Genomic DNA, 230686 nt, shown 5'->3' with positions numbered 1-230686 from the left:
TTTAGCCAGGGCGAAAGGGGCCGGTGTGGTAACGCAGTTGTACGAAGGAAATTTAAAATACCGTTTACTGGAGCAAACCGCAGATGATAAAATACCTGTTGCGGTAACGGTATTTGGTAGCACTACCCTTTCGGCGGCAAAAGCTTCAACCGATCCCACCGCTGCAAATGCATTCGGTCAATTTCAAGACCGCTTAACTTATGTGGTGCAGGCTGTAATTGCCCGTAAGTTTAACTCAAACTTCTCGATGCTGGTAATGCCATCGTACGTACACCGCAACTTTACTGTTTTTGGTGATCAGAATGATATGCTTGCCCTGTCTGTTGGTGGCCGCATTAAAATTACCAAGCGCATGGCTTTTGTGGCCGATTATACCATTCCATTCAGGGATAAAAATAAGGAAACCTATCTCGAAAACACCTTGGGAACCACTTACTATAAGACACTTGGTGCCGGACTGGAGTTTGAAACCGGTGGACATATTTTCCACCTTAATTTCACCAATGCAACCGCCATTCAGGAATCACAATTTATTACCGATACAAATACTTCGTGGCTTAAGGGGCAATACCGCTGGGGCTTTAGCATAGCACGAAGATTTTCTTTCGATAAGAAAAAAGCGAAGTAGATTAAATTGAACCAAAAAGTAAACTAAAAAAACAGTTATGGAACGTAATGAATTTATCAAATCTTTGGGACTGGGTGTTGCCATGGTGTGCACTGGAGCCTGCTTTTCTGCCTGTGGAAAAAAAAGTGATTCACCAGAACCCAGCAAACCTAACGGTGGTGGAGTACCTACGGGTACTACCGCAAGTGTAGATCTGAATACCCAACTGTTAACCGTTGGAGCATCTGTTGTAGTTAATGGTATTTTATTTATCCGTACTGCCGCTGGGAATACCACTACTTCTTTTGCGGCTACGCAAGCTGCTTGTCCACATCAGGGTGGTGCACTAAGCTTTATCCAGGCCAGCAACTATATCCAGTGTGGATTACATAATTCGAGATATACCACTACCGGAAGCATTTTAGCCCAACCGAATGATGGAGGAACTACAAGCGCATTAAAAGTTTATCCGCTTACGGTTTCAGCGAATATGCTGACCGCCACAGCTTAATCTTTTGTTTTTTTAAGGTAAGAGGCTGTATATAAAGGATGGTTGTTATGAGCTTTTCGAAAGGCTTATCTAAATGTCCTATAAGGCGTTGCGATATTTCGTGGAAGCTCAGTACAGGCCTGGCTCTATCTGATAGATCGAGCCAGGTGAATCACAACTTATAATACAGTCTCTTTTTTAAACTGTTACATTTTGCCCTTTTACATCGAAAGCATCACGTAGGCCTATAGCAAGCACATTAAAGGCATAAACGGTAAACATAATGGCTAAGCCGGGCAAAATGGCAAGGTAGGCGGCATCCATGATGATGTAACCATAGTGTTCCTTAATCATGCTTCCCCAGCTGGGCATAGGAGGTTGTGCGCCAAAGCCTAAAAAGCTTAGTCCTGTTTCCAGCAATATGGCCGAGGCAAAATTAGAAGAGGCCACAACCAAAATAGGACCTGCGATATTGGGTAATATATGTTTGATAATGGTTCTGGCTGTACTAAAACCAAGGGCCCTTGCCGCCTCTATAAACTCTACTTCCTTTAAAGCCATTACCTGTCCGCGTACCAATCTGGCTACATCTACCCAGGTTGATAAACCAACTGCAATAAATATCTGCCAAAAACCCTTACCCAAAGCAAATGAAATGGCAATGACCAATAAAAGTGATGGTAACGACCAAACTACATTCATAAACCAGCTGATGGCCGCATCTGTCTTCCCACCAAAATAACCTGCTATGGCACCTAAACTTACCCCGATAAAAAGAGAGATAAGGACCGCCATTAAACCTACCGATAATGAAACGCGTATGCCCAAAATCAAACGGCTCAATAAGTCGCGGCCATAAATATCGGTTCCCAGAATATAGGTTTGTTTATAGATGTTGTTCTTCTCGAAAAGCGCTTGTGACGAGTATGTTTTTGAAGGTAAAACACAATCCGGACATAGATCTTTTAATGCATATGCTGTTTCTTTGGCTTTTTCGTCATCCCCGATATACTCCTGTACTAAAACAGCATTGCCATTTAATTTGTAAGAAGTTATCGGGATGCTTTTAAAAGAAGGCGTTTGTCCATTCAGCATCCTTTGCAAAAAATTAACTTTTTCTACTTTTGGATTCCGGCTGATGATTAAAAAAGTAAAGGTACTGCCCGGTTTTTTTTTATTTAACTGGAGGGTTTGCACATTTGCATTTGGGGAATGATCGGGTATGATCAGATAACCCAAAATGCCCATCAGCATTAATAAAAGGATAAACACCAGCCCGCCGAATGCCAATTTATTCCGCTTAAACTTTAACCATACTTTTTTTGATGGGCTATTATCCATTACCTAACCATTCTGCCTTTCCAATTATATTTTCCACTGTTTCCGGCAATGCCGATGTACACCATATAAATGATATGCAATACATTTAAAACAGGCATTAAAATCAGTAAACCGCGCCTTTTGGCAAAGCCGGTTACATCCCATAAAAATAAGGTTTCTAAAACCATTTTAAATACCAGCTGGTAGAAAACAAGGGTTAAAAAACCTGGAATAAACAATCCCGTAACAAAGTTTGACAGCAGGCTGAGATTGAAGACCCAGATCAGCACACCTAAAACAATAATGGCCTTGTTCTTATAACGGGTACTTTTTGAAGCCCAGCGTTTACGCTGTTGGATAAAATCGCCCAACGTTTCTTTGGCATGGGTATATACGATCGCATTCCTGTTTTTTAAGAAACCGATCTTATCGGGATACTTCGCCGCAATTTTATGTAATAACAGTTCATCATCGCCCGACGCAAGGTCGTCAATCCCCTGAAAGCCGCCAACTTCGTAAAAAGTGCTTTTTTCATAGGCTAAATTGGCACCATTACAGGTTGAAGGTTTCCTGTTTCCAATGGTCGAAGCACCCAGTCCGATCAGGTAGAGGAACTCTAACGACTGTAAACGCTCAAAAAAACTTTTCTCCTGAAAATAAGCTACCGGAGAAGAGATCATTTTATAGTTTTTCTCTTCATATAGCCCAACAATAGTAACCAGCCAGTCTGCCCCCATTCTACAATCGGCATCAGTGGTGATGATCAGCTCGCCAGAGCAGGTACCAATAGCAGTTTGTATTGCTTTTTTCTTGTACGAGTTCAGCGCCCGGTCTTCATTTAACTTAATCAGTTTTACATTACGATCGGCATAACTTAATACAATTTCTGCGGTTTTATCAGTAGAATGATCATCTATAATAATGATCTCTGTTAAGGCCTGAGGATAGTGTTGTGCAATCAGGTCATCGATCGTTTTACTGATATTGGCTTCTTCATCTCTTGCCGCTACTATGATAGAGACCTTGGTTTTCGGATCTGATTTTTGTGGATTAAAATAAATCAATCTATGCCATCCCCTGATAAAATAAAGGATCAGAAAACCATAGATTAAGGTTAAAGCAGCAGAAAGTAGACTAATTAGATTTAAGATTTCCAAAAAAATTGAGTTTAAAAACAAAATAAGTGCCTAAGATAGCAGGAATTATGATATTTACGAGCCAAATACCGGCTGTACATGCAATAACTGCTACATGTTGATCAGTGATATGTTTAAACAGTTCAACAGCGGTAACACTCCTGATGCCCACATCGAAAAGATCGAGAGAAGGTAATGCCGATTGTACCAAAAAAAGCAAGCAGGTCATCATTACAATATCTGCATAATGCAATCCGGGCACCAGCCAAACAAAAAGAATAAAATATTGCGAACTAAATACCAGGTAACGGGCAAAACAGTAGGTAATAATCTTGAATAATTCTCTTTTTCTGTACCGGGCTAAAATGCTGTAAAATTTCTTGTATTTCCGGGTGAACTTAAAGGATAATAAAATCCCGTTTAACCAACGGATGTTAAAGTAAAACACCAGAAAAAACAGGCTAAAAATTACCGCAAAAAATACCAGGGCGATAAAAAGCACACGATCGATAGGGACAAAGCGGTATACAAAAAAACAGGCTGCAATAGCTCCAAAAACATTGGTTAGTACCAACTGGCCTATGCTGCCCACACTCATGGCCACTATCCCAACAATTCTTCTTCGGGGGGAGAGGAAAAACACGCGCCCCCCATACTCGCCAAGTCTATTGGGTGTAAAAACAGCAAGCGTTAAACCACAAAAAACCGATTCGATCGCACGATAAAAGCTGATGGGTTCGATGTGGCTCATCAGGTACTTCCATTTTCTCGCTTCAAGAAACCAGTTTACCAGCATCAGGATCACCACAGCACCAATTACTGTAATAATTTCGGCCTGGGGGATATCTTTTAACAACGTACTAAAATCGCGGAGATTTTTATTGGCAATGAGTTTATGATAAATAAACCAAAAGGCAAATATTACAATTGCAACTTTAATAAAAAGCGATATTATTTTTTTGTGCCTGCCTGTCAAGATTCTCTTTTTTCTTGCAAATATGCTTAATATTGCTGTAATGTTGAATGAAAAAAAGGAACGGGTAATTATGGGCATCGATCCAGGCACTGCAGTGATGGGTTATGGCGTAATTTTAGAGAAGGGAAACAAAACAGAACTGATCAGTTTAGGCGTGGTTAAGATGACCCATTTAGACGATCCTTTTCTTAAACTTCAGCGGATATTCGAAAAAACAGTGGTGCTGATGGAGCAGTACAAACCCGATGTACTCGCTATTGAAGCTCCTTTTTATGGTAAAAATATCCAGGTATTGCTGAAACTCGGCCGTGCGCAGGGCATTGCCATCGCCGCTGCATTATCCAGAAATGTGCCTGTAACAGAATATTCACCCCGTAAAATCAAACAATCCATCACAGGCAGTGGAAATGCCACCAAAGAACAGGTTGCAGCCATGTTACAGCGTTTATTGAACTTTAAGGAAACGCCCGAATTTTTAGATGCCACCGATGGTTTAGCGGTTGCCGTTTGTCACTCCTTTCAGAAAATTACTGCAGGTGGTAAATCTAAAACCTATTCGGGCTGGGAATCTTTTGTAAGCGATAATAAAACTAAGGTTAAAGGATTAACGGTTAAAGCAAAGAAATAGTTAATCAAACCGAATCTGTTACATTGAGCTTGTTGAAACACTTTTTCGAAAGCTATATTAATAATCCATTAACCTAAATAAATTCAATTGTTAGTGAAGGCTCCAAACATTAAAACTAAATAAATTCAGCATGATAATCCTCTAAATGGTTCGTGTCTGTACGAACCATTTAGAGGCACCATAGCGGGAAAATTTATCCCTGATTATTTTCGAACAGTTTTTTTGTAGTCAGTTCTCTTGCCAGCCTATCTTTCCTAATCAAATGCCTGATTGCTAAAAATGCCAATGCACCAACCAATATCAGTACCCACAGGTTGGAAATGGCGATGATGATTTCTTTGAAGATCGTCCAGCCGTTTATTATCCCCAGCCATAGCCTGTTTACAAACGAAGGACGGTAATCGTACAGGTTATCGTTTGCAACAACCATCGTCTTCACCGTATTGTCCTGATAAAAATTAAGGGTAATGGTACTGAATTTTACACGGCTATCGATCTGCATATTCTCTATCCTTTTATCAACATAATCATCTTTGATGAAAAGAGAAGACTCTACATTGGCGCTCTTTTTTGAAGCTACTTTATTGATCTTTTCAATTGCATCGATCCGGTTCTGTGCTTTTAATTTATTCGATAAATAAGCTATGCTCTGATCGTCCATCTTCATCGATTGATTATCCACAAAAACGGCCATTTTCGCGATGGTATTGGTAAAATCATCCAGTTTATCTGATGGTACCTTAGCCACCAGGTAGCCCTGCGTGCGGTAAGAAGTGATTTCCTTTAACGAATCGGTTGATTGTTTAACCTTGTCGGTTTCCTGGATGATACTTTCGATCGAGAATTCGGCAACTGTGCCACCTTCGGCCTTAATGGTTTTGCTAAGTTGTTCTTTCGTTTTCTGAACATCTTTTACCCTAAACCTCATGTCGGCAGTTTTAACGATCTTCTCTGTTGCCGTGCTATCTGTAGCCATTTTATCTAATGGCTCTAAAGCTACTGTATCGGCACCTGCGTATTTTTTGTTTTCACTCTGGCAGCCAAAAATGGTTAAAATTATGGCTATAGCAATAATATTCCTTTTCATGATTGTGTGGTTCTAAATAAATAATCATTTTAAATATTGCTTCAAATGGCCATGAGAAGTCCGGCGCCTTTGGTTAGATAATAACGCCGTATTTACCCTTAATACGATAATTGTATTTAGGTAACCCAATACTAAGTTTAGCGTACTGAGAAGGGACTTTAGGTGGCTTTTCGTTAAGAATAAGAAAGCCTGGTTTAGGTAATGTAAATCTTAACAATGCGGATAGTTAAAACTTATCTTATTTTTGGAAGGCAAGTGCAGAAGCAGTTGGGTTATAGCAGTCCCGCCATTTGCTTTAGCCCTGATGCTAATTTAGTGCCGATTCATCGGCAAAGAATCAGGGGCTGCCGCGGCTGTCGGGCTTAGGATAGAAGGGCCTGCCTAAGTAATTTAACCTGACAGGAGCGGCACGGAGTAAAGCGGATGGCAGGGCTTTTGGAACCTATTTTACTTAAACCCATCAGGTTTTGAAAACCTGATGGGTTATTACATCATAAAAAAGCCGGTCAATGTATCAACATGACCGGCCTTTATATCTTGATAGCAAAATGCTTATGCGTCTAATATTTTGAATACTCCTTTAATGGCAATAATTGCACCGATGAACAAAACAATCCATGATGCCAATGATACCTGCCAAGAATCGTAAGCGAAACGTGCGTAAGTACCCACAATGCATATCAGTACACCCAAAACCATCAATTTATAAATTCCTGGCTGGTTAGCCGTTTGCATACTTTCTGTATTGTGCTTTAATTTGTTGTTCTCCATAATGTTTATTTTTATGTTGCAGCAAAAGTAATACTTATTGCCGAATAATTATATAAACTTAGTAACTTTTTAATCGTTCTAAACGTTGCTTTGCCTTATCCTTATCCGATAGCTTTTCGCCCTGATACAAAGGCTTTTCCCAATCACCATACATAGGGTTGGGCAATACAATAAATTTAACTCCAAAAAGTGTCTGATTTAAGTTTACCTGTTCTTTTGTATTTTTATTTTCACGGTAAAAAATATTCGAAAAATCGCTCAGATTATCCCCGCAAAGCATTAAAACATTATGGGTTTCAGCTATTTTTTGCCTCCGGGCTTCTTTATCTGAAGTACCTTTCGAAACCAGCAGATGCGCTTCATCTGCGTAAGGGAATCCAAACTGTTGCAGGTTTTTTAAGGTTGCCTTATAATCCTTTTCATCGCGATTGCTTACATAAAAGGTTTCGATGTTTTTTGAGGTGGCAAATTTTAAAAACGCCAGTGCCCCCGGAACGGTGTCGGCCTGGGCCAAACCTGTCCACTCTGTCCAATCAGCCGGGGCATAACTCAGTCCTTTTTTAATTTCATGTCCCTGAAAAGCAGCATTATCCAAAACTGTTTCATCTATATCAACAATTACACAGTTGGGCTTCTTACTGGTATCGGCCCATAAAGCTTCTTTTAGCGATAAACGTGCAAAATTATAGGCCTGAAAACATAACGCGCAGTATTCGCCAGATGTTTGTTGCCAAAGTACTGCATTGGTATAATCTCTTGCCGGATTTTGTGCCCGGACAAAAAACGGAACAAGAGAAAGCATGATAAGGATGTATTTTTTCATAACCTGATATTAAGCTATAAAGATACAGAAAACGCCTATTTTTAACTTTGCAAATCCCATTTCTTAATCGATGTGGGATTTTTAAATTTTAGCCATTTAAAAAACTTCCCCTGTCAGTTTTTGAAACCAATAATGTTTCTGCGCCCGGGTAAGCATGCCTAAAAGTAAGCGAAAATTTATTTTTCCCCTTTTCGCTCCATTTAAACTCAACAGCCAAAAATTTTTCTTTTGTTTTTTCGATATAATCAATTTCCTGCTGTTGTGTGGTACGCCAGAAAAAGCATTCTGCATCTATCTGGTTCTGATGCAGAAACTTTACGCGCTCAGCAATCATATAATTTTCGAACAGTGCTCCTACATCATTTCTATTGGTTAAGGGGCTAAAATTCCTCGTAATTGCATTAATAATACCGGTATCATAGAAATAAATCTTCTTGCTCTTTTTAATCTCGTTGCGTACATTACCCGAAAAGGCAGGCAGGCTAAAAATTACGAAAGATTTTTCGAGCAGGCTAATGTACTTATCAACTGTTTTCTGATCGGCCTTTACCAGCTGCGCCAGTTCCGAAAAGTTAACTTCGCTCCCAACCTGCAAAGCCAGGGCCTTTACAATCTTCTCGAATAGCAAAGGCTTTTTAACATCTTCTAAAGTAAAAAGATCCTTGTACAGATAACTATCGGCCAGTAATTTTAAATGTTCTTCTGCATTTTGCGGATCGTTTATAATTTCAGGATAAGAACCATAAATTAAACGTTGCGCTAATGATCTTTCTTCGCTAATAAAATCAGTATCATTTACCAGTTCAGCGTATGAAAATGGTAAAAGCATCATTTCATATTTTCTACCGGTTAAGGACTCATTTATCTTACCTGATAACTCGAATGCGGAAGAGCCTGTAGCAATTACCTGGATATGTTTAAAACGATCTACAATAATCTTGATCAACAGGCCTACATCATTGATTCGCTGGGCCTCATCAATAAAGAGCACTTCGTAGCCAGCGAGTATTTGTGTTATCTGTGCCGCATTAGGTTTAGCTAAAGTTTCGCGTACATCGGCATCATCGCCGTTAAGGTACAGGGTCTTTTTATTAACCTTTGCCAATAATTGTTCAACAAATGTAGTTTTACCCGTTTGGCGTGGCCCAAAAATGATAAAGGCTTTCCCTTTAAAAAGCCTTGCAAAAGCATAATCCAATTGTTTCCGAACAATCATAACTATTTATCTTTATACAAAAGTATAATAATTTTGGATTACAATACACTAAAAACATAATAATTTTGGATTATAATACATAAAAATTATAATAATTTTGGATTATAGGATTTTAAGGTTATAAAAAAGCCTGTTTCTTGATCGAAACAGGCTCTATATTTTTGCTAGTTCAGACTCCAAACTAAGGACGCTGAACTGTCAACTTAAATGTTATCCTTCCAATGCTGCTGCACCACTTACAATCTCGGTTAACTCGGTTGTAATTGCCGCCTGACGGGCCTGGTTATATGAAAGTTTTAAGGCTTTTAATAACTCACCAGCATTTTCAGTTGCTTTATCCATTGATGTCATACGTGCACCGTGCTCAGATGCATGAGAGTCTAACACTGCTTTGTACAACTGGATTTTGATTGATTTAGGAATCAGCTGTTCTACAATTTCTTCTTGAGAAGGCTCTAAAATATAATCAGCATTGGTTGTTTTCTTATTGGCTTTTGGATCTGCCGCTACTTCTTCCGTTTTAGGCAAAGGCAGCAACTGCTCAGTAGTAATAAACTGCACAGCAGCATTTCTGAAACGGTTGTAAACCACTTCTACCCTGTCGAACTCGCCTTTAACAAAACCTGCCATAATCGCATCTGTAATTTTGGTTACGTTTTCGAAAGTCAGGGCTGAATATACTTCATTATTGTTGCCAATAACATTGTATTTACGTTTTTCGTAAAAATCCTGGGTTTTTTTACCGATAGAAATAATACTCACATTGCCGTTTTTCAACTGTTCGCTGTATTTCCCGGCAATTAAATTGTTGGCCGCTTTAATTACATTCATGTTAAAAGCACCAGCCAAACCACGGTTTGAAGATATAGTAACAATTAACACCTTATTGGGCTCGCGCTCTTGTATAAAAGGCGATGATGATCCCTCTAAACTTGCCGATAGATTACCTAAAATCTCTTTCAGTTTAGTTGCATAAGGACGTAAAGCGATAATTGCATTGGTAGCACGTTTCAACTTTGCTGCCGAAACCATTTTCATAGCTTTGGTAATCTGCTGTGTTGACTGTACCGAGGCAATCCGGTTTCTTACTTCTTTTAAATTAGCCATTCTCTATTTAGATGTGAGAGGTGAGACGTGAGAGGTAAGACGTTAAGTCCCAATCTCAGATCTCAAATCTCATGTCTCAAATCTTATTAATATTTACTTGAAATCTCTTTTGCTACTGTATCTAAAACACCAGTAATGTTATCATCAAATTTACCAGCCTTTAACGCTGCTAAAGTTTCAGGATGACGTAATTCCAGTTGAGTTAAGAATTCAGTTTCAAATTCTTTTACTTTATCCACCGGAACATTACGCATTAAGTTTTTAGTACCTGCATAAACAATTGCAACCTGTTTCTCTACAGTAAATGGAGAGAACTGTGCTTGTTTTAACATTTCTACGTTACGTGCACCCTTATCCAATACCGATTTAGTGGCAGCATCTAAATCAGAACCGAATTTAGAGAAAGCCTCTAATTCACGGTATTGAGCCTGATCAAGCTTTAAAGTACCTGCTACTTTTTTCATTGATTTGATCTGCGCATTACCACCCACACGTGATACCGAGATACCTACGTTAATTGCCGGACGGATACCAGAGTTGAACAAGTTCGACTCTAAGAAGATCTGACCATCGGTAATCGAAATTACATTGGTTGGGATATATGCAGAAACGTCACCTGCCTGGGTTTCGATAATTGGAAGTGCTGTTAATGAACCTCCTCCTTTAACGATGTGTTTAATCGACTCAGGTAAATCGTTCATGTTTTTAGCGATATCATCGTTAGCGTTGATTTTCGCAGCTCTTTCCAACAAACGGCTGTGTAAGTAGAAAACGTCACCCGGATAAGCCTCACGGCCCGGTGGACGACGAAGTAACAGAGATACTTCACGGTAAGCCACAGCTTGTTTAGATAAATCATCGTAAACAATTAATGCTGGTTTACCTGTATCGCGGAAAAACTCGCCAATTGCAGCACCTGCAAACGGCGCATAGAACTGCATTGGAGCAGGATCTGCAGCCGAAGCAGCAACAACAACTGTATATGGTAAAGCACCGTTTTCTTCCAGTGTACGTACAATGTTGGCTACAGTAGAGTTTTTCTGACCGATAGCTACATAGATACAGAACACAGGCTGACCTGCTTCATAAAATTCTTTTTGGTTGATAATGGTATCGATACAAACAGCAGTTTTACCAATCTGACGATCGCCGATAACCAACTCACGCTGACCACGACCAATTGGAATCATCGCATCGATTGCTTTAATACCGGTTTGTAAAGGCTCATTTACCGGCTGACGGTAAATTACACCTGGTGCTTTACGCTCTAAAGGCATTTCGTAAGTTTCGCCCAAGATCGGACCTTTACCATCCAAAGGCTCACCTAAAGTATTAACTACGCGGCCAAGCATACCTTCACCAACTTTAATAGAGGCAATTTTTTTGGTACGTTTAATGGTATCACCTTCTTTGATCTCGTCTGAAGGGCCTAAAAGTACCACACCAACGTTATCTTCTTCAAGGTTTAATACGATACCTTGCAGGCCATTTGCAAATTCAACCAACTCTCCCGATTGAACTTTAGTTAAACCGTAAACACGGGCAATACCGTCGCCCACTTGCAACACGGTACCAACTTCTTCCAGTTCGGTTTCTGATTTGAAGCCCGCCAATTGCTGTCTGATAATTGCCGATACTTCGTCTGGTCTTACCTCTACCATAATTTTACTTTATATCTTTTTATAAATGTTTAATGCTTAGCGCATGGCGCCTGGCGTTTTCGTGCCATACGCTTATCGCAATACTCTTTGTGTTTGGCGCTTGGTGTTTGGCATTCTATTACCTTACACTTACGCTTCGCAATATTTTCAGGCATTTTGCGAATCAACGCTCAAAGCCCTACGCAAAGCGCTATTCGCTTATTGCGCAAATTCTTTTTTAAGTTTACTTAAACCGCTGGCGATACTGGCATCAAACTGCTTATCACCAACTTTTAATATAAAACCACCGATCAGTTTCCCGTTCACCTTTTCGTTTACGATGACCTGCTTGGCACCCAATTCTTTTTTTACAATTGCTACGATTTCCTCTTTGGCAGCTGGGCTTAAAGCACTCGCAGTCGTTACATCAGCTGTAACAATGCCTTTGATCAGGTTATATTGCTGTACAAACTGTTTTGCAGTAGCAAATAATATAGCCGAACGTCTTTTATTCACAACGGTTTTGAAAAAAGTCAGGGTCAGTTTACCTGCTTTGTCTGCAAAAATACCGTTCAGGATACCTGTTTTTTTATCCAAAGGCACAATCGGGTTTTTTAATATTGCTTCCAACTCAGGGCTTTCATCAACCACTTTCTCAAACAAAACCATATCATTATAAGATTCTTCCAGTGCATTGTTTTCAATGGCCAGGTCGATCAATGATTTGGCGTATCTGCTCGCAACTTTAATTTCTGACATATATTTAGGTGTGAGATCGGATATGGGAGACTTGAGATTTGAGATCTGAGACTTTAGAGCTATAGCCCCATCTCACATCTAATATCTCATATCTAGCATCTCAAATCTATTTTCTCAAACTAGTTTAATTCAACGTCTTTTAACAAGTTAGCAACTAAAGCTTCCTGTTTGGTTTTATCATCCAACTGCGCACGTAAAACGCGTTCTGCAATTTCCAATGATAAAGTAGAAACCTGACCTTTAACTTCTGCCAAAGCAGCTTTTTTCTGATTTTCGATCTCGATCTTTGCTTTCTCGATCAATTTTGCTCCTTCAGTTTGCGCTTGTTTTTTAGCCTCGTTCAGGATACTATCTTTTAAGGTTTTAGCTTCCTTCAGAATTTCATCACGCTCGGCACGGGCCTGTTGCATCAAATCTTGGTTCTGGCTGGTTAAACGAGCCATTTCCTGCTTAGCCAACTCAGCTTTGTTCAAAGCCTCATCAATGCTTTGCTCGCGCTCGTGTATAGCACCTAAAATAGGTTTCCATGCAAACTTTCTAAGTATAATCAATAAACAGATGAATGCTACCGATGTCCAAAAAACCAATCCTATGCTTGGGGTTACTAATTCCATTTTATCTAATTTTTAATACAATCTTTTTAATGAGGCCGGGTAATAACCAATCGTTAATTACCCAGCCTAATTTCTTCAGCGATTATTAACCGTTTAAGCCTAATAATGCAACTACTACACCGAATAAAGCAGCACCCTCGATAAGGGCAGCAGCGATAATCATTGCAGTCTGAATTTTTGATGCAGCTTCTGGTTGACGAGCAATACCTTCCATTGCTTTACCACCTACTTGACCGATACCGATACCTGCACCGATTACTGCTAAACCGGCACCAATTGCCGCGATTGAACCTACCATAACTAATTTAATTTATATTAATTTGTAAAAAATAGTTTTCTGTTAATGATGTTCTTCTACTGCCATACCAATAAATAAAGCAGTAAGTAATGTAAAAATAAAGGCCTGTAAAAATGCTACCAGCAATTCCAGCACATCCATAAACAACACGAATGCAACTGAAACAGGGGCGATGGCCAAGGTTTCGAAAATGAATATTAACGATATTAAACTTAATACGATAATGTGGCCTGCAGTGATGTTCGCAAACAAACGAACCATTAAAGCGAAAGGTTTAGAAATAATACCAATTACCTCCACAACTACCATTAAAGGCCATAACCAGAAAGGAACATCCGGTAAAAGAATATGCTTCCAGTAATATTTATTACCGTTGATATTTACAATAATCAAAGTACCCAAAGCCATTACAAAAGTTAGGGCAATGTTACCGGTTACGTTTGCCCCACCCGGAAAGATTGGCACTAAGCCCAATAAGTTGTTAAACCAGATAAAGAAAAACACGGTTAACAGGTAAGGCATAAATTTATTGTATTTATGACCAATATTTGGTTTTGCAATATCATCACGTACGAATACGATAATCGGCTCAATTAATGATTGCAAACCTTTAGGTGCTTTACCCACACGTTTTTTATAAGCTCCGGCTACTGAAATAAATACAACCAGAATTACCAGGATAGCCACAAACATTGCGGCCACGTTTTTAGTGATCGAGAAATCAAGAATAGATTTGCTTGCCTCCTCATCGATTTTACCATCAGCACCAACCACTTTAATATGATCCTCTTCTAAACGGTAGTTATTATATTTACCGTTATAATCATGCTCGCCGTGATGGAAATTCCCTGAAGAAAAAACTTCTAAACCATTAGGAGTATACAAGATTACCGGAAGAGGCAACGACGTGTGACCCCACAAATGCCAAACATGCGAATCGGCAATGTGCTCCATAATTACCTTGGTTGGCTCGAATTTTTCTTCTCCGTGTTCGGCCTTAGTTCCATGTTCGCCAGATACTGCATGAGCAGATGCAGCAACAGCACTATCAACAGGTACAACAGCGCTATCAACCTGGGCGAAAGTATCAATTTTGATAGATAAAAACGCGATTAAAAGCGTAAAAACAATAGTTAGCCTTTTAACTTTAGACACAAAAACTCGGTTACAATCCATTTATTGGCAGTTTTTTACTTTAAATTTTGGTGGCGCAAGTTACGTAACAAACAGTAAACTTCAAAGACCGAAAACAATAAATATAAAGAAAAAAAATTAAGCAGAAATACAAGCCCAATTCCCTTTGCTTTTATACTGTAAATCAGCACAAAAGCCATACAAAAAATCATCTTTACTGCAATTGATCCCATAATAGCCATCACCCCTACTTCAGGATCGCGTTTTATCCCCATATCAACAAGCATATAAGCGATATAGGTTATGCCGGCCAAAAAGCCAAACATCACCCAAAAATTATTTACAAAAATCTGCTGATCAGTAAATAATAAAGATAAAACGGTAATAACGCCTATTAATAAGCCCACGAAGATCAGATAGATACTGGTAAATTTGGCTAGAGTCAATGGAATAATTTCTTAGCAGATAAAAACTTTTGCAAAGATAAGGTTTTTATTATCAAGTAACTAGTGAGGAATGGAAATATTATAAGGATGGTTAACCGGTTAACTGAAAATTGAAATCTGCCACTGCAAACTGTTAACTGCTGACTGAAAACTGTCAACTGGAACTAATCCCTGGTCACCTGCTTAATGGCCTGGTATAATGCAATCCCAACCCCTGCCAGGGCAAAAGCTACAGTGATCAACTTGCTTTTGCTGTTTCTGTGCTCATCAATTTTGTATCCTATGAAGGTGAGCAAGCCTATTGTGGCAATCATTTGGAAACCAATGGCAGAATATTTGGCGGCAGCGTTCACCTTTTTCTTTGGATCTTCTTCTTTTGGATTTTCCATTTTTTATGCAATAATTAAATTAACTTTGGATAATTGAAATTTGTTGCCGGATAAAATATTTTTCTATATATATTGTTTATTGTATATCAACTTAAGAGATTTACCATCATTGAAAAAAAACGCTAGCAAACATTTAAGTCGCTTCGCCATCTTTTTTAGTGCCCTCCTTATTTATGGCTGTGTTGCAAATAAAGATACTGCAGTAGACCGTAGGTTCCAAAACCTGACGGCAAGGTATAATTATATCTATAATTCCAATGTTCTGCTTACCGAATACAACGAGAGCCAATTGCAAAGTTATGCAGATAATTATGAAAAAATATTACCTGTTTATCTCGACCCCGAGCCACAGGCAAACCTGGTACTCTCGGCAGGCATTCCCAATAAACAGCTTGATGATATAATTGCCAAAGGACAAACCATCATTAATGAAAAAAGTTTTAGCAACTATATTGACGACGCCTACATGCTTTTGGGCAAGGCCAATTATTTGAAAGGTAATTATTTTATTGCGTCAGAATATTTCGATTATACAGCAAAAACCTACAACAGCGACCTGAAAACGTTCATTATGGCGCTGAACTGGAAAGCCCGCAGCCAGATGCAGTTGAACAACATGGTACTGGCCGATAAAATACTCGACACCATGTTGCGCGCTTCCGACCAGTTAAAAAAAGACCTGGCCGAGCCCCTGGCAACTGCAGCACAGATGCGCATTTATCAGAAACGCAATAAAGAAGCCATTTTATTTTTAGAATTGGCCATCGCGTTGCCTGCTGAAAAACAGTTACGCATCCGTTGGCGTTTCATTTTGGCCCAGTTACAGGAAAAAGAAAAAAACATCCAGGATGCTTATGCCAATTTCACCAAAGTTGAAAAAAGCAATGCGCCTTTCGAAATGTATTTCCATGCCAATTTAAACCGCATTAAATTAAAGGCCTTGCTTAGCGGTGTAAAACTGAACAAAGAAGACCAGTTACTGGCACTGTTAAAAGATGATAAAAACTTCGATTATATTGATCAGATCTATTACCAGGTTGGTGAGCTTTTCTCAGAGGAAGGAAATTTTATTAAGGCTGAAGAAAACTACCATAAATCGGTTTCAAAAAGTACACGAAACCAAACACAAAAAGCATTATCTTATCTAAAAATTGCAGATTTAAACTTTAAAGAGTTTAACAATTACATTAAAGCAAAGCTGTATTACGACAGCACGGTAATGATTTTACCTAAAAATTTCCCTGATTACAGTAATATTGTTAAAAAGGCCAATAACCTGAAATATTTAACCGATAGGTATACCATTATTGCTAAGGAAGACACAGCCCAGTTTATTGCAAAACTTCCTGCTGCTGAACGTGAGGCCAAAGTAAAAGCTTATCTGGCCCCGAAAGTCGACGTGGCGAATACAAGCGGCTTAATCAACAACCAGTTCTTGAATGATCCGGATTTTCCGAACAGAAGTTTAAATGCACCCACAAATGCCGCAGGAAGCACTTTTTATTTTAATAATAATGCAGCGATAAGTAATGGCTTCGGCGACTTTAAAAAACGCTGGGGCAACCGGCCGCTGGAAGATAACTGGCGCCAGAGCGTGCGTTCATCTGCTCAGGAAACCAACCAGGTTTTAGCCGGAGGAAAAGTTGCTACAGAAATTATACCTGCAACCGGACAAGCCAATGCAACTTCTACTGAACAAACTTCATTAGAAAAGCAGTTTTTGGATGCCTTGCCTACCACACCTGCGCTGTTGGCCGCATCTGATCAGAAAATTATAGATGCGTATTTTGAAATCGCCAGTTTTTACCAGCAGGAACTGAACGATAATCCGGAGGCAAATAAAATATTCCTGGAGCTGATTAAAAGATATCCTGAAAACAATCACCTGGTAGCGATATACTATAGCCTTTACCTCAATTTTAAGGGGGTAGACGAAGCAAAATCAGACCAGTACAAACAATTGGTGCTCACCAAATTCCCTGAATCAAATTTTGCAAAAAATATTCTGGATCCGACCTATTCTGCCAAACAGACACAGATGGAAAACATTGCCATCAATAATTACAATGTAGCTTTTGATGCTTATACGAAAAAGGATTATCCAAATGTAGTAAAGCAGGCTGATGATAATATTTCGGCTTTCCCAAATAATGATCTGGCACCGCAATATGCTTATTTAAAAGCCATAGCGGTTGGCCGTACTTCAAAAATCGATGCTTTACTGGCCGAATTTAACCTGATCACCACTCTTTATCCGAATGATAAAATTATTACTCCACTGGTTCGTGATCATTTAAAATACATTGAAGCTAATCTTGATGAATTTAAACAAAGACCGGTTGCGCTGATCGATTTTGATCCAAACGAGCCTCGTTTTGTGGCTCAGGCCACTCCAACGGCCGCTCCAACCAAACCTTTAGCAGTATCAACCCCTGTAATCAAAACACCTGAACCTGTAGTTACAAAACCTGTTGAAGTGAAAACAGGTGATATAACCAAACCTGCCAGTATTTTCAGCGCGGCCAAATCAGAAGAGTATTATTATGTAATCGATGTTGCTGATGCTACTTTAACTTTAAGTTCATCACGCTTCGGGATCGGCCAGTTTAACAGGGGAAATTATCCCGACAATGATTTGGTACATAAATTGGTAGAGTTGGATAACGATCAGTTGATTTACATTACGAGCTTTGTTGATCTTGAAGATGCAAAAATTTACGAATCAAGCATCAAAGGCCAGTTAAAGAACATTATGAAAGTGCCGGCCAACCTGTATAAGGGTTTTATCATCAGTAAAGAAAACTTTGAGAAGCTTACAGACCGATCGCGGATTAACGAATACCTGGAGTTTTTAAAAGACAATTATAAGTAGGCAGAAAGCTTAAATGTCATCACGCCTTAAGTAGCGAGAATAAAGAATTAAGCTTAAAGACTAAAAGCTCAAATGCCTTCGCAGAATTGCCAGAAATGCTTAGCTTAAATTTGATTCTTAAAAAATTAATAAATTTGCATCCAAACGTCCTTTGTGATGATTTTGGAAAACAACAATAAAATGAATAAATCTCTTTCAGCACAAGATACAAGAAGATATAGTTTAATGATCTGGAAATTATTGGTTGGTGGAATAGCCCTCTTCGCTATTTTCATCTCCATGGTTGGCTTTGGCCTTTTCGGTGCTTTGCCTTCTTTCAGGGATATTGAACACCCTAAAAGCAATCAGGCATCAGAAATTATCGCCGAAGACGGTCGCACGTTAGGTACCTATTTTGTGCAGAATAGATCGAATGTTACCTACAAAGATATTTCCGAAAATGTAATCAACGGATTGATTGCTACAGAAGATACCCGTTTTAAAGAGCACTCCGGGATTGATTTTAAACGAACTTTCTCCATCATCGGTTACAATTTAATCGGCAAAAAACAAGGGGCCAGTACGATAACCCAGCAATTGGCCAAAAATCTTTTCCCGCGGGAATCGAACCTTAATTTTTTCTCCCTGGTATTAACCAAATTTAAAGAGTGGATTGTTGCCGTTAAACTCGAGCGCAATTACACCAAGGAAGAAATTATTACCATGTATTTAAATACCGTCGATTTCGGCAATCAGGCTTATGGCATTAAATCGGCCGCAAGGGTTTATTTCAACACCACCCCTGATAAACTGAGTTTAACACAGGCCGCAACCCTGGTTGGCATGCAAAAGGGAATTACCATGTATTCGCCTACGCGGCACCCCGAGCGCTCGAGAGATCGCAGAAATACGGTAATGGCCATGATGGTTAAATCTGACCTTTTAACCCAGCAACAGTTCGATGAAGAAAAAGATAAGCCTTTAAACCTGCATTTCAATGCGGCCACAGTTAATGATGGCATTGCGCCATATTTCCGTTCGGTGTTGAAAAATGATATCAAAACCATTTTCCAGGAACAATCGATCACTAAACCTGATGGTACCCCTTACGACCTGGACCGGGATGGCTTAAAAATTTATACAACATTGAATTATGACATGCAGGTATATGCCGAAGAAGCACAAAAAGAATACATGAAAGTGCTGCAGGCGCAGTTTATTGCCAGCTGGAAAGGTAGAAATCCTTTTAAAGATAAATCCCTGCAGATTGAGCAGGGCATTAAAAGATCTGACCGCTACAAATCATTAAAACTCGAAGGGAAATCGGATGAGGAAATTACCAACGATTTCAACACAAAAACAGAAATGACCATTTTTACCTGGAAAGGCAACGTTGATACCGTAATGAAACCGATCGATTCTGTACGTTACTACAAAATGCTTTTGCGTAATGCCATGATGACCATGGACCCAACCAATGGGCATGTGAAGGCATGGGTTGGCGGAATTAATTATGAACACTTTAAATACGACCAGGTTAAGATGGGAACCCGTCAGGTAGGTTCCACAGCAAAACCGTTTACCTATGCAGTAGCTATTGAAAACGGTTATTCGCCTTGCTATACCGTACCGAATGTTCCGGTAACGATTGAAGGTTACGGAGAACCTTGGACCCCCAGAAACTCGGGTAAACCATTACCAGGCAGCATTACCTTACAAAAAGCGCTGGCCTACTCGCAAAACTTTGTTACGGCTTATTTAATGAAACAGGTTGGTCCGGTAGCAGTATCTACCCTGGCTACCAAAATGGGTATTCCGAATGTTCCGGCATTCCCATCTATCTGTTTGGGAACTTTCGATTCTTCTGTTTATAATATGGTAGGTGCTTACGGTGCTTTTGCCAATAAAGGAACGTATACCAAGCCCATTTATTTATTGAGGATTGAAGATAAAAACGGTGTGGTATTGTTTTCTCAGAAGGAAATACCAAAACCAATTATGAGCGAAGAAGTTGCCTATGTAATGACGAGGATGCTTAAAGGTGTGGTAACCAACGGAACCGGATCGAGGCTGAATTATAAATATAAAGTTAATGCACCAATCGGGGCAAAAACAGGTACAACCCAAAATAACTCCGATGGCTGGTTTATGGCTATTACTCCTCAATTGGTTACCGGGATCTGGACAGGCTGTGAAGACAGGGCTTTCCACTTTATCAGCACCAACCAGGGTGAAGGTGCCAACACGGCCCTCCCTATATTTGCAGGTTTTATAAAAAGGGTATATGCCAATCCGGCATTAAAGATCAGTCATGCCGATTTCGAACCACCGAAATCTGGTGTTTCCATTACATACGATTGTAACCAATACCAGCAGCAGGAAGAAGGCACAAGCGAACTTGACGAGAAGCTCGGATTTTAAAGCAGAAGCGCTGCACGAAGGATAACAAAGATGTAACATCAACCTTAGTTTTCGGGCAAGCCCAAATTCTTTTAAACAACATTAAATCATTATCCGTTTAGATAAAGGGATTTCTCTTTTTGAATCTTATTTTTGTAATAAATGAGCAGTTTCGACCATAAAACAGCATTAACCGCCATACCGCATAAACCGGGTGTGTACCAATACTGGGATGCAGACGGCAAGTTAATGTACATTGGAAAAGCAAAAGATCTGCGCAACCGGGTAGGCTCTTATTTTAATGGCGATAAAAACCAGTTTAATGGTAAAACCCGGGTATTGGTTTCAAAAATCAGAAAAATTACCTTTACCATTGTTGATACCGAAATTGATGCCTGGTTGCTCGAAAATAGCTTAATTAAAAAGCACCAGCCCAAATTTAATATCAATTTAAAGGACGATAAAACCTATCCCTGGATTATTGTTAAAAATGAGCACTACCCCCGCATTTACTGGACCAGGAAAGTAATTAAAGATGGTTCGACCTATTTTGGCCCTTATGGTTCCATAGGCATGATGCACACCATATTGGACCTCATTAGGGAGATCTACACGTTGCGTACCTGCAATTTACCCTTAAATGATAAAAACATTGCAGAGGGGAAGTTTAAAGTATGCCTTGAATACCAGATTGGCAATTGCAAAGGTCCGTGCCAGGCTTACCAGACCGAAAGCGATTACGATAAAAATATTGCCGAAATAAAGGAAATACTGAACGGAAAGATCGGCAATGTAATACGCGAGGTAAAATCGACGATAAAATCGGCAGCCGAAGACCTGAACTTCGAGTTGGCACATCAATATGCCCGCAGATTAGAGATTTTAGAAAAATACCAAAGCAAATCGACTGTGGTAAACAGTGCCATAACGAATGTAGATGTGGTGAGCATTGCATCTGATGAACGTTATGCTTTTGTGAACTACCTGAAGGTAATGAACGGAACCATTATCCAGACCCAAACTATTGAGGTTAAAAAGCAACTGGATGAAAGCGACGATGAAATCATGACGCTCGCCATGCTCGATTTCAGGAGTAAATTTAACAGCACTTCAAAAGAGATTATTGTTCCGTTTGAACCTTCGCTTGAAGATGAAAGCCTGCGCTTTACTGTACCTAAACTGGGCGAAAAGAAAAAGCTTTTGGAACTTTCACAAAAGAATGTGCTTTTCTTCAAAAAGGAAAAATTAAACCAGTACGAAAAGCTAAACCCCGATTTACGTACAGAACGCATATTAACCACCATGCAAAAGGACCTGCGTTTAACACAATTGCCCAAGCATATCGAATGTTTTGACAACTCAAATTTCCAGGGGAAATATCCTGTTTCAGCAATCGTGGTGTTTAAGGATGCCAAACCATCTAAAAAAGACTACAGGCACTTCAATGTTAAAACGGTAGAAGGGCCAAACGATTTTGCGACCATGGAAGAGGCCGTTTTTAGGCGATACAGTCGCATGTTGGATGAAAACCAGGCTTTGCCCCAGCTGATCATCATTGATGGGGGTAAAGGCCAGCTATCGTCGGCAGTAAAGAGTTTAAAACGCCTCGGTATTGAAAACCGCGTAACGGTAATTGGCATTGCCAAACGCCTCGAAGAATTATTCTATCCCGGCGATTCATTCCCGCTCTACCTGGATAAAAAATCGGAAACTTTAAAAGTAATCCAGCAATTGCGTGATGAAGCACACCGTTTCGGAATTACTTTCCATCGTAAAAAACGCGATCAGGGAACACTCAAAACCGAATTGGAGCAGATCGAAGGCATTGGCAAAACCACTGCTGATAAATTACTCACGCATTTTAAATCTGTAAAAAAAATTAAGGAAGCTACCGAGCAACAACTTTCAGAGGTGCTGAACAAAAAGCAAGTGCAAACTTTGCTGGCTTACTTTAATGAAAGCTAAACCCGTTATGTAAAACAGGAAAGACAACTGTGTAAAAAGATTAACAGTAAATTAACCTCGATAGCGTATAGCTTAAATATTTTCTCAATAATTTAGGGTTGTCAAAACAGTAAAACTGTATCCCTATTTATGAATCACAACATCCTGACCACAATTACCAGGCTTTTATTGGGTGTATTGTATTTTAGCGAATCAGAAAGCCCTTTTAAAGCGACTGATTGGGGTAAAATTCCGCCTTCGGCGTTACAGCAGGAAATAGCATCCCGTTACCAATCTGCTCCGTTCAATTTAAAACAAGTAGATAATATTGCCTTTTTTGATCACCTTATATCGAAGGTAGATCCTGGTGATGCACCAATGGTCGAAAATATGCGCAAAATTGAAGCACTTCGAACTTTCATTGTACAAAACTTATCCAATATACAGGTTACACGGGTTGAGGGCAGTACCAAAATTCCTATCATTATAACCGGTTACCTGCCTGATGGTAGCTGCTTGGCTATCGAAACTTTCGCTATAGAGACTTAACATTAATCCACCCATAAATAAACCAATTAAACATGAAAGCATTAAAAAAATTAAGCTTAATGGCAGCGCTATGCCTGGGCCTGTCTGCCTGTAAAAAAGAAAACCAGCTGACGCCTGAAACCAGCGTTTTTGATCAAAAATTAAACACCAGCATGGCTACTGCCAGCACACAGGCTGTAACAGCAGGTTTTCCCGAAACTTTTGAATCAGGTACCAAAGGAAGTTATGCTGTGGCTTCGGTAACTTTAAGTAGCGGGAGCTGGACCCTGGACGACGCCTTAATCGGAAACCTGGCAGCCGATGCCAAAAACGGTAGTCAATCCGTACGTATCCGTAATACAGGTACCGTAAGCATGAATTTTGATGTAAGCGGCGCCAATACGGTAACTGTTGCACACGCTAAATACGGGACCGATGCAAGCAGTACCTGGCAGCTCTGGTACTCTACCAATGGTGGTTCGAGCTGGCAGCAATCGGGCAGTACCGTTACCAGTAGCACAACAGCATTATCAACTGTAACCTTTAACACCTCCATTTCAGGAAATGTACGTTTCCAGATCCGTAAAGTTAGTGGAGGCACCAACCGTATCAATATCGACGATTTTAGCATTTCTACAAGCGATACTACTTCAAATCCTCCAATAACCACCCCTGGCGATAATAGTCATCTTTTACTTGGCAATCCGAGCAACGCCGTTGCCAGTACCACCTACCCGGAAAATTATTTGATGGAACGTACTTATTATTCAATTTCTTATAGCAAAAGCAGGGCTACTCCTAACTGGGTAAGCTGGCATATCGGAACATCCGACCTGGGCTCAACCCCGCGTCAGGATGATTTTAGAGCTGATAACACTTTGCCTGCGGGCTGGTATCAGGTATCGAACAGCAGTTATTCCGGTTCAGGTTTCGATCGCGGCCATAATTGTCCATCGGCTGACAGAACAGCTTCAGTTGCAGCCAACTCTTCTACATTTCTGATGACGAACATGATGCCGCAGGCACCTAATAACAACCAGGGGCCCTGGGCCGACCTGGAAAACTACACCCGTTCATTAGTCACTGCAGGTAACGAGGTTTATGTGATCTGCGGTTCTTACGGATCCGGTGGTACAGGGAGCAATGGAGGGATCACCTACACTATTGATAACGGCCGCATTAATGTTCCGTCCAATACCTGGAAAGTAATTGTGGTACTACCTAACGGCAATAATGATTTAAGTAGGATCAATTCATCTACGAGGGTAATTACCGTAAACATGCCTAACACAAATGGATTAAATAGCAACTGGAAAACCTATCGCACTACCGTTGATTCGATAGAGGCAGCAACTGGTTACAATCTTTTATCCAATGTACCTATTGCTGTACAAAATGTAATTGAAGCAGCAACCGATAACCAGTAGATCGGCTTAATTCATTATAGAGAAGCGGTAACCAAAAAATTTGATTACCGCTTTATGATTTAATATAAAACTATAGTGGGTAAGTTATTATGATTGGGTTGAGGGGGTCAATTGTCGTATAAAATGCATGATAAATAACAGAAAGCCTTTTCAGGCAACAGCGCATTGATACAGACCTTTTTAGTAAAACGGCTAATACTAGTGGAGCCCCCTATCATTTAAAAACATAATAAAGCTAAATTCCTTCCGGCTAGATCTCTCCCCCGAAAATTTATACCTATACCTAAGTTGAGGTGATGACATAAAAAAGCTCCGGATTTACTTCGGAGCTTTTTTATAAGATTAATATTCCCAAAGGCCTTGTTCGTAATCCAGAACGGATTTTTTAATCCTTTCTGATTCGTACAATCGCTCTTTAGGGTCTGAAATAATATCCCTGATCTTGTTATCTCCGGGATTAGACTCTTTAACAATATAGCTACTAAATAAGCGACGGATAAAGAAATCGTCGAAACTTAATGAAGACGCATCATTATTGGTATTGATTAACCGTTTTTTAGTCAGAATTTCCCTGGCTTCCGGGTAGTATACCCAAAATACTGGTTGCCATTGTTTAGAAACCTCATTGTATTTTAATGGGGCAATGCCCACAATACGTGGCTCGAAAACAGAGCGTTTAGTGTCGAAGATCCAGTCTTCCTTGATCCTGAATTTCAGGAATAAATCAGGATTGAAATCGTTAACAACAGTAGTAACGGTCCCTGTTTTATTGTTAGAAACCTCCGCTGTTCCCAAAGCTGATTTAGCGGCAGAATCAGCAGACATAGGATTTAAGAAAGCATCATCCTCATTCAATGCACTGTCAATAGGAGAGTAAGCGGTTAGCTCATCTTTTTTAATCGCACCGATCAATACATCAATCAATCTGGATTTTGGTGATTTTAATGGTGAATTTACCGTATCGCGTAAATCAATTTCCCTCCAAATCCGCTTCGCATAAAAAACATCCTCTTCCCTTACATCTGCCAACGGAACCATTTCAGTACTATCAATGTCCTTACGAGCATAGAAACCGTCTTTTGGTGGTACTTTAAGTTTCTTTTTAACCGTTTTAACAGGAGCTTTTACCGTATCAACTACAGGAGCAGCAGCTACTGGGGCAGCTTTCTTCGGTGCTAACTTGGTTGGCTTTTTTTGTGCAAAAGCAAACGCAGTTAACAAAACTAAAATAGCAATACTTAAAATCCTTTTCATCTTCTTTTTATTTTACACTAAATGCCAATGAAGGTAAAATTTTCTGACGGCCATCCGGGCCAATAGAAACAATATCTTCAAAAAATACTCTTGTGCCCGGGGTAACCGAGTTAATTGCACCTTTTACTGCACCGGCAAAGCTTCCACCGCTACCCGCAATGGTAACCGCATCCGAACGTGGTTTGATAATGGTTAATTTATAACGCTGTATCTTAAATTTAACATCAAAAGGAAAATCGTCGAGATCTGCCTCAATTTCCGATTCGCTTTTCAACTGTACAGAAGCCACATCGCCACCGGCGCGGCCGCCAACTTTTGCAACAGGAGTTGGGATACCTTTAACCCTGAATTTTTGTGAGCCTAAACTCACGGTTTTACCAGCATTATTTGCAGAAACATTGATCGATACTTCTGAACCAACCATACTGCCGGGAACATTTACATTATAGTTTCCGTTACTGCCCGACATTGAACCTCCTGATATTGAAGCACGAACGCTTTCTAACGGGAAACCTGCCGCCGATACTGTAAATGGATTTGGAATACCTGCATAAATTACATTCAGTTTTGTGGATGTAACCGATGCTGAAGGTTTTGCAACCTGGTAGGTTTGTGGCTGCGTTTTGTATTCTTTAATCTGCCCATCGGTTTGACGAACGCGGATCGTACCTACCCAGGTAAACTGACCAACACTTCCTGTACCGCCACTATAGGTTCCTTTACCATCTTTAACCGATAATTTATTTCCGTTAACCGTAATATCAGGAGTCGATCTTGAATCGCTAGCTGTTAAAAAAACTTCTGCGGTGTAAGGTTGCCCCTGAATAACGTAAGATGTAGGAGCTACTGCCACTGCCGCAAACTGGTCGAGGTTAACCTGCGCTTTATCCATATTTCCGAATAACTTTTTAACCACCTCTGCTTCAGCATTTTTTGTATCTGTTTGCAGTTTGGTTAAAATGGTCATGGCAGCTGTTAATGGTGTTCCCTCACCAAAGTAGGTTTCCTGCCAGTTTCCTTTTCTCTTTCTAGCAGGATCTTTGGCTTCAAGAGAAAAAGCAACACTTGCCCTATCAGCAGGATCCAATAAAGAAATTAATTTTTCGCGTGTGGCATTGATTCTTTTCTTTAATTCATCTGCTTTCTTTTGATTAATCATGATATTCTGAGCGATATCCTGATTTGACCTGTTCACCAAATCTTCAGTTTCAGGGTCGATTCCGTCGCCTGCCTGCGTAAATTCTTTTTTAATGCTCTCAATATAATTATTCAGATCATCAGCCGCCTTCTGCGCTTGCTTTGCCTTATCGTAAATTGGCTGCGCACGGGCCGGTTCTTCTTTTAACTTCGAATTTTCGAAAGCAGAAAACAACTGATTAATACTGGTATTTACATTGTTTTTAGAAGTATCCAAACTATCGTTTATATTTTTGAATGCGTCTAAAATGGTATCTGATACGTTTAAGGCAAGCATGGCCAACAATACCAAATACATGATATTGATCATCCGCTGCCTTGTTGTTTCTTTTCCGCCTGCCATGTTTAATGTAGCTTTTCTTTAAAAATTAAAAACTAAACAAATTATACACGTGGGCTGTTCATAGCCGATAACATATTGCCATAAATTGCATTAAGCGATGACAGGTTTTTAGCCAATTTGCTCACCTCTTCTTTAAACTGTTTCGAATCTTCCATCGATTCGTTAAAGTTTTGCATGGTTAAAGATAAATTCGAATAAAATTTATTCATCGATTTTAAATGCGCACTAGAATCTTGCAATTCCAATTCATATACCGCATTTAACGCCGCTAAATTTTTGGCTAAATTAGTTACCTGATCGTGATAAGCCTGGGAATCTACCGAGCTTTCGCCCATTGCTTTCAAATTAGCAGTAGCTTTTTCGAAAGATGCACTTAAGTTATCGAACCCGGCTGAGGCCGTTTTAATTTTACCTGTAAATTCGTTTGTCGCCGTAGAAGCATCAGCAACATTAGAAATGGTGGCTACCTTGTCGCCAAAAGTACGTAAACCCGAACCTAAACTTTCGATCAATTCAGGACCAATTTTGGCATCTGATAACATTTTGTCTAAAGCTGCTGTATTCGACGGGGCAACTGCTGCTACAGGCCTTGCCGATGCTGTTGGCAACTCTCCCTTAAAATCTTCTTTTAATTCCGGATAAACCCTTTCCCATGCTGGTTCTGGTTCTGGTGGGAAAAACCCGGTTAAGAAGAATAAAAATGCTTCCACTCCTAGTCCAAGCCCGATCATATAGTTACCCAAAATTCCACCAATGTGTAGAATTTTAAATAACGCTCCGATAATTACAATACTTGCTCCCCATGAAATCGCTACATGTAACCAGCCTGGTTGTTTCTTTGCTGCCATAAAATTTTGATGTTTTTCTTTAGTTTTTAGTTTGTTTGGTTTTTAATGTCTTAAATCGGTGCCAGGGTAAGATGAAACGCACCTGAAACCGATGTACGATCTTTGCGTATCCTGATACTCGTATGTTGCAACCGCATTTTGTAAAAAGTAACCGGTATCTTTCCACGATCCGCCTTTTACTACTTTACGTTTCTTGTACTTGCTATCATTTGGCCCCGCATCATAAGTAAAATTAGGGTTCAGATCATGCAATAACGGGCTGGCACCTTTGTTATAGGAGGTGATTGTCCACTCGGCAACGTTACCCGCCATATTGTATAAGCCATAATCATTCGGAAAATAAGACCTTACCCCTACTGTATAGATGCCCCCATCGCTGGAATAATCGCCACGGCCCGGTTTAAAGTTGGCCTGTAAACAACCTTTGGTATTTCTGATATAAGGACCTCCCCATGGATATTTTGTTTTGGTATTACCACCTCTTGCAGCATATTCGAATTCTGTTTCAGCTGGTAATCTATAATCCGATCTCGAGCCTGCAGGTAATTTTCTTGCCGTAGCAACACCGTCATACAACCTGGTTCTCCAGTGAGAAAAAGCTTTTGCCTGCTCCCAGCTTACTCCTACAACAGGGTAATCATCATAAGAAGGGTGATTGTAATAGCCACGAACCATTGGGTCGTTCTGTGAATAAGAATAATCTGTTTTCCATACCATGGTATCAGGATAGATGGCAACGCTATAACGATCGATGTAATCCTGGCGCTTGCTGTTTGGATCTTTATGTCCGGCGGCGGCCTTCTCCATGTTTAATTCGGCATAAGAGTATACGAATTTACGTACGTCAAGTTCCTTTTTCCCAGGAAGTGCATCAAGGCCAGAATAATACATGCCATCTAACTGGCTTACCTGTGCAGCAGCTGCACCTCTTCCCTTGTTTCTCCAGATATTTGCGCCATTTGGCCCAACTTTTTTCCAGTCGATGTATTTATCTCCACCAACAGCATTTGCGGCATTTCCTCTTGGCGTAATCATAAATTGTTGAGGATTACCCATCATCCCAATGGCAATCGAATCGCGCACCCAGTTGGTAAACTGGCGGTATTCTGCGTTGGAAATCTCGGTCTGGTCCATAAAGAATGCACTAATGGTTACCATTTTACTTGGCCCATTCTGAGAGAAGGTAATATCTTCATCCGATCCTCCAAGTGGGGTATGCCCCGGCGGCACATAAACCATTCCTAGCGGGATTCTATCGTTTTTGAATTTTCGGTTATAAGCACCAACCAGCTCGCCTTGGCCGCCATGGCCACAGCTTGCTAGCATTACAGTTATACCTACAATAGCTAGAAGGTAGATTTTCTTCATATTTTTTATAGTGTGCTAAGCACGATTAGGAGCAATTTTATCAAAAATCACAGAAATTATCAACAAAAGCAAATATTTTACGTTAAATCATCACTCATGAATAATTAAAGTTAGATTAACGTTTATCCAACAACGTCATATTTTATACAATAACATGCATAACTTCCTTATTAACAGTAAAGTTACGCATTTTATTGTATTGACTTAGAATAAATTATTTGCAGTATTATTTATTAGATATTTTGATGTAATTTTCAATGGCCATTGTCATAGATGGAACACCTGGGGTTGGCGCAGCAATATCCACTATCAGATCCATATCGGTACATGCCTTACTGGTGTTGGTTCCAAAAGCAGCAATGCGGGTATTATTTTGCTTAAAATCGGGGAAGTTTTTAAATAAAGACTGAATACTTGAAGGGCTAAAAAATGCAATAACATCGTAGAACACCTCAGCTAAATCAGACAGATCGCTTACCACTGTTCTAAACAAAACGGCAGGGGTGAAATTATAGCCGCCTTTTTCCAGAAATTTCATTGTATCCTCTGTCGCTACATCAGAACAAGGGTACAGAAATTTCTCGCCTGCATGTTTTTTAAGCACCTCAGCCAAATCAGCAGCAGTTTGTTTACCGAAAAATATTTTACGCTTTCTATACTGAATATACTTCTGCAGATACAAAGCAATGGTCTCAGACAGACAGAAATATTTCAGTTCAGCGGGTACCTCATAACGCATTTCTTCGCAAATTCTAAAAAAGTGGTCTGCTGCATTACGGCTGGTAAAAATTACTGCCGTAAAATCGGCCAGGTTAATCTTATCCTTCCTAAAGTCTCTTGCGGGTACTCCTTCAACATGAATAAAAGACCTAAAATCAACTTTTAAATTGTGTTTCTTGGCCAAATCGTAATAAGGAGATTTTTCTGTTTCAGGTTTTGGTAAAGTAACCAAAATACTTTTTACTTTGCGGATTCTAGAGTCGTTCTTTTCTTGCATTTTCCTTTTTCCTGCTACAGCCCTATCGTTTTAATTAGTATGAGGATAGGACATATTTCGAGGGCGCAAAAGTACAAAATTAAATGCATTTTAGAAAACTTATTGTTAGAAAGTATCGTTATTCCCGCCCTTAAGAGCTGAAAAGCAAAAATGACACCTAACAACAAGAACGCCAACACGATATAAACTTCCCCATATTTAAGTGGCGACAAGGCAAAAGCAACCAGCAAAGGAATAAACAATAGTGATGCATTAAAGTAACTGAGATACAATATCGAGATGTACTCGCCAACTGGTTTCTGAACATTGAACAGGTATCCGAGAAAGCGTAAAAGAATTAATTTTAGCGCGTAAAAAGCAATTATGGTAACAGATATACTAAAGAAAAACTTAAAACCATCTTTGGCCTGGTACATATCGTTCCATTGCGCCACCAGGAAAAAAAACATCCCGAAAACAAAACCGAACTGCACAAAAAGCAACAAAAACGGCCAGGAGCTGAATAAGTTATCTTCTTTATTGATGTTATTTAATATCCTGTTGCTAAAAAACGATTGTACAATGTCTGACAGCTGCTTGGAAAATGCATTTTTTAAAATGGCAAAAATAATGAGCATACCAAAAATAAAGCCCAGCAAACCCACGTTGCCCTTGGGTATTTTTGTGCCCAGCTGGTAAGGGTTTGCTTTTTTCTTTAAATGCTGGTATTTCTTATGCCATGCCCATAAATCGAGTTTTGGAAAAAGATATTCTTTTTCGATCGTATCTAAAAGCGCACTTTTATTGATTAAACTATCAGGAAGTACCCAAGTGTGGCGGATTAAGGAATCGGTAGAAAACTTCTGCCTGGCCAGGGTTGCCGAATCGGGGCGGTATCTTCGATATTGATATTGATTTGCAGCTACGCTATCTGTTTGAGCAGGAATTTCTTGTGCCGCTACAAAATTGGCAGACCATACAAACGCGAACAAAAAGAAAATAAATTTCGGCATGCAGTAAATCAAAACTTAAAGTTGCAAAAGTAGTCGAATAATCATTGTTTACCTAAAGAAAATAAATGGGTTGATGAATAAACAGACCTGTTATGACCTTGCAAACAGAAGAAGTCCCCTGTAATCGCCATTGTCAGCCAGTTTCAATGAATTAATATAGTTTCTCCTATTCTCACTTTCTCTTGAAAGATTTTCAGCTCCCCAGGTAAATACTTTCTTATGAAATAGTTTTTCAACAATAATATCTGCCAATAACCTGCTGTGTCTCCCATTTCCGTTAGAAAAACAATGTATGCTTACTATACGATGTTTAAAGCGGATGGCTATTTCATCGGGAGAATAAGTATTGTTTTCAATCCAGAACCGGGTATCTTCCAATAAATTCTTTAATTCAATAGCAACTTGCCATCTGTCTACACCTATATTCTTATTTGTTCTTCGGAACGTTCCTGCCCACTTCCAAACATCTTTATACATCCTTTTATGTATATCTTTAATAAAAGCTTCTGTTAATAATTTTTCGGGTTTAAACTTTTTGCTTAGCGTCCATTTAATAGCTTCTTCGATATTTTGTTGTTCAAATTCATCAAGTTCTTCTCTGGTTGCAATAGTAGAGATGAGCAGACCATCCTTTTCGTCTTCGTCTAAAGGGGTTTGCCCATCAATATAATTCAGATCTAATCCCATAAAATTTTAGGCAATTCGTTTTTAATTTCTTCAGTCCTTTCTTTTATAGCTTTCTCGATCCTCTCTTTAGAATTACCCTGGTCTTCTAATTGCATGGTATTCGAGGTACGAAGAACAATTTTTGTAGCCAATTCATTTGACTTTTTTTCAATCATTGCTTCTAATGATCCATCTTTAGGTACAAAACCGTAAACCAGTTCCATATCTAAAACCCTGCCCAGCTCCCTAAGAGACTTTATAGTGATCGAACCATCTGCCTCTCTTTTTTCTATATCCAAAACGCCTTGCTTACTTATCGATAATTTATTAGCCAATTGTTGCATAGACATACCAAGTGTATTCCGGATCGCTTTAATCCAACCACTTGGCGGAATTGCAATACGGCTCAAAGGCGCAAAACCTAAAAGTTTGCTATTGAGTTGTTGCAGCATTAATGATCTTTTTCCCATAACATTAAAAGTAAAGCTATTACTTTACTTTATTAACACAAAAGTAAAGTTATTACTTAACAAAAACAACTAAAAAGTAAAGCTATTACTTTACCATTTTATTATTCCATTTACAGTTAACCTATTGCAATAGGTTTATAACAATAAAGAAAATTTAACTTCGCTATCTTTGCAAAATGTCTGGCATCTATATCCATATTCCTTTCTGTAAAAAGGCCTGTCACTATTGTGATTTCCATTTCAGCACCTCATTAAAATATGCCGATGAAATGGTAGAGGCCATCTGTAAGGAAATCAAAATGAAAAAAGACCGGATTACAGGCCAGGTTGGAAGCATCTATCTGGGTGGTGGCACCCCTTCTATTTTATCACAGGTGGCTTTGCAAAAGATTTTCGATGCCATTAACCATACTTTTCCGGTTGATGCCAATGCAGAAATTACCATCGAAACCAATCCCGATGACTTAACTGCCCGGAAGCTAAAAGAATTGAAACAATTGCCGGTTAACCGCTTTAGTGTGGGTATACAATCTTTTTACGATGAGGACCTGATCTGGATGAACAGGGCACACCAGGCCAGGGAAGCTGAAGATTGCATCAGGAGAAGCCAGGATGCCGGTTTTGAAAATTTAACCCTCGATCTGATTTATGGTTATCCCTTGCTCACCGATCAAAAATGGTTAAACAATATACAAAAAGCAATTGAGCTTGAGGTTCCGCATATTTCTGCCTATGCCTTAACAGTAGAACCCCGAACGGCTTTGGCCCATGCCATTAAAAACAAAAAACAGTCTCCGGTAAACGATAACCAAAGCGCTGCGCAGTTCGTCATTCTGATGGATAAACTGGTCGCTGCCGGATTTGAGCACTATGAAATTTCCAATTTTGCTAAACCAGGTCACCATGCCGTACACAATACCAATTATTGGAAAGGTGTAGATTACATTGGCATTGGCCCATCTGCACATGGTTTTGATGGCCGGAACCGGTATATGAACCCGGCAAATAATGCCTTGTACATCGAAACCCTCGAAAAAAACAAACTCCCTGAAAGTGTTGAAGAACTGAGTTTAAACGACAGGTTTAACGAATACATCATGACTTCAATGAGAACGATCTGGGGAATTGATTTACAAAAAATAAATACCGATTTTGGAAAAGATTTTCTGGAAGAGACCAAACATAACCTCAAAAGTTTTGAGGATAAAGATTGGTTGCTGATGGATGGAAATAACATTTGTTTAAGTCAGAACGGAAAATTATTTGCCGACCACATTGCTTCTGAATTGTTTATTGTTGAGAATGATGAAAGAAATAGATAAGAGCGTAAATGCTTTTTACAAGTTTATCATTCCCTAATTCAATAATTATATATTATGTCAAAAATTGTATGGATCACAGGTGCATCATCCGGTATTGGCGAGGCCCTGGTATACGAATATTTTAAATCGGGCGACAAACTGATTATTTCAGGAAGAAACCGCGACGAATTGTTCCGCGTTAAGGGAAACTGCCAAAATTCCTTTAATGTACACGTTTTACCATTCGATTTAAGTGAAACCGAAACCCTGGAAAGTAAAGCCGCTGATGCCATCCGTATTTTTGGTAAGATCGACTTATTGATCAATAGCGGAGGTGTGAGCCAGCGAAGCCTGGCCTTAGAAACCAACCTGGAAACCGAACAGCAGATCATGGACACCAATTTTTGGGGCACAGTTGTACTCAGTAAAGCAGTTTTACCATTGATGATTGCCAATGGCGGTGGACAGATCGCTGTAATCAGTAGCCTTGTTGGAAAATTCGGCACGAAATTACGCTCTACTTATGCGGCATCAAAACATGCACTGCATGGTTACTTCGATTCGCTCCGATCGGAAGTCTATGACAAAAACATCGATATTACGATTATTTGTCCCGGATTTATCAAAACAAATGTAACCTATAATGCGCTCACTGCAGATGGGAAGCCATTAAATGCTATGGGCGAAGCGCATGCAAATGCCATGACACCAGCAGACTGTGCCAAACAGATTGTTCTGGCAATCCGTAATAAAAAAGAAGAGGTTTACATCGGCGGGAAGGAAACAAAAGCAGTATGGTTGAAGCGTTTTTTTCCAAAGTTTTTTTCTAAAAAAGTAAGGACTGCAAAAGTAAATTAGATAAGCGTTTCTCGCGAAGAGTTTATAAAGGGCGGTGGCCCAGGGACGAACCTACCTTATTTAAACCCGGTTGAAGCGGTATCCTTTTGGTGTCGTTCTGAGTGTAGTCGAAGAACAGCCAAAAGATTTAGCGAAAAACGGGAGTAGCCCAGCCGAAGGGCCACTACAGCACCTTTACAAACCAAAAAAAACAATAATTAAAACACTAACAATCAATACATTAAATATTATTTTTCAATTTCTAAAAACCAGTATCTGTAGGCCATCGTAAATGGGTTCAAATAACAGAAACTTAAAAATTAGAAATAATGAAAAATTTAATCTTATCAGTATTTGCCGTAGTTACAATGGCATTCACAACACAGGTTTACGCTCAAAAAAACCCAATGGTTGGTGGCGCAGCAATGTATGCAACTAAGGATATTGTAGACAATGCAGTAAACTCAAAAGACCACACTACACTGGTGGCAGCAGTTAAAGCAGCAGGTTTGGTAGAAACTTTAAAAAGCGCCGGACCATTTACGGTTTTTGCTCCAACCAATGCAGCATTTGGTAAGCTTCCTGCCGGAACAGTAGATAATCTGGTGAAACCCGAAAATAAAGCAACCCTTACCAAAATTTTAACTTACCATGTTGTTGCCGGTAAATTAGACAGCAAAGCAATCGCAGCAGCCATTAAAGCTGGTGGCGGCAAAGCAGAATTAACAACTGTAGAGGGTGGTAAACTTTGGGCCTGGATGAAAGGCAAAAAATTAGTATTAAAAGATGAAAAAGGTGGAACAAGTACTGTAACAATTGCAGATGTTTACCAAAAAAATGGTGTAATCCACGTGGTTGATACCGTTTTAATGCCTAAATAATATTTAATATATCCTTATCGATCAATAAAAACGTTCCGGGCCGATGGCCTGGAACGTTTTTATTTTTAACAGATTAATACTGGCCCCGGTAACACCAATATAAGCCGTTAAGGCTAACAAACAATTATACAATCTGACTTTTTTTGATGAATTGTCAGTTTTTTTTCAAGTTTTCGCATTTGTAATGCTTAGTGTTTTCTAACTATTTAATTTTGCCTGTATTAATAGTTTCTTAACATGAAATTCAATTTATCTCCCATAGATGTAGTTGAAGATATATCTAAATCAGATTTCGAGCAGAACTACCTTAAACCACGTAAACCTTTGGTAATAAAAAATATGGCCAAAAAATGGCCTGCTTATCAAAAATGGACGCTGGAATACATGAAAGAAGTTGTTGGCGATAAAACCGTTCCACTTTACGACAGTTCTAAAGCTGATCCTTCCAAACCCATAAATGCATCTGCTGCCGAAATGAAATTTGGCGATTATATAGACCTGATTAAAGAAACACCGACCGATCTGCGCATCTTTTTGTTCGATCCGATAAAATTTGCGCCGAAATTACTGGAAGATTACATTGCTCCAAAAGATTTAATGGGTGGTTTTTTGGATAACTATCCCAATATGTTCTTTGGCGGAAAGGGCTCAGTAACCTTTTTACATTACGACATTGATTTGGCACATATTTTCCACACTCATTTTAATGGGCGAAAACATGTGATCTTATTTGATTATAAATGGAAAGAACGCCTGTATCAAATTCCATATGCCACTTATGCCTTAGAGGATTATGATGTGGAAAACCCCGATTTCGATAAATTCCCGGCGCTTAAAGGTGTTCAGGGAGTGGAAGCCTTTTTAGAGCATGGCGATACCTTATTTATGCCTACCGGTTACTGGCATTGGATGAAATATCTTGATGGTTCTTTCTCTATCAGCCTAAGGGCCTGGGATAAAAGCTGGGCAGTGAAAGCAAAAAGCTTGTATAACTTAACTTTACAGCGTAAATTTGACGACTTTATGAAAGCAAATTACCGCGAGAAGTACATGCAATGGAAAGAAAAGCTTGCCGTTAAAAGAGCGAGCAGAGCGCTGGAGAAGAATTTACCCAAATAATAATGATTGAATCGTTCTGCAAAACTTTAAGTGGTTCGATCATTCACCCATTCAATATATGCATCCCAATATTATAAAAATCCAAAAAGAAATAGAGCCGCTTAGACAAGAGATTATTAATCATAAGGTTTATTCGGCAATTAGTGAACTGGAAGACCTCCGCATTTTTATGGAACACCATATTTTCGCGGTTTGGGATTTTATGTCGTTGCTTAAAGCCTTACAGATGAATTTAACCTGCACTACGCTACCTTGGTTTCCGGTAGGCGATCCGGTTACCAGGCAGTTGATTAACGAAATTGTTGCCGGAGAAGAATCGGATGTAGATGCTGGTGGCGCTATTAAAAGCCATTTTGAACTGTATTTGGATGCTATGGATCAGTGCGGGGCAAATACAAAACCCATTAATGATTTCCTAAATGCCTTAAAAGCCGGCAAAAGTTTTAATGAAGCTTTCGACCTTGCCGGTGTACCTGATGCTGCGAAAGATTTTGTGAATGCAACATTCGAAACCATTAACAGCGGTAAAACACACTTACAGGCAGCCAGTTTTACCTTCGGCCGTGAAGACCTGATTCCTAACATGTTCTATAGCATGGTAAATGACCTGAACAGCACCCAGGCCGATAAGGTATCGATTTTTAAATATTACCTGGAACGCCATATCGAAGTAGATGGCGATCACCACAGCCATTTGGCGCTTTCTATGACAGAGAAGCTCTGCGAAAAAGAGGAAGCATTTTGGGCTGAGGCAGAAGAAACCACTAAACAGGCCTTGCAAAAAAGGATCGATCTCTGGGATGCCGCTTATGCCGAAATTGTTAAATATAAAGTTGAAGCATAATTAGCAAATTGTTAAGGATTTGCTAATTTAGATTACGTGATTTTAGTCACTTTTACCTGTTAACATCAATTTTATAAAATAAAATTTACACATTTGTTGTTCGGTACAAATAACCGATTTAAGCGCATGAGTTTCATTTTAAAACCTGTTGATATCGTCGAGAATATCACTCCTGAAGATTTTAAGAAAAATTATCTGAAAACTAAACGTCCGTTGGTCATCAGGGGCCTTACCAAAGATTGGCCTGCGAGAGAAAAATGGACAACTGAGTATTTAAAGGAAATTGGAGGCGAGCTGGAGGTTCCACTTTACGATAACTCTAAAGCTGATCCTTCCAAACCGATCAATGCAGCTACTGCGCACATGAAATTTGGCGATTACCTGGATCTGATCAAACGCGAACCCACTGAGTTGAGAATTTTCTTTTTCAACCTGTTTAAAAAAGTGCCTAGTTTAATCAATGATGTAAAAATCCCGAAAGATTTAATGGGCGGTTTTATCGAAAGCATGCCAGCCATGTTTTTTGGTGGCTCCAACTCGGTAACTTTTTTACATTACGATATCGATTTACCTCATATCTTCCACACGCACTTTGGCGGAAGAAAACACGTTATCTTATTCGATTATAAGTGGAAAGACAGGTTATACTGCCTTCCAAATGCCACTTATGCCTTGGAGGATTATAAAGTAGACCACCCGGATTTTGAAAAATTTCCAGCATTAAAAGGCGTAGAAGGTTATGAGGTAGTTTTGGAACATGGCGATACTTTATTTATGCCAACCGGTATGTGGCACTGGATGAAATATCTTGACGGCTCATTCTCTTTAAGCTTAAGAGCATGGGACCAATCGATTACACGTAAAGTGGCCAGTGTTTGGAGCTTATTTACCCATGGGGCGATAGACAGCCTGATAAAAATGACCTTCAAAGAAAAATATGCCAACTGGAGAGAGAAAAAAGCAGTTAAAATTGCCGAAAGGGCTTTGGCTAAAGGCAGACCATAAAAATTTCCTGAAAAGATTAAAATACAACGGGGCATCGGTAACGATAGCCCCGTTTTTGTTATTATTGCGAATTACATTTAGTTCAAATTAAATATCAGATCCCAAATGGACACCAATACACTTACCGAAAAACAAAAAATGCTGGCAGGAAAAGCATACCAGGCAGGTGATGCAGAACTGGCAAAGGAAAGATTGAAAGCCCGCGAAATTGTTTTTGAATTTAATAACCTGGCCCCAAAGTTTATTAAACAGCGCAAGGAATTACTGAAAAGACTTTTCGGTAAAACAGAAAAGATGTTTTATGTAGAACCGCCATTCAGATGTGATTATGGTTACAATATCGAAATCGGCGATAATTTTTACGCAAATTTTAATCTCGTAATTTTAGATTGTGCCAAAGTGAGCATTGGCAACAACGTTTTTATTGCACCAAATGTGGCCATTTATACGGCAGGACATCCTATCCATGCACATTTACGTGATCAGGAGTATGAATGGGCGCAGGAAATTACCATTGGCAACAGCGTTTGGATTGGTGGCAACGTAGTGGTTAATCCGGGAGTAAAAATAGGCTCAAATGTGGTCATCGGATCGGGCAGCGTGGTTACAAGGGATATTCCGGATAATGTTTTTGCAGCAGGAAACCCTTGCAGGGTAATCCGCCAGCTAACCGATGCAGATAAGGATTATTATTATAAGGATTTTAAACTGGGTGAATAAATTTCTATGCAACCCTAACCATTTTTATTTCGTCTTTGTGATAAATTAATACAATGAAAACCGCTCAAACTTTATTATTTCTGTTTTTCCTTTGGTCATCAGGCTTTGCACAGCGAATTTCTAAAGCAGAAGCAATTGAGGATATAGATCTTCTTGATAAAACGATAAGGGCGGTTCATTATAATCCGTTTTTATTTACTTCATCATTCAAATACCTGCAAAAAGTAAATGAGCTAAAACGTTTACTTCCTGATTCGATTGAAACAAGGCTTTTCACTTTAAAAGTCGGAGAAATAACGGGTATTATCGATGATGCCCATACGGCACCAAACATTATACAATCTATCTTCCAGGCAGATTTCAGGAAACCTGTTTTTCTACCTTTAACGTTTGTTGCCGATAAAAAAGGAATGACCTATTCTGATGGCAAATTATCACAGGATATCATTCCTGCAGGCGCAAAAATCATTTCGGTAAACGGAATATCAGTTCCTGAATTTTATAAGGCAAGTGCATTGCGCGTAGGCGGGCTTCAAACTTACCGAAATGAGATTGCAGGTAAAATGATGGGCTATAACCTTTATCTCTCGGGAATAAGGCCACCTTTCAAAGTTGTTTACCGGTATCAGCAGAAAAAAGTGATTAAAGAAATAGAAAAAGGTGCGATTTTACGCGATATAATAGGCGATGCATTCCCAAACCTGGTTAATAAGCCCTATTCTTTTAACATATTGAACGATAAAGTTGCACATATCGAATTAAATACCTTGACTGGCGATTATCACCCCTACCTCAAATTTTTCGATTCGTGCTTTACGGTAATAAAGCAAAAAAACATTAAGGCTGTTGCCATCGACATTAGAAAAAACACGGGAGGCAATTCCATCAATGCCGATCTACTTTTAGGCTTTTTTAACTCAAAAAAATACACGCTCTCTACCGGAAAAAGCTGGAAAATAAGCCAGTTGTATAAAGATAAACTGATGAAACAGGGTGATAGCAGCAACAGCTACCTAAAGCAACCGAATAATAGTATCTGGCAATCCAGAAACTGCGAACCTTATGATCCAAAATACACCAGCGAAGAGGCATTTTTTAAGGGCCAGGTTTACCTGATTACCGGCCCGATGACATTCTCCAGCGCGAACATGCTTGCTGACGGCGTAAAGCAGTTTAAGCTGGCTACTTTGGTGGGAGAATCTACGGGCGAAAATACAAACGACTTTGGTGAGGGCTATCGCTTTCAATTGCCAAACAGCAAAATCAGTATCGGCGTTTCTACGAGCTTAGATTTTGGGGCAAATTGTAACGACAATACCAAACACCCGGTAATACCCGACCGGTATATTGAAACAAGCTATCTTGACCAGATCAAAGGCATCGATCCTGTACTTCAATATCTACTAAAAAATTAACTGCTGTGATCAACAATCACCTTCCACTCGCCCTTAATTTTTTTGATCAAAAGTGTAAAATATCCTTTTAATTCATCCTTTTCCCGCTTCACATTCCAACTGCCAAGCACAAAAGCCAGATCGGGTTTTAGAAATTCGACTTTTTTTATCCCAAACACCAAAAATCCCATGGCAGATTTATCCGGATAGCCACGCTTATAATTATCCAGTGTTTTTTGCCAGCCATAAGTTGGCCCGGTTTTACCTACAAAGAGTAAACTATCTGATTTTTCATACCCCTGCATAAAGGCTTCAACGTCACCTTTATTCCAATCGGTTCTTTGTTTTTCGAGTAAGTTGAGTACAGCCTGTCTATCCTTTGCGTTTTGCGCATAACTGCTTAAAGAAATAAAAAAGAAGGCAATAAAGAGTATTTTTTTCATGATCAGTACAATTTTGATAAAAATTAAAGATATGAAACAAAATATTTTGTTCCATGGCTAAAAATTGGTTATTTACAGTTTTTATCAAAAAAGATGCAAAATCAAAATAAGGTAATCACAATTGGCGAAATACTTTGGGATGTTTTCCCGGAGGGTAAAAAAGCTGGCGGCTCGAGTATGAACGTTGCACTTAATTTACATAAACAAAGTATAGAAAGTAATTTTATCAGTGCCGTTGGGGATGATGATAATGGCAAAGAACTCCTGCACTTTTTAGCCAGCAATCATTTTTCTACAAATTTAATTCAAACCCACCACGAATTACCAACCAGTACGGTTGTGGTTCAGCTCGATGAGCACCATCAGGCCACTTATACCATTAAACAGCCTGTAGCCTGGGACGCCATTAACATTACGGAAGAAAATATAACGGCGGTAAAAGAGGCAGATGCTTTAGTGTATTGCAGTTTAACCTGCCGGGAGGAGGAATCTAAAAAAACGGTTCTTGAACTTTTAACACATGCGAAAACCAAAATATTCGATATTAACCTCAGGGCTCCATTTTATACAAAAGAACTCATCGGTGAACTTTTGGCAAAAGCTGATATGCTTAAAATAAACGAAGATGAAATCGTTTGGGTAAAAGAATCGTTTGGTTTAACCGGCAATACCGACGAGCAATTATTAAAACAACTTTCAAATCAGTTCGATATTGAAATCATCTGCCTTACGCTTGGCGATAAAGGGGCCTGCGTTTTAAAAGATGGAAAATTGTTTAAACATGCCGGTTATAAAGTTCAGGTGGCCGATACCGTTGGTGCCGGCGATGCCTTTTTAGCTACGTTTATTGCCTGCTACCTGCAGGGTTACCCTATGGAAACCACTTTGGATAATGCCTGTAAGGTTGGTGCTTTTGTCGCTTCGCAACCTGGAGCAAACCCTGATTATAACAAAAAGATTTACCACATGGCGCTGGGATAAGTTTATAAGACCTTATAGGTTTTTAAAACCTGAGTGGTCTGTATTCTCCTTAAATATGACACCGCGCTTAAATTATTACAGAACGAAACTTTTATCTTCGGTAAATCGTTAATACAAGCACATGAGAGGTTTTCGTTTTTCTGATTATAAGCCCGGAGATGCGCCGAAAGGCGGGTTCGAGGAGTTGCTGAAATTATTTAGCGAACTGCTGAATTATACGGCTGGAGATGCGGCAGAGGCGCTGAGCTGGCTAAACGAACTCGATAAACAATATAAATTAACCAATAACGATTACGGCATCGGTAATTTTATCGACGATCTCAAAGATAAAGGTTACCTTACCGAAGACAACCAATCGGGGGCATTTAAAATTACGGCCAAAACGGAACAGACCATCCGAAAATCTGCCCTGGATGAAATTTTTGGTAAACTTAAAAAATCTGGGCGTGGTAACCATAACAGCAACCGGTCGGGCATAGGCGAAGAGAAAAATGCCGACAGGCGGGAATATAATTTTGGCGATAGCCTGGATCAGATCGATATGACTGCTTCTATCCAAAATGCGCAGGTTAACCATGGCATCAGTGATTTCACCCTTACCGACCGCGATCTGGAAGTGGAGGAAAAGGATTTTAAAACCTTAACCTCTACAGTATTGATGATCGACATTTCGCATTCCATGATCTTATATGGCGAAGACCGCATTACCCCCGCTAAAAAAGTTGCCATGGCACTTGCAGAACTGATTAAAACAAAGTACCCTAAAGATACTTTAGACATTGTCGTTTTCGGAAATGATGCGTGGCCAATTAGCCTGAAAGACCTCCCCTATTTACAGGTTGGTCCTTACCATACCAATACCTATGCGGGTTTGGAACTGGCCGCAGATCTGCTCCGCCGCAGAAAAACCCATAACAAGCAGATTTTTATGATTACGGATGGCAAACCAACCTGCCTGAAAGAAAATGGAAAATATTATAAAAACAGTATGGGTCTGGATAGAAAAGTAATCAACAAAACCTTAAACATGGCAGCGCAATGTAAACGCTTAAAAATACCGATCACCACATTTATGATTGCCAAAGACCCATACCTGCAACAGTTTGTCAGGCAGTTTACTGAAATTAACGGCGGCAGGGCTTTTTATAGCTCATTAAATGGCTTAGGTGAATATATTTTTGAAGATTACATTAAGAACAGACGTAAGACAGTTAAATAGTCTGAAGTTTTTAGTCGGAAGTCAGAAGATATAGCGCCTCAGAAAATTGCGCTAAATCTCCGGACCTCAGACTTTCGGACTTCGGACTCAACTATAAACCCATTTTAAAAGATGCAAAACACCACATTAGGCGAATTAAAAACCAAAGGATATAAATCAAGATCTGTAAAAGAAGAACTTAGAGCGAATTTAATTAAAGTGTTGCGCGATAAAAAAACGGAATTTGAAGGCATTATTGGCTACGATGAAACGGTAATTCCCGAGCTCCAAACGGCTATATTATCGCGCCATAACATCCTATTATTGGGGTTACGCGGGCAGGCAAAAACACGTATTGCCCGTTTAATGGTAAATTTACTGGATGAATATGTGCCCTATGTTGCCGGGAGTGAGATTTTTGATGATCCGATGAATCCGATTTCGTGGTACGCCAAAAATGAAATCGCTACCAAAGGTGACGACACCGAAATTGCCTGGCTGCACCGCAGCGAAAGATATACCGAAAAACTGGCCACACCTGATGTTACTGTTGCCGATTTAATTGGTGATGTTGACCCCATTAAGGCCGCTACCTTAAAGTTAACCTATAATGATGAGCGTGTAATCCACTTTGGCTTAATTCCGCGTGCTCACCGCAGCATTTTCGTGATTAACGAGTTGCCCGATTTACAGGCCCGCATACAGGTAGCCTTGTTTAACATGCTGCAGGAAAAAGATATACAAATCCGTGGATTCAAATTGCGCTTACCCCTGGATATCCAGTTTGTGTTTACCGCAAACCCTGAAGATTATACCAATCGTGGAAGTATCGTTACACCGCTGAAAGACCGGATCGAAAGCCAGATTTTAACCCACTATCCAAAAAGTATCGAGATTTCCCGTAAAATTACTTTTCAGGAGGCCAAACTTACTGCAGAGCAAAAAACCAATATCGAAGCCGATGGCTTATTGAAAGACCTGGTAGAGCAGATTGCTTTCGAAGCCCGTAAAAGTGAGTATATCGATCAAAAATCGGGTGTATCAGCCAGGTTAACCATTTCTGCCTACGAAAATTTAATCAGCACTGCCGAAAGAAGGATGCTGATCGCAGGCGAGAAAAATACTTTCGTACGCCTGGCTGATCTGGCCGGGATTATCCCCGCCATAACCGGTAAAATTGAACTGGTTTATGAAGGGGAACTGGAAGGACCGGCGCACGTAGCGACCACCTTAATTGGCAAAGCGGTTAAAACGTTATTTGCCCGCTATTTCCCGGATCCTGAAAAAGCCAAGAAAACCAAAACCGCTAACCCATATACCGAAGTAACCGAATGGTTTACTGACGGCCACAATGTTGATGTAACGGATACTTTGAGCAATGCGCAATATAAAAAGGTACTGATGCTGGTGCCAGGTCTATACGATCTGGTGAAGAAGTTTCATCCTAAATTAAGCGAAAACCAAACGTTACTTTTAATGGAATTTGTATTACATGGCTTAGCTGAATATTCACAATTGAGCAAAAACTTTTTAAATGGCGGCTTCGGCTTCTCCGATATGTTTGGCAGTTTATTTAATGCCGAATTTGATGAAGAAGAGGATGAAGACGATTTCAGATAATATTGAATTTCTCTAATTTGATTAGCTTTGGTAAATTCTTCTTTTAAAAAGAAGAATTTACCAAAGCTTTTTATTTATAAACCCGAATATAATGGGAAGATTACCTTTTATTATTGCCGCCTGCATTTTTATTCTTGCATTTGATATTTACTGTTTTAAAGCCATTATTGCGGTTTTTAAAAAATGGAAACCTGGCACAAAAAAAGCGTTCGGCATTGCCTACTGGACGTACAGCACGTTATTGATTATTGGCGTATTCTGTGGCATTTACCTTAATCTTTTCCTTACGTTAAGGGCCATCATTTTAGTTGCTTTCTTTTTAACCGTAGCCTGTAAGCTGGCCACTTTACCCTTTCTGATACTGGATGATTTACGCAGGTTGTTTATTAAAATTTTCAGAAGAAATCAAACGGGTAAAAGTGCAACTGCCGCGCAAACAGCACCATCTACAACTGCAGAACCGATTTCGCGATCAGAATTTTTGGTTAAGGCCGGATTGGCGGCCGCTGCCATTCCTTTAACTTCGTTAAGCTGGGGTATAATTTCTGGTGCCTATGACTATCAGGTACGAAGGGTAAATTTAATCCTCCCAAACCTGCCGAAAGCATTTGATGGTATTACTTTGGGCCAGATTTCGGATATCCACTCAGGAAGTTTTTACAACAAAACAGCTGTAAAGGGTGGTGTTGAAATGTTGTTGGGCGAAAAACCTGATTTTATTTTTTTTACCGGCGATTTAGTAAACAACCTTACCAACGAAGTAAGGGATTACCAGGATATATTTTCGAAAGTAAAAGCTCCATTGGGGGTATATTCATCGCTAGGTAACCACGATTATGGCGATTATTATTTTGGCAAGGAATCTTCCCCTGCCAAGGTAAAAAACCTTAAAGATATGGTTGAGGTACACAAAATAATGGGTTACGACCTTTTGATGAACGAAAACCGCAGGTTAAAAGTAGATGGAGAAGAAATCGGAATTTTAGGTATTGAAAACTGGGGCATGGGCCGTTTTCCTAAATACGGAAAAATGGAGCTTGCGGTTAAAAATACAGATGATTTACCGGTAAAACTCTTATTAAGTCACGATCCTTCGCACTGGCGCGGAGAAGTTTTACAGAAATATCCACAGATTGATGCCATGTTTAGCGGTCATACACACGGTATGCAGTTTGGTGTACGTTTAAAAGAATACCAATGGAGCCCTGTACAATACATTTATAAAGAATGGGCAGGTTTATATCAGGAGCAAAAACAACAGCTGTATGTGAATGTGGGCTATGGCTTTTTAGGTTACCCGGGCAGGGTTGGTATTTTACCGGAAATTACCATATTCACTTTAAAAAGGGCATAAATATTCCAAGTAAATAGATGTCACATTGAGCCTGTCGAAATGCTTACAAAAAGATTCCCCGACAAGCTCAGAATGACAAACTTATGTTGTAATGGTGTCAGATGCTGCCACCTGACAAATATTTAATAAACCGTCAGATGGTAACATCTGACGGCACAATTAGATTTCTCCACTGTAGTCGAAATGACGATTTCTGTTTATCCCGCATTAAAGCGATAACCTACTCCCCTCACCGTTTGCAGCAACTGCGGATTATCAGGATTCAATTCTATCTTTTTACGCAAGCGTACAATGTGCATATCAAGCGTACGGGTATTTACATCAGAGTTGTATCCCCACACCACCAGCATCAGTTCGTCGCGGTTGATTACTTTGCCTGGGTTACGTAAGAAATACAGGAGGATCCGGTTTTCCAATATGGTTAATTCGATTTTCTTTCCATCCCTAAACAGCGTATGAATGTTGGGATGATGCTCCATATTACCAAAACGGTGGATTTCGGCAGTATCCTTATTCACGATAAACTTAACCTTGCTCTCCAACATGGCAACCAGAACATCCATATTAAAGGGTTTGGTGATATAATCTGATGCACCAAAATTATACGCATCAATTTTATCTACATCCTGGGCCTTTGCGGTCATCATAATCACGAGGTTTTCGAAACCCTGTTTACGTACGTTCTCACAAACTTCGGCACCTTGTTTACCTGGCATCATCCAGTCCAGCAAAACAATATCAGGCTGATCGGCTAAAATCATTCTTTCTCCGGCCTCGCCATCATTTGCTTCAAGCACAGTATAACCTTCGGCCTTTAAACGGTGTGCTACCAGAAAGCGAAGATTTTCATCATCTTCTACAATTAATATTTTTACTTCTTTAGACATTTATGTGTGTGTTACATTGTAATGTTGAAACGTTGCCATGTTTAAAGGTTAACTTTACAACCTTCCAACCTTTAACTTTCCAACTCCTAAATTTAACTATTATAAGGCAGCACAATTTTAAATTCTGTGCCACTCCCTACCTTACTCTTTACAGTAATTTCTCCTTCCATAAAGTTAACCAGTTCTTTGCAGAATGCCAAACCCAGGCCAACACTGCCCATTTGATTATATTCATTCTGTATCCTGAAAAACTTCTTAAATATATTGTTTAATTCTGATGACGGGATACCGATTCCTTTATCGGTAAAGCGAAGCACCAGCACGCCTTTAATCAGTTTTGCACTGATGTGCAGTTTCTTTTGTTCAGGCTTCGAATATTTGTACGCATTTTCTGCCAGGTTATCGAACAAGCTCCCTAATAGTACCGGATCGGTAATAAAGGTTTTAAAGCCACTTACCTCGTAAGTAATTTTAAAATCGGGATGCTTTAAGGTATGCGATTCGATGGTACTTTCGATAAAATCGACAATATTTACCTCTTCCTGGTTCAACTTGATCGATTTGTTTTCGATCTGCGTAAAAGCCAGCAGTTTGTTCATCAGGCCGTTCAGCTTATCAGCCTCTTCATCGAGTATTTTGCCGTATAACTGTTGTTCTTTGTGGCTAAGCGCAGGCGCGCTTTTAATATTGTTTCCGGCGATTTTAATTACACTTACGGGTGTTTTAAACTCGTGCGTAAGGTTATTTACAAAATCGTACTGCAACTTGAACATCTTACTGTTAATGTTGAGGTTACGGTAAATTAAAAAAGCGACCAATAACAGTACACCATATACCAATAACAAGATGAGTGCTATTGGCATAAAGTAAATAAAAATCTCTTTTTTAATGTAAGATTTAGATGAAATAAGGTAAAGCTTAAAATCAGAAAATGCCCCCGGTAGGGCTATTTCAGTGGTAATATTTTCATCTGAAGTATCTATCGGGTCGTAAGTAAGCGGCTCTATCCTGATGGTCTGATACAAGGAAGGCCTGGTGTTAACGATTTTTATCCGGTGCGCATCCAGCTTAAAAACCAGTATATCCTGCGGGTAAACAGGAGCAGGGTTAAGCTTACGCCTGATCATATCTTTATAAATCCTTAAATCGGCACGCCTGGGAATATTAAGGTAGGTAATTTTATTTTCGCTGGAGTTAACAATAGAAAAATTGGTAAAGAGTTCTTCCTGGGTGGGTACCGAAGCCGTATCGAGGTCTTCAACAAAAGTGGCCAGTTTGATCGCTATCGCATTAAAATCGCTCCCTACGGCAAAAGACCGGGTATCATCTTCAGAATAAAGTTTTACGGAATCGGGCTTAACACCCTTACCAAATTGGTAAATTGATTTTGGGCCTATACCCAGGTGATTGGCGTTGATCCCATCCTTAACCGGCACATTTTTAACCTCTGTATCGTAAAAAGTAACCTTAGAGATAAAAGGATATTTTAACATCAGCGTATCTACAAACTTCGATGCGGTAGAGGAATCCAAATAACCATTGTAATAAGAAATCTCCGGCATTTTGTTCTGAAAAAAATCGTTGTAAGGCTTAATACTCTGCTCCAGCACGTTTACCTTCTCAGAAACGAAGTCGTTCTCTATCGATTTTTTGCTGTAGTTGAATGCAAGAAAAAGCGACAGGATAAAAAGAATAGAAATGAGTACAATGAAAGTTACACCTAATGAGAAGTTTTTGCGGTAACTGCTTTTCTTATCTAAGGCCATACCTATTTCTTACCTAGATTTTCTTTTAAAAACTCTTCTAAGGCTTTATACAGGGCTGTTCTGCTCTGTTGGCGCACTACCGGATCCGGACCTTCTTCTTTTTCGATGTAGGTGACCTGAACATTCCGTTTTTTAAGTTCTTTAATGAACTGTACGCCTTCTGCTACGTTAACACTCGGATCTTTTGGATTTTGGGCAATAAAAACAGGTGCCTTAAAGCGGTCGGCATGGAATACAGGCGACGCAAAGCGCATATAATCGGTTTCAGTTATCGGATTGCCCAAAATTTCGTAATACATCTGTAATTTGGCCTTTAAAAACGGAGGGAAGGTTTTCAGGTAACTAAACAGGTTAATCACACCCGAATTGGATCCGCCGCATTTATAAAGATCGGGATTTTTATACAAACAGTTTAATGCAATATATCCGCCGAAACCGTTACCATAAATAGCAATTTTTTTAGGATTGGCAATTTTCCCTGCAATAAGCCATTTTACACCGTCATTTACATCCTCCTGTATCTTATCGCTCCACTGTTTAAAACCCGCAGCATAAAATGATTTTCCATAGCCCGTAGAACCGCGGTAATTTACCTGCAAAACAGCATAGCCACGGTTGGCCAAAAACTGTACCTCTGCATTATACCCCCAACTATTTCTTGACTTTGGCCCATTATGCGGCAGCACCACAACCGGTAAATTAACAGGCTTTTTATTTTTAGGTAAGGTTAAATAACCGTTAATGGTTAAACTATCGCGACTTTTGAAACTGATGGGTTTCATGGCATTCATATCTTCCGGTTTAATGGAAGGACTCACATCGGTCAGTTTTTTAAGCCTTTTATCAGCCGTTGTATACAAATAATAAGAACCCGGATTTTTATCGGTAAAGGTGCGTATTACAAACACTTTATCCGTTTTATCTTTATCCATAATTACCCATTCAGTGCCAGGCAAAAGTTTATCTATGATCGAGTAAGCCACTTTTGCACTGTCATCAAGGTAAAATTTTTCCCTTTTCCAGGTTTCGCAGGTTGCAAAGAGCATTTTTTTCCGGAACCGCGAATAGGTTGCATCTACTACGTTTAAGGTATCGTTTGCAAAAAGCACCTGTTTTTCTTTCCCGCTTTTTAAATCAAGTGCTACCAGCACGTTCTTATCGCGGTTAATGCTCGAAATGGCATAAAGTACATTAGGCTGGTCTTCCGAAAAGGCAATGGGCTGCAAGGTTGTTTCAAAATTATTCGTAATTACCGGTACAAAAGCCTGGTTTTCCTTTTCACGGTACATCAGGGTTTCGTTTACCCCATCGCTGGCAACGGCAATTTTAAGTACCCCTTTGCTGTCTGTCATCCATTTGGTAACATTACCCGGATTTTTTGCAGCAATTTCCATTTTCCCATTCCTGACATTTAAGCGGTATACATCAAAAACGGTCGAATCGCGCTTGTTTGAGGCTACAATAATGTATTTATCATCAATCAGCTGATCTTCTATTACCCGCAATCTATTTTTTTCATTGGCACTTAACTGTACCTGCTTACTTCCATCTTTATTAATAACGAAAATATCAGACCTACGCTCTTTAGAGCCATCTTCGGTATAATAAATCAGTTCGTTATTGCTTGTCCAGAAATGAAAACTGATATTTTTCCCATTTAAATGGGTAAGTTGTATACTGTTTCCTGTAGCCAGATCCTCAACAAAAAGATCAAGTTTTTTATCGTGCAGCTTTAAATAAGACAGGCTTTTGCCGTCGGGAGAAATACGGTAATAGGCTTTATCCTGCGTTTTAAAAAAATTGTCCACAGGAATAGTATCATGGTTTGAATCCTTACAGGCCCACACCAATACAACCATTAGCATTAGAAAAATTCTCTTCAACATAAATAATCCCTTCACCGGATGACAAAAATAAGTAACCAAACAACTTTAAGCGATTTACACCAACAATGTTACTTATACCAATAAAAATAATAAGTTGTGGTTCAATTTAGTATTTATAAAATTTACACAAAATAAAATACAGGTAACATTTAAAATACGTTTTATACGCATGAGTGCTTTAGCTAAAGATGTATTAAAATGTTACATTTAAAACTTATAATTTAGGGTTATGAACCGCTTGCTTTTCATCATATTTTTATTGCTGACATTTGGGGCCGAAGCGCAGATTTTCCGTCCCAACCAGCAGGTTGCTCCGGATGAGAGCACACTGGCGATTCAATATTACCAGGAAGGAGATTATGAAAAAGCGGTTGTACTGCTCGAAAAACTCTACGCCATCCCTAACAATGATGCTTATTTCGACATTTATTTCAATACGTTGTTAAAATTAAAGCGTTATGATGTTGCCGAAAAAGTGGTAAAGCGCGAGATTAAAAAAAATCAACAAAACGAACTTTATTCCATAGCCTTGGGTAAACTCTACCAGGAAAAAGGCGATGTACAGGCAGCCGGCAAAATTTTTAACGAGGTAATTTCGAAACTGCCTAAAGAAGAATTCAGGATCAGAAACCTGGCCAACAACTTCTACCGTTTCGAAAATTACGATTTTGCCGTTCAAACCTTTAAACAAGGACGAAAATTGCTGGGCAACGACCAGGCTTTCGTTTTTGAACTGTTAAACATTTACCGTTTCAAAAAGGATAAACCCATGCTGATGCAGGAATACCTGGATGCCATGGCTACGATGCCACAGCTCTTACCACAGGCCGAAGCGGTATTATCATCTGTTTTTGAAGATAAAAACGACTATGAGACTTTTCAGGCCGCTATTTTAAAGAAAATACAGAAAGAACCCGATGCCGAAATTTATATTCAGTTGCTTACCTGGAATTATATCCAGCAACAGGAATTTGACATGGCCTTGCGCCAGCTGATCGCCTTTGATAAACGGACCAAGGCAGACGGAGGTACATTATTTAACGCCATTTATACTTTTGTAGATAATGGCGCTTATGAAACAGCGATTAAAGCCTACGATTACCTGCTCACCAAGGGAAAGGATAACCCATATTATCTTCCCTCAAAAATAGAGATGCTCAATACCCGGTACAACCTGCGTACCAGCGGAAAATATACGACTGCTGACCTTGATCTGCTGGCAAAAGATTATGAATCCCTGCTGGAAGAAAACGGCAAAAACAGAAACACCCTTTTCGCGATTAAGAAATTGGCCAATCTACAGGCTTATTATTTAAACCAGCCCGCTAAAGCAGAAAAAGAACTGGAAGAAGCGATTAAAATGCCGGGTATTAATGATACGGAACTTGGCCAGCTGAAACTGGATTTAGGCGACATTTACATTTTAACCAACCAGCCCTGGGAAGCATTTTTGGTGTACGAACAGGTAAGCAAACAGTTCGAAGGACAGCCTGTAGGCAACGAAGCCCGTTTCAGGAGCGCTAAACTCTCCTTTTATCAGGGCAATTTCGAATACAGCAATGGCCAATGTTTGGTTCTAAAAGCCGCTACCTCTCAACTGATTGCCAATGATGCCTTAAACCTAAGTTTATTGATCAGCGACAACATCCAGACCCCGGCTGATAGTAATGCCTTAAAAATGTATGCTGATGCAGAGATGCTTTTATTCAGGAACCTGCCCGAAAAAGCGGTAAAAAAAATGGACAGCATTGCCATTGCCTATCCGCAGAACAGTTTGGCGGATGCCATAATGATGAGTAAAGCACGGATTTTTATTAAAGCCAATGATTTTCAGAAAGCGGCCGATATACTCAAAAAAGTAACGGAAGAATTTAAAGATGGGATCTGGACAGATGATGCACTGTTTACATTGGGTGATCTGTACGAAAAAAAACTGAATGATATTACACAGGCAAAAATATATTTCCAAAAGCTCATTACGGATTATCCTGGCAGTATGTTCAGCGCTGAGGCCAGAAAAAGATTCAGGAATTTACGGGGAGATGGGGTTTAGAGTTGGTTCATTGGTTCATTGGTCATTGGTTCATTGGTGATTGGTTGATTAGGCAATGATAATAAAACGGGTTAATTGGTTAAGTGTTTAAATCGGTTAACTGAATCCAAATGAACATCGTTTAAATGCCAATTAAATATTATCGTCATCTCGACTGAAGTGAAGCGGAATGGAGAGATCTATATCCAAAAAAACTACCAGACCTATTGGCAAATTAGCTAATTCAAGTTGTCCTATTTAGAGAATTGATATATAGTCCAAAGGATAAGCCCAAGAATACCGACAATCAGAATTCTTTCACCGTGTGCCCTATCTGAAGCCGAATAACCAAAAATCCGTTCTCCATTAGGCAATGTTTTTTTATGATTTCTTAAGTGTGCTCCGATTATTATGGCTAAAAGTCCACCTAAAGCCGCTAGAATATAACCCGCAGTAATTAATAGTTTTGGACTTTTTTCAGGCATGGACAATTCCGCTATTCTTTTTAATTTAAGCGTCTGAATTTGATTAACATTTACTTCAACGCCATGTTCCTTTAATATTTTGGTAGCCAGTAAAAAATCCAAACTACTCCACTCATCTTGTTTTTCAATAATTTCCCTCAACTCGTCATCACTGAAATCAAACAGATAATAATTTGGGTCTACATCTAATAAATCTTTCTCCGCTTGCTGCTGTAATAATACATTAGCTTGTTCAAAGTCTTCAGGTTTTAGCTTAACCCTGTAATCTTTATCAATCTGATTATTAGCAAAGGTAATGTCAAAATTTGCAGAAGCATCTTCTAGCTCCACCTCCATTTTATTTTCTTTGAATGTTTCTGCTAGTGCTAAAGCTGCTGCCTGCTCATTAAATCTTTGAAACGTAACAAAATCGGTGGCCATAATTAATTTCAATAAAGCGTTAAAACGAAGATACTAATTAAAATCACCCCAATCCCAAACCACCACATTCCATTCTACACTGCTATGATCAGTATAAGTGTAAATTACTTCGAAGCCAACACGCTGGTGTGCATTCATCGATCGAAGGTTAATACTTGCAATTTCGGTGATGGCGAAATCATATTTACCCTTAAAATAATCTTTATAGGCATTATAGCATTGATCAAATAAACCTTTACCCCTATATTCATAGCCTACGCAAACCTGCCCAACTACAATATAACGATGATCAGAAACGGGTTTTCCCTGGTATAGAATATGATCGAAGCTTTCGTACATCTCCATGAGCCTTGGAATATCGTTTTTTGATTGCCTGGTCATTCCCAGCACATAAGCTGCAATTAAATCGCCATTTTTTGCAATAATATTAGGTTCATACCGATGCATCTTCTCCAGATCATCGAGCGAATGCGAAACTGTAACAAACCCTTGCGCTTTAATTTGTTCGGGCGTTAAATCCTGTTTTAGGTTTTGCTTTTGAAGTTCAAGAATTCCTTCAAGCTCTTTTATGGTAGAGGATGTGGTAATGGTAATCATTCTGATATTGCAGACAACTTATGCATCTAATGCAATAATAGTTAAGGTTAACAACAAAATGAAGCAAATACCAGCTAAAATTAAAATTCTCGCACCATGCTGCCGGTCCGTTAAGGAATAAGAAAACACTTTTTCACCGGTATATAATGTCTTTTTTCTTTTCAAGATATCCCAACCGATTACCAGGCCCAAAACCCCGCCAAATATGGCAGTGAGGTAACCGGTATAAATGTAATTGCGCGTGGAATTATCGATTTTTTGAGAGGCGTTGTTTCGTATCATTCTAGAGAAGAAGATCTTACAAATTTAACTAAATAATAGCACTTGAAAGAATAAAAACCGTTATCCCATACATTTTTTGGTATTTATATATTATTTACCTTTGCAGTATGTTTTTATATAATGTTACGCTCATCCTCGAAGATGCAGCAGCCGAAGAATGGTTACAATGGATGCAGGATGTTCATATCCCTGAGGTGATGGCAACAGGCATGTTTGTTTCCAACCGCTTGTTAAAGGTTGTGGATTCGCCTAATGAAGGGGTAACTTATTGTGCGCAGTACGTGGCAGAAACACTAGAGCATTACAATAAATACCAGCAAGAATTTGCACCGGCTTTACAGGCAGAATTAAACGAAAGGTATAAAAACCGTTTTGTAGCTTATAGAAGTCTGATGGAGTTCGTCGCTTAGACTTCAGACTCCCAACTGAGGACTCCTGACTTATTTAAGTTTCTCATTATTCTTATGCCTGTCTGCATCACGGATACTTTTTTTCTTCAGGTTGTTTTCTAAAGCTTCAGTTAAGTTAATACCGGTTTGATTAGCCAGGCAGATCAGTACAAACATTACATCGGCCATTTCATCGGCAAGGTTTACCTCTTCATCACTTTTTTTAAAAGACTGTTCGCCATATTTACGGGCCATGATCCGCGCCACCTCCCCAACTTCTTCCATTAAAATGGCCGTATTGGTCAATTCATTAAAATAACGGATACCTGTGGTATTAATCCAACGGTCTACGGTTTCCTGTGCTTCTTTAATGGTCATTTTTTTCTTCTTCTATTTCTGATTTGATAATGCTGTTCACTTCAATTTTCGCCCCTTCGAGCAAAAACACGCCTGCTCCTCTTTCCCTCACGTAAGGTGTTTTTATTTCCCCGATTTTGGTAATCCTGCTAAAATAGGGTTGCTCTCTCTTACGCTGTGGGTCTTCATCGTGCCATCCGGTAATCATGATTAAATCTTTAATAGGTTTATCTATTTTAAACCAATAAAGATAGTCGGCATTGTACGATACTGCATTAATGTTTTTATATTTCGAATAATAGTTAATCGCACCAGCCTGACCATAATTATCGGCACGTACCAATACTGCTGATTTATCTTTAACCTTTCCGTAAGCAACATCAACCAATGCGGCCAATTCTTTCCAACCCTTCATATCAGCATAGTCCTGCGGCACCTCATGATTTTTACCATCTTCCCAGCGTAGTGTTCCCGCCCGCTCAAATCTATTGTGGTCGGCAACAATTTGATCAGGACTATAAAACGGCATTATAAATGGCATAAGATAAATAAACGAACCAATTGTAAAAGCGAACAGCAAGCCTGTTATTATATACATTTTACCTAAAACCCGGCTTAAATAATGAGCACCAAAGGCCAGTAAAACCGGGTACAAACCCAGGGCATAATAATCTTTTGCCTTAAAATAACCGAAAATGGCCAGGGTAATAAAATAGGTCAGGATAATCCAGCTGTACTTTCTGAAATCTTTATAAAAAATCAAACTTCCTATTCCAGCCAGAAGAATGAAAATTGAGCTGATAAAAAAGAGGAACTGCCCTCTAAAAAAATCAATCCGGTTTACATACACCAATTGTGTGGCCTCCAAAGTTTTCGTATGGACGAGTACCGGAAAGTGATGGTTAATCTGCCAGATCACATTGGGCGAAATGATTAAAAGTGCAAGTAAAATGGCCAGGTAAAGATGCTTATCGGTAAATATTTTTCGTTTTGACGTGAGGAGTATAGCGGGTATTAAACCCATAATGAGAAAAAGAACATTGTATTTATTTAAAAATCCCAAGGCTACAAAAATGGCAAAAGCATACAGGTATTTGGCTTCCTGTTTATCGAAATACCGCAATAAATAATAGAAAATAGCTGTCCAGGCTAAAACATCGAAAGAGTTAGGCTGGTAAAGGGTATTTAGCCTCATCAGGGAAGAACATAAACAGGCTACCGCAACCAAACATTTGGCTAATAAGTTCCCCTTTAAAAAGCCTACAACTTTCCAGCAATACCAAATGGTTAAAGCCCCCATTACTGCGGGTACAAGCCTTACCATAAAAAAACCATTGCCGAAAGCCTTAATCAGCCACGAAAACAAGGAGGTTAACGGCGGAACAGAAGTAAAACCTGCTGCGAGATGATTGGCCTGATCTAAATGCAGAAATTCATCGCGGTGCAATTCGTAAACCGGATTAACCAATACAAAAGATAAAATTAATTTTAGCGCTAGAAAAAATACCAGACAACCATATTCTGTTAAACGGTTAGTATTTTGATCCTTCATGCTGGCTCGGTTTAAAAGTTTTAGAATAAATTATTTTTTTTGACATTTTAAGACTTAAAAAGTTACGCCGCTCCTGTTTATTCCTTATCTTTTGTATCAATCAAAATTGTAACCGGTCCATCGTTTAAAAGCGCTATTTTCATATCGGCACCAAAAATTCCGGTTTTTACTTTTTTACCCAATAAAGCCGATAGCTTTTCGATCATTTTCTCGTAGAGCGGAATCGCCACATCAGGTCGTGCAGCTCTTGTAAAACCCGGACGGTTTCCTTTTTTGGTAGAGGCGAACAAGGTAAACTGGCTGATCAATAAGATATCTCCACCCACATCGGCAAGTGCTTTATTCATCATTCCGTTTTCATCACCAAAAACACGCATCCCGATAATTTTCTGTGCCAACCACTCCAGATCCTCTGCCTGATCAGCATCCTCAATACCCAATAACACCAAAAATCCACCTTCAATTGCTCCTGTTATTTCACCATCAACAGTGCAACTTGCCTGAGTAACTCTTTGTAAAACTGCGCGCATTTTATACTAATTTTGTTCAATAAAACAGATATGCGCAAGATAAGTATTTTAGTGATTTCTGCCCTCCTCTTCCTGGGTTGTAAGCAAAAGTCAGTTGTCCATCCTACTTTTTATTATTGGAAAACGGATTATCAGAACAAGAAGGAAGAAAGCACTTATCTCGATCAGTTTAAGTCAAAATCTTTATATGTACGGATTATGGATGTAGATTTTAACCCTGATCTGCAATTGCCCGTACCCGTTTCGCCAATTAAATTTTCGGATCCAATCCCCAAACAGACCGATATTATACCGGTGGTATTTATTGTTAACCAGGTTTTTAACAAAATAGACACCACACAGACTTTAGTAATGGCCAACCGCATTGCAAAATTTGTGGAGGCTAAGGTAAAGCAGGCCGGAAAACAGAGCTACCATGAACTTCAGATCGATTGCGATTGGACTAAAGGCACCAGGAACAGGTATTTTAAATTTCTCGAACAACTAAAGGCAAATCCGCTTTTAAAGGGGAAAACCATTTCCGTAACCCTGCGGCTGCACCAGGTTAAAAATATCTTATCGAGCGGTGTACCTCCGGTAGAAAAGGCTATTTTGATGTGTTACAATATGGGCAACCTGCGTAAATATGGCGGGCAAAACTCTATATTGGATCAACGCGAACTGGACACGTACCTAAAAGATTATTTAGGCCAGTATCCTATACCACTTGATGTGGCCCTGCCATTGTTCGAATGGGCGGTAGTATTCAGGAACGCGCAATATGCAGGTATTTCTAAACGGATCAGTAACATCCAGATAGAGGATAGAAAACTTTTTAAACGAAGGGGGAATTCCATCCTTTACGATCTTCTGGTTGATTATCCTGCAGCCGGTCTGAAACGTGGCGATGTAGTCAGATGGGAACAGATTTCTCCTGAAGATTTACTTACCAGCTCTAAATTTTTATCCCGATATTTAGCCTCCAGAGACCGTAATCTCGTTTTCTACCATTTAGACACCGATCTATTAAAACATTTTACCCATGAAAACCTTCAAAAAGTTATCGCTAATTTTTAGTGCATTCCTGATTATTTTTTTTGGCGAAATTGCCGTAAATCTTGCCTGTGGCGGCGAGATAGATCCTTACGATTATTATATCTCCTATTTCCATAACAACATTGAGGGTGATGAATATTCTCCTTTTGCCTACAACCAGATGGTTTACCTCAACAGTGAAACCGATGTAGAAAGTGAGCCCGATATCAATAGTCGCGAATGGGCTAAATACCTAAATGTTAAAAAGGAAGATGTACTAAAGGTAATGTATCAAACAGATAGTGCCACTGATGTAAAATTGGTAAATTTTGATGGCAATATGGCGCAGTTACCCGATAGCCTGCAACAGAACAGCTTTATCCGGGCACTGGGGAAACGCAAAGCGCCTTTAAAATATTATCAGTTCGCCAAAAGCTGCGAGCCATTGGCCAATGTCACATTCAGCCTTTGGGATGCAACACCCCGCGATACCGCTAAAATGGCTGCCAAAGCCGAGGAAGGCTTGGCACTAACCGCTGCTGAAAAAGATGATTTTCTGAAATTACGTTATGCTTACCAGGCTGAGCGTATGTTTCATTTTGCAGGATTGCATACCGAGAGCAAATCAACCTACGAAAAATATATTAAAACCAGTAAAATAAACAGTGCCGCTAAGGGTTGGGCACTCGCTTTATATGCAGGATCGACCCGTAGGTTAGGGAATACCGAAGAATCTGCTTTTTTATTCTCAAAAGTTTTTGCCAGCAACCCGGAGCGCAGGATACAGGCTTATAAAAATTATTACTATACCAGCTCGCCCGTTCAAGGCGCTTTAAAATATGCAAAAACCAATAATGAAAAAGCCAATATATGGGCAATTAATGGATTCGGCAATGCCGATGCGGGAATAGAAAGCATTAATAAAGTTTACAGCTATGAACCCAAAAGCCAGTTGAATGGCACCTTACTGGTACGGGAAGTAAATAAGCTGGAGCAAGATCTTATTGAAGCAAACGACATAGCCAAAATTGGTTATAACTATTACTTCCAGGATAATGGAAATTCTAAATACCGGGATAGTATAAAAAATATCAACCTGAAACGCTTAAACGAAATCAGAACTTTTGCGGTAAAACTGGCTACCGAAAAGAAATACCCACAACCCGAACTGGGTACCTTAACTGCAGCCTATTTATCTTGGATGGAAAACAAGGACTTTATGGCTGCAAATTACCTGGCCATTTTAAAACCGGATAAACTGCCCGAAAGGTTGCGCGATCAATACCGTATTGTTGATTTATTGATCAAAGCGAAAAACATCAAAAAAGGCAATCCTTTTAACGAAAATGATTTGTTACCAACCTTGAAATGGCTGGATGAAAAACGTTTTGCAGAAAATAAAATCCAGCCAAACGGGCAATATTATGATCATGATCAGGCGGGCAAACGTTTCAGCAGAACCACCAGGAATTTTTATCAGCAGATTCTGGCACCGGCTTATTTGAACATGGGCGATACAGCAAAAGCAGCATTGGCAATGGTTAAAGGTGATCTGGCATACCAAACGTTAAAAGAGAATTCGCTGTTCCAGAATATGAGCTACCAGAGTATCAATTTCTGGCAGAACAACCTAAGTCCGGGAAGCATGCAGGGCTTAGCGCTTTACAAGACCAAAGCAGCGGGCAATGATGTGACCGGTTTGTTAGCCTCAGCTTTAAATCAACTCAAAAATGACGACTTTTACGAACTTTACGGCACTACTTACCTGCGTACACATCAATACGATAAAGCGGTACAGATGTTTGCCAAAGTCTCGTCAAGCTATCAGTATTTTACCCCCCAGAACTGGTATGGAGACGGAACGGATTCAAAACTGTATGCCAATCCGTTTATCGAAACCATTAACGATTTCCCTAAAAAGTATGTAACGGCCAAAGCATCCGTTACCAAAAAAACTTTTGCTGCCGAAATGCTCCGTTTGCAGAAGTTACTTGTTAGCGATAAAAAGAATGCTGCCCTTTATTATTACAAAATGGCTAATGCCATTTATCAAACAGGTTATTTTGGCAACAGCTGGTTCCTGATCAGTTACGACTGGTCGTCTTACGATAACAGCACCCCGGCAAAATACGTGTATGATGGGGACTACAAAAAAGCACAAACCGCAAAAGCGTGGTATTTGAAAGCGAGGGCCTTAAGTACCAATACCGATTTTAAGGCAAAATGTACTTTTATGCTGGCGAAATGTTTGCAAAAACAGATCATCATGAACGCTAACCCACTATCATTTTATTACTACGATAAAAAGGATGTGAAATGGCGAAACTTCATCAAAGCGAATTACAATAATCCTTATCTCAAAGAATTAAGGTTTAATTATAATAAAACACCTTTTTATGCTGTTGCTGCAGGCGAATGCAGTTATTTAGGAGACTTTATCAAGCCAAAAGCACAAAACTAGCGATCCACGACCATTAAGAAATTAAGGTAATTAAGAAAATCCCGCGAAAACTTAATGTCCTTAACTTCTTAATGGTTTAATAGTGTTATCCTAACTTGCCCGGCTATTTTTTTCCTAAACCCTAAACCTACCACCTGATCAGCGCACTTGCCCAGGTAAAGCCTGATCCAAATGCCGCGAGGCATACCAAATCTCCATCCTTAATTTTACCGACTTCCCAGGCTTCGCATAAAGCAATTGGGACAGAAGCTGCTGTAGTATTGCCATATTTTTGGATGTTATTAAAAACCTGATCGTCATTTAAATTCAATAGCTGTTGTACATATTGACTGATACGCAGATTTGCCTGATGCGGCACCAACAGATCGATGTCTTTTTCGGTTAAATTATTCGCAGCCAAAGCCTCTTTAATTACCTCCGGAAATTTCACTACTGCTTTTTTGAAAACCGCCGGACCATCCATGTAAGGTAATGCGGCGCCACTTTCTAAAATTTCCTCCGTCATAAACAATCCGCCCAATTCCTGTTCCGGATAGGCTGGTTTATCCTTTAACCACTTATTGGCGTGAGAACCGGGATAATACATGGCCAAAATTTCGGCTTCGGCACCATCACTATGTAAATGGGTACTTAAAATCCCTTTTCCCGGCTCTTGTGTAGGTTGCAGCAGCACTGCACCGGCACCATCGCCAAAAATTACTGAAACATTACGGCTCCGGGTTTCAAAATCCATTGCAAAGGAGTGTTTTTCGCTGCCCACCACCAAAACATTTTTATACATGCCCGTTTTTACAAACTGATCGGCCACCGAAAGTGCATATACAAATCCTGAGCATTGGTTACGGATATCCAATGCACCAATCTCGCCCATCCCCATTTCGCGCTGCAACAATACCCCGCAACCCGGAAAATAATAATCAGGACTAAGCGTGGCAAAAACGATAAAATCAACATCTTTAGCGGTAATGCCAGCCCTTTCTATCGCAATTTTGGCGGCTTCAATGCCCATAGTTGTGGTAGTTTCACCGTTACGATCTGCAAAACGCCGTTCTTTAATACCCGTCCGCTCCTGAATCCATGCATCGCTGGTATCCATAAAACGGCTTAAATCATTGTTGGTATATACATTTTTAGGAACGTAATAACCTATTCCTGCAATTTTAGACTGGTGCATACTTGTATTTATTATGATTTGGTTAGCAAATGTATTAAAAGAGGCCGAAGAATATGTAAAATGTACGATGTAAGATGCAGTACGAACTTTATTAATCAAAAATACAATCCTCTGAATGATGAGATTATAAACCCAAAAGCAGGTATTTAGATATAAGTCAGATGATCATCTATTTTACCTATTATATCTTACATAAAAATAGTTATTTTTGCACCATGTCTACAGAAACCAAAGAAGAGACCTTTACGCTCGAAGAGATTTTAACTTCCCTTAAAACTGTACATCGCCTTATTTTGTGGAATGATGATATCAATACCTTTGATCATGTGATTTATTGCATGATGAAATACCTGGATTATAACGAATCGCAGGCCGAAAAAATTGCATGGAAAGTGCATAATGAAGGTAAATGCCCTGTTTTAGAAGGTTCGTTTACCGAAATGGAAGTATACCGTAAAATTTTACAGCAAGAAGGCCTGACTGTTACTGTTGATTAATAGATTATTTTTCTTTCAAGCTGCTCTTGTTACATCTTCATCCCGAGCATAGTGCTAAGCAGTTGAGAAACAGATGATAAGTGTTCGGCGAAGTTAGATTTTTCCCGAGATAGATCTCTCCACTCCACTGCGTTCCGGTCGAGATGACGTTCGCTATGCTCCGGTCGAGATGACGATACTGTATAATTAACCCTCCAACCCCTTCAAAAGATCATTTAATCCCTCTTGTGTAGTTAGTGTTTTATCTTTAGCATACCAGCCGTGAAGTTTTTCTGCTAAAATTGGCATTTCGGTCGTTTCTTTTTTCCACTCTTTTAAAAGCTCCTGTAAAATTTGTGGTCTGGGACCCCATGTTGCTAAAACCTGATCAGCAGATGGATTTAACACAATTAAAACAGGTATTGCTCTTCCACCATTAGTTAAATGCGCATCAATCAGTGGCAGATTTTTATCTCTAAGTACAAACCTCAGGTCAATTTTACCCAGTGATGCAACTGCGATTTTATTAAACACCGGAACAATCTGGGCAGCATCTCCACACCAGCCCTCGGTGATGACTAAAAATTTATAATTATCCTTTAAACCAGCTACCGTTGAGGTTAATTCTTCGGTTAAACTAATCGTTTTATCCACGCGATTCATCCTCTGCACATTCATTTTAGTATAGTGCAAATCGTAGGTTACATCACCGGTAGCCTTTCCTTCTAACAGAAGTTGATCAATCAATGCCCGGTATGTTTGATAATCCATTCCTTGTTCGCTGAAAATTTCGCTGTAATTAACCATGATGTTTAAAATTATGCCGCAAAGGAAAGGAGAAATTCAATGAAAATCATCACGGATTTGCAAGAAAACACAAGCGGCTGATTGCAGCCAAAAACCAGCCGATGCTCATTTCCTGACGGTATTTCGTCTGTTAAGACACTAACCGATAGGCAAAAAGCTTTATAATATGTGGAGACATGAACCATGGCTACGGGAGATAAATCATGTTTATTTTTGGAGCGCTCTGCTTGTACCATACACCCAGTTCCTTCCCGTTTTGCGCTTATACGCTTTCCCGAAAGTTCGGGATACCTCGTTGCTGCCAACCGGGGCCAGGTGGCCAAAACAACATCCCATCTTTACGGCTACAGGTGCAGAACCCGTGTTCCTAAACCAGATTGAGCGGAATAGCCCGGATCCCGATTTTTCATCGGGAGAGGACTATAAGTGAAAGCGGGACTGCACACCGCCAAGAACCACTGCATGCTCATTTCCAAATTCTATTTTGATCGGGGAAACATCAACCTAGAATAAACCTGCACGGATGAAATCGATGTTTCTTACCTCAGCATATACAAAAAGATGGCTAAGCTTCCATCAACTTACTCACATGCTGCGTTAAGGCCACAAAATCGGCAACAGTTAACTGCTCCGCACGCTTTTCGAAATAAATATGATCGTCCATCTTATCTTTTGGCATCACCGCAGAAACGGCATTGCGCAGGGTTTTTCTACGTTGGTTGAAACCAGCCTTTACTACACGCCAAAACAATTTTTCATCACAGTCTAAAGTCTCCACTTCGTTCCGGGTTAAGCGGATCACTGCTGAATGTACTTTTGGCGGCGGATTAAACGTTCCGGGTTTAACGGTCATCAGGTATTCAATTTTATAATAAGCCTGAAGAAATACGCTTAAAATACCATATTCTTTACTGCCTGCAGGTGCAGCACAACGTTGGGCCACTTCTTTTTGGAACATACCCACCATTTCTACCACTTTATGGCGGTTATCTAAAATTTTAAATAAAATCTGCGAAGAAATATTGTATGGAAAATTACCAATAATGGCAAATTGCCCGGGAAAAACATCATCAAAATTGAGTTTCAAAAAATCACCGTTAATCAGGCGGTCGCCAAGCTCCGGATATTTCTCATTTAAAAAATGATAAGATTCGGTATCGATATCGATCAGGTAAGTTTCAAGATCTTTCCGTTGCAACAAAAAATCAGATAGGATACCCATCCCTGGCCCCACCTCTAAAACCTGGTGGTATTTATCGGTACTAACCAAGGCCTCAACAATACGGTTGGCAATGCCCTTATCGGTTAAAAAATGCTGGCCTAAATGCTTTTTTGCTTTTACTAAACTCATCTTTACACTTTATTTTGCCACGGAGGCACTGAAATCACAGAAAAACTTTCATGAAGAAGGGGGGAAACCCTATCCCATCTCCGTGCACACCGTATTTCTGTGGCTGCTCTATTTAATACAAAATAACTAATTTTTATCCGGTAAGCACCTCTTTAAACGAAAATCAGTAATTTGCGCTAAAATTTTCCAGTAATTATGAGCAATAAACTTAAAATTGGCATCAGTATAGGCGACGTAAACGGTATAGGTTTAGAGGTAATTATTAAAACATTATCAAATCCTGCTATTTTAAATTATTGCACGCCAATTGTTTATGGCCATACCAAGGTTTCTTCTTTTCACAGAAAAGCAAACAATCTGGGCGATTTCAGTTTTAACGTGGTCAACCACGCCAATCAGGCACAGCCCAAAAGAGCAAATATGATCAATTGCTGGGAAGAAGATGTAAAAATAGAACTGGGTCAGGTTACCGCAACGGGTGGAAAGTATGCACTTTTATCGTTAGAACGTGCCACTGCCGACCTGGTAAACGGCGATATTGATGCCCTGGTTACTGCGCCCATCAATAAACACAACATCCAATCAGAAACTTTTGCCTTTCCGGGCCATACCGAATACCTGCAGGAAAAAAGTGGCAGTAAAGATGTGCTGATGTTTTTGATCAGCGAAAATCTGCGGGTAGGTGTTGTTACCGGTCATATCCCTATAAAAGATGTTCCATCATCCATTACAAAAGAGAAAATTGTAAATAAGTTAAAGCTGATCAACGAAAGCCTGAAAAAAGATTTTTGGATCGAAAAACCGAAAATAGCAGTTTTGGGCTTAAACCCACATGCCAGCGATAATGGCTTATTGGGCACCGAGGAAGCTGAAATTATTACCCCGGCTATTCAGGAAGCTTACGACAAAGGCATTGTTTGTTTTGGTCCATACCCTGCCGACGGCTTTTTCGGTAATGGTAGCTACAAACAGTTCGATGCAGTTTTAGCCATGTACCACGACCAGGGTCTGATTCCTTTTAAAACATTAGCATTCCATAATGGCGTAAACTATACTGCTGGTTTAAACTTCGTTCGCACCTCTCCCGATCATGGAACAGGTTATGATATTGCGGGGAAAGATCTGGCCGATTCAACTTCATTCACCGAAGCTTTATTTTCGGCTATCCACATTGTGAAAAACCGCAGGGAGCAGGAAGAAATGTTAAGAAACCAGTTACGCACCGGCGGAAAAGTGGTAGAAACACAGTTTGATATAAAAGATGATGCTTCTTAAAAGCTGAAAGACCAAAGCCAGAAGTCGGAAGTCCGCAAGTCGGGTGTCTGAAGATTGGATGTTTAAAGACTAAACCCTAAAAAATCGTCATTTAAACCGTAGCGGAGAAATCTGTGAGCAAGATTAAAGTCAGAAGTCCGCAAGTCAGGTGTCCGAAGATTGGATGTTTAAAGACTAAACCCTAAAAATCGTCATTTCGACCGTAGTGGAGAAAATCTGTAAGCAATACTAAAGTCAGAAGTCCGCAAGTCAGAGGTCCGAGAATTGGATGTTTAAAGACTAAACCCTAAAAATCGTCATTTCGACCGTAGCGGAGAAATCCGCGAGTAAGACTAAAGTCAAAGTCCACAAGCCGGGTGTCCGAAGATTGGATGTTTAAAGATTAAACCTTAAAAAATCGTCATTTCGACCATAGTGGAGAAATCCGTATAGGAGATATCAAATACCGCAAATTTCCTTTATTTTCTTCTTTTAATTACCAAACACGCACCCGAAAGCTTGAGAGGAACTGAGTTAATATTGGTAAATTTATCTGTTTGGAATTGCTCGCTTTAACAGAAAAATGAATTAGGTGTAATTTTCAAAATCTCATATATTGCAAAAGCTTTGAGCCGAAACAAAATCAGCATATGGAAAATAAATTATCACCTATTATAAAACCCGAAGAATTAACCTGGTTAAACCAGGATGAAGAAATTGTAATCATCGATGCAAGTGCTGGCTCAAAAGCAAGGTATGATGAGCAACATTTAGCAGGTGCACTTTTTGCTGATGTAAATGAAGACTTAGCCAATATTGGCGATTTTGCAGCAGGCGGGCGTCATCCTTTACCCACTTTTGATCAGTTTTCTGCTGTTTTACAGAAACTCGGGATTACCAAATACAGCCACGTTATTGTGTACGACGATAAAAATGGCGGTAATGCAGCAGCGAGGTTATGGTGGATGCTCAAGGCTATTGGCCATAAAAAAGTGCAGGTAATAGACGGCGGCTTCCAGGCGGCTGTTAAAGCAGGCTTTCCCACTACAGATAAAGTAGAAATTCCAAAATCTGTTGAAAAATACGAAATCGCAACCTGGAACTTACCGTTATCTGATATCAATGAAGTAGAAAAAGTGTCCGGAACTGACGATTATATCGTAATCGATGTACGCGATGCTAACCGTTTTGCCGGTTTAACCGAACCTATTGATTTGATTGCCGGACATATTCCCGGTGCAGCCAATATTCCTTATACCGAAAACTTAGACACAACCGGCGCTTTCCTGGCCCCCGAAATATTGAAAGAAAAATATGCAGAGGCCCTGGCACATGTGAAACCCGAAAATGTAATTGTACATTGCGGCTCGGGAATTACGGCATGCCATACCCTTTTGGCGATGGATTATGCAGGTTTGCCTATTCCTAAACTTTATGTTGGCTCCTGGAGCGAATGGAGCAGGAATAATAAGGAAATGGTATTGGCTGATCAGTAATTTTGCTGGTCAGGATTATAAATCCTGACCAACTGAACCGTGGATTTGTAATCCGCCCCAGGATCAAAAATCCCTTGTCTAAGGTCGGGATTGCAAATCACGACCAACCAGAACACCTATAAGGTCTAAAAATCAAGAGTTAACATCAACAATTTTCAAAAAACATTTTTAATCTAATTTTTTTATCCCTACATTTGCAGGCTAAAATTTTACAGTACTTTGAACCCATTAAAACAATTTTCATTACCGTTTACCGGATTAAAATTGGGAACTCATCAGTTTGATTATGAGCTTGATGATCGCTTTTTTAATGCTTTTGAGTATTCGTTAATTAAAAGTGGAAATTTAAAAGTAGACCTGGAACTTGAGAAACAAGAAACCATGTTACTTCTAAAATTCAAAGTTATGGGTACCGTAAATTTAGATTGCGATAAATGTTTATCTGAATTTCCGTTACCAATAAATCTTTATGAAAGGCAGATTGTAAAGTTTGCTGAAGATGAGCTGGAGAGCGATAATGAGGAAATTATTACGCTAAGCCGTAAAGATACCGAGATTGATGTATCGGGGCCTTTATACGAAATGATTAACGTAGCGGTACCCTACATCAAAAACTGTGAACAGGCAGGTAAAGATTGCGACCAGGAGATGATTGACCGTTTAAATCAATTATCGATCGAAAAGCAGGCTGAAGAAAATGAACAAACAAGCGACCCACGTTGGGAAGCCCTTAATAAGTTAAAAAAATAATTAGATTATACACCAATGGCACATCCAAAACGGAAAATCTCGAAACAGAGAAAAAATAAAAGAAGAACACACTATAAAGCTGTTACTCCTTCTTTAGCAACATGCTCGGCAACAGGTGCTATTCACGTACCTCACCGTGCTTACAACGTTGATGGTAACCTATACTACAACGGCAAACTGGTTATCGAAAATACTCAGATTGGGTAATTTTCTTAAAAAATTGTTTGTGTTTTCAGCGGCTTTAGTCATACCTTAGTCCACTGAAAAATTCAGGATTACGCCTGACTTAACACAAACAGATTTTTTCTATGAAAATAGGCCTCGACATAATGGGCGGAGACTATGCTCCCAAAGCAATTGTTTTGGGAGCAATAGCTGCTCATCAATCGCTTAACGCCGGAGAGCATTTAGTTCTTATTGGCGATACCGAACAGATTAAACCCATTCTAGCGGAAGAAGGCTTTAATCCAGATCATTTTGAATACGTTCATACTGATGAAGTAATCGGCATGGGCGAACATCCCACCAAAGCAATCGTTCAGAAACCAAATTCGAGCATAGCAGTTGGTTTTAACCTTTTAAAAGAAGGTAAAATTGATTCTTTCGCAAGTGCTGGTAATTCTGGAGCCATGCTGGTTGGCGCAGTTTTTAGCGTTAAAACCATTCCGGGCATTATCCGCCCTTGTTTATGTACAATTCTTCCGAAAATTAAAGGTGGCACCGGCTTACTGTTAGATGTAGGTGCAAATGCCGACTGTAAACCCGATATCTTATTACAATTTGGTGTTTTAGGTAGTTTATATGCAGAAAATCTTTTGCAGATCAACGATCCTAAAGTGGCCCTGATGAATATCGGCGAGGAAGATGAGAAAGGAAATATGCTAAGCATGGCTACTTTCCCGTTAATGAAAGAAACCAAGCTGTTCAACTTTGTCGGAAATGTGGAAGGAAGGGATTTATTTAATGATAAAGCCGATGTGATTGTGTGCGATGGTTTTACCGGAAATGTAATGTTAAAACTGGCAGAATCATTTTATGTGCTTACCATTAAAAAAGGGCTTAAAGATGAGTTCTTCGATCGTTTTAATTATGAACAGTATGGCGGAAGTCCGGTTTTAGGTGTTAACGCCCCTGTGGTTATCGGACATGGGATTTCCAGCCCGTTAGCTGTTAAAAATATGGTTCTGCAATCGCGGGAAATGATTACAACCGGATTGGTAGAAAAAATTAGAATGGCATTTAAATAATTTATTAAAATTCTTAAAATGAGTAAAATTCACGCTGCTATCACAGCAGTAAATGGTTACGTTCCCGACTATGTGCTTACAAACGCAGAGTTAGAAACCATTGTTGACACTTCGGATGAATGGATTACCAGCAGAACGGGGATTAAAGAACGTAGAATTTTAAAGGGAGAAGGTTTAGGCACTTCAGATATGGCTGTTCATGCCGTAAATGGTTTACTTAAAAAGAGGGGAATTGATGCAAAGGAAATTGAACTGATTATCTTTTGCACCACTACTCCTGATTTTACTTTCCCTGCAACGGCTAACGTTTTAGCGGATAAAATTGGTGCAACCAATGCATGGGGTTACGATTTACAGGCTGCCTGTTCTGGCTTTATTTTTGGCCTTTCAACAGGTGCATCTTTCATCGAATCGGGCAGGCATAAAAAAGTACTGGTAGTTGGTGGCGATAAAATGTCGTCGATTATTAACTACGAAGACCGTACGACCTGCATTATTTTTGGAGATGGTTGCGGTTGTGCCCTGTTAGAACCAAACGAAGAAGGTTTAGGCGTTCAGGATTCGATTTTGAGAACCGATGGTTCAGGAAGAGATTTCTTAGGGATGAAAGCCGGCGGTTCTGTTAAACCGGCCACCCACGAAACTGTTGATGCTAAAGAGCATTTTGCACACCAGGAAGGCCCTACCGTATTTAAATTTGCGGTAACGAATATGGCCGATGTTGCTGCCGAAATTATGGAACGCAACAGCTTAACCGCTGAAGATGTGGCCTGGTTGGTACCTCATCAAGCCAATAAACGCATTATCGATGCCACTGCAAACCGTATGGGCGTTACTACCGATAAAGTGATGATCAATATCGAGCGTTATGGAAATACAACCAACGGGACTATTCCATTATGTTTATGGGAATGGGAAAGCAGATTGAAAAAAGGCGATAATATCATTTTAGCAGCCTTTGGCGGTGGTTTCACCTGGGGATCGGTTTACCTTAAGTGGGCATACGATACTAATTAGTTAGCAGCCTTTGACTACTCAGATAAAAAATAAAACAAAAAAAGTATAACTTAGTTAATTCAATAAACACTATTTTTTACATAACAAGCCTAAAAAATGGATATCAAACAAATACAGGAACTGATTAAATTTGTTTCTCGTTCTGGAGTAAATGAAGTTGCGATTGAGCAAGAAAACTTCAAAATCACGATCAAAACAAACCAAACACCAACAGTTGTTCATGCTACCGTGCCACAAGCTCCGCTTGTACAGGCTGCTGCCCCAGTTGCTACAGCTCCTACTGCTCCGGTTACAGCAACACCTGCCGTACCTGCTGCAGAAGACACTTCGAAATACCTAACAATTAAATCACCAATGATTGGTACCTTCTATCGTTCAGCTAGTCCGGAGAAACCAGTGTTTGTTAATGTTGGAGATGAAATTAGTGCCGGTAAAGTAGTTTGTATTATTGAAGCGATGAAACTTTTCAACGAAATTGAGAGTGAAGTTTCTGGCCGTATCGTTAAAATCCTGGTTGATAATGCATCACCGATAGAATACGATCAACCGCTATTTTTAGTAGAACCTATTTAAAAATTAACGTCGCCCTGATCTGCTGCGAAGCGAAAAGCCGGAAGCAATATATTTCAGGGGCTTCTTTTTAAATTGGATGCTGAGCTCAATTTAGCATAACGATTATTTTAAAGCAGAGACAAAACGTAAAAAATATAAATGGTTCGTGGTGGCACGAACCATGGCATTTAATTTAAAAATTTGAATATATCGGCTTGTAATTCGCAGGTAATCTGTGTAAGCACATCATCGGTGTAATCATCAATTAAAAAATTATGTTTAAAAAAATACTTATTGCCAACAGGGGTGAAATCGCTTTGCGTATTATCCGTACCTGTAAGGAAATGGGCATCAAAACCGTTGCTGTTTACTCTACCGCAGATCGCGAGAGTTTACACGTGCGTTTTGCTGATGAGGCTGTTTGTATTGGCCCTCCACCTAGTAAAGATTCTTATTTAAATATTCCAAATATTATTTCGGCAGCAGAATTAACCAATGCCGATGCCATACACCCTGGTTACGGCTTCCTGTCGGAAAATGCCAAATTTTCAAATATCTGCCGTGAGTACAATATTAAATTTATTGGTGCTACCCCTGAGCAGATCAACGATATGGGCGATAAAGCTTCTGCAAAAGCAACGATGAAAAACGCAGGTGTTCCAACTATCCCCGGATCGGAAGGTTTGCTTACCAGCGTTAAAGAAGGTATTGCAATTGCCAACGATATGGGCTACCCTGTTATCCTAAAAGCAACTGCAGGCGGTGGTGGCCGTGGTATGCGTGTGGTTTGGAAAGATGAAGATTTTGAAAATGCCTGGGACAGTGCCCGCCAGGAATCCGGTGCTGCATTTGGAAACGATGGCTTATATTTAGAAAAATATATCGAAGATCCACGCCACATCGAAATCCAGGTTATTGGCGACCAGTTTGGTAAAGCCTGTCACCTATCAGAGCGCGACTGTTCCATTCAACGCCGCCATCAAAAATTGGTAGAAGAATCGCCTTCTCCATTTATGACGGATGAACTCCGCAAAAGGATGGGCGAAGCAGCAATTAAAGGTGCTATGGCCGTAAATTATGAGGGTGCGGGTACCATCGAATTTTTGGTTGATAAACACCGCAACTTCTACTTTATGGAGATGAATACCCGTATCCAGGTAGAACACCCTGTTACCGAAGAGGTAATCAACTTCGATTTAATTAAAGAACAGATTAAAGTGGCTGCCGGTATTCCGATTTCAGGCAAAAACTATACACCGGAAATGCACGCTATTGAGTGCCGTATCAATGCCGAAGATCCGGCAAATAACTTCCGTCCATCACCAGGAAAAATCACGAATTTCCATTCACCTGGCGGTCATGGCGTTCGTGTAGATACGCACGTTTATGCCGGATATTCTATCCCTGCAAATTACGATTCGATGATTGCAAAATTAATTTGCGTGGCCCAAACCCGCGAAGAAGCCATCTGCACCATGGAACGCGCTTTAAGTGAGTTTGTAATCGAAGGTATTAAAACCACCATTCCTTTCCATTTACAACTGATGAAAGACCCTAACTTCAGGGCAGGGAATTTCACCACGAAATTTATGGAAACGTTTGAGTTTTCAGAATAATATAAACTATTTTTATATTTAACACGTAAATACCATTCTATTCAAATAGAATGGTATTTTTGTTTTCAACATGAGCGACAATAAAAAAACTTCACTTACCAAAGCAATCGGGCAAAAAAGCACCACTTTAGAGGCAGAAATGTCTTTTTTCGATCACCTGGATGTACTCCGTAAACATTTAATCAGAGCCGTAATTGCAATTGCCGTTTTTACCGGTATCGCTTTTTACTTCAATGAAGAAATCCTTGACAAAATCATTTTCGGCCCTAAAAAACCAGATTTTTGGACTTACCGAATGATGTGTAAACTGGTAGAGCACTTTCCTTCGCTCGGCAAGGATATGTGTATCACCAAAATCAACGGCGAGATTATCAATACCGAAATGGCCGGCCAGTTTAACCTCCAGCTAAATGTTTGTGTAATGTGTGGTATTGTGGTGGGGTTCCCTTACTTGTTATGGGAAATATGGCGTTTTGTTAAGCCTGCCCTGCACGATAATGAGCGCAAATCGGCCAGTGGTTTTGTATTCTTCGCCTCACTATTATTTGTTATCGGTATCTTTTTCGGCTACTTTGTAGTTTGTCCGCTATCGGTTAACTTTTTAACTGGCTATACAGTGAGTTCTGAGATTAAAAATACTTTTACCGTCGATTCTTACCTCTCATCTGTTGCCACCCTTACTTTAGGAACCGGGATTATTTTTGAGCTTCCGGTGATCATTTTTATTTTATCGAAACTCGGTTTAATGACACCGAAACTGATGCGGGCCAGCAGGCGCTATGCGGCTGTAATTATCCTGATTATTGCAGCAATTGTAACGCCTACTCCAGACATTATGACCATGTTGATTGTGGCTACACCTTTATTTTTATTGTATGAGGCCAGTATTTTTGTTTCGGCTTACATTGAAAGGAAGAAGAAAAAGGCCGAAGCAGCCTTCTATGCTAACTAACAAAAACATTACGAACAGAATTCATAATTCTCTATACATTTGACAATGTCTGATACAAAAATTAAAATTGCTATTGGAGCGGATCATGCCGGATTCGAATACAAAGAAATATTAAAAGATTTTTTACAAGATTACGAAGTGAAGGATTTTGGTCCTTATTCCGCAGATTCAGTTGATTATCCTGATTTTGCACATCCTGTTGCCAGTGCTGTTGAAAGTGGAGAATTTACCTATGGTATTTTACTTTGTGGCTCTGCTAATGGTGTGGCCATAACGGCAAACAAACATCAGGGCATCAGAGCAGGCTTATGCTGGGAAAATGAAGTAGCTGCTTTGGTACGTCAGCACAATAACGCTAACGTACTGTGTATCCCGGCACGTTTTGTTTCCAAAGATGAAGCAAAAAAAATTACCGAAACCTTTTTAACCACGGCATTTGAAGGCGGTCGCCACCAAAACCGGGTTGCAAAAATTTCGTGTTAAGCAGAAACTCAACTAACTATTATTATAATGAACAAAAAATTTTTAACCCTTGGTTTGGTTACGCTTGTTACAGCAAGCTGTTTTAGCCAGATTAAACCTCTGCCGGCCAATAAAGACGCTATCAAGTTTAGCAAAGCCATTAACCCTGATAATGCCTATAAGCACCTTTCTGTGTTGGCTTCTGATGAATATGAAGGTCGCGAAACAGGAACCAAAGGCGCCTGGATGGCTGCCGATTATATCCGCGATTATTTTAAATCCATTGGTTTAAAAGGTCCGGTTGATGGTGGATATTTCCAGAAAATTAACCTGGTAAATGTTACCTTAAAAGAAAGCCATGTAACCGTTAACGGTCAGCCGAAAGAATATCAGAAAGATTATGTTGTTTCGCCAAGCCTAATCAGCGATAACGGTTTTACCTTTTCAACAGATCAAATCGTATTTATTGGTTACGCAATCAAAAAGGACAGCTACAACGACTTTGCCGGAACCGATATCAAAGGAAAAGTGGTAATGATGTTTAACGGTGGCGATCCAACTCTTAAACCTGGTACACGGATTGACAGAAAAGCTTACCGCGACATGTTAGAAAGCCGGGCAAAATATTTTACCGAGAATAATGTTAAAGCCATTATCCTGATCGATCCGGGGGTGGATAGAATTACCGAAGACAGCAAACAATTTCAAAATAAAGGCCGTGTAATCGTCAAAACAAATGCTGCTATTGAGGCTCAAAAACAAAATGATATTCCACGTATTTCAATCTCTGTAGCCTTAGCAAACGACCTTTTAAAATCAAACAATACTACGGTAGCTGATTTACAAAAGAAAATTACCGAAAGCGTTACTCCTGCTTCGCAAATTGTGAATGTTCCTTTTTCGGCAAGTGCTGCCAAAAACGAAGTACCGGTTAGGTGCGAAAATGTTCTGGGTTATTTAGAAGGTTCTGATCCTGTTCTTAAAAAAGAAGTATTGATCTTAACTGGTCACTACGATCACATTGGTTTGGAAACCAATCCTAACGCGAAAGACAAAGTAAACAACGGTGCTGATGATGACGGATCGGGTACAACCGGTGTTTTATTGATGGCCAAAGCTTTTACCGATGCTAAAAAAGCTGGTAAAGGCCCTAAACGCAGTATCTTGTTTATGACAGTTGTTGGAGAGGAAAAAGGTCTTTGGGGTTCTGAATGGTACTCTGAGCACCCTGTTTTCCCTGTTGCCAATACCATTGCTGATTTAAATACCGACATGATCGGCCGTACAGGTGAAGAATATTTGGGCAAACCAGATTCGGCAAACTACATCTACTCTGTAGGTTCGAAAATGTTAAGCAGCGACCTGGCCAACATCAGCGAGCAGGTAAATGCAACCTACACCAAGATGAAACTGGATTACAAATACGACGATCCGAAAGACCCTGAACAGATTTACTATCGTTCAGACCACTATAACTTTGCCAAGTTAGGCATTCCGATTATTTTCTATTACGATGGAATGTTACAACAGGACTACCACAAACCGGGTGATGAAGTAAGTAAAATTAACTTCCCTTTACTGGCAAAAAGAGCTAAATTAACCTATTTTACAGCATGGGAGCTTGCCAACAGAGCTAAACGCCCTGTAGTAGACATGGACGGAAAAGGGAATCCAAAGAAATAATTTTTCAAATGCCAAGCCTCAACGAAATGTTGGGGCTTTTTTATGCACATTACTTTTGGTGCCTGCATAAATTCATATCTTTGGTTTTTAACAGAATAGCTTGAAACTAAAAGCGGTTATTCTTCGTTACCCTATATTAAAATTGCCATTAATGAAAACTGCCGAGGAATTTTTAGAGAAATCTGATGAGAAAGCTTTCGATTTACCGCACCGTAAAACCATAAATTACAACATCGGTAAATACAATGCAGCAGTTGAACGCGGTTTATCGAAATTCGAAAACCTCGAAGCCTCTAAAAAAAAGGCACACGTGATCAAATGGCGCGTAATGGAAAATCTCGACAAATTCTTACCAGAATTCGAATCGAACTTTCAGCGTCGTGGCGGTAAGGTTATTTGGGCAAATGATGCTGCAGAAGCCCAGCAGGAAATCCTCAACATTATTAAAAGAAACAATGGGAAAACCGTCATTAAATCTAAATCGATGACGACGGAGGAGATCCACCTGAACGATTTTCTGGAGCAAAATAACATTGAATCGCTTGAAAGTGATTTAGGCGAATACATTGTTCAGTTATTGGGTCAGGCACCCTACCATATTGTTACCCCTGCCATGCACTTAAGTGCTACAGATATTGCTCAGCTATTTCATGATAAATTTGGCACCCCATTAGATGCCACTCCGCCACAATTGGTCCAAAAAGCAAGGGAATTGCTCCGTGATAAATACCTAAAGGCCGATATTGGCATCAGTGGAGGCAATTTTTTAATTGCCGACACCGGAAGTATTGCCTTAACCGAAAATGAAGGCAATGCACGTTTAAGTACCACTTTCCCTAAAATTCACATTGCAATAGTAGGAATTGAAAAAGTAATTCCTTCTATAAGCGATCTAGATCTCTTTTGGCCTTTACTGGCCTCGCATGGAACCGGACAGAACCTAACCGTTTACAATACCATTTTAAGCGGGCCGCGCCAACCTAACGAAACCGATGGTCCGGAAGAAATGTATGTAATCTTGCTGGACAACGGGCGTACCAATTTACTGGCACAGAAAGAACAAAGACAGGGTTTATACTGCATCCGTTGCGGTGCCTGTTTAAATGCCTGCCCGGTATATAAAAATATTGGCGGCCATACTTATAACACCACTTACAGTGGGCCTATCGGTTCGGTAATTACACCGCATTTTAAAGGCATGGAAGAGTTTAAGCATTTGAGTTATGCTTCCAGTCTCTGCGGAAAATGCTCGGAGGTCTGCCCGGTAAAAATCGATATCCATAAAATGTTATTGCTAAACCGTAGAGATGCTGCAGCGGGCCACGAAAATGGCAAAAAGGAAGAAATTGGCTGGAGCATGTTCAACAGGATGATGCAAAAACGCAAGTGGATGGATTTCTTTGGCGGCAAGTTCAAAAACTTTATGCTCAAAACCTTCTTCAAAAAGAGTTGGGGTAAATACCGCGAAATGCCAAAAGTTGCCGATAAATCTTTTGCCAAGCAGTTCGAAGAGATGAAAAAGGAACGGGAATCTTAATCAGAAACCATTAGCCAGACAACCAAATATGCATTTCAATCGAGGAGATAAAGACGACAAATTTCTATTGGATTTATACAAAAGATTGCTTTACCCCCGGATGGTTGAAGACAAAATGCTTAAACTATTACGTCAGGGCAGAATCGGTAAATGGTTTTCTGGTATTGGTCAGGAAGCCATAGCAGTTGGCAGTACTTTGGCCATGCAAAGCAATGAATATATTTTGCCTATGCACCGTAACCTGGGGGTTTTTACGTCGCGCGATATTCCGCTCAAAAAATTAATGGCGCAGTGGCAGGGCAAAGTAACGGGCTTTACAAAAGGCCGCGACCGTTCTTTTCATTTTGGCACACAAGATTATAAAATTATTGGCATGATATCCCACCTTGGTCCGCAAATGGCTTTGGCTGATGGCATTGCACTGGCAGATCTTTTGGCTAATAAACAACATGCCACACTGGTTTACACCGGAGAAGGTGCCACAAGTGAGGGCGATTTCCACGAAGCAGTGAATGTAGCTGCCGTATGGGGTCTGCCGGTTATTTTTCTGATTGAGAATAATGGATATGGGCTTTCAACCCCAAAATCGGAGCAGTACAGGTGCAAAAATCTGGTCGACAAAGCCATTGGATATGGCATTGAAGGCCGGCAGATTGATGGTAACAACATTCTTGAAGTATATGATACCATTAATCAGCTGGCTATGGAAATCAGGAAAGACCCAAGACCTGTTTTGGTGGAGTGCATGACTTTCAGGATGCGTGGCCATGAAGAAGCTTCAGGAACTAAATATGTGCCTCAAGAACTGTTTGATGAATGGGAAAAGAAGGATCCGCTTAACAATTACGAAGCCTATTTAATTGATCAGGATATTTTAACCTCTGATGCGGTGATCGACATTAAAATTCAAATTAAAAGGGCGATTGAACTGGAAGTTGAAGAAGCTTTTAACGAAGCTGAACCAGAGGCAGATGCCAGTCGGGAGGAGGCTGATATGTATTTTCCTTATCAACAAAAGGTTATTCAGCCCAGCCAATCTTCGACAGAAAAAAGATATTTAGATGCCATTAGTGATGCACTAGATTTAGCCATGCAAATGTATCCCAACCTGGTTTTAATGGGGCAGGATATTGCCGATTATGGCGGAGCTTTTAAAATTACAGATGGCTTTACCGAGAAATACGGCAAGGCCAGGGTACGCAATACCCCTATTTGCGAATCGGCTATTGTAGGTGCAGGTTTAGGCTTATCTATCAATGGTTATAAGGCAGTGGTAGAGATGCAGTTTGCTGATTTTGTTACCGTTGGTTTTAATCAGATTGTAAACAACCTGGCTAAAACACATTACCGCTGGGGAGAGAAAGCCGATGTGGTGGTACGCATGCCTACAGGTGCTGGAACAGGCGCCGGACCATTTCATTCTCAGAGTAACGAGGCCTGGTTTACCAAAACCCCCGGTTTGAAAGTCGTTTATCCGGCTTTTCCTGACGATGCAAAAGGATTATTGCTGGCAGCTATTGAGGATCCAAATCCGGTGTTATATTTTGAACACAAATATTTATATAGAAGTTTAACGGCCCCTGTTCCGGATGGATATTATACCACAGAAATTGGCAAAGCAGCAACGCTAACAGAAGGGAGTAAATTTGCCATCATTACCTACGGACTAGGTGTACGCTGGGCTTTGGATTATGTAAATGAACATCCGGAATGCGAAGCCACAATAATTGACCTGCGCACGCTTCAGCCATGGGATAAAGAAGCCGTACAACAAGCTGTAAAACAAACCGGAAGGGTATTAATTTTACATGAGGATACCTTAACCAATGGTTTTGGAGCAGAAATATCAGCCTGGATAGGAGAACATTGTTTTCAATATTTAGATGCCCCGGTAATGCGCTGTGCAAGTTTGGATACGGCAATCCCGATGAGTAAAGTATTGGAAGATGATTTCCTGGCCAGGGCAAGATTAGCAGAAACAATAGATAAGTTATTGAAATACTAAATGGGTTAATCGTGAAATCGGTTAATCACGAGCCGTGTTACACAATTAACCAATTAAACACAAAATAAATGGGCAACTTTAAAGTCGAAGGAAATATCATCGACATCCCGAAACGAAATATCTTCTTTGGAGAAGTAGCAGTAGAAGCAGGTAAAATAAAATCCATTACCGAAATTTCCGGTCAGCGGGAAGGCGCTCACTTTATTTCTCCGGGCTTTATTGACAGCCATGTGCATATCGAAAGCAGCATGCTGATTCCGAGTGAATTCGCAAGGCTATCGGTTGTTCATGGAACAGTTTCTACAATAAGCGATCCACACGAAATTGCCAATGTTTGCGGCATGGAGGGTGTAGAGTTTATGATCGAAAATGGCAATACCGTACCATTTAAGTTTAATTTCGGTGCGCCAAGCTGTGTTCCGGCTACCGTATTCGAAACCGCCGGTGCAGAACTCAATCATGATGATGTAAAAGCACTTTTAGAACGGCCGGAGATAAAATACCTCAGCGAAATGATGAATTTTCCCGGCGTACTGTATAAAGATGAAGAAGTTTTAAAAAAGATCGCTGCTGCCCATCAGCTGGGTAAACCTGTTGATGGACATGCTCCCGGTTTAAGAGGCCATACGGTGCAGCAATATATCGATGCGGGTATTTCTACAGACCATGAATGTTTTACAGCAGAAGAAGCACTGGATAAACTACAGCGCGGCATGAAAATATTGATCCGCGACGGTAGTGCAGCTAAAAATTTTGATGCGTTGATCGGCCTGTTGAACGACTGGCCTGAAATGATGATGTTCTGCAGTGATGATAAACATCCGGATAGTTTAGTCGAAAACCATATCAATCAGCTCTGCGCAAGAGCAGTAGAAAAGGGAATCGATATTTTCAAGATCCTGCAGGCAGCCTGTATCAATCCTATTCTCCACTATAAACTCGACGTTGGAAAACTACAACTTAATGATCCGGCAGATTTTATTGTGATCGAAGATTTAAAAAATTTCAGGATTAAACAAACCTATATTGATGGGTTATTGCTAGCCGAAAATGGTAAAACCGTGGGCGATTGGGTAAAACATGTGGAGGATAAAGAATCGGTAAACCATTTCGACTGCAGCTTAAAAGAGGAAAATGATTTTGTTTATCCGTTTACGGGACAAGAAGAAATCCCCGTGATTGAAGCATTAGACGGACAGTTAATTACGAATAGATTATCTGTTCAACCAAAAGTGTTAAATCAAAATATCATCAGCGACCTGGAGAATGACATTTTAAAAATGGTGGTGGTAAATCGTTATCATGGTGCGCCTGTAGCGGTATCTTTTGTTAAGAATTTCGGTCTGAAACAGGGGGCCATTGCCTCAAGCGTTGCACATGATAGCCATAATATTATTGCAGTTGGCGCGGATGATAAAAGCATTTGTGAAGCAGTAAACCTGGTTATTCAGGAAACCGGAGGTATAGTGGCCCTTGGAAAAGGGAAAAAAGAAGTTTTAGCTTTACCGGTTGCAGGCTTAATGAGCAATCAGAACGGGTATGAGGTTGCGGAAAGCTACACCTCAATTGATAAATTTGCTAAAGATTTGGGTTCTACTTTACTTGCTCCATTTATGACACTTTCTTTCATGGCTTTGTTGGTGATCCCATGTTTAAAGTTAAGCGATAAGGGTTTATTTGATGGAGATGAATTTAAGTTAATATAATGCTTTGTCAAGATTCTTCACGGCCTCCAGCATGACTTTAGTATAGCAAGAACACTTCGGCCAAAGGATTAAACAGATATAAACGTTTATCATCCAAACACATACAACGATAACGCTTTCTAATCCTTTCCCCCTTGGTAAAGCGCCTTCCGTCTTTGATTTTAAAGGTAGTATTAATAGGGAGCTGCTCTAAATGCAATATTCCGGTTTTATTATGGTCGTACTTTTTTAAGGCTCGCGATAAATGCAGATCAGAACAGCTTGATGCCGCAGGATTGGACATGTAATTATCAATTGCCTGGTGAATATCATCCGGAAAGATATTCAGCTCAAAGAATGGGACCATCATGCGCTGAAAGTTCTTTTTCCACTCCGCCCCATGTGGTTTTACTTTATTTTTAAAATCGTTCCAGGTAAGTAAATGTGCAAATTCGTGTACAGTGGTAACTAAAAAAGCATAATGGTTGAGGTTAAAATTTACTGAAATCCGGTGGCCTTTGCCCTGGTAAGGGTGACGGTAATCGCCCAGTTTTGTGGAACGGGTTTTAGAAATCTTAAATTCACATTGAAAATAATCAATCCACTTGGCTATTAGCGGCGCTGCCTCGGCAGGCATGTATTGCGCTAAAACGTTAACTTTCTCCATTTAACCGCAAAGTTCGCAAAGATTTTCTTAGAAAACATAATTTTATGATAGGGATTTAATAAGTATTAAAATATGCTTTAAACTCAGTTTAAGAAGGATCTATATCATGTGATCGTCATCTCGACCGGAACGCAGCAGAGTAGAGAGATCTGTCTCGAGATAGATTTCTCGACTTCGTTGCACGCTGCTCGAAATGACGCTTCTTACCCCGAGTCATTATCGATTAACTATATTTTTACATTACATATCATTCATGATAATCGCATTTGGCAGAAGTGGTTTAAACTAAACAGACTTATTCCTCAGATGGGAATAAAGAGGCCAGCACCAATTTAATTTCACCAAAAGAATAATCTTTTCCCAGAAATTCCCTTATCGTGGCCATCGATTTTGTTTTCTGGCTTTCTACTGCATCGCTGATGTTTCTGATTTTGTTGGCTTTTACCAGTTTGCTTACATCGAGTTGTTGTGTTGATACATAATAAGCCAGGTGCCCTTCGATGGTGCCAACAGAAAAACCGCGTTCTTTTGCAATTTCATCTATAGTTTTGCCCTGCTCATAAAGTTCAAAGCTTACCAGTTTGGTATCAATTTTAGGCTCCTTTTTCTTCTTTGTAGCAGCCGATTTTACTTTCAGCGTTTCGCCCTTTAACTGGATAGCCTGCTGAAGTTGTTTGTTTCTTTCAACCGTGTTTAACAGCGCATCGGTATCGGCTTTGCTAAACTCCTTACCATCAATCAATGCCTGTAAGAGTGCTTTGCTTTTATGCATTTTTTTCAGCTGTTCATAAACCAGGATTTCGAGTTCGAGCAGTTCGGTAACATAGGTTTTTATCTGCCTTTCTTCCTTAACGGTTTCAATCTGCATTAAAAAGCGGTCAGAAATTTCCTTGATCAACGGATTAAAATAATTCAGCGCAGCCACTACCCTTTTCGATACATTAAACAAAGTATGTTCTGTTTGTTGGGCAAATAAATTTTTCAGCTGGTTAACAAAGGTATCGACAGTAGCTGTTATTTTCTGGAAATCGGCATAAAGCGCCTGCGTCCAATCTTCATATTTTTGCTTAGCTGATTTTTCACTTTTATCAAAAGTCTGCCGGTGTTCTTTTAAATAATAGCGTATCAGGTTCAGGTCGAAAGCAGCAAGCAGGTAACTACGGATAAAAATATAACTTTCTGTGCTGATCTGCTCGTTGAGTACCTCTGAAGGCTGCCTGGTTTTAGAAAAATAGTGTACATGCTGGTCCTGCTGCAAACCACTATCGCGAAGGTGAGAAGTTAACACCAAACCTTTTAAAGAGCGTAAACGCGATAAAGCCACATAGGCTTGTCCTGGTGCAAAAGCTTCGCCTACATCAATAATGGCCTTGTCAAAAGTTAAACCCTGACTTTTATGTACCGTAATGGCCCAGGCAAGCTTAATCGGATATTGTACAAAAGAACCGGCCACGTTTTCTTTGATCTCGTTGGTGGCTTCGTCCAGTTTATATTTTACATTTTCCCATGTATAGGGCGAAATCTGTATCACCACATTATCTTCCGGGAGTTCGATTTCGATCACATCTTTTTCGATGTGGTGCACCACCCCTATTTTACCGTTATAATAGCGTTTTTCGGCGGTCATGTCGTTTTTAATAAACATTACCTGTGCACCAACTTTTAACTCTAAACTTTTATCGTTAGGATAAGCATATTCGTTAAACTCGCCCTGTATCCTGGCTTCAAAAAAGTACGATTTGGTTTTCAGTTGCTCCAGCCGCTCGCGGTTTATACTGTCGGCCTTATTGTTGTGGGTGGTTAACGTAATATAATTTTCATCGGCAGCGGGTTTAAAATCCTGCTTAAAGTGTTGTTTTAGCAAAGCCGTGTCTTCCGGGGTGATTTTATTGTTCCGTAGGTTATTTAACAGGCCGATAAAAACTGAATCATCCTGGCGGTAAATTTTATCCAGTTCGATGTAAACCGGTGCGTTGTCCTGCAGGGCCAGGGCATCAAAAAAATAAATGCTTTTATAAAATTTGGCCATAATACGCCATTCATCATTTTTTACCACGGGCGGTAACTGGTGCAGATCGCCGATAAAAAGCAATTGTACCCCTCCGAAAGGGAGATTTCTGTTCCTGCGCACGTATCGCAAAGCAAAATCAATAGCATCGAGCATATCGGCCCTCAGCATACTCACCTCATCAATAACCAATAGTTCGAGTTCCTGTAACATGCGGCGTTTATTGCCCTGCATGTTTAAGTGTTTGACCAGAGTTCTGGGTGTATTAAAATTGAAGTTGATGTTTTCGTTCACTAAAGTGCCCGCAACATCCGGAAAAAAAGCACCGAAAGGCAGCTGGAACAGTGAATGAATGGTTACTCCTGATGCATTAATAGCTGCGATACCCGTAGGTGCTACAATCAGGGCCTTTTTATGGGTAAGCTGAATGAGTTTCCGTAAAAAAGTTGTTTTACCCGTTCCGGCTTTTCCGGTTAAGAAAACATGTTTCGAGGTATAATTAACAAATTTAGCCGCAATTTCTGCGGGCATGGAAGTTTCTTCTAAAGTGGGCATCGGCAGTAAAATTTTAGTTAGCAATACACGGAGGGATGAATAAAGCTAAACATTTTAGCACAAAAATAAAGAATGATTAAGGAGAAATTTTAATTTTAACCGGATAATTTTCGACAGGAGGCCTGATAAAGAGCAGAAACTTAACGATTGGCCAGGATAAAACGTTAATAGAATCACAACAGAACCAACCTAAACCTGACAGAAACGGCAGCCTCCGATTTTTTTCTACCGGAGCTACAGTGTATGGCAGGACTGCAATAACAATAGAACCACTGTACCTGCTTTTCAAATATTTTATATCAGATAAAACAATACAACAACCTAACAATTAATGATAAAGCTTTTTATTATCTTTGCGCCCTGATGAAACAACAATATTCAAATCTTATCGCTGTTAAATTCCTTTAACAAGGTTTCATCATCTTTTATATCCAAAATTTTATTATGCTTAACCCTGAAATAGAAAAACGTAAAACCTTTGCCATTATTAGTCACCCGGATGCGGGCAAAACCACGCTGACAGAAAAATTTCTGCTTTTTGGCGGGGCCATTAACACTGCCGGCGCGGTAAAAAGGAACAAAGCGAACCAAAGCAATACTTCCGATTTTATGGAAATCGAAAAGCAACGTGGTATCTCGGTTGCAACATCGGTAATGGGTTTCGAGTACAGTGGTAAGCGCATTAATATTCTGGATACGCCCGGTCACAAAGATTTCGCCGAGGATACCTACCGTACTTTATCGGCAGTGGATAGCGTAATCCTGGTGGTAGACTGTGTGAAAGGTGTGGAGGAACAAACCGAAAAACTAATGTCGGTTTGCCGCATGCGGAATACTCCTGTGATTATATTCATCAACAAAATGGACCGCGAAGGTAAAGAAGCCTACGATCTGTTGGATGAAATTGAAGAGAAGCTAAGCATCAGTTTATGCCCGCTTTCGTGGCCAATTGGTCAGGGGCACACCTTTAAAGGGGTATACAGCATTTACAATAAACATTTAAATTTATTTAATTCCGATAAAACCAAGGTTACCGATTCGGTTGTAGCGGCAAGCGATTTAAATGATCCTTCTTTATTGGAATACCTGAAAGAAAATGAAATCAAAACGTTAAAAGATGATGTTGAACTGGTTGATGGTATTTATGGTAAACTGGATAAAGACTTGTATACCGATGGTTTGGTTGCGCCAGTGTTTTTTGGGAGTGCCATCAATAACTTCGGGATCAAGGAACTTTTGGACACTTTTATCGAAATTGCACCGAGCCCGAAACACCGCGAGGCCGAGGAGCGCGATGTTTTAGTAGAAGAAAAAAACTTTAGTGGATTTGTATTTAAAATTCATGCCAACTTAGACCCCAAACACCGCGACCGGATTGCCTTTTTAAGGATCTGTTCCGGTAAATTTGAGCGCAATAAATTCTATTACCATACCCGTCAGGATAAAAAACTGAAATTCTCCAATCCGATGGATTTTATGGCGAACGAAAAAAGCATTGTTGAAGAAGCATGGCCGGGCGATGTGGTTGGCCTGTACGATAGCGGTAACTTTAAAATCGGCGATACCTTAACAGAAGGTGAAAAACTGCAGTTTAAAGGAATCCCAAGTTTTTCTCCGTCTATCTTTAAAGAGGTGGAAAACATGGATCCGATGCGCACGAAACAATTGGAAAAAGGTATTGAGCAGTTAACAGACGAAGGTGTAGCACAGTTATTTGTTATGCAGCCCGGAAACAGGAAAGTGATCGGTGCAGTTGGCGAGCTGCAGTTCGAGGTGATCAATTTCAGGTTAGAGCACGAATATGGTGCAAAATGCCGTTTCCGTACCTTGAGTTATACACGCTCGAGCTGGGTAACTTCAGGCGACAGGAAAAAACTTGATGAATTTGTAAAACGTAAACAACAGCACATCGGTTTCGATAAGGAAGCTAACCCGGTTTACCTGGCCGATAGCGAATACATGATCAATTTAACCAAACAGGATTATCCTGATATTGAGTTCCATAAAACAAGTGAGTTTAAAAGTTAGTTTTTAGCCCATAGTGAGTGGTTCAGGACACATCATTTATGTAAGGCCTGGAATTGTTACCCTGAGGATGTAATTTATCCTATAAAAATCAATGGGAGTGATAGCTTCTGAGAGACCGTCATTTCGAGCCGAGTGCACCGGTGAAAAACCCGTAGACTCCAGGGAAATAACGATTCTTTTCGCAGTCAGTTAATGTTAACCTGTCGAAGGGCCTGCCTTTAAAATATGTGAGGCGTTTCGACAGGCTCAACATGACAAGTTATCATTGTTGTTATTTCTTGCTCAAATCCCAGATCTTTAAACGGCTTAAGGTACAGCTTCCTTCTTTAGCAAACACCGTTATTCCTCTTGCTTTTTCGTCCGGGAAAATCATGGTTGAAATCACCTTTTCACCTCCATTGCCAAAAACTTCAAGTGATGATTTATCAATCAGGATCTGAATTTTCACTTTACCGCCTACGGGATTCATTTTAGCATTTTGAATGATATTTTTATCGTTTTTGATCCCTTTTTCTGAGCGCGAGCAATTTACATACAGTTCGTTTTTATCCGCTTGATAACCCACCTCGATTTCTTTAATCACTTTCCCTTGCCCATCTTTTAACTGGGCCAGCTTAAAGCCCGCATTTTTAGCATCACGCAGATCAAACTCTGCTTCAATCCAGTTTGTATTGGTAATTTCACCCAGTTTCAGTTCGCCGTTAATAGCCAGATTCTGTTTGGATATTAGCCGGTTTTGGGCCAGTTTTTTAAGATTGCCTGCAATAACCGAACTTGGTTGCTGAAACAACCTTATACCTGCGGGGGTGGTTTTTAATGCCAGGTCCCTCGGGATGGACATCTGCCCTTTCCATGGGAAGGTTTCTCTACCGCCCGGCTGCAACCAGCCCAAAAGAATACGTTTATCATTTGGCGCATTGTTCCATGGAATGGCCGCATAAAACGAATCGCCATCATCAACCAGCAAAGTTAACTGCGCATCGTTATCATTTTTAAAAGTTTTGCCGTCAAAATCACCTACAAAGTACTGCATGGTTGGCCCTTTCGGCCCAAAGAGCGAAATCATCAGTACCCATTTGGTATTTTTCTTATCTCCATCAACCGCCAACGGAATGATGAAAGGACATTCCCAACCACTACCCTGGTTACCTTGCTTACCAAAATCGCTGAGCATGGACCAGTCTTTCAGGTTGTTTGAACCGTAAAACCGTACCTGATGCTCATCAACCATTGCAACCGTCATGATCCATTGTTTAGAAGTCTCGTGCCACCACACATTCGGATCGCGGAAATCCTTTTTGTTCAAATCGATAATGGGGTTTTTCGCATAGTTGGTAAAAGTTAAGCCACCATCGTTGCTATAAGCCATATACTGCGATTCATTACGCTGTTTAGGTAAATCGGCCGTATAAAAAGCCAGAATGGGTGCTTTCCCATTGCCTAAACCACTTACATTTTGTTTATCCAAAACTGCCGAACCAGAGAAAATCATGGTGGTGGTATCTTTGGTAATCTTTTCGGGGATGGCAACCGGCAGGTGTTCCCAATTTACCAGGTCTTTACTTTTGGCATGCCCCCAGCTCATGTGCCCCCATTTATTTTCGACCGGATTATACTGGTAAAATAAATGGTATTCACCATTGAGATAAATTAATCCGTTAGGATCATTTAACCAATTGGTTGGTGCAGTAAAATGATAATCTGGCCGCCATTGAGGAGTAGCTTGCTGCGCAAAAGTGTTTAACGAACAAGCCATAAGGATGGATAAAATATATTTGATTCTGCTCATAATTTGGTTATTGAGCCTTTAAAATACAAATAAGAATCCAATTACTAAAACGTTTAACTAAGGCATGGAATTTTCAAGAGCCTCTTTTTCCTTTTGGAGGGTTTCATACTGCTCATAAGTTTGCTGCAAACGTTTTTTTATTTTCCAGATCAACAATTTTGGTGAACGCACCCTAACACATTCTCCAAAGCCCAAAATCTCGCGTTCCAACTCATAGTTCAGTACAACATCTATTCTAAAAATGGTTGTTTTTTCGTTTTTTGATAATATTATCTGCGAAGTATGCAAAGGTTTGGTAATGACATAAGGTGCATGATCATTGGTAAACTCCAATATAACTTTATGCGCCCTGTCTTTGTGGTTTTTGGTTACCCCGATCAAATCATCGTAATAACGGTCAAAATCTACCCCTTCATAAGCAACAAAAGTTTCATTCGGCAGTTCCTGAAATTCTACAATACGGTCTAAAGCCAGATTTAAGATACCCGGCCGTTTTTTAGCCTTACAGATTAAAAACCAACGGTTCCTGTACTCTTTTAACAGGTATGGATAATAAATCGCCTGTTGCGATTGCTGTGCTTTGAACGATTTATATTCGATCAGCAGCGACCGTTTATTTAAAACTGCCTGATATAAAGGAGGAATACATTCCAAACCCTTAACCAGTTTATTGCTTTCCAGCTGGATATTATTACCGCTCTGTTTGGTCGATTTATAAAGGTTATTTTCCAGACGGGCAATCATATCGCTCATTTCGTCGAAGTAATTAAAGGCATTAAACTGTTTCAGCACACCAACAATTTCTTTCATTTTATCTACATCCGCATTATTGATCGGTGCTTTGGTGATACTGAAATTTGGGTCTCCGTAAGCATAAAAGCGTTTATCTTTTACAATGATCGGTGCATTATAACCAAGCTTATCACTCCGCATCAACTGAATATCGGCCTGAATGGTACGTTTGCTCACTCCACTGGTTATACCTTCCAGCTCGTAAAGGGTTTCGGCAACTTTTTCGATAAGATCATCCAGTGTCCATTTTCGGAACCGGTTTCTCAAACAATCGTCGATGGTTTTGTATCGAATGAGGGCTAATTTATTGATGGCCATTTTAGCGTGATTTTAAGTTTGTGCCAAAAATCTGGTGATTTCTTGAAGCTAAAGATATGAAAGCGTTTTCAATCTACGCAATACAATTGCGCAGTTAACAGCAAAAAGAAATATTTTTAACAAAAAACAAAATTTATTATGCTGTATATCAATAATTTAAATAAATAACCTCAAAATATTTTTTACTGCGCAAATCAGCCGCGCAGGGGTGGTGGCATCTTTGTAATGTCGCCAGTCGATAATGAAGTTCTTTGAAAAACATCAACAATAACAACCTTGATTTATAAAGACAGTTTACTGTTAAATGATACGCGCTCTCCGTCGTGCTGCTGCTGATTATTTAAGTCAGCAGGAAACCCCTGTTCCCGTTAGGTGGAACAGGGTAACGTATATAAATCAGATCATTTATAAAGAAATTCCGGTGAATAACCGGGATGGCAACACTACATCAAAACTGATCCCGGTTGCGGGTTTCTGTATGGCCCCAAAGTATTCGTGCAATTGCATGGAATGTACTGATCAGGATGGTGATAGTTTGTCTAAACACGTTGTGTGTCGTGGGTTCGAATCCCACTTCCGGCCCGTGCCGGAATAACTCAGGGGTTAGAGTAACAACCAAATATGCAGGTTCGAATCCTGCTTCCAACTGTAACTTGGAATAGCTAATTGGTAAGCGTTTAGGACTCAAAATCCAAAACAAAAAGAAGGGCAACTTTTCAAATAGCTCAAAAGAATAGCAATGTAAAACCGCATTTGGCTACAAGATTTTTCTTAAGTCTTAAAAAGCAAATTTGCCTTTTGCTTTGTGAGTAAAAAAGATGAAAGAATTGGTTTAAAAATCAAATCAGCAAAACAGCACACAAAATCCTCAGGATATATTGGACTTAAAAGGCTTGATTTCATTCTTAAAAACATCATGATTCCTTTTACTTCCGCAATAAACAAATGAATGCGCTTTTACAATGCCTTATAAAGGAAAAATTAAACAACTATAAATCTTAACATCAAAAAACATGAAAAGAGTAACAATTAACACCAATTATGTTGGATTGGTGTTTAAAAAAGGAAAATTAAAAAACGTTTTAACAGCAGGAACTTACTGGTTAGGTTTCGGTGAAGATATGACCCTGTACGACATGGGAAAAGAATATTTTTTCACCCTTGCAGAACTAGAAGTATTATTAACAAACACTGATTTTATCAATCTGGTGCACGTAATAGATGTGGCCGATAATGAATTGGCACTGGTTTACCGTAACGGGAACTTCAAAAGCGTTTTAACAGCAGGCAAGCATGCCATTTGGAAAGGTTTATCAGCGTATAACTTTGTTAAGGTAGATATCAACAACATTAATATTGACGAAGCAATTGATAAAAATTTATTGGAGAAAGCACCATTGTTAAATTACATCAGGGCTTATAAAGTAGAATCATTCGAAAAGGCTTTGTTATTTATTGATGGCAAATTTGAAAGGATAATGGAAGCCGGAAACTATGTTTACTGGAAAAACAGTACAAGTATTCAGGTTTTGAAAGCTGATATCAGACAATTGAATATGGAGATTACCGGGCAAGAAATTTTAACAAAAGATAAAGCACAATTGCGGGTAAACTTCAGCATTCAATATAAAGTTGATGATATGATCAGGGCGTTATTGGAGAACAAGGAATTCGAAAAACAATTGTACATCACCATGCAATTGGCATTAAGAGAATGTATTGGCTTAATGACGTTTGACGAATTAATGGAAGGCAAAGAAAAAGTGGCCGAAATGGTAATGTCCATTACCTTGGATAAAGTTGAAAATTTGGGCATAAAATTGACCAACTGTGGTGTTAAAGACATTGTTTTACCGGGTGATGTTAAAGAGATTATGAACCAGGTCTTAATTGCCGAGAAAAGGGCGCAAGCCAATATCATAACCCGAAGGGAAGAAACTGCCTCGACCAGAAGTTTGCTGAACACCGCTAAATTAATGGAAGATAACAGCATGCTGTACAAGTTGAAAGAGATGGAATACGTGGAAAAAATCGCAGAGAAAATCAATACCATCAGCTTATCGGGCAGCGGCCAAATTGTAGATCAATTGAAGCAAATCTTCGTGAAATAAACTAAATTTAGAAACCCCTCGGCATGGTGAATGTTGCCTGCCGGGGATTAATGAGAACAAAAATGAAAACCGCCATTATAAACAAACTTGCAGAAATAGAACGATCAAACGATATCAAAATATTATTTGCGTGCGAATCAGGAAGTAGAGGATGGGAATTCCCCTCACCGGATAGCGATTTCGATGTGCGTTTTATCTATGTGCGCCCACATGATTATTATCTTTCCGTTTCGGAAAAAGACGATCAACTGGGTTTTCCAATTAACGACGAACTTGATATTTATGGATGGGATATTAAAAAGATTCTTAAATTAATCCGAAAATCGAATACCACTCCCTTTGAATGGCTACAATCGCCTATTGTATACAGAGAACAGAATGATTTTAGAAATGAATTATGGAAATTATGTCAATCTTATTTCTACAGAAAAACGAATATCAACCATTATCTGGGAATAGCACATGGCGCATTGGGAACCGTAAATGGCGATGAAATCAAGATTAAAAAGCTTTTTTATGTACTTCGCCCATTACTTTCGGCAAAATGGTGTTTAGAGAAAAAGAGTATTGCTCCAATGACTATTGGACCACTTTTAACCCTAATGCCAGCGCAGCTTCAAACATTGGTTAAAAATCTAATTATATTAAAATCATCATCTGCAGAAAGTTTTCTTATCAAAATTGACTCAGAACTGCGTAAATATATTGATGAGGAGTTTAAAAACTGTACCGAACGGGCCAAAGATTTACCAAAAGAAAGTTTCGGCACCGAAATGCTCGACGCCTTTTTTAGAAATACCATAAACCGTTATGACGATTAAAGATTTAAAGGATAAAAATCTACTTTTATTTGAATGTTTAAGTGGTAGCAAAGCTTATGGATTAGATACACAGCAATCAGACACCGATATTAAAGGAGTATATTATATGCCAAAAGAAATGTTTTTTGGGCTGAAGTACATTCCACAGATCAGTAATGAAAGCAATGATGAGGTATATTATGAAATTGGGCGCTTTGTTGAATTACTGATCAAGAATAATCCAAATATCGTAGAAATTTTAGCTACGCCAGAAGAGTGCATTCTGTACAGGCATCCAATAATGGATAAACTCAACATCGATATTTTTTTATCCAGATTATGCAAAGATACTTTTGGAGGATACGCCTTAACCCAGATCAGAAAAGCAAAAGGTTTGAATAAGAAAATTTTAAACCCAATGCCCAAAAAAAGGAAAACAGTTTTGGATTTTTGCTTTATTACAGAGGGTTATTCATCGGTTAAAGCTAATGCCTGGTTAAAAAACCACAACATTTCTATGGCAGATTGTGGTTTATCGAAAATTCCAAATGTTAAAAACCTATATGCGCTGTTTTATGATGCGGAAAAGAAATTTGGTTACAAAGGAATTGCAAATAAAGAAATTGCTAATGATGTCTCGGTATCCTCTATACCTAACGGAGAAAAAGAGATTGGGTATTTGTTTTTCAATCAGGATAGCTATTCCTCATATTGCAAAGAACATAACGAATATTGGGAATGGGTAGAAAAACGGAATGAAGCGCGGTTTACATTAAACAAAAGTCATGGCAAAGATTATGATGCGAAAAATATGATGCATACCATCAGGCTATTACAAGTGGCCCTTGAAATTGTTCGGGATGGAAAATTAAATGTAAAAAGACAAAACCGGGATGAACTGTTATCTATAAAAAGAGGCGAATTTGAATACAATGAAATATTAAAAATGGCAGAAAATCTGATACTACAAATAGAAAAAGAAATATTAACTAGTAAGCTTCAAGAAAAACCGGATGCAAAGCTGATTGAATCTTTGCTTGTAGAAATGAGAGAAGCACTTTATGCCAATTAAAACAAAAAAATGAAAAACAACATAACAGGTAACAACCTGATCGAGATGGGTTATACCGAAGGAAAAACGGTAGGCTTAGCTTTAGATATTCTGAAAGAAAATTTTACAGATACCGAAGAAAAAGAATTGCTTGCCTTATTTAAAAAAGTAAAAGATTACCCCGAAAGTTTTTTGGATGATCCGGTTTTAAATCCGTTGGCCACGGCCATGATTGAAGAAACCAATGCACCAAAAGATGAAACCATTGAACTGGTAAGCCATGCTAAGCCTTACGCGGTATTTGGCGCTGATTACATTGAAGAAGGCGCACGAAACCAAATGGACATTGCCATGAAATTACCGGTATCGGCAGCGGGGGCTTTAATGCCCGACGCCCATCAAGGTTATGGTTTACCGATCGGAGGTGTATTAGCAACCAGAAATGCCATTATACCCTACGGCGTAGGTGTTGATATCGGTTGCCGGATGGCGCTGAGTATTTTCGATATCCCCGAAAAACATTATTTCGGTAAAGATGCCATGTACAAACGCGAATTAATTGCCTTTACTAAATTCGGACCAGGTAGAGAGTTTAGGGGTTTGGAAAGGGCCGATCATGAAGTTTTGGAAGATGAGGCATTTAATTCTACGCCTTTTCTTAAAAACCTGCATGGAAAGGCCTGGGCGCAATTAGGTACATCAGGCGGTGGTAACCACTTTGTGGAATGGGGAATTATCGATTTTGCAGAACGCGATGAGATCTTAAATATTGATAAAGGCCGTTATGTAGCTTTGTTAACCCACTCGGGTTCGCGTGGCTTAGGCGCTACCATTGCAGGACATTACACCAAACTGGCAAAAGACATCTGTAAATTACCTAAAGAGGCCGTAAACCTGGCTTATTTAGATATGAATATAGCAGAAGGACAAGAGTATTGGTTAGCGATGAACCTTGCCGGCGATTATGCTTCAGCTTGCCATGAGGTGATCCATAATAGGTTAACCAAAGCCATTGGGGCAAAGGTCTTGGCCAAGGTAGAAAACCACCATAATTTTGCGTGGAAAGAAATCCTGGATGGTGAAGAAGTAATGGTGCACCGAAAAGGCGCTACACCCGCAGGTAAAGGTGTAATGGGAATTATCCCGGGAAGTATGACCGCACCCGGGTTTTTAGTGAGGGGTAAAGGTGAAACCAGCGCAATCAACTCGGCATCGCATGGTGCAGGACGTCAAATGAGCCGTTCGAAAGCTTTTCAATCAATTACTAAATCGGATATGAAAGCCATTTTAAAGGATCACAATGTTACGTTAATTGGAGCTGGTTTAGATGAAGCACCAATGGCCTATAAGGACATTAACAAAGTGATGGCTGCACAAACCGAACTGGTTGATGTAATTGCTAAGTTTGAACCTAAAATGGTGAGGATGGCTGATGATGGAAGCAGGGAGGATTAGTTTTTAGTCTTAAGTCCTCAGTCTGGAGTCTGGAGCCTATACAAAATCCAATAAAAAAATCCGTCATCTCGACCGAAACGCAGTGTAGCGGAGAGATCTATCTCGAGATTTAGCTTCGCTAACCTGCGGGTTCTCGACTGCGTTTTACCCTGATCGACATGACGATCAAAACAAAACCCCTCTTTAAAATAATTGAAGAGGGGTTTATATGTTATAAATGAAATACCTATTTCAACTTACTTAAGGCCATTTTAATTCTTGGTAACATATCTTTAATGTCCTGTAAGGTACAAGCCCCCACAGATGCCCTAAACCATGGCATGCTATCTTCATTTCCAAAGGCTGAGAAAGGCACCAACGCTGCTCCGGCTTCTTTGATCAGGTAGAAGTTTACATCTGCGCTGTCTTTTAAAACCTGGCCATCTTCGGTTGTTTTTCCGATGTAGTCGATTTTAATGGTCAGATAAATGGCTCCCATTGGCTCTACCGCATCAACACTAAAACCTTCTGCTTTTAATTCATTAAAACCATTGTAAAGCGCATTTAAGCTATCCTGTACTTGTGCCTTAAAGCTGGTTAAGAATGCATCAACCTGTGGTTTATCGTTAAAGTAGTTAGACATGGCTACCTGCTCGGCTTTTGGAGCCCAGGCACCCATATGGCCAACCAGCGCTTTCATTCTGTTAATGATATCTTCCGGACCGAAACCCCATCCAACACGTACACCGGTTGCAGCCAGGCATTTAGAGCTGCCATCTACAAAAATAGTAAACGGCCTCATCTCCGGCCTTAAAGAAACTGGATTTACATGCTTTTTACCGAAAGTCAAAAGCGAATAAATCTGATCATACATCATGTACAATGGCTTTTCATCTGCACCGCGGGAAGCATTTTCTTCCAAAACAGCATCACAGATCTCAGCCAGCGAATCTGCATCGAACATGGTTCCGGTTGGGTTTAATGGCGAACATAAAGCCAATAACGTTGCCCCTTTTAAATGCGGTTTCAGTTGTGCAGCTGTTGGCATAAAATTATGGGCTGCATCGGTTTCTACGGCGATGGTTTTAGCCGAAGTTAAATGCGAATAGTGGTTGTTGTTCCATGATGGTGCAGGGAAAACCACGGTATCGCCAGGATCGATCAAGGCCAGGTAAGTAGCATAAATCAACGGACGGGAACCACCGGAAACCAAAATACTGTTAGTATTATATTCAAGGCCAAACCTATCTTTCAATAGTTCCGAAACTGTTTCGCGCAATGGCAAAACCCCATCAGCTGGAGGGTAATTGGTATGATTGGCATTATAGGCTTCCACAATACCTGCTTTTAACTCAGCTGGTATGGGGTAGATATTCGAATCGAAATCGCCAATGGTTAAGTTGGCAATCGATGCGCCCTTGCGCTTCATTTCGTTAACCTCGTTACCAATTTTTATAATTTCTGAGCCAATTAATGAATTGGCTATTACTGAAACTTTCATATTATGCTATTAAATCTGCTATCGCTTTATTCACTTTTTCGAAACCAAACTGTGCCAATACAGCATTCATGGCAGCAGTTATCTGCTCGTTACAAAGGTTACCGATACTGCCTTCGTGGGTATGGTGTATTTGGTTCGATGGTGCAAAAGTACCATTTTCAATCTGCTCGCCAACTATTTTATAGGCTTCCCTAAACGGTACACCTTGAAGGGCAAGTTCATTAACCACTTCAACACTGAACAGGTAATCGTATTTTTTATCCTTTAAAATATCGTCCTTTATGGTAATATTCTGAAACATAAAAGTGGCAATCTCCAGGCACTCATTTAGCGAAGTAATGGCCGGGAAAAGATTTTCCTTTAACAACTGCAAATCGCGGTGATAACCTGAAGGCAAATTGGTAATCATCATGGCAATTTCGTTCGGTAAGGCCTGAATTTTATTGCAACGCGAACGGATCAGTTCGAAAACATCAGGATTCTTTTTATGTGGCATAATGCTCGAACCTGTAGTCAGTTCAGGCGGAAAACTGATAAACCCGAAATTCTGGTTAATGAACAAACAAACGTCCATCGCCATTTTAGCCAGCGTTGCAGCTACCGCGCTCATGGCCTGCGCCAAAATCCTTTCGGTTTTACCACGGCCCATCTGTGCATAAACCACGTTGTAGTTTAAGCTTTCAAAACCCAATAACTCGGTTGTTAAGGTTCTGTTTAAAGGAAATGACGAACCATAACCTGCCGCAGAGCCCAACGGATTTTTATTGGTAATTTTCCATGCAGCAAGCATCAGTTCCATATCATCGGCAAGGCTTTCGGCATAGGCCCCAAACCACAAACCAAATGAGGAAGGCATGGCGATCTGTAAGTGCGTATAACCTGGCAACAATTTATCTTTATGGGTATTGCTCAGTGCTATTAACTGGCTAAACAAAGTAGAAGTATGGTTAACCATATCTTCAATGCAGGCACGGAAAAACAGCTTTAAGTCGACCAAAACCTGGTCATTCCGCGAACGGCCACTGTGGATTTTCTTCCCGGCTTCTCCAATGCGCTGTGTAAGCAACCACTCTACCTGCGAGTGCACATCTTCCACACTGTCTTCGATGGTAAAATTACCGACCTCAATTTCAGCATAAATATTTTTCAGTTCCCGCTGAACGGTTTTTAACTCGTCGGCAGTAAGCAAATGAATGGTTTCCAACATTTCGGTGTGGGCCAGTGAACCCAGCACATCGAATTTTGCCATTTGCAGATCGAGTTCACGGTCTTTACCTACCGTAAAATTTTCTACAAACTGATTTACATCAATATTTTTTTGCCAAATCTTCATTTTAATTTTATTTAACCGCGAAGGGTGCCGGGCTTTTCGCAAAACACGCTAAGCTATACTATTTTTTCTACAGCATTCAATATTTAATCAGGCACCCAGGCCTTATACTATAAAACCCTCTGCCTTAACCTTGTACAACAGGTTTCAACATGTTAATGTATCCTTCAACCCCTTCAGCTACTTCATGTACGTACAAAAACTCATCAGCCATGTGCGAGCGGCCGGAAAAACCTGGCCCAACTTTTACCGATGGGATATCTAATAAAGCCTGATCTGATGTAGTTGGCGAACCGTAAGTGGTTCTGCCCAACGCAAGGCCAGCTTGAACAACAGGATGATTTTTATCGATCGACGAAGGTTTTAAACGGATAGAACGTGGGGTAACATCACACTCAACATGTGCCCTGATGATTTCCAATACTTCTTCATTGGTATAGGCATCCGTTACCCGTACATCAACCGTGAAGGTACAATTTGCCGGCACAACATTGTGTTGTGAGCCTGCATTGATAATCGTTACGGTCATTTTTAAAGGGCCGAAAACCTCGGATACTTTGGGGAACTGGTAGTTTCTGAACCACTCGATATCTTTTAATGCTTTGTATATGGCATTTTCACCCTCTTCACGGGCTGCATGCCCGGCTTTGCCGTGGGCGACACAATCCAATACCAGTAAGCCCCGCTCAGCAATGGCCAAATTCATTTCTGTTGGTTCGCCTACAATCCCAAATTCCAATTCGCCTAAATCCGGAAGAACCAGTTCCAAACCATTATTGCCCGAAATTTCTTCTTCAGCAGTTGCTGCCAGGCAGATGTTATAATTTAAATTTTCCTGTTCGTAATAATATAAAAATGTACCGATTAGCGATACCAAACATCCACCCGCATCATTGCTGCCCAAACCAAACAGTTTATCGCCTTCAATGGCGGCATCGTAAGGGTCGCGTGTGTAACCCGAATTGGGTTTCACGGTATCATGATGCGAGTTTAAAAGCAACGTTGGCTTGTTGGCATCAAAATGTTTGTTGTACGCCCAAACATTATTCATTTTTCGCTGGGTTTTAATCCCTCTCTCCTCCAAAAACTGCGCAATTAAATTCGCTGTCCGGTCTTCTTCTTTGCTGAAAGATTGGATGCGGATCAACTGCCGCAATAAATCCAGGCTCTCTTTTTTTATATTTTCTAATGACATAGTATCAAGTACTCTTTATCCCGTATTAATTCTTGACACCTGTTTTATTATAAAAGTATCAAGACATTGCATCCCTGCTTTTAGCTTTGGTTTAAGCTATTAGCCCTCCTTGGTGTATAAATTCCCAGCTTTTAAAGCCGAAAGTTTAATCCCTTTTATCAGCGAAGAGCTAAAACCATTATGTTCCATTTCGTTCAGACCTGCAATGGTACAACCTTTCGGCGAAGTTACCTTATCTATTTCTGATTCTGGGTGTGTGCCATGTAATAAAAGTAAATCTGCAGCACCTTTTGCGGTTTGAACAGCCATTTTTAGCGCTTCATCAGCATGGAAACCAATTTCGACCCCGCCCTGTGATGCAGCCCTGATTGCCCTTAAAAAGAAGGCAATGCCGCAGGCACATAGGGCTGTTGCCGATGTCATTAAATCTTCATTTATTTTAACCACCGAACCAACGGTTTCAAACATCCTGGTTACCTCTTCAATGTTTTCTGCTGAGGCATTATCGCTGGCCATACAGGTCATAGACTGCCCGATCGCGATGGCCGTATTTGGCATTACGCGGACCACTTCAACATCATCCCCCAGTTTCGCTCTAACAGCTGCGCAACTTACGCCTGAAATAACTGAAATAACCAGGTGTTTTGCCGGTACAATCGATGCCTGGATTTCATCCAAAACCATATTTAATTGTTGCGGCAAAACGGCTAAAATTACCACATCTGCTGTATCAACGGCTTGTTTATTATGATTACTTACGTTAAAACCTGCCTCGGCATACGCCTTTAAATGATTAATATTTCTACGGGTTAATGTAATATCGGCAGCTTGGGCAAAATCGGCTTTCACTAAACCTTTCGCTAAGGATAAGCCGATGTTTCCGCTACCAATTATGGCTATTTTTTTTGACATGGTATTAATTTTTCCTGAGGGTTAACTACACAGTTTTATTTTTCTTCTTTCGGTTTTTGAAAATCAGTTTCGGTAAGTCTACTGGTATTTCAGTCCTGCTATCCACTTCAATCTTTTTAACTTCTGCCTTTTCATCCATTCATCGTCATTTCGAGGAGAAACGATACAGCAATCTTTCTCGTTTTGAGTACAAAAGTATTTTCGTTTCTATCAGGTTTAGTTTGCAAAAGCAGTGATTATCGGTTTCTTTTCCCCTCTAAAAGTCTATAAATTCTACATCAGAAAGCCAGCATACTAAAGAATTACAAATGCAAATCGGTGTCCTTGCATCTTATGGTTAAAATCTTTTAGCGATGAGTTTATGCACATCGCTAAAAACCTTACACCTTCAACCTTCCTGCCATCTACCTTACTTCAGCATCTTGGTTCCAAAAGTACCTTCTGCAAGTTCGGCCAGTTCATCGGCTTTACCGATGTAAACGGCAGAAACGCCTTTTTTAATGGCTTCGAAAGCATTGTGCAGTTTAGGGATCATTCCTCCCTGTACCGTTCCGTCTGCCTTTAAGTCTTCAAACTCACCTGCCTTAATTTCCCTCACTACCGAAGCATCGTCATTAACATCCTTTAGTACACCTTTTTTCTCAAAGCAATATACCAAACGTGTTTCATATAAAGATGACATGGCCACTGCAACAGACGAGGCAATGGTATCGGCATTGGTATTAAGCAACTGTGAATTCCCATCATGGGTAATGGCACATAGTACCGGAACCAGGCCAGCATTCAACAAACTATGTAAAGTACCCGATGACACCGAATTTTCATCAAGATCGCCCACATAACCATAATCGATTACTGAACCGGCTAACGGTCCGGGCTCATTGCCGTAAGTTACTGCCTTTACCGGCCGCTTGGTTGCTTTGATTACATTTCCATCTGCGCCGCTCAAACCAATAGCATTGCTGCCTTTTGCCTGTAATTGCGCTACCATGTTTTTATTGATTAAGCCAGCATAAACCATCGTTACGATCCTTAAGGTTTCGATATCAGTAATCCGTCTACCCTCAATCATTTTAGCCTCAATGCCTAACGATTCGCTCAGTTCGGTTGCAATTTTACCTCCGCCATGAACCAAAATTTTATCTCCGGGCAAAGCTGTAAAATCCAATAAAAACTGATGCAGGTTTTCTGAATTATCGATTACGTTTCCACCGATTTTTATGATAGTGAGTTGTTTCATAATCTATTTTAGTAGTTAACCACAGATGTGCACAGATAAACCTAGATTAGGCATAAAAAAGTATCTGTGGTTATCCTTTTTATCTGGGGTTAATTTGGACAAAAACTATTATTTCAATTCTTCCAATATCGCTTTAATTACCGCCTGTGCAGCCCATAAGCGGTTACCTGCCTCGTGGATCACCAACGAGTTTGGCCCATCTAAAATTTCGGATGATAATTCCAAATCACGGCGTACCGGTAAGCAGTGCATTACTTTGGCATCATTGGTAAATTTCAACTTCTCATTATTCATCATCCAGCCATCAGGGTAAGTTAATACTTTACCGTATTCTTTATAACTGCTCCAGTTTTTCACATACACATAATCTGCTCCGGATAAAGCTTCCTCTAAATTATACTGGATATTTGCTCCGGGTGTAAAATCTTCCGAAAGTTCGTAACCTTCTGGTTGGGCTATCGTAAAATCGATCATGCCTTCTTCCTGTGCTTTACACATCCACTCGGCAAAAGAATTTGGTACCGCCTGTGGCAAAGCCTTAACATGTGGCGCCCAGGCCAGAACTACCTTTGGTTTACGTCCGTCAGGCTTTTTTGTCCAGGTTTCATGAATGGTAATGATATCGGCAAAACTTTGTAATGGGTGACGTGTTGCACTCTCTAAACTTACTACAGGCACCGCGCAGTATTTAACAAATTTATTAAAGAAATCTTCGCTGTAATCCTCTTCCCGGTTGTTTAGCTTCGGGAAAGAACGTAAACCCAAAATATCGCAGTATTGGCCCATTACAGCTGCAGCTTCGCGGATGTGTTCAACCGTTGTACCATTCATCACCACACCATCCTGTGTTTCTAAAGCCCAGCCCTCTTTATCCATATTCATTACCATTACATTCATGCCCAGGTTTAAGGCTGCCTTTTGCGTACTTAAGCGGGTACGTAAACTCGGGTTCATAAAAACCAGACCCAAAGTCTTGTTTTTACCTAAATCCTGGTATGCAAAAGGATTTTCCTTTAATGCAAGCGCATCATTTACAAACTGTTTGATGCTTGGAACATCGTGTACGGAGGTGAACAAGTTCATCTTTTTTATGAGATTAAAGGTTGAGTGCCGGAGGGGTGAGGATTTGTTATTACTCCATCTTCCAGCGCTCAAAATTTATAATTGCGATTGATACCGCCTGATTTAATTTTTTAATTTACAATTCTTAGCCCTTGCATCCAAGGCCTTCTACCTACCCGTTATCTGCTTTATTTCACCAACTTACTAAACGCTGCTAAAAACTCATCAGCATGTCCTTTAGTCAAATTTAATGCAGGCAATAAACGGATTACATTTGGTTTTGCTTCTCCGGTAAAAATATGGTAAGTAAACAATAACTCTTTTTTAACATGTGCCAGTTCAGAAGGCAATTCAATTCCGATCATTAATCCACGACCGCGTACTTCTACTACCTGCTCAAATTTTTTAAGTTCTGCAATGAGGTAATTACCTACTTCTTCAGCATTTTTAATAAGGTTATCTTTTTCTATCACTTCCAAAACCGCTAAAGCCGCAGCACATGCCAGGTGGTTACCCCCGAAAGTGGTGCCTAACTCGCCATGCCAAGGTTTAAATTTAGGCGCAATAGAAATCCCGGCCACGGGAAATCCATTACCCATTCCTTTTGCCATGGTATATATATCTGCTTCTACGCCAGCATAATCATGCGAATAGAACGAGCCTGTGCGTCCGTAGCCGCATTGTACGCTATCGGCAATGTAAACGGCATTATATTCGTCACAAAGCGCACGGATTTTTTGTAAGAAACTTTTTGAAGCCTCCTTAATACCACCTACACCTTGTATACCTTCTATAATTACTGCCGAAATATCATTGCCCTGCGCTTTAAAAGTTTCCTCTAAAGCAATTTCATTATTAAAAGGCAAAAAGATTACATTTTCGGTCTGGTTAACCGGAGCTACGATTTTAGGATTATCGGTTACAGCCACTGCCAGTGAGGTACGCCCGTGGAAAGCACCTGTAAATGCAATTACCTTTTTCCTTCCATTGTAAAAGGAGGCCAGTTTTAGTGCATTTTCATTGGCCTCAGCTCCTGAGTTACATAAAAATAACTGGAAGTCTTTTTTGCCAGATATTTCGCCAAGCTTCTGGGCCAATTGTACCTGCAAAGGAATTTTAACCGAATTGGAATAAAAACCAACCTTGTTTAACTGATCGGTTAAACGGCTTACATAATGCGGATGGGTATGCCCAATTGAAATCACAGCATGTCCGCCATATAAATCTAAATATTGTTGTTCGTTAGCATCCCAAACATTACTGCCTGCTGCTTTGGTTATTTCTATATCGTTAAGTGGGTAAACGTCGAATAATTGCATATTTGATTTGAGGTTTAAGGTTTGAGGTATAGGGTTTAAGGTTTTTTCCCTCCACTTCTCAAAAATTTTAAAAATGAAATTAGCATTGCCCTAACTTCGTTAATTGATTGGTTCACTTTTAGATAATCATCTTCACTTATATACTTTAATTCAGAAGCACATAAACAACAATAATCTATCTCGTTAGCAGAACCTAAAGCATTATCTAGAAAATGTGCAAAATCTTTATCTGTAAATCTTCCACATCCTTCAACAATATTCAAAGGTATAGATAAGGAAGCCCTGGTAAGTTGCGAGGTCAATTCAAATCTCTCCTCTTTTGGAAATTGAGTTGCAATATTCTTTTTGATGAACATATTCAATTCATGTGCCTTTTTCCAAACGTCAAGTTTTTTGTAATCTCTCATTATTTTACCTCATGCCTTAAACCCTATACCCTTTACCTTCGTTAAAAATTAGCTGCCTTCAATCTAAGTCCTGCGGTTTCCTCCAGACCAAACATGATATTCATATTCTGAACCGCTTGTCCGCTGGCACCTTTTAAAAGGTTATCGATAATGCTGATGATAAATAATTTACCTCCATGTTTTTCTACATGAACCAACGCTTTATTGGTATTTACCACCTGTTTTAAATCGATGTTTTTCCGGCTAACATGTGTAAAAGGATGGGCACTATAATATTCTTCGTAAATGTTTTGTGCTTCTTCTAAAGTTAAATCAGTTTCCAGGTACATTGCAGCCAAAATGCCGCGGGTAAAAGCTCCGCGCTGAGGGATAAAGTTTAAAACCTCTGAAAGTGAGGGCTGTAACTGCAATAAACTTTCGCTGATCTCGTTCAGGTGCTGGTGCTCAAATGCTTTATAAACAGAAAGATTATTGTTTCTCCAGCTGAAGTGCGAAGTGGCAGCCAAACTTTGTCCGGCTCCGGTTGAACCGGTAGTTGCATTGATGTGGACCTCTTTCCGGATCAATCCCTTTTCAGCCAAAGGCAATAACCCTAACTGGATACATGTTGCGAAACAGCCCGGATTGGCAATATTTTTAGCTGTTTTAATTTTGTCGCGGTTCAGTTCGGGCAATCCGTAAACAAATTCGCGGTTTTCGAATGTCGATTTCTGATGCAACCTAAAATCCTGTGATAAATCGATGATTTTAATAGTTTCGCTGACCGGGTTTTCAGCTAAAAACTTTTTCGCATCGCCGTGGCCCACGCATAGAAACAATACATCAATATCCTGCTCAATGTTGCTTACAAATTTTAAATCGGTATCACCTACCAAATCAGTATGCACATCAGAAATCAGGTTCCCTGCATTACTGGTACTGTTTACAAAAGCAATTTCGACATTTGGGTGGTTAATAAGGATGCGTAACATTTCGCCTCCTGTATAACCTGCACCACCGATTATTCCTGCTTTAATTTTATTCATCTCTATGAGTTTAGTGCTATTTTATAAAGAAAAAAATCTTCGTCATTTTGCTGCTTTACAAAACCGATACTTTCGTATAGCTGTTGTGCAGTAAAATTGTCGATAGCGGTTTCCAATTGTACAAATGTAGATCCTTTGGTCCTGGCAAAATCCATAACGGTTTTAATCAGTTTTCTGCCGATCCCCTGCTTGCGGTAATCTTCAGCAACATACAAGTCGTTCAGTATCCAGTTTTTATCCAGCCTTATCGACGAGTATTTAGGATACAACTGGGTAAAACCAACGGGTTGTTCCGTATCCTGGTTTATGGCTAAAAATATAATGGATTCGTTATGCTGCAAACGTTCGCCGATGAAAGCGGTGGCCATCCCGATATCCGAAAACTGATTGTAAAACATACGATATTGGTTAAACAGACCGATCACAAGATGGGCCTCGGTTAATCCTATTTGCTTTATCGTAATATTATTCACAATCCGTTCTGTCGTTTTGGGTTGATGGGTAGGAGAAAAGAATAAATTCTAAATCATCAACACCATCATTTATAATTTTATGTTTATCGCCAGCTTTAATCTGTAAACCTTTGTTGGCCTCCACCCTAATTTTTTCTCCTTCAACTAAAAAAGTTGCCTGTCCCTTCAATATAAAGAAAAACTGCTCTGCATAGGTATGGAAATGTAATTTCTCGGCCGTTTGAGCTGGCATTAACTCCTGTTTAATAATGGCTTCAGGTTTGCTTACAAAATTCCATCCATCACAGTTATCGCCCCATTTATAATGGTTTATACAATTTTCTTTTGACAGGATTTTATTCATTTTGAGTATAAGTATTAAGGATCGAGTATCAAGTCCTTACGCCTTCAAGCTTTTAGCCTTCAGCCTCGCTATTCACTTTATGCCAGATCATTACCTGATTACCAAATATTTTGGAGAAACCTTTAACATCTTCTCCGCTCCAGGCATTATTCATTTCGCCATAGCTACCAAATTTATTGCTCATCAAATCGTGGTCTGATTCAATTCCGATGATCTGGAAACGGTACGGTAACAGTTCTACAAATACTTTACCGCTCACAAATTTTTGCGTGTCGGCTAAAAATGCTTCTATGTTCCGCATAACCGGATCGTGAAACTGCCCTTCGTGCAACCAGTTGCCATAAAAAGAAGATAACTGTTCTTTCCAGCTTAACTGCCATTTGGTTAAAGTATGCTTCTCTAAAGTATGGTGTGCTTTAATAATGATAACCGGTGCGGCGGCCTCGAAACCAACACGGCCTTTAATGCCGATAATGGTATCTCCCACATGGATATCTCTTCCGATACCGAAAGGCTGTGCAATGGCCTGTAATTTTTGGATTGCCCTAACCGGAGCTAATGTTTCACCGTCAATAGCTACCAGTTCGCCTTTCACGAAAGTTAGTTCTAACCTACGCGATCCGGTTTCCGACACCTGTGTTGGCCAGGCACTTTCCGGCAAGGTTTCGTGAGAGGTTAACGTTTCTTTTCCTCCTACCGAAGTTCCCCATAACCCCTTATTAATTGAATATTTTGCTTTTTCGGCACTATATTCCACTCCATGTTGAGCCAGGTATTCTATTTCTGCTTCGCGTGATAACTTTAAATCCCTGATCGGGGTAATGATCTCTACTCCAGGGATGAGGATATTAAAGATCATGTCGAAACGTACCTGGTCATTACCTGCGCCGGTACTGCCATGGGCCACATAATCAGCCCCGATTTTTTTAACATAATTGGCAATAGCGGTTGCCTGACTTACGCGTTCTGCACTCACGGATAGTGGATAAGTCGCATTTTTAAGTACGTTGCCAAAAATCAGGTACTTGATACAGTCGTCATAATAACCTTCCGTTTCATCTACCACAGCATGCGATTTTACACCTAAAGCATAAGCCCTTTTCTCAATTTCCTGTAATTCCTCATCAGAAAAACCACCGGTATTTACAATCACCGAGTGAACTTCCAGCCCACGGTCTTTTGCCAGGTAAATACAACAAAATGAGGTATCTAAGCCTCCGCTAAATGCTAAAACAACTTTTTTCATGCTACTTAAATAAAAAGGTAAATAAAAATAAAAGGGCTTTTAAGCCGGTTTTGGGTTTAGGTTTAACAACCAAGCGCTGTTTAATGCGCATAAAGCGCTCGTATAATTTGGGTTTTTTCTGCAGTTCTTCGGCAAACTTCTTGGCGGCATCGTGCTTTTGCGTAGCCGGATCGTAAAGCATGGCTGTACACATGCAGTTTTTACGCTCCTTCATTTTCAATATCTCGAAGTTTACACAGCTTTGGCAGCCTTTCCAAAATTCCTCATCCTGGGTAAGTTCAGAATAGGTAACCGGTTCGTACCCGAGATCGGAATTGATTTTCATTACGGCCAAACCGGTGGTTAAACCAAAAATCTTTGCCTTTGGGTATAAACTTCTGGAAAGCTCGAAAACTTTCTGTTTAATGGCATGTGCCAAACCGGCTTTCCTAAATTTAGGGGAAACGATTAATCCTGAGTTGGCTACAAACTGTCCGTGGCTCCAGGTTTCGATATAGCAGAACCCCGCCCATGTACCATCCATGTGGAAAGCAATTACAGCTTTACCTTCGACCATTTTGCCTGCAACATACTCCGGCGAACGCTTGGCTATACCGGTGCCACGTGCTTTAGCAGACTCGGCCATCTCGGTTACAATTTCTTCGGCAAATACACGATGTTCAGGAAGTGCAACTTGCACTATAAATTCGTTAATATCCATTCGTTTTCTAACGAAAAATTATAAGTATTCTTGTTAATTGGGTTTTTAGAGAGGATCAATTCCTCGTTACGTTTAGTATAGGTACTAAATACGTGGAGTGAAATTTTGCCGGCTTATGGGAGAATAGAATACGGGTTGACAATGATTAATAAACAAACCTTTCCCGCACAGCATTTGTGCCGGGGAAACTGAAAGTTTATGTAAAATCTGTTTAATCATTTCTTGCGTATTCAAATAGCTTTAACTCTATTGAGGTGCAAAGGTTTAAATAAAAATCGAGTTACACAATATTATCATGATTTTTTTATGTTAAGCTTTTGTTTTTTTTAAATTAATCTGACTTAATCGGGGTTCGAGGGGGCATATTCCTGTTAAGAATTAGTTGGCTCAACATTAATTTTATGATGACCTTCCTTGCCTGCGTTAAGGTTGTTAAAAAAGAACGTCTTATTTTAACATCTGCTTAACAACATTTAACATACTAAATGCTGTATAAAGTACAATATTTGTAATGCTGTAGCGAATGCTGCCAGGCAGTCGTTTTAGTGATGTTCCTTAATTATTAAATCAAATTTTAAAACACGATGAAGAACTCTACCCCACGTTATTTTAGCCCTCTTTTTTTATTTGTCATGCTTGCTTTTACGGTACTTACTTCCTGTAAAAAGGCCGAAACTGCCGATCCTAATTTATCCTATATCCGGGTAATTAACACTTCTCCTTCGCTGGCAACTTATAACGCTTATTTTAATGGTACTATGGTTAATTCGGCGGCTTTGCCATTTGGTGGGTCAACTTCCTATACCTCGTATACGTCGGGTGCTTATAGTTTAAAATTTACTACGGCCAGCAGCACTGAAAGTGTATTAACTAAAACGGTTACTTTAAGTCCATCAACGTATTATTCCGCCTATTTAATCAACAAACCCGGGGCATTGGATATTTATACTGTTGGCGATGACCTCTCTACTCCATCAACAGATAAAGCTTATATCCGTTTCATCAACCTATCGCCAGATGCACCCGCTCTTGACCTGGCAAAAACCAGTGCAACCACGGCCTTAATCAGCAATAAAGCTTACAAAAGTGCCAGTGGTTTTATTACTATAGATGCCGGCACCTATTCGTTTGATGCGAAAGAAACGTCGACAGGCGCGGTTAAAGCCACTTCTGTGAGCACCAGCTTTACCGCTGGTTATCATTACGATATCATTTGCGGTGGTTTGGTAACACCTGCAAATGACACGGAACGCCCATTGAGCTTACAGGCGGTATTGATCAAATAACCGGATTTTTATATGAATAAAAAAGGCAATTTCCGATGTGAAAATTGCCTTTTTTTTATGTATTTCGTACTATTATTTTTTTGTTACATCATTAAATTTAATTTGAATAACATAAGTACCTTCTAACTTAAGTTGCCATGACCATCTTGGGTTTACAGAGAAACCAGGTGAAGATGGAAAATTATCAATAGTAACATATTGACTAGGTATTCTGTAATACATTAGGAATCCCCAATCGGTTGTAGGCGTTACATACTTTGTTAACGGAAATGGCGCCACTTCAAAATCGCAGATCATCGCAGTATCCGTTTTGATAACGGGGTTAAACTTGGCATAGTTTTCAAAAACCGGACGGTCTCCCCTTTGAATGATTTCGCCAGCTTTTGGATTGAATGTACGGCCGTTCTTATCAACCATTTTCAAAATTGCACGTGCACCTGAATTTGATATTTTGGTACAGGTAATGGTTGGGTTACGCATTGCTGTTACCGCCCCGGTTACATCATTAAATCCATTGGCAACATTATCAGTTACTACAAAAAGATCTTCCAATTCAGGATCTACCACATTTATTGTAGCCAACTTAGGAAATAATTTTGTACCCGTCACATTTGTCATTTCTACATCAAAGTAGTATTTACCTAAGGGTAAATTTGCCGAAGCCTTATTAAAAGTAAGCTGACCACTGGTTTCATTAAAGTACATAGGCAGTCGCTTAACAGTTTCTCTTTTTTTGTTCAGCAATGCTACAGTGGTATCTGTAGTGGCATCAAATGACATCCCGGGTTTAAACGTCGTAATTTCATACTCAGTATTAAATTGAGCAGGGGCAGGAGAACCATCCTCGCGTCGAAGATTTAGCAGTTTAAATGTATATGGCGGTGTAGAGCCATCGGCATTTATCCTATCAGATTGATATAAAATCAAGCCTCTTTTAGCATAGATATTATTATCCTTATATCGAATAGCATCACTTTGAAAGCCTTGTTGTATTTTTTTACATGCTGCCATGCTTAGCAATGCAAAAAAACCTAAAATATATTTTGTTTTCATAATTATACATTGTTGAGGTTTAACATATTGTTTTTCACGGACAGTCTTAGTTACCTAACGACTGGGCATTAAAAAACAACCTATGGTTTCCATTGAGCACATGCACGATTCCAGTTGTAGTAATAATCCCTGAAGTCTGGCAATCAACAGCCTTATCCTTTTGATTATCCGGAATAGCATCCTGATTTGGCTCACGGTCATCCCTGGTACCAATCACTTTGGTATAGGTTACATAATCTACATTACTGACATAAGCGTTAAAATCAAAAGTCCTTCTCAACTTAATCAGATACTGTACATTAGGAATTGAACCAAGCATACTATCATAAAGTTTACCCGTAACTGTCATTTGATCACGGTTAATTTTACCTGCAAACATGTACGTTTTCAAGGAATCGCTCAATTCTTGAGAAGGAATGTCTTTAATCCCAAAATCAAAGTTTTCCTTACCAATTTTTATAGCCTGTTGATTCTTCTTCGCCGCAACGTAGTCTACAATTCCGTAATTTGTCGTAACAAAGAAAGTTATATTTCCATTTACAGCATCTTTTAAACCTGCCCGGTCAATAACCTTAACTAAGGAATCAAACTTTGGATTAGATTTCAGATAGTCATATGTTGTCATATTGACAAAGGCATTACTAACACCCCCATCATTTTTGTAGCTATCCTTTTTGCAGGATGTAAATGCGGCAGTTATAATCGCTATTACAGCTATGATATATTTTTTCATGATTTAATTACTAATAGTTAAACTTTTCCTAACCAATAGGTTGTTTGTTTAAGATTTGGATTTTCCCTGAATAGTGCAGGATCCACTGGCCAATAAAACCCTTCTCTTCTAAATCTGGTTTCCGTAAGCCAATCCACAACATTACCATAGCGCCTGGTACGTAAAAGATCAAAGAACAAGTGTCCTTCAAGATACATTTCCTTACTTCTCTCCTTGATATACTCATCCATTACTCTACTTACAGAAAGTCCATTTGGTACAAGTGTAGGATTAGGATTATTCCTTGTTCTGAATTCATTGATAACAGTAGTCGCGGTGGCTGCATCATTTTTGTATAACGCAATTTCAGCTTTCAGCAACTTCATGTCACTTAAACGGAAAATAATCATGTTATTACTCAAGTAAGCATCTAATTTCTGTCCGGGGTTTCTATAAATTACATTGCTATATTTTGTGCAAATTGGTCTTTCAGGATTTGAGAGATCAAAATTTTTAGTAAAGCGAATATCTTTAGAATTTGACCCAAACTGATCCGACAGATAACGTGGAACAACATAAAATCTTGGATTATTAGAATATGTATTGATATACGCACCGCTAAGGAATCTCGTACCGATACTGGAATTAGAACCTTCTAATGTATTCTCACTCATGTTGATTTCGAATATTCCGTCACTAGAACGTCCTACAAAAGTTGATTTATAATTTGCAGTATCCGTTTGGCTATATCCTCCTTTTTGTATTAAAGTAGTAATTGTAGTATCTGCATTATTTACGTCAGTTAAATTTGGTGTATCTTGGCTAACATCAGACATCGTAGCCCTCCATAGATATAGGTGGGCCAATAAAGCATATGCTGACCCTTTATTGGCGGTCACTTTTGCATCGCCAATGTTAATATAATTCCAGGTCAATAAATTGATGGCACTTCTGCAATCTGTCTCAATTTGCTTCATCACATCTGCTCTCGAGCTTCTAGGAAGCTGTGGCGCAGTGATTGGATCGTCATAAGCTGTAGTAACCAAAGGCACATCGCCCCAAACCCTTACCATCATAAAATAGCTTAAAGCACGGATAAACATTGCCTGACCCATGATGTTGTTTTTAAACGCTGCCGGATCATCTGTATCTTTAAGTTGGGCATTAGTCATCTTGCTTACATTAGCAATAACGATGTTAGACATCGCAATCGTTTTATAGTATAGCGTGTAATTAGCCAATGAGTTTAGGTTATATTGAAACGTAAAATCACCATTTTGTATGCCTTCAAGCCCATCCCCAGTATACTGAATGGTAAAATAATTTTTGGCAATGGCATCTCCATACAGATAGTAACGGTTTTCCTTATCTGTACAAGCATTACGGAGCAATGCATAATTACCTGCTAAGGCACTTCTTGCATCGCTTGCTGATTTCCAAAATTTTTCTAGATAAGTAGAGTTTTTAGGTTCCTGCTCCAATAATTTTTTACAAGAAATAAGTGGAGTTAATAATATAACTAAACTTAATATGCTTAAAGTTTTTAAGTGCTGTCTCATAGTATTAAAATTAAAATTGAATTTCCAAACCAAGTGTATATTTTCTTGGGATAGGATATCCCGCGCCATTATATTCCCCGTATGGATTTACGTTTTCAGCATCGGGAAGGCGTTTAGACTGCTGGAACATATAAACATTATCTGCGATTGCAAAAAGCTTTAATTTATTTAAACCCAATTTTTTAAGCGTTTTAGCCGGAAAATTGTAACCAAAATTTATACTTCTGATTCTGAAATAACCACCTTTTTCCAGGAAAAATGTCTGGGCACCGGTGTAATAGTAACGATAACTTCCCAAATCATATTTAGCGTAGTCTGCCTGATCTCCGGGGTTTCTCCAAATGTTTATTTTGCTTAGATCCGGAGTTGAAAATGCGGCAAATCTATTTACAGGGTCACCATCTGTTGAGTTGGAAAAACGATCTGATTCAAATAAATTTAATACATCCCTGTCGAAAGTGAAAGTACAGAATATGTTCAATGAAAAGTTCTTGTAACTGAAATCATTGGTCCAGCCTCCTGTAATTTTTGGATTGGGATCGCCAATCGGCGCTTTGTCGGGATTGATACCATCATTAAAAATATCGATGAAGCCATCTCCGTCAAGATCAGCTAGATAAAATTGACCTGCTTGGTACGTACCATTACTATTCCTATATAACTCTCCTGTAAAAGGGTTAACAGGTATATCGCTTGTTCTCGAAAATACGCCATTTGTCCTATAAAGATAAAATGCATTTATTGGGCTTCCAACTGAAAGGATGTGAGATTTATCAAATCTGTCTCCACTTAAAATGAGATCTCTTCCACCATTTGGCAAATTCATAATTTGATTTTTATTATATGAGGCGTTAACTCTTGTAAACCATTTGAAGTTTCCTTCAATCGGATTAGCAGAAACTGTTAACTCCACACCTGAATTTCTGACGCCTATGGAATTCGTTAACGCCCTATCGTAACCTGTTGTTAGTGGGAGGTTTACGCTAAACAACTGTAAAGAAGATTCTTTATTATATACGTCAAACGATAGTGCATACTTGCCATTTTTGATTTCCATATCGGTACCGATATTCCATTGAAGGGATTTTTCCCAGCTAAGGTTACTTTGCGCTGCACCATCACTTAAATTCGGTGTAATAGCAGTTGTACCATTATAAGATGTCGCCCCGCCATTTCCATTAAACCCGCCATTATTTACGGAATACAAGTTGTATTGTAGATAATTATTATTAGGTAAACTTCCTGATGTTCCTAAACTGGCCCTCAGTTTGATTAGCGTGAATGGGTTATTTACCCAGTTTTTCATAAAGTTTTCTTCTGAAGCCAACCACCCAACAGATGCTGACGGGAAATATCCCCATTTATTGTTTTTACCAAATCTGGATGAACCGTCTGCCCTGGCGCTTGCCGAAAGTAAATACTTACCATCGAAATCATAAGCCAAACGTCCGTAATACGAAAGGAGTCCATAAGCCTGATAGTCGGAACCAGCTGAAATCCTTGATTGCTGAAACCCGCTTACCACTTGAATGTTATCTGATGGACCTCCATAACCTGAAGCAGATGTATTCTGGAACTGGTTATATTGAATGTCCTGCCCGGCAATAACACTCACGGAATGTTTACCAAACTGATTGTTATACGATAAAAAATTAGACGTTAGTGCATTGATGCCATTATCAGCGTAGCTCGATGATGAATTTCCCTGACCATTATTCAATATACTGGTCCTGCTATAATCCCTCCTGGCAGTATTTAACAAATAAGAGGACTGAGATGTGAGCATTAGGTGCTTATTAAACTCATAACTTAAATTTAAATTTAGCGTAAGTTGATTGCTGATGTTTTTATCCAAACTCTCATCGTAGGCACCTAACAAAAGGGCTTTTTTATCTTCATCCAGATTTAATAATGATGAAGGCATATTGCCCGCCCCTAAATTAATAGGGCTACTACCATTCCCATTACCTCTTGAAAAATCCGATCTCGAGTAGGCAATAATGGGATTAATCATTAATTTCTCTTTCATGGCTCTGGTTGTCAGATTTAATCTACCTGAATACCTTTTGAAACCAGTGGCTTTAATAATACCTTGTTCATCATAGTATCCTCCACTAAACCTGTATACCATTCCATTCGCGCCACCACCACTCACACTTAAATCGCCGTTAGTGATTTTTCCGGACTGATAAAAAAGATCTTGCCAGTCTGTATTACCATTATAAGCGGGATTTAAACTATCAGTCAAAATGTAGGGAAGCTGTTTCAGGTCATTATAAGACAGTTGCCTTTGCAAAATATCCATTTTCTGCCTCCTCTCGGTAGTTCCAAGTGTTACATCTCTCAACTTTGGCCTTTGGGTCAAACCTGCATAAGCATTGATAGAAACTCGGGGTTCACCGCTAAGCCCTTTTTTCGTTGTTATCAAGATAACCCCATTGGCTGCACGCGACCCATAAATGGCAGCTGCGGAAGCATCTTTTAATACATCGATAGATTCGATATCTGTTGGGTTGATGCCGGCCAGATAATTCTGACCTGTTCCTACACCTGGTCCGACGTAGGTTTCGGTTGGTTGCGGAACACCATCAACTACATAAAGGGGTGAATTTATTACATTAAATTCGTCGTAACCCCTGCTAACCAACGAATTACCCCTTACAGATACAGTAGGTGCTGCTCCGGGTTGACCGGTGAAATTCTGAACATTTACACCCGATACCCTACCTTGTAGCAACTGATCAAAACTTGCGGATGGCAAATTGGCCAACTCTTTAGAGGAAATACTGGAAATCGCAGCTGTAGTTTTCTTTCTTGTAATTTTTTGATAACCGATAGTAACCACTTCATCCAGTGTATTATTATCTTCTTCCAAAGAGAAGTTTACTGTACCACTTGCCGGAGCTGCTTTTTCCGTCGAACGGTAGCCCACTATCCTGGCAACAACAATTGCACCCTCTTTCTGAACCGTTAGGCTGAACTTTCCATCGGCATTGGTAGAAGTACCATTCTTTGTACCTTTTTCGATAATAGAAACCCCTGGAATGGGTTTATTAGACTGATCTAAAACTGTTCCCCTGATTGTTTTCTGGGCAAAAGCCAGCCAGGGGATGAGCAGATAAAATAATGTGGCCGTTAAAAATTTCACATAGGCATGTCTTGTAGAATTTTTTTCCATTGATGATTAGTTAGTTAGGTTTGATTTCCGGCTAAAGTATCAACTTTTTTACTTGGCATTTAATTACTTTTTAGCTAAATAAAACCATATTTTAACCTAAAAATTTAACATTAATTAACATTTAATTCTTCAACACCCCGCTTTTACAGCTTAAAATATGCCTATATTGACCAGAATGACACATTTAAGCTAAAAAATCACATTTTCTGCCATTTTTAGAACTAAATCCAAACAATAAATCTGCAGGTAGATTTCTATAAAAATAGCCGGAAAAATCTAAGAAAATCAGCGGCTAAAACGTTAAACTAATCTTTTAGGGCATGAATAGTGCCCCGACTGCACCAGACTGAATACCAACTCCATTTACTCTATTTAGAATAATTCAAAATAATTTGGATAAGCCGATTTTGTATCGTTATTTTGCTTCTCTTTAGAATTAATCCAAATAAATATTAACATGTTTAACATCAAACTTTCCAGTTTAACTTTTCTTTTAGCTTTTTCCAGCTTGCTCTCCTTTGCACAACAATATTCTACGATTAGCGGTAAGGTAACCACATCAGATGGTAAACCGGCAGCTTATATTTCGGTAGGTTTGAAAGGGAAAGGCCTTGGAAATGTGACCAGCGATAAGGGTATCTTCGAAATACAAAGGGTTAAACCGGGTTCTTATATCTTACGGGTATCAGGTGTTGGTATTCAGAGTATAGAAAAATCAGTTATGATCACCGCAGGCGAAAACAAAACGGTTGATTTTGTCATCAGCCAGAATTCCAATCAACTCAACGAGGTCAATATCAATAAAGGTAAAGCCAATAAATACGGTGCACAAAAGAGTGATTACGTTTCTAAAATGCCAATCACCAATTTAGAAAACCCACAGGTTTACACCACCATTACTAAAGAAACGTTTAACGATCAATTAATATTCTCGGTCGATGATGCAACGCGTAATGCGGTAGGTATACAAAAAATGTGGGAATCAACCGGTCGTGGAGGCGATGGCGGTGCATACTATGCATCGAGGGGTTTTATTGTTCAATCGAAATTGAGGAACGGAATTGTAGGTAATATAACCAGCCGTAATGATGCGGCAAATATAGAAAGTGTTGAAGTAATTAAAGGCCCATCTGCAACCCTATTCGGGAGTACTTTAACTTCTTATGGAGGTTTAATTAACCGCATTACCAAAAAACCTTTTGAGGGTTTGGGCGGAGAGGTAACCTACTCGGCCGGTAGCTATGATGTAAACAGGGTAAGCACCGATTTTAATTTCCCGGTTGATAAAAATAATCACATTTACGCACGTTTAAATGCTTCCTATAATTACAAAGGCTCTTTCCAGCAAAATGTATTCGACAGGGGTTTCTTTGTTGCACCCAGTTTAGCTTATAAGGTAAACGATAAGCTGGATTTTACCTTGGATGCGGAAATTTCTAATGGTAAAAACACTTTAAAGCCATTTGTTTTCTTCTATTTTCCGGTAAAAGACCTTGGTTTTGACCGGGCTGATCAGTCTGGTATACCTTACGATAAATCGTTTACCGGTGATGCGATGAAGCAAAAATATAACAGTACGAATTTCTTTGGCCAGGCGAATTATAAATTTAACGAAAACTGGTCATCACACACCAGCTTTTCATCCAGTTATAGTTTTTCCAACGGCCGTGGCACTTACCTGTTCCTGGTGCCAAATAACTATCCACTGCTAGGCAATCCGGCCGCTGCACCAGGCGCCGACTTCATTTCAAGGGCAGATCAATCGACAGATAACAGTAAACTTTACAACTACGAAATCCAACAAAATTTTAACGGTACTTTTAACCTGGGTTCAATCAAAAACAGACTGGTTTTAGGTCTGGATTATTTGCGCCAGAATTCTGATCAGCTGTTTTATTCGATCGATAGTTTTGATATCACAAATAAAAACGGAACGGGTGCCAATTACAATAATTTTACTGAGGCTAATTTAGCTGCATTTTATGCGGCAAATCCTTATTCCACATACCCGATTAACTTCAAATCCAATACTTATAGCGCTTATGCCTCAGATGTAATTAATTTAACAGACAGATTAATTGCCTTAGCCGCATTAAGGGTAGACAGGTTTGATAACAAGGGCAATTCTGATCGTGCAGGCTCCGCTCCAAAGGGAGCTTACAAACAAACGGTTTTCTCTCCTAAATTCGGCCTGGTATTCCAGCCGATTAAGGATCAGCTATCGTTATTTGCCAATTATCAGAACGGTTTTAACAACATTAATGGTATAGATTATAAAGGTGATACATTTAAGCCGGAGCAAGCTAACCAGATAGAAGGCGGAGTTAAAAGCAACCTGTTTGATGGTAAACTAACCGGATCGGTATCTTATTATTACATCAAGGTTAAAGATATTGTAAGGGGTTATAACGGAGACCCATTAAATCCAAACGCACAGATCCAGGATGGTAACAAAATCAGCAAAGGTATCGAAGCAGAAATTGTAGCCAACCCTTTAAATGGTTTAAACATTATTGCGGGTTTTGCTTATAATGATAACCGCCTGCAAAATGCTTCACCCGATGTTGAAGGGAGACGCGATGCTTATTCGGCTTCGCCATACTCGGCAAACTTATGGATCAGTTACAAGTTTGCTGCAGGTTCTTTAAGAGGCTTTGGTTTAGGTGCCGGTGGTAACTACGCCAGCGATAACAAAATTGTAAACAGCGTAAGTCAGGGTGTATTTATATTGCCGGCTTACGAAGTTTTTAACGCATCGGTATTCTATGATCATCCAAGGTTTAGGATCGGTGCTAAAGTAGACAACTTTACCAATCAAAAATACTGGACAGGTTACAGCACCATGAATCCACAGGATTTAAGAACCTTTACCGGCAGCTTAACTTATAAATTTTAATAAAATCAACCGGGAGCACCTGGGTCAGATCAGCTGCTGCCGGTTTTAAAAACCGGAAAAAATGAAAACTAAAATCTCATTATTGGCATTATTTCTTGCCTTTAGTATCTCGAATGTATTTGCACATGCTTTATGGATAGAAACCCCGGCAACAGGCAAAAAAGGACAAACACAGGACGTAAAAGTTTTTTTTGGAGAATACGAAAGCAACGAGCGTGATACCGCAGCCAAGTGGTTCAGCAACCTGAAAGATTTCAAATTGGTTTTAACGGCTCCCAATGGTACCACAACAATTTTAACAACTTCGCCGGATGTACTTTTTTATAAGGCCCGTTTTACACCCGATCAGGACGGAACTTATAAACTTTCTGTTGTACACGAGGTGGCTACTGTTTACGAAAAAGCAAAAATCGAGTATTATGCTTTTGCTGATGTTGCTGTTGGTACGTTAAAAATAAATAAGGTATATCCCGCTGATGCGGCTTTAACCATCAGGCCCGATAAACACGCTTTAAAAGCTGGCGAAACTGCTGTTCATGAAGTTATTTACAACAAAACTCCTTTTGCAAACCAGAAATTAACCCTTGTTGGTCCTGATAAAAAAGGCCAGCCTGCCGAAACTGATGCAAATGGTAAATTTACTTTCAACCCGGTTGCAAAAGGAAATTATTTTCTGGAGGCTTTTGCCGAAGATAAAACACCGGGCAAACTGAACGGGCAGGATTACGAAAAAACCTGGCATTTGGTAACTTATACTACCGCAGTTAACTAAGAGAAGTTAACCTAAATCTTCAGCCAATTGATAGCCAAAATTACCAATCGGTTCTTTATTAAATAAAGCTTAATGTCGCCAACAAAACCTCTACAGAAAAAAAACAAGAAATCGCAGATAAGAAGAATGAGCGATTGGCTGCACTTATGGCTGGGTATAGCATCGGGTCTTGTGGTTTTTCATTTGGGCATTACCGGATGTATTTTTGCCTTTCAGAAAGAAATTACCGAGTTTATCCATAGAAAAGAATTTTTTGTTGAGGTACCCGCAGATAAAAAAACAGTTCCTTTAAGCACATTAAAAGCTACTGCCGAAAAAGCCTTAGGCGGAAAGAAAAAGGTTACTTTCATTTCGAGCTATGCCCAAGCCGACCGGGCCTGGGAGTTTAATACTTATAAACCTGGCGATCCTAAAGCATTTTGGTATTTCGATTCGATAGAATATTACGATCTTGTGCTCATTAACCCCTACACGGGCAAAGTTACCTTAGTTTCCGACAATAAATACGAGTTCTTCAGTATTGTTAAAATGCTGCACTGGAGTTTTCTCATTAATCACCCTATCGGGCAGCAGATTATTGGTTGGAGTACCATCATTTTTGTTTTTCTTTTAATCTCGGGTATGGTAATGTGGTGGCCTAAAAACCTCAAAAAATCGAACTTCGATAAAAGTTTCAAAATTAAATGGAAGGCGAAATTTAAACGTATCAATTATGATATGCACAACGTGTTGGGTTTTTATGTGATGATCATTTGCCTGATGCTGGCACTAACAGGCCTGGTATGGGCCTTTCAATGGTTCCAAAAAACGGTGTATGTAGTGGCATCAGGCAGCACTAAACCACCCAAAGAAATACAGGCTAAATCAGATTCGACCAAAACCATTAAAGCCATTCCGTTTGATGTGGCTTTCGAAAACGCTCAAAAAACCTTTAAAGATGCAGATCGCATCGGGATGTCGCCAGCCGAAGGTGGTACAGCAACCATTTATGCAACCGGCTATAAGGGCGAAGAAACCTATTGGAATTTCGATGTCCTGCTACTCGATCAGTACACAGGCAAATTGCTCGCCCGTAAAAACCAAAGCGATAAAAATGCGGGTGAAGCACTTATCGGGATGAACTATGATATCCATGTTGGGGCTATTTTAGGCCTGCCCGGAAAAATAATGGCATTTTTTGCCAGTTTAATTGCAGCAAGTTTACCCATCACCGGTTTTATTATCTGGTGGGGCAAAAAGAAAAAGAAGAAAAATCCCGCCATTGCGGAAAATTAACCACCCCTAATTAATAATAAAAATGAAATTTTTGAACCTAATTTTGGTATTAACCGGCTTAATTGCCCTTAATACCAGCGCACAAACAAAAGTAGATACTCCGGAAGAAAAATTGGAAAAAGATAGAAAGGCCATCAAATCATTAGCGGGATTCTATGAAGTGAATTTCAATTACGGTGAAGTGACTGCACCCGATCCAAATTATAAATTCAGTAAACCTTACGAAAGCCATGGCAATGAATGGGCCGAAATTATTGTTGATGAGCCTAAAAGAATTGTGATACAACACCTGCTGGCTATTAACGATACCACCGTAATTAAACACTGGCGCCAGGACTGGACGTATGAAGATACCGATATTATGCTTTATACCCAGGATAATGCATGGAAAAAAGGCAATTTAACACCAGCTGATGTAAAAGGTAAATGGACACAAAAAGTGTATCAGGTAGACGATAGTCCGCGTTACCAGGGTTATGGTACCTGGAGCCATGTTGGCGGTCACGATGCGTGGTCGAGCGAAACCGATTCTCCGCTACCAAGGCGAGAATCTACCGTGCGTAAAGATTATAATGTATTAAACCGCGGCAGCAGAATTACCATAACCAAAGATGGCTGGATGTTTGAGCAGGACAATAAAAAGATTGTTCGCGCTGCCAGTGGCGATAAACTTTTAGCCGTTGAAAAAGGTTACGAAGAATTTACCAAAATAGATCCTAAAACTTTTGCTAATGCACAAAAATGGTGGGCCGGCCAAAAATCTTACTGGGCCGATGTGCGTGGCGTTTGGGCTGATATTATCGGATCTCAGAATACCTTCAAAGTACAGACGATGGCAAATGGTAAATTGCTTTACGAAACGCTCTTTAGTTTAGGCGATCAATCTATCAAAGAAAAATGGACGGCAGCACAGAACAAAGAAAAAATTAAAACAGCTTTACAGCCTTACCTGGTAAAATAATAAGATTAATTTATATCTAATGGTTGATGGATTAATGGCAGGAGCTGTTAAGCCTCAACCATTTTTTATTTTCAATCACCATCATGCTGCATTCATTTCAGCATCTATCAGATCCCTGCAATAAATTCAGGCTCACGATCACCTTTTCCTCGGTTTTATTTTACTAAATTCCGGCATGAAAAAATTCAGTTTCTTCATTTTTCTGTTTTGTACCGTAAACAGTTTTGCGCAGGATTCTACTTACACCCGTAGTGTGATAAATACCCTAACCTCAAAAACATTCTGGGGCAGGGGATATACAAAGGACGGCATGAAAAAAGCAGCCGGTTATATTGCTGATACTTATCAAAAAATCGGTTTATTGCCAATGGGTGCTCACTACCAGCAATATTTTGCTTTTTCTGTAAATACGTTTCCCGGAAAAATGATGGTCGCCATTAATGGCCAAAAACTTGTTCCCGGTAAAGATTTTATCATCACTAACGAAAGTCCGGGCATTAAACAAAAAGCCAGCTTAACACCGATCGACAGCCTTAATTACCAGGCTACCCCTACATTAATCATTTCTTTAAAAGATAAACTTACCTGGTCGGCAGCTACAGAAGTGGGACAGGTAACCAACATCCAGGTTAATAAAAAATATTTCACTGCTATTCCAAAAGAAATCAGCGTAGATATCGAAAACAAATTTATCCCTGATTTCCAGGCTGCCAATATTTGCGGCCTGGTTAAAGGAACTCAATATCCTGATTCGCTTTTAATTATTACCGCGCATTACGATCATTTGGGTGGAATGGGCGCTGATACCTTTTTCCCCGGTGCAAATGATAATGCCGCTGGCGTGGCTACCCTGTTAAGTTTAGCTAAATATTATGCGGCACACCCCCAGCCTTACTCCATTGGTTTCATCTGTTTTGCGGCAGAAGAATCGGGCCTTTTAGGATCGAGGTATTTTGTAGAAAATCCGCTGATTCCATTGGGCAACATTAAGTTCCTCCTTAACCTCGACCTTGTTGGAACAGGCGAGTCGGGAATGACCGTGGTTAATGCACCTGTTTACCCAAAAGCCTTTGCACAGCTTAATGCTGTAAACAATGAACATCACTACATTTCCAAAATCAATCCGAGGGGTAAAGCAGCCAATAGCGATCATTATTTTTTTACCGAAAAAGGTGTTCCAGCATTTTTCATTTACACCCAGGGCGGTCCTTCAGCCTACCATGATATATTTGATAAATCCGAAACCCTGCCCCTTACCAAGTATAATGACCTCTTTAAACTGATAGTTGGTTTTAACCAAAAACTAATGGAATAAGCCTTATATACAGGACGAAAAGCTTAAACCGCTATCCCAACGTTTAATTCTAATGTATTAACACCCAAATTTCTTTTTTACCCAATTGGGATAATATATTGAGGCTTTGGGATAATTAAATATAGCTGGCAAATGCATCTGTCCATCTTTGAATCAACAAAACGAAACAAAGATGAAAACCATACAAAAACTTAGCCTTGCATTTTTATTGTTAACCGCAATCGCGTTTAAATCAAAGGCCCAAAATCAGATCGAAATTGTTATAGTAGGCTCTGCCCACAATAATTCTAAATCGACACAAAATTTTCAGGCCATTATCGATAAGCTGAAAAACTTTAACCCGGATATGGTTTTTGGTGAATATTTACCCGAGGCCGATTACGCCAAACTTGAAGAAAGCAATTGGGCCGTGAAAGTTTTTAAAAAAGGTCACGATTACATCGAAAAACTAAATCCGGAAAAGCCTAAAAACATTACTGCTCAGATTAAAAAAGATCAAAGAGCACTTGAGTCTTTTGCCTACTATCATAAAACCCGTATGAATTTAGCAGTTAATTATGCTAAAAACTGGGATAGGGCAAATGCTGAATATCAGATTTTTCTCCTCGAAAATTATATGAAAAACAGTTTCGGTAAAGAAGAACAGGCTGAGTATGCCAAAATGTTTGGCAGCCTGGATTCCTTAAAAAAAGCAGGTTTATACCGGCCAGCGAGCGAATATAGCAAGATCCATTTTCCACTTATTTACCAATTGGGCCAGAATCAGATTTATAAAATGGATTGCCAGACTTATGATAAACCCTGGAGCGAGGCTTGGGCTAAAACCGATTCTTTGTACAAAATCATGATGAATAAAGCCAAGGCCGACAGCACTTCAGCTGAAGCAGCAACGGTTAAAGCTATAGAAACCTATTGGAGTTATAGTGAAGAAGAATCGAAAGTTTTTAATGCCGATCCGTATGCAGGCATGAACACAGTGAAATATGGTGTGTTGGACGAAGCCTGGAACTTTTATGGTGGCCCTCATTTTTATGGTTATGCGGGCTTCCCTACCGAATCGGTAAAAGCAATGATTGCACAATGGATGTTAAGAAATGAAGGGATGTGCAAAAACATCGTTGATCAGGCAAAGGCCAAAAGAGCCAAAAGGGTTATTGTAGGCGTTGGTGCCTCGCACCGTAAATGGATGGAAGAAATCCTGGCCAAAAATCCTGCAGTAAAAATTATTAATTATAACGATTTGCAATAAATTAATCATCTACTCCATTGGCCCCCTTGCAATGCAATGGGGCTTTTTTGTTTTTAAGATTGTAATTTTTCTGTGGCTATTTGTAAATGCAACATAATCGGTTTAGCTTTAAACTAAAGTATTAGTTATATATTTACATGCAACATTTCAGAAAATTTTGTGTCAGCTTTTTTTAAACAAACCTTATCCATCACATTTTTGGTCAGGTTCGTCACATTTATTGATTCTGTAAAAAAATAGCTCATACTTTCAGGCTCCTTATTTAAAAACCATACATGAAAAAACTCTTACTCTCGCTTGCCTTTAGTTTAATTATTTTTAACCTGTTTGCACAAAAAAACGGAAGCATTACCGGGATATTAGCCGATAGTGCCAATCATAAAGTTACCTTAAATTATTCTACTGTTTCGGTTTATAAAGTTGGCGACAGCGTATTAACCACTTATAAACTTTCAGATGATAAAGGTCTTTTTAAAATCAATGGCCTTGCCACGGGCATAAAATACCGCTTAGTGGTAACGGCATGGCAATATGGAACTTTTAGAAAGGAAGTAGAACTAACTGCCGCAAACCCGACTTTAAACCTTGGCACCCTGTACCTTTCGGTCAAAGCAAATGATTTAAATGAGGTTGTAATTTCGGCTGAACGGCCACCTGTTATCGTACGCAAAGATACGATCGAGTTTAATGCAGAATCATTTAAAACCCTGCCATCAGCAGTGGTAGAAGACCTTTTGAAAAAATTACCCGGCGTGGCCATAGCACCTGATGGCTCAATACAGGTTAATGGGAAGGCCGTTAGTAAAATCCTGGTTGATGGAAAAGAATTTTTTGGTGGCGACCAACAGATTGCAACCAAAAACCTGCCAGCCAATATTATTGATAAAGTACAGGTGGTGGATGATAAGCAGGCCAAAAGGCGAGATCCGGATTTAACCGCATCAGAAATTCCACAGGTTATTAATTTAAAGCTGAAAAAAGCCATTAAAAAGGGAGCTTTTGGAAAATTATATGCCGGTGGCGGACAGAGAAGCCTTTACCAGGCCGGTGGATTGATGAACTTTTTTAGAGATACCACACAGGTAAGTGTATTGGCTTACGGCAATAACATCAATCAACCGGGCTTTAACCCTAACGATGTGCAACGTATAGGTGGGTTTAACCGGAGTGGCATAAACTCCATGATGATGACCTCCGGAGGCTATTTCGAATTCAACGGCATTAGTTTTGGGGGAAGTTATAACGGTATTCAAACTTCGTCGGGTGGCGGTTTTAATTTTAATACCATTAATAAAAAAGGCATTAAATTTAATACACAGTATTTTTTTGGCCGGTCGGACAACCTCCTGGAGAAACTCACCAATACCAACCAGACACTAGGTAGCGACAGGCTGATTACCAACGCCAATGAAAATACCAGTTCCCTAATCTTAAAACACACCATAGGCGGAAAATTAGATTGGCAGATCGACTCCTTAACACAACTTACTATCGAACCGGCAATAGTATTAAACTCCAACAACTCCGTAAGCAAAGTTTCTTCGGGCAACAACAATGCAAATAACCAATTGATCAATACCCTCGAGAATGTTAATGATCGAAACAGTTCTACCAATAAATACCAGATAAGAGCCGATTTGAGTAAGGATTTTAAAAAAACAGGACGATCATTTAACCTGGGTACTGATATTTCGGCTAACCCAAATCCCATCGTTAACTATAACAGAAGCAACAGTATTTTTTACCTTGTTCCTTCTACCACAGAAATTGACCAGTTAAGGAACAATACCATCGATAATTTCAGGGCTTATGTTTATGCCAATTATACCGAACCCATTGGCAAAAAACTGAATTTTAAAGTAGATGCAAGTGGAAACATCATCAACAATGAAAATGCTTTAAATACCTTTTACCGCAACCCGGCCAATCAACTGTACGACATTGTCGTACCTAATTTATCGCAAACCGTTAAGCAGGCAGGATTTAAAACCAATACCAATGTAAGTGTGAGGTATAAAATAACGAAGGATCTCTACGTTCAACCTGGTTTGGTGCATAACTATATCTTGCTCAATAACCGTTTTACAAATGCGGCCGATATCGATCAACGATACAACTTTATCTGGCCAACATTCCAGTTTAAGTACAAAATTTTCTCATTCAATTATTCTGCAAGGTTTACAGAGCCCAATGTAAGTTACCTTCAGCCCGTGGCCGATAATACCAACGCATTTTACATCAGGAATGGAAACCCAAACCTGCTTCCGGCAAGAACGCAGAACTTAAGCATGAACATGTATAAGTATGATCCGAAAAGCTTAATCAACTATAATCTTTATGGTTATGGTAATTTTACCAAAAATGGGATAGTGAATACCATTACCATCAATAACGGTGTTCAAACGGTTAATCCAATCAACATGAGCGGTATTTATAACTTTCAGGGAGGGGCTAACATTTCAAAAGATTTCAGGAAAGATAAAACAAGCTTAAAGGTTGGATTGGGTTTCTGGGCCAGTTTTGATCATACACCTGTTATTGTAAACAATATCCAAAGTGATGCGAATGTATTTAACGTAGGGCCAAATGGGAGCTTGAGGCTAAACCTGAACGATAAGGTTGAGATTAACCAGTCGTATTCGGTAAACCTAAACCGCAGTAAGTACGACGATAGTTTTTATACCAACATCAGTTACAATACCCACCAAAGTACATCTGAACTGATTATCCGTTACCCTAAAAAACTGGTTTTCGAAACCAGCTATTCGTTAACCATCAATAATCAAAAAATTGCGGGCTATAACAATAACATTAAATACTGGAATGCCGCTCTTACTTACCTGTTCATGAAAAACGACAGGGCGCAATTAAAATTTTCGGTTAATGATATTTTGCAGAGCAATGTGCGCAGGAGTATCCAGATTACCGGTAATAGCATTATTGATACGCAAAGTAATAACCTGGGCAGATACGGCATGCTTACCCTCACTTATAACATCCAGAATTTTGGACAAAAAGTAGGCGGAAGGCAAACGTTTTTTAATTTTTAAAGTGTGCTGTCAATCCTGAATATTAATTCCGGGGTTTGTGTTTCAACGAACCCCGGAATTGCGATTATATTACAGAAATAAATCTGATAGCAACTGATACGATTTTATCCGGTCTTCAAAATGTTCAGTAATGGTAACCACCATTAATTCATCAACAGCATAATCAGCGGCCAGTTTGGAAAGCCGCTCTTCTATTACTGCCGGTGTGCCGTAAATCATTCGCGGTTTATTGGCTTTTATACGCTCCTGCTCTATCGTGGTATACCTGATATCTTTAATATCATTCCAACCCACTGAGGTTAGTCCCCCGCCCTTTTCCAGCTGGAGAAAACGATAAGCCATTAAAGCCTCCTGTTGCTTTACCTTTTCTTCATCTTCCGAGCAAAAAACAAAAAGAGCCACATTTTCAACGGGTTTTGTTAAATCAACCGAGGGCTTAAAATGCTCCCGGTAGTATTGAATAGCCTGTGGTCCTCCATGCGGATTAATAAAATGTGCAAAAGAAAACCCCATTCCGAAGTGGGCCGCAAATAAAGCACTTTGTCCGCTGCTGCTCAACAGCCATTGCTGTGGAACGGTTTCAGCAATGGGTATTGCCTTTATTTTTGCCTGAATGCCGCCATCAGAGGTATCATGAAGGTAGTGCTGCAATTCGCGCAGCTGTTCTACAAAATCCTGCTCACTCCAATTATTTGATGGATTAAGCATCGAAGCCGTAATGCGGTCGGTACCAGGTGCCCGGCCCATCCCCAGATCGATCCGGTTAGGATGCATTACCTCCAGTAGACGAAAACTTTCTGCCACTTTTAACGCACTATGGTTAGGCAGCATGATACCGCCGGAGCCTATTCTCAGCATTTTGGTATGATTGGCCAAATGCGCAATTAAGACCTCGGGCGTTGAGCCAGCTAAACTCGTGGTATTGTGATGTTCTGAAACCCAAAAACGGTGGTAACCTAACCGCTCGGTTTCTTGTGCAAGGATAGTAGTTTCTTCAATGGCACGACGGGCAGTAACACCTTTGCGAACCGGCGATTGATCTAATACACTTAGCTTTATTTTTGTATTGCTCATAATTCGTATATCACAAATGTATGAGCCTGCTTATCTAAAATATTAGCCCAAAAAGCTTTATGACTTTAAGATTATTGCGCTAAAGTCAATTTGACTAAATATTGATCTTCTCCATCATCGAAAATCAGTTCAGCATCCCATCCTGTTTCCTTTGCAGTATGTTTAATGGTTTCTTCATCTATGTAAATCCAGTTGAACCAGTTGCCTTTTTCGCCTTTATATTCGTACTGGTAAGATACTTCGCCGTAATATTGGTTTTCAGGCTTTGGCATATCCTCATATAAATAAGCAATATCCGAAGAATCGAAAATCACCTGTCCACCCGGGTTGATCAGGTCTTTTAACTTGATCAGAAAATCCCTAAAACCTGGCAATGTTCCAGTAAGACCTATACCGTTCATGAGCATAATAACAGTATCAAATTTCTCGCGGTAGGTAAAAATATCCTGTACAAATGCCTTTTTTACGCCACGGTCTTTCATAATGTTTACCGCAGCTTCCGAAATATCGATGGCCGTAACATCGATGTTAAAAGCCTGCAAAAGTAAAGCATGGCTGCCCACACCGGCACCAATATCCAATACCTTGCCGCTGCACATGTGCAAAGCCTGAAGTTCCAGCACTGGCATATCTTCATCATCGCGAAAGAAAAACTCCAAAGGCATTTCTTCAGCCTCTCCGTAAGAATTGTGTAACCAAAGGGTATCAGCCTCGCCTGTCCTGTATATATCTGTTAACGCTTTACCAAAAACATCCATGTGGCAAAGATAGGGAGGAAAGCTTAAAGACTAAAGTTTAAAGAAAATGAGCAATAAAAAACCATAATTACAACAAATAAGTTATAAGTTAGTCGGGATTTGCAAATCCGTTTTAAGAATTAAGTTCTTGTAATCTTTATTGAACCAGATTTAAAATTGTGAAATGAGGTCTGGATTTGTAATCCAGACGAGCAATTAATTTTAGGCCAACTCAAACACCTGGTGGTATTCTGGTATGGCTACATGTTTAAACCCATTATCTTTTAACCTGGTGGCAAAATGCTGCTGTACTTCGTATTCGCCATGTACCAAAAACAGCTGTTTTACCTTTGCGGGATCCTGGCAGGATAAGAAATGTAATAAATCTTCATAATCGCCGTGTGCACTCATCGATTTAATTGATTGTACTTCAGCTTTCACTTCATATTCCTCACGGAAAATCTCCACTACTTTTTGTCCGGCGATTAATTTGCCACCAAGCGAATTTGGTTCACAATAACCCACCATTAAAATAGTATTTTTGGGATTACCGATATTATTCCGGATATGGTGCTTTACACGGCCTGCCTCTGCCATACCTGATGCCGAAATAATTACACAAGGCCTAGGATCTTCATTTAAAGCCTTCGATTCTTCTACACTTTCAATAAAACGCAGCCCTTTAAAACCGAACACATCATGATCTATTTTTAAGGTTTCTTTAACCCCATTATTATACACTTCAGGATGGTTCTTAAGAATTTCTGTAGCTTTTGACGATAAAGGACTATCAACATAATAAGGAACATCGGGTAATTTACCTTTCAGTTCCAATCCGTTTAAAGCATAAAGCAGTTCCTGGGTACGGCCAACGGCGAACGCAGGGATAATTACTTTACCTTTTTTTATTTTACAGGTATTGTTAATGATCTCCAACAGCATGTTTTCTATCGGATCGAGATCTTTATGCAGCGAATCGCCATAGGTAGATTCCATTAAAATGTAATCGGCCTGATCAAACTGCTGTGGACTTTTTAAAAGCAGGTCTCCATAACGGCCAACATCTCCCGAAAAAGTAATCCGTGTGGGCTTGCCATCTTCGGTAATGGTGAGGTGAACGGCAGCACTGCCTAAAATATGACCGGCATCTGTAAATTTTAAACGTATATCCGGTTCGATCTCAAAATCTTCTTCATATTCCACTACCTTCATCTGCCCCACAGTTTTAATAACGTCGTCTTCTGTATAAAGCGCTTCCTCCATTTCTTCGCCATGGTGCAGGTGGCGGTTGGCATATTCAGCATCCTGCATCTGGATCTTCGCAGAATCCATCATCAGGATGCGGGCGAGGTCCATTGTTGCCGCTGTACAGAAAATTTTACCCTCAAAACCTTCTGCAACCAATTTGGGCAGCAGACCGCAATGATCTATGTGGGCATGCGACAGGATCATGTAGGTAATCCTTTTGGCATCGAAACCAAAATAATCATTTAATTTATCTGTAACGTGGCCCATTCCCTGAAACAAGCCACAATCCAATAATATCTGGATACCGTTTTTTAATGTAATAAGGTGCTTACTCCCCGTAACTGTACGGGCGGCACCATGAAAAGCAATGTTCATCAAGATGGTGTGGTTAGAAATAATAGAATAAAAATGCCGGATATTTCCGGCACCTCCAATTCTTTAAGCATTTATTTCTGCTACTTTATCTTTAACCTTGTCTGCAACACTTGTGGCTTTATCTGCCAGTCCTGCCAGTTTATCTTTTGAAGCACTTAAAAGATCAGCAAAAAAATCTGACACTTTGCTTTTCAGATCGCTGGTAGAATCTGATGATAATGCCAATGCGATGGTTGCTCCTAATGCTGCTCCGGCTAAAACGCCAACTATAATTTTTGTCTCTTTTTTCATGTCTTGGTAATTTACTTATTAAACATATTTAACCGACAGGTGTTTTTATTTTTTTTATATCACAAAAACCAATCCATAATGAAGCGCATATTTTTTATAGACCTGGACAATACTATTTATTTTACCAAAGCAAACGAAGAACAGCTGATGGGCGAATTATACCGTTTCTTAGAAAGACTGGATTTAGGCATCAGCAAAGAAGATTTTCAACTTGCCAAACAGGAAATGTTGAGGGTACCATTTCTAAAAGTGGCTAAAAAATACGGTTTTAGGGAAGAAGTGATGCCAGAAGTAATTTCGTACCTCGAGAACAGGGAAGTAACCCAGCCATTAAAACCAAGCGATGATTATCATCACATTAAAAGCCTGATTGGCCGGAAATTTATTATAACTGCAGGTTTTCCAAAACAGCAGCAATCAAAAGTAAAAATGCTGGGCATTGCCGATGATTTTGAAGAAGTACATGTGGTAGACGTTTCCATCACCAATAAAAAGGAAGCTTTTAAAATGTTCATTGATCGCCATCACCTTAACAAAGAGGAAATTCTCATTATTGGCGACGATGCCGAATCGGAAATCAAATATGGGCTGGAGCTGGGGATCAGCACATTTTTACTCGATCCGGAAAACCTGCACCCAAATGCCAAAACCACTTTCAGGGGAAACGACCTGAGTAACCTGCGTGCAGCAGCTGGCCAGGAATAAGGGGCATATGCTCTATATTTAATTAACCTGGGAAAAAGAGATCACTATTTTATGGCTGATGATTACCGTATTAACGTAAATTTATTTTTTGCACTTAATTAAAAATACTTAGTTTTATCTTACAGCGAAACTAAAAATGGCGATTAAACCTCTTCCGAACGAAAAAGAGTTGCTACTGGAAATAGCAAAAGGCGATGGGATTGCCTTTGCCCAATTGTTTCGTGCCTACCATGGTCCTTTAATCAAATACATTTACACCATGCTAGAATCGGTGGAGACCTGCGAAGAGACGGTACAGGATGTATTTTTGAAAGTATGGGAAAACAGGGAAATATTACCTAATCTGAATAAATTCACGGCTTATCTTTTTATTGTAACACGCAATTATACCATCAGTGCCATTCGCCGGATGGTTAAAGATAAAAAACATAACCAGCTATATGCAGAAGAAGTGCTGAGCCTTAATAACGGTGAAGAAGTTTTTAATTTAGACCAGGAATATCAGAATATCCTGATCAAGGCTATTGCAGAATTGCCTCCTTCCCAGCAAAGGGTATTGCAACTTCGCCAGCAGGGGCTAAAAAGCCGGGAAATAGCAGGAGAGATGGGAATATCTATTGAGTCTGTTAAAAAATACCAGCAATGGGCAACCAAATCGGTATCTAAATTTCTAAAATTACATACCGCGGTAACCATTTCTGTTATCCTGGGTATAAATTAAATCTTTTTTCTTTTTTTATATCCCGATTTTTATTTCTCTGCGTCTTTAGTGATGATTCGCCAGAATCCTAACCAGATATGACTGAAAACCAGAGATTGAATTTTTTATTCAATCGGCAATTGCAGCGCCTAAATTCTACTGAAGAAAAGGAAGAATTTTTACTGCTAATGGCCGATCCCTGTCATAAAGAACAGGTTAAAAGCTTGCTTAAGCGCTATTGGGACGAGTTTGATGAAAATGAATTCAGTCCAGCGGTTTTGCTGTTTGGCGATGGTGAAGAAATTCTCTCTAAAATACAAAGCGAAAATATATATCCCTTACCACAATCTCAGCGAAGGCCGAAATATTGGATAGGAATTGCTGCTGCATTGGCTATTCTTATATTCGGTGCCAGCCTGTTCTATTTGAAGCAAAATGCCGGTTCGGCCGAGTTCACCGATGCAAACTCACACATTGTACCAGGTTCAACAGGTGCAACACTTAAGCTGGCTAATGGCAAAACAATTAAATTATCGGATGCTGTAAATGGCGAACTCGCAAATGAGGCTGGTGTAAGCATTACCAAAACTAAAAATGGCCTATTGATTTATGAAATAAAAGGAACAACGCTTCCTGATCAGATCAATACACTCTCTACCAACAATGGAGAAACCTATCAGGTTCGTTTACCTGATGGGTCTCTGGTTTGGTTAAACGCTGCCTCAAGCCTTTCGTACAGCACCGCTTTGGTTCATTCCGGGAAACGTTCAGTTAGCCTGGTTGGTGAAGCCTATTTTGAAATCGCAAAAGATAAAAAACATCCTTTTATTGTTAAAACAGGCAGTCAGGAAGTAGAAGTATTGGGCACACATTTTAATGTAAATGCTTACGGGGATGAATCAACAGCAAAAACCACCTTACTGGAAGGAAGTGTTAAAATTAAAAATAAGACAAATCAAAAAATTATTGTTCCCGGAGAACAGGCAACAGTGAATGGAGCCGACATTTCGGTTGATAAAGTAAACACAGAATATGCTATTGCCTGGAAAAATGGTGTTTTCCGTTTCACAGATAAAACACTGGAGGCAGGTATGCTTGAGGTAGCCAGGTGGTATAATGTACAGGTTATTTATAAGCGGCCGGAACTGAAAAACGAGCTACTGGGCGGACGAATTTCCAAATATGCAAACATTAACCAGGTATTGAAAAAAATGGAACTGGCCAAGGCATTCAAGTTTACGGTAAAAGGGCGGGAAATCGTTGTAGAATAACAAGAGCCAATTAATTATTATATCAACTAAACTAATCTATTAAAAAGAACCAGACATGAAGAAATCAGAACACCATTAACAAAAAGATTCTTTCAGGCGAGGTTAAAATAAAAACTGGAAGTGCGACCAACACTTCCAGCGAATGACTTGCCTGAGTAAAATTAGCTTGCAAACTATTTTTTAACCTAAAACAAGACAAACCAAATGTATAAATTTTACCTAAGAATATTAGGGGGCTATTCCTTTATACCTAAAATCCTGCGAATTATGAAATTAACGGCGTTATTGCTCATTGTAACGATCATGCAGGTCAGTGCTGTCAGCTACGCACAACGACTAACATTTAAACAACAAAACGTGAGTATTGCCAGGGTATTTGAAGAGATTGAGCGGCAAACGGGCTACGATGTTTTCTACCTCCCGAAAATACTAAAAACCAGCCGCACCCTTGATGCTGATTTTAACAATACCCCATTAGATCAGGTAATGAAAGCCTGCCTGATGAACCAAGCGCTGGCGTTTACGATTGATGAGCGAACTATCGTAATCACCAAAAAAGAACAGCCCCTGCCTGACCAAAGGCCCGCAGCCCTAAAACCCGTTCTTGAACAAGCAAAATATAAGGTTAGCGGAACGGTTAAGGATGAACTAGGCCTGCCTATTTCGAGCGTTACTGTTCGGGTACGGCATACTAAAAATGGCGTTTTAACAGATTTAAATGGAAAATATGCCATAGATGTTGAGGCTACTGACTCGCTTGAATTTATTTACGTTGGATATAAACGCGTTGAAGTAGCGGTTCGGAACCGGGTAGATATCGATGTCGTTTTGGAGCCGGAATCAGGAAGTTTGAACGAAATTGCTGTTATTGGCTTTGGACGGCAGAAAAAGGTAAGTGTGGTTGGTGCCCAGGCCACCATTAAACCCGAAGAGCTAAAACTCCCGGTAAGGGATTTAACCACCGCACTGGCCGGACGCCTGGCCGGTGTAATATCTACGCAACGCGGTGGGGCACCCGGTGCAGATGGAGCCAATATTTTTATCCGTGGTATTGCAACTTTTGCCAGTAGCCCGCAATCGCCACTACTTGTGGTAGATGGTGTTCCCGACCGGCCAATCAACAATATCGACCCTGAGGATGTAGAAAGTTTCACTATATTAAAAGATGCAACAGCTACCGCGGTATACGGTACGAGAGGTGCCAATGGTGTCATCCTCATCAATACCAAAAAAGGTAAAATAGGGAAACCCAATATCAATGTGGAACTAAACAGTTCTCGTTCAAAATTTACGGAGCTTCCAAACTTTATAGATGCGCCCACCTTTATGACTTTGTATAATGAAGGTTTATCTACCAGGGGAAGAACGCCACAATATGATCCGGCTGTGATAGCGAAACATGCCAGCGGAGAAGATCCTGATTTATATCCGAATGTGAACTGGTACGATTACCTGTTTAATGATTTTTCGAGTGCCAGCAGAGCCAATCTGAATGTAAGCGGTGGTGTAGATGCCGCCAAATATTATGTATCGGCAGGTTATTATACCGAGAAAGGGATGTTTAAACAGGCCGAAGCACAATCTTTTAATTCGACCTTAAAGCTCGACAGGTTTAATTTTAACAGTAACGTAAGTGTTAAGGTAACCAAAAGCACCAATCTTGAACTCGGAATTAACGGATTTATTACCAATTATAATACTCCGTCAGCTGGTGTAAATGCAATTTTCGATTATGCTACGCAGCAGGCACCACACGTGGTACCTCCTATTTATTCAAACGGCCAGTGGCCTAAATATCCTGGTGTTCCGTTTAATCCCTACTACTACCTGGTGGCCAACGGCTATTCAAACACCTACTCAAATACTGTCAGGAGTAATATCAAAGTCATTCAGGAGCTGGACTTCCTCACCAAAGGATTATCTTTTTCGACCATGTTTGCTTTCGATGCCGTTAATGGAAGCAGCTTAACCCGGTCAAGAACCCTGCAATCTTACCTGGCCACGGGCCGCGATGCTAACGGCAAGCTTATTACCAGAATTGCCGAAACCGGTTCGGATGTATTGGGCTTTTCGGCCGACCGGAACAGCAACAGAAGATTTTATACCGAAACTTCCCTTAACTATTCGAGAAAATACGGTAATCATGATGTGTCAGGCCTGTTGCTTTTCAATCAATCCGACTATGTGAATGGAAATGCCACCGATCTGATCAGTTCTATACCGTTCAGGCAGCGTTCGCTGGTGGGAAGGGCAAATTATGGTTATAAAGACAAGTATTTTATTGAGACCAACTTTGGTTATTCGGGATCTGAGAACTTTGTTCCGAGCAAACGTTTTGGTTTCTTTCCTTCAGTAGGTGCGGGTTGGGTAGCTTCGAAAGAGAAGTTTTTCGAACCCGTTAAAGACATTGTATCTTACCTGAAATTCCGCTATACCTATGGCCTAACGGGTAACAGCAATACCAATTCCCGATTCTTATTCTTGTCAACCTTAGGTGATGCATTTTCTTATACTTTCGGTATTCCGGGAGCAGACAGGGCTTACACCGGTTATCAGGAAAACAGAATCGGTAGCGACGTACAATGGGAAACCGGTTTCAGGCACAACCTCGGTATTGAAATTAATTTCTTGAAAGATGATCTTCAACTGATTGTGGAGTTATTTAAAGAGAAAAGAAACGGCATCTTACTTCAGAATTACACCATTCCATACATTTCCGGATTTACCAACACCAATATCCCTTATGTAAATGTGGGTAAAACAGCGAACCGTGGTATCGACCTGACTTTAAGTTATAATAAAAGTTTTACAGGTGGATTTGTGACTTTCAGGGGAACCTTCAACATGAACGAGAACAAGAACATTTTTGATGGTTTACCCCCATGGCAATACCCATGGCTTAACCGTACCGGACACGCCATCGGTCAGCGTTTTGGTTACGTAGCCATGGGTTTATTTAAGGATCAGAATGAAATCGACAATGCACCAACCCAGGCAGGCGATGTACGCCCCGGCGATATCCGCTATAAAGACCTGAATGGGGATGGTATCATTTCGACATTTGACCAGCAGGCCATTGGTTATGGCAGTACCCCAAGAATTTTATATGGCTTAAACATCGGAGCAGGCTATAAAGGATTTGATTTTGTACTTTTTTTCCAGGGCGCAGGTCAGGTTGATTTCAGCTATAGCGGAGGTACGGGAACAACGCCTTTCTCGCAGGGCGCTACTTTTGGAAACATGTATGCCAAAATAACCGATCGCTGGACGGTAGATAACCCTAATCCAAATGCATTTTATCCACGCTTATCTACCAACCAGGATGTCACTACGAACTACGATTCTAGTACCTGGTGGGTTAAACGTGCAGATTACATCCGTTTGAAAAGCGCTGAGGTAGGCTATACTTTTGATATTAAAGCATTGAGTAAAGTTGCCGTTAAAAAGCTGAGAATTTACGCCAACGGTACCAATCTGGTCACTTTTTCAAAATGGAAGTTTTGGGATCCCGAACTGGGTGATGGCCGTGGGGCATCTTATCCAAACATTTCAACTTTCAATTTAGGTTTACGTGCTAATTTTAACTAATCATGAAAAACAGATTCGCAAAAAAATTAATTCTGGCGCTATTAATACCCTTCCTTTTTTTACCAACAAGTTGTAAAAAAGGCTATTTTGATACCGTACCCGATAATATTAATACCATTGATAAAGTATTTTCGAACAGGGCCAATACCGAACGCTGGTTCTTTAGCCTGTATGCAGGTATACAGGATATATGGGATCAGCCTTATGGCTATCAGTATGCAGGTACCTGCGATGAGCTGGAGTATGCCAATTGGGGAACAGGTAATGCCCTGACCATCAATTCCGGGGCAGTAACCAGCGATAATTCGCCAACACGTTTTGAAACTTATTACCAATTGATCCGGAACATTAACATTTTTCTGGAAAGGGTTGATGAATGTAAGGAGCTTTTAGAACAACAGAACGGTGAATCCATTGTAAAAGAATATAAAGGAGAAGCCCGTTTTTTAAGGGCTTACTACCACTGGTTACTGATGAAAGAAGTGGGTCCGGCAGCCATTGCCCCCTTGGTTTCGGGCTTACCCAATGATAACTTTCAAATTCCTAGAAGTTCCTGGGATGAGTGTGTAAAGTTTGTGCTGAATGAAATGCGTGCATCGGAAGCCAGCCTGACGAGCTTACACCTTACCGGTTCCAACACCGTTGATGATTATCAGGTAGGCCGGATTACAATACCTATAGCCGCAGCAATTGAAGCGCAGATTTTACTGGCACATGCCAGCCCGCTGTTCAACGGGAATTCAGAATTTGCAGACTGGAAGAACTTTGACGGAAAACAATTATTTAACCAAACGTACGATCCTACCCGTTGGACGGCCGCTGCCGAGGCGATGAAAAGAGCCATTGATCTGAATGCGGCCCAGGGCCATAAACTTTTTATAAAACAGAATGCCAACTTATTTCTGCAGGGATTTAATTCGACCAGGGATATGTTTTGGGATGGCTGGAAAGAAGAAGGGGTTTGGTTAAGAAGGGCAACCAACGTGCATTCTGGCTGGTCTCAGCACTGTGCGCCAAAAAATTCCCTATCCGGCAATGGCTGGAACGGTATTGGTGTGCTACAGGAACTGGTTGACGATTTCAGGATGGAAAATGGGCGCGGTATTAAAGAAACGCCTTCCTATAATGAAACAACGTTCACCAACACCGCAACACCTTATTATTCGGCAGGAACAAATAATATGTATGTTGGAAGAGAGCCCCGTTTTTATGTCGATGTCACCTTTAGCGGGGCTGTGATACCGGTGGTTCCTGCTGCAGGACAAACCTATGTTACTTATTATTCTACGGCAGCATCGGGCAAAAAAGCAAATGCACGGGATTATCCAAAAACAGGGTATACAGCCAGAAAAAACATCCATCCCAATACCAATTTAAGCACCGGAAGCAACCCCGCACGCCCGGCTATGCTGATCAGGATGGCCGAATTGTATTTAAGTTATGCAGAGGCTTTGAACGAATCGCAGCCGGGCCATGCCGATGTGTTAAAATACCTGAATGAGGTACGTACACGTGGAGGCATACCAGCAATTCCGGCAGACCTTGGCCAGGCCGAAATGCGGAAACAAATCCGCCTGGAAAGACGAATCGAGCTCTGCTACGAATCGGGCATTAGGTTTTGGGATGTTCGCCGGTGGAAAATCCCCGATGAAATGGGTTCGAAACAAGGTGGCGATTTTTATGGCATGAACATCGATGCCGGTACTTCTTTGTCTGACCCTGCTTTTTACAAACGTGTAGTTGCAACCACCAGGGTTCTGTGGCAACGTAAATTTTATTTCCTCCCTTATCGCCAGAATGAAATGGACAGGAACAAACAAATTGTTCAGCTTCCGGGATATTAACTTAAAACTATGTTATATGAAACTATATAAAATATTGCCCTGTATCATAGCCGTTCTTACAGCGATGAGTGCATGTAAGAAAGAAGAAGCATACCTTGAAAAATCAGACAGTAAAGAAAACGCATTGGTGTATGTTTCCAGACAGGCTAATGCACAAAAAATAACCGTTTATCCGGCAAAAGATACCGTGGTATCTTACAATTTTGGTGCATCCTTCGCCGCTGTAGGTTTGCCGCTAAATAATATTACAGTGAAATTTAAGATAGATGATAAAGCCTTTGATAGTGTAAATGTTGTGCGCACCAGCCAAAATCTTAGCCCTTATTTAAAACTTCCCGAAAGTGCTTACACCATTAGCAGCCTGGATGTAACCATCCCCAGCGGAGCAATTACTTCCAACCTGGTTTCTTTAAAATATAATTCTAAAAACCTGGATCCCAACAAAGTGTACATGTTGCCGTTAAGTATTATTGATGCCTCGGGATATAAGATTAATCCTTTGTTGAAAACGATGTTTATCACCACCGTGAAGTATAAAGCTCCTGAGATTCTTGCAGACAGAACAGGATGGGCGCTTACGGCATCAAGCACTCAGGCTGGCGATGGATCACTTTCCAGTATACTGGACGGCGACCTGACAACTTTCTGGCATTCGCAATATTCACCCTCTGTTTTACCTTACCCACATTGGATCCAGGTGGATATGCTTGCGCTAACCAATGTAACCAGCATATCTATGGCTCCCCGCAACAACAACAATACAGGATTTACCAAATTTAACCTGAAAGGAAGCATTGATGGCGCCGTTTGGACTGATCTTTTAACAGCTAAAGCCATGGATCCCAGTTTAAAAGCGTTACAGAACTACGAGCTCGATGCCCCCACTAAAGTAAGGTTCCTGAAATTGGAAATGACCGAAGGGTCTCAGGGTTATACGCACTTAGCCGAATTCCAGGTTTTTAAAGTAAAATAAACATTAACGAATAATTTTCGATCTTCTTAAAATCCGTCTCAGCCGGAACAAAAAAAGTCCCGATTTTCATCGGGACTTTTTCTATTTATCCTCTACCACCTCTTGATGGTCTTCCGCCTTCACTCCTTTCACCGCCACCACCACGTTGTTGTGGGGCTTCCATTCTTCTTTGTTCTTGTCGCTGTTGCATTTGCTCGTTACGCTGTTGCTGCATTTGTGCATCACGCTGTGCCCTTTCCTGCTGTTGTTGGGCACGTTGCTGTTGCATCTGCTCATTACGTTGCGCCCTTTGTTGCTCCATTTGAGCACGTTGTTGTTGCATTTGCTCGTTGCGTTGCTGTTGAACCTGTGCATCGCGTTGTGCCCTCTCTTGCTGTTGTTGCTGGGCTTGTTGTGCACGCTGCTGTTGCATTTGTTCATTACGTTGTTGCTGCATCTGCTCGTTACGCTGTGCCCTTAATTGCTCCATTTGAGCACGTTGTTGGTCATCCTGGCCACGTTGTGGCTGCATATCACGTTGCGAACGTTGTTGATCTACGCTCATACGGTCCTGATTACGCTGTTGCCTTATCTGCTCTAAACGTTGTTGATCCTGGCCACGGTTTGCATTATCTGCCCTGTTTCCGTTATCGATACCATTCATACCTCCACGGCCAAAACGTCCGTTAGCATCCCTGTTATTATTGTCCCGACCTATAGTGTTGTTATTTCTATCCGGCTGTGTAGAATTACGGCTATCTCTTGATCCGAAACGGTTATCATTATTGCCCGGATTACCCCCATTTTGAGCACGGTTGGCATACCCCTCGTTTCTTCCGTTTCTACTCAAACCTGCATTTCCCTGTTCAAATCTTCTTGGCGCAGCATTGCGGTTATCTACGTTACGCTCTGGCCTAGGCCTGTAAATAGAAACCTCTCTGTCGCCTACCCTGCTTGCGCCTGGTCTTGAACTTTGCGCATAACGGTAAACTGTTACGTCCCTATTAGTTGCACGCCTGATATCTTCAATCCTTGGTCCGCCATAATAAGTTCTTCTGTTATATACATAAGTATTATTGATGATGGTGGTGTTGCGGATGTATACATTATTGCGTCCGTAATCGTATCTTGGGAATACACTCACATAAATATTGCGCTGTGGAATAAAGTTCCAGCAAAACTCAGGTACTACATAGCGGCGGCCAAAGCTTAAATTAATACTAATGGTTGGTGCCATTGGCGCCCATCCGTAATAACCATCGCCACTTCTCCAATCTACCCATGCCGGTCCCCAATTGGTATCAGGTAACCAAATCCATTGCCTGTAGCTGTTAATTACCCAGCGGCCATAGTGGAAAGGTGCCCAGCCCCAATCGTAATTAGAAACCCAGGTATTACCATATTCTGTCATCACCCAACGTCCGTTTGTATAATACGGACGGAAATCACTTTGATCTACATCCGGACGCCAAACATAACCATATTGTGGGTCCTGTATCCAGGTGCCGTAGGGCGAAAGCTCATCGTAAAAAGTCTGTAAAGAGATGTTGCCGGTACTATAACCATCGTTCCGGTAATCGTTTGAATAGTCTTGTGCCCTGACAAGGGTTGTGGTTCCGGCAAGGAGCCCAAACAGCCCCAGCACAAGTGCCGCAGATTTCAGTGTTTTCATTTGTATGTTTATTTTAATAACCTATCAACTATGTATCAATTAGAGCACCAAAAATTCAGAAGGTTTAATATGCATGCATAGTTTCTAACTTTTCCCGCAAATATTACCTTTCAGGGCATACTTAACTAATATCTAACGCTTTAAGCCTATTTTTAATTGTGCAGAAAATAAGTCAGTTAGAAATAAAATTTGCTACACATTTGCTTACAAAATAGATAGTTTTGCCAGATCTGTACGATTTAGAACTTAAATGCCATTTATTGTGTATTTTTGTAGCATGCAAAAAGGCACCTTATACCTTATTCCTGTACCATTGGCCGAAGAGGTAGCACATAAAACTTTTACCCCTTACCTGGTTGATACCATTAACCAGATTGATACCTACATTGTCGAAAATAGTAAAACCGCCCGTCGCTTTTTAAAAGAGGCTGGGCTAAAAACTCCTCAGAAAGATTTAATTGTACACGATTATGGTAAACATAACCGGAAGGATTTAGGGCAATTTTTTACAGCGCTTACTGCTGGAAAAGACGTGGGTTTAATGAGTGAAGCGGGTTGCCCCGGAGTGGCCGATCCGGGCGCGGATATTGTGGCGGAGGCGCATAAACGCGGCATCAAAGTAGTTCCGCTGGTAGGGCCAAGTTCGATTTTACTGGCCTTAATGGCCTCAGGTTTTAACGGACAGAGTTTCGCCTTTTGGGGATATTTGCCTATTGATAAAGAGCAACGCTCCAAGAGGATCAAAGATCTTGATCTATCGGCCAGCCGTTATAAACAAACACAGATTTTTATTGAAACACCATTCCGCAATAACCAGCTTTTAGAAGAGGTGTTAAAAAGCTGCAAACCCCATACCCAGCTTTGTGTAGCCAGTAACCTTACCGCTGCAGATGAATTCATTAAAACCCAAAGTGTTTATAACTGGCGCAAAGAAAATATAGACCTGCACAAACAACCTACTATATTTTTGCTGTACTAGGGAGTATTAGTCAGTAGTTCATCGGTCAATGGTTCATTCGGCCATAGTTTATCTGTAAATGAGTTGATGACCTCTTTCTCACTGGCCGACAGTTCATATTTGGCCGTTATGGGAATTGTTCATTGATTTTTTATACGTTCGTTATCTCGACTGGAGCATGATGAAACCGGAGAGCGCTATTTAATCAGATTGAGCTTCGCAGAGCATTTCGTTCGAAATAAGGATTAATTGATTTAAACCTAACTCAAAAAAATCAAAACATATCCAATTCCACTTTGGTTGTTATGATAGCGCTCTGCTATTTATTTACTAAATCTTTTGAGTTATGAAAAATACGGGCACACCAAAAAACAATCCAACAGTTCAAGGCAGTTCAATAGCCGACCGGGCTAACCACGATGTTAAAACCGATAAAAAAATCCAGGGAATCACCAATGGTGGTGGCCAAAGGTCAGATCAAACTTCCAATAAGGACAACCAAAGGAAACACGATAATAAAAAATAATTAACGGCAACTTAACAGGCAAAAAGGCTTGTCAGAAGAACGATATTGAATGCGCTTCTCTGACAAGCCACTATAACCCGCCATATCTTATTTCGCCACTACATTATAAAAGTTATAATCGGTCATGGGTGCACCTGTTATCCCTAAATTGTGACAAATGGTAATGATTTGGCCACGGTGATAGGTACTGTGGTTAAAAACATGCAGCACATATTCGAAATTCTCAAAATCAGAAGTAAACCAGGGGCTTTGAATTTCTGTTTTTTCATTAAATTTATTTTCGCCTATTGCTGTAATATATGTAGCAAGGTTTTCTGACTGTTTCAACAGGGAATCAAAAATGTCATTTAAGCTTCCATATTCCCTGAATTTAAATTCTGTTTTGGTCAGTATAGAATACCAATACTCCTGCGCCTGCAGGATGTGCGCGAGCGTTAGTTTTACACTTTTAAAACTCGATAATACTTCTTGCTCCAATAAGGCTTCGGGATGGGGTTTTAACCAGTTTACCAAGGTTAAATTGGCCCAAAAATTATAGTTTGCATAATTCTTCATTAAATACACAAGGGAAGTTTCTTCCATTGTTTCAGCGGTTAATTGTTCCTGTATCATAGCTTTTTGTTTTTTAGTTAAACAAAGAAAGCACACACCACTGACAACCCTATGGCAGTGTAAAAATCAAAATAAAAAATATTTTTCCATTTGTTCTAACCTGTTGATTTTGTACTGGTTTAACCTGTATTTATCCGGGTTATAACATACATTTTAGCTTAGGTTTAACCTAAATAAATATCGGCAAAACAGACTATTCGTGTAAATTTTTAAATACAACATTTGTTTTAAACAGCCACAAACAATATAGATTAAGTTTTCATGTAAAATTCGAGGTTGGCTTAAAATTTATGTAACACGTTCTGTTACATTTGTTTATCAGCTCTTAAGGATTAACTAACCTATTATCTAATGAAAAAAAACCTAAAAAAGATCGCTGCTTTAGCGATGGTTGCAATAGTTGTATTTGCAGCATGTAAAAAAAACCAGGAAACCTTAACACCAGAACCACAAGAAACTGTAAAAAATGCCGATAAGGTTTTACAGCACATTAAAAACCTGGGCTTCCCCGAATCGAGCATTGTCGATAATGGAAATGAATATATTGTTGAAGAAGATATTATATTTCCTAAAAACATGAGCATCCCGGCCAGTGCTACTGCACCAAAAACCGAGCAGTATTATACCGGAAGCATTGTGAACAGCACCAATAAATTAAACATCAGGGTTTTTGTAGATCCATCTATGACTTCCATGAGCAGCGAGATTAATAGTGCGATTGCGCAATGGAATGGCGTATCTGGCTCTACTCTACGCTTTAATATTGTAACTACAGCTCCATATGACATCCTGATCAAAGATGAAAATTTAGGATCTGGGGTTTGTGGTCAGGGCCAATTCCCATCAGGTGGAAGTGCAGGTGCTTTAATCAAAATCAACAAAAGTTATATTGCAGGTAATTCGTTTGCTCAACGTGCCAGAACCATTTGCCATGAATTTGGCCACTGCATCTCATTCAGGCATACCAACTGGGCAGCCCAAGGCGAGTCAACTGCGACAAATGTTCCTGGTGTTACCGGAACAGATTCCCAGTCGCTCATGAACGGTGGCCAATGCGGCTCGGGTGCAACCGTTTTATCGCAAAAAGATAAAGACGCAACAGCCGTACTATATTAAACCCAAAAACAATAACCTAAACTAAATCCTTAAACCAGCTGAAGATGAGCTCGGATACTTAAAGAGTATCTGGGCTTATTCTTTAGCTAAAGCAATGATGTCTTTACCTTCTAAAATCCGCCTTTCATCGTTGTGGCTTAGCGTATTGATCATTGCACGGCCCAGCTCAGCCATGGTACAGAAGCCATTTGGATAGATGGCCCTACCAATAGGAAATAACCAGTTAATGTATTTATAGAATTTATGTGCATATTTTTGGCCTGGTAACGGCTTGATAAAACCCGGGCGGAAATTAAAAACCTGTTCGAAAGGTAGTTTTGCTAAATCATTTTCTGTTTTGCCTTTTACCTGTGCCCATTTCAAACGGCTATTCTCGTTGGTTCCACCGCCAGAAACATAACAGAAAGTCATATTCTTATTGAGTCTGCTTAATGTTTCTGCAACATGCATGGTTAACGTATAGGTCATTTTATAATAAGTTTCCTGATCAACACCTACTGAAGTAATACCTAAACAAAAGAAACAGGCATTATAGCCCGAGAGCTGATCTTCAATCTGCGAAAAATCAAAAAAATCAGGATGGATAATCTCCTTTAGTTTTGGATGGGTATAACCACAGGGCTTGCGGTTTACAACTAAAACACGGCTAATTTCAGTACTGTTTAAACATTGCATCAATACACCTTCGCCAACCATTCCTGTAGCCCCGGTAATGATTACCTGATTTTGATCTCTGGTTTTTCCCATCGGAAGTTTATTTTATAAATCAAAACGAAGATAAGCGAATCTTTGTTTGCCAAATTAAGCAATTGGATTTCTTTTTACTTTGTTGAGGTAGAAAGAAGATAATTAATTATATTTAATAAAACAGCAATATGATGAGATCAAACATGCCCGGCATCAAAATGATGATGCTTAGTTGCCTGTTATTTATTTCCAGCCGGTTATTTGCACAGAACGAATTAAGTCCGAGGCAAACCTATCCTGATTTATTTGAGAAAGTTCAAATGGCAAGAATTTATCCTGACAGTAAATCTTTTGCTGATGCCATTCCAAAAAAGAGTCCTTCAGATATCATGAAGGCTTATAATACTTTAAAAAACACCCGAAATTTCGACTTAAAAGCTTTTGTAAATGAATATTTTAATATTCCGGAAAGCCATCAGGCAACTTATCAATCTGATATCAGTGCGGGCATTGAAAAACACCTGGATACCTTGTGGACGGTTTTAAAAAGAGATCCTGATACGGTTGCTGCCTACCAAACATCGTTGCTGCCATTACCAAAGCCCTATATTGTTCCCGGCGGCCGGTTCAGGGAAATTTATTATTGGGATTCCTATTTTACAATGCTTGGATTGCAAAAGGCCGGCAGAATAAAAACCATAAAAGATATGGTAGATAATTTCGCTTATCTCATCAATAAATATGGTTTTATTCCTAATGGAAACCGCACTTATTATTTGACACGTTCGCAACCGCCATTTTTTGCGGCAATGGTTCAGTTGCTTACCCAGCATAACAAGGATGTAACACTTGCAGATTATAAGGATGTACTGGAAAAAGAATATCATTTCTGGATGAAAGGGGCAGGGCAGTTAAAAAATGGCAAAGCGATAAACCATGTGGTAAAACTTACTGATGGCACTATTTTAAACCGTTACCACGATGCCAGCGATCGGCCCCGCGAAGAATCGTACAGGGAGGATTTTGAAGCCGCTAAATTAACCAAACAGGCTCCGGCCACATTTCTCAGAAACGTACGCGCTGCAGCAGAATCGGGCTGGGATTTTAGCAGCAGGTGGTTTGCCGATGGTAAAAATTACAACCAGATTATTACTACTGATCTGCTCCCGGTTGATTTAAATACTTTATTATATAATCTTGAAATTGCCATTGCTAAAGCAAACAGCGAAGTGGGCAACCAAACAAAAGCTGCTTTATTTACCAAAAAAGCTAATCTTCGTAAAAAAGCCATCCTTAAATATTTCTGGAACAAAAAACAGGGCTTTTTTACGGATTATAATTGGAAAAACCAGTCATTTTCAAGGCAGCTCACACTGGCGGCAGCATTTCCATTGTATTTCAACCTGGCAACACCGGTACAGGCTAAAGCTGTTAAAGAAAAACTGGAAAGGAATTTTCTTAAAACAGGAGGTTTAATTACCACCTTAACCACCACAAAAGAGCAATGGGATGCACCCAATGCATGGGCACCGCTCCAATATATCAGTATTACCGGGTTGCGTAATTATGGTTATGATAAATTGGCCGATTCGGTGACCAGCCGATGGATAAAACTGAATATTTCTGTATTTCAGGAAACCGGGAAACTGATGGAGAAATACAATGTGGTACAGCCGAACAGTAAAGGGGGCGGTGGAGAATATCCCCTTCAGGATGGCTTTGGCTGGACAAACGGCGTACTTTTAAGGCTGCTGAAAAAATAATCATTAGTTAAGAAAACAGAGGCTGAACCAAAAGCAATCATCATAAATATGCTAATAGTTGCAGCCTCTGTTGGCGAGTATTAAATTAATACCCAGGATTTTGTATCAGATTAGGATTACCCAATTGATTGTCGGGAATAGGAAAAAGCAGGTATTTAGCTTCACTTGCAGGTTTTTCCTGCCAGGCGGCAAGAAATTTCCCGAAACGGATTAAGTCCTGTCTTCTAAAGCTTTCCCAGTACAACTCCCGGCCGCGTTCATCCAGCAGGATATCCAATGTAAGGCTTGGCAAAACTGATGCTCCCCTTACAGTTCTGATCGAGTTGACAATAGTTAAGGCTTGTGCTGGTTGCGAGGTTCTCAACTGTGCTTCGGCTTTCATCAATAATACATCGGCATAGCGGAAATAAACCCAATCGTTATCAGGCTTTTTAGATCCGGCGTTGGCATAATCAATCGGGTATTTGATTACGCGGATACCTGCCACTTCCAAATGGTTAGGATCTCTTTCGATAATACTTACCTCTGGTGTGAAGGCTAAGGGATTGCCTTTACGGTCTTTTAATACCACGCCGTTCTGGTTTACCTGTTGCCCAACCAAAAATCCAATCCTAACCCCGGCAATATTGGTTTGTCCGGCGTAGGATCCTCCCCTTCTTTTATCAGATGCTTCGAATTTGGCGTAGAAGTTAGACAGGGTTGAAAAACCATTATAACCACTCGGATCCTGGTTATAGTGTGTGGTACATTTCCATTGTCCATCTAAATCGCTCCCACTCACACCTCCTAAATTTTGCGCGGTAAAAATGTTTTCGGTTGAAAGCACATCGTTTGTTGGCGCAAAATTATCAAAATAGTTCGGGGTGAGCACATAACCGCCAGCTGCTATTTCATCAGCGAGTGAAATAACCTTGGCCATATCAGCAGGGTCGAAAGTTGGCGTGCTGCGGTTTAAAAAAGCACCTTTATTCAGGTAAATTTTCATTAAAAGGGTTCTGGCGGCATTTTTATTGGCAACATTTGCCGGTCCATTAGGCAGATCGGGGATAATGGCATTTAATTCGCTGATTAAATAGGCAATTTCGTCGGCAGCATTCCGAACACGCGATGGTTTGGTAACACCTTCTCCCGGATCCCTGTACGGAACCTGCCCCCAGCCGTCTAAAACAGAAAACTGCGCAAATGCACGTAAAAAACGTGCCTGTGCTGCCTGAACCGCATTCGGGCTGGCATTTAAAACACTTGTAGCCACATAAGAGATGCTGTTCAAATCCCTAAAAACATCAGAAATCCGGGTATGATCTGGTGCCCATTTATGTAAGTGCAATGCCCGCCAGGCACCGTTATCATCCCAGTCGCCTGCACGCGTAGGCACAATAATTTCGTCTGATGTAACCTCCTGCAAAGCAGACCAGTTCCATGGTGCCTGGTAAGGACCAATCATTGCGGCATATGTGGCCCCCAATACTCCCGCAACATTATTTGACGATACGGCTCCACTGCCAACCTGGCCATTCAGGTTTTCATCCAGCTTGGTACAGCCCGAAAAACTCAGGGCAACCATCGCAAAAGTGAAAATATATTGATTTTTCATATGATTATAATTAAAAGATTAAAGGGAAAAATTAACACCAAAATTGAAGGTCCTTGCTGTTGGGTAAGCTGTATAATCTATACCTGCAGATGGAACTCCGCTCACCCCTTTGTTCACATTCACCTCCGGATCAAAGCCAGTATAATTTGTAATTACGAACAGGTTTTGTCCGTTAACATAAACATTTAGCGATTTTATCGATTTACCGATGTTGCCAATGTTGTAGTTAAGCGTGGCATTGGCCAATTTTAGGTAATTGCCCTTTTCGATATACCTCGATGAAGCGGCGATCGGATTGGCAAGCGACTCTTGTATAGGCGAGTTGATCAAAGCGGCAGAAATATTGCGCTGGGCACCCAGGTTGGATATCGCCAGTACCGAGTTTGCGGTATTGTTGTAAATATCCTGGCCAAACGAGCCGTTAAAATTTGCCGTAAATGAGAACTTCTTATACCTTAAGTTTGTACTTAAACCCAAAATTACTTTTGGATTGGGGTTGCCTACATAATAAGCGGTAAAACCGTCGTCGGTATATTTCGAAAACCCACCGGCATCCAGACCATTATACTGGCGGGTAACCATGGCAAAAAGCGGTAGCCCGTTTTGGATTACCTCGGTGGTTACACCACTCAAGCCCTGCCCGTTTAACGAACCTGTTTTAATAATGCCATTAATGTTCTGTACTTTATTGTTAATAAAAGTAGCATTACCCCCTAAAGACCAGCTAAAGTTATCCTGTTCGATAACGGTACCATTTAAGGTAAGCTCCAGCCCTTTATTAATGATCTGTCCAGGTAAATTTACCCATGTTGGCACATTGCCCCCAACTGCCGGAGAAAATGCAATTTGTGGGAATAACAGATCTTTTGTTGTTTTATTGAAATAATCAACCGATCCTGTTAACCTGTTTTTAAAGAGGCCGAAATCGATACCTACGTTAGCTTGTTTGTCTGACTGCCATTTTAAATCGGCGTTTTCATTATTAATGGGCGTTAAAATCGGCGAACCGTTCGCATTTCCAAAATCGTAGCGGAGCTGTGCAGAACCTGAAGGAAAATCCTGGTTACCGGTTTTACCATAACCCACACGTAACTTTAACAGGTCCAGCCATTGGATGTCAGACATGAAACTTTCCTTTCTGATATCCCAGGCCGCTGCAAAAGAAGGGAAATAACCATACCGGTTTGATTTACCGAATTTAGTAGAACCATCGGCCCTAAACGTAGCAGTTAAAATATACCGGTTATCGTAATTAAAAATTGCCCTTGCGAAATACGACTGTAATTGTGTAGTAGGATTGTTGAAGGTAGAAAATGTACGGTTGGCCGGGGCAGTGGTTTGAAAAGCATCGGTATAATCGGCAGCTATATCACCAAAACCGGTTGCCGTGTTGGTTGCCCCTTTGTTGATAAAGTTAGAATATTCGTAACCCAAAATGGCGTTCAGGTTAAGCTTGCTTACAATTTCCTTATTAAAATTTAAGGTATTGGTAAACTGTTGCGTAATTAACTCGTTGTTGGAGTAGCTCGCATAACCGCCAAGAAAAGTGCCTGAGGGCTGTATACCCTGCAGATTTAAGGTACTCCTGGTAGAGGCTCTTCTAATACCTGTGCTGTAATTTACGCTGGCCAGCATGCGGTACTCTAACCAGGGTGTAATTTTATAATATGGAGAAACACTCCCTAAAATGGTTGAAACTTTCGATTTATCGCTATTTGCAGCCAGAGCAGCCAAAGGATTAATCGTGGTGGAACCATAATCTATAAATAAACTCCCATCAGGATTGTAAAAGGATTGGGTAGGGTTCCACGATAGTGCCTGCGAAATTAAACTTCCTGTAAAACCTGCATCGGTGGTAATGGGCGCTACACTTTCGAGGTATTGATTGCTGATCATATTAACATCCAAACCCAGCTTTTTGCTCTCGAGGAATTTGAAATTGCCATTAAAGCCCGCACTGTATTTTTTAAAATCAGTTGTTTTGATAATTCCCTGCTGGTCCTGATAACCGAGTGAAACGCGGAAGGTGTTACCATTGGTGCCGCCGCTGATGCCAACCGAGTAATTTTGGTTATAGGCCGTTCTGGTAATCGCGTCCAAAGCATCAACACTGGTACCGAAATTACCTGCGGTGAGGTTGTATTTCGATAATGCTGCACGGTACTCATCTCCCGTTAACACATCAACTTTTTTGGCAATATTGCTTATACCTGCCGAGGCGCTTACATCAATTTTGGTTTCTCCTGATTTCCCTCTTTTAGTGGTAATCAAAACCACACCGTATGCCGCACGCGAGCCATAAATTGCTGTAGCCGATGCATCTTTTAATATCTCCATGGATTCGATATCTGCCGGGTTGATAAAGTTTAAAGGGTTACCATCTGGCGCTGTACCGATACCTGCACTGGTTGAAGGCCTGGCCGAACGCCCGTCAAGTGCTACCCCATCTATCACATAAAGGGGCTGTCCGGTTCCCGTAATGGCTGAGTTCCCCCTAATGCGGACAGTAGATGCGCCACCTGGTTGGCCGCTGTTATTGATCATCTGTACGCCTGCAACCTTACCCTGTATCAACTGATCAGGTGCATTTAGCGGGCCTTTGTTAAAATCTTTGGCCGATACCGTTGTTGCAGCACCCGTTAAATCATTTTTTCTTACAGATGCATAACCAATAACCACAACAGCCTCTAAATTGTTGAGCGAACTTAAAGTAATGTTTAGCAGGGTTTGATTATTAATATTTACCGTCTGTGATTCATAACCCACAAAACTTACTGTTAGCCGGGCCGTTCCGGGAGCTGTAATCTGATATTTACCTTCAGCATCGCTTTGGGTTCTTGTATTTGTACCGGTAACCTGTACGGTTGCACCCGCCAAAGGCGTTTTATCGCTATCGTATATGATACCTTTTACGGTAATTTGGGCTATCGCGGCTGTGCTCAATAGGAGCATCAGGAGGCTCAAGCCCATCAGTTTCTTTAATGAATACAATTTCTGTTTTTGGAGTAAAACAGACGAATTGCCTGGTAAAGTCATGTTCATAATTGATTTAATTAATTGGTTAGAAAATAGGAGCGTTTAACGATTTAGTATCTTCGGATCTTAAGGTGGTGTGTGTTTCATGGTTTCCTTTTTTTGTTCATATTAATTGATGATATTATTTTATACGATGCGCAGATCTAGCAATACGAATCTCCGGGATCGTTCCCGGCATTTGTGATAACTAAATGGCTGTCCGTTTTTTAACTCATATTTACCACCATTTACAAGTGGGCAGCATATCGTTAGGGTATTTTGGCCATCGCACACATCATTTACCTGATTCGAAAAATGATCTGCAATAGGTTGTGGTCGTCCGGTAATGGAAGAAAGTGGGTGAGATAAAAAGATGAAAAGTTTCACTTGTCTCATAATTCCAGGTACAATGAACCGGAACCCTATAAATAAGGCACCTGAGCTATTGTTATTTAGTTTAGTATTTGGTTAACGTAATGATTAAGTGTCGGTGTTGAACGGTTAAGTCTACACTTCTTATCCATTTTATAATATGAAGATAACTTATAAATTATATAAAACCATAAAAAGGAGCATAATTTATTACGATAAATGTTACAAAGGAATTTGTTGCCTGTTCCAAGCTGATGATCGGGGCGGTTTAGCAAAGTAGTAATCAAGTAATAAACAGGTTAAGAAAAGCTTTTCGAAGCACAAAATACCTTTTAGGTCATCGGAACTTAATTGGTTCCTTCTCTTTAATCAAACCCGGCAAACCTACAGGAAACTGCATTTGCTTCGATATAAATGATAAACCCCAAAAGCTTTTTACAACTTTTGGGGTTCAATCAAAAAATACAGTAGCTAAAAAATTATCTTGCCAATGGCCCTTTCATCTGGTAATCTTTAGGTGGTTCTGCACCCAAAAGGTTTTGTACAAAGTAATCCCAACGGCGGCGCATCATATAAGGCGAGTAAGTGCCATACCCGTGGGCGCTGTTTGGAAAAATAACCAGGTCGAATGATTTGTTTGCTTTTTCAAGCGCCTCTACAACCAATAACGTATTGTATGGCGGCACGTTATCATCCATTAATCCATGAACCAGCATCAGCTTGCCTTTTAAATTTTTGGCATAATTTTGATTCGCCTGGGCTTCATAATCTGAATTTTCTACCAGGCCGTTATAGCGTTCGCCCCAATCGTCCTCGTAGTTCCTGTTGTCGTGGTTTCCCGACTCGGAAATACCCACTTTAAAGAAGTCAGGATATCGGAACATTGCCGCAGCAGTAGCAAAACCACCACCCGAATGGCCCCAGATACCTACCTTTGTTGTATCGATAGGATACTTTGCCGAAAGCTGTCTGATGGCTGCAATCTGATCGGGTAACGTATTCTCGGCCATATTACCATAACTCATATCATGGAAACTTTTAGAGCGGTCGGGATTGCTCGTGCCCTCTATTACCACCACGATAAAGCCCAGCTCAGCCAAGGCCTGGTTATCGCCGCGCGAGGCCGCAAAAGACCAACTGCCTACGCTACCGCCCTGAGGACCCGGATAAATATAATCAATAACAGGATACTTCCGGCTGGCGTCCATTTTTGTTGGTGTAAAAACCAGGCCATAGATATCTGTTTTGCCATCCTTAGCTTTAACCGAAACCGGAGTTGGTGCTTTCCAGCCTGTAGCAGCTAACCTGGAAACATCGGTTTTTTCTAAAGTACTGACCAGTTTCCCGTCGATGCTTCTTAATACCGTAACCGGAGGGACATCTGGCTGCGAGTAGCTATCTACAAAATATTTGAAAGATGGAGAAAATACAACCTGGTGATTACCGGTTTCTGGCGTTAAAAGGCTTAGGTTTTTCCCATCAAAACCAATTTTATACAGGTAACTGAAATAAGGGTTGCCTTTTTCGCGGCCATTGGCAAAGAAATAAAGTGTACGTGCTTTTTCGTCAACTTTAACCAGCCGCGTAACCACAAAATCGCCTTTGGTGATCTGGTTTTTCAATTTTCCGTTACCGGAATCGTATAGGTACAAATGCCCCCAGTTATCTCTTTCCGAATACCAGATAATTTCTTTTGAGGCAGGAAGGTAACGCCAGTTAATGGCACCCTGACCCGATTCGTATTGTGTTTTTACGGTTTCTTCGAAAACTTCCCTTACAGCACCGGTTGTGGCGTTGGCAATACGGAATTTTTCGTTTTTATGATCACGCGAAGTCGATAAAAAGGCTACTTCCGAGCCATCGGCTTTCCAATCGATATCATCAAACGTACCACTGCTTGATATATCGTCGCTCAGCGTTGCGCGGTGCGGATCGGCAGGAATGTTAAGCGAAATTACTTTTGGATTTTCTACATCAATGATCACCCTTCTGATGGTCGCAATCTGCTTATCACCAGGCAAAGGATATTTCCAGGCTTTTAATACCGGTGCCCCAACATTAGTGGTTACCAGGTACATATCTTTTGAATTTCTTTGGTCCTGCTGAAAGGTAGCGATCTTTTTTGAATCTGGCGACCAGCGTAAAATTGGGGCATCACTGTGTCTCCAGCCTGCGTTATCGGTAGCATAACCATAGTCTTTAATGCCATCGGTAGTAAGCTGCGTTAATTTATTAGTGGCCACATCTCTCACAAAAAGATTATAATCTTTAATTAAAATGGCTTTTTTTCCATCAGGCGATAACACTTCATTACGGCCACCCATACGTCGCGATGGCATTTCGCCAGTTTTAAAATCAGTAGCGGGTGTTTTGGTTTTTTTTGCAGGATCGACCAGGAAAGTCTGTTCGGTGCCATTGGTTTTAGTGCTATACCAAAATTTATCATCTTCGAGCCAGTTGGGTTGCACATTGGCGTGGTCGATATACCTTGCCGTGTTGTAGCTCATAAAACTTTCCGCTTTTTCATAATCGCTAACGGTTAAAGCTTTTTGCTGAGCAGTTGCTGTAAAAGCCAAAGTACAAGCTGTTACAGTAAGCCAATATTTATTCATCATGTTAGTTAATCTTGCGATAAAAATACTGCTGTTTCCGCAAAAAATTGGTATTAATCATGATACAAATAAAAGGTTTTTATCGCAAAGGGCGCACGGAGAGAAGAGCAAAGCGTATACAACTGTGGGTTATTGAATACGCTTTAACTTGTAACCTCCGACACCGGAATCCGCTTCAATTCATTTTTTAACTGTCGGTTTGATTAATTTAACTTTTCAGTATCTCTATATATCCATCCGTTCCATTCAGCCTGATGCGCTGTTTATCTTTAATCAGTTTAGTCGCATTTTCTACCCCTACCACTGCCGGCAAGCCGTATTCGCGCGCAATAACAGCCCCGTGGGTCATCAGGCCGCCAACTTCAGTAATCAGGCCTTTAATTGACACAAACAATGGGGTCCAGCTGGGATCGGTAAAAGTGGTTACCAATATATCTCCATCTTGCAGTTCGGCATCTTCTATTTTTAAAATGACACGTGCCCTCCCCTCTATCACCCCTGAAGAGACTGCTAAACCCACAATGGCACCTTCGGGGAGGTTTTGATGGCGATACCTGCCTGAAATAATTTCGCCATCGGAGGTGATTACCCGCGGTGGATTAAGTTTTTCAAACAAGCGGTATTCCTCTTTTCGGCGAGCGATAAGATTTACATCGAGTTGATGTGTCGCTACTAATTCCTTTAGTTCATTAAATGTAAGGTAATAAATCGCCTCTTTTTCGTCAATTACCCCAGCTTCCATTAATTTTTTTGCTTCTTTTATCAAGGCTTGTTTATACACGTAAAACCGGCTAACAATCGCATACTTAGGGTATTCACGATAACCTGCAAAATTGCGGAGCAGGCTGATCATCTCTTTTGTTTCCCCGGTTTTTTGTCCTGCTTCTGGTAAAAGCGTGAGCTTATCCAATAATTCTTTCTCTTTTTTTAAGGCCTGTGCCCTTCCCTGATCGAACTTCTGTTTACCGGCATAAGGTTCAAAGTTTTTGATATTGCTGAGTATGACCGGAATCAAGATCGATGGTTTTTCTCCCCAACGGGTGTTGGTAATATCAATTTCGCCTGCGCAGCGCATGCCATATTTATTCAGGTAGTCTTCAATTGCCTCTTTAACCATGGTTCCGCCATTAAACCGGGGTAACTCCTCTAAAAACCGATCGTCTTTAACCTCCTGTAAATAATTGATAATTTCAGGGAAAGGGCGAATAACATCAGCCACATCCAGTAATGCCAAACCCATTTCTGAAGTGATATTATTCGATACGGATTGTGAAAGTATATCGGATACGTTTTTTTCGCCTAACCATTTATCCATCTTCTCATTGGTCCATGATGCAGCATTCATCGCTGCGATGATGACCTTAAGGTGTTCCGAATCAAACGCCATTTTTTTCGATAACTCAATGTCTTCCAGAATAAAATCAAATAGTTCCGGTCCTGATTTCGTTTGGATATTCCGTTTTAATATTTCTATTGATTCTTCGCTCTGTTTAATCAGCTCAAAAACAATTGCAGGGTCGCTTCCCGCCTGTTCCAAAATTTCAGCAGACGATAAGCCTTTGGTGCTCTTGGCAATTAAAACGCCTGTCCCATCATCAGGCAGTGATTTTATAAAACCTTCTCTTTCGATTATGGTAACCAATGCATCTTTGATCAGCGGGTCGTGCTGTTCCATGGCTTCCAGTAAATTTTTTCTTCCTGTAGCGGTGGCCAGGCTATCGATTACATCTACAAATAACCTTCCACCGGCTTTATACATCGGCCTGCCGGCCCTTAACTGCCATAAGGAGAGTCCAAGAGGTTTCATGGGGTCGGTCATCATTTGCTGGTGACCAACAGAAATGTAAACATGTTTTTCTTTATTGCCCGCCTCGGGCACAGGAAATAAAGTAGTAATCGGCCTGCTTTGCAGAATATAAAAGATACCCCCAATGCAGCACCATTCGATATCCTGTGGGCTGCCGAAATGTGTTTCAATTTTTCTCCCGAGTGCTTCAAGCTGTAAAATTTGCTCATCATTAAGCACTTGCCGGGCTTGCAGCTCCGATGGCAGCTCCTGTACTTTTGTCCCTCCATCTTTCAGTGAACGGATGGCCAGTTTCTTGGCGGGTATTTTCTTATCCGCAATCTGACCATCGCAAACCTGATAATTATCGGCATTAACCAAACCCGAAACCATGGCTTCGCCTAAGCCGAAACCGGCATCAATGGATAGTACTTTGCGGTTACCGGTTATGGGGTCGGCCGTAAACATTACTCCTGCCGCTTCGGCGAAAATCATTTTTTGTACAACGACCGAAATTTGAACCTTATGATGATCAAAGCCGTTCTGAATGCGATAAGTAATGGCACGATCGGTAAACAAAGAGGCCCAGCATTTACTGATATGCCTCAAAATTGCCTCTTTGCCCAGGATATTCAAATAGGTATCCTGCTGACCAGCAAACGACGCAGCAGGTAAATCTTCTGCTGTAGCGCTTGATCTTACTGCAAACGGCTCATTTTCATTATAGTGGCCAAGGTAAATTTCAATTTCGCGGGTAATCTCCCGGGGGATAGGCAGATTTTCTATGGCAAACCGGATTTTTGAACCGATTCCGGTAATCGCCAGGCGGTCTTCTGCTTTAAGATTTGTCAATTGATCCAGTAAAACCCTGATTTCAGGATGGTTTTCTACAAGCTTTCTGTAGGCTTCAGTGCTGATGCAAAAACCACCAGGTACCGCTATACCTTCAATTTTCGACAGCGCACCTAAATTGGCACCTTTGCCTCCAACTTTTAAAATGTCTGATCTATCGATTTCCTCAAAACCAATGACGTAATTACCCATATTTTTCATGTTTTAACTGGTAGAAATGTTGCCCCTATGTGTCCTTCTTTTTAAGGGACAAATCCAAAAATATAAGCTAAAAACCACGAAATCAACGTTTTTTAACTATATTTTTCAAAACGCAATATTGATTATACAGTTGGCGTTATCCTTACAACGAATGAGTTATTTTCTGGCTTCCAATAATAACGAGGATGTTCAGGTGATAAATCAAATAAGGGCAGGAACCGCTGCATAGCAAGGAAGCAACTTGAAATCTAAACTTACTTCCATCACCCTAATTATAAGAAATCGATTGCCAGGTAAAACTATCCAGGAAGTTTAGCGTTTATAACCCCAGATACTCTTATCGCCTTCACTAATCGATCGCTTTGACCGTATTGGAATCAATTAAAATCGAAAAGCGATGGAAAAACATGTACTCATCATAGAGGATGATCAGGAAATTAGTGAACTGTTTGGAGTCATCTTCGAGTTGGCCGATTACCGTACTACACTACTTACCATTGCGCCTGATCCCGTGTACATGAGTGAACAAAATTTTCAGTTAATTATAACGGATATCAGGCTTGTAGGTTCTAAATATAATGGTAACGAGTTGTGCCGCCTGTTCAAATTGCAATATCCAGAGGATAAAACCCCCATCTTACTGATATCTGCAGAATCAAACGGGGATATTTTAGCCAGGGAGTGCGGAGCAGATGGCTTTATGCATAAACCCTTTAATATTGATGACCTGCTTGTGTGTGCTTCAGAAATGATGGCCTAAGATGGATGCAAAGCTTTTAATTACCCTGTACCGATGATAGGATTGGCCATAGCGTAATCGCAAAGGTTCCAGTTCAGGTTATTTTACGGAATATATTGGATGCAACAAAAAGGATCTTTGTGCGTCCTATAGAAAAATATTCCATGAAGAAATTGATCATTTTCCCAGTTTTTTTCTTAGTTACTGCTTTAGGGTATTCGCAAGTTAACGTAAACAAGTCTATCGATTCCATTATGAAGGTGGCCTATCAAAGGGGTATTTTTAATGGGAATATTTTAGTCGCCAAGCATGGAAAGGTGATTTATGAACGATCCTTTGGTTTTGCCGATGGTGCTAAAAGCCTGCCGATGAAAAAGGACTTACGCTTTGATATTGGATCTGTGAGTAAAGAATTCAATGGGGTGGCGATGATGTTATTGAACGAAAAAGGAAAACTTTCGCTCGACGATAAGCTCGCAAAATATTTCCCTGAGTTTCCAAGCTGGGCCAATGAGGTTAAAATCAGGCACCTCATTAATTACACCAGTGGCATACCGGTTTTCGGGCCAGCCGGCGACGGTAATGACAGTTTGATCTACCAGAGTTTACTCCGGCTGAAATCACTTAAGAGTACACCGGGTAGTTTATATATCTACAATGCGGTTAACGTATCGCTTCAACGAAAGATCATTGAAAAGGTGAGCGGATTGAGTTATGCGAAATTCCTGGAAAAATACCTTTTGAAACCTGCAGGTATGCGCTCCTCTTTGGTCGACTATCCGGTGGATGCAAAAGGAATGGCTCAAGCTTTTGACGAACAAGGTAGAACTACCGTTTATGAACAACAAACGAAAGGTTGGGTGAGGTTGCCCATAAACGACCTGTATAAATGGATTGTCGCATTGGATAATAATAAAATTATCAATCCCTCATCCTTCCGCGAGCTTTCTCAAGCATTTCCGGGTGGAGAGAGCAGTATCGGAACCTCCGAATTCAGGAATGATACGTTATTGTGGCATCAGCATCAGGGCTCTAACAGCAATTACGAAGCAGCTTATTATAGTAATGTGAGGGACAGTATCGTTATCATCATGATGACCAACAACCAGCAAATGAAAGTATGGCCATTGAAGACAGCTATATTACAGGCGCTCGGAGGACAAAATTTCGCCATCCCCAAAAAGTCACTTTACCTTGCCATCCGCGACAGGATGCTTACAGATACAGCTTCCGGAATGTCTTACTACAGAAAATTGAAGAATGAAGCCCAGGAACAATTTGATTTTAGCTTTGAAATTGGAGACCTGATCAGTACAGGCAAGTACCTTCAGCGAAGAAAAAAAATTGATGAGGCCATCCTGCTGTTTAATACTGCTGTAGCACTGCAGGCGCGTAAAGAGGATTTATCGTATGGTTACGAATTGATAGGAGAATGTTTCTATAGCAAAGGAGAAGCGGCGCTGGCGCTTACCAGCTATCAAAAATCGCTTGATTTAAATCCAATGAACAAAAATTCTGCAGAAATGATAAAAAAGCTGGAAAAATAAAAAGAGCTTATCTTGCAGAAAAAACAAAAAAGGGCAAACTACCCGTAAAGGGTAATCTGCCCTTTTTTACAAGAGCGCTTATGTTTAAGCTATTTAACAATCCATGGAGCCTGGTTAATATCATCGCTTCCACCAAATTGACGCATCAATGCCTGTTTAAGGTTTTCGCCATTGGTTGTTCTTTCAATATCAGGATACTGAAAACGCTTGGGAATCCTGCCGCTATTACCTGTTCCGGGGCCGGTTAGAAACTGAGGAATTCCTGTACGGCGATATTGATAATAGGCTTCAAATCCCGAATTACGAAAATAGGCAAGGTATTTTTGGGTTAAAATCTGCTTTAAACCTTCTGAGGTATTCCCTGCATATTTAATAACAGGTTGCGCATAATAATCGGTTTCGAACGTGAAATTAACGTTGTAAGTTTCAAATTCGCCAAGCTTGCCATCCTTTTTAAGGAAAATAACTACGTTACTGCCGTCATGAATGCCATAAAAAGCAAGAGAAGCCTGGATTCCTTTTTTGTACCAGCTTTCGGCATCCCCATTAGCCCAACCCCTGTTTATGCCTTCGGCCATGATGAAACACAATTCGGGATAAGCAATAATGAATGTATTTTCTGCAGTGTAGCCACTATAATACCTATAACGGCCAATAAGCGAGTACAGGCCTTTTTGTACTTTATCCAACATTACGCCCTGGTCTTCGCCCGAATTTGCACCAACAAAGTTGCGGTAATCGGTAATGGCATAACCATTGGCCTCGGCAATACCCCTTGCAGGCTCTGCAACCATATAAGCCCGTGGATCTTTATAAGCCGAAAGCGTGTTCAAATAGGTGCCTGCCATGTTATAGCGCAAGGCATCATTACCAAAATTATCTTTGTTATTAGGGTATTTGTTAAAGCTCTCGTTGTATACAAACTGTAAATTATCGGCCATGCTACCCATTAGCGGGTATTTTGCAGGGCTAGCCACTACCGATGCAAATTGTTGTTTTACCTGCAAATCAGCATCATCAACCCGGTTGCTTAACTGGATCAAGGTTCTTAAACGAAAGGTATTTACAACTTTTTGCCAGGCAACGAGGTCGTTTTTAAGGTAAATATCGCCTTTCAATTCATTGTTACCTGCTGCGATTAGGGTTGTAAGGTCATTATTGGCTTCTTCCAGCCAGGTTAACGATTGCCTGAAGATATCTTTTTGGGTGTCGTATTTTGGCGTGAGGTTAGAGAAACCTTTTAAAGCATCGTTCATGGGCAGATCGCCAACTTTTAAGCTCATCTTCACGAAAAAGTAGGCCTTAAAAAATTTAGCCAGGGCCAGATAAGGTTTGGTTACCGCACCACCAAGGCGATTGGCTTCCTCTTCCATTTTTACTACATTTTTTAAAGTAGTGTAATCTAAAGAAGCACCCGTCCAATCGTAATTATTAGTAGCATAATAATAGTAATTGGCTGCGGTGTATTGGTTCCATCTTTCCGTGCTTGAGAATGGTGCCTCGTACATATCGTAAAGGATGCCGTTGAGTAACAAATTTGGTGGAACGTGTTCGGCCTGGTTCGGGTTTTTAAAATTCTCTTCAAAATCTTTCTTACAGCCACTGGAAACAGCAACAGCCAAGAAAAGAAACAGGATTTTATATAATGATTTCATGATCTTAATATTTTGAGGATTAAAAAGTAACATTAAGGTTAAAGCCTATACTTCTTGTAGTTGGTGTTTGCAGCGTAGAAGTACCCTCTCTACCCGAATACTGGTCTACATCCACATCGTTATAAGTAGAATTGATAAAGTACAACAGGTTGCGTCCTACTACCGAAATGTTAGCCGATTTGATAAATGTGCGCTCCAATAATTTTTTAGGCAACTGATAACCCAGGGTTACTTCACGCAATTTGGCATATGTACGGCTCATCATTGTATTTTCTTTGGCACCGTAAAAAACACCTAAATAATCCTGAAGCAATTGTGGTGTGGTATTCGGAGCAAAGACAAGATCGCCATAATTGGTAATTACGCCTGTAACAGGATCGAAATTGAGTTTAGCCCCATTTGCAATTACTACACCATCCCCTACCCAGGTTCCCTTGTAATTTTTATCGTTTACATGCAAATAATCCTGGTACCTGGCTTCGCCCATTTTACCCTGAACAGTTTCGATCTGACGGCCACCCTGGAAAGATTTGAGTCGCACATAATCCTGCATTACGCCACCCACTTTTCCATCCAACTGGAAGCTGAAAGAGAAATTCTGATACCTGAACTTATTATTGATGCTCCATACCCAGTTCGGATCGGCGTGCCCCAACAACTGATTTACCGGTAAAGAAATAGGTGTACCGCTTGAGGTATGTATCACTTGTCCGCCCGGTGTTTTAGCCAATACGGAACCATAAATATTATCGATACGGTCGCCGGCCTTAAAGAACTGGTCAACATAGGTTTCGCCAGGGGCAAGCTCTTTATAGATCTGCTTGTAAGTAGACCAGTTCACCAGTACATCCCAGCCAAATTTATCGTTGAGAATCGGTGTACCCGACAAGCTTAGTTCAACGCCGCTGTTTTGGGTTTTACGACCGTTGATGGTGTTGGTTTGATAACCGGTTGCAGGAGAAATGTTTTGTTTGATAATTTTTGGTCCGTCGATATACCTGAAATAAGTAGCCTCGAAACCTAACCTGTTCTTGATGAACTTAAGGTCGATACCGCCTTCGTAATTTGTCCTGCTCTGGGCTTTAACCGCATTGAGATCAATCAGGTTGTTGGTATAATAGGCTCCGGTTTGGTTATTATAGGTTGGCCTTACACTATACGGCGATGAAAGGCCATAACCAGGGCCGCCATAAGAAGAAGTATATTCTGCACCATAGCCCAGTGGATAAGTTTGCAATGGCGTTGCCCCGATATACTCAAGCGTACCCAATCCCGGATCTTTTACGTTTGCATAAGAAAGCCTCAGCTTGGCGAAAGAAATAAAGCTTGGCATCTTAACATAATCGGATACAACCGAACTTAAAGATACCGAAGGGTAAAAAGCCGAATTGTTTCCCGGTGGAAGTGCCGAGTTTTTATCTACACGGCCCGTTGTATTAACGTTCAGGAATTTTTTAAAGCTGATGTCGACCGAATAAAATGCGCTTAACACCAACATTTTCGAGTTAAAATTAAACGCTTTTACGGGATTTTTAGAGTTGGAGAAGTTGTAAACGTTCGGAACGTTTAAGTAATCGGTAGTAGTAAAACTGGAATTATAGCTGAAATTACGGGCATTACCACCGCCAAAGGCGCTCACTTCAAATAAATCGTCAATATTTTTATTAAACTTTACAATCAATTGGGTATTGTTCTCGAACATGCTCCTGCGGTCTTCGCGGTAATCGCCGAGCCCTTCCTCACGACCATATGGATGCGCAGAGAACGGCATTTTTTCTGTCCTTAGCTGGTCGTAGGTAGAAATCTGCGTTTTCAGCATCACATCCAAACCCTTGGTAAAATTGCAGTTTAAAGAGGCATAACCGTTAACATCGTTCTTTTGATGTCCACGCAACCATTCGTACGACATAAAGTAAGGGTTATGATACCTTTGGTACTCGGCATAAACAGATTGGATGCCTTCTTTGCCCGGTTGCCAATAGTTTCTCATATCGTCGATATTCCAATCGGCTCCGCCCCATAGCGTCATGTTGTAAATCACACTGTTCGGACCGTAATTTACATCCGGAATATTATCAGAAAACTGACGGTTGTAGTTAATATAGGCTTCGGCCCTTAATTTCGGGCTAATGTTATAAGAACCACTTACATTAAAGTTATTAATGTTTAGCTGTGTATTTGGAATAATTCCTTTTTGATAATTGTTGGAAATGGAAACCCTTAAATTGTATTTATCGGTTGCTGAAGATAAAGCAATGTTGTTGGCAGAAAGCAATCCGGTTTCGATAAAACGCTTTAAATTGTCTTTTCCGCGGGCTACCCATGGCGTACCCTGGCGCACACCATTTACAATGGGGCTATCATACTGAGGAATTAACTGGCCTTCGAATTTTGGCCCCCATATGTCGTAATCGCCATCATTTAAGCCCCCGCCTTTTCCATCACCAAATGCATAGGCACTGTGTTCTCCCGGGCCGTATTCATCCTGACTTTTGGGCAAGGCGATAAATCCTTTATTAAACTGAGTGCTCGAATTAAATTCTACCACTATGTTTTTATCATTCAGTTTTCCTTTTTTGGTCGTGATCAACAAAGCTCCGTTATATGCCTGGTAGCCATATAGTGCAGCCGCAGCCGGACCTTTTAATACGGTATAGGTATCAATATCATCCGGGTTGATGTTCCAGGTATCAGAGTTAATCGGTACCCCATCTACCACCACCAGATTGACGTTGTTACCACGAAGGTAGAGTGCCGATCTGCCCAAAAGCTCAGATGATACACCAACGGTTAAACCCGCTACTTTACCAACAAGGCCGTTTACCGGGTTTGGTTCCCTGGCCTTAACCAGATCTGCTCCTTTAACTTCCTGAATGGCGTAACCAAGGTTCCTTTTCTCTTTGCGGACACCCAGTGCCGTAACCACAACTTCGTTCAGGTTTTTCGAATCGGTTTTTAACACTACCTCTAAGTTTGGTCCCGAAACCTGGATTTCCTGTGCAATAAAGCCTATAGAACTGAAAACCAGGGTTTCGCCAGTTCTGGCATCAATGCTAAAATGCCCCGACAAATCGGTTGATGTAGCTTTTTTATTTCCTTTTACCAGTACGCTTACTCCTGGAATAACCTGTTGGGTTTCGTCTTTAACCGTACCCGTAATTTTTGTTTGTGCCCATACAAAGTAAGGCGCGAGGCATAGAAACAGCAAAGCCATTATGCCCAATTTTAACTTGTGCAGATATTTCATCTATTAATAAAATGTATGAAGGTTTATAAAGGCAATAATAGGATCCGTATGTTAGCATTAAGCCAACTTTCAGTTAACAAAACACCCTATTTCTGTTTAGTATTTGTTAACTGTATATTTTCTTAATACTTGCTGCGGCATACCCGGCGCTCGCCGTCATCCCTTTGCCGCCAATGGCTGTTCGGATATGAATTTTCTGATCCAAATCGTACGCTACAATGTGCTTGGCAGGATGCTGAGGATAAAAGCCTGCCCAGGTAGTTTGCAGCTTCCTCACGTCGAAATCAACAATCCTTCCGGCTTCTTTCAGCATCAGTTCGTTAATGTGATGGCTTAAATCGAAGCCCAGGTCGTCAAAATTGTTCACTCCTGCATAGATGTGCGAATCGCCGATGATAATGCTGTTATCGGTAGCCTTTTTAAACAAGATATGAATACCCCATTTTTTGAGTTCCTCATAAGCATCGGGTGTAGGAATACTTTTAAAAGAAGGGCAATAATGCTCAAAACTCTCGTACCTTCTAATGGTTAAACCGGTAAGGATATTGCCTTCGAGTGCTACATTGGCCATTGGCACGCTACGCATCATTTGCAGCTTGCTTACCACAATGCCACTTTCGCTGAACAATTCGGGATACAGCAATTTAAATTCATAACCATTACAGATAATTACTTTTTCGGCGGTAAAGGTGGCGGCCTTATTTTGCAAGCCAACTACTACACCAGTACCTTTAGTTTCGCAGGTGGTAACCGGACTATCATACAGGAGGCGGTAATTGGCAAATTTTGCCTGCATATATTGGTGTAGCCTGCGGATCATCAATTCGGGTTCTACGCTAATTTCTTGCGGGAAATAAAGTGCTTCTTTTGCATAGTCCGATTTTATTGCCGGATATTTGGCCAGTACCGCTTCTTTGCTTAGCAATGTTGCCTGATAACCGATTAAATCGTAATGTGCCTTTAGCTCCTGAATAAGGGTTTGCTCACCTTCATCAGATGCAATGTAAACGCTTCCGTTGTTGCGGGCAGAAATATCAAATTCCTGCTGGATGTTTCTGTAGATCTCCAATCCGGCTACTCCATATTCGAACCACTCGGCCTCCATACCCGATGGCACTACCTGGCCAAAATTGCGTACCGTAGCGCCAACCGGATAATTGTCTTTTTCCAGTTGCAATACTGATTTTCCGGCAAGCAAAGCATGGTAGGCATGAAAGGTTCCTAATATCCCGCCACCTACTACAATAAGATCGAAGTGTTGATCAGTCATTTTCTTTTTTTTAAGTTGTGCACACACCCTGAAGCCCGCTTCAGCCTGTACGAATTTATACTAAATACTTTGTTTATAATGCCAATGCATCACGACCAGGCTTTTTTTAAAGCAGGCCGGGCTTTTTTAACGAGCGCTTTCTTTTTGGTTTTTTTTAAGGTTTTACTTCTAAAATAAAGGAGCGAAAGTATGCCCGCTACACCGCCAACCAAAGGCACAGCCAATAGGCATTGTTTAAAAAAGTGCATCCAACCCACGTTCGTTTCTCCAAATTCGTGAAGCATCAATACCGAAAAACTTCCTACGTAGCCTATCGAATCGGCTACATACATGATAAAACCAATGTTGCCCTTGTAATGAAAATTGGCAATCATCCGCTCAAAAAATATAGCATTATACGGGATATAGGCCATATAAAGCCCCATACCCAACAGTGCCATCCAGCTAACGGCACCAATATGTCCGCGATCAAAAAGAAAAGTACTAAAGCCCACCAAAAAACAGCCGCAGATAATCATCAGGTGAATAACCGTAAAGGCCTTTAAGTTGTCTTTGATCAGGATAAGTAAACCCATCATGGCCAGCACAACTACCGAAATAACAGTATCTATTTGGGTATAAATGTGGTTGTTATGAATCCCTAAACCATTCCATATTTCTACTTCGAAATTGTCGCGCATATCGCGGATACAGGTAAGCAGTACATAAATAATAATGGTTAGCACAATTCCGGGAAGGAAAGCGAAGATAAATTCTTTTCGCTGTTTTTGATCCATCGGTACACGTTTGGTACGCAATTGCTGGTCTTCTTTTGAAGGCGCAGGCATTACCTCGAGACAAAAGACAAAGAAAAATAAGGGGAGTAGAAAAACCAGCCCGGTAAGGAAGGGCATCCAATAATCGCTTACCGAAAAAACAGCCATTAAGGAACGGGCTACCGTTTTAACAAAACCAGAGGCAAAAATTAAGCTGATTGACATTAATGCGCCCATAAATTCAGTTGTTTTCCGCCCTTCGAGGTAGCTGAAAACCAGCCCCCAGATCATGCCCAAAGGGAAACCGTTTAACAACAGGAAAACAATATTATATGGCGCTGGTACCAACGCAAAGCCCAATAAGGCAATCCATGAACAAATCATTAAAAAAATAATGCTTTTTGCGCGGTTCCTTTTATCCGATTCTGAAATGAAACGGATTCCGTAAAATTTGCTTAGGGTATAACCAACCATTTGCGCAATAACCAGCCAAACTTTATAATCAACATGCAACAGTTCCTGGTTTTCGAAAGTGGCCGAAGCAAATGCTTTTCTAAAAGCATACATACTGGTATAGCAGCCAAAGGCAGCCATACCGCCAAGCACGGTAATGAGCCAATAAGGCCATTTAGCGGCTTTTTGACGGGCAACATGGAGCAAATTCATTTAACTTGCTATAATGTCGAGCACCTGTGTTAAATCGTCAATAATATGTGTTGGCCGGTAAGGCTCGAGTTCCTCTCTGGTAAATGAGCCCGTAGTAATGCCAATCACATATTTGCATCCCGTGTTTTTTCCTTCATTGATATCTACCTCGGTATCGCCAACCTTTGCAATTTCTGCCGCATCAGCAATGTTCAGTTGCTGCATCATCTTATGAATCATGTCAGGGTAAGGGCGGCCGTTCGCCACCTCATCGCTGGCAATAACCACATCTACCTTATCAGACCAGCTTAGCCTTTGAATAATGAGATCGGCAATGTCTTTTGAAAAACCGGTATCCAAACCGATTTTAATGCCCTGGTTGCGCAGCGCTTCGAAAGTTTCTTCTGCGTTAGGCAGGGGAACAATCTGATCAGAGGTACGGTAAAATTGCAGCATGTTCGCTACAAAATCACGGTGAATAACCTGGATCAGATTGTCTGTTATATGTTCAGTGTCGGGCTCGTAAACCTCCAGCATCATTTTGATCGCCAAAGGTTTTTCATAACCCATAATCGGATTGATCTTCTTTAACGGAATTTCGTATCCCTGGTTTTTCATGGCCTGCTGGAAAGCAAGGCCTACATAATTTTCATCCTTGACGGTTGTGCCCGCCATATCGAACACTACTAACTTAATCGACATAACTTATATTTTATGCCACAATAGTAAACTTTGTTTATTATTTGTAAACAAATTTCAGGTTATTAAATTGTTAAGCCCAACAGTAGATGGCCGGCATTCTATTTTGCAAATGCCTCACTAACAGGTTTGCCCCGCCAGCTTTGCGGCTGATTTAAGCCCATGATCCAGGCAAGAGTGGCCGCGGTATCGTAAGTAATGATCACATCTTTTATATGGTGGTTTTTACGAATGCCCGGTCCGGCAATAATCCAGGGAATCTGAACTTCGTCAAGCGTTTTCCCTCCGTGGCCTTTGCCCGTACCACCATGATCGGCAGTGAGCAGGATAATCGTTTCATCAGCTATGCCCGCATCCTGAACCGCCTTTAAAATCCTGCCGATGCGCTGATCTACCAATTCCAGCTGCTTGTAATAGGCCGGTGTACGGTGCCCTATACTATGGCCTGTGCCATCGGGCTCATCAAAGTGCACAAAAGTGAAAAAAGGCTTTTCATTCTTTATCACAGAGGCAGCGGTATCTGCGCAAAAATCGTCCTGTTCTTTACCATTAACCACAATGTTTACTGCTTCCTTTTCAAATAAATAGCCAATGCCGTTCCAGCTGTAAACAATTGCCGTTTTAGCTTGCTTTTTCTGGTCCCTGATTACACTAAATATACCAGGGAACAAGCCATAAGCCGTTTTGGTTACCGAAGGGATTTCGGGCACTTTACTGTTCCATTCGGTATAGCCGTGTTCGGTTGGACCAGCCCCCATTAATAAAGATGCCCAATTTACCGCGCTTGATGAGGGTAGCACGCAGCGAGCTTCAGCAGTCCACGAACCGTTGCGCATCAAGGCCTTAAGGTTAGGCATATTCGCATCTGCTAATGCATAACCGCCAAAACCATCACAGCCTATTAAAATAATGTGTTTAGCTTTTTTAACCTGGGCCTGAGCAACTACCGACAGGCAAAGCAAAAGCAGGGTTGTTCTTAGATAACTTTTCATAATCATACAGTTTATCCTCAAAAGTAAGGGCTATTTATGAATATGAAGAAAAATTTGTTAAGTATTAATAAACATTGTTTACCAACTACTCAAAGAAATAAACAACCAGCATGAGTGCTTTGGTATGGCCTATGTTTACAGGGGTATGGGAAAGCCGGCCGTCAAAAAGCATCGAATCGCCTTTTTCGAGGATCACTTTCTTTTTGGAGAACTGGTATTCCACTTTGCCTTCAATCATGTATTTAAACTCGAAAGCTTCGGTTTTAACCATAGGCCGGTGGGCATTAACTTCCAGCTCCAGCAGCACAAAATCGGCAGTAGAAAATTTAATGTTCTTGGTGAGGATCCGCGAATAATTAAACCCTACAGCCTGTTCCTTTTCAAATTTTTGATACTGGTCTTTTCTTTTAACCAGCACCGGGGCATCTTTTTTATGGAAATTAATGTTTTTGAAAAAACTGTTGAGGTCTATTTCCAAACTCTTTATGATATCCATCAAGACCATTAGCGAGGGGATGGTCCGGCTGTTTTCGATTTGCGAAATAAGCCCTTTGCTTACCTCTGCCTTATCGGCAAGTTCCTGAACGGTGATACCAAGTTCTTTGCGTCGTTCTTTAATCTTAAGACTGATCTGTAGAAGAATTTCTTCCTGCATAGCACAAAATGGAGTTAATGCTGCTAATGTATTACTTTATTCCTGTAATCTGCATCAGCAATCGAATTTTAAGGATAATCCCGGGACATCATCACTAACTATTGAGCTCGCAGATGATTTTTTCTTATCCGGTATAAGCAATGTAAATTCTCTATCCATTGATCGTAAAAGTTAGAATTTCCCAATATGGAGTATGGTTCGTCAGTATTCCAGGTATTTAAAAAAAGTGGCTATTGGGAAAACCAATAGCCACTTGCTGAAGCCTTCGGCTATTCAACCAAAGTTGGCTTATATTTAATAGAAGTGACACTTACATTTGTAGGCGATTGGTTATCGAGTACAAAAGTTCCTGTAATACTGATAAGACCTGACGAATTGCCGCCCGTGTAAGCGATACTATTAGCCAGATGTAGCATTTCGGCTATCTCTCCATTCAACCACTTATCTATATCCGTTTCATATTTTTGAATTCCGGAGAGTGTTAACGGTGACATATCATAGCTTGGAAGGCCACCAACAGCAGTACCCAATATCATCACGAAACTTTCACCGTGTTGGGTAAATGAAAGCATGTTGGCTGGACTATATCCTCCACTGTAAGATGGCGCGAAGGGTGTACCATTCTGATAACTTTGGATTGTTAAGGGATGAGTGAATACATTTCCGAAATTGATCCCGCCACCATAAGCAGTGATGTAATCTCCATTTGTATCCTTTACAACAGCATTACCTAGGCCGCCTCCAGGATTCGGTGTCTCCGGTGTTACTGCGAACTTTTTCTTCAAAGTAACTGATTGCTCGGAATCAGTAGCTCCAACAACATCTTTTTTACAAGATACGGCGATAGATACAATTAGCATTGAAACAATGATAATCGCGAAATTTAGGGTCTTTCTCATTTTAGGTTTTATGTTTGCGTTAAAATACCTGACACTAAGAACGTTAAAAAACATTTAACCAAGTGGTAGTTCTGCGTCTACTTTTTAAAGTTCGATTCAATTCAAATCATTATTGTCAATTCGTTTTGGCTACTGCCGGCTTTCTTCTCTTGGTTAATCTTTTAAGTTGCCCGAGATGTTCTGTTGGTATATTATCACCCAAAAGCTTTCCCCAGGGTTTAAGCTCTTCCACACGGTCGAAAATAATTTTTAGCACCGCCACGAAAGGTATGGAGAGAAACATTCCCGGAACGCCCCACAATGCGGCTCCCAGCAGAACAATTACGATGGATATGAGCGCATTAATCTGAACCTTGGAAGAAACAATTTTTGGAACAAGCAGGTTATTGTCTATAAACTGAATCAAGGCGTATGCACCAATAATCAGTAACTGGGTTGTATAACCGTCGAAAGTTACTGTTGCCATTAATACCGGAAGGGCAATAGCGATTATCCCACCGATGTAGGGCAGAAGATTGAGTATAGCCCCAATTACACCAATTAAAATAGCATTAGGTACGCCAATGATCAGCAAAGCACAGGAGTTCATCGTTGCAACAATACCTGTTTCTATCAGCAAACCCACAATATAACTTTGTATGGCCGCCTTGGTTTCAGCCAGGATTTCTCCAACTTTATGCTGGTTTTCTGTAGAAAACACTTCATACAGAAAATTTAATATCAATGTCTTGTAAAGCATAATGAGGAACGTGTAAACCGGAATCAGAAAAATTACACTCAATACGCCTAAAGCACCGCTTACTGTCTGCCCAATTACCGCTTTACTGTTATTGGCAGCCTCCTTAATCATCTCCACTTGTTTTTGCGTGGCAATACCGAAAGTTTTTTCAAGCCATGACTGGCCGGTACTGAGTAGTTCAGCAAACTTTTGCTTCATGGCATCTACATTATCAAAAAAATGCGCAATCTGCGAAGACAAAAAGTAGGCTATGCCTGCGACTACCAGCAATGCAATGAGCATAGAAATGATAATGGATACAATTTTAGGTAACTTTCGTTCTATACGGACCTCCAGAGGGTTCAGCAAAATTGCAATCAGGACCGAAAAAGCAAGTGGCACCAGGATATCCCTAAGAACACTTAGGATAAATACCATGATCACCAGTCCAAGTAATATAACGGGAGCCTTAATATAAAATGGATATTCTTTTCTCATATATTAAAAAATACAGATCAAACTATTTCCGAGTTAAATGCAGCCCATAACAGGCTGCATTTAATCCGTTGGTATTATTGCATATCACTTTTAACTTTGTTTGCTGTTCTCTGTCCAGGGAGATAAATCTGAAAGCCGAAAGAAAGGTTCAGGTTATTTTGAGTAGTTGCACTTCCAAAACCCACCAGTCCATTATATTTCAGCAGGGTTTCAAGTCCGATATTTGGGGTAATAAAATAGGCGAAGCCCGGACCAATGCTAAGATTTAGCCCATTGGTATTACCACCACCATTGCTTACATTCACTCCTCCTATACCCGCCGTAGCTTCAGCAAAAAAACGGCCGTGCTTTAAAACCTCCACATCTTTCCCGGTATAGTACCTGCCAAGGGCTCCAACTCCATAACTTGTTGTGGTGCTTGAGTTCTTTGCAGTTTCCAATCCAAAGTTAACATAACCACCAACTGCGAGGTTATCCTGTATAAACCAGCCTGCTTTTGGGGTTATATCCACACTGAATACTTTCGGGTTATCCAAACCCAAATTAATATTAGTCAGATTTCCACCCACCATGATATTACCTTTTTGAATTTGTGCGTTAACTGTACCACCGATTGCAACGGATAAAATAAGACTTGCTAAAATTTTTTTCATGATAGATTTTACTTGTTATATAATTAAAAAATTGGTTACGATATTAATATGGACAGTAGAGGCTTAATTTGTAGATAAGCCCGTTTGAGGTGAAGATTTTGTTTGCTATCATATTTTGAATAACACAATATGTAACATTTTGTTTACGAAATAGCAGAATATTTTTTGTCTTTACCCTATTCTTATGATGTCAAATTTTTCGACAATAGTAAATGCTGATCGGGATGATCCCATTATTTACAGGTTGAATATGCAATCCATTTAATACGATAAATTAAAACCTAATCGCATTTATTTCCTCAATTTTACTTTTTACTCCTTATCGCTATAATAAAGTTAAAAATCAATCAGACCTTCTTTTACTATTACGTCCAATTTAAAGTTCCCGAAAGCTAGGGTAAGGAAGCCGGACTATGCCCTATAATCTATTATTTCAATGCCCAGGACGAAACCCCTTTGTAACCCCGACGGAGACTGTAACACCAAAGCTTTTATGTAATCAATCACAGTTAAAGCTGACCGGCATCACAATTTAAGCCATTCATAACCAATAAGTTTGATATAGCAAATAATTGGATCATGAAAATAATTGTCAATTTAGCCACCCTGCTTTTTACACTTACGATTCTCCGTTGTAATGATAAGGCAGTAAGCAGGGAAATTGAAACTCAGCTTGAGTGTTTAACAGAACTAAATTATCCAATGTCTGTCAAACGTTTCTATAAGAACAATGATTTCCAATCCATTTGGGTACAATCAGTTGAAAAGCCAACTAAAACCTGGTCTTCCATGTTACTTCTTGACTGTGTACTTCAGTATGGATTATCGCATGAAGACTATCATCCGGAAAAGCTATTATACCCTAAGTTAAGGGAAATTTTAAAAGACCAGCGAAACGGAACGGCAGAAGAAAGGGCAACATTCGAAATTTATTTAACTGATGCCTTGCTAACGTTGATCAATGATCTGCATTTTGGGAAAGCCAATCCTCTACTGCCACGAAGAGTAATTGACGAAGGAAACATCTCTGGCTTTAGTGCTGAAGCGGTACTTAAAAATGCGCTGGGAGCAAAAGATTTCTTAGTTGCTATTTCAGATGTACAACCCAAATCACAAACTTATACAGACTTGCAGAAATACATGTTCTTAATCAGGGGGCAATATCTGGATGACTGCTACACCGTACCCGAAGAAGAAGTCAGAAAGGTAGCCATTAACATGGAAAGGGCAAAATGGAATACTGTTTCTGCAAGGGCTTATGTGGAGGTGAATATTCCATCCTATAAACTGACCTATCATTTGCCTGATACTTCCCTCACCTTTAAAGTTGCGGTTGGCACACCGGAAAAACCAACTCCGGAACTCATGAGCGCAATATCCTATATCGGTACCGCACCAGACTGGAAAGTTCCCAATAACATATTTATAAACGACATATTGCCTAAAGCATTGAAAGATATCGGCTACCTGGAACAGAAGCATTATACGATTTATGACAACAAAGGATATTTTATAAACGCGACTCCTGCATTGCTCATCAGCATCCAAAAAAATCCGACAGGCTTCGTGGCCAGGCAAATCTTCAGGATGCGAACTTTCACTTGGAACAATGGCTTTCCACTTTCCAAATGAAAATGGCATTTACCTGCATGATGGCCCGCAAAAAGAGATTTTTTTGAAAAACGAACGGGCTTTGACCAATGGATGCGTAAGCGTCGAAAATGCAGGCAGGCTTGCTTCACTAATGTTGAAATATGACGGACAGGAAGGACAGATCAATGAGCTTTTGCAGGCAGCTGATAATTACCAAACCAAGAATTTCATATTGAAAAAACCCCTCCCCCTGCTGATCGGTTACCAGACCTGTGCGATTAAGGATGGTCTGTTGGTAAGGTATTCTGACCCTTACAATAAGGACAAGGAACTTGAAAACAATTTATACAGGCATGATATCATGCTTTCAAAAAAATAATCCTAAAACAATGATCCCAAAAACAATGAAGGCTGCCGTACTCCATGAATTCGGCAAGCCACTCAGTATTGAGCAGGTTAAAGTAAAGATGCCTGCCGAAAACCAGGTCTTGGTCAAAGTGGTTTCAAGTGGTGTTTGCCATACCGATTTACACGCCTGTATGGGCGATTGGCCGGTTAAGCCGAAATTACCGCTTATCCCCGGGCACGAAGCTGTTGGCTATGTTGTAGCCCTTGGCAAAGGTGTTGAACAGATTAAAGAAGGTGATGTGGTTGGTGCCCCCTGGCTTTTTAGTGCCTGTGGATGCTGCGAATATTGTATTACGGGTTGGGAGACACTGTGTGAAAGCCAAAAAAATGGAGGTTATAGTGTTGATGGGGGTTATGCCGAATATGTAGTTGCTGATGCCAGGTACGTTGCCAGGTTTCCGCAGGGAATAGATTTTCTTGAAATGGCGCCAATTACCTGCGCCGGAGTAACGGTTTACAAGGGATTAAAAGAAACCGAAGCTAAGCCTGGCGAGTGGGTGGCCATTTCCGGAATCGGTGGACTTGGCCATCTTGCAGTACAGTATGCAAAAGCAATGGGACTCCATGTTGCCGCTATTGATGTATCGGACGATAAGCTTGCCCTTGCCAAAAAACATGGTGCAGACCTTACCGTGAACGCAATGGATAATGACCCTGGTCTTTTCCTGAAGAAACATACCGGCGGTATGCATGGGGTTTTGGTAACGGCTGTTTCACCCATCGCATTCAACCAGGCATTAACCGCATTAAGGAGAAAAGGAACAGTTTCCCTAAATGGTCTTCCGTCTGGCAGCTTTAATCTTTCAATTTTCGAAACCGTGTTAAACAGGTTTACGATAAGAGGTTCTATTGTAGGTACAAGGAAAGATATGCAGGAAGCCATCGGATTTGCGGTTGAAGGAAAAGTGAAGGCTACCGTACATGCTGCCCAACTGGAAGATATTAACCAGGTGTTTGATCAAATGCGAAAGGGAGAAATTGAGGGAAGAATAGTACTCAAGATTTCCAATCCATTATAGTAACCAAGTCATGAAAACCATATTAGTAGCAACAGACTTCTCGGTACCCGCAGAAAATGCGGCACATTTTGCTATTGGGATTGCAAAAGAAATCAGCGCTAATGTGCTGCTTTGTAACACCTATAAAGTTCCCGATGACGCGCCCATGGCTGTGCAGGTTGCCTGGCCATTAGTTAGCGAAGAAGAAATCGAACAAGAAAGTGATCATAAGCTTATACAGTTAATCGAAAAACTAAATCATAAAGACTGTGATGGCAATAGTTTTTGTCCGCAAGTTACTTTCAAAAGTGAAAAGGGAGAAGTTTGCCAGGTAATACAGGAATTGGCGCACCAAAAAGATGTTGAGCTGGTGGTAATGGGAATGGCTGGCGCCGGGCAATTAATACAATGGGCACTTGGAAGTAATAGCAAGAGGATGATCGATGTGGCAGAATTTCCGGTGCTCTACGTACCGAGCGTGGCTACGTTTAAAGGAATCAGGAAAATTGCCTTCGCAAGCTCCTTATCGGGTGATGAGCTGGAACCACTAAAATTCCTCTGCAGGCTGGCAGAACCAATGGAAGCCGAGGTAATCATCTACCATATCACAAGCTCTGAGCAAAAGCGAACGGAAGAAATGGAAGGAGCAGACACTGATTTTTATCAAAATGTGATCAGAAAACTAACATATAAAAAATTGAGATATGAGAACATCTGGCATTCAGATATATATAAAGGTTTAAAATGGATAAGAAACAATGACGAAGTTGACATCATCTCTATGGTGCATCACCATCATCATTTGGTCGATAGATTGGTAAACGGAAGTTATGCACATAAACTTTCCAGGTTTACCCGCATTCCGCTGCTCATTTTCCCACATCAATAAATTAAAGCGATGAAACATAGGAGTTTTAACGTAATTGGTTACGATACAAAGTATTGGTGGCTCTTGCTTACCAGCGGGCTGCTATTTATGATGCTTGGCGGATGGATTATTATATCACCTGAAAAAAGTTATTTTTTCTTAAGCCAGTTGCTTGCTATCGGAATGTTGGCTACAGGTTTTTTCGAGGCCATATTTTCACTCTTCCATATCAACAAAATAAGGGATTGGCAATGGATATTTGCCGGAGGCCTCTTAGATGCCCTGCTTGGAACTTATGTCCTTAACTTCCCTATTTTAACCATGATCATAATGCCCGCAGTAATCGGTATCTGGATGCTGATAAGGGGCTTTATGACCATCAGTGCCCCCCTGACCATAAAAGCCCTTGGTATAAGGGATTGGGCATGGCTTTTATTCACCAGCATGCTCCTTATCTTTCCTTCACTGGTCATCCTAATTGATCCGTTTGTTGGATTGGTCAATTTTGTTAAACTTACCGGAGTGGCGTTTATTCTTTCGGGCCTGTTCAGGATATATTTTTCCCAGCGGTTAAGGCGTCTAAAAACAGTACACAGACAGCTCAAGAAAAGAAAAAAACACCTTGATTATGACCATAATTTCGGCTGACCAAGCCTATCATTCGGGCCTGTAATCCACAATAAATTTAATTAATAATCATATGAAAAAACTAACAAAATCGAATGGATTTCCTGCATTGAAATCAATGATGGAGGATTTCTGGCATGTAGATGGCTTTTCTAACAAGCCATTACTTAATGCCGAACTATTGCCTGCTGTGAACATCAAGAATAAGAAGGATAAATACCAAATCGAGGTATCGACTCCCGGTTTTAAAAAGAAAGACTTTGATGTCTCGGTAGAAAATGGGAAACTGCACATCAGTGCTGAAACTTCCAGCAAAGCGGAAGAAAGTGATGAAGAGTTCGCCAGGAAAGAATTTACCACTTCCTCTTTTTCAAGGAGCTTTAATCTGCCTGACGATATTCTGCTAGACGAAGTAAAAGCCAGCTATAAAGATGGTTTGTTGCGCATCAACATTAAAAAATCCGGGGAAACCAAAAAATCCGGAAAGACAATTGATATCGATTAGGCTATGAAAGTTTAAAATGGATTTTCTTATAAATCCCCGCACGATCTGTTCATCGAATAAAATCGGATAGCCGGGATAGAAAAACTTCGATTTGCCATCGAAGTTTTTCTGCTTTTTGTTAGCGGATTATTTTGTATTGATAATAGTCTTTTAATGCACTTTTCAGTTTGGCCCTGGCAACATGAATCCTGGTCTTGATCGTCCCGACCGGCAACTTCATCCAGCCAGCTATCTCACGGTATTTATATCCATTGGCAAACATTTTCAAGGGCATAGATTCTTGCGTTTTCAATCCTTTCAGAGCCAGATCAACATCTTTCATTGCCAAGCTTTCTTCGCCACCATTCTGGTAGGCCCGTGAAGCAGAAAAAGTGAGCTGTTCATCGTCAGCTACCTCCGTAATGTGCCTGTAAAGGTTTATCTTTCGATAATTGTTGATGTAGATATTCCTCATCAGCACATAAAGCCATCCTTTAAAATTAGTTCCGGCTTCGAACCGGTTATAACAAAGCAGAGCCTTGTATACCGTGTCCTGTACAAGATCTTCCGCATCTTGGATATCTTTGGCGAAACCAGAAGCTAACCTTTTAAGCAGGGAAATCTCCTCCACGAGTTTCTCCTTGAAACTTGATGGAATTGGTAACATTACCTCGTTCATGATTATTCTTATTTGCCATAAAATTCGCTTTCTCAGCTGTAGACTGGTTTGATACGGGGCATGAAAAACTATGATGTTAATCATTTAAATGTATGGTTATACTCACTGCTCACTTAAAATGTACCAACCATATTTACAGAAAAAACGAAATGAAACCTATTATACTCGAATCGCTTGGCGCAGCAGGAACAGTAACCGGCTCCAAGCACCTGCTCAAAACTCCTGATCTTACCATCCTTGTGGATTGTGGACTCTTCCAGGGAATAAAATCTCTGCGCGAACAGAATTGGGCTACGCTACCGGTAAATCCTTCTTCAATAGATGTGATTCTGCTGACGCATGCGCATTTGGATCATTGTGGATATATCCCCCTCCTGGTAAAAAAAGGATTTCGCGGAAAGATTTTTATGTCGGCACCTACGGCAGAGCTTACCAAGCTGATCCTGCTTGATAGCGCTAAATTACAGGAAGAAGAAGCAGAGCATGCCAACAGGCAAGGCTATACCAGGCATCACCCTGCCAGGGCATTATACAACATCAACGATGCAAATCTATCGTTCAGGTACTTTGAAATTGTGCAGGAAGACACGTCCATAAAGCTCAGTGACAACTGCAGTGTCATTTTCAAACTGGCCGGACATATTTTGGGTGCGTGTTCGGTAATGGTGAGCTGTTACGGGAAGAATATTTTATTTTCCGGCGATATCGGACGTCTGCACAGTCAGATCCTGCCAGCGCCCGACTACTTTGCCCAGGCTGATTTTGTTGTTATGGAATCTACCTACGGCGACCGTTTGCATGGAGATGCGGATCCATATCAGGAAATCGCAGAACAGATTAACCGCACGCTACACCAGGGAGGCAACGTTGTTATTCCAAGCTTTGCGGTTGGGCGCGCGCAAGAACTGTTGTACATTCTCTATATACTAAAACAGAGGGGAATGATAGCTCATGATATTCCGATCATACTGGATACACCTATGGGCGCAAGTGCCAGCGAAATCTCAATCCGGTTTGCTGATCATTACCTGACGGTGCCCAAAGAAGTTTGGAAAGATATTCTTAAAGGTGTTAAGGTCAACAAGGAATATGCCGGTACTGCTAACATTGTGAACAATAGGCAGAGCAAGATTGTGGTGGCCGCAAGCGGCATGCTTACCGGGGGCCGCGTACTGGAATACCTAAAACATGATCTCGGCAATAAAAAAAATACAATCCTGATCATAGGATTCCAGGCCGAGGGCACGCGCGGGAGGGCACTGCTTAATGGTGTCCATGAACTTAAGATTCATGGCCGGTATTATCCCGTAAAGGCAAAAGCAATAGAAATCAGTGGGCTTTCGGCACATGCTGATCAACAGGAACTGATTAATTGGGTAAAAAAACTCCACAAAATGCCCCAACGCATATTTTTGGTACATGGCGAACCCTGCGCAATAGAAGCCTTACGTGTAAAGCTAAAGGATGAAACCCAATGCGATGTGCACATCCCGGTTCAAAATCGGCCAATTACCCTATATACCTTTGAAGATGACCGATCCAGCCCTACAGAAACCATCATCCCAAATTCCGATAATCCCTTTGCAAAGTATTGAGAATTGATGAACATCCGGTTCTTTCGTGACCATTGGCACCACCTGATCCATGCAGAATGGTGAAATTGGTACTGGTAGGACAATGGGGCCCTATCAATTAATTTATAACAATGAGAACAGATCTTCAAATCCAAAAAGACGTGATGGATGAAATTAAATGGCAGCCTACACTAAACTCTTCTGAAATCGGCGTTGCCGTAAAAGATGGCGTAGTTACCCTATCCGGCCAGGTAGACAGCTATTTCAAAAAAAGTGCAGCCGAAAAGGCGGCTAAGAAGGTAATTGGTGTAAAAGCGATAGCTGAAGACATCCAGGTCGGCGTGTCTCCAAGTTTTAAAAAAACTGATGCGGAAATCGCCACAGCTGCACTGAACGCACTCAAATGGAATTCTGCTGTGCAACATGAACGCATCAAGATCAAAGTAGAGAATGGTGTGGTCAGGTTAGATGGAGAAGCAGAATGGGATTTTCAGCGCACCGAAGCCAAAAAATCGATCGAAAGGCTTCAAGGGGTGATTATGGTACTCAACTTTATAACCCTTAAGCCCCGGGCCATTGCCGCAGACATCCAGCAAAAAATCTCCGCGGCCTTCCAGAGAAGTGCGAGTATAGATAGTAAAATGGTTACTGCCGAAATCATCGGCAGTAAGGTAATCCTTAGAGGTACTGTCCGCTCCTTTGCCGAAAAGAAAGATGCAGAAAGTGCAGCATGGGCAGCTCCCGGCGTTATAAGCGTTGAAAACAAATTGGGTGTAGAAATTCCTCAAATGGCTTTCTAATGATACAGGCAGATCCGAGTCAGGCCGTTCCGGATTATTGGTACGGCCTTGGTTATTTATGGATATTTGTTAAATGTATAAACAATTGCATAATTGATGTCATGATGATTACCAAAAGTACAATTGTTTTGAACAAGGTCTGAGGAATATGCTTCAGGATGGTTTTGCCAACCCATGTTCCTAAAAAACTAACTGCCAAAAGGATGGGCATCATCACAAAAAATTGCTTCTGTACATAACCGTTGGCCGAATATACAATTGCCCTGCTTGTATCCACACCAAGATCGATCAAGGCTGAAGTGGCAATGAACACATTTTTTTCAAGTCCGAATGCGGCTAGGGTAAGTCCGCGTATCGCACCTCCTGTCCCCAAAAGCCCGGCTAAAAATCCTGAAGACAGTCCGCCCACCACCAGGCTCCTATCTGTGTCAGGTAGTTGTTTATTTAAATGAAAGAGAAGGTAAAGTGCTGTAAGGAAGATCCCGATACTCATAATGATCTCCAATTCCTTCTGGGGCAAGAAATCTGTAATAAGGGCTCCAACAATGACCGCGATTACAGCCGGTATACCCATTTTTAGTGCTATCCGCTTATTGATTCCATTTTTGAAGAGGTATATTTTGGAAAGATTACTGAAGATATGGAAGATGGCAGTAATACCCAGTACCAGCTTAAAATCAAAAAACAGGGATGCGATGGGAATAAAAAGGATTGAAGATCCAAATCCACTCAAGGTACCAATAACCTCAGCTACCAATGCCAACAGGTAAAAAAGCCAGTATTTTTCCATACCTATTCTCCCAAAATACGTATTTTCCTAAATGTTTGCCTCCGTTTCTCAGCATGTTTTGCCAAAGCTACTTTCCGGATGTGTTCCAATGTTTCCTCCACCGAATCAGTGAACAGAATAAGCTTGAGGTCTTCGCCTCCAATCATTTCAGCCGTTAGCATCGAGTTAAATAAGGGCTGAAGTGGGCTCCAAAACTCCTTTCCGAAGAGAATGATAGGGAAATCGATAATTTTTTTGGTCTGGATCAGGGTAAGCGCCTCAAAGAACTCGTCAAGTGTGCCAATACCACCCGGCATAATAATAAACGCATCTGAATATTTGAACATCAGTACCTTTCTTACAAAAAAATATTTACAGATGAACCATTTATCGAGGTAGGGATTGGGTTGCTGCTCTTTGGGCAATCTGATGTTACAACCTACTGATTGCCCTAAATTTTCCTTTGCCCCCCGGTTAGCAGCCTCCATAATACCTGGGCCGCCTCCGGTTATGGTGGTAAAACCCTGGCGTGCCAAACCAGCGCCAATTTTTTTGGCACTTTCGTAGTATAAAGAACCTTCGGCAACACGGGCTGATCCGAAAACGGCTACGCATGGACCAAGAAAGTGAAGCACCCTAAAGCCCGAAATGAACTCTATCCATATCTTTATAGTAAACATGAATTCCTTAATGCGCGACCTCGGCCCTTCAAGGAATATCTTTTCACTATCTTTTTGCTTTGCCGGAATTCTTGTTTCCGGCGAAATTGCCTGCGCAGGGCCTGTAGCCTCTATCTTATCCATGTTTAGGGGTTAATTGTAATGTTGCCGATCTATCCTGAAGGGCATCTGGAAGCGCTTCAGGCTTACGTTTTCCTGTGTAAATCCTTTTAACCAGTGCGCAGGCCCGTCTTAGTTCCTGAGAAAAATGTGTTTTCAAGCTTACCATGATACGTTGGCTAAAGATTGGCTGGAAAAATAAGCATCGGCAACCTCTGGTTTTTGATCAATTTTGACGCATGGTTTTCATGGAAAAATTTCCATCCAAGTGAATGTGGGTGGTATACGATTGCGATCATATCAATATCTGTGGCAGCAATGAACCGGTTAAGGGATTTCACTAAGTTTGCTCCTTCCAATTCATTCAGGCAAATGCCTCCGCCCCCAATTTTGGAAAGGTCATGACCAAATTGACGTACCCTGTCTTCTTCGTTGAAATCGGCAACAAAAACAGGTTTTGAAACATGGCATACATGGAGGTGAAAATTATGGCTCCTTGAGCAACTGTACAGCTTATTAATTATTTCAAGATCACCCCTGCCTATATTTGAGGCAAACATAAGATTATTAACTGTCAAATGCCTGAATGTTTTCGGGACGATTAATAACGGGCAATTAAGTCCCTCCAATAATTGATGAACATCCATCCCGGAAAAAATAAATGGAAACCTGCTTTCATGTACCCCGGCCACAACCAGCTTAACCTCCTTACTCTTCGTTAACCTGGTGATCACCTCATGCACAGATTCGAGCGTAGAAATAGTTTCAACAACAGTCCTCCGCCCCCCTGTTGGCCTAGAATCAATAACCCTGCGGATCCGTTTAGCTTCTTTTTTGAGCCCGTTTTCACTTGCAAGCGCTATTAGAGATACATCAAACGATGTCCTGCCCTCCCCTTCTGCCGCAAGTATGGCAAAGGGGATGAGATAGGAATTTACCAGTTGTACATCCAAATGTAGGCGAATAGCTATTTCCAATGCAATATTTGCTGCATTGCTGGCTGTTTTTGAAAAGTCGGTAAGTATGATCAGTTTTTTCATTTGATTATTTATTTACCATCCTACAGGTGTCTTATCCTCACGCATCACTAACAAAGGCAGGTGGATAGATTTTGCCAGTTTCTGTGTATGGCTCCCATCCAATATTCTCGAGAAAATACTGGGATGGCGATGAATCATGGAAAGGATATCAACCTGGCCATTTTCAGTCAGCCATTTTAGTCCCTTGTTAATATCGGTCTCGCTGATGTGCCGGTAGTAGATCTTATTGTAATTGATATTGCAGGTAACCCTGTTAAGAAATTGATTTGATGGGGTTCTGGGATCATGAAAATCAGAAAGCTGGTCATCAACATGCACCAATAAGATCTCAGGATTATAAAGAGAGAAGAGTCTTGCCAGATCATGGATCGAATTCAGGTCGTTTTCAGAAAGGTCTGTGGCAAAAGCGATTTTCTCTATTGGCCGGTACCTGGCCTTAGCAGGAACCAACAGGATCGGTACGGTTGTTTTTTCGATCATTGCCCGGCTTGTACTGCCAAGGAAAAAACGATTGATTCTTCCCTTATCTTCCATCCCCATTACAACGAGATCGGGTTTTTGATCTAAAATGGCCTGTCCAATCACCAGGTTTGTACTGCCTATCGCCGTACTGAAACCGATATTACGCAGATAGGGATACTGGAACGACAGATTTCTCCTGATATTTGCAACGTATTTTTCCATATCATTATCTGCTTCCGCTTTGAGGTCGGTAAAATCTTCAGAAGGCCAAACCATAAAACCTGGCATAGCAACAAATTCGGGGGTTTCTATCCCGTGGAAGAGATGGATATCTGCATGTATCTTTTTTGCCATCTCCAGTGCATATACTACCGCATTATCCGAATGCGATGAGTAATCTATTGGTACAAGAATTTTTTTCATAGCTGTCTAGTTAGTTGATGCCTTTGTGATTTGGTTTTGTTGCCCATACATTTTATCTTCCAAAACCTTATCCTGTAAATAGATATCGGCGTGTTTGACCAAAAGTTCGTCTTCAACAGTGATGGTGAGGTAGGTTATAATAATGGGAAGAGGCGTTTTAAGTATAAATTTTTGCTTGCTATAACTGTGTAAAGCTTTTTTTAACAAGGGTATCCGATCACCCTGCTGGTCGTTCTCAATTAATGATATAGCCAGTTGTTCGGCATCCGAAACCCTGATACACCCGTGACTGAAAGCCCTTTTCTTACGTTTAAAATATTGCTGTTCTGGGCTATCATGTAAATATATATCATATCTATTCCTGAACCTGAAAACTACTTTTCCTAAGGCATTGTCACAGCCAGAAGTTTGCCTGGCATGGTACTTCAGCGGGTTTTGCCTCATCAGCAACAGGCTTTGGTTGGTTATCGGAACAAAATTTTCCTGCAGATCATAAACCGCCATATGGTTGTTTTCAAAATAAGCAAGATCCTTTTGTGCCCTGGGCAGTAATTCTTTTATGAAAATATTCTGCGGAACCATCCAATCAGCACCAGTCTCTAAAAATCCGATCATACTTTCCAGTGTAGGCGTTGGAGCTGAGGGCTTACCAACAACCACTTTATATTCGGATGTTTTAAATGGGGTATAATAAGTTAGCCGAAAGGATGGAATGTTAATGTGCAGGTAACTGTTAGCTTCAAGAGTCAGCCAGCGCAGGCGTTCCATGTTTATAGCAATCAATCTGATGTCCTCTTCGGGTGTTTCATAAGAATCGCAGGTATATTGTCCGGCAATAAGTTTCATATAGCCCTGTAGCTGTACGTATTGGTCGATTTTAGGCTGTACGGTTAATACCGCCTGCATAAGATCGCCACTAGCTGTAGCTGAATGAAGAAAAATTTCGGTACATAGCTCATCTTTTAGCCCATTATCTATAGCTCTCCTGCTTAACCTTGGATTATATGCACCAAAATGAAGGTTGTTGATGATGCTAACCATCGCATCGGTAAGCATAAGTTCGAATTCGATCTTTTGCCCGGCTGATAACCGCATTTCAGCGCTGAACACACTATGCATTTTCTCATAGGTTAATATTTCAGGATGGTAATCGCGTGGCTGCAGGCCATATTGCTTAACGCAATCCAGTAAGAGCATCGCCATTACAGTTGGTCCCGAATTTTCTTCACTCCGTAGCCAGTTTGTTTGCAGGTTTCCATAATCGTAAAAACGCTTTACGGTTTTAGGGAAATTCAAGCGTTTTTGCATTTCCGGGTCGCTAAGTTGTTTGCCAAGTTCGGTTCTCAAAGAATCTTTACTTTGTGCATATAACTGCCCCGCAGCATTAGCGCTAACGTCAAAAAGAAAAGCCAGTTGCAATAGAATAATTGTAAACCCGATAACAAGTATGGTTTTATTAAAATAGCTTTCTGGTATCGATTGTGCCCGGTTATGAGGTTTCATGTTATTCGGTTTTAACAATGTAAAGCTCGCATTGCATCGCCGCGGAAATACTGATGCCGGTCAGATCTAAAAATGATATCCCGCAAACCAAAAACCCTCCATAACCACCTTATTTTAAATCATTTAATAAAAAATGTGATCAGGATCATTTTTTTAGGTGACGCTGGCGTTGATCATGATGTTGGCATCGGGATATTTTTGGACAATACAATTATTCTAATGCATGGCACATAAATTTCACATCCCCGTTCTTGGTCTTGGTTTTTCAATAGATACCCCCTTAAAGGTTGCCAAATATGGCATCTCATCGGTAGTTTCCATAGTAGATGATGAACTGATTGAACGCATGAGGGCATATCACACCCAAAAACGTAATATGAGCTATGTACCTATTCCTAAAAACAGCCACGACAGCAGAGCCAGAAGAATTAACTGTTACCTTAATTTTTTAGACTTAATTATAAAGGATGACTTTGAGAAATTAAAACAGCTTCCCTTTGAAGCGGGCAATGATCTCTGCAGGTACTTCGAGTTGCTACCAGATGATTCACAACTAAAGCAGGGATATGAGCTCATGCTGGAGTATCCGGATGGGGAGAGAAAAAAAATTTTCCAAAGTATCTTGCGAAAGCGGATGGAACTTGGAAAAATCGACGTCAATATCATGGCTAAAGTCGACAGGATCAAAAACGAAAACAGGAACGGTGTTACCGTTGATGAGGATAGTGATGCATTGGCTGCATTAAGGGGCTTTGCCAGAAGCAGGTTAACCTCGTCAGTTGTGCTTTCTGCCGGAATGAATCCAAGGCTATACAGTTACCTGGAACATTTCGAAGATTTTTTCCCTGATGAGAATAACATCGTGAAGAAAAGGATTATCCTCAAGGTGAGCGATTTCAGGTCGGCATTTATCCAGGCAAAGTTTTTGGCAAAAAAAGGGTTATGGGTAGCCGAGTTCAGAATAGAGAGCGGTCTAAACTGCGGGGGGCATGCCTTTGCTACTGACGGACACCTGATGGGCCCTATCCTTGAAGAGTTTAAGCAGATGAAAGTCTGCATGATGGAAGAGCTGTTTGGATTGTACACCAAAGGACTTCAAAAAAAGGGCATCAGCAGCGTTCCAGTGATGGAGCAGCGTATCAGTGTTCAGGGGGGAATAGGCACAGCAGCAGAAAACGAGTTCCTGCTGGAGCATTACCAGTTAGATTCAACTGGATGGGGCAGCCCGTTTTTACTGGTACCGGAAGTGACCAACGTAGATGATGATACGCTTGGTCAGCTCGCTAACGCCAACGAAAGTTCATTTTTTCTGAGCAACTCCTCACCTTTGGGAGTATTGTTCAATAATTTCAGGAACAGCAGTATAGAGGCCGAACGTAAAATCCGAATAGAACAAGGACGTCCTGGCAGTCCGTGTACAAAAAAATACCTGTGCGCCAATACAGAGTTTACCGAGACTCCGATCTGCACCGCATCCAGGGCATATCAAAAGTTAAAAATAGAACACCTAAAAAAGGAAAAACTTCCGGTTGCTGAATTCGAGAAGCAGTTGCTCAAGGTAACCGAAAAGATTTGTCTCTGCGAGGGGCTGTGTAGTTCGGCCTATCAAAAAGTTGGCATTCTTAAACCAAAGGAAAGCAAAGCGGTAGCCATCTGCCCCGGACCAAACCTCGCTTACTTTTCGGGCATCTATTCCATGGAGGAGATGATCGGTCACATTTATGGCAGGACCAATCTGCTGGAAAAAGTTAAGCGACCGAACTTTTTTATCAAAGAGCTTGAGTTGTATGTAAATTACCTGGCAGCAGAAATCAACCTGCTAGTGGAAGGATTTACAGAAAAGAAAAAGAACCAGCTCATCAGGTTCAGGGAAGAGCTTTTCCGCGGAATCGATTATTACAAATTTCTCTTCAGGGAATTTGCCGGGAATGGACAGCGTTTTGAGGGCATGTTGTACCAACCGTTATTAAGCGCCGAATCGAGGTTAAGGCAATTATCCATCTGATATTTTTAAACTATATTTGGATGGGATACTCAACAATGGAAAGAGAAAAATTACTGGCTGCCATTATCGAAAATGCAATCGACGGCATCATTACAATTGATGACCGCGGCCTGATCGAAAATATCAACCCTGCAGCACTTGAACTGTTCGGTTACCCGAGCAGAGACGTACTTCTGGGCAAGAATGTTTCCGTACTCATGCCAGAACCCGACAGGTCAAATCATGATGGCTATCTGGCAAATTATGAGCGTACCGGCAGGCAAAAGATTATTGGAATTGGGCGGGAAGTGAACGGACAACGTAAGGATGGCAGTATTTTTCCGTTCAGGTTGGGCGTAAGCGAGATCAGGTTCAGCGACCGGAGAATATATACCGGATTTATCCACGACCTGAGCAGGCAAAAAGAAGATGAGATCAAGATCAGGAGTTATACCGAAGAACTGGAGGAGAAGATCAAAGACCGTACGCGGGAGTTGCTCAAATCAATAAATGAGCTCGAATCAGCTAAAGAGCACATGAGCGCGCTGTTTCAAAAAGAAAGGGAACTGAACCAATTAAAGACCAGGTTCGTTTCAATGGCTTCCCACGAGTTTAGGACGCCCTTAAGTGCTATTCAGCTTTCGGCATCGCTGATCAATAAATATGTCGAAAAACACGATATCGAAAGCGTGGAAAAACATACATCAAAGATCAAGAATTCTATCAATAACCTAACGACTATACTCAACGATTTCCTTTCGCTCGAAAAATTGGAAGCAGGCAAAGTTATGGCTACACCACAATGGTTTGATATTTTCACATTTGCCGAAGAGATCGCCGAAGAAATGCAGCTGATGACCAAACAGAAGCAGACCATTGTATATGAGCACCAGGGCACTACCGGAAAGGTATTTCTGGACCAGAACCTATTGAAAAATTGCATCATCAACCTGATTTCAAATGCAATAAAATACTCGGGGGAAGATACCATGATCCAATTTAAAAGTATAGTCAGTGAACATGAACTTATGTTAGAAGTGAAAGATAATGGTATTGGCATCCCTTCTACTGAAATGAAAAGCCTGTTTGAGCCGTTTTTCAGGGCACATAATACTGGCGATATCCCCGGCACAGGGCTAGGGCTTAATATTGTGAAACGTTATGTAGGCCTGATGGACGGCACCTGTACCTGCGATAGCGAGCAAAATGTTGGCACAACTTTCAAACTTAACTTTAAATTTTGAATGGTATGAAGAAAGCTTTGATCATTGAAGACAGCGACGATATCAGGGAAGGTATTGTAGAAATGCTGGCCCTGGCAGGTTATGAAACATACTCTGCAAAGAATGGTAAAATAGGTGTTGAGCTGGCCACCAAGCAGCTCCCGGATATTATCTTATGCGATATTATGATGCCGGAACTGGATGGCTATAGTGTGTTGTACCTGCTTCAGAAAAACGCCCTGACCGCAACTATCCCTTTTATATTTATGACGGCCAAGGCAGAACGAGCAGATATGCGCAAGGGCATGGAAATGGGTGCCGACGATTATCTTACCAAGCCCTTTGATGATGTTGAACTATTCAATGCGATAGAAAGCAGGCTAAAAAAACGTTCGAAACCAACAGGTTTCAAAACTAAAGGTGGAGATAGCGTATCGCTTCTCGAATCAATGAGGGCCAAAGGAAAAACCAGGTCGTTTGCAGGCAAACAGATTATTTATGTTGAAACGGATGAACCCGCACACCTCTACTTCGTTAAAAAAGGCCAGGTAAAAACCTATAAAAGGGCGAAAGATGGGCGTGAACTTTCCTCAACCCTATATAAGGAAGGGGATTTTTTTGGCTATGAGAGTCTGTGCCGGGCGGCAGCATATTCAGATAATGCGGCCACACTCTGCGACAGTGAGCTGATTTTGATCGCAAAATCAGATTTCATGGATGATCTCCTCAACCACCAGGAGATAGCCAATACATTTTTAGGAATGCTATCAGGAAGCGTCCAGGAAAAAGAAGAACAGATGCTCAGGCTGGCATATTTCTCTGTCCGTAAACGTGTAGCAGATGCACTGGTGAAGGTGGCAGGCAAATTTGGCGAACCTGATTCGGATAGCTGTACATTAAGGATTTCACGCGATGACCTGGCCGCCCTGGTAGGTACAGCCAGCGAAACCGTTAGCCGTATGCTGGCCGACTTTAAAGACGAAAAACTGATCGAAAAGAATGGGAATGCCATCCAAATCCTTTCGATAGAAAAGCTTAAAAATGTAAAGCAATAATTTTTAAGCGCTATATATGACCGGTGAGTATAGCCCCAAGCATATTTTCTTTCGCCTGTCTACCTGCATAATCACTTTTAGGCCTTCTGCAACATCATCATGATGCAGTTACCGTGAGCGACATGGGTTCCCGTAATATATATCATTCGGCATGTAAATCAAGTACATGTAAACGCCATTAACTTTTGTATCACCAGGAGAACTGTGATGTCTTTTTTAATCAGGTCTAAAGTTTGAAATTTTCAATCCACATTAACCTGATTACCAACATTTTTCAAGAGGATTATACCAAGCCCACCTGAAAACCTAACTTCTGATCAATATCATTTTTTCGCCTAATCAAGATCACGATGGAGTGCATGGCATGCTATAGTTTTGCCTGAAGAAAAATTATATATGAAAGCTATTGTCTATAACATCGATACCAGGGAGAAAGAATGCCTGATCCTGGCCAATTATAAAAAACACGACATTACCGTAATTGCAAACCAGCTGACACCAGATACGCTGAATTTTATAGCCGGTAAAGAAGCCCTGATCGTTTTCAACGGAGACCCTGTAGATGCCAGGATCATCGAAGGGCTAAAATCCCTTGGGGTAAAATATATTGCCACCTCCACGTTTAGTTACGATAATATCGATTTGAATGCTGCAAAATCTGCAGGAATAAAAATAGCCAACATTCCATTCAAAGATGGCGGTACCTTAGAAAATATGCACCAGGTGATTTCCAATCTCGACAATTGGGCAGCGGGAAAATGCGTGGGCAATGCCTGTTGTTGCCAAAAGGATTGTACCATCAAAATAAAAGAATCAAAATGATATGGACACACCAGCCTTGCTTAAAAAATACAATATAGCTGCGCCACGTTATACCAGCTATCCAACGGTTCCTTATTGGGAAACTGAGTCTTTTAACGTAGATAAATGGAGACTTTCTTTGACGGATGCGTACAATAAATACCGAAATCAGGGGGTAAGCCTTTATATCCACCTTCCGTTTTGCGAAAGCCTTTGTACCTACTGCGGCTGTAATACCCGCATTACAAAAAACCATGGGGTTGAGCGCCCCTACATTGAAGCCCTTTTGAAAGAATGGCGTATGTACTGCGATCTGCTCGGGGAAACGCCAAAAATAAAAGAATTACATCTGGGTGGAGGTACACCAACTTTTTTTAGCCCGGAAAATCTGCACAGGCTAATGAATTCAATTTCTGCAGCATTAGGCAATGAGGTCAGCTGTTCGTTTGAGGCGCACCCAGACAATACAACGTTCGAACACCTGGCAGTTCTCTACCGTTTGGGCTTTAAACGGATGAGCCTGGGCATACAGGATTTTGATCCGAAAGTACAAATGATGATCAACCGTTTCCAAACTCCCGAACAGGTATTCAGGATCATGACCGAGGCCAGGGAGATCGGTTACAACTCCATCAACTTCGATCTTATTTACGGGCTTCCGGGACAAACTCCTGGTGGCTTAACCCAAACATTGAATGAAGTACTCATCATGCGGCCCGAACGCATTGCGTTTTACGGCTATGCTCACGTTCCCTGGACGAAGCCAGGGCAACGGCATTATGCTGAAAAAGACATTCCGCAGGGAGAGGAAAAGTTTTCACTTTACCAACAAGGCAGGGAAATATTGCTAAATGCCGGCTACCAGGAAATTGGCATGGACCACTTTGCTTTAAAGAAAGACAGCCTTTTCAAAGCGAGTGAAAGTTACCGGCTCCACCGTAATTTTATGGGCTATACAGACAAAAGAACCGAAGTACTGATTGGCTTAGGCGTTTCAGCAATCAGCGACTGTAAAACAGCCTTTGCCCAGAACAGCAAAACGGTAGAAGAATACCTTGAAAAAGTGAATAACGGGGAACTCCCAACCTTTAGGGGGCATATTTCGAGTGACAGAGACCTGTATGTACGCGAACATATCCTAAACCTGATGTGCAAAGGCGTTACACGCTTTACCTCTGCTATACCGGGGTTAATTTATAAACGATTAGCCGCTATGCTTGAAGATCATTTGGTTGAAATTGATGGTTTACAATTGCAGATTACCAAAGATGGCAAGGCCTTTATACGGAATGTGTGTATGGCTTTTGATGAACGTTTATGGCAAAAAGAGCCCAGCACAACTTTATTCAGCCAATCGGTATAACAATGAGCACGCAAAAAATTCTGGATATCAGCCTTTGCTACCATTGTGGCGAAGAGATCGTGGGAACAGACCGCATTTTAGATGGCAAACATTTCTGCTGTGCAGGATGTCTTGGGGTATACCAGATCTTATCATCGAACAACCTGTGTGCATACTACTCGTACAACCCTGCACCCGGTAAAAGAGCCGCATCAAATGCTCATTTCGAATACCTTGATGAACCCTCTATAATCAAGCAACTGATCGATTATCAGGATCATAAAAGTACGATTGTGACATTTTACATCCCGGCTATACACTGCAGTTCCTGTATCTGGCTTTTGGAACACCTGTACAAGATTAACCCGGCCATCTATAACTCCAGGATTGATTTCCTGAAGAAACAGGTTACCATCAGTTACCAGCATAAAGAAATGAGCTTAAGGCACCTTGTTGAGACATTAGTGGAGATTGGATATGAACCTGCTATCAACTTACAGGATGTTGTTAAAGAAAAAAGCCATTCGGTAAACAAAAGTCTCATCTTAAAAATTGCGGTTGCCGGCTTCTGCATGGGCAATGTAATGCTGTTCAGTTTTCCGGAATATTTTGGTCTTTCCGGTTTGGAAAGCCAGTTTCAGGCCCTCTTCGGCTGGTTAAATCTTACCCTCTCCATTCCGGTAGTTTTTTATTGTGGCCGCGAATATTTTGTATCAGCATGGAATAGCCTGAAACATAAACATGTTAATTTGGATACGCCACTGGCATTGATCATTGCTGTGCTCTTCCTTCGTACCAGTTATGCTGTAGTGTTCAACTCTGGTCCTGGTTTTGCAGATACCTTAACCGGACTGGTATTCCTGCTTCTAATGGGTAAATGGGTTAAACAGCGTACCTACCATCATATCTCTTTCGACCGGGATTACCGTTCCTATTTTCCAATTGCTGTTACCACCCTCATCGGGGGCAGGCAGATACCAAAGGCCATTAATGAGCTATTAGTTGGTGACCGGCTTTGGATACGAAATGGTGAACTGATACCCGCAGACTCGATAGTGATGAAAGGCAATGCATGGCTCGATATGAGTTTTGTTACCGGTGAAACCGAACCACAAGAAAAGGTGCTCGGAGAAATTGCCTATGCAGGCGGCAGGCAGATGGGAGAAGGAATCGAGCTCGAAGTAGTAAAATTACCATCGCAAAGCTACCTTACAGGATTGTGGAATAAGGAACACTATAACCATGATGCCAAACACCATTTTAACGACAGGGTGGCCAAATATTTTACCATTGCTGTATTTGTAATTGCTTTTTCGGCAATGGGTTATTGGCTCAGCTACGGTAACAGTAACAAGGCATGGGCCGCATTTACAGCCGTAATCATCGTGGCCTGCCCCTGTGTGCTTACACTCAGTACTCCCTTCACTTTATCGGCCATTTTATCCATATTCGATAAAAAAGGTTTTTATGTAAAAAACACAGATGCAGTAGAAGACATGGCCTCGTGCAATTCTATTGTTTTTGACAAAACAGGAACATTGACGACAACTGAGCAGGCAAAGCTCACGTTCACCGGCACGCTGGGTGATGAAGATCATAAACTTGTGGCCTCACTTTTAACAAATTCTCCCCACCCGCTGAGCAGGCAGATACTTAAAAGCCTGGAGTATGGCAGCTTCTATCCGGTTTCAAAATATAAAGAGATACCAGGTAAAGGCATCAGCGGTCAGGTGTGCAACCGGATGGTGTATGCCGGCAACAAGTCTATCCTTCCTTTTGATCTCAAAGGCAATCAACAAAGCGGTGTACATATTGTAATTGATACTGCCTATAAGGGGACTTTTATAATCGAACAGCAATGGCGTAAAGGATTGAAGGAGCTGGTTTCGACACTTCAGTATAATTTTCTATTAACTGTGCTATCAGGGGATACAGCAAATGATCAGGAAGCGCTAAAAAGAATCTTTCCGGAAAAAGCCGATATTAACTTTGAACAAAGTCCGCATGGTAAACTTAAAGCCATTTTGACGAAACAGAAAAATGGTGAAAAAGTGATGATGATCGGCGATGGCCTCAACGATGCAGGTGCATTAAAACAGAGTGATTTTGGAATTGCGATCACAGATAACATCAATAATTTCACACCCGGTTGCGATGCGATATTGAAAGGAGATTCGCTTACCTGCCTGCCCAATTTCCAGCAGTTGAGTAAAGATGGGTTAAAAATCATTAGCATTAGCTTTGGCATTGCCATTGCCTACAACTGTATCGGTTTATATTATGCTGTTCAGGGAACCCTTTATCCGCTTGTTGCGGCCGTACTGATGCCGGTCAGTACAATCACTATTATCAGCTTTACTTCGATAGCCACCAGATTTTTTGCCCGTAAAAATAACCTGCTATGAACATCCTTTATTTTTTAGTAGGCTGCAGCGTAGTAATGGCACTCATTTTTTTAGCTGCATTTGTGTGGTCGCTTAGAAACGGGCAGCATGATGACGTTGTGACACCCGGTATGAGGGTTCTTTTCGACGATGAAGTTGATGCAGAGGGAACAGTTGAATAGTGATAAGGATCACTTTTTGGGCTAACAACCATCAGCCGGCAATCAATGGCCTGTAGATACTTTTGAGCTATTAAAAACAACAATTCTATTTATTTATGCAGTTGGAAAAATTTACTTACGACAATAAGATTGTGCGCAATTTTGGCATTGCAACGCTTATCTGGGGCATCATTGGGATGACCGTTGGGCTGCTTGTTGCCATGCAGTTGTTCAAACCGGCCATGAACCTGGGCAACCAGTACACCACTTTCGGCAGGATCAGACCTTTGCACACCAATGCGGTCATTTTTGCCTTTGTAGGCAATGCCATATTTATGGGCGTTTATTACTCTCTCCAGCGCCTGCTCAAGGCCAGGATGTTCAGTGATGTTTTGAGCAAGATTCACTTTTGGGGCTGGCAACTGATTATCGTTTCAGCAGTAGCAACCTTACCACTGGGCTTTACCACATCACATGAATATGCAGAACTGGAATGGCCGATAGATATTGCCATTACATTGATCTGGGTGGTGTTCGGCATCAATATGTTCGGAACAATTATTAAACGCAGGGAAAGGCATTTATATGTTGCCATTTGGTTTTATATTGCCACTTTCGTAACCATTGCCGTACTGCATATTGTAAACTCTTTTGAGCTTCCGGTCTCATTTCTAAAAAGTTATTACCTGTATGCCGGAGTTCAGGATGCGCTTGTACAATGGTGGTATGGCCACAATGCGGTGGCATTTTTCCTCACTACACCATATCTGGGAATGATGTATTATTTTCTGCCCAAAATGGCTGGCAGGCCGGTGTACTCTTATAAGCTGAGCATCCTTCACTTTTGGTCGTTAATTTTTATCTATATCTGGGCCGGGCCGCACCACTTGTTGTATACTTCCTTACCCGGATGGGCCCAGTCTTTGGGGGTGGCCTTTTCAATCATGTTAATCGCGCCGAGCTGGGGCGGCATGATCAATGGCCTTCTCACCCTGCGAGGTGCCTGGGATAAGGTACGTGAAGATGTGACCCTCAAATTTATGGTCGTTGCACTGACAGCCTACGGAATGGCCACTTTTGAAGGCCCGATGTTATCACTAAAACAGATCAACGGCGTGGCACATTTTACTGATTGGATTGTTGCACACGTACATGTTGGCGCCTTGGGATGGAACGGTTTCTTAACCTTTGGAATTTTATATTGGTTAATCCCCAGAATTTATAAAACCGAGCTTTATTCTAAAAAGATGGCCTCGTTCCATTTCTGGATTGGTACACTTGGTATCCTTTTTTACGCAGTTCCAATGTATTGGGCAGGATTTACGCAAGGGCTAATGTGGAAAGAATTCACCCCGGAAGGACTGCTGAAATACCCGAACTTTTTGTCTACCACCCTGCAGATTATCCCCATGCATGTACTTCGTGCCATTGGCGGAACCTTTTACCTGGCAGGGGTAATCGTGATGACGGTTAATTTGGCCAAAACCATGATGCGTGCCAGGCTGGTGGCCAATGAATCTGCAGAAGCAATGCCCCTGCAAGAAATTGTTGTTGAGGATGCTGCTGATAAAAAATGGCACCGGAGGTTGGAGCGCAAGCCAGTCAAGTTCATGGTTTTTGCACTCATCATCATTTTGATTGGCGGGATGGTGGAAATGATGCCAACCTTTACTATCCAGTCAAATGTGCCAACCATCAAAAGCGTAAAACCATACTCGGCACTAGAGCTTCAGGGAAGAGACTTATATATCCGTGAAGGCTGTGTAAACTGCCACTCCCAAACGGTAAGGCCCTTCCGTTCGGAGACGGAGCGGTATGGGGAATACAGTAAGGCCGGAGAGTTTGTATACGATCATCCTTTTTTGTGGGGCAGCAAGCGTACCGGACCAGATCTGCACCGCGTAGGCGGAAAGTACAGTAATGCGTGGCACTTCAACCATTTGTTAGATCCAACTTCCATGTCGCCAGGTAGTATTATGCCATCCTATAAATGGCTCATCAGCCAAAAATTAGATACCTCAACAACGGCCGGCAAGATCAGGGCAATGCAGCGTTTGGGGGTACCATATGAGGCCGGATATGATCGGAAGGCCAATGCAGATCTGATACAACAGGCCGATTCCATTGCGAAAAATCTGGCCAAAGACAATATCAAAGTGACCAGCAATAAGGAAATCATTGCCATTATCGCCTACCTGCAGCGTCTGGGTACCGATATAAAAGCCAATAAATCAACAATTCCTCCAAATCAAAACTAATCATGTTTAAACAGATCAAAGACCTTGCGGGAGGCGAAATTTACCTCATTACTTCCCTGCTGATATTTATGGTATTTTTTATCCTCGTTGGGGTATACCTGCTGAAGCTTAACAAAGGTCATATCGCACTGATGAGCAATATGCCAATCGAAGACCAAGAAACCCAAAGCCATGAAGAAATTTAGCCTATTCCTTTTCTCGCCAATACTTAGTTTTAAAGTCCTGGCCGCTCCGGCAGAAGCTGTTCCAACTGACTCAGCAACACCAACTATTGGCTTAAGTACCTCCGAACTACTGGTGCTGGCGGCATTTCTGCTGGCCCTTGTGGCACTATTTGCCACGGTTGTAATGCTAAAGGCCCTGAAAGTGATCGTTAACGAACGCCTCCATCCAAAGCCTTTTATAAAATATGAAGCTCCAAAACCCCTTGATTATGAAACCTGGCAGCAGCAAAAAAAGCAAAAGCCAAATATTTGGAGCAAATTATTGAGCCTGAAACCGATTGAAGAAGAGGAGGCCCTGGTTATTCCACATGCTTATGACGGAATCCATGAGCTGAATAACCCGGTGCCCAGGTGGTTCAATGTATTGTTTTACGGAACAATGATCTTTGCTGCATGTTATCTCTATTATTATCACATCAGTGACGGACCAGGACAGGACGAAGAATATGTTGCCGAAATGGATAAGGCAGCAGCAAATAAAAAGGCCTTTCTTGCTACTGCTGCGGAAAAATTTGACGAGAATTCGATTAAGCCTGACCCTTCACTGATCGCAAAGGGAAAAACCATATTTATGGCCAACTGCATTGCCTGCCATGGGGAACATGGCCAAGGCATTGTCGGGCCAAGCCTCACCGACGAATTCTGGCTTCATGGCGGAAGCATCAACGATGTCTTTAAAACGGTAAAATATGGAGTACCGGCCAAGGGAATGGCGAGTTGGGAGAAAACCCTGAGTGCCAAAAATATTGCCGAGGTGGTCAATTTCATCATGTCGTTACAGGGAACCAGGCCAGCCAATGCAAAGGCACCACAAGGAGAAAAGTACGAGCCTAAAAGTGCGAAAGATACCGTGACCCATGAAAGCATCACAAAAAAATAAAAAGCTAAAAATTTTTGGCAGGGCATTTATCTACCCCAAAAAACCTGCGGGGAGACTTTATTCCTACCGAAAATGGCTCAGCTATGTACTGTTGATAGGCCTGTTTTCATTTCCATTTATTAAACTCGGAGGTGAGCAACTACTATTGCTCAATTTTCTGGAAAGGAAGTTTGTCTTCTTTGGACTGATCTTTACCCCCCAGGATTTTTATCTCTTTGCACTGGCGATGCTGATCTTTATCATCTTCGTGATATGTTTTACCGTCATATTTGGAAGACTTTGGTGTGGCTGGGCCTGCCCGCAGACAATTTTTATGGAGATGGTGTTTCGAAGAATAGAGTTTTGGATCGAAGGAGATGCAAACCATCAGAAAAAACTGGATCAACAGCCATGGAACAAAGAGAAAATATTCAAAAAAGGCATCAAGCACTTTCTTTTTCTGTTGATATCCTTTGGCATCGCCAATACATTTTTAGCCTATTTGATTGGGTCGGATGTACTTTACCATATCATAACCGAACCGGTTGATCAACACATTAGCGGATTTTTATCCATATGGCTTTTTACCCTGATCTTCTACACCGTGTTTGCTTATATAAGGGAAGTCGTCTGCACAGTTATCTGTCCTTATGGCCGCCTGCAGGGCGTACTATTGGATAACCAGAGCCTGATTGTTGCCTATAACCAACCAAGGGGCGAGCCCAGGGCATTCCTGCAGAAAAGCAACGTATCCCCTGCAAAAGGCGATTGTATAGACTGTGGTTTATGCGTACAGGTATGCCCTACTGGCATTGATATCAGAAATGGGACACAGCTTGAATGTGTAAACTGTACAGCATGTATTGACGGCTGTAACGAAGTGATGGTAAAAATTAAACGCCCTGCAAACCTAATCGGCTTTTATACCCAGGATTTTATAAAGCAAAAGAAACCTTTTAAACTGGGCTTAAAAGCCTATGGTTATACAGCGGTACTGTTGATCGTGATGCTTGTCTTTTCCAGCCTGATCTATAAAAGGCAGAATGTAGAAACAACCGTATTAAGGGCCAGTGGAACCCTGTACCAATTGGGTAACGACGGGACAGTAAGCAACCTTTATAATGCAGAGCTGATCAATAAGACCAATCAGCCAATCAGGTTCACGTTTCATTCCCAAAATAAAGGAGATGTGATCAATTTTATCCAAAAACCGGAAGTTTTGGCAAAGGAAGGCACAACGCATCTTACCTTTTTCCTTATCCGAAAAAAGAATAAACTCAAAGATTTCAAATCAGATGTCGTGTTTGAGGTGAGCGCTAACGGAAAGGTCATCAGCACCGCATCCTCTTCTTTTTTTTCTCAACCTTGAACAATTAAAGACAGTAACAATAAAATAGTTTTATGAATTGGGGAGCAAAAATAGTTACAGGCATGACCGCATTCATGCTGTTTATTATTACAATGGTCATATACATGTTTAGCACACATGGTAATGATGCACTTGTTGATGAAGATTACTATCAAAAAGGGATCAACTATGACCAGCAGTACAAGGCCAAGCAAAATGTTGAAAAAGAAAATGCACAACCGGTAATCAGTATCAGCAAATCAATGCTGATCATCGAACTGAAAGATAGTGCTACATACGAGTTGAAACTTCAGCGCCCTTCAACAGCAAAAGATGATTTCCATATCAGGGCAAAAACATTTGGTAAGCCCATCCGGCTGAATTCAACAAAAATGCAAAGGGGTTTGTGGCTTCTGGAACTCAGGTGGACCAGTAATAACAAGGAGTATTTGTACAACCAAACAATTTCATTGTGATTACCCTACCACTGGCTTTTTTGATGGGCCTGCTCAGTAGCCTGCACTGTGCAGTCATGTGCGGACCGCTGATGCTGGGCCTGCAGGCACCCAATAAAAACTATTTGAAGTCTGCGGCTCAACTATTGCTTTACCAATCAGGCAGGATATTGGTGTATACCTTCCTCGGGGGCCTGGTTGGAGCGATCGGAAGCGGCATAACCTTATTTACGAGTCAGGAAACGTTAAGCTTTATTGTTGGTATGATGTTAATGGGTTTTACGCTGATACATTTTTCCGGGCGATTCCTACCCTATTTTGATGGGTTTCAAAAAAAGTTAATATACCCCATCAGTAAATTAATGGGGCGGATACACGGCAAGCCCTTATGGGGCTTCTTTGCGGGTATGCTGAACGGTCTCATTCCCTGTGGAATGGTATACCTCGCTATGGCTACTGCGCTCCATTCAAACTCCATAAACGGAGCGGCAAGCTTTATGTTCTTGTTTGGCCTGGGTACTGCTCCTTTAATGATGCTTATATCATTGGGAGGAATCTACCTGGGTAAATATATTCACTTCAGGCCAAATAAACTGGTTCCGTGGCTGGTGTTCTTTCTCGGAGCAATGTTCATCTTGCGTGCTGCCGGGCTTGGAATCCCGTTTTTATCGCCAGACCACCACCTAGGTACCAAAGGCCATGTGACGGAATGTAGACCTCAATAAATCTTGTAAATATTACAGCAGGTAAAAATCATTTTGGAATTCGTTTGGTCCTGGTATCGTAACCGGTGACGATGACCCTTCGGGAATTGCAACTTACTCACCGGCCGGAGCGCAGTTCGGTATGTTTACACTCTGCACTGCCCTGTTCACCTTTCCGCTTAAGGTGGCCATCCAGGAGGTGTGCGCCAGGATTTTTTACCTGTCAGAGCGCATATTGATGAATCAAACCAGTATAAAACGGCAAATTTTAAGCGATTTTTGATTTAGGTTTTCCGGAGCAGTAGCAGCTGATTTTTATCTAAATAATAGACTCAAAATCAACAAGTTAAACATATACATTAATTAAAAAGCGAACCTGCAACGCAGGTTCGCTTTTCTTTTCGCGGAGAGGGCGGGATTCGAACCCGCGATACCGTTGCCAGTATACAAACTTTCCAGGCTTGCTCTTTCGACCACTCAGACACCTCTCCGTGTTGGGATTGCAAAAATATATTTTTTATTGATAAAAAAAATGCCCCCGGGTTAAAATCGGGAGCATTTATATACTATAATATTAGAAATTAATCTATAACTGTAATTTTTAACATATTGGTTTTTCCTTTTGCTTCCATTGGAATAGCAGCAGTATTGATCACGATATCGCCTTGTTTAACCAATTTTTTGCTTTTTAGGAATTCGTTCACCTCAATAATGGTATTATCGGTACTTTCCCACTTATCATAGTAAAAGCCCCTAACACCCCAAAGCAAACTTACCGCATTTAATAATGCTTTGTTACTGGTAAAAATAAAGGTTAAGGCTTCCGGGCGGTGACTCGAAATTTCGAAAGCAGTATAACCACTTAATGTCATTGATACAATACCTACGGCATTGGTCTGTTTTGCAAGGAAACAAGCCGAATCGCAAATGGCATCGCTCAGGAAAGATGGCGATTTTGGTTTTAAGAATTTATCAGGATTGAATGGATAGTTATTCTGTTCGATATTTTGGATGATTTTCTGCATGGTTTCGATAACGATCAATGGGAACTCCCCTACAGAAGTTTCGCCACTCAACATCACGGCATCAGCACCATCAAGCACTGAATTCGCCACATCGTTCACCTCTGCACGGGTTGGCCTTGGGGTGGTGATCATGCTTTCTAACATCTGTGTAGCTACGATAACCGGTTTAGATGCTGCCCTGCATTTGGCAACAATCATTTTTTGTAACAATGGCACTTCTTCCATCGGGCATTCCACGCCCAAATCGCCACGGGCCACCATGATACCATCGGTTGCAGCAATAATTTCGTCGATATTGGCAATCGCCTCTGGTTTTTCTATTTTGGCGATAACACGTGCTGTTTTTCCACGCTCGGCAATAATATTTTTCAGTTCAACAATATCTTCTGCTCTGCGCACGAAAGATAATCCGATCCATTCTACATCATTATCTAAAACAAAATCAAGGTTTTCGCGGTCTTCAGGTGTTAAAGAAGGAATAGAAACTTTAGTATTTGGAAGGTTAACCCCTTTTCTTGAAGTTAAGATACCACCGTGAACCACCTCGCAAACCACTTCATCCTTTAAATTGGTAGATAAAACTTTCATCTGAAGTTTTCCATCATCCAAAAGGATAATTTCTCCTGCCTGAACATCCTGAGGGAAATTTTGGTAGGTAATATAAATGCGTTCTTCGTTACCGATGCATTCGTTGGTGGTAATGATGGTGGTGTTGCCGTTGATCAGGTTGATACCACCTTCTTTTACTAAACCGATACGGATTTTAGGTCCTTGTAAATCGGCAAGGATACCTACATTATATTCGTATTTCTGGTTTAAATCGCGGATGGTATCTAAAACCGCCTGGTGATCTGCTTGTGATCCGTGCGAGAAGTTTAGACGGCAAACATCTAAACCTGCGTTAAACATACTGTATAATACATCTGGTTTTGCTGATGCTGGCCCAAGCGTGGCTACAATTTTGGTTCTCGAATGAAAAGGTTTCATTTAATTAATTGATTTTTAGCTATGCAGTTTCAGAACATTGAATGATGATCTAAATTAATCAAACTGCATTAAAATTTATATATTTTGTTCTTTTGTTCTTGGTTTGTAACTGTCAAATATAGTGTATTTAATACACCAAGTATATAATTTTTATATTACCAAATTCTCCCTGCTCTTCAGTTTGGTGGGATCTATTTTTGCAGCAACCTGAATATCAGGCAGTTTGTTAAGCCCGTTTATCAGATAATCCAAATCCTCTTTATCAATAAATTCTTTAATGATAATAAAAAAATCTACCTTATTCATCTCGGGGATCAGGAAACCATCACTGCTTTTATTGCATATCAGGTAATATTCTACTTCGCCCTGCTCTACAAAAAAGTAATATTTGGAGAAACACCAGGCAGGTTCATCTACATTAAAAAATATTTCGTGGTCATCTATTTTTTCAAACTGTGTATTTAGCCGGGTATTAATTTTGTGGCAAAGTACATAGTCTTTAAGGGGAGCTGTAATCGCAATTAGTATAAAATCAAGGTCTAAGGTAAGTTTTAGGTAAGTCTTATTCAAAGCGAAATAAATTATTTACAGAACGAAATTAAAAAACTAATTCTATATTCGCTGTGTTATTGAGATGGCAAAATTACGCATCGAAATAAAAACATTTGAAAATTGTAAGAATTTATTTTTCTTTGCACAGAATTATTTAACCATTAAATTATAAAATTATGTCTGATATTGCTTCAAGAGTTAAGGCTATTATCGTAGAAAAACTAGGTGTTGACGAAAGTGAAGTTACGCCAGAGGCTTCATTCACCAACGATTTAGGTGCAGATTCTTTAGATACCGTAGAGTTGATTATGGAATTTGAAAAAGAATTCAATGTAGCTATTCCTGATGATCAGGCTGAAACCATCGGTACTGTTGGTCAAGCGATTGCTTATTTGGAAAAAAACGTTAAATAGAATTACGCTTTTTCAGTATAAATGGAATTAAAAAGAGTAGTAGTAACTGGGTTGGGTGCGCTCACTCCCATAGGCAATAATGTTCCTGATTTTTGGGAAGGGTTGACTAAAGGGGTGAGTGGCGCTGCTCCTATTAAGGGTTTTAACACTGAAAAATTTAAAACTAAATTCGCTTGCGAGGTAAAAAACTTTAATCCTGAAGACTTTCTGGATAAAAAAGAAGCCCGTAAATTAGATCCGTTTGTACAATATGCCCTTGTATCAACAGAAGAAGCGGTGAAAGACGGTGGTTTTGATTTTGAAAAATTAGATACCAACCGGATCGGCGTAATCTGGGGTGCAGGCATTGGTGGATTGAAAACTTTTTTGGATGAAATTTCGAATTTCGCCAAGGGAGACGGTACGCCGAGATACAATCCATTTTTTATTCCTAAAATGATCGTAGATATTGCTCCAGGGCATATCTCTATCAAATACGGCCTGCGTGGGCCAAATTTTGCAACTGTTTCTGCATGTGCTTCTTCAACAAACGCCATGATCGATGCCTTTAACTATATCCGATTGGGTATGGCCGATGTAATCATCAGCGGGGGTTCTGAAGCCATCATCAACGAGGCAGGCATGGGTGGTTTTAATGCCATGCACGCATTATCTACACGTAACGATGATCCGGCAACCGCATCACGTCCTTTTGATAAAGACCGCGATGGATTTGTAGCCGGTGAAGGTGCAGGAACCATTATTTTAGAAGAACTTGAGCATGCAAAGGCAAGGGGTGCAAAAATTTATGCAGAACTTGTTGGCGGCGGAATGAGTGCTGATGCCAATCACATCACCGCACCACATCCTGAGGGTTTAGGTGCCAGAATGGTAATGACCAATGCATTAAAAGACGCCGGTTTAACAACTGCCGATATAGATTATATCAATGTACACGGTACTTCTACGCCACTGGGCGATATTAGTGAAACCAAAGCCATTGGTACATTGTTTGGCGAAGATGCTTACCGGTTAAACATCAGTTCGACCAAATCGATGACCGGTCACCTTTTAGGTGCAGCTGGAGCTATTGAAGCTATTGCAGCCATTCTTTCTGTTAAAAATGATATTGTTCCTCCAACAATCAATCACTTTACAGACGATCCTGCATTTGACCCTAAATTGAATTTTACGTTCAACAAAGCGCAAAAACGTACCGTAAGGGCCGCTTTAAGTAATACATTCGGTTTCGGTGGCCATAACGCTTCTGTAATTTTCAAGAAATACGAAGATTAATTTAAAACAGCGCTGCGATATAATTTTGTATGCTGATTAAAAATAGATAACTTAGTTAAATATGCTAATTAGCCGTTAATTGTGTTGTTTATTTAATGCCGATATTAAAATTATATAAACTTTATTTCTCTCCTGAAAAGGAGTTTGTTAAAAAGCTGAAAAATATTTTAGGCTTTGTTCCAGGCAATGTTACGCTTTATAAAATGGCGTTCAGACACCGCTCTGCAGCAAAAATCCTAAAAAATGGAAGCAGGAGCAGCAACGAACGCTTAGAATTTTTAGGCGATGCCGTTTTGGGTTCAGTAATAGCAGAGCTGCTTTTTAAACACTACCCGTACAAAGAGGAAGGTTTTTTAACCGAAATGCGTTCAAAAATCGTAAACCGGGCTAATTTAAACCAATTGGCAAAAAAGATCGGTTTCGATAAACTTATCCAGTTTGATCAGCGCTCAGTAAGTATCCAAACCAAACACAATTCGATGCTGGGCGACGCTTTTGAGGCAATTGTGGGCGCTATTTACATGGATAAGGGCTACAATTTTACCAAGGAGTTTTTATTACGCAGGATCGTAAAACCACATATTGATATCCATACCCTCGAACTTACTGAAACCAATTTCAAAAGTAAACTCATCGAGTGGTGCCAGCGCCACGGCAAGGATGTAATGTTCGAACTGGTACAGAATAGCGATGGTGAAAGTGCAAAATTGTTTACCATCAGTGCCATTGTAGAGGGTGAACAATATGGTACAGGAAGAGATTACAACAAGAAAAATGCTGAAAAACTAGCTGCGGAGAAAGCTTGTGAGGCCTTGAGTATCTAAAGGTTAGTTCATTGGTAACGGTAAACCGCTTACTGTAAACTGTATTTTATTTAACCGGTTAATCGTTTAAGCTGGTTAACTGAAATCCAAACTCCGGATCGATCATGAACAACTGTAACTAACACCCAACTGACTCCAGACTAAGGACTCCGCACTAAATTCTACTTACCTTTCCCGAGCGTATCTGTAAATTTTTTCGAAGATTCTTTGATATATTTAATATAATCGTAACTGTTCCAATATTGGGCCTTATCAAATTCAGGGCGACAGTTCAGCATATACTTCTCCAGGGTATCGCCCCTTAGTTCAGTATTATTTTTAATGATCGTTTGGTTAAAATAAACATCAATCTGCGATTGTTTGATTTCATTATCGGCATAGCGGCTAAATCTTCTGGCATTTTTTGGATCGCTACCGATTAAATTATATAGTGCATTTAATGGACTAAATATAGCAGATAGAAATGTTGTTTTACCACCATTGTACACACCCTTCTTTTTAAACTCCCGCTTAATTTCGTCCAGGTCTTGCTTTTTGGTATTCCCTACGATGGTTACATCGGCCAATGTAGTACTTCCCCTAACCAGGTAAATGACCAGGTCTTTTTCACTGTTCACCACCACATGCTGATCAATCAGGTCTCTTTTGGTCACCAGAAGTGTATCACCAATCCTGGCTTTTAACTGGAACATTCCGATATCATTACTGCCAACACCTATTCCCGTACGCAAATTGGTGATTTCTGATAATGCGATCCGGATATTGGAGCCTTTCTCGATGACCACACCTTTCACAATAAAATCCTGTGCTTTTGCGAAAAAGCCAATGGTTGTAAAAACGAAGAGTATCAGGGCAAATTTAAAGTTTCTCATAGGGTGTTAATTTGTTTGCTTCAAAGTATCGGTATATTTTTTAGCCGATTCTTTGATGTATTTAACAGCATCGTAATGGTTCCAATTCATTGTCATGCTGCGTGTAGGGTAATAGTCCAGCAGAAATTTATCAATATCTTTCCCTGTCAATATAGTATGGTTCAAGACTAAACTTTTATTAAAAAACTTGTCCACCTCGATCAAACTTAACTCTTTTGTATAATAACGGTTAAAATTACGTGCTCTTGCGGGTGTTTTTCCAAAAAGCTCGTAAAAAAATGTTATGGGGCTGCCACCAAATGGATTTAATAGCATTAATGGTGGTTTACCCGCATAAAAAGAGCCATTATGCTTCAAATCGCGCTTAATATCTTCCATTTCCTGCTTCTTGGTTTGCCCTTTAACGGTAACCTCCTCTAACATTGTACTCCCCCTAACCAAATAAACAACCAAGTCATCATCTGTTTTAACCACTAATTTTTGTTCATTCAGGTTTCTTTTTTGAATTAATAGCGTATCACCAATCCGGCTACTTAACTGAAACATTCCGATATCGTTACTGGTTGTACCCATTTTACTACGGAGATTGGTAATACCAGCCAAGGCAATCCTGACATTTGAACCTCTTTCGATCACTATACCTCTCAATACAAAATCCTGGGCGCGTACCTTTAAGCCTTGTATTAAAATGATCAGTAGAAGAATAATTTTCAAATGCTTCATTATTTTAAAATGGCAAGGTAAATTATCTGACAGCGCACAGACCAGGTTTATACTTTAACAGCAGATTGGTTTTGTTGTTTGTCTGCCCTCTTTATTGTTACACCTTAAGCAGAAAACCATTTAGCCCCTGTAAGCTGGATTAAAATAATTTCTTATCTGCCAATATTTTTGTAAAATTAACATTTGTTATCCTTGAAAACTGTTAAATAAACGTTAATAATCATGAGAAAACTAATAGGTAGATTGTATTTATTTTATTCAGCTAGTGTATTTTTCCTGCTCATGCTTATCGTTTGCCCCTTTATTATCATTAGTATGGGCATTTTCAAAGAGAAAACCGGAAGAAAAATTTCATTCTATTTTTTAAAATGCTGGGCATGGGGTTTTAGCCTGTTCACCTTTTTATGGTTTTCAGCTAATGGAGCAAAAATTGATACTTCCCGGTCTTATATCTATGTTGGCAATCACAGTTCCTTTTTAGATGCCGTTGCCATTGTAATCTGTATTCCACGGGCTTTTAGTCCGTTAGGAAAAATAGAAATGCTCAAAATCCCCGTATTCGGATGGATTTATAAACGTTTGGTGGTGATGATTGACAGGAGCAGCAGGGAAAGCCGCGACCATTCTGTAGCCGAACTTCGGAAAGACCTGGCCGAGGGCCAGTCAATTTTGATTTTTCCAGAAGGCACCATGAACAGATCCGAATTACCTTTGAATCCATTTTATGATGGGGCATTCCGTTTAGCCATAGAAACGCAGACACCGGTTTTACCTTTTGCCATATTGAACAGCAGGGCACATTTACCCCGTACAGATCCGCTTTTGCTAAACCCCGGACTAATCAGAACCCTTTTTGGCGAAGCCATAGAAGTGAAAGGTTTGAGGGCAGAAGACCTGGAAGAATTAAAACAAAAAACGTTTAATGCGATCTTGAACTTAATGGAAAAGTAGCCTACTAATATTTCAGAAAAGGAGGGCTCCGGCACTTTTGGCCAGATCAGTCCTGCTGTCCGTTTTTATCCAGATGAAAAATCGGGGATGCCACTCCCATCAGGTTTAGAAACGATGGTTTGGTACTTGCAGGGAACAGGCTTGTCCAATGACGACTGGCTTTGAAAATTAAACCCGGTTGCAGCAGGCACGGAGTGTAACGAAGTAAAGCGTAAAGCGGGGCTGCTTCTGCGATGAAAAACTGAACGTTGGTTTTCAAAATATCGCGATGTTATATTTTATTTGCAACTACCCACAATTCTGAGGCACTGACCATTATTATTTCTCCTTTCGGCTTAAAACCCTATCTTTGCGCATGATAAAATCCATGACAGGATACGGCTTAGCAACAGCCGATTATGCAAACGCAAAGTATAGTGTCGAAATCAAATCGCTCAACAGTAAATTTCTGGAGCTGAATTTAAAATACCCTAAAGCTTTTTCTGATAAAGAACTGATCCTGCGCAATATCTGCAGCAAAGACATCGAGCGCGGAAAGGTAAGTTTAAGCATCAATGTAGAACGCACCAATGGTGAGGTTACAGGTGCTACCATCAATACGGCATTATTAAGCCACTATTACAAACAACTTATTGCTGTTAACGAAGAGTTAGGTGCAGGGAGCAGCAACTTATTACAAACGGCATTAACTTTTCCCGATGTAATCAGCTATAAGGAAGAAAGCATAAGCGAGGATGAATGGAACCAGCTGTACCAGATTTTTACCTCAGCCCTGGCCAATTTCAATAAATTCAGGGAAGATGAAGGGGCTGTATTAAAGGCCGATCTGGAATTGAGGATTAAAAATATTCTTTCTTACTTTAAATCTGTTGAAGAACTGGAACCAAAAAGGATTTCAGCTATCCGCGATAAATTCAGTCAGTTTTTGGATGATGCCGTTGGCAAGGTAAATATCGATCAGAACCGTTTTGAGCAGGAATTGATCTATTACATAGATAAAATCGACATCACAGAGGAAAAAACTCGTTTAAAAAGCCATTGCGATTATTTCTTGCAAACGTTAACCAGCAAAGAAGCAAACGGCAAAAAATTAGGCTTTATTTCGCAGGAAATCGGCCGTGAAATCAATACCATGGGCGCTAAGGCAAACGATGCCCAGATGCAACAGTTTGTTGTTGGTATGAAAGAGGAATTAGAAAAAATAAAAGAACAATTACTGAATGTGTTGTAATGTTTGAATGTTGTTAAGTTGCAATATTACATTCAACCTTCCAACCTTTAACCTTCAACCTTCCAACAATATTAAAGCATGCAAGGCAAATTAATTATATTTTCGGCGCCATCAGGAGCAGGTAAAACAACGATAGTACATCATTTATTAAAAAAGTTTCCTGAACTGAGCTTTTCTATTTCTGCTACAACACGCGAGTTACGTGGAGATGAAACACACGAAAACGACTACTATTTTATTAGCAAAGAAGAGTTTTTACACCGGGTTGCCCGCCAGGAATTTGTAGAGTTTGAAGAGGTTTATAACGGAACCTTTTACGGTACCTTGCGTTCAGAAATCGACCGCATCTGGAATGAAGGCAAACATGTAATTTTCGATATCGATGTAGAAGGTGGTTTACGTTTAAAAAGAAAATACGAAGAAGATGCACTGGCCATTTTTGTTCAGCCGCCATCGCTTGAAGTATTGAAAGAACGTTTAAGCGGCCGCGGAACAGATAGCCCTGAAAAATTGCAGGAACGGTTTATCAAAGCCGAAAAAGAACTGCTTTATGCCGATAAATTCGATGTAGTCTTAAAAAATTTCGATCTTAATACCGCCTGTGCGGAAGCCGAGCAGTTGGTGGGGGATTTCTTGAAGAAATAATTCCCTTAATAGTATAGAAATTTGACTATTTTAACAAAGGATTAAAATTTAGCTTTTATAAAAAAAATACTTTGGTAAACTAATCACATGTAAATAATCCTGTCATTGCGAACCGTAGCGTTGGAAAAAGCGCAAGAGTGAAGCAATCTTTTTTCGCAAAACATATTTGCTTCGGCTCTTTCCATCCAGTCTCGCAATGACGATTACAAATACTGAAACCCGCAAACATGAAAACTGGACTCTTCTTCGGTTCTTATAATCCCATCCATACCGGTCATTTAATTATTGCCAATTACATGGCTAATCATACCGAACTCGATGAGGTTTGGTTGGTGGTTTCGCCGCATAACCCATTAAAAGATAAAAACGGTTTAACCAATATGTACGATCGTTTAGAAATGGCCAAACTGGCAACCGAAAATGCCGAACGCATCCGTGTGAGCGACATTGAATTTGCGCTGCCACAACCTTCATACACGATTGATACCTTAACTTATCTCCACGAGAAATATCCTGAGAAGCAATTTGTATTGATTATGGGTGCCGACAACCTGGTTTCCTTCAAAAAGTGGAAAAACTACGAAGTATTGTTAAAAAATTACCAGATTTACGTATACCCCCGCCCCGGGGCTGATGTAACAGAATGGCAAAACCATCCGGCCATTACTTTTACCCAAACCCCTCTGATGGAGATTTCTTCAACCTTTATCCGCAAGGCAATTAAAGCACAAAAGAATGTACAGTTTTTCCTGCCCGATAAGGTAATTGATTTTATTGAAGGCAAAGGGATGTATAAATCCTAATCTAATTGCTTGCTCAATCGGCACTTTAATTAAAATACTGTATTAAATCGATTACTTGGACGAGTTTTTGTTTAATACGGCTTTGGTTTATTAATTTAGCTGACCTGATACAACAAAACAAGTGAAAAAAAATCTTTTTATACTCATTGCCCTTTGTGGAACTGCATTTTCTGGCAGCGCACAACAAAAAACCTATTTAGAAATGTTAGCCAATCAGCCCAAATGGGTCGATTCAGTTTTTAATAAACTTAACCGCAGGGAGCGCATTGCACAAATGTTCTTTGTACGCGCACACACCAATCTGGGCCAAAAATATACCGATTCGGTTGGCCAGGTTATTAAACGCGAACAGTTGGGTGGGGTAATCTTTTTCCAGGGTGGTCCGGGCCGGCAGGCCATTGCTACCAATGCCTATCAGAAATTAAGCCGGGTGCCTTTAATTGTAGCCAACGATGGCGAATGGGGTTTGGGTATGCGCTTAGACAGTACCATTTCTTATCCTTACCAAATGACCCTGGGTGCTATCCAAAACAAAGACCTTATATACAAAATGGGGTTAGAGGTAGCCAAAGATTATAAACGCATGGGCATGCAAATGAATTTAGCTCCTGATGCCGATATCAATAACAACCCTAAAAACCCGGTGATCAATTACCGTTCTTTTGGCGAAAATAAATATAATGTGGCCACCAAAGTTGCAGCTTACATGAAAGGTATGCAAGATGGTGGTTTATTAACCACCTTAAAGCACTTCCCGGGGCACGGTGACACTGATGTAGATTCGCACTACGATTTACCGCAGCTTACCTTTTCGGCTAACCGGCTAGATACTTTAGAAATGTACCCTTTTAGAGAGCTGATTAAACAGGGAGCATCTGGCGTAATGATTGCCCACATGAATATTCCTTCGCTTGATAATACACCAAACTTACCTTCTACCCTTTCCAAACCCATTGTTACCGGCATTTTAAAGCAAAAACTTGGGTTTAAAGGCCTGATCATTTCTGATGCGATGGACATGAAAGGTGTGGTTAAATATTTTAAAAACGGCGAGGCAGATTTAATGGGTATTATTGCCGGTAACGATATCCTGGAGCTTTCTGAAAACAGCGACAGGGCCATTAAACTGGTGCGCAAAGCTGTCAGGCAAGATCGCATAAGTATGAAAGACATTGATGCCAGCGTACGCAAGATATTAACCGCCAAGTATTGGGCAGGTTTAACTAAAAGGGATACGGTGGTAACACAGGGCATTGTTGCCGCAGTTAACCGCAATGCCAGCAATGCACTGGTGCAGGAACTCGCTAATGCTTCGGTTACTTTGTTAAAGGGCAAAGATTACATCAAGCGGTTAATACCAATCAGACGAACCGCTATCATCAGTATCGGTGTTCCTTCGGTTACCACATTCCAGAAAGAAATTGCCAAAGGTTATTATAACTCGGTTTATTATGTTTTAGATAAAGATGCCAATCCAACACAAATCTCGAACATTGCCCGCGAAATCGGTGCTTTTGACCAGGTTATTGTGGGCATACATGATAGCAGATCAAGGCCTGCAAACAATATTCCACTAAATACCGGTGTAAAAAACTTTATTAAAGAACTATCTACAAAAAATGCTGTTTTTGCTTTGTTTGCAAATCCATATAACCTGGCAGGCCTTTCAGGATTAGAAAACAGTAAAGGCTTGGTTGTGGCTTATCAGAAAGAGGATTTCATGCAGATTTCTGCCGCAGCAGTGATCAATAACAGGTTGGTACCAACTGGAAAGCTACCGGTAAGCGTGGCTCCGTTTTATAAATTCGGTGAAGGGCTTTAATACTTAACCACTAAGGCGCAGATTGCACAAGGATTGAATTTTAAATGATAGCGATCAATTGCTTTGGGCCCTTTGCTTTAAACTTTAGTCTTTCAGCTTTTTCTAAAACAATTTCAGGCTGAAAACGATTAGTCTATTATAAAACCTCAATGTTATGATAGACCCAGAAGATGACGATTATTCAAACGATCCTAACGACGCACTGCGCAGAGAGGACGAAGTAGAAAACATCAACGAAATTAGCGGCGATGATACCAGTATCGAACATGATAAAGATCTGCTGGAGCAGGCCGACCGGGCATCGAGATCATCTTACGAACTAAACCTCGATGATAACGATGACGATGATTTAGATGATTAAAAAAAGCGGCAGGTCATGTTGGTTTACACACGACCTGCCGTTATTGCTGCAAAAGCTTTATAAAACTACTTCGCTTTTGGCTTATACGTTTCCGGATTTACGGCAGTGGTGGTCCATCCTTTTAAAAATGCCGTTATTTTCTTTACATCGTGGCCAACTTTCTTTTTGCCGTTGGCTCCAACCTCTTCAGTTTCTAAATAGGAAGAATTTTCAATGTGCAATACTTTTCCTTTCCCGTCCAAAACTAAAAATACGGGGAAACCAAAACGCTGCGGATAGCCTAAACCAGCCAACACACTTTCGTTTTTATTTTCCGGACTATAATTTACCAAAACCGTCTCAAAATTATCGTTTATATATTTTTTTAGTGTTGCGGTACTGTCAACCAAATTATGGAAAGCAATACACCAGGTGCACCAGTTACCCCCAACCTGTACCAATACATGCTTATTTTCTTTAGCTGCTTTAGCTACGGCCGCTTCAATATCTGCTTTGGCGTTGGCCTGAGGGTTATAGATATGAACCCCATCTTTTTTTGCTTGACTAAAAGTTGTAGTCGCAATAAATAAGGCGCTTAATAAAATGACTAATCTTTTCATGTTTTTTTAGAATAATGTATACAAATTTAACAAAGTCTAGTAATATGATAGATTATTCGCAAATTCTTTACAGAACAGACACATTGCCTGGAGCTGTCTCCCTATTTTTTTATCCCCATCATCCATCTGCCATCATACATTTTCCATCCCCCATCATACCTCCCCCTTCAAAACACTATCTTTGCTAACCAATGGATTTTTTAGACATACACACCCATAAAACTGCTGTACAAAAAGGGGTAACCAGTATTCAAAGCTTATCGTTAACCAACGATATCTTTCTAGCCATGCCTAAAACAAAGCCGATTTCGGTTGGTTTACATCCGTGGTTTGCCCAAATTGATCAGTTAGATTTCCAAATGAAATATTTAACCGTGGTAGCCAATCAAAACAATGTAAAACTGATCGGTGAGTGTGGTTTAGACCGATTGAGGGGTGAAAATCTTGAAAATCAGGTCATCATCCTTGAAAAACAGCTCGAACTCGCCGAAAAAATCCGGAAACCACTGATTTTACACTGTGTTAAATGTTTTTCAGAATTAATCGCGGTCAAAGAAAGATTAAAGGTGAAAGTTCCTATGATTATACATGGCTTTAATAAAAATGAAGTGCTGGGCAAACAGCTTTTGGATAAAGGTTTTATACTTTCCTTTGGTACAGCGGCTTTAAAAGCATCATCCGGAGTGGCAAAACTGATCGAAAATACGGATCGTTTCTTCCTGGAAACCGACGATTCAGACATTTCCATTCAGGAAATTTACCAGGCCGCAGCCATTTTAAAAAAATGTAGCGTTGATGAGCTTAAAGCTCGTATTTTTGCCGACTGGAATAAATTGAATTTAAAAAACTAGCCACGGATGTGCAGAAAGCACGGAAAGTTTTCTTAGCTAATGCAAGATCCATTGAGTTATAAGCTGTGTCCATCCCCGCCCGAATGGCAGGGCAGGCTTTTCATCTGTGGTTAAATACAAGAATTAATATGTCTGATGTAAGCTGGCTTTCGCGCTCTGCGCTCCTTGTTGGAAATGATGGAATTAAAAAACTCCAATCGAAACATGTTTTGGTTATCGGTTTGGGGGGTGTAGGTTCTTTTGCTGCCGAATTTATTTGCCGCTCGGGTATTGGTGAAATGACGATTGTAGATGGCGATGTTGTGGATCCCACCAACCGAAACAGGCAATTGCCGGCATTGGCAACCAATCATGGGGTAAGCAAGGCTGCAATTATGCAGGAACGCTTACTGGCGATTAACCCTGCCCTGAAACTGCATGTGGTAAGCACTTTTTTAACCCCTGAAAAATGCAGGGAAATCCTGGAGTCTGATTTCGATTATGTAATGGATTGTATTGATAGCGTAATGCCAAAAATCACTTTACTTTCTACAGCACTTCAAAAAAACATACCGATTGTGAGTTCGATGGGGGCCGGTGGCAAAATGGATCCGACCAAACTAAGAATTACTTTACTTCCCGAAACCTACCAATGTGTTTTTGCCAGTTATGTACGCAAACGGTTGAACAAACTTGAAAACTCGGCTAAAATTAAAGCTGTTTTCTCCACTGAAGGAGTGGACAAAAACTCGATGATTATGACCGACGGAAGCAATTTTAAACGCTCGGCTTATGGTACCATTTCCTATTTACCTGCAGCCTTTGGCGGGGCCTGTGCATCAGTTGTAATTCGCGACCTGCTTGGCTTCCCTATTGAGATGGCTGAACGGCCAGCAAGAATCAGCTTAAAAACCATCCAGAAAAAGAAGAAGAAAAAGGCCTGATGTTGATATCATGATTTCGGTAAAATTTTAAATTGTTGTAAGTTTAAAGTTCGGAGAGAAATCACACTATGCCCCAACCCCTCAAAATCCTTCAAGCCTCTGCCGGTTCCGGTAAAACCTTCAGTTTAACTGCACATTACCTCACCCTGCTCTTCAGTGGAGATCATAAATACCGCGAAATTTTAGCCGTAACTTTTACCAACAAAGCTACCGAAGAGATGAAAACCAGGATATTAGAGGTTTTGCTCGGATTGGCTAAAGGAAATTCTTCAAAAAAAATCGACGATTATCGGAAGCTTATTTTACAAGCTTATCCGATGTTAAGTGCCCAGGAACTCCAGTTCAAAGCCGATAAGATTTACCGTAAAATTCTGCACGATTACAGCCGTTTTTCGGTGAGTACCATCGATGGTTTCGTGCAAAAAGTAATCCGTGGTTTTGCCTTCGAGCTGGGTCTTAATGCCGATTATAATTTAGAAATGAATTATGATAAGGTGAAGGACGATCTGGTTAACAAATTAGACGAGGCCCTGGATCACAATAAACAGCTCCTGCAGTGGATCATTGATCTGGCTATCGAACGCATCAGCGATAACAAAAGCTGGAACTATAAATTTGAGCTCTATAATCTTATCGGGGAAATATTTTCAGAACGTTTCCAGATTTTTGAAGATGCAGTAAATGCCCTTGGACTGGAAAACATAGACGATCTCTTTAAAAAATACATACAGCTTACCAAATCGGAAATTAAAAACTTCGAAGAAGAACTGGTGGCATTGGCAACTGAAGCCAACGAAGCCCTTAATGTAATCGGGGTAGAAAACGATCACCTTAAAGGCAAATCCAGAAGTCCGCTGGCAAAAATCATTTTAGTAGCCAGGGGCGACTTTTCAAAAATAGAACCACTTTTCAAATTAATCGATGAACCGGAGGAATGGTTCCAGAAAAATACGAATTTTCCTGAGGCTTACGAAACGGTAAACCCGATATTAAAGAAACTAAAAACGCATTACTTAACACATCTGCCCAATTACGGACTGGCTATAGCATTTAATAAAAACCTCTATTATTTAAGGTTAATGCAGGAAATTGCCGTTCTTCTTAAAGAGTACAGGGCCGAAAACGATAACCTGCTGATCAGTGATGCACAAAAGCTGATTTCAGGAATCACAGAAGATGCTGGCGATAATCCTTCTTTCATTTGGGAAAAAGTGGGCAACCGTTACCGCAACTTCCTGTTTGATGAGTTTCAGGATACTTCCACCAGTCAATGGGGAAGTTTTAAATCATTATTGACCAATGCAATGGCTACGCCAAGTCAGGATTTGATCGACCACCTCATTGTTGGCGATACCAAACAGTCTATTTACCGCTGGCGTAACGGCGACTGGAATATCCTGCATAAACAGGCAAAAATAGATGTCGGTGCTAAAAATGTTCTCGAAGAAAGCCTGGAAGAAAATTACCGAAGTGCAGAAAATATCATCACTTTTAATAATTTTCTTTACAAAGCCATTCCGCTTACCTTGCAGAATGAGTTGAATGAAAACCTGGCCTCTAAACCTGAAAGTATTCTTAAATGGTGGCAGGAGCAACATTATCAACATATTATTACCGACATTTATAGCGGATCGACCCAAAATTTCGCTACCAATACTTTAAAAGGCGGCACCATTAAAATCAGGAAATTCGGTAAAGATCATGCTCCTGAAGAGGCCCGTTTTACCGAAACTGTTTTTAGGGATATTGCCCTGGATGATATAGTTAAAGAAATTAACCAGCTCAAAAATAAGCAACAATATGCACTAAAAGACATTGCCATCCTGGTACGATCGAACAGTGAAGCCTTGTTAACGGTAAAAAAACTGATGGAACACCACTTACCTGTTCTGTCGGGAGATGCCTTATTGATTTCAAATAATTCGGCCATACAACTGATTATTAACACCTTAAAAACCCTAATAGGGTTAGAAAGTCAAACGGCATTGTATAAAGCCAATTGCATCGCCCTTTACCGTTCCCTACACGGAAAAGATCCCGATGCCAACCATTACATTAACCTTAGTCAAAAACCACTCCATACATTAACTGCGGTTTTACCTGCCGCTTTATGTATGAACTGGCAAAGCTGGCTCCAGTTACCCTTGCCAGAACTGGTCGAAATCCTGATTGAGAGCTATGGTTTAAAAGACCTCACAGCGAATTTGCCTTACCTGTTGGCGTTTAGAGACTTAACGGCGTCAGCCGGAAAACTTGGAGAAAAAGGCATTATTGCCTTTTTAACCTGGTGGGAAGAAGATGGGATTAAAAAGTCCTTACCTTCTCCTGAAGGTGCAGATGCCATTCAGATCATTACCATTCACAAATCGAAAGGTTTGGCTTTTAGGGCTGTTTTCGTGCCATTTTGCAACTGGGAAATCAAAGGCAAACCCAATGGAACTTTCTGGGTTTCTTCAGAAGAAACGGTTTACAAAGAACTGAAAGGTATACCCCTAAAATATAACGAAGCTTTAGCCGATTCGGCAATTGCTAAAGCATATTACGAGGAACTGCTCTACAACAACATGGATGCACTGAATATGCTCTATGTGGCCACTACACGTTCGAAAGATTACCTTTACATTGCTACCATGACCAAAAAAGAGCCGAAATTATCAAACATGGGCGATGTCATTAACTTTACTTTTGAAGACCAGTTTGATGAAAATGGCGTTTACGAAATTGTTGAGGAGGTAATTATCGAAAATAAAACCGAGCAATCTAATTTTATCGACCTGAAAAGTTATCCTACCACTACACGTTTATCTGAACTTTACATTCCATCAGAAGAAAAACACCTCAAACATTTGGTTAATATCGAAAATTCAGGCCGGAAAGGCTCATTACTGCACGATATCCTCGCCAGTGCCCGCAACCAGCAGGAAGTGGAAAGTTACACCGATCAATTGGTTCTACAGGGGATTATTAAAGATGAGGAAAGGCAAAAACTGATCGGGTCTGCCTTGGAAGTATTAAATAATCCCGAATTGCAATCTATTTTAGGCTCCGCAAGCCAAAGCATCATAGAAAAAACCATTGTTGATGAAAAAGGGAAAAGCCACCGGCCAGACCGGGTGCTGGTAAATGGAGATGAGGTCGTTATTCTTGATTATAAATTTACCCTCGAAGAGAGCGATAAACATATCGAGCAGGTGTACGTCTACAAAGCCTTACTTTCGGAAATGGGCTATCAGAACATCAGAACCTACCTTTTTTACGCTGTTAAGGGCAAATTAAAATTAGTGTGATATGGAAAAAGGATATCATTTATACGGTAATTCCGATCAATGTTATGCAGTTTATCTGAATGAACAGATTTGCTATACACGAACAGCTGATAATCAACAAAACGCAACACCGAACCTATCCCGTATGAATTTAAAATGGATAATGTTTTATATTAAATCTAATTCTTTAACCTAACATGAAACCATTTTTACAGGAAGTTGCAGAAGATTTAGTTGCCCGGTTTGGCAATCAGCTGGAAAACTGTGCCATTGTTTTTAACAATAAACGTCCATCAGCTTATTTGCAGAAACACTTTGCCGATATTATTGGCAAGCCATTTTTCAGCCCGTCATTTTTTACCATACAGGAATTCTTTGCCAGTTCTACCAGTTATAAAATAGCCGATTTTTACCTGCAGTTTTTTACCCTTCACAGCATTTATAATCAACTGCTGGCTGAAGAGAAACTGGAAAATATATCAAGTCACAAGTTTTTTCCTTTAGCCAAGATCATCCTAAGCGATTTTAACCAGATTGATGCCGATCTTGTAGATGCTGAGAAATTATACCGAGACCTGGAAGATATTTCGACGATCAATAAAGACTTTGATTATTTAAGCCCCGAGCAATACCGGTTTCTTGCCCAGTTCTGGACTTCCTATTCGGAAGGAAAACATAAAAAGCAGCAGGAACTGTTCATTAAAATGTGGCGCCGGATGCCCAAGCTCTACAATAGCTATCATACGAAGCTAAAAGAACAGGGTTATTTAACCAATGGTTCGGTTTACCGTTATCTGGCGGATGATATTACCAATCATCAGGAGTTTATCTCAAATTTTGATAAAGGGAAGATTATTTTCGTCGGTTTTAATGCCCTGAGTAATGCCGAGGCTAAAATATTCACCCAGCTGCAGGAAGCTGACAAAGCATTGTTTTATTTTGATGCCGACAGCTATTATTTAGATGATGTTTCGCAGGAGGCAGGTTTGTTTCTGCGTAAAAATATCAACCAGCTTGGATTGAAAAATGAATTTTCCGGAAAGGAGAGCCTGATGAAATCTTCTACTCACCAGGTAAACGTTTTTAAAGTTCAGGGACAATCGGCACAAGCCAAAATACTCAATAACATTCTGGAAGAAGATTATACATCAACAGAAGCCGTTGGGAAAACCGTAGTGGTTTTGGCTGATGAAAGCCTGTTGATTCCAACACTGCAAACCATCCCAACGAACATTAATGGCAAGGAAATCGACCTGAATGTAACCATGGGGTTTGCCCTGTCGACCTCCAGTATTTTTGGACTGGTTGATTTATGGTTAGGTAGCCAGCTGGAAATTTTACAGCGCGATAAAGTAAGCTATAAAAATGTAGAAGCCTTTTTAACCCATCCTCTAACCGGTTTAACACAAAAAATGCGTGATAAAGTGTTAACTGCCCTGCTGGAGGAAAACCAGGTGGAGATCGATCATAAACGTTTATTGCGTCAGAGCGGACTGTTTGAAACTTTTTATAAAAAAATTGACGATCCGCAACATGTAGTCACCAACCTCTTGGATGTACTTGATTACGTGCTCATGCGGCTATCGGGTGCTAAAACACTTAAGAAGATAGATGCTGAACTTTTTGTAAAAACCATACAGGAGTTAAACAGGTTGCACGATACGTTTAGCAACCACATCGGTAAAGAAGAAATCCCTTTTGTAATTTACCTGGTGCAAAAATCACTGCAAACCATTGCAGTACCACTTTCGGGCGAACCGCTCAACGGCATCCAGGTAATGGGGTTACTCGAAACCCGGAACTTAAATTTCGACAAGGTGATAATTTTAGGTTTTAATGAAGGTATTATTCCAAAATCGTCAATCGGTAATAGCTTTATACCTGATTCCATACGCCGTGTTTATGGCCTTCCGGTCCTCGAAAACCTCGATGCCATTTCATCTTACATGGTATATCGCCTATTACAACGGGCAAAAAATATCAATTTTGTCTATAACAGCTTAACCGACGAATATACTTCCGGCGAAGCCAGCCGGATTTTAAAGCAACTCGAGTACGAAAGCGGTTTCGATTTCAGCTACAATGAGCTTAATCTCGAAGTAAAAACCGAAGCGTTTAAAGAGGTAAAGATCGATAAGACCAATAATGCCTTTATCCAGGAAACGCTTCAAAAATACCTCGATAAAAAAAAGGTACTTTCGCCTTCTGCAATTACCCAATACATATCCAATCCTATTGATTTCTTTTTCAATTATATTGCTGGTATTAAAGAGCCTAAAGAAATAAGCGCAGTGGTAGAAGCCAACGAAATCGGTTCGATCTTACACAAAGTGATGGAATATTTTTACGAAGATTTAAGGTCGGCTGAAATCACCGCAGAGCGGATTAAGGAGAAACGCAAACAAATTCCTGCATTGATCCAAAAAGGCTTTAATGCCGTGATGTTCAAAAATCCCGATTCAGTGATGGAATATAAAGGCATGCAAAAAGTAATTTTATCCATAGTTGATGCCTATGTAAACATTATTTTAAATCAGGATGAAACCCAAACACCATTCCAAATCATTAGCCTTGAGCAAAAAGTTGAGGCCGAAATCAGCTTCCCTTTAAAGGGAAAGGAAGCCAGCGTGAAGATATTCGGCTTTATCGATCGCGTTGATGTAAAAGATGGCATAACCAAAATTATCGATTACAAAACCGGGAGCGACAAGTTAACCTTTAAAGATATCCCCGAGCTCTTCAATTCAGACGGCAAGCACATCAACAAAGCGCTGATTCAAACCTTACTCTATACCTATGCTTACGAGCAGTTTTCGGGTAAAAATTTTGTAGAACCGAATCTGTATGTGGTAAAAACCATGAGTATAGATGGCGTTTGGTTTAAATCTGGAAGGCAAAATTTATCTGGCGCTTATTTAGAAGAAATCAAGCCTGAGTTTCTTGCTGAATTAAGAAAAAAACTGACCGAACTTTTCGAAGCGCCTTACTTTGTGGCCAGTGCAGTTGAGGATAATTACAAATATTCTATTTATAAAACTTTGTTTGGGAAATAAGATAAAAACTAAAGGCTAAGCCAACCTCACTTTACTTACATAGCTGTTTCTGATATTATAAAAACTGCCAGTATTTATCCCGATGTATCACTTGGGTTGCTTCAGGAGCATACTTTTCGATAAAAGTGCTTGGAAACTTTACTTTTACTTTAGGATTCCATTTCAGTTCAAAAGCGTTTATTTTATTGTCTTGTTCTTCAATATTTCAAGGGTTTGTTGTAGCGCTCTTTTAATCATTAATTCATTACCTATTCGCCCAAAATAGCAATATTTAGAGAATAGACTGATATCATCATCATTTCAAAACATCTGTCAGAAAAAGATAATTTTTCTCAACTAAACTAATTTATGTTCTGGTATTTTGTCTTTAAGCCTATCTTTAAAAATGCTAACCTTAAATTTTACAAAATTTCCTGTACTGGAAACCGAACGCTTAATCCTCCGCGAACACGATCTTGCTGATGCCGAAGCACTTTTTGCCTTGCGCACCAACGAAAAGGTAATGAAATATATCGATAGGGAACGGCCAAAAGATATTTTCGAGATTAAAGATTTTATCTCCCGCTTCAGAAATGGCTATGAAAATGGCGACAACCTGGCCTGGGTAATCGCCTTAAAAGATAATCCCGGGCAAATGATCGGCTCAGTAGGATATTGGCGTACCGACTTTGCCAATCACCGTGCAGAGATTGGTTACATGCTGCACCCTGATTATTGGCGACAGGGAATCATATCTGAAGCCCTGAAGCGATCGATCGATTTCGGCTTCGAAGAAGTTAACCTGCATACCATTAGCGCAAACATCAATGTAGAAAACGATGCTTCGAGACAAATACTGATCAAACATGGTTTTGTAAAAGAAGCACATTTTAAACAGGATTATTATTTCAGGGGCCAGTTTCTTGACAGTGAAATTTATGGATTATTGAATCCAAATCATTAAATTAATGTAATGTAGTTAAAATGCTTAAAACCGCAGCAGCGGTTCTCGCCCCCCTTAAAAGCAGAAGAAACCATAAAATTCTCTACTGAAAATTGGATTTTACTTGCTGTGACAACCGGGATTTAAAAAACATGCCCTGGGGCATGAGGCAGTTTTCTATTTTAGGCAACAACGGCAACATCCATTTTGGAGAAGATATTTCGGAAAAAGCCTAAGCTTTGATACAAAAAGCTTAACAAAAACACAATTACCCAATAATATTTCTTTTTTTAAACGAATAAACAAAAAACACAGCCGAAAAAGCTCGAAATAAGGAACCTAAACACCCACAATTATTACAAAACATAGGCATTTTAGCCTTTGGTTTCAAAGCGATTAATAATTATATTTGCCCCCGTTATAAAAATTTACAATGAGAGAAATCCAATTTAGAGAAGCACTTCGCGAAGCCATGAGCGAAGAAATGCGTAAAGATGACCGCGTTTTTTTATTAGGTGAAGAAGTAGCAGAATATAACGGTGCATACAAAGTAAGTCAGGGTATGCTTGACGAGTTTGGTGCGAAACGTATTATCGATACCCCGATTGCCGAATTAGGTTTCGCTGGTATTGCAACTGGTGCAGCAACTGCAGGCCTTATTCCAATTGTAGAGTTCATGACATTTAACTTCTCTTTAGTTGCAATCGATCAGATCATCAACGGAGCAGCTAAAATCTTATCAATGAGCGGAGGTCAGTTCTCATGTCCTATGGTTTTCCGTGGCCCAACAGGTAACGCAGGCCAGTTAGGTGCACAACACTCTCAAAACTTCGAAAATTGGTATGCCAATACACCAGGTTTAAAAGTAGTCGTTCCGGCTACACCTTATGATGCAAAAGGTTTATTAAAACAGTCGATCCTTGACCCTGATCCGGTTATCTTTATGGAATCAGAGGTAATGTACGGCGATAAAGGCGATGTTCCTGCCGAAGAATACTATATTGAATTAGGAAAGGCCAACATCACCAAACAAGGTACCGATGTAACCATTGTAACTTTTGGTAAAATGTTAACCCGTGTAGTTAATCCTGCTGTAGAAGAATTAACCAAAGAGGGAATCAATGTAGAAGTAATCGATTTACGTTCTGTTCGTCCTATCGATTATGCAACCATCATCGAATCGGTTAAGAAAACAAACCGTTTAGTCGTGGTAGAAGAAGCCTGGCCATTGGCTTCAATTTCTTCAGAAATTGCTTTCAACGTACAAAGAAATGCATTCGATTACTTAGATGCGCCAGTTTTACGTATCACTTGTGCTGATGTTCCGCTTCCATACTCTCCAACTTTAATTGCAGCAAGCTTACCAAACGCAGAGCGTGTAATTAAAGCGGTAAAAGAAGTAATGTACGCAACAAAATAAATGTCATTCTGCACACAGCGCAGTGTTTCATTCGATATAAAATCCTCCAATAATTTGGGGGGTTTTTTTTGACCTTTTGCCAAGGACACGGCCCTAAGCCATTATATGCGGCAATAAATAAATTTTATCAATAACTTCGCTCAATATCAAAATGTCATGCCAGAATACATTGCCGATCAAACCTTCGAAAAAGCCGATTATACCCTACGTGCATTATCAAAAGCAGAATATGAAAACTGTAGATTTATCAACTGCGATTTTTCAGGTTCAGATTTAAGCAGTGTAAAGTTTTTGGATTGTCAGTTTAGCCATTGCAACCTGAGTTTGGCCAATATTAACAAAACAACTTTTAACGGGATAGACTTTAGCGACTGCAAAATGCTGGGCCTAAGGTTCGAAAATTGTAATGATTTTGGTTTGGCGTTTAACATTAGCAATTCAAAACTGGATCATTGCTCTTTCTATAAACTCAAATTAAAAAAAACAACCTTTAAAAATGTGCAGCTTCACGAGGTCGACTTTTCAGAAACCGACCTGTCCGGCTCAACTTTCGAAAATTGCGATTTACTCAATGCTACATTCGACAGAACGATGTTAGAAAAAGCTGATTTCAGGACAGCTTTTAATTTTTCAATCGACCCCGATAACAACCGGATAAAAAAAGCTAAATTCTCGCCATCGGGTTTAGCGGGTTTGTTGCACAAATACGATATCCTAATCAGTTAATGATTTATCCGAGAATCTTTGTAATTTCATAACAAGATAATTTATGGAACCGTCAAAACCGGAAAACATCGACCAATACATCGCCAATTTTCCTGCAGCAACCCAAAAAATGCTGCAACAAATACGTGAAACCATTCATCTGGCTGTGCCTGAAGCTAAAGAAGTTATCAGCTATGGTATGCCTGCGTTTAAGCAAAGAGGTATTTTAGTTTACTTTGCCGGTTATGCCAAACACATTGGTTTTTACCCGGCAGGTTCGGGTATCGAAGCCGTTAAAGATGAATTTAGTGGTTATAAATGGAGCAAAGGTGCAGTGCAGTTTCCATTAGATCAGCCCATGCCTTTAGACCTGATTACCAGAATAACCAAATTTAAAGCTGAGCATGACTTGCAGAAAGCATCAAAAAAGAAATAAAACAGCTGTTAAGGCCTTGTTACCTCAATTTTCTACAAAATTTACTCACACATTTCGGTGGAAAACTTGATTTGAAAAATCCTTAATTTCTAAAAATCCTAACTAGCTTTGACGTTTTAATTTTAGATATGTTAACCCACTATAAAATAATTGCAGCCGAGTTAAACGTTGCAGAAAAGCAGGTAACTGCTACTATAAATTTACTAGATGAAGGTGCAACAGTACCTTTTATTTCCCGTTACCGTAAAGAACTGACCGGCAGTTTAGATGAGGTTGAAGTAGCCGCCATACGCGACCGGGTTTTACAGTTACGCGACCTGGATAAACGCCGCGAGGCCATCTTAAAATCGATGACCGATTTAGGCAAATTAACCCCTGAATTGGAGCAACAGATTAACGAGGCCGAAACCATTTCTCTTTTAGAAGATATTTACCTGCCTTACAAACCTAAACGCAAAACACGTGCATCGGTTGCCAAAGAAAAAGGTTTGGAGCCACTTGCTTTGCAAATTTTTGATCAGGGTAATTTTGACCTGGATACCGAAGCAGATAAATTTATAGATGCCGAAAAAGGCGTAAATAGTTTGGAAGAAGCTTTAGCCGGGGCAAGGGATATTATTGCTGAGATGATTTCGGAAAATGCCGAAGTCCGGACCAAAATGCGCACTTACTTCCAGGAAAAAGCCGAATTTAAATCTGAAGTAATTAAAGGAAAAGAAGAGGAAGGCATTAAATACAAAGATTACTTTGAATGGAACGAGCCCGTTAAAACTGCAGCTTCGCACCGTGTTCTGGCCATGCGCCGCGGCGAAAAAGAATTGATTTTACGTTTAGATGCCCTTCCCCCTGCCGAAGATGCCATTGCTTTACTTGAAAATCAGTTTATTACAGGCAATAACGCAGCATCAAAACAAGTGCAACAGGCTTTAGAAGACGGTTACAAACGTTTACTGGAGCCTGCCATGGAAACCGAACTGCGTGTTTTCACCAAACAAAGAGCCGATGAAGAGGCCATCCGTGTTTTTGCTGAAAATGCACGTCAACTGTTGTTGGCTGCACCAATGGGTCAAAAAAATGTACTGGCCATTGACCCGGGTTTCCGTACCGGCTGTAAAGTAGTTTGCCTGGATAAACAAGGACAATTGTTAGAAAACACAACCATTTATCCTCATACCGGACAGGGGAATGTTAAGAATGCCGAATTCACCATCCAGCAGCTTTGCGAGAAATACCATATCGAAGCCATTGCCATTGGTAATGGAACCGCCGGACGGGAAACCGAAGCTTTTGTCAGGGGTTTAAATTTACCGAACATCATTATTGTAATGGTTAATGAAAGTGGGGCCTCGATTTATTCGGCCTCAGAAGTAGCACGCGAGGAGTTCCCTACACAGGATATTACCGTTCGTGGTGCGGTATCTATTGGTCGCCGATTAATGGATCCTTTAGCGGAGCTGGTAAAAATCGATCCAAAATCAATTGGTGTTGGCCAGTATCAACACGACGTTGATCAGAACAAATTACAGGCTAGCCTTGATGATACTGTAATCAGTGCCGTAAACGCAGTAGGTGTTGAATTAAATACCGCTTCTAAACAAATTTTAGCTTACGTTTCGGGCCTGGGGCCAGCTTTAGCACAAAATATTGTAGACTATAGAAATACCCACGGCGCCTTTAAAAACCGCGAAAGCCTGAAAAAAGTACCGCGTTTGGGCGATAAAGCTTACGAGCAGGCAGCAGGTTTCCTGCGTATCCGAAATGCAGAAAACGTATTGGATACCAGCGGAGTACACCCGGAGCGCTATGCCGTAGTTGATCAAATGGCCAAAGATCTGGGCACTACTGTTTCAGCACTGATGAAGGATAGCCAGTTACAAAAACAGATTAAGCTGCAGCACTATGTTACAGATGAAATTGGTTTACCTACGCTTAACGACATCCTAAAAGAGCTGGCCAAACCCGGCCGCGATCCACGCGAGCAGTTTGAAACCTTTAGCTTTACAGAAGGCGTTAATGAAATTGCAGACTTAAGAACCGGAATGAAATTACCGGGTATTGTAACCAATATTACCAATTTCGGTGCCTTTGTTGATATCGGCGTACACCAGGACGGATTGGTACACACCAGCCAGTTGGCAAACCGTTTTGTAGCTAACCCAAATGATGTGGTGAAAGTGCATCAAAAGGTAGAAGTTACGGTAATGGAAGTAGATGTAGCCCGCAAAAGGATTTCGTTATCAATGAAAACTGAAGTTACACCGAAGTCGGAAGTCCGCAGCCGGGAGTCAAAGGAGCAAAAACCTAAGCAGAACTTCAAATCAAGTAACCATAAACAAAGCTTCAAACCCCGTAATGAACCAAAAGATGCCGATGGCGATTTACAGGAGAAATTAGCCAAGCTAAAAGGAATGTTTAAATAGTGTAGCTATTGAGCGGCACAAGTAAACTTGTGCCGCTTGGGTGAGCGAATTACTAAAGCGCTAATTAATAATCAAATTGATGGGTATAATCTTTATTAACATCAACAGTAACACCATCATCATTTGTAACCACTTTGCCATCTATCTCCGCTTTATAGCTGATTTGATAACTGGCATTAAAGTTAATGCACTGCGCGCTGGCAGAAATTACATCAACTGGTAATATAGTCTCAATTACATAAGTTTTGGTACTTCCAGTGAAATCGTTTTTTCCTAAAGAAATAGCAGCTTCATTGTTTCTGGTTACGCCATTTACCTTCCAGATGGTTTTAGTGCCTTTAGTATCACCGCCTACAATTACAAAAGAAACGTAATCATCGGCTGAATTTACGCCGTTTGCGGTGATGGTAAATTTTGCAGTTTTACCACTTTTTGAAGGAGCGGTTTCTGAATCTTTTTTTACAAGAAAACAGTAGCGAAAAAACAAGAGCAAGAGATAATAATGTTGAAATTTTTTTCATAGATTTTTAATCATTTTCTTACCCTATGTGCTAAAAAAATGCCAAAACCTCCGGCTATAATTAAAATACTATATTTCAGGTAAAGGGAACTACCTATTTTTAGGTAGTTTTTTGATTACATTTCATTATTTAATAGTCAGTATAACAAACAATGTCCTAATTATTGTTGCAATAACCTAGATTTAGCAAATTCTAAATGCCAAATACCATACAAATTGGATAACAACTTAGTTCTGTCAGATTGAAGAAACTACAAACCTGCAAACCTATCCCGAAGTTCTAATCTTCTTTTAGGTAAACTATCAGGATAGTTATTCTGAATAAATGCAATCATAGCTTCCCTTACGTAACAGCGCAAATCGAAAGCTTTCGATGAATTGGAGGCGCTCATCAAAAAACGCACCTCAATGGTCCCATCTTTAGTACTATCAGTAACTTGTACCACATTTACCCTTTTATCCCATAAAGGATTTGCATTCAATAATCTTGTTAATTCCTGTCGCATAGGTTCAACCGGAATAGTATAATCAAGATATAAAAAGACCGTTCCAAGCAGATCTGCCGAAACCCGCGTCCAGTTTTGAAAAGGCTTTTCAATAAAATATGTAATCGGCAAAATTAACCGCCGCTGATCCCAGATATTAACCACTACATAAGTTAAGGTAATTTCCTCAACCTTGCCCCATTCGCCTTCTACAATCAAAACATCATCGATACGGATAGGTTGCGTAAACGCGATCTGAAAGCCTGCCAATAAGTTTCCCAGCGATTTTTGTGCTGCAAAACCAATAATAATCCCGCCGATACCTACCCCCGTAAGCAAGCCGGCTCCTATTTTACGCATGCTTTCAAAACTCAGCAGGATAATGGCAATTGTAACAAGAACAATTAACGAAACAATAAACTTGCGTACAAATTGCAACTGTGTTCTGATTTTACGTTCTTTTAAATTATTTTCCTTATTTAAATCGTATTTGAAATAAAAATAATCCTCAAGCACATTAACAGCCCGCACCAGAATCAAAGCAAAGGTAATGGTAAGTGCGATTTCTAAAGCTTTTTCAAGCGGAGCACGATAAACCGGTGCCATTTTCATCACCGATAAGGAAAAATTTAACAACAATAGCGGGATAAACACGCCAATAGGATGGCGCAGGTGTTTGATAATGGATTTGATGAAGATAAAATCCCACCAGCGCGAGAGTAAGATAAAGATTCTGTGAATAACAAATTTAATGCATATCCCCAGTAAAACAGCAAGCAAGCCAATAATGATATTCTTCAGACACAAGGGAATGGACGAACCGTATAAATGATCTAAGTACTGCATAAAAAGCTGGATGATTATATAACCGAAAGGCATCTGCCAATGAACTAACATCCAAAATTTACTTTTTGTTTATCAGCATGTAAGCGAAGCACATTAAATTTTACATACTTTAGGGTTTATATTTACGAATCATCAGGCTTATGGATTTTTTCAATGCCCAAAGCATCTTTTTTACGGTACTGGATTACCAAATGAGCTATCTCGAGTTCTTTGCCGTAATAACCGGGATCATTTCGGTAATCCTCTCTGCAAAAGCCAGTATCTGGAGTTGGCCTGCCGGCATTATCAATGTGTTTCTTTCAGCCTTTTTATATTATCAAACCCAACTTTATCCCGATATGTTCCTGATGGTCTTCTTTTTCATTACCAATATTATGGGTTGGTGGAGGTGGGCAAACCCTAAACCGGAAGAAGAAGACAGGAACAAAGAACTCAAAATCAGTTTTATGCCACTGAAGCAGTTTTTAATTTTACTAATTGTAGGTGTTGCCGGCACATTGCTTATGGGTACACTGGCCAGCAAACTCCACCACTGGCTACCCTTATTGTTTAATTTGCCCAGCGCCTACCCTTTTGTCGATTCGTTTATTTTTGTAATGAGCGTGATCACTACTTTTTTAATGATCCAGAAAAGGATAGAATGCTGGATTATCTGGCTGATGATTGATATCGTAGCCACTTATCTTTATTTCTTAAAGGGCATAAAATTTATGGGTATCGAATATTTCATTTTTACCATTATTGCCGGCTTTGCATTATGGAACTGGATTAAGGAATATAGAAGTTACAACAAAGCAGGTTAATCAAAACTATATTCGGAGCCAGAAAGTGATTTCAATGGGTCAATTTTCATGTTTTCTTGAAAAGGAATGGTTTAATTCGTATCTTCAGGTAAAATCCAACATGATATGACAGCTAAACAAATGCTTCCTATCATCCCTGACAATATTCTGGTGAATAAAATTTACGAACTGAGAGGCCTTAAAGTAATGCTCGACAGCGATCTGGCAGCGCTGTATGGGGTAGAGACTAAGCGACTCAATGAGCAAGTGAATAGAAACCCAGACCGATTTCCTCAAGACTTCATGTTTCAGCTTACCGATGAAGAATGGTTAAACTTGAAGTCGCAAATTGCGACTTCAAGTTGGGGTGGCAGAAGAAAACTTCCTTATGTTTTTACCGAACACGGCATACTAATGCTTTCGAGTGTACTGAGCAGTCAGCAGGCCATCCAGGTTAACATACAAATTGTCAGAATTTTTAGCCGTATCCGCCGATTGCTTTCAGAAAATACAGAGCTTAAACTGGAAATAGAAGAAATAAAAAAGAAACTAAGCAACCACGATAAAAATATCGAACTGGTTTTTGGCTATCTCGATCAGCTTATTGAAAAGAAAAGCAAACCCAGAAAACGGATAGGATACATGCCTGATGAGCTGTGATATTCAGTTAAAATCTATTAGGAGTTGGCTTCACAGGGTTGCAGAAATAAATTCAGCCTAACCTTGGAAATACTCATCCCGAACGTTCACTTAAAACCCTCAAACTTTTTTCAACCAACTATTTGATAATAAAAGTATTCTATCTATCTTTGCAGTCCCAATTTTAATGGGAATAATAAATTGTTTAATAAATTAAATACAAGCAAGTGAATACGTTAAGTTACAAAAC

The 230686-nt window shown here is 40.4% G+C and carries 200 protein-coding genes and 1 tRNA gene (2 of these 201 only partly in view); 108 read left to right on the top strand and 93 right to left on the bottom strand.

The genetic code is table 11. The features are described from left to right. Nucleotides 1–628, top strand: the 3' portion of a protein-coding gene (locus GGQ60_RS19935; protein ID WP_183767699.1) for a DUF5777 family beta-barrel protein. Its footprint begins 320 nt before the window's first position; only the last 628 of its 948 coding nucleotides appear in the window; its start codon lies off the left edge, out of view; the stop codon is at nucleotides 626–628. A 37-nt stretch (nucleotides 629–665) separates the two neighbouring features. Beyond that, nucleotides 666–1118, top strand: a complete 453-nt coding sequence (locus tag GGQ60_RS19930) for a QcrA and Rieske domain-containing protein (RefSeq protein WP_183767698.1) — start codon at nucleotides 666–668, stop codon at nucleotides 1116–1118. A gap of 177 nt (nucleotides 1119–1295) precedes the next feature. On the opposite strand, the gene GGQ60_RS19925 is transcribed toward GGQ60_RS19930, so the two are convergent. From GGQ60_RS19925 to GGQ60_RS19915, 3 genes are read right to left on the bottom strand one after another with little or no spacing between them, the layout of a single operon-like run. Beyond that, on the bottom strand, nucleotides 1296–2438 hold the full coding sequence (locus GGQ60_RS19925; protein WP_183767696.1) for an ABC transporter permease: 1143 nt from the start codon (nucleotides 2436–2438) through the stop codon (nucleotides 1296–1298). Continuing rightward, nucleotides 2438–3574, bottom strand: a complete 1137-nt coding sequence (locus tag GGQ60_RS19920) for a glycosyltransferase family 2 protein (protein ID WP_183767694.1) — start codon at nucleotides 3572–3574, stop codon at nucleotides 2438–2440. The genes GGQ60_RS19925 and GGQ60_RS19920 overlap by 1 nt, the downstream gene beginning before the upstream one ends. Next, nucleotides 3552–4529 carry a lysylphosphatidylglycerol synthase domain-containing protein gene (locus GGQ60_RS19915; protein WP_183767692.1) on the bottom strand — a complete coding sequence of 326 codons (978 nt, stop codon included), beginning with the start codon at nucleotides 4527–4529 and terminating at the stop codon, nucleotides 3552–3554. Before GGQ60_RS19915 ends, GGQ60_RS19920 begins: the two co-directional genes overlap by 23 nt. A 40-nt stretch (nucleotides 4530–4569) precedes the next feature. Between GGQ60_RS19915 and ruvC the strand changes: the two genes are divergently transcribed. After that, complete coding sequence (ruvC, locus tag GGQ60_RS19910) at nucleotides 4570–5157, top strand: crossover junction endodeoxyribonuclease RuvC (RefSeq protein WP_183767690.1); 588 nt, start codon at nucleotides 4570–4572, stop codon at nucleotides 5155–5157. Nucleotides 5158–5350: 193 nt separating this feature from the next. Here ruvC and GGQ60_RS19905 read toward each other — a convergent pair whose 3' ends face one another. The 12 genes from GGQ60_RS19905 to GGQ60_RS19850 all read right to left on the bottom strand — a co-directional run bounded on the left by GGQ60_RS19905 (nucleotide 5351) and on the right by GGQ60_RS19850 (nucleotide 15441). Continuing rightward, nucleotides 5351–6244 carry a DUF4349 domain-containing protein gene (locus GGQ60_RS19905; protein ID WP_183767688.1) on the bottom strand — a complete coding sequence of 298 codons (894 nt, stop codon included), beginning with the start codon at nucleotides 6242–6244 and terminating at the stop codon, nucleotides 5351–5353. Nucleotides 6245–6796: 552 nt separating this feature from the next. Continuing rightward, entirely contained in the window at nucleotides 6797–7015 is a 219-nt protein-coding gene (locus GGQ60_RS19900) for a hypothetical protein (protein WP_183767686.1), read from the bottom strand. 58 nt (nucleotides 7016–7073) lie between these two features. Next, the gene (locus tag GGQ60_RS19895) at nucleotides 7074–7838 is read right to left on the bottom strand and encodes a 5'-nucleotidase, lipoprotein e(P4) family (protein WP_183767684.1); all 765 of its coding nucleotides are present in this window, start codon (nucleotides 7836–7838) and stop codon (nucleotides 7074–7076) included. A gap of 88 nt (nucleotides 7839–7926) precedes the next feature. Continuing rightward, a complete protein-coding gene (locus GGQ60_RS19890) occupies nucleotides 7927–9054 on the bottom strand; it encodes an ATP-binding protein (RefSeq protein ID WP_183767682.1) in 1128 nt (375 codons plus the stop codon). 210 nt (nucleotides 9055–9264) lie between these two features. Next, nucleotides 9265–10161 carry an ATP synthase F1 subunit gamma gene (gene atpG / locus GGQ60_RS19885; RefSeq protein WP_183767680.1) on the bottom strand — a complete coding sequence of 299 codons (897 nt, stop codon included), beginning with the start codon at nucleotides 10159–10161 and terminating at the stop codon, nucleotides 9265–9267. Nucleotides 10162–10247: 86 nt separating this feature from the next. Further along, nucleotides 10248–11822, bottom strand: a complete 1575-nt coding sequence (gene atpA / locus GGQ60_RS19880) for a F0F1 ATP synthase subunit alpha (RefSeq protein WP_183767678.1) — start codon at nucleotides 11820–11822, stop codon at nucleotides 10248–10250. A gap of 198 nt (nucleotides 11823–12020) precedes the next feature. After that, a complete protein-coding gene (gene atpH, locus GGQ60_RS19875) occupies nucleotides 12021–12560 on the bottom strand; it encodes an ATP synthase F1 subunit delta (RefSeq protein WP_183767676.1) in 540 nt (179 codons plus the stop codon). Nucleotides 12561–12679: 119 nt separating this feature from the next. Beyond that, nucleotides 12680–13174 (bottom strand): F0F1 ATP synthase subunit B, encoded by a 495-nt coding sequence (locus GGQ60_RS19870; protein ID WP_183767674.1) that lies wholly within the window; start codon nucleotides 13172–13174, stop codon nucleotides 12680–12682. An 85-nt stretch (nucleotides 13175–13259) separates the two neighbouring features. Next, nucleotides 13260–13472, bottom strand: a complete 213-nt coding sequence (atpE, locus tag GGQ60_RS19865) for an ATP synthase F0 subunit C (RefSeq protein ID WP_025144011.1) — start codon at nucleotides 13470–13472, stop codon at nucleotides 13260–13262. 42 nt (nucleotides 13473–13514) lie between these two features. After that, nucleotides 13515–14648: a F0F1 ATP synthase subunit A gene (atpB, locus tag GGQ60_RS19860; RefSeq protein ID WP_183767672.1), complete on the bottom strand. Its 1134-nt coding sequence runs from the start codon at nucleotides 14646–14648 to the stop codon at nucleotides 13515–13517. Between the two features lie 14 nt (nucleotides 14649–14662). Continuing rightward, nucleotides 14663–14932: a hypothetical protein gene (locus GGQ60_RS19855; RefSeq protein ID WP_229685168.1), complete on the bottom strand. Its 270-nt coding sequence runs from the start codon at nucleotides 14930–14932 to the stop codon at nucleotides 14663–14665. 284 nt (nucleotides 14933–15216) lie between these two features. Further along, entirely contained in the window at nucleotides 15217–15441 is a 225-nt protein-coding gene (locus GGQ60_RS19850; protein ID WP_183767670.1) for an AtpZ/AtpI family protein, read from the bottom strand. A gap of 109 nt (nucleotides 15442–15550) precedes the next feature. On the opposite strand from GGQ60_RS19850, the gene porW reads away from it, so the two are divergent. The 5 genes from porW to GGQ60_RS19825 all read left to right on the top strand — a co-directional run bounded on the left by porW (nucleotide 15551) and on the right by GGQ60_RS19825 (nucleotide 24591). Beyond that, nucleotides 15551–18313 carry a type IX secretion system periplasmic lipoprotein PorW/SprE gene (gene porW / locus GGQ60_RS19845; protein WP_183767668.1) on the top strand — a complete coding sequence of 921 codons (2763 nt, stop codon included), beginning with the start codon at nucleotides 15551–15553 and terminating at the stop codon, nucleotides 18311–18313. 180 nt (nucleotides 18314–18493) lie between these two features. Further along, nucleotides 18494–20713: a transglycosylase domain-containing protein gene (locus tag GGQ60_RS19840; RefSeq protein ID WP_183767666.1), complete on the top strand. Its 2220-nt coding sequence runs from the start codon at nucleotides 18494–18496 to the stop codon at nucleotides 20711–20713. Between the two features lie 141 nt (nucleotides 20714–20854). Continuing rightward, nucleotides 20855–22657 carry an excinuclease ABC subunit UvrC gene (gene uvrC, locus GGQ60_RS19835; protein ID WP_183767664.1) on the top strand — a complete coding sequence of 601 codons (1803 nt, stop codon included), beginning with the start codon at nucleotides 20855–20857 and terminating at the stop codon, nucleotides 22655–22657. A 129-nt stretch (nucleotides 22658–22786) separates the two neighbouring features. After that, nucleotides 22787–23185, top strand: a complete 399-nt coding sequence (locus tag GGQ60_RS19830; protein WP_183767662.1) for a nuclease A inhibitor family protein — start codon at nucleotides 22787–22789, stop codon at nucleotides 23183–23185. A 32-nt stretch (nucleotides 23186–23217) separates the two neighbouring features. Then, a complete protein-coding gene (locus GGQ60_RS19825) occupies nucleotides 23218–24591 on the top strand; it encodes a DNA/RNA non-specific endonuclease (RefSeq protein WP_183767660.1) in 1374 nt (457 codons plus the stop codon). 342 nt (nucleotides 24592–24933) lie between these two features. Here GGQ60_RS19825 and porN read toward each other — a convergent pair whose 3' ends face one another. From porN to GGQ60_RS19785, 8 genes are all read right to left on the bottom strand, one after another. Then, nucleotides 24934–25845 carry a type IX secretion system ring subunit PorN/GldN gene (gene porN / locus GGQ60_RS19820; RefSeq protein ID WP_183767658.1) on the bottom strand — a complete coding sequence of 304 codons (912 nt, stop codon included), beginning with the start codon at nucleotides 25843–25845 and terminating at the stop codon, nucleotides 24934–24936. A 7-nt stretch (nucleotides 25846–25852) separates the two neighbouring features. Then, nucleotides 25853–27385, bottom strand: a complete 1533-nt coding sequence (gene porM / locus GGQ60_RS19815) for a type IX secretion system motor protein PorM/GldM (protein WP_183767656.1) — start codon at nucleotides 27383–27385, stop codon at nucleotides 25853–25855. 41 nt (nucleotides 27386–27426) lie between these two features. Beyond that, nucleotides 27427–28233: a type IX secretion system motor protein PorL/GldL gene (gene porL, locus GGQ60_RS19810; RefSeq protein ID WP_183767654.1), complete on the bottom strand. Its 807-nt coding sequence runs from the start codon at nucleotides 28231–28233 to the stop codon at nucleotides 27427–27429. A 42-nt stretch (nucleotides 28234–28275) separates the two neighbouring features. Then, on the bottom strand, nucleotides 28276–29601 hold the full coding sequence (gene porK / locus GGQ60_RS19805) for a T9SS ring complex lipoprotein PorK/GldK (RefSeq protein ID WP_183767652.1): 1326 nt from the start codon (nucleotides 29599–29601) through the stop codon (nucleotides 28276–28278). Between the two features lie 226 nt (nucleotides 29602–29827). Continuing rightward, on the bottom strand, nucleotides 29828–30598 hold the full coding sequence (locus tag GGQ60_RS19800; protein ID WP_183767650.1) for a uroporphyrinogen-III synthase: 771 nt from the start codon (nucleotides 30596–30598) through the stop codon (nucleotides 29828–29830). Between the two features lie 14 nt (nucleotides 30599–30612). Further along, nucleotides 30613–31590, bottom strand: coding sequence for a DUF4271 domain-containing protein (locus GGQ60_RS19795; protein WP_183767648.1), 978 nt, complete (start codon nucleotides 31588–31590; stop codon nucleotides 30613–30615). A gap of 90 nt (nucleotides 31591–31680) precedes the next feature. After that, nucleotides 31681–32277: a mobile mystery protein B gene (locus GGQ60_RS19790; RefSeq protein WP_183767646.1), complete on the bottom strand. Its 597-nt coding sequence runs from the start codon at nucleotides 32275–32277 to the stop codon at nucleotides 31681–31683. After that, entirely contained in the window at nucleotides 32268–32726 is a 459-nt protein-coding gene (locus GGQ60_RS19785; protein ID WP_183767644.1) for a mobile mystery protein A, read from the bottom strand. The genes GGQ60_RS19790 and GGQ60_RS19785 overlap by 10 nt, the downstream gene beginning before the upstream one ends. 176 nt (nucleotides 32727–32902) lie before the next feature. On the opposite strand from GGQ60_RS19785, the gene hemW reads away from it, so the two are divergent. From hemW to GGQ60_RS19745, 8 genes are all read left to right on the top strand, one after another. Then, a complete protein-coding gene (hemW, locus tag GGQ60_RS19780; RefSeq protein WP_183767642.1) occupies nucleotides 32903–34048 on the top strand; it encodes a radical SAM family heme chaperone HemW in 1146 nt (381 codons plus the stop codon). Between the two features lie 54 nt (nucleotides 34049–34102). Continuing rightward, entirely contained in the window at nucleotides 34103–34885 is a 783-nt protein-coding gene (locus GGQ60_RS19775) for an SDR family oxidoreductase (RefSeq protein WP_183767640.1), read from the top strand. Nucleotides 34886–35193: 308 nt separating this feature from the next. Further along, nucleotides 35194–35745 carry a fasciclin domain-containing protein gene (locus GGQ60_RS19770; RefSeq protein ID WP_183767638.1) on the top strand — a complete coding sequence of 184 codons (552 nt, stop codon included), beginning with the start codon at nucleotides 35194–35196 and terminating at the stop codon, nucleotides 35743–35745. Between the two features lie 237 nt (nucleotides 35746–35982). Beyond that, complete coding sequence (locus tag GGQ60_RS19765; RefSeq protein WP_183767636.1) at nucleotides 35983–36864, top strand: cupin-like domain-containing protein; 882 nt, start codon at nucleotides 35983–35985, stop codon at nucleotides 36862–36864. Between the two features lie 58 nt (nucleotides 36865–36922). Continuing rightward, entirely contained in the window at nucleotides 36923–37708 is a 786-nt protein-coding gene (locus tag GGQ60_RS19760) for a DUF3050 domain-containing protein (RefSeq protein ID WP_183767634.1), read from the top strand. A gap of 126 nt (nucleotides 37709–37834) precedes the next feature. After that, the gene (locus GGQ60_RS19755; protein ID WP_183767632.1) at nucleotides 37835–38713 is read left to right on the top strand and encodes a cupin-like domain-containing protein; all 879 of its coding nucleotides are present in this window, start codon (nucleotides 37835–37837) and stop codon (nucleotides 38711–38713) included. Nucleotides 38714–38818: 105 nt separating this feature from the next. Next, nucleotides 38819–39433: a sugar O-acetyltransferase gene (locus tag GGQ60_RS19750; protein ID WP_183767630.1), complete on the top strand. Its 615-nt coding sequence runs from the start codon at nucleotides 38819–38821 to the stop codon at nucleotides 39431–39433. 53 nt (nucleotides 39434–39486) lie between these two features. Beyond that, entirely contained in the window at nucleotides 39487–40848 is a 1362-nt protein-coding gene (locus GGQ60_RS19745) for a S41 family peptidase (RefSeq protein ID WP_183767627.1), read from the top strand. Here GGQ60_RS19745 and GGQ60_RS19740 read toward each other — a convergent pair. Then, nucleotides 40845–41270, bottom strand: coding sequence for a YybH family protein (locus tag GGQ60_RS19740; protein WP_183767625.1), 426 nt, complete (start codon nucleotides 41268–41270; stop codon nucleotides 40845–40847). The two genes, GGQ60_RS19745 and GGQ60_RS19740, sit on opposite strands and share 4 nt — an antisense overlap. Before the next feature lie 93 nt (nucleotides 41271–41363). Here GGQ60_RS19740 and GGQ60_RS19735 point away from each other — a divergent pair, with 93 nt between their 5' ends. The 4 genes from GGQ60_RS19735 (at nucleotide 41364) to GGQ60_RS19720 (ending at nucleotide 46423) form a co-directional block, all read left to right on the top strand. Next, nucleotides 41364–42251 carry a carbohydrate kinase family protein gene (locus GGQ60_RS19735; RefSeq protein ID WP_183767623.1) on the top strand — a complete coding sequence of 296 codons (888 nt, stop codon included), beginning with the start codon at nucleotides 41364–41366 and terminating at the stop codon, nucleotides 42249–42251. A gap of 121 nt (nucleotides 42252–42372) precedes the next feature. Beyond that, on the top strand, nucleotides 42373–43470 hold the full coding sequence (locus tag GGQ60_RS19730; RefSeq protein ID WP_183767621.1) for a vWA domain-containing protein: 1098 nt from the start codon (nucleotides 42373–42375) through the stop codon (nucleotides 43468–43470). Nucleotides 43471–43581: 111 nt separating this feature from the next. Continuing rightward, entirely contained in the window at nucleotides 43582–45069 is a 1488-nt protein-coding gene (locus GGQ60_RS19725) for a P-loop NTPase family protein (protein ID WP_183767619.1), read from the top strand. A 91-nt stretch (nucleotides 45070–45160) separates the two neighbouring features. Then, entirely contained in the window at nucleotides 45161–46423 is a 1263-nt protein-coding gene (locus GGQ60_RS19720) for a metallophosphoesterase (protein ID WP_183767617.1), read from the top strand. 197 nt (nucleotides 46424–46620) lie between these two features. Here GGQ60_RS19720 and GGQ60_RS19715 read toward each other — a convergent pair whose 3' ends face one another. The 3 genes from GGQ60_RS19715 to GGQ60_RS19705 form a co-directional block, all read right to left on the bottom strand. Next, nucleotides 46621–47310, bottom strand: coding sequence for a response regulator transcription factor (locus GGQ60_RS19715; protein WP_131529463.1), 690 nt, complete (start codon nucleotides 47308–47310; stop codon nucleotides 46621–46623). 92 nt (nucleotides 47311–47402) lie between these two features. Further along, the gene (locus GGQ60_RS19710; protein WP_183767615.1) at nucleotides 47403–49076 is read right to left on the bottom strand and encodes a sensor histidine kinase; all 1674 of its coding nucleotides are present in this window, start codon (nucleotides 49074–49076) and stop codon (nucleotides 47403–47405) included. Between the two features lie 2 nt (nucleotides 49077–49078). Then, nucleotides 49079–50884: a S9 family peptidase gene (locus GGQ60_RS19705; RefSeq protein ID WP_229685167.1), complete on the bottom strand. Its 1806-nt coding sequence runs from the start codon at nucleotides 50882–50884 to the stop codon at nucleotides 49079–49081. A 307-nt stretch (nucleotides 50885–51191) separates the two neighbouring features. Here GGQ60_RS19705 and GGQ60_RS19700 point away from each other — a divergent pair, with 307 nt between their 5' ends. Then, nucleotides 51192–53015, top strand: coding sequence for a tetratricopeptide repeat protein (locus GGQ60_RS19700; RefSeq protein WP_183767612.1), 1824 nt, complete (start codon nucleotides 51192–51194; stop codon nucleotides 53013–53015). A gap of 233 nt (nucleotides 53016–53248) precedes the next feature. On the opposite strand, the gene GGQ60_RS19695 is transcribed toward GGQ60_RS19700, so the two are convergent. From GGQ60_RS19695 to GGQ60_RS19685, 3 genes are read right to left on the bottom strand one after another with little or no spacing between them, the layout of a single operon-like run. Beyond that, on the bottom strand, nucleotides 53249–53899 hold the full coding sequence (locus GGQ60_RS19695) for a hypothetical protein (RefSeq protein WP_183767610.1): 651 nt from the start codon (nucleotides 53897–53899) through the stop codon (nucleotides 53249–53251). Between the two features lie 33 nt (nucleotides 53900–53932). After that, complete coding sequence (locus GGQ60_RS19690) at nucleotides 53933–54496, bottom strand: GNAT family N-acetyltransferase (RefSeq protein WP_183767608.1); 564 nt, start codon at nucleotides 54494–54496, stop codon at nucleotides 53933–53935. An 18-nt stretch (nucleotides 54497–54514) separates the two neighbouring features. Beyond that, the gene (locus tag GGQ60_RS19685; RefSeq protein ID WP_183767606.1) at nucleotides 54515–54778 is read right to left on the bottom strand and encodes a hypothetical protein; all 264 of its coding nucleotides are present in this window, start codon (nucleotides 54776–54778) and stop codon (nucleotides 54515–54517) included. A 107-nt stretch (nucleotides 54779–54885) separates the two neighbouring features. Here GGQ60_RS19685 and GGQ60_RS19680 point away from each other — a divergent pair, with 107 nt between their 5' ends. Beyond that, a complete protein-coding gene (locus tag GGQ60_RS19680) occupies nucleotides 54886–55188 on the top strand; it encodes a DUF4286 family protein (RefSeq protein WP_183767604.1) in 303 nt (100 codons plus the stop codon). Between the two features lie 30 nt (nucleotides 55189–55218). Here the strand turns inward: GGQ60_RS19680 and GGQ60_RS19675 are convergent, their stop codons facing one another. From GGQ60_RS19675 to dtd, 3 genes are all read right to left on the bottom strand, one after another. Continuing rightward, nucleotides 55219–55545, bottom strand: coding sequence for a nucleotide pyrophosphohydrolase (locus GGQ60_RS19675; RefSeq protein ID WP_183767602.1), 327 nt, complete (start codon nucleotides 55543–55545; stop codon nucleotides 55219–55221). Continuing rightward, entirely contained in the window at nucleotides 55535–57076 is a 1542-nt protein-coding gene (locus GGQ60_RS19670; protein ID WP_183767600.1) for a glycosyltransferase family 39 protein, read from the bottom strand. The genes GGQ60_RS19675 and GGQ60_RS19670 overlap by 11 nt, the downstream gene beginning before the upstream one ends. Before the next feature lie 77 nt (nucleotides 57077–57153). Beyond that, a complete protein-coding gene (gene dtd, locus GGQ60_RS19665; RefSeq protein WP_183767598.1) occupies nucleotides 57154–57606 on the bottom strand; it encodes a D-aminoacyl-tRNA deacylase in 453 nt (150 codons plus the stop codon). Nucleotides 57607–57636: 30 nt separating this feature from the next. On the opposite strand from dtd, the gene GGQ60_RS19660 reads away from it, so the two are divergent. Both GGQ60_RS19660 and GGQ60_RS19655 read left to right on the top strand, forming a co-directional pair. Beyond that, entirely contained in the window at nucleotides 57637–58662 is a 1026-nt protein-coding gene (locus GGQ60_RS19660; RefSeq protein ID WP_229685166.1) for a hypothetical protein, read from the top strand. Then, a complete protein-coding gene (locus tag GGQ60_RS19655) occupies nucleotides 58628–61081 on the top strand; it encodes a hypothetical protein (RefSeq protein WP_183767594.1) in 2454 nt (817 codons plus the stop codon). The genes GGQ60_RS19660 and GGQ60_RS19655 overlap by 35 nt, the downstream gene beginning before the upstream one ends. Nucleotides 61082–61208: 127 nt before the next feature. Here the strand turns inward: GGQ60_RS19655 and GGQ60_RS19650 are convergent, their stop codons facing one another. After that, entirely contained in the window at nucleotides 61209–62255 is a 1047-nt protein-coding gene (locus GGQ60_RS19650) for a 3-oxoacyl-ACP synthase III family protein (protein ID WP_183767592.1), read from the bottom strand. A gap of 215 nt (nucleotides 62256–62470) precedes the next feature. On the opposite strand from GGQ60_RS19650, the gene GGQ60_RS19645 reads away from it, so the two are divergent. Then, entirely contained in the window at nucleotides 62471–62752 is a 282-nt protein-coding gene (locus tag GGQ60_RS19645; RefSeq protein WP_183768439.1) for an ATP-dependent Clp protease adaptor ClpS, read from the top strand. A gap of 186 nt (nucleotides 62753–62938) precedes the next feature. On the opposite strand, the gene GGQ60_RS19640 is transcribed toward GGQ60_RS19645, so the two are convergent. Both GGQ60_RS19640 and rsmA read right to left on the bottom strand, forming a co-directional pair. Further along, nucleotides 62939–63538: a thioredoxin family protein gene (locus GGQ60_RS19640; RefSeq protein WP_183767590.1), complete on the bottom strand. Its 600-nt coding sequence runs from the start codon at nucleotides 63536–63538 to the stop codon at nucleotides 62939–62941. A 565-nt stretch (nucleotides 63539–64103) separates the two neighbouring features. Further along, complete coding sequence (gene rsmA, locus GGQ60_RS19635) at nucleotides 64104–64889, bottom strand: 16S rRNA (adenine(1518)-N(6)/adenine(1519)-N(6))-dimethyltransferase RsmA (RefSeq protein ID WP_183767588.1); 786 nt, start codon at nucleotides 64887–64889, stop codon at nucleotides 64104–64106. Nucleotides 64890–65084: 195 nt separating this feature from the next. Between rsmA and pdxA the strand changes: the two genes are divergently transcribed. The 14 genes from pdxA (at nucleotide 65085) to ade (ending at nucleotide 81166) form a co-directional block, all read left to right on the top strand. Further along, nucleotides 65085–66164, top strand: a complete 1080-nt coding sequence (pdxA, locus tag GGQ60_RS19630) for a 4-hydroxythreonine-4-phosphate dehydrogenase PdxA (protein WP_183767586.1) — start codon at nucleotides 65085–65087, stop codon at nucleotides 66162–66164. Between the two features lie 629 nt (nucleotides 66165–66793). Further along, on the top strand, nucleotides 66794–67639 hold the full coding sequence (locus GGQ60_RS19625) for a sulfurtransferase (RefSeq protein WP_183767584.1): 846 nt from the start codon (nucleotides 66794–66796) through the stop codon (nucleotides 67637–67639). 264 nt (nucleotides 67640–67903) lie between these two features. Further along, nucleotides 67904–68389, top strand: coding sequence for a YceD family protein (locus GGQ60_RS19620; RefSeq protein ID WP_311635681.1), 486 nt, complete (start codon nucleotides 67904–67906; stop codon nucleotides 68387–68389). A 15-nt stretch (nucleotides 68390–68404) separates the two neighbouring features. Continuing rightward, the gene (gene rpmF / locus GGQ60_RS19615; RefSeq protein WP_025143959.1) at nucleotides 68405–68596 is read left to right on the top strand and encodes a 50S ribosomal protein L32; all 192 of its coding nucleotides are present in this window, start codon (nucleotides 68405–68407) and stop codon (nucleotides 68594–68596) included. A gap of 101 nt (nucleotides 68597–68697) precedes the next feature. After that, on the top strand, nucleotides 68698–69636 hold the full coding sequence (gene plsX / locus GGQ60_RS19610; protein WP_183767580.1) for a phosphate acyltransferase PlsX: 939 nt from the start codon (nucleotides 68698–68700) through the stop codon (nucleotides 69634–69636). A gap of 18 nt (nucleotides 69637–69654) precedes the next feature. Continuing rightward, complete coding sequence (locus GGQ60_RS19605) at nucleotides 69655–70653, top strand: beta-ketoacyl-ACP synthase III (RefSeq protein ID WP_183767578.1); 999 nt, start codon at nucleotides 69655–69657, stop codon at nucleotides 70651–70653. Nucleotides 70654–70749: 96 nt separating this feature from the next. Continuing rightward, nucleotides 70750–71226: an acetyl-CoA carboxylase biotin carboxyl carrier protein gene (gene accB, locus GGQ60_RS19600; protein ID WP_183767576.1), complete on the top strand. Its 477-nt coding sequence runs from the start codon at nucleotides 70750–70752 to the stop codon at nucleotides 71224–71226. A 254-nt stretch (nucleotides 71227–71480) separates the two neighbouring features. Continuing rightward, entirely contained in the window at nucleotides 71481–72821 is a 1341-nt protein-coding gene (gene accC, locus GGQ60_RS19595) for an acetyl-CoA carboxylase biotin carboxylase subunit (protein ID WP_183767574.1), read from the top strand. Nucleotides 72822–72891: 70 nt separating this feature from the next. Next, complete coding sequence (gene tatC / locus GGQ60_RS19590) at nucleotides 72892–73773, top strand: twin-arginine translocase subunit TatC (RefSeq protein WP_183767572.1); 882 nt, start codon at nucleotides 72892–72894, stop codon at nucleotides 73771–73773. Between the two features lie 45 nt (nucleotides 73774–73818). Beyond that, the gene (gene rpiB, locus GGQ60_RS19585) at nucleotides 73819–74256 is read left to right on the top strand and encodes a ribose 5-phosphate isomerase B (RefSeq protein ID WP_183767570.1); all 438 of its coding nucleotides are present in this window, start codon (nucleotides 73819–73821) and stop codon (nucleotides 74254–74256) included. A 27-nt stretch (nucleotides 74257–74283) separates the two neighbouring features. After that, nucleotides 74284–75918: a M28 family peptidase gene (locus tag GGQ60_RS19580; RefSeq protein WP_183767568.1), complete on the top strand. Its 1635-nt coding sequence runs from the start codon at nucleotides 74284–74286 to the stop codon at nucleotides 75916–75918. A gap of 151 nt (nucleotides 75919–76069) precedes the next feature. Next, a complete protein-coding gene (locus tag GGQ60_RS19575; RefSeq protein ID WP_183767566.1) occupies nucleotides 76070–77455 on the top strand; it encodes a LutB/LldF family L-lactate oxidation iron-sulfur protein in 1386 nt (461 codons plus the stop codon). Between the two features lie 28 nt (nucleotides 77456–77483). Continuing rightward, nucleotides 77484–79460 (top strand): alpha-ketoacid dehydrogenase subunit alpha/beta, encoded by a 1977-nt coding sequence (locus tag GGQ60_RS19570; RefSeq protein WP_183767564.1) that lies wholly within the window; start codon nucleotides 77484–77486, stop codon nucleotides 79458–79460. A gap of 68 nt (nucleotides 79461–79528) precedes the next feature. Next, on the top strand, nucleotides 79529–81166 hold the full coding sequence (gene ade / locus GGQ60_RS19565) for an adenine deaminase (protein ID WP_183767562.1): 1638 nt from the start codon (nucleotides 79529–79531) through the stop codon (nucleotides 81164–81166). Between the two features lie 37 nt (nucleotides 81167–81203). Here ade and GGQ60_RS19560 read toward each other — a convergent pair whose 3' ends face one another. Further along, nucleotides 81204–81812 carry a SprT-like domain-containing protein gene (locus tag GGQ60_RS19560; protein ID WP_183767560.1) on the bottom strand — a complete coding sequence of 203 codons (609 nt, stop codon included), beginning with the start codon at nucleotides 81810–81812 and terminating at the stop codon, nucleotides 81204–81206. Between the two features lie 295 nt (nucleotides 81813–82107). Continuing rightward, nucleotides 82108–84375 (bottom strand): helix-turn-helix domain-containing protein, encoded by a 2268-nt coding sequence (locus GGQ60_RS23125; protein ID WP_183767558.1) that lies wholly within the window; start codon nucleotides 84373–84375, stop codon nucleotides 82108–82110. A gap of 444 nt (nucleotides 84376–84819) precedes the next feature. On the opposite strand from GGQ60_RS23125, the gene GGQ60_RS19550 reads away from it, so the two are divergent. Beyond that, entirely contained in the window at nucleotides 84820–86403 is a 1584-nt protein-coding gene (locus tag GGQ60_RS19550; protein WP_183767556.1) for a peptide chain release factor 3, read from the top strand. A 271-nt stretch (nucleotides 86404–86674) separates the two neighbouring features. Here GGQ60_RS19550 and GGQ60_RS19545 read toward each other — a convergent pair whose 3' ends face one another. Both GGQ60_RS19545 and GGQ60_RS19540 read right to left on the bottom strand, forming a co-directional pair. After that, on the bottom strand, nucleotides 86675–88192 hold the full coding sequence (locus tag GGQ60_RS19545; protein WP_183767555.1) for a glycoside hydrolase family 32 protein: 1518 nt from the start codon (nucleotides 88190–88192) through the stop codon (nucleotides 86675–86677). A 57-nt stretch (nucleotides 88193–88249) separates the two neighbouring features. Beyond that, on the bottom strand, nucleotides 88250–89302 hold the full coding sequence (locus GGQ60_RS19540; protein WP_183767554.1) for a helix-turn-helix transcriptional regulator: 1053 nt from the start codon (nucleotides 89300–89302) through the stop codon (nucleotides 88250–88252). A 304-nt stretch (nucleotides 89303–89606) separates the two neighbouring features. Between GGQ60_RS19540 and GGQ60_RS19535 the strand changes: the two genes are divergently transcribed. The 5 genes from GGQ60_RS19535 to GGQ60_RS19515 all read left to right on the top strand — a co-directional run bounded on the left by GGQ60_RS19535 (nucleotide 89607) and on the right by GGQ60_RS19515 (nucleotide 94719). Beyond that, nucleotides 89607–89897, top strand: coding sequence for a hypothetical protein (locus GGQ60_RS19535; RefSeq protein WP_183767553.1), 291 nt, complete (start codon nucleotides 89607–89609; stop codon nucleotides 89895–89897). A gap of 418 nt (nucleotides 89898–90315) precedes the next feature. Next, nucleotides 90316–91413, top strand: a complete 1098-nt coding sequence (locus tag GGQ60_RS19530) for a slipin family protein (RefSeq protein ID WP_183767552.1) — start codon at nucleotides 90316–90318, stop codon at nucleotides 91411–91413. A 62-nt stretch (nucleotides 91414–91475) separates the two neighbouring features. Then, on the top strand, nucleotides 91476–92234 hold the full coding sequence (locus GGQ60_RS19525; protein ID WP_183767551.1) for a nucleotidyltransferase domain-containing protein: 759 nt from the start codon (nucleotides 91476–91478) through the stop codon (nucleotides 92232–92234). Continuing rightward, nucleotides 92224–93285: a DNA polymerase beta superfamily protein gene (locus tag GGQ60_RS19520; RefSeq protein ID WP_183767550.1), complete on the top strand. Its 1062-nt coding sequence runs from the start codon at nucleotides 92224–92226 to the stop codon at nucleotides 93283–93285. Before GGQ60_RS19525 ends, GGQ60_RS19520 begins: the two co-directional genes overlap by 11 nt. A 9-nt stretch (nucleotides 93286–93294) precedes the next feature. Next, complete coding sequence (locus tag GGQ60_RS19515) at nucleotides 93295–94719, top strand: RtcB family protein (protein WP_183767549.1); 1425 nt, start codon at nucleotides 93295–93297, stop codon at nucleotides 94717–94719. Nucleotides 94720–94945: 226 nt separating this feature from the next. Here GGQ60_RS19515 and GGQ60_RS19510 read toward each other — a convergent pair whose 3' ends face one another. The 13 genes from GGQ60_RS19510 to GGQ60_RS19450 all read right to left on the bottom strand — a co-directional run bounded on the left by GGQ60_RS19510 (nucleotide 94946) and on the right by GGQ60_RS19450 (nucleotide 107451). Next, nucleotides 94946–96199: a pyridoxal phosphate-dependent aminotransferase gene (locus GGQ60_RS19510; RefSeq protein WP_183767548.1), complete on the bottom strand. Its 1254-nt coding sequence runs from the start codon at nucleotides 96197–96199 to the stop codon at nucleotides 94946–94948. A gap of 1 nt (nucleotide 96200) precedes the next feature. Further along, on the bottom strand, nucleotides 96201–97532 hold the full coding sequence (gene argH, locus GGQ60_RS19505) for an argininosuccinate lyase (RefSeq protein WP_183767546.1): 1332 nt from the start codon (nucleotides 97530–97532) through the stop codon (nucleotides 96201–96203). 124 nt (nucleotides 97533–97656) lie between these two features. Continuing rightward, nucleotides 97657–98724, bottom strand: a complete 1068-nt coding sequence (locus tag GGQ60_RS19500; protein ID WP_183767544.1) for a M20 family metallo-hydrolase — start codon at nucleotides 98722–98724, stop codon at nucleotides 97657–97659. A 99-nt stretch (nucleotides 98725–98823) separates the two neighbouring features. Beyond that, nucleotides 98824–99636: a pyrroline-5-carboxylate reductase gene (proC, locus tag GGQ60_RS19495; RefSeq protein WP_183767542.1), complete on the bottom strand. Its 813-nt coding sequence runs from the start codon at nucleotides 99634–99636 to the stop codon at nucleotides 98824–98826. A 409-nt stretch (nucleotides 99637–100045) separates the two neighbouring features. Then, nucleotides 100046–100876: an acetylglutamate kinase gene (gene argB, locus GGQ60_RS19490; RefSeq protein WP_183767541.1), complete on the bottom strand. Its 831-nt coding sequence runs from the start codon at nucleotides 100874–100876 to the stop codon at nucleotides 100046–100048. Between the two features lie 108 nt (nucleotides 100877–100984). Beyond that, nucleotides 100985–101959, bottom strand: coding sequence for a Rossmann-fold NAD(P)-binding domain-containing protein (locus tag GGQ60_RS19485; RefSeq protein ID WP_183767539.1), 975 nt, complete (start codon nucleotides 101957–101959; stop codon nucleotides 100985–100987). Nucleotides 101960–102126: 167 nt separating this feature from the next. Further along, a complete protein-coding gene (locus GGQ60_RS19480; RefSeq protein ID WP_183767537.1) occupies nucleotides 102127–103257 on the bottom strand; it encodes an aspartate aminotransferase family protein in 1131 nt (376 codons plus the stop codon). A 35-nt stretch (nucleotides 103258–103292) separates the two neighbouring features. After that, nucleotides 103293–103664 carry a four helix bundle protein gene (locus tag GGQ60_RS19475; RefSeq protein WP_183767535.1) on the bottom strand — a complete coding sequence of 124 codons (372 nt, stop codon included), beginning with the start codon at nucleotides 103662–103664 and terminating at the stop codon, nucleotides 103293–103295. 41 nt (nucleotides 103665–103705) lie between these two features. Next, the gene (argC, locus tag GGQ60_RS19470) at nucleotides 103706–104689 is read right to left on the bottom strand and encodes an N-acetyl-gamma-glutamyl-phosphate reductase (protein WP_183767533.1); all 984 of its coding nucleotides are present in this window, start codon (nucleotides 104687–104689) and stop codon (nucleotides 103706–103708) included. Between the two features lie 2 nt (nucleotides 104690–104691). Next, on the bottom strand, nucleotides 104692–105087 hold the full coding sequence (locus GGQ60_RS19465; protein WP_221236010.1) for a GNAT family N-acetyltransferase: 396 nt from the start codon (nucleotides 105085–105087) through the stop codon (nucleotides 104692–104694). A gap of 67 nt (nucleotides 105088–105154) precedes the next feature. Continuing rightward, the gene (locus GGQ60_RS19460; protein WP_183767531.1) at nucleotides 105155–105505 is read right to left on the bottom strand and encodes a cupin domain-containing protein; all 351 of its coding nucleotides are present in this window, start codon (nucleotides 105503–105505) and stop codon (nucleotides 105155–105157) included. Between the two features lie 52 nt (nucleotides 105506–105557). Beyond that, nucleotides 105558–106751 (bottom strand): argininosuccinate synthase, encoded by a 1194-nt coding sequence (argG, locus tag GGQ60_RS19455; protein WP_183767529.1) that lies wholly within the window; start codon nucleotides 106749–106751, stop codon nucleotides 105558–105560. A 1-nt stretch (nucleotide 106752) separates the two neighbouring features. Continuing rightward, a complete protein-coding gene (locus GGQ60_RS19450; RefSeq protein WP_183767527.1) occupies nucleotides 106753–107451 on the bottom strand; it encodes a GNAT family N-acetyltransferase in 699 nt (232 codons plus the stop codon). 584 nt (nucleotides 107452–108035) lie between these two features. Here GGQ60_RS19450 and GGQ60_RS19445 point away from each other — a divergent pair. Beyond that, on the top strand, nucleotides 108036–108737 hold the full coding sequence (locus GGQ60_RS19445; protein ID WP_183767525.1) for a DUF4397 domain-containing protein: 702 nt from the start codon (nucleotides 108036–108038) through the stop codon (nucleotides 108735–108737). Between the two features lie 72 nt (nucleotides 108738–108809). On the opposite strand, the gene GGQ60_RS19440 is transcribed toward GGQ60_RS19445, so the two are convergent. The 4 genes from GGQ60_RS19440 to GGQ60_RS19425 are packed head-to-tail and all read right to left on the bottom strand — an operon-like array spanning nucleotide 108810 to nucleotide 115239. After that, complete coding sequence (locus tag GGQ60_RS19440) at nucleotides 108810–109790, bottom strand: DUF5007 domain-containing protein (RefSeq protein WP_183767523.1); 981 nt, start codon at nucleotides 109788–109790, stop codon at nucleotides 108810–108812. Between the two features lie 46 nt (nucleotides 109791–109836). Continuing rightward, the gene (locus tag GGQ60_RS19435) at nucleotides 109837–110523 is read right to left on the bottom strand and encodes a hypothetical protein (protein WP_183767521.1); all 687 of its coding nucleotides are present in this window, start codon (nucleotides 110521–110523) and stop codon (nucleotides 109837–109839) included. Nucleotides 110524–110540: 17 nt separating this feature from the next. Then, the gene (locus GGQ60_RS19430) at nucleotides 110541–112061 is read right to left on the bottom strand and encodes a RagB/SusD family nutrient uptake outer membrane protein (RefSeq protein ID WP_183767519.1); all 1521 of its coding nucleotides are present in this window, start codon (nucleotides 112059–112061) and stop codon (nucleotides 110541–110543) included. A 10-nt stretch (nucleotides 112062–112071) separates the two neighbouring features. Next, nucleotides 112072–115239: a SusC/RagA family TonB-linked outer membrane protein gene (locus GGQ60_RS19425; protein WP_183767517.1), complete on the bottom strand. Its 3168-nt coding sequence runs from the start codon at nucleotides 115237–115239 to the stop codon at nucleotides 112072–112074. A gap of 457 nt (nucleotides 115240–115696) precedes the next feature. Between GGQ60_RS19425 and GGQ60_RS19420 the strand changes: the two genes are divergently transcribed. From GGQ60_RS19420 to GGQ60_RS19390, 7 genes are all read left to right on the top strand, one after another. After that, nucleotides 115697–118135 (top strand): TonB-dependent receptor, encoded by a 2439-nt coding sequence (locus GGQ60_RS19420; RefSeq protein WP_183767515.1) that lies wholly within the window; start codon nucleotides 115697–115699, stop codon nucleotides 118133–118135. Between the two features lie 61 nt (nucleotides 118136–118196). After that, the gene (locus GGQ60_RS19415) at nucleotides 118197–118907 is read left to right on the top strand and encodes a DUF4198 domain-containing protein (RefSeq protein WP_183767513.1); all 711 of its coding nucleotides are present in this window, start codon (nucleotides 118197–118199) and stop codon (nucleotides 118905–118907) included. Between the two features lie 72 nt (nucleotides 118908–118979). Further along, nucleotides 118980–120182 (top strand): PepSY-associated TM helix domain-containing protein, encoded by a 1203-nt coding sequence (locus tag GGQ60_RS19410; RefSeq protein WP_183767511.1) that lies wholly within the window; start codon nucleotides 118980–118982, stop codon nucleotides 120180–120182. 22 nt (nucleotides 120183–120204) lie between these two features. Then, the gene (locus GGQ60_RS19405) at nucleotides 120205–121143 is read left to right on the top strand and encodes a DUF6607 family protein (RefSeq protein ID WP_183767509.1); all 939 of its coding nucleotides are present in this window, start codon (nucleotides 120205–120207) and stop codon (nucleotides 121141–121143) included. Nucleotides 121144–121318: 175 nt separating this feature from the next. Then, entirely contained in the window at nucleotides 121319–122458 is a 1140-nt protein-coding gene (locus GGQ60_RS19400) for a M28 family metallopeptidase (protein ID WP_183767507.1), read from the top strand. A gap of 172 nt (nucleotides 122459–122630) precedes the next feature. Beyond that, entirely contained in the window at nucleotides 122631–123707 is a 1077-nt protein-coding gene (locus GGQ60_RS19395) for a DUF5694 domain-containing protein (RefSeq protein WP_183767505.1), read from the top strand. 275 nt (nucleotides 123708–123982) lie between these two features. Further along, nucleotides 123983–126757, top strand: coding sequence for an outer membrane beta-barrel protein (locus tag GGQ60_RS19390; protein WP_183767503.1), 2775 nt, complete (start codon nucleotides 123983–123985; stop codon nucleotides 126755–126757). Nucleotides 126758–126826: 69 nt separating this feature from the next. Here GGQ60_RS19390 and GGQ60_RS19385 read toward each other — a convergent pair whose 3' ends face one another. From GGQ60_RS19385 to GGQ60_RS19370, 4 genes are all read right to left on the bottom strand, one after another. Continuing rightward, nucleotides 126827–127831, bottom strand: coding sequence for an LLM class flavin-dependent oxidoreductase (locus tag GGQ60_RS19385; protein WP_183767501.1), 1005 nt, complete (start codon nucleotides 127829–127831; stop codon nucleotides 126827–126829). A 71-nt stretch (nucleotides 127832–127902) separates the two neighbouring features. Continuing rightward, on the bottom strand, nucleotides 127903–128589 hold the full coding sequence (locus GGQ60_RS19380; protein ID WP_183767499.1) for a class I SAM-dependent methyltransferase: 687 nt from the start codon (nucleotides 128587–128589) through the stop codon (nucleotides 127903–127905). A gap of 201 nt (nucleotides 128590–128790) precedes the next feature. Then, nucleotides 128791–130191 carry an MBL fold metallo-hydrolase RNA specificity domain-containing protein gene (locus GGQ60_RS19375; RefSeq protein ID WP_183767497.1) on the bottom strand — a complete coding sequence of 467 codons (1401 nt, stop codon included), beginning with the start codon at nucleotides 130189–130191 and terminating at the stop codon, nucleotides 128791–128793. Nucleotides 130192–130254: 63 nt separating this feature from the next. After that, nucleotides 130255–130482 carry a YtxH domain-containing protein gene (locus GGQ60_RS19370; protein ID WP_183767495.1) on the bottom strand — a complete coding sequence of 76 codons (228 nt, stop codon included), beginning with the start codon at nucleotides 130480–130482 and terminating at the stop codon, nucleotides 130255–130257. Between the two features lie 78 nt (nucleotides 130483–130560). Between GGQ60_RS19370 and GGQ60_RS19365 the strand changes: the two genes are divergently transcribed. From GGQ60_RS19365 to GGQ60_RS19340, 6 genes are all read left to right on the top strand, one after another. Continuing rightward, nucleotides 130561–131187, top strand: coding sequence for an HAD family hydrolase (locus GGQ60_RS19365; protein WP_183767493.1), 627 nt, complete (start codon nucleotides 130561–130563; stop codon nucleotides 131185–131187). 136 nt (nucleotides 131188–131323) lie between these two features. After that, nucleotides 131324–131908 carry an RNA polymerase sigma factor gene (locus GGQ60_RS19360; protein ID WP_183767491.1) on the top strand — a complete coding sequence of 195 codons (585 nt, stop codon included), beginning with the start codon at nucleotides 131324–131326 and terminating at the stop codon, nucleotides 131906–131908. Between the two features lie 77 nt (nucleotides 131909–131985). Then, on the top strand, nucleotides 131986–133158 hold the full coding sequence (locus tag GGQ60_RS19355; protein WP_183767489.1) for a FecR family protein: 1173 nt from the start codon (nucleotides 131986–131988) through the stop codon (nucleotides 133156–133158). 267 nt (nucleotides 133159–133425) lie between these two features. Next, the gene (locus GGQ60_RS19350; RefSeq protein ID WP_183767487.1) at nucleotides 133426–136746 is read left to right on the top strand and encodes a TonB-dependent receptor; all 3321 of its coding nucleotides are present in this window, start codon (nucleotides 133426–133428) and stop codon (nucleotides 136744–136746) included. 2 nt (nucleotides 136747–136748) lie between these two features. Beyond that, nucleotides 136749–138590 carry a RagB/SusD family nutrient uptake outer membrane protein gene (locus GGQ60_RS19345; RefSeq protein ID WP_183767485.1) on the top strand — a complete coding sequence of 614 codons (1842 nt, stop codon included), beginning with the start codon at nucleotides 136749–136751 and terminating at the stop codon, nucleotides 138588–138590. 16 nt (nucleotides 138591–138606) lie between these two features. Beyond that, nucleotides 138607–139563, top strand: coding sequence for a discoidin domain-containing protein (locus GGQ60_RS19340; protein ID WP_183767483.1), 957 nt, complete (start codon nucleotides 138607–138609; stop codon nucleotides 139561–139563). A gap of 85 nt (nucleotides 139564–139648) precedes the next feature. Here the strand turns inward: GGQ60_RS19340 and GGQ60_RS19335 are convergent, their stop codons facing one another. Further along, a complete protein-coding gene (locus GGQ60_RS19335) occupies nucleotides 139649–141214 on the bottom strand; it encodes a DUF6600 domain-containing protein (RefSeq protein WP_183767481.1) in 1566 nt (521 codons plus the stop codon). 277 nt (nucleotides 141215–141491) lie between these two features. Between GGQ60_RS19335 and GGQ60_RS19330 the strand changes: the two genes are divergently transcribed. Together GGQ60_RS19330 and GGQ60_RS19325 are read left to right on the top strand one after the other, a co-directional pair. After that, nucleotides 141492–142193 (top strand): SAM-dependent methyltransferase, encoded by a 702-nt coding sequence (locus GGQ60_RS19330; RefSeq protein WP_183767479.1) that lies wholly within the window; start codon nucleotides 141492–141494, stop codon nucleotides 142191–142193. 325 nt (nucleotides 142194–142518) lie between these two features. Further along, nucleotides 142519–142698, top strand: a complete 180-nt coding sequence (locus GGQ60_RS19325; protein WP_025145338.1) for a hypothetical protein — start codon at nucleotides 142519–142521, stop codon at nucleotides 142696–142698. Nucleotides 142699–142785: 87 nt separating this feature from the next. On the opposite strand, the gene GGQ60_RS19320 is transcribed toward GGQ60_RS19325, so the two are convergent. Beyond that, the gene (locus GGQ60_RS19320) at nucleotides 142786–143310 is read right to left on the bottom strand and encodes a DinB family protein (protein ID WP_183767477.1); all 525 of its coding nucleotides are present in this window, start codon (nucleotides 143308–143310) and stop codon (nucleotides 142786–142788) included. A 351-nt stretch (nucleotides 143311–143661) separates the two neighbouring features. Between GGQ60_RS19320 and GGQ60_RS19315 the strand changes: the two genes are divergently transcribed. Beyond that, nucleotides 143662–144426: a M57 family metalloprotease gene (locus GGQ60_RS19315; protein WP_183767475.1), complete on the top strand. Its 765-nt coding sequence runs from the start codon at nucleotides 143662–143664 to the stop codon at nucleotides 144424–144426. 75 nt (nucleotides 144427–144501) lie between these two features. Here the strand turns inward: GGQ60_RS19315 and GGQ60_RS19310 are convergent, their stop codons facing one another. Next, nucleotides 144502–145173, bottom strand: coding sequence for an NAD-dependent epimerase/dehydratase family protein (locus tag GGQ60_RS19310; protein WP_183767473.1), 672 nt, complete (start codon nucleotides 145171–145173; stop codon nucleotides 144502–144504). Between the two features lie 128 nt (nucleotides 145174–145301). Here GGQ60_RS19310 and treF point away from each other — a divergent pair, with 128 nt between their 5' ends. Beyond that, the gene (treF, locus tag GGQ60_RS19305; RefSeq protein ID WP_183767471.1) at nucleotides 145302–146876 is read left to right on the top strand and encodes an alpha,alpha-trehalase TreF; all 1575 of its coding nucleotides are present in this window, start codon (nucleotides 145302–145304) and stop codon (nucleotides 146874–146876) included. 85 nt (nucleotides 146877–146961) lie between these two features. On the opposite strand, the gene GGQ60_RS19300 is transcribed toward treF, so the two are convergent. From GGQ60_RS19300 to ppsA, 4 genes are all read right to left on the bottom strand, one after another. Then, the gene (locus GGQ60_RS19300) at nucleotides 146962–148470 is read right to left on the bottom strand and encodes a RagB/SusD family nutrient uptake outer membrane protein (protein ID WP_183767469.1); all 1509 of its coding nucleotides are present in this window, start codon (nucleotides 148468–148470) and stop codon (nucleotides 146962–146964) included. An 18-nt stretch (nucleotides 148471–148488) separates the two neighbouring features. Further along, nucleotides 148489–151512: a SusC/RagA family TonB-linked outer membrane protein gene (locus GGQ60_RS19295; protein ID WP_229685165.1), complete on the bottom strand. Its 3024-nt coding sequence runs from the start codon at nucleotides 151510–151512 to the stop codon at nucleotides 148489–148491. 824 nt (nucleotides 151513–152336) lie between these two features. Then, on the bottom strand, nucleotides 152337–154472 hold the full coding sequence (locus tag GGQ60_RS19290; protein WP_229685164.1) for a S9 family peptidase: 2136 nt from the start codon (nucleotides 154470–154472) through the stop codon (nucleotides 152337–152339). A 205-nt stretch (nucleotides 154473–154677) separates the two neighbouring features. After that, complete coding sequence (gene ppsA / locus GGQ60_RS19285; RefSeq protein ID WP_221236009.1) at nucleotides 154678–157308, bottom strand: phosphoenolpyruvate synthase; 2631 nt, start codon at nucleotides 157306–157308, stop codon at nucleotides 154678–154680. A 397-nt stretch (nucleotides 157309–157705) separates the two neighbouring features. On the opposite strand from ppsA, the gene GGQ60_RS19280 reads away from it, so the two are divergent. Both GGQ60_RS19280 and GGQ60_RS19275 read left to right on the top strand, forming a co-directional pair. Then, a complete protein-coding gene (locus GGQ60_RS19280) occupies nucleotides 157706–158068 on the top strand; it encodes a response regulator (RefSeq protein ID WP_183767467.1) in 363 nt (120 codons plus the stop codon). A gap of 143 nt (nucleotides 158069–158211) precedes the next feature. Further along, complete coding sequence (locus GGQ60_RS19275) at nucleotides 158212–159594, top strand: serine hydrolase (RefSeq protein WP_183767465.1); 1383 nt, start codon at nucleotides 158212–158214, stop codon at nucleotides 159592–159594. An 89-nt stretch (nucleotides 159595–159683) separates the two neighbouring features. Here GGQ60_RS19275 and GGQ60_RS19270 read toward each other — a convergent pair whose 3' ends face one another. The 10 genes from GGQ60_RS19270 to GGQ60_RS19225 form a co-directional block, all read right to left on the bottom strand. Further along, on the bottom strand, nucleotides 159684–161249 hold the full coding sequence (locus tag GGQ60_RS19270; protein ID WP_183767463.1) for a SusD/RagB family nutrient-binding outer membrane lipoprotein: 1566 nt from the start codon (nucleotides 161247–161249) through the stop codon (nucleotides 159684–159686). A 19-nt stretch (nucleotides 161250–161268) separates the two neighbouring features. After that, nucleotides 161269–164496 carry a SusC/RagA family TonB-linked outer membrane protein gene (locus GGQ60_RS19265; protein ID WP_221236008.1) on the bottom strand — a complete coding sequence of 1076 codons (3228 nt, stop codon included), beginning with the start codon at nucleotides 164494–164496 and terminating at the stop codon, nucleotides 161269–161271. A 106-nt stretch (nucleotides 164497–164602) separates the two neighbouring features. Further along, nucleotides 164603–165766, bottom strand: a complete 1164-nt coding sequence (locus GGQ60_RS19260) for a TIGR03364 family FAD-dependent oxidoreductase (RefSeq protein ID WP_183767461.1) — start codon at nucleotides 165764–165766, stop codon at nucleotides 164603–164605. 89 nt (nucleotides 165767–165855) lie between these two features. After that, nucleotides 165856–167187, bottom strand: coding sequence for a DUF5690 family protein (locus GGQ60_RS19255; RefSeq protein ID WP_183767459.1), 1332 nt, complete (start codon nucleotides 167185–167187; stop codon nucleotides 165856–165858). Beyond that, nucleotides 167188–167868, bottom strand: coding sequence for an HAD-IA family hydrolase (locus GGQ60_RS19250; protein WP_183767457.1), 681 nt, complete (start codon nucleotides 167866–167868; stop codon nucleotides 167188–167190). 98 nt (nucleotides 167869–167966) lie between these two features. Continuing rightward, nucleotides 167967–168857 carry an alkaline phosphatase family protein gene (locus GGQ60_RS19245; RefSeq protein ID WP_183767455.1) on the bottom strand — a complete coding sequence of 297 codons (891 nt, stop codon included), beginning with the start codon at nucleotides 168855–168857 and terminating at the stop codon, nucleotides 167967–167969. 85 nt (nucleotides 168858–168942) lie between these two features. Then, nucleotides 168943–169512, bottom strand: coding sequence for a helix-turn-helix domain-containing protein (locus tag GGQ60_RS19240; RefSeq protein WP_183767453.1), 570 nt, complete (start codon nucleotides 169510–169512; stop codon nucleotides 168943–168945). A 269-nt stretch (nucleotides 169513–169781) separates the two neighbouring features. Continuing rightward, on the bottom strand, nucleotides 169782–170411 hold the full coding sequence (locus tag GGQ60_RS19235) for a hypothetical protein (RefSeq protein ID WP_183767451.1): 630 nt from the start codon (nucleotides 170409–170411) through the stop codon (nucleotides 169782–169784). Between the two features lie 115 nt (nucleotides 170412–170526). Further along, a complete protein-coding gene (locus tag GGQ60_RS19230; protein ID WP_183767449.1) occupies nucleotides 170527–171627 on the bottom strand; it encodes an AI-2E family transporter in 1101 nt (366 codons plus the stop codon). A gap of 74 nt (nucleotides 171628–171701) precedes the next feature. After that, nucleotides 171702–172280: a hypothetical protein gene (locus GGQ60_RS19225; protein ID WP_183767447.1), complete on the bottom strand. Its 579-nt coding sequence runs from the start codon at nucleotides 172278–172280 to the stop codon at nucleotides 171702–171704. Nucleotides 172281–172859: 579 nt separating this feature from the next. On the opposite strand from GGQ60_RS19225, the gene GGQ60_RS19220 reads away from it, so the two are divergent. From GGQ60_RS19220 to GGQ60_RS19195, 6 genes are read left to right on the top strand one after another with little or no spacing between them, the layout of a single operon-like run. Beyond that, a complete protein-coding gene (locus tag GGQ60_RS19220) occupies nucleotides 172860–173912 on the top strand; it encodes a L,D-transpeptidase scaffold domain-containing protein (RefSeq protein WP_183767445.1) in 1053 nt (350 codons plus the stop codon). Then, the gene (locus tag GGQ60_RS19215; RefSeq protein ID WP_183767443.1) at nucleotides 173890–174252 is read left to right on the top strand and encodes a L,D-transpeptidase family protein; all 363 of its coding nucleotides are present in this window, start codon (nucleotides 173890–173892) and stop codon (nucleotides 174250–174252) included. Before GGQ60_RS19220 ends, GGQ60_RS19215 begins: the two co-directional genes overlap by 23 nt. Before the next feature lie 10 nt (nucleotides 174253–174262). Beyond that, nucleotides 174263–175300: an alcohol dehydrogenase AdhP gene (gene adhP / locus GGQ60_RS19210; protein ID WP_183767441.1), complete on the top strand. Its 1038-nt coding sequence runs from the start codon at nucleotides 174263–174265 to the stop codon at nucleotides 175298–175300. Nucleotides 175301–175310: 10 nt separating this feature from the next. After that, on the top strand, nucleotides 175311–176168 hold the full coding sequence (locus GGQ60_RS19205) for a universal stress protein (protein WP_183767439.1): 858 nt from the start codon (nucleotides 175311–175313) through the stop codon (nucleotides 176166–176168). Between the two features lie 9 nt (nucleotides 176169–176177). Further along, nucleotides 176178–176795, top strand: coding sequence for an HdeD family acid-resistance protein (locus GGQ60_RS19200; protein ID WP_183767437.1), 618 nt, complete (start codon nucleotides 176178–176180; stop codon nucleotides 176793–176795). A 52-nt stretch (nucleotides 176796–176847) separates the two neighbouring features. Next, nucleotides 176848–177279 (top strand): Hsp20/alpha crystallin family protein, encoded by a 432-nt coding sequence (locus tag GGQ60_RS19195; RefSeq protein WP_183767435.1) that lies wholly within the window; start codon nucleotides 176848–176850, stop codon nucleotides 177277–177279. 118 nt (nucleotides 177280–177397) lie between these two features. Here the strand turns inward: GGQ60_RS19195 and GGQ60_RS19190 are convergent, their stop codons facing one another. Further along, nucleotides 177398–177937, bottom strand: a complete 540-nt coding sequence (locus tag GGQ60_RS19190; RefSeq protein ID WP_183767433.1) for an RNA polymerase sigma factor — start codon at nucleotides 177935–177937, stop codon at nucleotides 177398–177400. A gap of 149 nt (nucleotides 177938–178086) precedes the next feature. On the opposite strand from GGQ60_RS19190, the gene GGQ60_RS19185 reads away from it, so the two are divergent. Both GGQ60_RS19185 and GGQ60_RS19180 read left to right on the top strand, forming a co-directional pair. Continuing rightward, complete coding sequence (locus tag GGQ60_RS19185; protein WP_183767431.1) at nucleotides 178087–179532, top strand: MBL fold metallo-hydrolase RNA specificity domain-containing protein; 1446 nt, start codon at nucleotides 178087–178089, stop codon at nucleotides 179530–179532. A gap of 110 nt (nucleotides 179533–179642) precedes the next feature. Beyond that, entirely contained in the window at nucleotides 179643–180311 is a 669-nt protein-coding gene (locus tag GGQ60_RS19180) for a BON domain-containing protein (RefSeq protein WP_183767429.1), read from the top strand. 52 nt (nucleotides 180312–180363) lie between these two features. Here the strand turns inward: GGQ60_RS19180 and GGQ60_RS19175 are convergent, their stop codons facing one another. The 5 genes from GGQ60_RS19175 to GGQ60_RS19155 form a co-directional block, all read right to left on the bottom strand. Then, nucleotides 180364–181101, bottom strand: a complete 738-nt coding sequence (locus GGQ60_RS19175; RefSeq protein WP_183767427.1) for a sulfite exporter TauE/SafE family protein — start codon at nucleotides 181099–181101, stop codon at nucleotides 180364–180366. Nucleotides 181102–181103: 2 nt separating this feature from the next. Beyond that, on the bottom strand, nucleotides 181104–181883 hold the full coding sequence (locus tag GGQ60_RS19170; protein ID WP_183767426.1) for an LOG family protein: 780 nt from the start codon (nucleotides 181881–181883) through the stop codon (nucleotides 181104–181106). 155 nt (nucleotides 181884–182038) lie between these two features. Then, a complete protein-coding gene (locus GGQ60_RS19165; protein ID WP_183767424.1) occupies nucleotides 182039–182899 on the bottom strand; it encodes a universal stress protein in 861 nt (286 codons plus the stop codon). A 12-nt stretch (nucleotides 182900–182911) separates the two neighbouring features. Next, complete coding sequence (locus GGQ60_RS19160; protein WP_183767422.1) at nucleotides 182912–183784, bottom strand: universal stress protein; 873 nt, start codon at nucleotides 183782–183784, stop codon at nucleotides 182912–182914. 6 nt (nucleotides 183785–183790) lie between these two features. Then, entirely contained in the window at nucleotides 183791–185287 is a 1497-nt protein-coding gene (locus GGQ60_RS19155) for a L,D-transpeptidase family protein (protein ID WP_183767420.1), read from the bottom strand. A 223-nt stretch (nucleotides 185288–185510) separates the two neighbouring features. On the opposite strand from GGQ60_RS19155, the gene GGQ60_RS19150 reads away from it, so the two are divergent. The 14 genes from GGQ60_RS19150 to GGQ60_RS23200 all read left to right on the top strand — a co-directional run bounded on the left by GGQ60_RS19150 (nucleotide 185511) and on the right by GGQ60_RS23200 (nucleotide 200368). Continuing rightward, nucleotides 185511–187292 (top strand): hypothetical protein, encoded by a 1782-nt coding sequence (locus tag GGQ60_RS19150; RefSeq protein ID WP_183767418.1) that lies wholly within the window; start codon nucleotides 185511–185513, stop codon nucleotides 187290–187292. A gap of 35 nt (nucleotides 187293–187327) precedes the next feature. Continuing rightward, the gene (locus GGQ60_RS19145; protein WP_183768427.1) at nucleotides 187328–188515 is read left to right on the top strand and encodes a PAS domain-containing sensor histidine kinase; all 1188 of its coding nucleotides are present in this window, start codon (nucleotides 187328–187330) and stop codon (nucleotides 188513–188515) included. 5 nt (nucleotides 188516–188520) lie between these two features. Continuing rightward, entirely contained in the window at nucleotides 188521–189549 is a 1029-nt protein-coding gene (locus tag GGQ60_RS19140) for a response regulator (protein ID WP_183767415.1), read from the top strand. A 396-nt stretch (nucleotides 189550–189945) separates the two neighbouring features. Next, nucleotides 189946–190371: a Rossmann-fold NAD(P)-binding domain-containing protein gene (locus GGQ60_RS19135; protein WP_183767413.1), complete on the top strand. Its 426-nt coding sequence runs from the start codon at nucleotides 189946–189948 to the stop codon at nucleotides 190369–190371. A 1-nt stretch (nucleotide 190372) separates the two neighbouring features. After that, nucleotides 190373–191713 carry an oxygen-independent coproporphyrinogen III oxidase gene (hemN, locus tag GGQ60_RS19130; RefSeq protein ID WP_183767411.1) on the top strand — a complete coding sequence of 447 codons (1341 nt, stop codon included), beginning with the start codon at nucleotides 190373–190375 and terminating at the stop codon, nucleotides 191711–191713. Nucleotides 191714–191715: 2 nt separating this feature from the next. Further along, on the top strand, nucleotides 191716–194097 hold the full coding sequence (locus GGQ60_RS19125) for a heavy metal translocating P-type ATPase (protein WP_183767409.1): 2382 nt from the start codon (nucleotides 191716–191718) through the stop codon (nucleotides 194095–194097). Then, entirely contained in the window at nucleotides 194094–194258 is a 165-nt protein-coding gene (ccoS, locus tag GGQ60_RS19120) for a cbb3-type cytochrome oxidase assembly protein CcoS (RefSeq protein WP_183767407.1), read from the top strand. Before GGQ60_RS19125 ends, ccoS begins: the two co-directional genes overlap by 4 nt. Nucleotides 194259–194353: 95 nt before the next feature. After that, nucleotides 194354–196495, top strand: coding sequence for a cytochrome-c oxidase, cbb3-type subunit I (ccoN, locus tag GGQ60_RS19115; RefSeq protein ID WP_183767405.1), 2142 nt, complete (start codon nucleotides 194354–194356; stop codon nucleotides 196493–196495). Between the two features lie 2 nt (nucleotides 196496–196497). After that, nucleotides 196498–196680: a hypothetical protein gene (locus GGQ60_RS19110; RefSeq protein WP_183767403.1), complete on the top strand. Its 183-nt coding sequence runs from the start codon at nucleotides 196498–196500 to the stop codon at nucleotides 196678–196680. Further along, entirely contained in the window at nucleotides 196667–197599 is a 933-nt protein-coding gene (locus GGQ60_RS19105) for a cbb3-type cytochrome c oxidase N-terminal domain-containing protein (RefSeq protein ID WP_229685163.1), read from the top strand. Before GGQ60_RS19110 ends, GGQ60_RS19105 begins: the two co-directional genes overlap by 14 nt. Next, nucleotides 197577–198947, top strand: coding sequence for a cytochrome c oxidase accessory protein CcoG (gene ccoG / locus GGQ60_RS19100; RefSeq protein ID WP_183767401.1), 1371 nt, complete (start codon nucleotides 197577–197579; stop codon nucleotides 198945–198947). The genes GGQ60_RS19105 and ccoG overlap by 23 nt, the downstream gene beginning before the upstream one ends. A gap of 32 nt (nucleotides 198948–198979) precedes the next feature. Next, nucleotides 198980–199402 (top strand): FixH family protein, encoded by a 423-nt coding sequence (locus GGQ60_RS19095; RefSeq protein WP_183767399.1) that lies wholly within the window; start codon nucleotides 198980–198982, stop codon nucleotides 199400–199402. After that, nucleotides 199399–200106 carry a sulfite exporter TauE/SafE family protein gene (locus tag GGQ60_RS19090; RefSeq protein ID WP_183767397.1) on the top strand — a complete coding sequence of 236 codons (708 nt, stop codon included), beginning with the start codon at nucleotides 199399–199401 and terminating at the stop codon, nucleotides 200104–200106. Before GGQ60_RS19095 ends, GGQ60_RS19090 begins: the two co-directional genes overlap by 4 nt. 55 nt (nucleotides 200107–200161) lie before the next feature. Beyond that, a complete protein-coding gene (locus tag GGQ60_RS23200) occupies nucleotides 200162–200368 on the top strand; it encodes a divalent metal cation transporter (protein WP_505805651.1) in 207 nt (68 codons plus the stop codon). A 121-nt stretch (nucleotides 200369–200489) separates the two neighbouring features. Here GGQ60_RS23200 and GGQ60_RS19085 read toward each other — a convergent pair. The 3 genes from GGQ60_RS19085 to GGQ60_RS19075 form a co-directional block, all read right to left on the bottom strand. Continuing rightward, nucleotides 200490–200576 (bottom strand) — tRNA-Ser (locus tag GGQ60_RS19085). 90 nt (nucleotides 200577–200666) lie between these two features. Beyond that, entirely contained in the window at nucleotides 200667–202097 is a 1431-nt protein-coding gene (gene pyk, locus GGQ60_RS19080) for a pyruvate kinase (RefSeq protein WP_183767395.1), read from the bottom strand. Between the two features lie 150 nt (nucleotides 202098–202247). Then, nucleotides 202248–202667, bottom strand: coding sequence for an IPExxxVDY family protein (locus GGQ60_RS19075; RefSeq protein WP_183767393.1), 420 nt, complete (start codon nucleotides 202665–202667; stop codon nucleotides 202248–202250). Between the two features lie 158 nt (nucleotides 202668–202825). Between GGQ60_RS19075 and GGQ60_RS19070 the strand changes: the two genes are divergently transcribed. The 3 genes from GGQ60_RS19070 to rnc all read left to right on the top strand — a co-directional run bounded on the left by GGQ60_RS19070 (nucleotide 202826) and on the right by rnc (nucleotide 205161). Continuing rightward, nucleotides 202826–203062, top strand: coding sequence for an acyl carrier protein (locus GGQ60_RS19070; protein ID WP_008508386.1), 237 nt, complete (start codon nucleotides 202826–202828; stop codon nucleotides 203060–203062). A 21-nt stretch (nucleotides 203063–203083) separates the two neighbouring features. Then, entirely contained in the window at nucleotides 203084–204337 is a 1254-nt protein-coding gene (fabF, locus tag GGQ60_RS19065; RefSeq protein WP_183767391.1) for a beta-ketoacyl-ACP synthase II, read from the top strand. A gap of 95 nt (nucleotides 204338–204432) precedes the next feature. Next, nucleotides 204433–205161 carry a ribonuclease III gene (gene rnc / locus GGQ60_RS19060; RefSeq protein WP_183767389.1) on the top strand — a complete coding sequence of 243 codons (729 nt, stop codon included), beginning with the start codon at nucleotides 204433–204435 and terminating at the stop codon, nucleotides 205159–205161. Between the two features lie 161 nt (nucleotides 205162–205322). On the opposite strand, the gene GGQ60_RS19055 is transcribed toward rnc, so the two are convergent. Beyond that, entirely contained in the window at nucleotides 205323–206033 is a 711-nt protein-coding gene (locus GGQ60_RS19055) for a hypothetical protein (protein ID WP_183767387.1), read from the bottom strand. A gap of 6 nt (nucleotides 206034–206039) precedes the next feature. Further along, a complete protein-coding gene (locus tag GGQ60_RS19050; RefSeq protein ID WP_183767384.1) occupies nucleotides 206040–206756 on the bottom strand; it encodes a hypothetical protein in 717 nt (238 codons plus the stop codon). Nucleotides 206757–206978: 222 nt separating this feature from the next. On the opposite strand from GGQ60_RS19050, the gene GGQ60_RS19045 reads away from it, so the two are divergent. After that, on the top strand, nucleotides 206979–207707 hold the full coding sequence (locus GGQ60_RS19045) for a lysophospholipid acyltransferase family protein (protein WP_183767382.1): 729 nt from the start codon (nucleotides 206979–206981) through the stop codon (nucleotides 207705–207707). 46 nt (nucleotides 207708–207753) lie between these two features. Here the strand turns inward: GGQ60_RS19045 and GGQ60_RS19040 are convergent, their stop codons facing one another. Beyond that, the gene (locus GGQ60_RS19040; protein ID WP_183767380.1) at nucleotides 207754–207966 is read right to left on the bottom strand and encodes a hypothetical protein; all 213 of its coding nucleotides are present in this window, start codon (nucleotides 207964–207966) and stop codon (nucleotides 207754–207756) included. Between the two features lie 108 nt (nucleotides 207967–208074). Here GGQ60_RS19040 and GGQ60_RS19035 point away from each other — a divergent pair, with 108 nt between their 5' ends. From GGQ60_RS19035 to GGQ60_RS19015, 5 genes are all read left to right on the top strand, one after another. Next, nucleotides 208075–208938 carry a YicC/YloC family endoribonuclease gene (locus GGQ60_RS19035; protein WP_183768423.1) on the top strand — a complete coding sequence of 288 codons (864 nt, stop codon included), beginning with the start codon at nucleotides 208075–208077 and terminating at the stop codon, nucleotides 208936–208938. Between the two features lie 78 nt (nucleotides 208939–209016). Then, the gene (gene gmk, locus GGQ60_RS19030) at nucleotides 209017–209583 is read left to right on the top strand and encodes a guanylate kinase (protein WP_183767378.1); all 567 of its coding nucleotides are present in this window, start codon (nucleotides 209017–209019) and stop codon (nucleotides 209581–209583) included. Between the two features lie 227 nt (nucleotides 209584–209810). After that, on the top strand, nucleotides 209811–210386 hold the full coding sequence (gene nadD / locus GGQ60_RS19025; RefSeq protein WP_183767376.1) for a nicotinate (nicotinamide) nucleotide adenylyltransferase: 576 nt from the start codon (nucleotides 209811–209813) through the stop codon (nucleotides 210384–210386). Nucleotides 210387–210507: 121 nt separating this feature from the next. Continuing rightward, a complete protein-coding gene (locus GGQ60_RS19020; protein ID WP_183767374.1) occupies nucleotides 210508–212208 on the top strand; it encodes a glycoside hydrolase family 3 protein in 1701 nt (566 codons plus the stop codon). 154 nt (nucleotides 212209–212362) lie between these two features. Beyond that, nucleotides 212363–212569 (top strand): hypothetical protein, encoded by a 207-nt coding sequence (locus GGQ60_RS19015; protein WP_183767372.1) that lies wholly within the window; start codon nucleotides 212363–212365, stop codon nucleotides 212567–212569. Between the two features lie 65 nt (nucleotides 212570–212634). Here the strand turns inward: GGQ60_RS19015 and GGQ60_RS19010 are convergent, their stop codons facing one another. Continuing rightward, nucleotides 212635–213168: a thioredoxin family protein gene (locus tag GGQ60_RS19010; RefSeq protein ID WP_183767370.1), complete on the bottom strand. Its 534-nt coding sequence runs from the start codon at nucleotides 213166–213168 to the stop codon at nucleotides 212635–212637. A gap of 191 nt (nucleotides 213169–213359) precedes the next feature. Here GGQ60_RS19010 and GGQ60_RS19005 point away from each other — a divergent pair, with 191 nt between their 5' ends. From GGQ60_RS19005 to GGQ60_RS18965, 9 genes are all read left to right on the top strand, one after another. Continuing rightward, a complete protein-coding gene (locus tag GGQ60_RS19005; protein ID WP_183767368.1) occupies nucleotides 213360–214019 on the top strand; it encodes a TatD family hydrolase in 660 nt (219 codons plus the stop codon). Between the two features lie 128 nt (nucleotides 214020–214147). Then, entirely contained in the window at nucleotides 214148–214942 is a 795-nt protein-coding gene (locus tag GGQ60_RS19000; RefSeq protein WP_183767366.1) for a tRNA threonylcarbamoyladenosine dehydratase, read from the top strand. Between the two features lie 68 nt (nucleotides 214943–215010). Then, the gene (locus GGQ60_RS18995; RefSeq protein ID WP_183767364.1) at nucleotides 215011–218229 is read left to right on the top strand and encodes a UvrD-helicase domain-containing protein; all 3219 of its coding nucleotides are present in this window, start codon (nucleotides 215011–215013) and stop codon (nucleotides 218227–218229) included. 176 nt (nucleotides 218230–218405) lie between these two features. Beyond that, nucleotides 218406–221261, top strand: a complete 2856-nt coding sequence (locus GGQ60_RS18990) for a PD-(D/E)XK nuclease family protein (RefSeq protein WP_183767362.1) — start codon at nucleotides 218406–218408, stop codon at nucleotides 221259–221261. A 385-nt stretch (nucleotides 221262–221646) separates the two neighbouring features. Continuing rightward, nucleotides 221647–222204: a GNAT family N-acetyltransferase gene (locus GGQ60_RS18985; protein ID WP_183767360.1), complete on the top strand. Its 558-nt coding sequence runs from the start codon at nucleotides 221647–221649 to the stop codon at nucleotides 222202–222204. A gap of 412 nt (nucleotides 222205–222616) precedes the next feature. After that, nucleotides 222617–223603, top strand: coding sequence for a pyruvate dehydrogenase complex E1 component subunit beta (locus GGQ60_RS18980; RefSeq protein WP_183767358.1), 987 nt, complete (start codon nucleotides 222617–222619; stop codon nucleotides 223601–223603). Nucleotides 223604–223759: 156 nt separating this feature from the next. Next, nucleotides 223760–224329: a pentapeptide repeat-containing protein gene (locus GGQ60_RS18975; RefSeq protein ID WP_183767356.1), complete on the top strand. Its 570-nt coding sequence runs from the start codon at nucleotides 223760–223762 to the stop codon at nucleotides 224327–224329. A gap of 43 nt (nucleotides 224330–224372) precedes the next feature. Continuing rightward, nucleotides 224373–224744, top strand: coding sequence for an iron chaperone (locus GGQ60_RS18970; RefSeq protein ID WP_183767354.1), 372 nt, complete (start codon nucleotides 224373–224375; stop codon nucleotides 224742–224744). A gap of 128 nt (nucleotides 224745–224872) precedes the next feature. Next, entirely contained in the window at nucleotides 224873–227164 is a 2292-nt protein-coding gene (locus GGQ60_RS18965; RefSeq protein WP_183767352.1) for a Tex family protein, read from the top strand. A gap of 64 nt (nucleotides 227165–227228) precedes the next feature. Here GGQ60_RS18965 and GGQ60_RS18960 read toward each other — a convergent pair whose 3' ends face one another. Together GGQ60_RS18960 and GGQ60_RS18955 are read right to left on the bottom strand one after the other, a co-directional pair. Further along, on the bottom strand, nucleotides 227229–227651 hold the full coding sequence (locus tag GGQ60_RS18960; protein ID WP_183767350.1) for a hypothetical protein: 423 nt from the start codon (nucleotides 227649–227651) through the stop codon (nucleotides 227229–227231). Nucleotides 227652–227935: 284 nt separating this feature from the next. After that, nucleotides 227936–229015, bottom strand: coding sequence for a mechanosensitive ion channel family protein (locus GGQ60_RS18955; protein WP_183767348.1), 1080 nt, complete (start codon nucleotides 229013–229015; stop codon nucleotides 227936–227938). Between the two features lie 140 nt (nucleotides 229016–229155). On the opposite strand from GGQ60_RS18955, the gene pnuC reads away from it, so the two are divergent. The 3 genes from pnuC to rplM all read left to right on the top strand — a co-directional run. Continuing rightward, complete coding sequence (pnuC, locus tag GGQ60_RS18950; protein WP_183767346.1) at nucleotides 229156–229818, top strand: nicotinamide riboside transporter PnuC; 663 nt, start codon at nucleotides 229156–229158, stop codon at nucleotides 229816–229818. A 105-nt stretch (nucleotides 229819–229923) separates the two neighbouring features. Beyond that, a complete protein-coding gene (locus GGQ60_RS18945; RefSeq protein WP_221236007.1) occupies nucleotides 229924–230457 on the top strand; it encodes an ORF6N domain-containing protein in 534 nt (177 codons plus the stop codon). Between the two features lie 206 nt (nucleotides 230458–230663). Further along, nucleotides 230664–230686: the start of a 50S ribosomal protein L13 gene (gene rplM / locus GGQ60_RS18940; protein WP_183767344.1), read on the top strand. The gene runs 421 nt beyond the window's last position; 23 of the gene's 444 nt are visible here — the first part of the coding sequence; the start codon lies at nucleotides 230664–230666; the stop codon falls past the right edge of the window.

This window comes from Pedobacter zeae (assembly GCF_014196715.1).
Taxonomy (GTDB): Bacteria; Bacteroidota; Bacteroidia; order Sphingobacteriales; family Sphingobacteriaceae; genus Pedobacter; species Pedobacter zeae.
The sequence above is the reverse complement of the archived record's forward strand: the minus strand, read 5'-3'. Positions and strand labels throughout refer to the sequence as shown.

Excerpts from the sequence above, each read along its gene's own strand:
- GGQ60_RS19930 (WP_183767698.1), top strand. The coding sequence starts at position 666 with ATGGAACGTAATGAATTTATCAAATCTTTGGGACTGGGTGTTGCCATG.
- GGQ60_RS19925 (WP_183767696.1), bottom strand. The coding sequence starts at position 2,438 with ATGGATAATAGCCCATCAAAAAAAGTATGGTTAAAGTTTAAGCGGAAT.
- ruvC (WP_183767690.1), top strand. The coding sequence starts at position 4,570 with ATGTTGAATGAAAAAAAGGAACGGGTAATTATGGGCATCGATCCAGGC.
- GGQ60_RS19905 (WP_183767688.1), bottom strand. The coding sequence starts at position 6,244 with ATGAAAAGGAATATTATTGCTATAGCCATAATTTTAACCATTTTTGGC.
- GGQ60_RS19900 (WP_183767686.1), bottom strand. The coding sequence starts at position 7,015 with ATGGAGAACAACAAATTAAAGCACAATACAGAAAGTATGCAAACGGCT.
- GGQ60_RS19895 (WP_183767684.1), bottom strand. The coding sequence starts at position 7,838 with ATGAAAAAATACATCCTTATCATGCTTTCTCTTGTTCCGTTTTTTGTC.
- GGQ60_RS19890 (WP_183767682.1), bottom strand. The coding sequence starts at position 9,054 with ATGATTGTTCGGAAACAATTGGATTATGCTTTTGCAAGGCTTTTTAAA.
- atpG (WP_183767680.1), bottom strand. The coding sequence starts at position 10,161 with ATGGCTAATTTAAAAGAAGTAAGAAACCGGATTGCCTCGGTACAGTCA.
- atpA (WP_183767678.1), bottom strand. The coding sequence starts at position 11,822 with ATGGTAGAGGTAAGACCAGACGAAGTATCGGCAATTATCAGACAGCAA.
- atpH (WP_183767676.1), bottom strand. The coding sequence starts at position 12,560 with ATGTCAGAAATTAAAGTTGCGAGCAGATACGCCAAATCATTGATCGAC.
- GGQ60_RS19870 (WP_183767674.1), bottom strand. The coding sequence starts at position 13,174 with ATGGAATTAGTAACCCCAAGCATAGGATTGGTTTTTTGGACATCGGTA.
- atpE (WP_025144011.1), bottom strand. The coding sequence starts at position 13,472 with ATGGTAGGTTCAATCGCGGCAATTGGTGCCGGTTTAGCAGTAATCGGT.
- atpB (WP_183767672.1), bottom strand. The coding sequence starts at position 14,648 with ATGGATTGTAACCGAGTTTTTGTGTCTAAAGTTAAAAGGCTAACTATT.
- GGQ60_RS19855 (WP_229685168.1), bottom strand. The coding sequence starts at position 14,932 with ATGTTTGGCTTTTTGGCCGGCATAACCTATATCGCTTATATGCTTGTT.
- GGQ60_RS19850 (WP_183767670.1), bottom strand. The coding sequence starts at position 15,441 with ATGGAAAATCCAAAAGAAGAAGATCCAAAGAAAAAGGTGAACGCTGCC.
- GGQ60_RS19840 (WP_183767666.1), top strand. The coding sequence starts at position 18,494 with ATGAATAAATCTCTTTCAGCACAAGATACAAGAAGATATAGTTTAATG.
- uvrC (WP_183767664.1), top strand. The coding sequence starts at position 20,855 with ATGAGCAGTTTCGACCATAAAACAGCATTAACCGCCATACCGCATAAA.
- GGQ60_RS19830 (WP_183767662.1), top strand. The coding sequence starts at position 22,787 with ATGAATCACAACATCCTGACCACAATTACCAGGCTTTTATTGGGTGTA.
- GGQ60_RS19825 (WP_183767660.1), top strand. The coding sequence starts at position 23,218 with ATGAAAGCATTAAAAAAATTAAGCTTAATGGCAGCGCTATGCCTGGGC.
- porN (WP_183767658.1), bottom strand. The coding sequence starts at position 25,845 with ATGAAAAGGATTTTAAGTATTGCTATTTTAGTTTTGTTAACTGCGTTT.
- porM (WP_183767656.1), bottom strand. The coding sequence starts at position 27,385 with ATGGCAGGCGGAAAAGAAACAACAAGGCAGCGGATGATCAATATCATG.
- porL (WP_183767654.1), bottom strand. The coding sequence starts at position 28,233 with ATGGCAGCAAAGAAACAACCAGGCTGGTTACATGTAGCGATTTCATGG.
- porK (WP_183767652.1), bottom strand. The coding sequence starts at position 29,601 with ATGAAGAAAATCTACCTTCTAGCTATTGTAGGTATAACTGTAATGCTA.
- GGQ60_RS19800 (WP_183767650.1), bottom strand. The coding sequence starts at position 30,598 with ATGCAAGAAAAGAACGACTCTAGAATCCGCAAAGTAAAAAGTATTTTG.
- GGQ60_RS19795 (WP_183767648.1), bottom strand. The coding sequence starts at position 31,590 with ATGCCGAAATTTATTTTCTTTTTGTTCGCGTTTGTATGGTCTGCCAAT.
- GGQ60_RS19790 (WP_183767646.1), bottom strand. The coding sequence starts at position 32,277 with ATGGGATTAGATCTGAATTATATTGATGGGCAAACCCCTTTAGACGAA.
- GGQ60_RS19785 (WP_183767644.1), bottom strand. The coding sequence starts at position 32,726 with ATGGGAAAAAGATCATTAATGCTGCAACAACTCAATAGCAAACTTTTA.
- hemW (WP_183767642.1), top strand. The coding sequence starts at position 32,903 with ATGTCTGGCATCTATATCCATATTCCTTTCTGTAAAAAGGCCTGTCAC.
- GGQ60_RS19775 (WP_183767640.1), top strand. The coding sequence starts at position 34,103 with ATGTCAAAAATTGTATGGATCACAGGTGCATCATCCGGTATTGGCGAG.
- GGQ60_RS19770 (WP_183767638.1), top strand. The coding sequence starts at position 35,194 with ATGAAAAATTTAATCTTATCAGTATTTGCCGTAGTTACAATGGCATTC.
- GGQ60_RS19765 (WP_183767636.1), top strand. The coding sequence starts at position 35,983 with ATGAAATTCAATTTATCTCCCATAGATGTAGTTGAAGATATATCTAAA.
- GGQ60_RS19760 (WP_183767634.1), top strand. The coding sequence starts at position 36,923 with ATGCATCCCAATATTATAAAAATCCAAAAAGAAATAGAGCCGCTTAGA.
- GGQ60_RS19755 (WP_183767632.1), top strand. The coding sequence starts at position 37,835 with ATGAGTTTCATTTTAAAACCTGTTGATATCGTCGAGAATATCACTCCT.
- GGQ60_RS19750 (WP_183767630.1), top strand. The coding sequence starts at position 38,819 with ATGGACACCAATACACTTACCGAAAAACAAAAAATGCTGGCAGGAAAA.
- GGQ60_RS19745 (WP_183767627.1), top strand. The coding sequence starts at position 39,487 with ATGAAAACCGCTCAAACTTTATTATTTCTGTTTTTCCTTTGGTCATCA.
- GGQ60_RS19740 (WP_183767625.1), bottom strand. The coding sequence starts at position 41,270 with ATGAAAAAAATACTCTTTATTGCCTTCTTTTTTATTTCTTTAAGCAGT.
- GGQ60_RS19735 (WP_183767623.1), top strand. The coding sequence starts at position 41,364 with ATGCAAAATCAAAATAAGGTAATCACAATTGGCGAAATACTTTGGGAT.
- GGQ60_RS19730 (WP_183767621.1), top strand. The coding sequence starts at position 42,373 with ATGAGAGGTTTTCGTTTTTCTGATTATAAGCCCGGAGATGCGCCGAAA.
- GGQ60_RS19725 (WP_183767619.1), top strand. The coding sequence starts at position 43,582 with ATGCAAAACACCACATTAGGCGAATTAAAAACCAAAGGATATAAATCA.
- GGQ60_RS19720 (WP_183767617.1), top strand. The coding sequence starts at position 45,161 with ATGGGAAGATTACCTTTTATTATTGCCGCCTGCATTTTTATTCTTGCA.
- GGQ60_RS19715 (WP_131529463.1), bottom strand. The coding sequence starts at position 47,310 with ATGTCTAAAGAAGTAAAAATATTAATTGTAGAAGATGATGAAAATCTT.
- GGQ60_RS19710 (WP_183767615.1), bottom strand. The coding sequence starts at position 49,076 with ATGGCCTTAGATAAGAAAAGCAGTTACCGCAAAAACTTCTCATTAGGT.
- GGQ60_RS19700 (WP_183767612.1), top strand. The coding sequence starts at position 51,192 with ATGAACCGCTTGCTTTTCATCATATTTTTATTGCTGACATTTGGGGCC.
- GGQ60_RS19695 (WP_183767610.1), bottom strand. The coding sequence starts at position 53,899 with ATGGCCACCGATTTTGTTACGTTTCAAAGATTTAATGAGCAGGCAGCA.
- GGQ60_RS19690 (WP_183767608.1), bottom strand. The coding sequence starts at position 54,496 with ATGATTACCATTACCACATCCTCTACCATAAAAGAGCTTGAAGGAATT.
- GGQ60_RS19685 (WP_183767606.1), bottom strand. The coding sequence starts at position 54,778 with ATGATACGAAACAACGCCTCTCAAAAAATCGATAATTCCACGCGCAAT.
- GGQ60_RS19680 (WP_183767604.1), top strand. The coding sequence starts at position 54,886 with ATGTTTTTATATAATGTTACGCTCATCCTCGAAGATGCAGCAGCCGAA.
- GGQ60_RS19675 (WP_183767602.1), bottom strand. The coding sequence starts at position 55,545 with ATGACCATTAAAGAAGCACAGGAAACCGTAGACCGTTGGATTAATACC.
- GGQ60_RS19670 (WP_183767600.1), bottom strand. The coding sequence starts at position 57,076 with ATGAAGGATCAAAATACTAACCGTTTAACAGAATATGGTTGTCTGGTA.
- dtd (WP_183767598.1), bottom strand. The coding sequence starts at position 57,606 with ATGCGCGCAGTTTTACAAAGAGTTACTCAGGCAAGTTGCACTGTTGAT.
- GGQ60_RS19660 (WP_229685166.1), top strand. The coding sequence starts at position 57,637 with ATGCGCAAGATAAGTATTTTAGTGATTTCTGCCCTCCTCTTCCTGGGT.
- GGQ60_RS19655 (WP_183767594.1), top strand. The coding sequence starts at position 58,628 with ATGAAAACCTTCAAAAAGTTATCGCTAATTTTTAGTGCATTCCTGATT.
- GGQ60_RS19650 (WP_183767592.1), bottom strand. The coding sequence starts at position 62,255 with ATGCACCAGTCTAAAATTGCAGGAATAGGTTATTACGTTCCTAAAAAT.
- GGQ60_RS19645 (WP_183768439.1), top strand. The coding sequence starts at position 62,471 with ATGTCTACAGAAACCAAAGAAGAGACCTTTACGCTCGAAGAGATTTTA.
- GGQ60_RS19640 (WP_183767590.1), bottom strand. The coding sequence starts at position 63,538 with ATGGTTAATTACAGCGAAATTTTCAGCGAACAAGGAATGGATTATCAA.
- rsmA (WP_183767588.1), bottom strand. The coding sequence starts at position 64,889 with ATGAGTTTAGTAAAAGCAAAAAAGCATTTAGGCCAGCATTTTTTAACC.
- pdxA (WP_183767586.1), top strand. The coding sequence starts at position 65,085 with ATGAGCAATAAACTTAAAATTGGCATCAGTATAGGCGACGTAAACGGT.
- GGQ60_RS19625 (WP_183767584.1), top strand. The coding sequence starts at position 66,794 with ATGGAAAATAAATTATCACCTATTATAAAACCCGAAGAATTAACCTGG.
- rpmF (WP_025143959.1), top strand. The coding sequence starts at position 68,405 with ATGGCACATCCAAAACGGAAAATCTCGAAACAGAGAAAAAATAAAAGA.
- plsX (WP_183767580.1), top strand. The coding sequence starts at position 68,698 with ATGAAAATAGGCCTCGACATAATGGGCGGAGACTATGCTCCCAAAGCA.
- GGQ60_RS19605 (WP_183767578.1), top strand. The coding sequence starts at position 69,655 with ATGAGTAAAATTCACGCTGCTATCACAGCAGTAAATGGTTACGTTCCC.
- accB (WP_183767576.1), top strand. The coding sequence starts at position 70,750 with ATGGATATCAAACAAATACAGGAACTGATTAAATTTGTTTCTCGTTCT.
- accC (WP_183767574.1), top strand. The coding sequence starts at position 71,481 with ATGTTTAAAAAAATACTTATTGCCAACAGGGGTGAAATCGCTTTGCGT.
- tatC (WP_183767572.1), top strand. The coding sequence starts at position 72,892 with ATGAGCGACAATAAAAAAACTTCACTTACCAAAGCAATCGGGCAAAAA.
- rpiB (WP_183767570.1), top strand. The coding sequence starts at position 73,819 with ATGTCTGATACAAAAATTAAAATTGCTATTGGAGCGGATCATGCCGGA.
- GGQ60_RS19580 (WP_183767568.1), top strand. The coding sequence starts at position 74,284 with ATGAACAAAAAATTTTTAACCCTTGGTTTGGTTACGCTTGTTACAGCA.
- GGQ60_RS19575 (WP_183767566.1), top strand. The coding sequence starts at position 76,070 with ATGAAAACTGCCGAGGAATTTTTAGAGAAATCTGATGAGAAAGCTTTC.
- GGQ60_RS19570 (WP_183767564.1), top strand. The coding sequence starts at position 77,484 with ATGCATTTCAATCGAGGAGATAAAGACGACAAATTTCTATTGGATTTA.
- ade (WP_183767562.1), top strand. The coding sequence starts at position 79,529 with ATGGGCAACTTTAAAGTCGAAGGAAATATCATCGACATCCCGAAACGA.
- GGQ60_RS19560 (WP_183767560.1), bottom strand. The coding sequence starts at position 81,812 with ATGGAGAAAGTTAACGTTTTAGCGCAATACATGCCTGCCGAGGCAGCG.
- GGQ60_RS23125 (WP_183767558.1), bottom strand. The coding sequence starts at position 84,375 with ATGCCCACTTTAGAAGAAACTTCCATGCCCGCAGAAATTGCGGCTAAA.
- GGQ60_RS19550 (WP_183767556.1), top strand. The coding sequence starts at position 84,820 with ATGCTTAACCCTGAAATAGAAAAACGTAAAACCTTTGCCATTATTAGT.
- GGQ60_RS19545 (WP_183767555.1), bottom strand. The coding sequence starts at position 88,192 with ATGAGCAGAATCAAATATATTTTATCCATCCTTATGGCTTGTTCGTTA.
- GGQ60_RS19540 (WP_183767554.1), bottom strand. The coding sequence starts at position 89,302 with ATGGCCATCAATAAATTAGCCCTCATTCGATACAAAACCATCGACGAT.
- GGQ60_RS19535 (WP_183767553.1), top strand. The coding sequence starts at position 89,607 with ATGATACGCGCTCTCCGTCGTGCTGCTGCTGATTATTTAAGTCAGCAG.
- GGQ60_RS19530 (WP_183767552.1), top strand. The coding sequence starts at position 90,316 with ATGAAAAGAGTAACAATTAACACCAATTATGTTGGATTGGTGTTTAAA.
- GGQ60_RS19525 (WP_183767551.1), top strand. The coding sequence starts at position 91,476 with ATGAAAACCGCCATTATAAACAAACTTGCAGAAATAGAACGATCAAAC.
- GGQ60_RS19520 (WP_183767550.1), top strand. The coding sequence starts at position 92,224 with ATGACGATTAAAGATTTAAAGGATAAAAATCTACTTTTATTTGAATGT.
- GGQ60_RS19515 (WP_183767549.1), top strand. The coding sequence starts at position 93,295 with ATGAAAAACAACATAACAGGTAACAACCTGATCGAGATGGGTTATACC.
- GGQ60_RS19510 (WP_183767548.1), bottom strand. The coding sequence starts at position 96,199 with ATGAAAGTTTCAGTAATAGCCAATTCATTAATTGGCTCAGAAATTATA.
- argH (WP_183767546.1), bottom strand. The coding sequence starts at position 97,532 with ATGAAGATTTGGCAAAAAAATATTGATGTAAATCAGTTTGTAGAAAAT.
- GGQ60_RS19500 (WP_183767544.1), bottom strand. The coding sequence starts at position 98,724 with ATGTCATTAGAAAATATAAAAAAAGAGAGCCTGGATTTATTGCGGCAG.
- proC (WP_183767542.1), bottom strand. The coding sequence starts at position 99,636 with ATGTCAAAAAAAATAGCCATAATTGGTAGCGGAAACATCGGCTTATCC.
- argB (WP_183767541.1), bottom strand. The coding sequence starts at position 100,876 with ATGAAACAACTCACTATCATAAAAATCGGTGGAAACGTAATCGATAAT.
- GGQ60_RS19485 (WP_183767539.1), bottom strand. The coding sequence starts at position 101,959 with ATGAACTTGTTCACCTCCGTACACGATGTTCCAAGCATCAAACAGTTT.
- GGQ60_RS19480 (WP_183767537.1), bottom strand. The coding sequence starts at position 103,257 with ATGCAATTATTCGACGTTTACCCACTTAACGATATAGAAATAACCAAA.
- GGQ60_RS19475 (WP_183767535.1), bottom strand. The coding sequence starts at position 103,664 with ATGAGAGATTACAAAAAACTTGACGTTTGGAAAAAGGCACATGAATTG.
- argC (WP_183767533.1), bottom strand. The coding sequence starts at position 104,689 with ATGAATAAAATTAAAGCAGGAATAATCGGTGGTGCAGGTTATACAGGA.
- GGQ60_RS19465 (WP_221236010.1), bottom strand. The coding sequence starts at position 105,087 with ATGTTTTACAATCAGTTTTCGGATATCGGGATGGCCACCGCTTTCATC.
- GGQ60_RS19460 (WP_183767531.1), bottom strand. The coding sequence starts at position 105,505 with ATGAATAAAATCCTGTCAAAAGAAAATTGTATAAACCATTATAAATGG.
- argG (WP_183767529.1), bottom strand. The coding sequence starts at position 106,751 with ATGAAAAAAGTTGTTTTAGCATTTAGCGGAGGCTTAGATACCTCATTT.
- GGQ60_RS19450 (WP_183767527.1), bottom strand. The coding sequence starts at position 107,451 with ATGGATATTAACGAATTTATAGTGCAAGTTGCACTTCCTGAACATCGT.
- GGQ60_RS19445 (WP_183767525.1), top strand. The coding sequence starts at position 108,036 with ATGAAGAACTCTACCCCACGTTATTTTAGCCCTCTTTTTTTATTTGTC.
- GGQ60_RS19440 (WP_183767523.1), bottom strand. The coding sequence starts at position 109,790 with ATGAAAACAAAATATATTTTAGGTTTTTTTGCATTGCTAAGCATGGCA.
- GGQ60_RS19435 (WP_183767521.1), bottom strand. The coding sequence starts at position 110,523 with ATGAAAAAATATATCATAGCTGTAATAGCGATTATAACTGCCGCATTT.
- GGQ60_RS19430 (WP_183767519.1), bottom strand. The coding sequence starts at position 112,061 with ATGAGACAGCACTTAAAAACTTTAAGCATATTAAGTTTAGTTATATTA.
- GGQ60_RS19425 (WP_183767517.1), bottom strand. The coding sequence starts at position 115,239 with ATGGAAAAAAATTCTACAAGACATGCCTATGTGAAATTTTTAACGGCC.
- GGQ60_RS19420 (WP_183767515.1), top strand. The coding sequence starts at position 115,697 with ATGTTTAACATCAAACTTTCCAGTTTAACTTTTCTTTTAGCTTTTTCC.
- GGQ60_RS19415 (WP_183767513.1), top strand. The coding sequence starts at position 118,197 with ATGAAAACTAAAATCTCATTATTGGCATTATTTCTTGCCTTTAGTATC.
- GGQ60_RS19410 (WP_183767511.1), top strand. The coding sequence starts at position 118,980 with ATGTCGCCAACAAAACCTCTACAGAAAAAAAACAAGAAATCGCAGATA.
- GGQ60_RS19405 (WP_183767509.1), top strand. The coding sequence starts at position 120,205 with ATGAAATTTTTGAACCTAATTTTGGTATTAACCGGCTTAATTGCCCTT.
- GGQ60_RS19400 (WP_183767507.1), top strand. The coding sequence starts at position 121,319 with ATGAAAAAATTCAGTTTCTTCATTTTTCTGTTTTGTACCGTAAACAGT.
- GGQ60_RS19395 (WP_183767505.1), top strand. The coding sequence starts at position 122,631 with ATGAAAACCATACAAAAACTTAGCCTTGCATTTTTATTGTTAACCGCA.
- GGQ60_RS19390 (WP_183767503.1), top strand. The coding sequence starts at position 123,983 with ATGAAAAAACTCTTACTCTCGCTTGCCTTTAGTTTAATTATTTTTAAC.
- GGQ60_RS19385 (WP_183767501.1), bottom strand. The coding sequence starts at position 127,831 with ATGAGCAATACAAAAATAAAGCTAAGTGTATTAGATCAATCGCCGGTT.
- GGQ60_RS19380 (WP_183767499.1), bottom strand. The coding sequence starts at position 128,589 with ATGGATGTTTTTGGTAAAGCGTTAACAGATATATACAGGACAGGCGAG.
- GGQ60_RS19375 (WP_183767497.1), bottom strand. The coding sequence starts at position 130,191 with ATGAACATTGCTTTTCATGGTGCCGCCCGTACAGTTACGGGGAGTAAG.
- GGQ60_RS19370 (WP_183767495.1), bottom strand. The coding sequence starts at position 130,482 with ATGAAAAAAGAGACAAAAATTATAGTTGGCGTTTTAGCCGGAGCAGCA.
- GGQ60_RS19365 (WP_183767493.1), top strand. The coding sequence starts at position 130,561 with ATGAAGCGCATATTTTTTATAGACCTGGACAATACTATTTATTTTACC.
- GGQ60_RS19360 (WP_183767491.1), top strand. The coding sequence starts at position 131,324 with ATGGCGATTAAACCTCTTCCGAACGAAAAAGAGTTGCTACTGGAAATA.
- GGQ60_RS19355 (WP_183767489.1), top strand. The coding sequence starts at position 131,986 with ATGACTGAAAACCAGAGATTGAATTTTTTATTCAATCGGCAATTGCAG.
- GGQ60_RS19350 (WP_183767487.1), top strand. The coding sequence starts at position 133,426 with ATGAAATTAACGGCGTTATTGCTCATTGTAACGATCATGCAGGTCAGT.
- GGQ60_RS19345 (WP_183767485.1), top strand. The coding sequence starts at position 136,749 with ATGAAAAACAGATTCGCAAAAAAATTAATTCTGGCGCTATTAATACCC.
- GGQ60_RS19340 (WP_183767483.1), top strand. The coding sequence starts at position 138,607 with ATGAAACTATATAAAATATTGCCCTGTATCATAGCCGTTCTTACAGCG.
- GGQ60_RS19335 (WP_183767481.1), bottom strand. The coding sequence starts at position 141,214 with ATGAAAACACTGAAATCTGCGGCACTTGTGCTGGGGCTGTTTGGGCTC.
- GGQ60_RS19330 (WP_183767479.1), top strand. The coding sequence starts at position 141,492 with ATGCAAAAAGGCACCTTATACCTTATTCCTGTACCATTGGCCGAAGAG.
- GGQ60_RS19325 (WP_025145338.1), top strand. The coding sequence starts at position 142,519 with ATGAAAAATACGGGCACACCAAAAAACAATCCAACAGTTCAAGGCAGT.
- GGQ60_RS19320 (WP_183767477.1), bottom strand. The coding sequence starts at position 143,310 with ATGATACAGGAACAATTAACCGCTGAAACAATGGAAGAAACTTCCCTT.
- GGQ60_RS19315 (WP_183767475.1), top strand. The coding sequence starts at position 143,662 with ATGAAAAAAAACCTAAAAAAGATCGCTGCTTTAGCGATGGTTGCAATA.
- GGQ60_RS19310 (WP_183767473.1), bottom strand. The coding sequence starts at position 145,173 with ATGGGAAAAACCAGAGATCAAAATCAGGTAATCATTACCGGGGCTACA.
- treF (WP_183767471.1), top strand. The coding sequence starts at position 145,302 with ATGATGAGATCAAACATGCCCGGCATCAAAATGATGATGCTTAGTTGC.
- GGQ60_RS19300 (WP_183767469.1), bottom strand. The coding sequence starts at position 148,470 with ATGAAAAATCAATATATTTTCACTTTTGCGATGGTTGCCCTGAGTTTT.
- GGQ60_RS19295 (WP_229685165.1), bottom strand. The coding sequence starts at position 151,512 with ATGAACATGACTTTACCAGGCAATTCGTCTGTTTTACTCCAAAAACAG.
- GGQ60_RS19290 (WP_229685164.1), bottom strand. The coding sequence starts at position 154,472 with ATGATGAATAAATATTGGCTTACTGTAACAGCTTGTACTTTGGCTTTT.
- ppsA (WP_221236009.1), bottom strand. The coding sequence starts at position 157,308 with ATGAAAAATATGGGTAATTACGTCATTGGTTTTGAGGAAATCGATAGA.
- GGQ60_RS19280 (WP_183767467.1), top strand. The coding sequence starts at position 157,706 with ATGGAAAAACATGTACTCATCATAGAGGATGATCAGGAAATTAGTGAA.
- GGQ60_RS19275 (WP_183767465.1), top strand. The coding sequence starts at position 158,212 with ATGAAGAAATTGATCATTTTCCCAGTTTTTTTCTTAGTTACTGCTTTA.
- GGQ60_RS19270 (WP_183767463.1), bottom strand. The coding sequence starts at position 161,249 with ATGAAATCATTATATAAAATCCTGTTTCTTTTCTTGGCTGTTGCTGTT.
- GGQ60_RS19265 (WP_221236008.1), bottom strand. The coding sequence starts at position 164,496 with ATGAAATATCTGCACAAGTTAAAATTGGGCATAATGGCTTTGCTGTTT.
- GGQ60_RS19260 (WP_183767461.1), bottom strand. The coding sequence starts at position 165,766 with ATGACTGATCAACACTTCGATCTTATTGTAGTAGGTGGCGGGATATTA.
- GGQ60_RS19255 (WP_183767459.1), bottom strand. The coding sequence starts at position 167,187 with ATGAATTTGCTCCATGTTGCCCGTCAAAAAGCCGCTAAATGGCCTTAT.
- GGQ60_RS19250 (WP_183767457.1), bottom strand. The coding sequence starts at position 167,868 with ATGTCGATTAAGTTAGTAGTGTTCGATATGGCGGGCACAACCGTCAAG.
- GGQ60_RS19245 (WP_183767455.1), bottom strand. The coding sequence starts at position 168,857 with ATGAAAAGTTATCTAAGAACAACCCTGCTTTTGCTTTGCCTGTCGGTA.
- GGQ60_RS19240 (WP_183767453.1), bottom strand. The coding sequence starts at position 169,512 with ATGCAGGAAGAAATTCTTCTACAGATCAGTCTTAAGATTAAAGAACGA.
- GGQ60_RS19235 (WP_183767451.1), bottom strand. The coding sequence starts at position 170,411 with ATGAGAAAGACCCTAAATTTCGCGATTATCATTGTTTCAATGCTAATT.
- GGQ60_RS19230 (WP_183767449.1), bottom strand. The coding sequence starts at position 171,627 with ATGAGAAAAGAATATCCATTTTATATTAAGGCTCCCGTTATATTACTT.
- GGQ60_RS19225 (WP_183767447.1), bottom strand. The coding sequence starts at position 172,280 with ATGAAAAAAATTTTAGCAAGTCTTATTTTATCCGTTGCAATCGGTGGT.
- GGQ60_RS19220 (WP_183767445.1), top strand. The coding sequence starts at position 172,860 with ATGAAAATAATTGTCAATTTAGCCACCCTGCTTTTTACACTTACGATT.
- GGQ60_RS19215 (WP_183767443.1), top strand. The coding sequence starts at position 173,890 with ATGGCTTTCCACTTTCCAAATGAAAATGGCATTTACCTGCATGATGGC.
- adhP (WP_183767441.1), top strand. The coding sequence starts at position 174,263 with ATGATCCCAAAAACAATGAAGGCTGCCGTACTCCATGAATTCGGCAAG.
- GGQ60_RS19205 (WP_183767439.1), top strand. The coding sequence starts at position 175,311 with ATGAAAACCATATTAGTAGCAACAGACTTCTCGGTACCCGCAGAAAAT.
- GGQ60_RS19200 (WP_183767437.1), top strand. The coding sequence starts at position 176,178 with ATGAAACATAGGAGTTTTAACGTAATTGGTTACGATACAAAGTATTGG.
- GGQ60_RS19195 (WP_183767435.1), top strand. The coding sequence starts at position 176,848 with ATGAAAAAACTAACAAAATCGAATGGATTTCCTGCATTGAAATCAATG.
- GGQ60_RS19190 (WP_183767433.1), bottom strand. The coding sequence starts at position 177,937 with ATGAACGAGGTAATGTTACCAATTCCATCAAGTTTCAAGGAGAAACTC.
- GGQ60_RS19185 (WP_183767431.1), top strand. The coding sequence starts at position 178,087 with ATGAAACCTATTATACTCGAATCGCTTGGCGCAGCAGGAACAGTAACC.
- GGQ60_RS19180 (WP_183767429.1), top strand. The coding sequence starts at position 179,643 with ATGAGAACAGATCTTCAAATCCAAAAAGACGTGATGGATGAAATTAAA.
- GGQ60_RS19175 (WP_183767427.1), bottom strand. The coding sequence starts at position 181,101 with ATGGAAAAATACTGGCTTTTTTACCTGTTGGCATTGGTAGCTGAGGTT.
- GGQ60_RS19170 (WP_183767426.1), bottom strand. The coding sequence starts at position 181,883 with ATGGATAAGATAGAGGCTACAGGCCCTGCGCAGGCAATTTCGCCGGAA.
- GGQ60_RS19165 (WP_183767424.1), bottom strand. The coding sequence starts at position 182,899 with ATGAAAAAACTGATCATACTTACCGACTTTTCAAAAACAGCCAGCAAT.
- GGQ60_RS19160 (WP_183767422.1), bottom strand. The coding sequence starts at position 183,784 with ATGAAAAAAATTCTTGTACCAATAGATTACTCATCGCATTCGGATAAT.
- GGQ60_RS19155 (WP_183767420.1), bottom strand. The coding sequence starts at position 185,287 with ATGAAACCTCATAACCGGGCACAATCGATACCAGAAAGCTATTTTAAT.
- GGQ60_RS19150 (WP_183767418.1), top strand. The coding sequence starts at position 185,511 with ATGGCACATAAATTTCACATCCCCGTTCTTGGTCTTGGTTTTTCAATA.
- GGQ60_RS19145 (WP_183768427.1), top strand. The coding sequence starts at position 187,328 with ATGGAAAGAGAAAAATTACTGGCTGCCATTATCGAAAATGCAATCGAC.
- GGQ60_RS19140 (WP_183767415.1), top strand. The coding sequence starts at position 188,521 with ATGAAGAAAGCTTTGATCATTGAAGACAGCGACGATATCAGGGAAGGT.
- GGQ60_RS19135 (WP_183767413.1), top strand. The coding sequence starts at position 189,946 with ATGAAAGCTATTGTCTATAACATCGATACCAGGGAGAAAGAATGCCTG.
- hemN (WP_183767411.1), top strand. The coding sequence starts at position 190,373 with ATGGACACACCAGCCTTGCTTAAAAAATACAATATAGCTGCGCCACGT.
- GGQ60_RS19125 (WP_183767409.1), top strand. The coding sequence starts at position 191,716 with ATGAGCACGCAAAAAATTCTGGATATCAGCCTTTGCTACCATTGTGGC.
- ccoS (WP_183767407.1), top strand. The coding sequence starts at position 194,094 with ATGAACATCCTTTATTTTTTAGTAGGCTGCAGCGTAGTAATGGCACTC.
- ccoN (WP_183767405.1), top strand. The coding sequence starts at position 194,354 with ATGCAGTTGGAAAAATTTACTTACGACAATAAGATTGTGCGCAATTTT.
- GGQ60_RS19110 (WP_183767403.1), top strand. The coding sequence starts at position 196,498 with ATGTTTAAACAGATCAAAGACCTTGCGGGAGGCGAAATTTACCTCATT.
- GGQ60_RS19105 (WP_229685163.1), top strand. The coding sequence starts at position 196,667 with ATGAAGAAATTTAGCCTATTCCTTTTCTCGCCAATACTTAGTTTTAAA.
- ccoG (WP_183767401.1), top strand. The coding sequence starts at position 197,577 with ATGAAAGCATCACAAAAAAATAAAAAGCTAAAAATTTTTGGCAGGGCA.
- GGQ60_RS19095 (WP_183767399.1), top strand. The coding sequence starts at position 198,980 with ATGAATTGGGGAGCAAAAATAGTTACAGGCATGACCGCATTCATGCTG.
- pyk (WP_183767395.1), bottom strand. The coding sequence starts at position 202,097 with ATGAAACCTTTTCATTCGAGAACCAAAATTGTAGCCACGCTTGGGCCA.
- GGQ60_RS19070 (WP_008508386.1), top strand. The coding sequence starts at position 202,826 with ATGTCTGATATTGCTTCAAGAGTTAAGGCTATTATCGTAGAAAAACTA.
- fabF (WP_183767391.1), top strand. The coding sequence starts at position 203,084 with ATGGAATTAAAAAGAGTAGTAGTAACTGGGTTGGGTGCGCTCACTCCC.
- rnc (WP_183767389.1), top strand. The coding sequence starts at position 204,433 with ATGCCGATATTAAAATTATATAAACTTTATTTCTCTCCTGAAAAGGAG.
- GGQ60_RS19055 (WP_183767387.1), bottom strand. The coding sequence starts at position 206,033 with ATGAGAAACTTTAAATTTGCCCTGATACTCTTCGTTTTTACAACCATT.
- GGQ60_RS19050 (WP_183767384.1), bottom strand. The coding sequence starts at position 206,756 with ATGAAGCATTTGAAAATTATTCTTCTACTGATCATTTTAATACAAGGC.
- GGQ60_RS19045 (WP_183767382.1), top strand. The coding sequence starts at position 206,979 with ATGAGAAAACTAATAGGTAGATTGTATTTATTTTATTCAGCTAGTGTA.
- GGQ60_RS19035 (WP_183768423.1), top strand. The coding sequence starts at position 208,075 with ATGACAGGATACGGCTTAGCAACAGCCGATTATGCAAACGCAAAGTAT.
- gmk (WP_183767378.1), top strand. The coding sequence starts at position 209,017 with ATGCAAGGCAAATTAATTATATTTTCGGCGCCATCAGGAGCAGGTAAA.
- nadD (WP_183767376.1), top strand. The coding sequence starts at position 209,811 with ATGAAAACTGGACTCTTCTTCGGTTCTTATAATCCCATCCATACCGGT.
- GGQ60_RS19015 (WP_183767372.1), top strand. The coding sequence starts at position 212,363 with ATGATAGACCCAGAAGATGACGATTATTCAAACGATCCTAACGACGCA.
- GGQ60_RS19010 (WP_183767370.1), bottom strand. The coding sequence starts at position 213,168 with ATGAAAAGATTAGTCATTTTATTAAGCGCCTTATTTATTGCGACTACA.
- GGQ60_RS19005 (WP_183767368.1), top strand. The coding sequence starts at position 213,360 with ATGGATTTTTTAGACATACACACCCATAAAACTGCTGTACAAAAAGGG.
- GGQ60_RS19000 (WP_183767366.1), top strand. The coding sequence starts at position 214,148 with ATGTCTGATGTAAGCTGGCTTTCGCGCTCTGCGCTCCTTGTTGGAAAT.
- GGQ60_RS18995 (WP_183767364.1), top strand. The coding sequence starts at position 215,011 with ATGCCCCAACCCCTCAAAATCCTTCAAGCCTCTGCCGGTTCCGGTAAA.
- GGQ60_RS18990 (WP_183767362.1), top strand. The coding sequence starts at position 218,406 with ATGAAACCATTTTTACAGGAAGTTGCAGAAGATTTAGTTGCCCGGTTT.
- GGQ60_RS18985 (WP_183767360.1), top strand. The coding sequence starts at position 221,647 with ATGCTAACCTTAAATTTTACAAAATTTCCTGTACTGGAAACCGAACGC.
- GGQ60_RS18980 (WP_183767358.1), top strand. The coding sequence starts at position 222,617 with ATGAGAGAAATCCAATTTAGAGAAGCACTTCGCGAAGCCATGAGCGAA.
- GGQ60_RS18975 (WP_183767356.1), top strand. The coding sequence starts at position 223,760 with ATGCCAGAATACATTGCCGATCAAACCTTCGAAAAAGCCGATTATACC.
- GGQ60_RS18970 (WP_183767354.1), top strand. The coding sequence starts at position 224,373 with ATGGAACCGTCAAAACCGGAAAACATCGACCAATACATCGCCAATTTT.
- GGQ60_RS18965 (WP_183767352.1), top strand. The coding sequence starts at position 224,873 with ATGTTAACCCACTATAAAATAATTGCAGCCGAGTTAAACGTTGCAGAA.
- GGQ60_RS18955 (WP_183767348.1), bottom strand. The coding sequence starts at position 229,015 with ATGCAGTACTTAGATCATTTATACGGTTCGTCCATTCCCTTGTGTCTG.
- pnuC (WP_183767346.1), top strand. The coding sequence starts at position 229,156 with ATGGATTTTTTCAATGCCCAAAGCATCTTTTTTACGGTACTGGATTAC.
- GGQ60_RS18945 (WP_221236007.1), top strand. The coding sequence starts at position 229,924 with ATGACAGCTAAACAAATGCTTCCTATCATCCCTGACAATATTCTGGTG.